We start from the raw sequence: 224,559 nt of genomic DNA, 5'->3' as shown, positions 1-224,559 counted from the left end.
GCGCTCACCCTGCCGCTGCTGGCGGTGGCCGGCTGGCTGTTCAAGAAGCACCGCAAGGGATCGTCCTGGCCGTTTGTCTGGGGTTTCATCTTCTTCGCGCTGTTCGCGTTCTTCGTCGAGCTGGTGCCCTACCTGCCGAGCTACGGCGGCTATGTGCGCTACATCGTGGGCATCGTGCTGACGGTGATCGGCGGGCGCTACGCCATCGCTGCGCTGCAGCGCTACCTGGAGCGGCAGAAGGCGGTGGAGGCGCTGCCCGACACGCAGCGCCGCAAGGAGATGGACTACGACCTGGCGCAGGCGCGGCTGGCCAAGAACGTCTGCCCGGGCTGCGAACGCGCGGTCGACCTCAAGGACGGCAAGACCGACTTCTGCCCGCACTGCGGCCTGTGCCTGTTCGACCGCTGCGGCCACTGCAGCACGCGCAAGAGCGCGTTCGCGCGCTACTGCTTCGCCTGCGGCACCGAGGCCCGCCGGGGCGATGCGCCGGATGCCGGCCTCACGCCCGTTCCCGCAGCAGCGGCCGCAGCGCCCACAGACCCAGCGCCGGACCCAGCGCCAGCCCTGTCAGCAGCCAGCCCAGCGGCACCACCCTCGTGAGTTCGACGAACAGCAGGATGCTGGCGATGCTGATGGCAAAGCCGATGCTGTTGGTCAGCGTCAGCACGCTGCCCACGGCCTGCGGCGGTGCGTTGCGCGCGGTCAGCGTGGAGAACTGCGGCGAGTCGCCCGATACGGTGATGCCCCAGACCAGCAGCCAGCCGTAGAACAGCGCATCGGGCGCGCCCATCAGCAGCGGCGCCAGCAGGCAGCACAGGCCGCTGATGGCCAGTTGCACCCCCGCCACGCGGGCGCTGCCGAAGCGCGGCACCAGCCAGCCGCCACCCACACAGCCCAGAACGCCGGCGCCCAGCGTGGCGAAGGCGGCCCACGACAGCGTGGTGCCTTGCAGCCGCGTCGCCAGGATCAACGGCATCAGCACCCACAGGGTGTACAGCTCCCACATGTGGCCGAAGTAACCGAACACCGAACTGCGCACCCGCGCGTCGGTGACGATGGTGGCGAGCGCGCGCCACTGCAGCGTGGTCACGCGCGCCACCGCGCCGGGCGGGTCGGGCAGCAGCGCGTAGAGCGACACGCCGCCCGCGGCCGCCAGCGCCGCCACGCCCAGCATCAGCGTGGGCCAGGGCAGGGTGTCGCCGAGGGCGCGCAGGGCGTGGGCGCTGGCCGAGCCGAGCACCAGCGCGCCGATCAGCAGACCCAGCGCTGGGCCAAGGCCCCGCGTGTACCACTGCGCAGCGATCTTCATGCCCACCGGGTAGATGCCCGCGAGGAAGAAACCGGTGGCAAAGCGCCAGGCCAGCAGCGCACCGAAGTCCGACACCATGGCCCAGGCACCGACGGTGCAGCCCGAGCCCGCGAGCGCGCAGACCAGGAACACACGGCGCGGCGCAAAGCGGTCGGCAATCGCCAGCAGCGCGAACACCAGGGTGCCGGCGATGAAGCCGGCCTGCAGCGCCGACGTCAGGGTGCCGACGGCGGTGGCGGGCCAGCCGAATGCGCGCTGCAGGTCGGGCATGACCGCATTGACCGCGAACCAGAGCGAGGTGCCGGCGAACTGCGCCAGCACCAGCACGGGCAGGACGTGGCGGGGAACGGGGAGCTGGGTCATGGGGACGCAGCTTAGCGGGACGGCCGCACCGCCGTCTGCCGCCGAGGCGTCAGACGCCGCGCGCGCGGTCGGACTTGAACTGCTGGCGGAAGGCCTCGAAGCGGCCAGCGTCCAGCGCGTTGCGCACTTCCTTCATCAGGTTCAGGTAGTAGTGCAAGTTGTGAATGGTGCTCAGCATCGGCCCGAGCATCTCGCCGCAGCGGTCGAGGTGGTGCAGGTAGGCGCGGCTGAAGCCGTCGCGCCCGCCGTCGGCCCAGCTCACGCCGGCCTTGCCGGCGCAGGCGTAGCAGGTGCAGGTCGCGTCCAGCGGCTGGTGGTCGGTCTTGTGGCGGGCGTTGCGGATCTTCAGGTCGCCGTAGCGGGTGAACAGCGTGCCATTGCGCGCGTTGCGCGTGGGCATGACGCAGTCGAACATGTCCACGCCGTCGGCCACGCCCTGCACCAGGTCTTCCGGCGTGCCCACACCCATCAGGTAGCGCGGCTTGTGGGCCGGCAGGCGGTGCGGCGTGTGCGCCATGATCTGCAGCATCTGTTCCTTGGGCTCGCCCACGCTCACGCCGCCGATGGCGTAGCCGGGGAAGTCCATCTCCACCAGCGCCTCCAGCGACTCCTGGCGCAGGTGCTCGAACATGCCGCCCTGCACGATGCCGAACAGCGCGTTGGGGTTCTCCAGCCGAGCGAATTCGTCCTTGGAGCGCACGGCCCAGCGGCGGCTCATTTCCATGCTCTTGCGCGCCTCGGCCTCGGTGGTCAGGTGGCCGTTGGTCTCGTAGGGCGTGCACTCGTCCAGCTGCATGACGATGTCGCTGTTGAGCCCAGTCTGGATCTGCATGCTGACCTCGGGCGACATGAACAGCTTGTCGCCGTTCACGGGCGAGGCGAAGTGCACGCCTTCCTCGGTGATCTTGCGCATGGCGCCGAGCGACCAGACCTGGAAGCCGCCCGAATCGGTGAGGATGGGTTTGTGCCACTTCTCGAAGGCGTGCAGGCCGCCGAAGCTCTTCATCACCTCCTGGCCGGGGCGCATCCAGAGGTGGAAGGTGTTGCCCAGGATGATCTGGGCGCCCATGTCCTCCAGGCTCGCGGGCGTGACACCCTTGACGGTGCCGTAGGTGCCCACGGGCATGAAGATGGGGGTCTCCACCACGCCGTGGTTGAGGGTGAGACGGCCACGGCGCGCGTGGCCCTCGGTCTTGAGAACGTCGAACTGGAGCATGGGGCGGATTGTCTCAAAACGTCGTGTGCCCGGTTCTTGCTCAAGTTGACAGGGCGCGCGCCGATAAGACAGGGCTATCTGTCACATTCTGCTAGATTGAATTTTTTCCTGAAACGCATGGTGGCGGCTTCCGTTGCTGTGCATCGGTGGTCCACTGAGGGAGGGTCGATGGCTGATATCCAGACTCACGCTGAGGCGTGGCGCAAAACCCATGCACTTCGTAGATCGTCCCTCATCCGGGCTCTGGAGCCACGGATGATGTTCGACGCAGCTGCTGTCGAGACGGCTGTCACGGTTCACTCGCAGGTGGAGCCGGCAGCGGAGCCCACGGTGGTCGAGGCAGAGGCCCCGGTATCTGCGCCCGTCACAGCGCCGGTCACATCAGACACCAACACGCCCGCCGTCGAGGCGGGCGAAGCGGACGGTGCGGACGAAGCAGTGCAGGTGGCCGGAACTGACGACCACTCCACTGATGAGTCAACGGCAGACGAAGAGCAGACGGCGTCGGACACCATCGCCGATGACGCATCCGCGCAAGCAGCCCCGGAATCCACATCGGACGCTTCGGTTGACGACGCCGAGCAAGATATCGCGCAGATCCCCGAGGCATTGACCTCGGCCGTCCCAGGCCAGGAAGTCGTCTTCGTGGTGGACAACCTTCCGGACTTGGACACGCTGACCAGTGGTGTGCGCGAAGGCGTCGAGGTGGTGATGCTGGACAGCCAGGGTGACGGCTTGGCGCAGATGGCAGAGTACCTGGACGGACGCACCGGATTGAGCGCCATTCACATCGTCAGCCACGGGGATGAAGGTGCGGTACAGCTGGGCAACCTCTGGCTTACCAGCGACAACGTGGCGAGCCATGGAAGCCTTCTCGCAAGCATCGGAGCCTCTCTTGCAGCAGATGGCGACATCCTGTTGTATGGCTGCAATATCGGGGCCGACGAAGATGGGCTGCGCCTCCTCCAGAACGTGGCAGAGCTGACGAGTGCAGATGTCGCGGCGTCTGACGACGCGACTGGAAGCGCGGTTTTGGGGGGCAACTGGATGCTGGAGAGAACCACCGGGGAAATTGAGAGCGCATCCCTGAACCCTGCAGCGTTTGGCAACCTTTTGGCGACGGGCACGCTGGTGTTCACTGGTTCGCCCAACAGCACGACTGCCGAGGATGGCGTGGCGTCCAACGATATTGCAGGCATCAGCCTCACGATCACCAACGACATCAATGCCAACTGGACGCTTGAAACGCCCTACAACCAGACTGGCATCGCCGCCGACTATGGGAACAACACGTCGTCCGGGCAGGTCACCATTTCCGGCAGCACGGCTTTTCACCTCGAATCGATCTTCCTCGCGGACTACGGTGGCAACGGCCTGATAACACTGTCGGGATACCTCAACGGTGTCCCCTCTGGCAGCGTCACGGTCAATGTTGACGGCGTGTGGGAGAACACCTTTGACGAGTCCAATGGACTTGATCCGGCTATTTTCGGGAATGTGGATGAGGTCAGGATCACCGCGCCCTCAGGCGATCTCTGGGTGGTGCTCAACAATATTGAAATCGCGGATGCCATTGTCCCCAACGCCACTCCCACCATAGCCAACCTGAACGGCGACAGCGTGGCCTGGGCCGGCGTGGGCAATACCGTGGTGCTCGATGCCAGTGGAAACGCAACACTGAGCGACGCCGAGCTGGGTGCCCTCAACGGAGGCAACGGAAACTGGGCTGGCGCCAGCCTCACGATTCAGCGCCCCGGCACGGCCGTGGGTGCGGACACTCTCGGCTTCAACACGTCGGGCGCGCTCTTCACCGTCAGCGGCAGCAATCTGCAGTCCGGCGGGCAAACCTTTGCCACCTTCACCAACACCGGTGGCGTGCTTACCATCAACTTCACCAGCAGTGGTACCACGGCGACTACTGCGTTGGTCAATGACGTGGCGCAGCGCATCACCTACCGCAGCGACACCCCCGCAGGTGACGCCACGCTGCGCTACACCCTGAGCGATGGCACGGCCAACTCCGCCGCCGACGTGACGGTCACCAGCGACACCATCTATGTCACCAACACCACCGACACGGCCACGATCAATGTGAGCAACGGTGTGAGCTTCAGCGAAGCCGTGGCCATTGCGGCTGCCGATGCCACGGGCAGCCAGACCGTCGTCTTCGACAGCGCCCTGGCCGGCCAGACGCTCAATCTCGGCAGCGTATCGCTGAACGAGAGCCTGACCTTCGACATGGATCAGGCCAGTGGCCTGGTACTCACCGGTGGCACCATTACCCTGGGCGGGGGCACCACCCAGACCTTCACCCATGGATCGGGCGATAGCGCCAGCATTTCCAGCCTGATCGCCGGCAGCGGGGGCCTGACCAAGGCCGGTGCCGGCAACCTGACCTTGTCTGGTGCAGGCAACACCTTCTCCGGTGCTACCACCATCAGCGCGGGAACCCTGACAGTCAGCGGCGGCGACGCGCTCGCCTCCAACACCAGCGTATCGGTCTCTGCGGGCGCCACCCTGGCCCTGGCCGGCAACGAGGCGATCGGCAATCTCTCTGGTGCCGGCCCGGTGACGCTCGGCAGCTTCAGCCTCACCAGCAACCAGACAGCAGACACCACCTTTTCCGGAAACATCAGCGGCACTGGCGGCCTGAATATCAACCAGACCGGATCCGCCACCTACTCGACGACCCTTTCCGGTACCAACACCTACACCGGCAATACCATCTTGCTGAACTACGGCTGGCTCAGGCTCAATGGCGATGCCTCCATGTCCGACAGCGGTGCCGTGAGGGTTAACGGCAACAGTGTCCTGACGCTGCTTTCGAACCAGACCATCGGCAGCCTGGCGAGCAGCAGTGCCAGCGCCAGCATCCAGCTGGGCAGCTATACCCTGTCCGCTGGGGGTGACAACACGTCGACCTTGGTCAGTGGCGCGGTGTCTGGCACTGGCTCGCTGGTCAAGCAGGGCAGCGGCACGATGACGCTGGCAGGCAGCAACACCTACAGCGGCACCACCACCGTCTCCGCCGGCACGCTCTCGATTGCCGGTGACGGCAACCTGGGCAGTGGGTCTGTCACCCTGGCGGAAGCAACCGTGCTCGAGGTCACGGGCGCCACCACTATCGACAACGCCATCGTCCTTTCCGGCAACGGCAGCGTCAGCAACGCCAATGCCGTCACCCTCAGCGGCGTCATCAGCGGTTCCTACGATCTGACAAAAACCGACAGCGGCACCTTGAGCCTGTCCGGCAGCAACAGTTACGGCGCCACGCATGTCAACGCCGGCACCCTGTCGATCACAAACGATGGCAACCTGGGAACGGGGGCGGTGAACCTGGCTGCCGGCACGACCCTGGCGCTCACTGGCGCCAACATCATCGACAACGCCATCGCTCTCGGTGGCAATGCCTCGGTGAGCAGCTCGGCCGCTGCGACCCTGTCGGGCGTGATCAGCGGCGGCTTCACCCTGACCAAGACCGGCGCCAGCAGCCTGACCCTGTCCGGCAGCAACACCTATGGTGCAACCACCGTCAGTGCCGGCACGCTCAGCGTGGCCAGCGACAGCAACCTGGGCAGCGGTGCGCTGACCCTGGCAGCCGGCTCGACCTTGGCTGTGACCAGTGCCACCACCATCGACAACGCCGTCGCCCTCAACGGAAACGCCACAGTCAATACCGCAGCCGACACCACGCTCTCCGGCGTCATCAGCGGTGCCAGCAACCTCACCAAGACTGGCGCAGCATCACTGACCCTCTCAGGCAGCAACACCTACAGCGGCACCACCACCGTCAGCGCAGGCACCCTGAGCATCGCCAGCGACGCCAACCTCGGGGCGGGCTCGGTCAACCTGGCCAATGGCACCACCCTGCAGATCACGGGAAGCACCACCATCGACAACGCCATCGTGCTCACCGGTGTGGCCACGGTGAACGCTGGCGCTGCCACCACGCTGTCGGGCACTGTCAGCGGCACTGGCGGGCTGACCAAGACCGGTGCAGCCACGCTGACCCTGTCTGGCGCCAACACCAACACAGGCGGCACCAGCGTGTCTGCCGGCACGCTGGCCGTGGACGGCAGCACCAACAGCGCGACCACCGTGGCCAGTGGCGCCACCCTGGCGGGCAGCGGCATCCTCGGTGGCGACGTCACTGTGCAAAACGGAGGAACCCTTGCGCCGGGTAACGCCGGGGCGGGCAATCTGACGGTCAATGGCAACCTGACCATGAACGCGGGCAGCACCCTGGCGCTGGACATCAACGGGGCGACTGCGGGCACAGGTTACGACCGGGTGGTGGTCAACGGTGCCGTCGACGTCTCCGGCGCCACACTGGCCGTCAACCACGGCTACACGGCTGGCAACGGGGAAACCTACGCCGTGGTGGTCAACGATGCGGCCGATGCCATCACCGGCACGTTCAGCGGGGTTGGGGAAGGGGGTGCGTTCAATGCATCGGGCAATGGCACCGAGCTGACGGCTAGCTACATCGGCGGCAGCGGCAACGACTTCACCCTGACCGCGCCCATCGCCCCGGTCGTCACCAGCGTCTCGTCCAGCACCGCTGACGGTACGTACAAGATCGGTGACACGATCACCATCACCGTGCAGTTCGACAGCGCCGTGAACGTCACTGGCACCCCGACCCTGACCTTGGAAACCGGCGCCACAGACCGCGTACTCAACTATGTCTCCGGTTCGGGCAGCAACACTCTGAGCTTCAGCTACACCGTGCAGGCCGGTGACAGCTCGGCCGATCTCGACTACCTCTCCACTTCCGCCCTGAGCCTCAATGGCGGCACCATCAGAGATGGCAACAACCAGTCCGCACTCCTCGAGTTGCCGACGCCGGGCGCAGCCGGCTCTCTGGGGGCCAACGCGGCCCTGGTGGTCGATGGCGTGCGGCCGGCCGCCACCAGCATCATCCTCAGCGACTCGACCCTGAGCATCGGAGAGACCGCCACCGTCACCATCACCTTCAACGAGGCCGTGCTGGGCCTTGACGTGGGCGACTTCACCGTGGCCAACGGCACACTCTCCAGCCCCATCAGCAGCAACGGTGGCCTGACCTGGACAGCGACCTTCACCCCAAGTGCCAACATCACCGATGCCAGCAACATCATCACGTTCAACAACAGCGGCGTGATGGACCAGGCCGGCAACATCGGCAGCGGCAGCACCGACTCGGGCAACTACGCCATCGACACCCAGCGCCCCACCGCCACCATCGTGGTGAGCGACAGCGCGCTGGCGGCTGGCGAGACCGCGACGGTGACCATCACGTTCAGCGAGGCGGTCACCGGGCTGGCCATAGCCGACTTCACCGTCGCCAACGGCACGCTCAGCAACCTGTCCACCTCTGACAACATCACCTACACCGCCACCCTGACGCCGAGCGCCAACGTCACCGACGCCACCAACCTGATCACCCTGGACAACACCGGCGTGCAGGATGTGGCCGGCAACCCGGGCAGTGGCACCACCGACTCCAACAACTACGCCGTCGATACCCAGCTCCCCACCGCGAGCATCGTGGTGAGCGACACCTCGCTGACGGTGGGCGAGACGGCGACGGTGACCATCACCTTCAGCGAGGCGGTGAGTGGCCTGAACACTGCCGACTTCACGGTGGCCAACGGCAGCCTGAGTGGGTTGAGCTCCAGCGATGGCGGCGTCACCTGGATCGCGACATTGACGCCGTCCACAGACGTCGAAGACACCACAAACCTCATCACCCTGGACAACACCGGCTACACCGATGCCGCAGGCAACTCCGGCACTGGCGCCACAGATTCAAACAACTACGCCATCGACACCCGGGCGCCTGCCGTCACCTCGGTCACGGTGCCCGCCAACGGCACCTACGTGGCTGGACAAACCCTGGCCTTCACCGTCAACTTCGATGACACCGTGACCGTCGACACCAGCGGCGGCACGCCGCGCATTGCTGTCACTCTGAACACAGGGGGCACGGTGTACGCCGAGTACGTGTCGGGGTCTGGCAGCACGGCGCTGGTGTTCCGCCTGACGGTGGCCGATGGGCAACTGGACTCCGACGGCATTGCCGTGGGTGGCAGCCTCGCGGCCAACGGCGGCACGCTGCTCGATGGCGCGGGCAATGCGGTGACGCCCACGCTCAACGGTGTCGGTACCACCACCGGGGTTCTGGTGGATGCCCTGGCACCTGCGGGCAGCAGTTTTGTGCTGCAAGGCAACCCTGCGTCAGACGCCTCTTCCGTGACATTCGTTCTGCGGCTGACGGAACCTGTGAGCGGCCTGGATCTTGCGGACTTCCAGCTCAGCACCACCGGTAGCGCCACCGGGACGCTGACCGGCATCCAGGCGCAGGACGGTCAGACGTATCTCATCACGGTATCGGACATCCGTGGTCAAGGCAGCCTGGGTGTGGTGCTGTCTGCCGGCGGGAGCGGAGTGCAGGACGCGGTCGGCAACCCCATGGTGGCAGACGTCGCGTCCGCAAGCCACGTGGTCGCACCGGTGGCCGCGCCGCGCCCCGCTCCTGCGCCGGACGCCCCATCGCCGTTGCCCACCCCGGACCCGGTGCCCCCAGGGCCCTCCGTCGTTCCGGTCGCGCCGCCTCCGCCCGTGGCCCCGTTGCCCGCAGGTGGAGGGATGACCCCCGTGCCCCTGTTTGCGCCGACCCCGTTCATCGTGTCCAACGCACTTCAGGCATGGAGTGGGGGCGACGGCGTCGCCGCATCGGCACTGCCCGGGCTGGCGCCTGCGGGCATTGCGGGCGTGCTCGGGCCCACGACACTGGATCAGCTAACAGACACCGGATGGGACCGCCATGAGCAACCCTGGTCGGTGCCGGTTCAGTCGAGCAACCTTGCCGCCGCCGCTTCCGCAGGTCTGCCCATGCTGGGCGGGCAGGACGCGGTGGTGCTGCGCCCGGGCCAGCCGATCGAGTATGTGCTGCCGCTGGGCGCGCTCGTGGGTGATGACCTGATGCGCCGGTCTGCCGTGCTGGTCGAGGTGCGCCAGGCCGATGGCCGTCCGCTGCCCGCGTGGCTGCGCTTTGACCCGGCGACCGGCAGGTTCTCCGGCGTGCCACCGGCCGGTTTCAGCGGCAGGCTCAGCCTGGAGGTCAGTGTTCAGGACGGTCAGGGCGAGCGCAGAACCCTGATGGTGGAGTTCGCGGTGCAGGGCGGTCGCGCCGATGCCGGACCTCGGGACCCAGCGCCCCAGCCACCCCTGTCGTGGCGGTCGCTGGACTCGCAATGGACGGCCCACGGCAGCGCCGCACTGTCTTCGCAGGCTCATGCCCTGCTGAACGCCTTGCGGGCGCCCGTTTCTCCCTCCTGAGCGCTTCTCGGCGATGCGGTTCATTTTCAGTTTCGTTCACAAGGATCAATGCATGACGGACAGGCGATTTTTCTTGCGGCCACTGGTTGCGGCATGTTCTCTGGTGGTGCTGGCTGGCTGTGCCACCAGCACCATGCCCATCTCCATGCAGGAGCGCCAGCAATCGCTGCCTGAACAACGGGCCCTGCTGAGCCAGAGCCAGGAGCCATTGCAGGGGCCGGTCTCGCTCGAGGAGGCCCTGGCCAGGGCGCTGAAATACAACCTCGACTCGCGGGTCAAGCTGATGGAGGAAGCGCTGGCCATGCGCCAGTTCGACCTGTCGCGCGTGGACCTTTTGCCCAGGCTCACCGCGGCGGCCGGCTACACCTCGCGCAACAACGATCTGGCGACGTCTTCACAGGACTTCGTTTCCGGCGAGCAGTCGCTGGTGCCCTCGATCTCTTCGGAGCGCCAGCGCTCTGTGGTCGATCTGGGCCTGTCGTGGAACGTGCTTGATTTTGGTGTGAGCTACTACCAGTCGAAGCAGAACGCCGACCGCATGCTGGTCGCTCAGGAGCGGCGCCGGAAAACCGTGCACCAGGTGATGCAGCTGGTTCGTCAGGCCTACTGGCAGATGGCGGGTGCTCAGAAGATGGAAAAGCGCCTGCAGGAAATCATCACGGATGCTCGCAAGGCCCTGGCCGATTCGCGCAAGGTCCAGGCAGAGCGCCTGGTGTCTCCCATGGAAACCCTGGGCTACCAACGGCAGTTGCTGGAGATCATCCGCCAGCTGGAGGCCGTCAACGACGAACTGTCGCAGGCGCGTCCGCGGCTGGCCTCGCTGATGAACCTGGAGCCGGGAACGTCCTTCGAGGTGATGGTGCCCGCACAGCGCGAGATTCATCCGCTGAAGATGTCGGTGGAGCAGGTGGAAGAAGCCGCGCTGCTGAATCGCCCCGAGCTGATGGAGGCGCGCTACAACGAGCGCATTGGCGTGCTGGAAACGCGCAAGGCCATGGCACGCCTGCTGCCTGGCATCGAGTTTTCGGTCGGCACGCACTACGACAGCAACGATTTCCTGGTGAACAAGAGCTGGCGCGATGCCGGCCTGCGGGTGAGCTGGAACCTTCTGAACGTGCTCAACGCCCCCGCCATCCAGGGCGCTGCCAAGGCGCAGGAAGAACTCGCTCGGCACCAGCACATGGCGCTGTCCATGGCCGTGCTGACCCAGAGCCACGTGGCTTACCGGGACTACCTCAGCCGCCTGAGTCAGCACGAACTGGCCCAGGAGCTGAACCAGGTGGAGGTACAGATCCTGGAGCAGACCCGCAATGCCACCCGCACCGACATGCAGGGCCGTTTGCAGGAGGTCCGGGCGGCGGCCAGCGCGCTGGTGGCCGAACTGCGCGATCACCACAGCTACGCGTCGCTGCAGGGCGCCTACGGTCAGTTGCTGGCCACCATCGGCTGGGACCCTTTGCCCGCCGAACTGGAGCGCCATGACCTTGCCGGCGTCAGGCAAACCCTGAAGGAAACCGACGGCAAGTGGGTCCGCCTGCTGGGCGGAGGCTCCTGATGCGCAAGGCGTCCAAGCTGGCGAGTGTCCTGGCCGGTTGCTGGTTGCTGGCCCATGTCACGGTGTCATGGGCGCAGTCTGCGGCGGGCACCGATCAGGACGGTCGCATCCGGGTGCAGCTCGCCGCCCTGAACGATCTGGTGGTCTCCAGCGAGGTGGCCGCCCGGATAGAGCGCATTGCCGTGCGCGACGGCGATGCGTTCCGCGCAGGGGCCCTGCTGGTGTCATTTGACTGCGGCACCCTGCAGGCCCAGCTGGAGAAGGCCAAGGCCTCCCGTGACGGCGCACAGCAACACCTGGAGACCGTGCAACGTCTGGCCGAACTGAACTCTGTGGGCAAGCTGGAGGCCGACCAGGCCCAGGCCAAAGCACGCGAAACGGCCGCCGATGTGCAGATGGTCCAGAGCGCCTTGAGCAAGTGCCGCATCGCTGCGCCGTTTTCCGGCCGGGTGGTTGAGCGCCTGGCGTCGGATCATCAGTTCGTCAATGCAGGCACGCCCCTGCTGTCGCTGGTGGACACCAGTGCCATTGAAGTGCGCCTGATCGTGCCTTCGCGATGGCTGGCGTGGCTCAAGCCCGGCGCTCCATTCCAGATCCGCCTGGACGACCTGGAGAAAACTGTTGGCGCCAAGGTCACCCGCATCGGTGCCCGCATCGATCCGGTCAGCCAGTCGGTTGGACTGGTGGCTGTGGTCACGGGCTCTGCGGCCGGGCTGCTGCCCGGCATGAGTGGGTGGGCTTCGTTTCCCGGCGTGCGGTGAGTACCTCGCAGGATGCCGGCCGCGTGCTGGCGGAAGTGCTCCAGCTGGTCCGGCGCGCCGCGGCGGCGCCCAACCTGGACACGCTGGGGTTTGTGCTGGTCAACGAAAGCCGGCAGGTGCTGGGTTACCAGTTGGCTGTGTTGTGGCGCGAGGTCGGTGCCTTCACCGACGCCGCACGGCTGGTGGCGGTGTCGGGCCAGCCGCGGCCGGAGCCCAACACCCCGTTTTCCCACTGGGTCTGCGCCCTGTGTCGGCGTCTCGGCGCCGAGACCGGCGAGGTATCTCGACAGGTCCGCGCGGTCCTCCCCGAGGACCACCCCGACCTGCTGCACGACTGGGCGCAGTGGCTGCCGCCGCATGTGTTGTGGGCACCCCTGCTGTCTGGCGATGGCCAGTGCCTCGGCGGCTGGTTGCTCGCGCGTGCCGACCCCTGGCCGGCACACGAGCGGGCGGTGGTGCAGGAGCTGGCGTCCCACTACGGCCTGGCTCTGGCCCACCAGCTGCAGGGCCGCCGCGTCAAGGTCGACGCTCCGGTGCGCTGGTGGCAGCACCATCGGCGGTGGCTCTGGGTGGCCGCCTTGGGCATCCTGCTGGTCCCGGTCCGCCAGAGCGTGGTCGTGTCGGCCGAAGTCGTGCCCGAAGACCCGTTTTTCGTGCGCGCGCCGATGGACGGCGTGGTCGATCAGCTGCTGGTCCAGCCCAACCAGACCGTGGAGGCCGGTGCGACCTTGCTCAAGCTCGACGAAGCGGCCCTGAGGGCGCGCCACGAGGTGGCCGGCAAGGTGCTGGATGCCGCGCGGGAAGAGTTCCGGCAGTCGGCGCAGATCGCGGTCACGGACGACCGCAGACGCCTGGAGATGTCCCTGCGGCGTGGGGTGCTCGACGAAAAATCCATCGAGCTGGACTACCTCACGGAACAGCTCGGCCGGGTGCAGCTGCGGGCCCCGCGGGCCGGTGTGGTTGTGTTCTCCGATGCCGACCAGTGGCAGGGTCGAACCGTGGTGCAGGGCGAGCGCATCCTGTTGCTGGCCGACCCCGCCAAGGTCGAGCTGGAGGTGCGACTGCCCGTGGGCGAGCGGTTCGATGTGGTCGAGGGCACCGCCGTCACGCTCTACCCGAACGCCAGTCCCTGGTCGTCTTACGAAGCCAAGGTCAAGCGGGTGGCTTACAGCGCGGAGCGCGATCGCGAGGGGCTCTGGTCCTACCAGATTGAGGCCAGGTTCGATCCGGACCAGCCGCTGCCCCGGATCGGCACCACCGGGTCTGCGCGCATCCAGGGCGACTGGATGCCGCTGGGCTTCTTCGCGCTGCGGCGCCCGCTGACTGTGTTGCGGCAGACGCTGGGGGTGTGAGCCATGGCGTCTGGTGCACTGACCGCCTGGCCTGCACTGCGGCAGGATCTTCAGCTTCACGCCGGGCCGGCCCGGCCCGACGGTGCGCCTTCCTGGGTATTGCACGACCCGGTGGCCAATCGCTTCTACGAAATCAGCTGGCCTGCTTTCGAAATACTCTCTCGCTGGTCTCTGCGCGACTCCGGTGCGATCCTGCGCGACATCCGCGAGCGCACGACCCTGCAAGTGGACGAGGAGGACATTGAAGCCCTCCGGCGGTTCCTGGAGCAGAGCTTTTTGCTGGATGAGCATGGTCCCGAGCACACGGCGCGCCTGCAGGAAGCGGCTGCCCGGCAACGCATGGGTGGGCTGGGCTGGCTCCTCAAGCACTACCTCTTCTTCCGGGTGCCGCTGTTCCGGCCGGCCGCCCTGTTGCACTGGATCTCACCCCGACTGGCGTGGTGCTTTCAACCCGCGTTCTGGAAGACACTGGTCCTGCTGGCCCTGGCGGCGCTGGTTGTCGTGTCGTTTCAGTGGGATGCCTTCGTGGGTACCTTTGTCGGGTACGCCGGCGGTGTGTCCGCACCGGGCATCCTGATCGCACTGGGCCTGGCGAAAGTGGCGCACGAGATGGGCCACGCGCTCGCGGCCCATCGCCACGGCTGCCGGGTGCCACAGATGGGCGTGGCGTTCCTGGTCATGGTGCCGGTGCTCTACACCGACACGACCGATGCCTGGAAGCTGCCATCGCGCACCGCCCGCATGCAGATCGCCGCGGCGGGCATGGCGACCGAACTGATGCTTGCCGTGGCCGCCACTTGGTTGTGGCTGGTGCTGCCCGACGGGTCGGTCCGCGCAGGGGCCTTCATGCTCGCCACCACCACCTGGGTGCTGACGCTGGCGGTCAACCTGAGCCCGTTCATGCGGTTCGACGGCTATTACCTGCTGTCCGATGCTGTTGGCATCGCGAACCTGCATGAGCGCGCGTTCGCCCTGGGGCGCTGGAAGCTCCGGCAGGTGCTGCTGGGCTGGAGCGATCCGCCGCCGGAGGAGTTCGGGCCCCGGCGCAGGACCTGGCTCATCCTGTTCGCCTACCTGACCTGGCTGTACCGGCTGGTGCTGTTCCTGGGCATTGCACTGCTGGTCTACCACCTCTTCTTCAAGGCCCTCGGTCTGCTCTTGCTGGCGGTGGAGCTGGTGTGGTTCGTGCTGTGGCCCATGGGACGGGAACTCCGGCAATGGTGGAGTGGGCGCGCCAGACACCGCTGGACGCGCGCGTCGACGCTCAGCGCGGGCGCGCTGCTGCTGGGGTCTCTGGCCTTGTGCGTGCCATGGCCCCGCGGCGTGCACGCCCCGGCCGTGCTGGGAGCGGCGCAGTCGCAGTGGCTGTACGCCCCGGTGGCTGCCCAGATCCGAGCGATCGAGGCTCGGCACGGTGACACGGTGCGCGCGGGCCAGGCCGTGGTGGCCCTCGCCTCGCCAGAGCTGGATCAGAAGCTGGCGCTGGCCAGCGTGCGCGAACAGGCAATGCAGTGGAAGCTGGCGCAGCAGTCGCTGCACGCCGATCTGATGGGGCTGGGACCCGCCCTGCGCGAGCAGTGGGCGGCTGCCCGGGCCGAGCTTTCGGGCCTGAAGGCCCTGCGGGAGCAGCTCGATGTGCGGGCCGGTTTCCCCGGGCGCCTCACGACCCTCGCCCCCGGTCTGCAGCCGGGTGTCTGGGTGCGTCCCGGCGAGCCGCTGGTGCAGGTGGTGGCCGACAGCACCACCCGGGTCGACGCCTACGTCGCCAGTGAGGACATGCCCGGCATCCGGTTGGGTGATGCGGCCCGCTTTGTGGCCGGGGACGGGAGGTCTGCCCACCTGAAATGCCGGGTGGCCGATCTGGACAGCGTGGCGTTGCCCCATCTCGAACACGCTTTCCTGGGCAGTCCGAACGGTGGACCCGTGCCCGCCAGCGTGAACGCACAGGGCCTGGTTCAGCCCCTGCGCGCCGTGTTCCGGGTGCGCCTGGACCGTTGCGACAACGCGCCCACACCGGTCTGGCAGGAGCGCCCTGGCGCTGTGGTCATCGGTTCCGCGGGCCGCAGCGTCGTGGGGCACTGGATCGGGAAGGCCCTCGACCTGTGGAACCGTGAGGCTGGGCTGTGAGCGCGCTCCTGGCGCGCGGGGTGGTCTACTTCTTCACCTCGAGCGCCAGAATCCAGGACACCAGCTGGGCCGCGTCGGTCTGGGAAATGGCGACCTTGTTGGGTGGCATCGCCAGGCCGGACACCTTGTCCTTCCAGTGGCTCTCGTAGGGGCTGGAGCCGGCAAGCACCGTGGCGGTCAGCTGCTGCTGGGCGCCCTTGACACTCTTGTACTTGGCGGCGACGTCGCGCCAGGCCGGGCCGATGGGGGCCATGCCGTTCGGGCCCTTGGCGCCGGGTTCGATGTTGTGGCAGGTCATGCAGCCGGCGCCGGTGGCGAGCTTGAGGGCGGCCTGGTCTTCGGCCGGGCCTGCCCAGGCGGTGGCGGCCAGCAGGGTGGCCGAGAGGGCGATCAGGGTGCGTTTCATGGCGGGGACTCCGTGGGTTTCTGGGGGGACGTCCTCAGGCTATCAGCGCTCCCGGGCCGCGGATTGATCCTTGTCAAAGCGCCGGGGCTCCGTCTCAGGATGAGACGGGCGGTGGCTGCGGCGCTACGGGGGCTCGGCCTCAGGGCCCGCTGCCCGCCGGCGTCTCGGGCGCCACCACCAGCACGGTGCGGTTGCGGTCCTCGACGATCCACAGCCAGCCCCGGTGATCGACCGTGATGCCGGCCGGATTGCCCTGTGGGCGGATGCCGGGCATGACCCGCCAGCCGGAGACGATGTTCTCGCGCGCGCCGCTCGGGCGGCCGTCGGGGCCGAGGCGCCAGGCCACGATGCGGTGGCCCTGGGCGCGGTAGCCGTGCCATACCGCCAGCAGGCGACCGCTCCACGGATGTTCCGGCTGGCCGGCGACCGCGGGCGGCATGGCCAGCAGCTGCAGTGGCGCCACATGGGCCGGCCAGGCCTGGAACGGTGGGCGGTGGGCCTGGCGGCGGGCGCACTGGGCACGCTGCTCATAGCCCTGCGCCGCCACGCTGCGGCCCTGCGCATCGCTGACGCAGTAGGGCCAGCCGTAGTGCGCGCCGCGTTCGAGCTCGTTGAGCTCCTCGGCCGGGGCGTTGGGGGCGTTGTAGTCGACCGAATTCTCGGCCTGCCAGAGGCGCTCGGTCTTCCCGGCCGTGTCCTGGGTGACCGCCAGGCCCAGCGAGTTGCGCAGGCCGCTGGCAAATGGCTTCGGTGTCTGCGGTTTCAGGTCCGGGCCGGTCAGGGTGGTTTCGTACACCGCGGCCCGGGGCAGCGGCCCCGCGGTCTCGGGGCAGGGCAGGGGCTGCTGCTGGTGCTCGTCCCGGCAGGCGTCGCTGGCCGATCCCATATTGATATAGAGGCGCCCCTTGCGGCCGAAGGCCAGTTCCTTGAGCGGGTGTGCGCCGTCGGCCGGCAGGTCCTTGATCAGGTCTTCGCGGGCGAAGGTGTCCACGGGTGTGCGCCAGACCGTGCCGGCCTCGCCCACATAGACCTTGCCATCGGTGCCGCGCGCGAGCCCGTGTGGGCGGTCCAGCCCTCGGGCCAGCACCGTCACCCGGTCCGCGTCGCCCGGCTGTCCGTCCACCAGCAGTTCCAGCAGGCGTCCGCGGCGGGGCTCCCAGTTGCCCATGTCGGTGATCCAGAAGCGGCCGGGGGACACCTCGACCAGGCGGCGCGGCATCTGCAGGCCGTCGCGCGCGTCGCCCACCAGGCCTACGCACCAGCCCTTGGGCGCGGTCAGGGCCACGCGGGGGTAGCCGGCGCAGCGGCCCTGGGTGGCGTAGCGGGAGGCCTCGGGCTCCGCCCGTCCCGCGACGGGCAGGGCGATGAGGCCGGCCAGCGCCAGCGGGAGGCAGCGACGTCGTGTCATCGGGCCATTGTGAACCGCGTGGCGGCCCGCCCAGCCCGTGGCCAGGTCAGCGGGCCGGAGTGGAGGATTCGGCCGAGGGCTCGACCGTGACCGCCGCCGACTCCGTGCGCTCGTCCGAACTGAACCAGCCCCAGGCCAGCAGCAGGGCCAGGCTCACGGACAGCAGCAGGGCGATACCCAGGCGGAACAGCATTTCGATCACGGACAGACTTTCGGCGGCGAGAAGGTGGGCGGTATTGTGCCCGCGCGCCCAGGTCCTGCAGTCGGTCGTGTTCACGGCTGCTGCACAAAAGTCACACCCCAGGGCCTGGCTGTAGCACTTTGGTAGCGAAGCCGGTGACCACTGGATACCTTGTCGTCGTTTCAGGGGCTGTCCACGGCCCCAGCGGCGGTGCCGAAGTGCTGTGCCACCAGGCCGCGCAGCCACTGGTGGCCGGGGTCGCGGTGCAGGTGGGCGTGCCACAGCTGGGCGATGGTGCTGGCCGGCAGGCGCAGGGTCAGCGGGCGGGCCACCAGCGCGTGCGGGCCGGACAGGCGCTCGGCCAGACGTTCGGGCACGGTGGCCACCAGGTCGGTGCTGCCCAGCACCTGGCCCAGCGCCACGTAGTGCGGCACGGTCAGTTGCACCTGCCGCGCCACGCCCAGGCGCTGCAGCGCCTCGTCCACCTGGCCGTGGCCGGTGCCGGCCGAGACCACGCGCACGTGGGCGGCCTGCCGGTACTGCGTGGCGTTCAGCGGGGCGCTGGCGGTGGCCAGCGGGTGGCCGGCTCGCATCAGCGCCACGTAGCGCTGGCGGAACAGCGCCTGCTGGAAGAAGCCGGCCTGCAGCTGCGGCAGAGAGCCCAGTGCCAGGTCCACCCGGCCGGCGGCCATGTCCTCGCGCAGCGATGCGTCGGCCACCGGCACGCAGCGCAGCGTGACACCCGGTGCCTCGCGCGCCAGGGCGTCCATCAGCACCGGCAGGAAGTAGATCTCGCCCACGTCGGTCATGGCCAGCGTGAAGCAGCGCTCGCTGCGCGCCGGGTCGAAGCTGGCGCGCACGTTCAGCGCGCCCTGCAGCCCCCGCAGCGCCTGTGCCACCGGTTCGGCCAGCTGCAGCGCGTAGGGCGTGGGCGCCATGCCGGCGGGCGTGCGCAGGAAGAGCTCGTCGTCCAGCAGGTCGCGCAGCCGCCGCAGCGCGTTGCTCACCGCCGGTTGGCTCAGGCCCAGCGACTCGGCCACGCGCGAGACCCGGCCGTCCTGCACCAGGCGGTCGAACACCACCAGCAGGTTGAGGTCGATGTCGGTGAGCTTCATGCGCTTTCCATATTCACGTGGTGAATACAGCGTATCACGCCAATTCCCTTGCCGGATGGCCAGCCGGCCGCGATCATGCGGTCCACAAGAACACCCACGGAGACAGCCATGCCCGCATCCCCCGACGCCCTGCACTGGGAGGCCGGCGGCACCAGCCGCATCCCCTTTGCCGTCTACACCGACGAGCGGCGCCACCAGCGCGAGCTCGACCGCTTTTTCTACCAAGGCCACTGGTGCTACGTGGGCCTGGAAGCCGAGATCCCCAACGCCGGTGACTTCAAGCGCACCGTGGTCGGCGAGCGCTCGGTCATCATGACCCGCGCCGCCGACGGCCAGATCCACGTGGTGGAGAACGTCTGCGCGCACCGCGGCATGCGCTTCTGCCGCAAGCGCCACGGCAACGCCACCGAGTTCGTCTGCCCCTACCACCAGTGGAGCTACCAGCCCGACGGCACATTGCAGGGCGTGCCGTTCCGCCGCGGCGTGCGGCAGGACGGCAAGGTCAACGGCGGCATGCCGGCGGATTTCAACCCCAAGGACCACGGCCTGACGCGGCTGAAGGTGGCGGTGCGCGGCGGCGTGGTGTTCGCCAGCTTCGACCATGAGGTCGAGTCGCTCGAAGACTACATGGGGCCGACCATCCTCCAGTACTTCGACCGCCTGTTCAACGGCCGCAAGCTGACCATCCTGGGCTACAACCGCCAGCGCATCCCGGGCAACTGGAAGCTGATGCAGGAGAACATCAAGGACCCCTACCACCCCGGCCTGCTGCACACCTGGTTCGTCACCTTCGGCCTCTGGCGCGCCGACAACAAGAGCGAGCTGCGCATGGACGCGCACCACCGCCACGCCGCGATGGTCTCCACGCGCGGCAGCATGGGCCAGGCCGCCGGCCAGGCGGCGCAGGTGACCCAGGTGTCGAGCTTCAAGGAAAGCATGCAGCTCGAAGACCCGCGCTTCCTGGACATCGTGCCCGAGCCCTGGTGGCAGATGGACGACCAGATGCCGACCGCGGTGATGACGACACTCTTTCCGAGCGTCATCTTCCAGCAGCAGGTCAACAGCGTGAGCACGCGCCACATCCAGCCCGACGGCCACGGCGCCTTCGACTTCGTCTGGACGCACTTCGGCTTCGAGGACGACACGCCCGAGATGACGCAGCGCCGCCTGCGCCAGGCCAACCTGTTCGGCCCGGCCGGTTTCGTCAGCGCCGACGACGGCGAGGTGATCGAGTTCTCGCAGCAGGCCTTCGAGAGCAAGCCGCAGCACCGGGCACTGGCCGAGCTGGGCGGGCGCGAGGTGGGCGAGACCGACCACATGGTGACGGAGACGCTGATCCGCGGCATGTACGAGTACTGGCGGAAAGTCATGGAAGCGCCGGACGCCTCGCAAGGAGGTACCGCATGAGCACCCTCGACTTCGAGACCTTTCAGGCGCTGCAGGCGCTCCACAGCGACTACGCCTCGGCCGTCGACAGCGGCGACTGGGACCTCTGGCCCGATTTTTTCACCGCCGACTGCGTCTACAAGCTGCAGCCGCGCGAGAACCACGAGCGCGGCTTTCCGCTCTCGACCCTGGCCTTCGACAGCCAGGCCATGCTGCGCGACCGCGTCTACGGCATCAAGGAAACCCTGTTCCACGACCCGTACTACCAGCGCCATGTGGTGGGCGCGCCGGTGCTGCGTCAGATCGACGCGCAGGGCCGCCTGCATTGCGAGGCCAACTACGCGGTCTTCCGCACCAAGCTCGACGGCCCCAGCACGGTGTTCAACGTCGGGCGCTATCTGGACATCGTGGCGAAGACGCCCGACGGTCTGAAGTTCGCGCAACGTCTCTGCGTCTACGACAGCGAGATGATTCCGAACTCGATCATTTATCCCATCTGAACAGGACGGCACTCATGAGCAACTGGACCGACGTGGCCGCCGAGGGCGATCTGTTCGAAGGCGCGGGCGTCCCGGTGTCGCCGGGCGGGCGCGACATCGCGCTGTTTGCGGTGGAGGGCGAGGTGTTCGCCACCGACAACCTCTGCACCCACGGCAACGCCAAGCTGTGCGACGGTTTCGTGGAAGGGCACGAGATCGAGTGCCCGTTCCACCAGGGCCGTTTCGACCTGCGCACCGGCGACGCCACGCTCGCGCCCTGCACCCAGCCGATCAAGGTCTGGCCGGTGAAGGTCGAGGGCGGGCGGGTCTTGCTCGACCTCGGAGCCTGATTTTCAGGCGGTCGTTGACCGCGCGAGCAGCATCGCGTCGCCGTAGCTGAAGAAGCGGTAGCCCTGCGCCACCGCGTGGCGGTAGAGCGCCATCACATGGTCGTAGCCCGCGAAGGCGCTGACCAGCATCATCAGCGTGCTCTTGGGCAGGTGGAAGTTGGTGACCAGCACATCGACCACGCGGAAGTCGAAACCCGGCGTGATGAAGATGTTGGTGTCGCCCTGCAGCTCGCCGCTCTTCGTCCAGCTCTCCAGCGTGCGCACCGTGGTCGTGCCCACGGCCACCACGCGGCCGCCGCGCGCGCGGCAGTCTTCGATCGCCTGCACCGTGGCGGGCGGGATGGCGTAGCGTTCGTGGTGCATCACGTGCTCTTCGATGCGCTCGGTCTTCATGGGCGCGAAGGTGCCGGCGCCCACGTGCAGCGTGACGTTGGCGCGCCGCACACCATGCGCTTCGAGCGCGGCCAGCACGCCCTCGTCGAAGTGCAGCGCGGCGGTCGGCGCGGCCACGGCGCCGGGCACGCGCGCGAACACGGTCTGGTAGCGGCGCTCGTCCTCGGCGTCGTCGCCGTGCGTGATGTAGGGCGGCAGCGGCACATGGCCGTGGCGCGCCATCAGCGTGTGCGGGTCTTCGCCCGCCGGGCCTTCGAGCCGCAGGCGGAACAGCTGGCCCTGCTCGTCGGGCCAGCGGCCGATGAACACCGCGTCGAAGCCGCCGCCCTTGAGGCCGCCGGCCAGGTGCAGGCGCCCGCCGGGCAGGGGCTTCTTGCTCACGCGCAGGTGGCCGACGACCTCGTTGGCCGAGCCGTCCAGCGCCTCGTGCGGCAGCAGCACGCGCTCGATCAGCAGCTCCAGCTTGCCGCCGCTGGCCTTCTCGCCGAACAGGCGCGCCTTGACCACCTGGGTGTCGTTGAACACCAGCAGGTCGTCCGGCTGCAGCAGGCCGGGCAGCTCGCGGAAGATGCGGTCCACCGGCTGCTCGCCGGTGCCGTCGAGCAGGCGCGAGGCGCTGCGTTCGGCGGCCGGGTGCTGGGCGATCAGCGATTCGGGGAGGGAGAAATCGAAGTCGGCGACGGTGAAGGTGCGTGCCGACGAGGAGGAAGGTTCAGACATGCTGCTTGAGGGCCGGACGGGGCCCGTTCCAAGTGAAGGTATGGATGGAAGTACAGGCAGAATTGTCCCATGCCCGACGCCCTGTCCACCGCCCCGCGCAAGGAGCTATCTGCCCCGCAGAAGGCCATGCACAAGCTCGGCCTGGTGCGCGACATCGACCTCGCGCTGCATCTGCCGCTGCGCTACGAGGACGAGACCCGCATCGTCGCCCTGCACGACGCGCGCGACGGCGAGGTGGTGCAGGTCGAGGGCACGGTGACCAAGCAGGACATCCAGTACCGGCCGCGTCGCCAGCTGCTGGTCACGCTGGACGACGGCAGCGACACCTGCACCCTGCGCTTCTTCAGTTTCTATCCCTCGCACCAGAAGACCCTGGCGGTGGGCGCGCGGGTGCGCGTGCGCGGCGAGGTGCGCGGCGGCTTTATGGGCAAGACCATGATGCACCCCGCCTTCCACGCAGCTGGCGGCGAGTTGCCCGAGGCGCTGACCCCCGTCTACCCCACCAGTGCCCAGCTGCCCCAGGCCTACCTGCGCAAGGCCGTGGTGTCGGGCCTCAAGCGCGCCGACCTCAGCGAGACCCTGCCGCAGCCGGTGCTGGCCTCGCTGCAGGAGACGCTGCGGGGGCTGCGCGCGCCGCTGATGTCGCTGCGCCAGGCGCTGGAGTACCTGCACCACCCGGGCCCGGACGTGGCCATGGGCGCGCTGGAAGACCGCAGCCACCCGGCCTGGCAGCGGCTCAAGGCCGAAGAATTGTTGGCCCAGCAGCTGTCGCAGCTGCAGGCCAAGCGCGAGCGCGATGCGCTGCGCGCGCCATCGCTGCACACCTCGGCCGGTGGTCTGCACGAGCAACTGCTGGGCGTGCTGCCGTTCGCGCTGACGGCGGCCCAGCGCCGCGTCGGCGAAGAGATCGCGCGCGACCTGCAGCGCCAGGTGCCCATGCACCGGCTGCTGCAGGGCGACGTGGGTTCGGGCAAGACCGTGGTGGCCGCGCTGGCCGCCGCCATCGCCATCGACAGCGGCTGGCAGTGCGCGCTGATGGCGCCGACCGAGATCCTGGCCGAGCAGCACTTTGCCAAGCTGATCGGCTGGCTGGAACCGCTGCTCGAACCCCTGGGCAAACGCGTGGCCTGGCTCACCGGCAGCCAGAAGAAAAAACAGCGCACGGAGATGCTCGAACTCATCGCCAGCGGCGAGGCCGCGCTGGTGGTGGGCACGCACGCGGTGATCCAGGACCAGGTGCAGTTCAAAAACCTGGCCCTGGCCATCATCGACGAGCAGCACCGCTTCGGCGTGGCGCAGCGGCTGGCGCTGCGCAGCAAGATGGGTGGCCCCGAGCTGGGCGCGGGCGAACCGCACCTGCTCATGATGTCGGCCACGCCCATACCGCGCACCCTGGCCATGAGCTACTACGCCGACCTCGACGTCTCGACCATCGACGAGCTGCCGCCCGGCCGCACGCCCATCGTCACCAAGGTGGTGTCCGACAGCCGTCGGCACGAGGTGATCGAGCGCATCCGGGCGCAGGTGGCCGAGGGCCGGCAGGTGTACTGGGTCTGCCCGCTGATCGAGGAGAGCGAGGCCATCGATCTGTCCAACGCCACCGAGACCCACGCCGAACTCAGTCAGTTGCTCCCCGGCGTGCTGGTCGGCCTGCTGCATTCGCGCATGCCGGTGGCCGAGAAGAAGGCGGTGATGTCGCTGTTCAGCGGCGGCCACATGGGGGTGCTGGTCTCGACCACGGTGATCGAGGTCGGGGTGGACGTGCCCAACGCCTCGCTGATGGTGATCGAGCACGCCGAGCGCTTCGGCCTGTCGCAGCTGCACCAGCTGCGCGGCCGGGTGGGGCGCGGTGCGGCGGCCTCGGCCTGCGTGCTGCTCTACACACCCAATGAAGGCGGGCGCCTGGGCGAGACCGCGCGCGAACGGCTCAGGGCCATGGCCGAGACCAACGACGGCTTCGAGATCGCGCGCCGCGACCTGGAGATCCGCGGCCCCGGCGAGTTCCTCGGTGCCCGCCAGTCGGGCGCGCCGCTGCTGCGTTTTGCCGACCTGGCCACCGACACCCACCTGCTCGAATGGGCCCGCGAGGCGGCGGCGCAGATGCTTGTGAGATTTCCCGAAGCCGCCGAGCGGCATGTGGGGCGCTGGCTCGGCACCAAGGCCGAGTACCTGAAAGCCTGAATGGATTTCCTATCGATGTCGAGCGCAAAATAGCGCCATGACCCTGACGGAACTGAAATACATCGTGGCCGTGGCGCGCGAGAAGCACTTCGGCAAGGCCGCCGAGGCCTGTTTCGTGTCGCAGCCCACGCTGTCCGTGGCGATCAAGAAGCTCGAAGAAGAGCTGGAGCTCAAGATCTTCGAGCGCAACGCCAGCGAGATCGCGGTCACGCCGCTGGGCGAGCAGATCGTGCGCCAGGCGCAGACCGTGCTGGAGCAGGCCGCCGCGATCAAGGAGATCGCCAAGCGCGGCAAGGACCCGCTGGCCGGGCCGCTCAAGCTGGGCGTGATCTACACCATCGGTCCCTACCTGCTGCCTAACCTGGTGCGCCAGGTGATCGAGCGCACGCCGCAGATGCCGCTGATGCTGCAGGAGAACTTCACCGTCAAGCTGCTGGAACAGCTGCGCCTGGGCGAGATCGACTGCGCCATCCTGGCCGAGCCGTTCCCCGACACCAACCTCGCGATCGCGCCGCTGTACGACGAGCCCTTTATGGCCGCCGTGCCGGCCAGCCACCCGCTGGCCAAGCGCAAGGCCATCACCACCGACGAGATCAAGAACGAGACCATGCTGCTGCTGGGCACGGGGCACTGTTTCCGCGACCACGTGCTGGAGGTCTGCCCCGAGTTCGCGCGCTTCTCCAGCGACACCGAGGGCATCCGCAAGAGCTTCGAAGGCTCGTCGCTGGAGACCATCAAGCACATGGTGGCCGCCGGCATGGGCGTGACCCTGGTGCCGCGCCTGTCGGTGCCGCGCTCGGCGCTCGACGGCTCGGCCGACAACTCGCAGGACCTGGGCGACGCATCCTTCGTGCACTACCTGCCCTTCGACGGCGATCCGCCTACGCGGCGCGTGGTGCTGGCCTGGCGCCGCAGCTTCACGCGCTACGAGGCCATCGCCGAACTGCGCAACGCCGTTTATGCCTGCGAGTTGCCAGGCGTGAAAAGACTGTCATGAGTTCTGCTGCATTGCCCGAACCGAGCCCGTCCAAGCTGGCGCTCTACCTTGATCTGATCCGCTGGAACCGCCCCGCCGGCTGGCTGCTGCTGCTCTGGCCCTCGCTCTCGGCATTGTGGATCGCCGCCCAGGGCTTTCCGGGCTGGCACCTGCTGGTGGTGTTCGTGCTGGGCACCATCCTCATGCGCAGCGCCGGCTGCTGCGTCAACGACGTGGCCGACCGCGAGTTCGACAAACACGTCAAGCGCACCGCGCAGCGCCCCGTGACCAGTGGGCGCGTGGGCGTGAAGGAGGCGCTGGCGGTCGGTGGCGTGCTGGCCTTCGCCGCCTTCCTGCTGGTGCTGACCACCAACACTGCGACCATCGCCTGGTCGGTGCTCGGCCTGGTGCTGTCGCTGATCTATCCGTACGCCAAACGCCACGTCTCCATGCCGCAGGCGGTGCTGGGCGTGGCCTTCAGCTTCGGCATCCCGATGGCCTTTGCTGCGGTGACGGAGAGCGTGCCCTGGCAGGCCTGGGCGCTGATGGCGGGCAACCTGTTCTGGGTGTTGGCCTACGACACCGAGTACGCGATGGTCGATCGCGACGATGACCTGAAGATCGGCATGAAGACCTCGGCCATCACGCTGGGCGATGCCGACGTGCCGGCCGTGACGGCGTTTTACCTGGTGTTCCTGGGTGTTTGGACAGCCGTGCTCTGGGGCCAGGTGAACCCGCTGGTCTGGGGCGCCATGCTGGTGGTGGCGCTGGCCCAGGTGGCCTGGCACTGGAGGCTGATCAAGGACCGCACGCGCGACGGCTGCTTCAAGGCCTTTCGCCAGAACCACTGGCTGGGGTTCACGGTGTTTGTGGGGGTTGTGGTCGGGTTGGTTTGATCGCTGGGGGTTTGGAGCGGGGCGCTGCTTCAGCCTGCGCAAGCGGTGCGCTCTGCTCCGCGGCTGTCCTCCGGCCGGCTGCGCCGTCCTCCCCCTTTATGCCGCTGCGCAGAGCGCACCGCTTGCGCGAGCAGGGTAGGACTGTTTGGGGCGGCTTTGTGACGCTTTTCTGCTGGGAATGGACTCTGTTCAACCGGCGACGGGCGCTCAACTTTTGACATGAGAGTGGGGCGTTTGTTTCACTGCGCACCTGCGTCTGCATTGAACGCGTACTGCTCGGCAACACTGATTAGCTTGCGCGAGCTCGAACCGACCGAACCTTGCGCGGTCCAGAGAAACGGGTAGAAGTTGAAGCACTGGTCACCCTTTGCTTGCTCGGCTTCGACCTCCCACTGTGGCCATCGGAAGCCTTCGTAGAAGACGGCCAGCCTGTCGCTAAGTGCCCAAGCAAGAAAGTCTGAGTACCCGAGTCCCAGTGGTTCCCACCTCAACGTGTCCGGCGCCCAGTAGTACATGGAACCATGATCCTCACCAAGAGCGCCACCGTTTATGGAGAAGAAACCCCCAATCACATCATCTGCAACGAGTAGATGACCAGAGGATCTATTGGCTTTCCAGTCGACGATGTTTCGTAGCAGTTTTGGATGACCAGATCCGAGGATTCTCAGCCAGCCATGGTCTATCAAGATCCCGCCGGTCTCATAGGCGATTGCTCCCATTGGGGATCGAGTTGAGACTTGAAGGCCGGTCAGAACATCACCACGCGCTTCTGATGGTTTGAGTACCTCAACTGGCCAGGCACTTTGAGCGATCCAGTGCAGAACTAGCGGCATCGCCGGTTCTTCACGGTTTACTAGTTCTTCGAGGGTTCTCACATACGCCTCACTTGTGATTTATCCCGCAAAACGGCGGATAGCACTTTTGGTGCTCATTGAACAAAGTCGCATACCGTCTCAAAAAATTTTTTGAAATCAACCAATGGCTTCAAGCTGATCACTAGGCGAACGTGCATAACAGATTCGACAAACCTGACCGAGCCCGCACCACACCTCAATGAGATCGCGGGCCATAGCAAGCACCAATCACTGCAACTGGGACAGCCGCGGAGCAGAGCACACCGCATCCGCAAGCTGAGCAGAGATTACTTGCCGAACTCCGCGCCCAGTTCGGCGGCGCGGGTCTGCGCTGCGACCAGGGCCTGCTCGAACAGCGCCTTCATGTCCGAAGCCTCCATCGAGGTGATGGCCGCGTAGGTCGTGCCGCCCTTGGATGTGACGCGCTCGCGCAGGGTCTGCAGCGGGTCGTCTGAGCGCTGGGCCAGGGTGGATGCGCCGATGAAAGTGCCGATGGCGAGTTGCTGCGCCACCTCGGGCGCCAGGCCCATGCGGGCGCCTGCGTCGCGCATGGCTTCGAGGAAATAGAACACGTAGGCCGGACCGGAGCCCGAGAGCGCGGTCACGGCGTCGAGGTCGCTCTCCACGTTCACCCACACCAGCTCCCCCGTGGTGCGCACCACGCGCTCGACCAGGGCCTTGTCGTCGGCGCTCACGGCGGCGCGCGCCATCAGGCCGGTCATGCCCAGGCCGACCAGCGCGGGGGTGTTGGGCATGGCGCGCACGATGCGCTCGGTGCCGAGCCAGGTGGCGATGCTCTCGCTGGTGATGCCGGCGGCCACGCTCAGGTGCAGCGCACCGTCGACGAAGTGGCGGGCGGCCGAGGCCGCGTCCTTGAAGGTCTGCGGCTTGACGGCCCAGACCACCAGGTCGGACGGCTTCAGCTCGGCGCTGGCGGCGGGCAGCACGGCCATGCCGGGGAACTGTTGCGCCAGCTTCGCACGCTGCTCGTCCCAGGGCTCGACCACCTGCAGGCACGCAGCCGGGTGGCCCTGGCGGACCAGGCCGCCGATGATGGCGCTGGCCATGTTGCCGCCGCCGATGAAGGTGATGAGGGGGTGGGTGGACGTGTTCATGCCGCCATTGTCCCCGAGGCGTTGAGCGCTCAGGGCGCGGTGGTCTGCCTCACCGCGTGTTCCCACTCGGCCATCTTTTCCGCCGCCCGCTCGCGCGAGAGCGTCGGGTGGAACACGCGCTCGGCGCGCCACTGTTTCGACAGTTCGTCCAGCCCGGCGTACACCCCGCACTGCAGGCCTGCGAGGTAGGCGGCGCCCAGCGCGGTGGTCTCGATCACGGCCGGCCGCACCACGGGAATGCCCAGCAGGTCGGCCTGGATCTGCATCAGCAGGTCGTTGACGCAGGCGCCGCCGTCCACGCGCAGTTCGGCCACCGGCACGCCGCCGCTGGCCACCGCGTCGCGGCTCATGGCGTCGAGCAGGGCGGCGCTCTGGAAGGCGATGCTCTCCAGCGCGGCGCGCGCGATGTGGGCGATGGTGCTGCCACGTGTGAGGCCGACGATGGCGCCGCGGCTCTCGGGCTGCCAGTAGGGCGCGCCCAGGCCGGTGAAGGCCGGCACCATGATCACGCCGCCGGCGTCGGGCACGCTTTCGGCCAGCGCCTGCACCTCGCTGCTGGAGGGGATGGCGCGCAGGCCGTCGCGCAGCCACTGCACCACGGCGCCGCCGATGAAGACGCTGCCCTCGAACGCATATTGGGGAGGGCCGGGCAGCTGCGCGGCGGCGGTGGTGATCAGGCCGTTCTGGCTGGTCTGGAAGCGCTCGCCGTTGTGCATCAGCATGAAGCAGCCGGTGCCGTAGGTGTTCTTGGCCATGCCGGCCGAGAAGCAGGCCTGGCCGAACAGCGCGCTCTGCTGGTCACCGGCCACGCCGCCGATCACCAATCGGCCGCCCAGCCATTCGGGCCGCACCTCGCCGAAGTGGGCGCTGGAGGGCAGGGCAGTCGGCATCATGGCCGCCGGGATGGTCATGGCCGCCAGCAGCTCTTCATCCCAGCGCTGGGTGTGCACGTTGAACAGCATGGTGCGTGCGGCGTTGCTGTGGTCGGTCACGTGGGCCGCGCCGCCGGTGAGCTGCCAGATCAGCCAGCTGTCGACGGTGCCGAAGGCCAGTTCGCCGGCCTCGGCCTGCGCGCGTGCGCCGGGCACGTGGTCCAGGATCCACTGCAGCTTGGTGCCCGAGAAGTAGGCGTCGATGCGCAGGCCGGTCTTCTGCAGCACCGTGTCTGACAGGCCGTGCTCGCGCAGCGCGGCGCAGGTGCTTTCCGCGCGGCGGTCCTGCCAGACGATGGCGTTGTAGACCGGCTCGCCCGTCTTGCGGTTCCAGACCACCGTGGTCTCGCGCTGGTTGGTGATGCCCACGGCGCGGATGTCGGCGGCCTTCAGACCGGCCTTGGCCAGTGCCTCGCGTGCGGTCTCCAGCTGCGTGCTCCAGAGGTCGCGCGGGTCGTGTTCGACCCAGCCGGGTTGCGGGTAGATCTGGCGGAACTCGCGCTGCGCCATCGCGACCACATGGCCGTCCTGGTCGAAAACGATGCTGCGCGAACTGGAGGTGCCCTGGTCCAGGGCCAGCAGGTAACTCATGGTGTGTCTCGTCTCTGGTCTCTTGTCTGGTCGAAAGGGTCAGCTGGCCTCGCGCCCGGCTACCACGCATTCCACGTCGCCCTGGGTCAGCAGCGTGTCGAAGGGCGGTGGCGGCGGTTCGTCGGTGAACAGCACGTCCACCTCGTCCAGCCGCGCCAGTTCCACCATCGCCGGGCGGTTGAACTTGCTGTGGTCGGCCGCCAGCCAGACCTCGCGCGACTGGCCAATGATGGTGCGCGCGACCTTCACCTCGCGGTAGTCGAAGTCGCGCAGCGTGCCGTCGGCCTCGATGCCGCTGATGCCGATCAGGCCGATGTCGACCTTGAACTGGCGCATGAAGTCCACCGTGGCCTCGCCCACGATGCCCTGGTCGGCGCCGCGCACCTGGCCGCCGGCCACGATCACCTCGCAGCTGGGGTTGGCGCTCAGCAGGCCTGCCACGTGCAGGTTGTTGGTGATCACACGCAGGCCCTGGTGCTGCATTAGTTCGCGCGCCACGGCCTCGATGGTGGTGCCGATGTTCAGGATCAGCGAGCAGCCGTTGGGCACGCGCTGGGCGATGGACCTGGCGATGCGGGTCTTGGCCTCGGACTCCATGGCCTGGCGCTGCCGGTAGGCGATGTTTTCGGTGGTCGAGCCGGGCAGGCGCACGCCGCCGTGAAAGCGCGAGAGCAGGCCGGCTTCGGCCAGTCGCTGCACGTCGCGGCGCACGGTCTGCAGGGTGACGCCAAAGCGCTCGGCCAGGGCTTCGATGGTCTGCGGGCCGTGGGTGCGCACCACGTCCAGCAGGTGGGTGTGTCGGGGGGGCCAGGTTCATGGACAGCGTGCGGTCGGGGATCGTGGTGCTCCGAACATAACGGAAAAGGATATTCGGCCGTTAAGGGTAAATACCGAATCAAGAAGAACAAAAACGAACAATAGAATCCGCCAAACGAAAATAAAACAACAGGCCTGCGGGCCTCCTTCTGGACATCGAATGCAGCTATCCCTGGAGCAGGTGGGCAAGACGGTCGGGCCTTCGGTCCACCTCCACCCCATGAGTCTGAATCCGGCGCCGGACGCCGTCACGGTGCTGCTGGGCGCCACGCAGGCGGGCAAGACCAGCCTGATGCGCGTCATGGCCGGCCTGGACGTGCCGACCAGCGGGCGCGTGGTGGTGGACGGGCGCGATGTCACCGGCACGCCGGTGCGCGAGCGCAATGTGGCCATGGTCTACCAGCAGTTCATCAATTACCCGTCGATGACGGTGTTCGACAACATTGCCTCGCCGCTCAAGCTCGGCGGCCGGCCCCGCGCCGAGATCGAGCGGCGCGTGCGCGAACTGGCGGCGCGGCTGCACATCGAGGTGTTTCTTGACCGCCTGCCGGCCGAGCTCTCGGGCGGTCAGCAGCAGCGCGTGGCGCTGGCGCGCGCGCTGGCCAAGAACGCCCCCCTGATGCTGCTGGACGAGCCGCTGGTGAACCTGGACTACAAGCTGCGCGAGGAGCTGCGCGAAGAACTGACCCAGCTGTTCGCTGCCGGTGACTCCACCGTGGTCTACGCCACCACCGAGCCGGGCGAGGCCCTGCTGCTGGGCGGCTACACGGCGGTGATGGACGCAGGCGAGCTGCTGCAGTACGGCCCCACGGCCGAGGTGTTCCACCGGCCGAAGTCGCTGCGCGTGGCGCGCGCCTTCAGCGATCCTCCCATGAACCTGCTGGCCGCCGACGTGGCCGAGGGTGGTGCGCAGCTCAGAGGCGGTCCGCTGCTGGCGGTTGCGCTGCCTCAGCACGCCACCCGCGCGCTGACCCTGGGCATCCGCGCCAGCGCCGTGCGCGTGGCGCCGCGCCCAGGCGACGTGGCCCTGCCCGGCCAGGTCGAGCTGGCGGAAATCTCCGGCTCCGACACCTTCGTGCACGTGCACACGGCGGTCGGAGAGATCGTGGCCCAGCTCACCGGCGTGCACGACTTTGCCCTGGGCAGTGCGATCACCCTGCACGTGAACCCGGCGCAGGTGTACGCCTTCGACCAGTCCGGCGACCTGCTGGTGGCGCCGCAACGCGCGAAGGGAGTCTGAGATGGCCCGCATCGACCTCGACCTCGCCCACTCCTACCGGCCGAACCCGAAGGAAGACAGCGACTACGCGCTGCTGCCGCTGAAGATGAGCTTCGAGGACGGCGGCGCCTACGCGCTGCTCGGTCCCTCGGGCTGCGGCAAGACGACCATGCTCAACATCATTTCGGGCCTGCTGGTGCCGTCTCACGGCACAGTCAAGTTTGACGGCCAGGACATGACGCGCGCCACGCCGCAGGAGCGCAACATCGCCCAGGTGTTCCAGCTCCCGGTCATCTACGACACCATGACCGTGGCGGAGAACCTGGCCTTTCCGCTGAAGAACCGCAAGGTGCCGGCCGACCAGATCAAGACCCGTGTCGGCCAGATCGCCGAGATGCTGGAGATGAGCCACCAGCTGGACATGCGCGCGGCCGGCCTTTCTGCCGACCAGAAGCAGAAGATCTCGCTCGGCCGCGGCCTGGTCCGGCCCGACGTGTCGGCGGTGCTGTTCGACGAGCCGCTGACAGTGATCGACCCGCACCTGAAGTGGCAGCTGCGGCGCAAGCTCAAGCAGATCCACCACGAACTCAAGCTCACGCTGATCTACGTCACCCACGACCAGGTGGAGGCCCTGACCTTCGCCGACCAGGTGGTGGTGATGACGCGCGGCAAGGTGGTGCAGCTGGGCACGCCCGACGCGCTGTTCGAGCGCCCCGCGCACACCTTCGTCGGCCACTTCATCGGCTCGCCTGGCATGAACTTCCTGGACGCGCAGGCTGCGGGCGGGCAGCTGCAGCTCGGCGGCCGGCAGCTGGCGGCGCCGCAGGCACTGCCCGAGGGCGCGCTGCGCCTGGGCATCCGCCCCGAGTACCTGGCGCTGGCACCCGCTGGGGCCGCGGCCACGCTGCCCGCGACGGTGCAGAAAGTGCAGGACATCGGCACCTACTTCCTGGTCACGCTGGACGCGGCCGGTCAGACCCTCAAGGCCCGCCTGGCGCCGGATGCGACCCTGCCAGCTGTGGGCGATCAGGTCGGCGTGCAGGTGCTGGGTGAACACACCTGTTTCTACAAAAACGAGGAGCTGGTGGCATGAGCACCACGACCAAACCCGTCAACCAGAAAGCCTGGTTCCTGATCCTGCCCGTCTTCATCTGCGTGGCCTTCTCCGCCATCCTGCCGCTGATGACCGTGGTGAACTACTCGGTGCAGGACATCATCTCGCCCGAGCGCCGCGTCTTCGTGGGCACCGAGTGGTTCGCCAGCGTCATGCGCGACGAGGACCTGCACGCCGCGCTGTGGAACCAGATGAAGTTCTCCATGGCGGTGCTGGCGGTCGAGATCCCGCTGGGCATCGCACTCGCGCTGGCCATGCCAGCCCAGGGCTGGAAGGCCTCGGCCACGCTGGTGATCGTCGCGCTCTCGCTGCTGATTCCCTGGAACGTGGTGGGCACCATTTGGCAGATCTTCGGCCGCGCCGACATCGGCCTGCTCGGCCACACGCTGGAGCAGATGGGCATCGAATACAGCTACACCGGCGACGCGACCCACGCATGGCTGACCGTGCTGCTGATGGACGTGTGGCACTGGACGCCGCTGGTGGCGCTGCTGGCCTACGCCGGGCTGCGCTCCATCCCCGACGCGTACTACCAGGCCGCGCGTATCGACGGTGCCAGCAAGTTCGCCGTGTTCCGCTACATCCAGCTGCCCAAGATGCGCGGTGTGCTGATGATCGCGGTGCTGCTGCGCTTCATGGACTCCTTCATGATCTACACCGAGCCCTTCGTGCTCACTGGTGGCGGCCCCGGCAACGCCACCACCTTCCTCAGCCAGTACCTGACGCAGAAGGCGGTCGGCCAGTTCGACCTCGGCCCCGCCGCCGCGTTCTCCCTGATCTATTTCCTCATCATCCTGCTGTTCTGCTTCGTGCTCTACAACTGGATGCAGAGCCTCGGCCAGGCCGAGAAAGAGGTGCAATCGTGAACGAGCGTCGATTCAAGAAGAGGACGCTGTTCCTCATTGCCTACCTGGTGTTCGCGCTGTTGCCCATCTACTGGATGGTCAACATGAGCTTCAAGACCAACCAGGAAATCCTCAGCAGCTTCAGCCTCTGGCCGCAGGCGTTCACCTGGGACAACTACAAGCTCATCTTCACCGACGAGAGCTGGTACTCGGGCTACATCAACAGCCTGATCTATGTGTGCATCAACACCGTGATCTCGCTGACCGTGGCGCTGCCGGCGGCCTACGCGTTCAGCCGCTACAGCTTCCTGGGCGACAAGCACGTCTTCTTCTGGCTGCTGACCAACCGCATGACGCCGCCGGCGGTGTTCCTGCTGCCCTTCTTCCAGCTCTACACCACGGTGGGGCTGATGGACACGCACATCGCGGTGGCGCTGGCGCACCTGCTGTTCAACGTGCCGCTGGCGGTGTGGATTCTCGAAGGCTTCATGTCGGGCATCCCGCGCGAGATCGACGAGACCGCCTACATCGACGGCTACAGCTTCCCGCGCTTTTTCATCACCATCTTCCTGCCGCTGATCAAGGCGGGTGTGGGCGTGGCGGCGTTCTTCTGCTTCATGTTCAGCTGGGTGGAATTGCTGATGGCGCGCACGCTGACCAGCGTCAACGCCAAGCCCATCGTGGCCACCATGACGCGCACGGTCAGTGCCAGCGGCATGGACTGGGCCACGCTGGCCGCGGCGGGTGTGCTGACCATCGTGCCGGGGGCGATCGTGATCTGGTTCGTCCGGCACTACATCGCCAAGGGCTTCGCCATGGGGAGGGTGTGATGTTCGAGTGGATGGCATGGACCACGCCGGTGGCCGTCTTTTTTACCTGCATCGTGCTGATGCTGATCGGCATGACCGTGTGGGAGATCAAGTCACCCACGACGATGCGCAAGGGCTTCCTGCCGATGGCCACCACGCGCGGCGACCGGCTCTTCATCGGCCTGCTGCTGGCGGCCTACATCAACCTGGTCTTCGTCGGCGCGGCCGAGTGGATGGCCGAGCTGATGTCGCTGGAGGAGGAGCCCAGTGTGTGGATCAGCTTCGTGCTGTCCATGCTGGCCCTGGCGCTGGTGATGCGCAAGGGCTGAACCGTTTCGAGGGAATACGGCCCGGCGCTGCCCCGGGGCCGTGGTCACCCAGAGCCATGAGGGGCAGCGTTCATATCAACCCGAGAGAAGGAGACACGATGAAATTGCGATACAACGCGCTCGCGCTGGCCGCGCTCTGCGCCCTGGGCAGCCACGCGGCCTGGGCCGACGAGGCCGCTGCGAAGAAATGGATCGACAGCGAGTTCCAGCCATCCACACTCAGCAAGGACCAGCAGGCCGCCGAACTGAAGTGGTTCATCGACGCCGCCAAGAAGCTGCAGGGCAAGGGCGTGAAAGAAATCTCGGTGGTCTCCGAGACCATCACCACCCACGAGTACGAGTCCAAGACGCTCGCCAAGGCCTTTGAAGAGATCACCGGCATCAAGGTCAAGCACGACCTGATCCAGGAAGGCGACGTGGTCGAGAAGCTGCAGACCTCGATGCAGTCGGGCAAGTCCATCTACGACGGCTGGATCAGCGACTCCGACCTGATCGGCACCCACTACCGCTACGGCAAGGTGCTGAACCTGACCGACTACATGAGCGGCGCGGGCAAGGAATGGACCAACCCCGGCATCGACATCAAGGACTTCATCGGCACCAAGTTCACCACCGCACCCGACGGCAAGCTCTACCAGCTGCCCGACCAGCAGTTCGCCAACCTCTACTGGTTCCGCGCCGACCTCTTCGAGCGCAAGGACCTGAAGGACAAGTTCAAGGCCAAGTACGGCTACGACCTGGGCGTGCCGCTGAACTGGTCGGCCTATGAGGACATCGCCGAGTTCTTCACCAACGACGTCAAGACCATCGACGGCAAGGCGATCTACGGCCACATGGACTACGGCAAGAAGGACCCGTCGCTGGGCTGGCGCTTCACCGACGCCTGGCTGTCCATGGCCGGTACCGCCGACATCGGCGCGCCCAACGGCCTGCCGATCGACGAGTGGGGCATCCGCGTGGCGGCCGACAAGTGCACGCCGGTGGGCGCCTCGGTCGAGCGTGGTGGCGCCACCAACTCGCCCGCGGCCGTCTACGCGCTGACCAAGTACGTCGACTGGATGAAGAAGTACGCGCCCAAGGAAGCCACCGGCATGACCTTCGGCGAAGCCGGCCCGGTGCCCGCGCAAGGCCAGATCGCCCAGCAGATCTTCTGGTACACGGCCTTCACCGCCGACATGACCAAGCCGGGCCTGCCGGTGGTCAACGCCGACGGCACGCCGAAGTGGCGCATGGCGCCCGGCCCCAACGGCCCGTACTGGAAGCAGGGCATGCAGAACGGCTACCAGGACGTGGGCAGCTGGACCTTCTTCAAGGACCACGACGCCAACAAGACGGCCGCCGCCTGGCTCTACGCCCAGTTCGTGACCGCCAAGACCACTTCGCTCAAGAAGACCATCGTGGGCCTGACGCCGATCCGCGAGTCCGACATCCAGAGCAAGGCCATGACGGACATGGCGCCCAAGCTGGGTGGTCTGGTCGAGTTCTACCGCAGCCCGGCCCGCGTGGCATGGTCGCCCACCGGCACCAACGTGCCCGACTACCCCAAGCTGGCCCAGCTGTGGCGGAAGAACGTGGCGCAGGCTGTCACGGGTGAGAAGACCCCGCAGGGTGCGATGGACAACCTGGCCAAGGAGATGGACGAGGTGCTGGCCCGTCTTGAGCGTGCCGGCATGGCCCAGTGCCCGCCCAAGCTGAACAAGAAGGAAAGCGCCGACAAGTGGCTCTCCGACAAGTCGGCGCCCTGGAAGAAACTGGCCAACGAGAAGCCGAAGGGCGAAACCATCAACTACCAGACCCTGCTGGACGCCTGGAAGGCCGGCAAGGTGCGTTGATCGGCTGTTGTCTTCCGGTCTGATGTGAAACCTCCGCACGCACCCCTTGCGGGTGTGTGCGGTCACCAACTGATTCATGAATCCCGCAGAACGTCTTCAGTCCCTGGCCCGACAACCCCGGTTTGACCTGGTGGTGGTGGGCGGGGGGGGCACCGGTCTGGGTGTGGCGCTGGACGCGGCGCTGCGCGGTTTCTCCGTCGCCCTGTTCGAGTCGCACGACTTCGCAGGCGGCACATCGTCGCGCTCCACCAAGCTGCTGCATGGCGGCGTGCGCTACCTCGCGCAGGGCAACGTGGCCCTGGTGCGCGAGGCGCTGGCGGAGCGGGCCACGGTGCTGCGCATCGCGCCGCACCTGGCGCAGCCGCTGCCGTTCGTGATGCCTTCATACGCCTGGTGGCAGACGCCCTTCTACGGCGCCGGACTCAAGCTGTACGACCTGATGGCAGGCCGCGCCGGCCTCGGGCGCACGGAATTCCTCAGCCGGGCGCAGACCCTGCAGGCTCTGCCCGGCGTCAATCCCGAAGGGCTCAAGGGCGGTGTGCAGTACTGGGACGGCCAGTTTGACGACGCCCGGCTGGCGCTGGCGCTGGCACGAACCGCCCAGAACGCCGGGGCGCAGCTGTTTAACTACGCCGAGGTGGAGGCACTGGAGCGGACGGAGTCCGGTTTCTCCGTGACCGTCCGCGACCGCCTGTCCGGGCACTCCCGGCGGGTCGAGGCGGGGTGCGTGATCAACGCCACCGGGGTCTGGGTCGACGCCCTGCGGGCTCGCGCCGGGGCACCGGGTGGCACGGGCACCGACCGCATGGTCAGCCCCAGCCAGGGGGTGCACGTGGTCGTGGACCGCGAATTCCTGAACGGCCATCACGCCCTGCTGGTGCCCAAAACGCGCGATGGCCGGGTGCTGTTCGCCGTGCCCTGGCTGGGCAAGCTGGTGCTGGGCACGACCGACACCCCCCGCCAGGACCTGCCGCGCGAACCGCAGCCGTTTGCCGAAGAGCTGGACTTCATCCTGGGCGAAGCGGCCCATGTGCTTCGCCGTCCGGTGCAACGGCACGACATCCGCAGTGTCTGGGTCGGGCTGCGCCCTCTGGTGGCGCCACCCAAGGACGACGGAGGTGGGACCAAGGTGCTGTCGCGGGAACACACCATCGTGGTGGAGTCCAGCGGGCTGCTGACGGTCACCGGCGGCAAATGGACCACCTACCGGGCCATGGCGGAGGATGTCATGGAGCGCTGTTTTGCTGCGGGTCTATTGCCTCGGAAGCAAGGAGGTCAAACCGAGCGCCAAACGCTGGACGGTGCGCCCCCCGCGAACCACGCGGTGGTACCGCTGCACGCTGGCCCCGGTCTGCACCTGTACGGCCGACATGCCGATGAGGTGCAAGCCTGCTCCGGTGCGGATCAAGTCCTGGGGTTGGGGCTCACCGAGGCCATGGTGCGGTATGCCGTCAGAAGTGAGTATGCGCACACTGTTGAAGATGTGCTTGCCCGCCGATGGCGAGCCTTGTTCCTGGATGCCCGCGCCGCCGCCGCCATGGCGCCGCGTGTGGCAGAGATCCTGGCAGAGGAGGGCTGTGACCGGCCCTCGCTGGCGGACTTCGAGTCACTTTGCGCCAGCTACTTGCCTCCAGCCTTGGTGGCCTGAGGTCAGTTTTGACTGAAGAACAGTTGACAGGCTGATTTGGTAGTGCAATAATCCGCGGCTTCGCTGTAAAAGGCGAAGCTTTCTGCCCAGCGACGCAGGCCATCCTTCTGGGGTGGTTGGCTACGACGGGCCCAAGACTGATCACTTCCAGCCGTGGTGGCCGGAAGGATTCAAGTTGGGACTTAAATCAAATGATCCAAACGCAATCTCGACTCGATGTTGCTGACAACACGGGTGCCAAGTCCGTGATGTGCATCAAGGTGCTCGGTGGTTCCAAGCGCCGGTACGCCAGCGTGGGCGATGTCATCAAAGTCAGCATCAAGGAAGCAGCGCCCCGTGGCCGCGTCAAAAAAGGCGAGGTTTACAACGCTGTGGTGGTTCGCACCGCCAAGGGCATCCGTCGCCAGGATGGCGCCCTGATCAAATTCGACGGCAACGCCGCCGTGCTGCTCAACGCCAAGCTGGAGCCGATCGGCACCCGCATCTTCGGCCCGGTCACGCGTGAACTGCGTACCGAGAAGTTCATGAAGATCGTGTCCCTGGCCCCCGAGGTTCTCTGAGGATTCACCATGAACAAGATTCGTAAGGGCGACGAAGTCATCGTCATCGCCGGGCGCGACAAGGGCAAGCGCGGCAAGGTGCTTGAGCGCGCTTCCGACGACCGCGTGGTCGTTGAGGGCGTCAACATCGTCAAGAAGCATGCCAAGCCCAACCCCATGAAGGGTGTGACGGGCGGCATTGTCGACAAGACCATGTCCATCCACCAGTCCAATGTGGCCATTTTCAATGGCGCTACGGGCAAGGCTGACCGCGTGGGCATCAAGCAACTGGCAGACGGCAACAAGGTGCGCGTCTTCAAGTCCAGCGGCGAAGAAATCAAGGTGGCATGAGCATGACACGCTTTCAAGAAATCTACCGCGACAAGGTTGCGCCCGAGCTGACCCAGAAGTTCGGCTACAAGTCTCCGATGCAGGTTCCCCGCATCACCAAGATCACCCTGAACATGGGCGTGAGCGAGGCGGTGGCCGACAAGAAGATCATGGACAACGCCGTTGGCGACCTGACTAAGATCGCTGGCCAGAAGCCTGTGGTGACCAAGGCCAAGAAAGCCATTGCTGGCTTCAAGATCCGCGAGCAGCAGCCCATCGGTTGCATGGTGACCCTGCGCGGCGCCCGCATGTACGAATTCCTGGACCGTTTCGTCACTGTGGCCCTGCCGCGCGTGCGCGACTTCCGCGGTATTTCGGGCAAGGCATTTGACGGCCGTGGCAACTACAACATCGGTGTCAAAGAGCAGATCATCTTCCCCGAGATCGAGTACGACAAGGTCGATGCCCTGCGCGGCCTGAACATCAGCATCACGACAACCGCCAAGACCGACGAAGAGTGCAAGGCACTGCTGGCTGGTTTCCGTTTCCCGTTCAAGAACTGAGGTGGCGCGTGGCTAAACAAGCACTACTCCAACGTGAACTCAAGCGCGAAAAGCTCGCAGCCAAGTTCGCCAAGAAATACGCCGAACTGAAGGCGACCGCCAACGACGCCAAGCAAAGCGACGAAGCGCGCGATGCCGCCCGTCTGGCGCTGCAGAAGCTGCCCCGCAACGCCAATCCGACCCGTCAGCGCAACCGCTGCGAGATCACCGGTCGTCCGCGTGGCACGTTTGCCTACTTCGGCCTGGCCCGTGCCAAGGTCCGCGAGATGGCCTTTGCCGGCGAGATCCCCGGCATCACCAAAGCCAGCTGGTAAGCCCTAGGAGAACCACAAATGAGCATGAGTGATCCTATCGCTGACATGTTGACCCGCATCCGCAACGCGCAGATGGTCGAAAAGACCACCGTGTCGATGCCGGCATCCAAAGTCAAGGCGGCCATCGCCCAGGTCCTGAAGGATGAGGGTTACATCGACGGCTTCCAGGTGAAGACCGAAGGTGGCAAGAGCGAACTCGAAATCGCCCTGAAGTACTACGCCGGTCGTCCGGTGATCGAGCGCATCGAGCGCGTGAGCAAGCCTGGCCTGCGCATCTACCGCGGCCGTGACGCTCTGCCCCAGGTGCAGAACGGTCTGGGCGTCGCCATCGTCACCACCCCCAAGGGTGTGATGACCGATCGCAAGGCCCGCGCCACCGGTGTCGGTGGTGAAGTCCTGTGTTACGTCGCCTGATGCGGGCATTGAGGAGCAACTGAAATGTCGCGTATTGGTAAACAGCCAGTCTCCGTCCCCGCAGGGGTCGAAGTGGCCGTCAAAGACGACCTGATCAACGTCAAGGGTGCCCTTGGTGCTCTGGCTCTGGCGCAAAACGCGCTGGTCAAGGTCGAGAACAATGCTGGCTCGCTGTCGTTCACGCCTGTGAACGACTCGCGCGAAGCCAGCGCCATGTCGGGCACCATGCGTCAGCTGGTGAATAACATGGTGCTCGGTGTGAGCAAGGGCTTCGAGAAAAAGCTGTCCCTGATCGGTGTGGGTTACAAGGCCCAGGCCCAGGGTGCCAAGCTCAACCTGAACGTCGGTTACTCGCATCCGGTCGAGATCGAAATGCCTGCTGGCATCAAGGTTGAGACGCCGACGCCGACCGAAGTCGTCATCAAAGGCGCTGACCGTCAGCGCGTGGGCCAGATCGCTTCCGAAGTGCGCGCCGTGCGCCCGCCCGAGCCCTACAAGGGCAAGGGCATCCGCTATGCGGATGAAAAGGTCGTGATCAAGGAAACCAAGAAGAAATAAGGACCAGGATCATGTTGACCAAAAAAGAGCAACGTCTCCGTCGGGCCCGTCAGACGCGCATCCGCATCGCGCAGCAAGGCGCTGTTCGCCTGACCGTGAACCGCACCAACCTGCACATCTACGCCAATGTCATTTCCGGCGACGGCGCCAAGGTGCTGGCTTCCGCTTCGACGGCAGAGGCCGAAGTGCGCGCCCAGCTGGGTGCGGCCGGCAAAGGCGGCAATGCAGCCGCTGCTGCCCTGATCGGCAAGCGCATTGCTGAAAAGGCCAAGGCCGCCGGCATCGAGAAGGTCGCCTTTGACCGCTCCGGTTTTGCCTACCACGGCCGTGTGAAAGCCCTTGCTGATGCGGCTCGTGAAGCCGGTCTGCAGTTCTGATCAAGCGGGATACACAAAATGGCTAAATTTACGGCTAATGTAAAAAACGAAGCGAACGACGACGGCCTGCGCGAGAAGATGATCGCGATCAACCGTGTGACCAAGGTGGTCAAGGGTGGTCGTATCCTCGGTTTCGCTGCGCTGACCGTGGTTGGTGACGGCGATGGCCGCGTCGGCATGGGCAAGGGCAAGGCCCGCGAAGTGCCTGTGGCTGTGCAGAAGGCCATGGAACAGGCCCGCCGCAACATGATCAAGGTGTCGCTCAAGAGCGGCTCCCTGCATCATGCAGTGCATGGCGAGCACGGCGCCTCCAACGTCATGATGCTGCCGGCAGCCAAGGGTACCGGCATCATCGCCGGCGGCCCTATGCGTGCCGTGTTCGAGGTGCTGGGCATCACCGACGTCGTGGCCAAGAGCCATGGCTCGAGCAACCCCTACAACCTGGTGCGTGCCACGCTGGACGCACTGAAGAATTCCACGACTCCTGCCGATGTGGCCGCCAAGCGCGGCAAGTCGGTGGAAGAGATCCTGGGCTGATTGGAACGATCATGACCACTCAAAACACCGTCAAGGTTCAACTGGTGCGCAGCCCGATCGGCACCAAGCAATCGCACCGCGACACCGTGCGTGGCCTGGGTCTGCGCAAGCTCAACAGCGTCAGCGAACTGCAGGACACGCCCGCCGTGCGCGGCATGATCAACAAGATCGCCTACCTGGTGAAGGTGCTCTAAGCACCCGACCGAAGAGGACTCATTCGTCATGGAACTCAACACCATTCAACCCGCCGCGGGTGCCAAGCACGCCAAACGTCGCGTCGGCCGTGGCATCGGCTCCGGCCTGGGCAAGACGGCCGGTCGCGGCCACAAAGGTCAGAAGTCGCGCTCTGGTGGCTACCACAAGGTCGGCTTTGAAGGCGGTCAGATGCCGCTGCAGCGCCGCCTGCCCAAGCGCGGCTTCAAGTCTGCCCAGCTTCAGTTCAATGCTGAAGTGACCCTGGCAGACCTGAACACGGTGGATGCCGCCGAGATCGACCTTCTGGTGCTCAAGCAAGCTGGCCTGGTGGCCCAGCTGGCCAAGCGCGTCAAGGTCATCAAGACCGGTGAAATCACCCGCGCGGTCAAGCTCAAGGACATCGGCGCCACCGCCGGTGCCAAGGCTGCCATCGAGGCCGCTGGCGGCTCGCTGGCCTGATTCAGATCGCAAGCAAAAGGCAATCTGTGGCTACTGGCTCCACGACCCTGGCCAAAACAGGCAAGTTCGGCGACCTGCGTCGCCGGCTGGTGTTCCTGTTGCTGGCCTTGGTGGTTTACCGGATCGGTGCACATATCCCTGTGCCCGGGATCGACCCTGCCCAACTGGAACAGCTGTTCAAGGGGCAGCAGGGCGGCATCCTCAGCCTGTTCAACATGTTCTCGGGCGGCGCGCTGTCGCGTTTCACGGTGTTTGCACTGGGGATCATGCCGTACATCTCGGCATCGATCATCATGCAGCTGATGACCTACGTGGTTCCCGCGTTCGAGCAGCTGAAGAAAGAAGGCGAGGCCGGTCGTCGCAAGATCACCGCCTACACCCGATACGGAACTCTGGGTCTGGCCATCTTCCAGGCCATGGGCATTGCTCTGGCGCTGGAAGGACAGGCGGGACTGGTGATTGATCCGGGCATGGCGTTTCGCCTGACGGCTGTGGTGAGTCTGGTGGCCGGGACCATGTTCCTGATGTGGCTGGGCGAGCAGATCACCGAGCGCGGATTGGGCAACGGCATTTCGATTCTCATCTTTGCCGGCATTGCGGCGGGTCTCCCCAATGCGATCGGTGGGCTTCTCGAGCTTGTGCGCACTGGCGCCATGAACATCCTGGTGTCGATCTTCATCATCGCGCTGGTGATTCTGGTCACCTACTTCGTGGTGTTTGTCGAGCGCGGCCAGCGGAAGATTCTGGTGAACTATGCGCGGCGGCAGGTCGGCAACAAGGTGTATGGCGGACAGTCCTCCCACCTGCCCCTGAAGCTGAACATGGCAGGTGTGATTCCGCCCATCTTTGCGTCTTCCATCATTCTGCTGCCGACGACGGTGGTGAGCTGGATCAGCACGGGTGACTCCACGCGCTGGCTGCGTGACATTGCGTCTGCCCTGTCGCCAGGACAGCCGATCTATGTGGCCCTGTACGCTGCAGCGATTGTGTTCTTCTGCTTCTTCTATACGGCGCTCGTGTTCAACAGCCGCGAAACAGCCGACAACCTGAAGAAGAGTGGTGCGTTCATTCCCGGGATTCGTCCCGGTGACCAGACGGCCCGCTACATCGACAAGATTCTGCTTCGTTTGACACTGGCTGGCGCTATCTACATCACTGCGGTCTGCCTGCTGCCGGAATTCCTGATCCTGAAGTACAACGTGCCGTTCTACTTCGGTGGTACTTCATTGCTGATCATTGTGGTGGTCACCATGGACTTTATGGCCCAGGTGCAGAACTACATGATGTCCCAGCAGTACGAATCACTGTTGAAAAAGGCCAACTTCAAATCCTGATGTCGGCGCTGTCGTATGGCCAAAGACGATGTGATTGAAATGCAGGGGGAGGTGGTTGAAAACCTCCCGAACGCAACCTTCCGGGTCAAACTGGAAAACGGACATGTGGTGCTCGGGCACATCTCCGGCAAGATGCGGATGCACTACATCCGGATCCTCCCCGGCGACAAGGTCAAGGTGGAGCTGACTCCCTATGACCTGACCAGAGCACGAATCGTGTTCCGGGCGAAGTGACCAGTCGACATTGAATGTTTTGGAATATTTAGGAGAAGACTATGCGAGTTTCGGCTTCGGTCAAGAAAATGTGCCGCAACTGTAAGATCATCAAGCGCAAGGGTGTCGTGCGAGTCATCTGCACCGACCCGCGCCACAAGCAGCGTCAAGGCTGATTCGGAAGTTCAGAGGAACCAACATGGCTCGTATTGCAGGCATCAACATCCCGCCGCACAAACACGCCGAGATCGGCCTGACGGCAATCTTCGGTATCGGTCGCACCCGCGCTCGCAAGATCTGCGAAGCTTGTGGCATCGACTACAGCAAGAAGATCAAGGACCTGACCGACGCGGAACTTGAAAAGGTGCGCGATCAGGTCGGCACCTTCACCATTGAAGGTGACCTGCGTCGCGAGACCACGATGAACATCAAGCGTCTGATGGACATCGGTTGCTACCGTGGCTTCCGCCATCGCCGCGGTCTGCCGGTTCGTGGTCAACGCACCAAGACCAACGCCCGCACGCGCAAGGGTCCCCGCAAGGCCGCCCAGTCGCTCAAGAAATAATCGGTTGAAAGAGAAACATGGCTAAAGCTCCCAACAGTTCGGCAGCGGCCCGCGTCCGCAAGAAAGTCCGCAAGAACGTAGCGGACGGAATTGCGCACGTGCACGCGTCCTTCAACAACACCATCATCACCATCACCGACCGTCAGGGCAATGCACTGTCGTGGGCTTCGTCGGGTGGTCAGGGCTTCAAGGGCTCGCGCAAATCCACACCGTTCGCTGCTCAGGTGGCCTCGGAAGTGGCTGGTCGCGCCGCCATTGAGCAAGGCATCAAGAACCTGGACGTCGAGATCAAGGGCCCGGGTCCTGGCCGTGAATCGTCCGTGCGTGCTTTGGGCGCCTTGGGTATCCGCATCACTTCGATCTCCGACGTGACGCCCGTGCCGCACAACGGCTGCCGCCCTCAGAAGCGCCGCCGCATCTGAGGGGCGCTTCCTGCCTCTGTGATGGAGGAAAGGAAGGCGCTACAATCAAAAGCTTTTTTTGAGCGCCACCGCAGTCGCCTGCGGTGGCATTTTTGCTAAGCCCACCGCTTCTCCCGTCAGGGTAAAGCTCCCGCAATGACACCTCGTGGTGTGGGTTGCGGCAGATCATCAACAAGGAATTCAACGTGGCACGTTACCTCGGCCCCAAGGCCAAACTTTCCCGCCGTGAAGGCGCTGACCTGTTGCTCAAGAGCGCCCGCCGCTCCATCAGTGACAAGGCCAAGTTCGACTCCAAGCCCGGCCAGCATGGCCGTACCTCTGGCCAACGCACTTCCGACTTCGGTCTACAGCTGCGTGAAAAGCAGAAGGTCAAGCGCACCTATGGCGTGCTGGAGCGCCAGTTCCGCCGCTACTTTGCTGAGGCAGACCGCCGTCGTGGCAACACGGGCGCCAACCTGCTGTTCCTGTTGGAATCGCGCCTGGACAACGTGGTGTTCCGCATGGGGTTTGCGTCGACCCGTGCCGAAGCCCGCCAGATCGTTTCGCACAAAGCCATCACCGTCAATGGCAGTCCGGTGAACATTCCTTCCTACTCGGTCAAGCCCGGTGATGTGGTCGCCGTGCGCGAGAAGTCGAAGAAGCAGGCCCGCGTGATCGAGGCCCTGGAGTTGGCCAAGCAGATCGGCTTCCCCGCATGGGTGGAGGTCTCGGCCGACAAGGTCGAAGGTGTTTTCAAGAAGACCCCTGACCGTGACGAATTCGGCGCAGAGATCAATGAATCGCTGATCGTCGAACTGTACTCGCGTTAATTTCGTTCCCGGTCATCGCCGTTTCTGGCGAGGCCGGGCCATGCTCCGTCTGCCTTATCGGTGTAACGAGCCGAGGGAACTGAAGGAAGTTTGAATGCTGAACAATCTGCTCAAGCCCAAAACCATCAATGTCGAGCAAGTCTCGACGAACCGCGCCAAGGTGACTCTTGAGCCTTTCGAGCGCGGCTACGGCCACACACTGGGCAACGCCCTTCGCCGTGTGCTGTTGTCGTCGATGGTGGGCCACGCGCCAACCGAAGTGACGATCGCTGGTGTGGTGCACGAGTACTCCTCCATCGACGGCGTCCAAGAGGACGTCGTCAACATGCTCCTGAACCTCAAGGGTGTGGTCTTCAAGCTGCATAACCGTGACGAAGTCACCCTGAGCCTGCGCAAGGACGGTGAAGGTGTGGTCACCGCCGCCGACATCCAGACCCCGCACGACGTCGAGATCGTCAACCCCAGCCATGCGATTGCCACGCTGTCCGCAGGCGCCAAGCTGGACATGCAGATCAAGGTTGAAAAGGGCCGCGGTTATGTGCCGGGCAGCCTGCGCCGCAACGACGACGCCTCGCGTTCGCTGGGTCGCATCGTGCTGGATGCATCCTTCTCGCCCGTCAAGCGCGTGAGCTATACGGTGGAAAGTGCCCGTGTGGAGCAACGCACCGACCTTGACAAGCTGGTGCTGGAGATCGAGACCAATGGCTCGATCGGCCCTGAAGAAGCCGTGCGTGCTTCCGCCAAGATCCTGGTCGAGCAGCTGGCGGTGTTCGCCCAGCTGGAAGGTGTCGAGCTGTCGGCATTCGATCAGCCTGCCCAGCGCAGCTCGCAGCAGTTCGACCCGATCCTGCTGCGTCCGGTGGACGAGCTCGAACTCACCGTTCGTTCGGCCAATTGCCTCAAGGCCGAAAACATCTACTACATCGGTGACCTGATCCAGCGCACCGAAAACGAGCTGCTCAAGACCCCCAACCTGGGTCGCAAGTCGCTCAACGAAATCAAGGAAGTGCTTGCCTCGCGCGGCCTGACCTTGGGTATGAAGCTCGAAAACTGGCCGCCGGCTGGTCTCGACAAGCACTGATCCCGTCAATCAACGTCTGACGAACCCCCAGTACCTGATCCGGCTGGGGGCAAAACACTGAAAGGAAATCACCATGCGTCACGGACACGGACTTCGCAAACTCAACCGCACCAGCGAGCACCGCCAAGCGATGCTCCGCAACATGATGAATTCGCTGCTCACGCACGAGGTCATCAAAACCACCTTGCCCAAGGCCAAGGAACTGCGCCGTGTGGTCGAGCCCATGATCACCCTGGCCAAGGAAGCCACGGTGGCCAACCGCCGTCTGGCGTTTGACCGCCTGCGCGACCGTGATGTGGTCGTCAAGCTGTTCGACGAACTGGGCCCGCGCTTCAAGGCCCGTCCCGGTGGTTACACCCGCATCCTGAAGATGGGCTTCCGCGTGGGCGACAACGCCCCGATGGCCCTGGTCGAACTGGTGGATCGTGCTGAAGATGCAGCTCCCGCTGCAGACGACGCAAAAGCGTGATAGAATATAAGGCTTGACGCGGAGTGGAGCAGCCTGGTAGCTCGTTGGGCTCATAACCCAAAGGTCGCAAGTTCAAATCTTGCCTCCGCAACCAATCCGGAACTGACCAGAGTTCCTCAAAAAAGCCCGCAACAGCGGGCTTTTTTGTTAGTGCCGTTCTTGGCTGCGTGCCCGTGTGGTGCGCGCAAATTGAGGCCTTGTGCGTTCAGTCGGGCACGACCGCAGTGACCTCGATCTCCACCTTGGCGCGCGCTTCTACAAGCCGGCTGACTTCCACACACGTCATGGCAGGGAAGCACTTGCCCATCACATCGCGGTACGCTGCGCCCAGTTCGCGCAGGCGATTGTTGTACTCGTCGCGGTCGGTGATGTACCAGGTCATGCGGACCATGTGCTCCGGACCTGCGCCTGCGCACGCAAGGACCGCGTGGATGTTCTGCAGGGCCTGCCTGGTCTGCTCAATGAAGTCGTCGCTTTCGAACTGCTGTTCACCGTTCCATCCGATCTGGCCTCCGACGAATACGAGGGTGCCTCGGGCGGCCACGCCGTTGGCGTAGCCCTTGGGAATGGCCCAGCCGGGCGGTTGCAGGAATTGCATGGGAACGGGTCTTTCTTGAAGTTCAGGCGACGGCCTCGGCGGCCATCTTGCGCAGCGCGAACCGCTGCAGTTTGCCGGTTTCGGTGCGAGGCAAGGCGTTGACGAAGCGCACCTCACGGGGGTACTTGTAGGGCGCCAGCGTGTGCTTGACGTGGTCCTGCAGGGCCTTGACCTGGGTGGCATCGGCGGATTGACCGGGCTTGAGTACGACGTAGGCGAGGATGATCATGCCGCGCTCGTCGTCGGCCTTGCCAACGACTCCGCACTCGGCCACCGCCGGGTGCTGGAGCAGCGCGGCCTCCACTTCGGGGCCCGCCACGTTGTACCCGGCGGTGATGATCATGTCGTCGGTGCGCGCCTGGTAGATGAAGTAGCCGTCTTCGTCCTGCAGAAAGGCGTCGCCGGGGAAGTTCCAGCCGCCTTGGACGTAGTTCGCCTGGCGCGCATCTCCCAGATAGCGGCAGCCGGTCGGACCACGGACCGCCAGGCGGCCGACCTGGCCGCAAGGCAGGTCCTTGCCTTGTTCGTCGACGATCTTTGCTTTGTAGCCGGGCACCACCCGTCCGATGGCGCCCCGTTTCACATCCTCAGGAGCAGCGGAGATGAAGATGTGGAACATCTCGGTGGCGCCGATGCCGTCGAGCATCTCCAGTCCGCTCGCTTCCTTCCACAGCTGGCGCGTGGCGTCGGGCAGGCCCTCGCCGGCGCTGACGCTGATACGAAGTTGCCCGATGCCGTGCTGCTTCGCGAACGCGGCCATCTGCCGGTAGAACGTGGGCGCGGTGTAGCAGATGGTGGCTCCGACCAGGCCGATCAGCTTCACCATCGCTTCCGGGGTGTAGGGAATCGACGGGAAGTACACCGAGGCGCCCGCCCACATGGGGAACACCAGCAGGCCGCCCAGGCCAAAGGTGAAGGCCAGCGGTGGCGAGCCCATGACGATGTCGTCGGGCGAGGCGCGCAACACGTGGCGCGGCCAGGTCTCGCAGGCGGCCAGCACGTCGCGGTGCGTGTGCACCGCGGCCTTCGGGCTGCCGGTGGTGCCAGAGGTGAAGGCCAGCAACGCGATGTCGTCGGCGCTGGTGGGGCAGGGAGTGGCCTGGTCGCTGGCGTGTCGCGCCAAAGCTTCGAGAGAATGCTCCAGCACCACCGCGGCGTCGCCCGTGTTGAACAGGCGCAGCGGAAGGGCGGCCGTGTCCGGACTCTGCGCCAGCGCGGCCTTGAGTTCGTCCTGCAGCTTCACATCGCACAGCGCGGCAGATGGTTGGGCCTTGTCGATGATCGCCTTGAGCTCGGTGGCGCGCAGCAGCGGCATGGTGGCCACCGCGATCAGCCCGCTCTGCACCACCGCCAGCCAGGCCAGTGCCATAGCCACCGAGTTGCCACCGCGCAGCAGCACGCGGTTGCCGGGCTGCAGACCGAGGTCGGCCAGCACGTTGGCGAAGCGGTTCACCTCGGCGCGGGCCTGGGCGTAGCTCAGCGTGCGCTCGTCGCTGCGGAACAGCGGCCGGTCTGCGTGACCGGCGGCAAAGGCGCGGTCGAACAGCGCTTGCACCACGTTGAGCTGAGCCGGCAGTGCCTGGAGTTCGGGCAGGTCGTAGCGCAGTTCAGGCCACTGATCGGCCGGCGGCAAGTGATCGTGCACGAAGCGGTCGGTCTGGGCGGAAGGGTGTTGGGCCATGCGGGTCTCCGGGTCAGGCCTTCAGGGCGTGTTTGCCGAGAATGAGCAGTTGCACCTCGCTCGCGCCCTCGTAGATGCGCAGCGAGCGGATGTCGCGGTAGAGGTGTTCGACCATGTTGCCCACCTGCACGCCGCGGCCGCCGAACATCTGCAGCGCCATGTCGATGACCTTCTGCGCGTTCTCGGTGGCCGTGAGCTTGGCCGCAGCCGCCGCTGCGGTGTATGCGGGCGTACCTGCGCCGCTGGACGTGCTGCGGTCGCGCATCCAGGCGGCGCGGTAGGTGAGCATCGCGGCGGCGTCGATGAGGGCGCCCATCTCGCCCAGCCGGGCCTGCGTGAGCTGGAAGTCGGCCAGGGTCTGACCGAACATCTTGCGGCTCTTGGCGTGCGCCACCGCTTCGGTGAAAGCGCGGCGCGCCATGCCCAGCGCGGCTGCAGCGACCGAGGCGCGGAAGATGTCCAGCGTCTGCATGGCGAGCTTGAAGCCGCCGTTGATCGTGCCCACCAGCGCGTCCCGGCCGAGGGTGCAGCCGTTGAAGCTGAGTGTGGCCAGCGGGTGGGGTGCCATCACCTGGATGTGGGCGCTGCTGTCCAGACCCGCAGCGTCGGCGTCGACGATAAAGGCGCTGATGCCGCGCGCGCCCGCGTCGGGCTCGGTCTTGGCGAAGGTGACATAGAAGTCGGCCATGCCGCCGTTGCTGATCCAGGTCTTCTGGCCGTTCAGTTCCCAGCCGGTGGCGGAAGGCGTGGCGCGCAAGGCCATGGCAGCCACGTCGGAGCCGGCTTCGGGCTCACTCAGGGCGAAGGCGGCGATCTTCTCGCCCGCGGCGACGGCGGGCAGGTAGGCGGCCTTCTGTGCGGGCGTGCCGGCCAGCGTGATGGCGCCGCTGCCCAGGCCCTGCATGGCGAACGCAAAGTCGGCCAGCGGCGAGTGGAAGGCCAGGGTCTCGCGCAGGATCACCAGCGCGCGCGAATCGAGCGCCGGCAGGGCGCCGCCGTGCGCTTCGGGCACGCAGTAGCGCAGCCAGCCGGCCGCACCCAGTCGCTGCACCCATTCGCGGCAGGCGGCGCGGTCGTCGGTTTCATCGACGCGCTGCTTGCGCGCCCAGGCCACCAGGCCGTTGGCCAGCGCGCGGTGCGCATCATCGAAGAACGGCAGTTCCAGGTGCGCGGTCGGCGCCAGCGGGCCGTGCGGATGGGGGTGTTCAAAGGCGACCACTTCAATCCCCCTCGAACTGCGGGCGCTGCTTGGCGGCGAACGCCTCGTAGGCGCGGCGGAAATCCTGCGTCTGCATGCAGATGGCTTGGGCCTGGGCCTCGGCTTCGATGGCCTGGTCCAGCGTCATGGCCCATTCCTGGTGCAGCATGGTCTTGGTCATACCGTGGGCGAAGGTCGGACCCTGCGCCAGTTGCGCCGCGAGTTTGTGCGCCGCAGGCCGCAGGGCCTCGCTCTCGTGCAGCGCGTTGAAGAAGCCCCAGGCGTGGCCCTCCTGCGCGCTCATGGCGCGGCCGGTGAACAGCAGTTCGCTGGCACGGCCCTGGCCGATCATGCGCGGCAGCAGGGCGCAGGCGCCCATGTCTGCGCCGGCCAGGCCGACGCGGGTGAACAGGAAGGCGACCGTGGCCAACGGTGTGCCCAGGCGCAGGTCGGAGGCCAGCGCCATCATCGCGCCGGCGCCGGCGCACACGCCATCCAGCGCGGCCACGATGGGCTGCGGGCAGGCGCGCATGGCACTGACCAGCGCGCCCGTCATGCGGGTGAAGGCCAGCAGCTCGGGCATGGTCATCTTCGTGAGCGGGCCGATGATCTCGTGCACGTCGCCACCCGAGCAGAAGTTGCCGCCCGCGCCGGTGACCACCACCGCCTTGATGTCGGTGGCGCGCTGCAGGCCCAGGAACCAGTCGCGCAGCTCGGCGTAGGAGTCGAAGGTCAGCGGGTTCTTGCGCTCGGGCCGGTTGAGCGTGACGGTGGCGACGCCGTCGGCTACGCTGAGCGCGAAGTGCTGCGGCGTGTGCTCGCCCACGGCGCTGTACTGGCCGCGCATCGGGTTGTGGTCGGGGATGGGGTGTTTCATTCGAGGTCCAGTTGGTGCTGTTTGACTTTGCCCAGCAGCTTGTGCAGGTGGTCCAGGTCTTTGGGGCTGAGGCCTTCGAAGGCCTGCACGATCCATTGCTCGTGCTGCACCGCCATGCGTTCGAACGCGCTGCGCCCCTCGGGCGTGAGGCGCACGAGAAAGGCGCGGCGGTCGCCCTCGACGCCCACGCGTTCGACCAGGCCCTCGGCCACCAGCTGGTCGGTGATGCCGGTCACGTTGCCGCCCGTTACCATGAGGCGCTGCGACAGCTCCTTCATCTTCAGGCCTTCGGGGTGGCGTTCCAGCTGGGCCATGAGGTCGAAGCGCGGCAGCGTGGTGTCGAACTGCTCGCGCAGGCCGCTGCGTACGCGCTTCTCGATCAGCTGCGAGCAGGCCAGCAGGCGCAGCCACAGCCGCAGCTCTTGCGCGTGTTCGCTGTGCGCGCGGGCTTCGAGGTCGAGGGTGTCGGTGGTGGTCATGAGGCTTCGGCCGGGTCCTGGGTCACGACAGCGCTTTGCAGTGCCTGCTGGCGCGCGATTTCGCGGTAGAGCTGGTCGCGGCCGCTTTCATACGGCCGCGGCCATTGCACCGCACGGCTCTGCAGCTTGGCCGCCTCGTGCAGCGTCCAGGCCGGGTCGGCCAGGTGCGGGCGGGCCACGGCGCAGAGGTCGGCTCGGCCGGCACCGATGATGCTGTTGGCGTGGTCGGCCTCGCTGATCGCCCCGACCGCCATGGTGAGGATGTCGACTTCGTTGCGGATGCGGTCGGCAAACGGGGTCTGGTACATGCGGCCGTAAACCGGTTTCGCGGCGCGCGTGGTCTGGCCGGAAGAGACGTCGATCACGTCGCAGCCCGCGGCCTTGAACAGGCGCGCGATGGCGACCGCGTCATCGGGCGTGTTGCCGCCGGGCGCCCAGTCGTGCGCCGAGATGCGAACGCTCATGGGCTTGTCGGCCGGCCAGGCGGCGCGCATGGCGGCAAAGACTTCGAGCGGGTAGCGGCAGCGGTTGTCCAGCGAACCGCCGTACTCGTCCGTGCGCTGGTTGGTCAGCGGACAGATGAAGGCGGAGAGCAGGTAGCCGTGGGCGCAGTGCAGTTCGAGCCAGTCGAAGCCCGCGGCCGCGGCGCGTTTCGTCGACGCGACGAAGGCGTCGCGCACCGCATCCATGTCGGCGCGCGTCATGGCCTTGGGCACCTGGTTCTGTTCGCCGTAGGGCAGGGCGCTGGCCGACAGCAGCGGCCAGTTGCCTGTGGCCAGGGGCTCGTCCATCGCCTCCCAGCCGAGCTGCGTCGAACCCTTGGGGCCGCTGTGGCCGAGCTGCAGGCCCATCCGGGCGCCGCTGTTCTGGCGCGCGAAGTCGACAATGCGGGCCAGCGCGGCCTGCTGGGCGTCGTTCCACAGGCCTGGGCAGCCTGGGGTGATGCGGCCCTCGGGGGTGGGGCTGGTCATCTCCACCATCACCAGCGCCGCGCCGCCCACGGCGCGCGCGCCCAGGTGCATCAAATGCCAGTCGCCGACCACGCCGTCCTGGGCTTTGTACTGCGCCATGGGCGAGACGACGATGCGGTTCTTGAGTTCAACGCTGCGCACCTTGAGCGGCAGCAGCATCGGTAGCGTGGGCTTGCCGCCGACGCTGCGGCCGCCCGAACGCTGCTGTAGCCACGACTCATATCCTTCGAGCCATTTCGCATCGCGCAGGCGCAGGTTCTCGTGGCTGATGCGCTGGCTGCGCGTGAGCAGCGAGTAGGCGAACTGCTGTATCTCCATGCCGGTGTAGCGGTCCACGTGTTCGAACCACTCGGTGGAGTTGCGTGCGGCGTTCTGGATCTTGAGCACCTCGACGCTGCGGCGGGCTTCGTAGCCCTGCAGCACGGTGGTCATGTCGGCGCCGGCGTTGTTCGTGAACTCGTCGGCCAGGTCGATCGCGTCTTCCAGCGCCAGCTTGGTCCCGCTGCCGATGGAGAAGTGCGCCGTGTGGGCCGCGTCGCCCATCAGCACGATGGGTGTCTGTTTGCCTGCAATGTCCTGCCAGTGCACCCAGGTGTTGCAGATCACGCGCGGGAAGCGGATCCAGTTGGCCGAGCCGCGCAGGTGCTTGGCGTTGCTGATCAGGGCGTTGCCGTCGAGGTACTTCGCGAACAGCTTCTCGCAGAAGGCGACGCCTTCCTCCTGGCTCATGCCTTCGAGCCCGTGCGCCTTCCACACCGGCTCGGGCGTCTCGACGATGAAGGTCGAGGTCTCGTCGTCGAACTTGTAGGCGTGGGCCTGGAACCAGCCGTGCTCGGTCTGCTCGAAGGCGAAGGTGAAGGCGTCGAAGGTCTTCTTCGTGCCCAGCCAGACGAAGCGGCACAGGCGGGTGTCGATGTCGGGCTGAAAGGTGTTTTCGTAGCGCGTGCGGATGCGGCTGTTCAGGCCGTCGCTGGCGATCACCAGGTCGGCGTTGTACTGTTGCGCGAGCGCCTGGTCGTCGGTGACATCGGTCTCGAACACCAGCTTCACGCCCAGGGCTTCGCAGCGTTCCTGCAGGATGTTGAGCAGGCGTTTGCGGCCGATGCCGATGAAGCCGTGGCCACCGGAGCGCACGCTGGCGCCCTTGTAGAACACCTCGATGTCGTCCCAGTGGTTGAACGCATCCTGCATGGCCTGTGCGGTCTCGGGGGCGGCCCGGCGCAGGTTGACCAGGGTCTGGTCGGAGAACACCACGCCCCAGCCGAAGGTGTCGTACGGCCGGTTGCGCTCGACCACCGTCACCTCCAGCGCCGGGAAGCGCCGCTTCATCAGCAGACCGAAATAGAGGCCCGCCGGGCCACCACCGATGCACAGGATGCGCCGCAGCGCTGGAGTGGGTGTGTTCATGCTTGATTAGTTTAGGCTTGAACTAATCAAGGGCAACCGGGTTAACCCGCAGGGGGGAAGGGGCGGGCGGGCTTCCCGCCGAACGGTGCAAGAATGCTGTGCAGTGATCTCAGAGGAGGAGCCCCGAATGTCCCTGTACCGATTCAAGTCCCGCGAAACCGGCGATCTGGTGATGCTGGCGCCCAGCGGCAAGCACATCCTGGACATCCTGGGCAAGGACGCTTCCACCTCCGGCATCATCCGGCCCGAAGAGATGCCTGGCGCCATCGCCGCCCTGCGCGCGGCGGTTCAGGCGGAAGAGGCGGCGCAGCAGCAGATGAAGGACGACGCGCTGGCCAAGGGCGAACCGGTGCCGCAGTTCGAGGCGGTCAGCCTGCGCATGCGCAGCGCGCCATTCATCGAGATGCTCCAGCGCTGCGCCAAGGCCGAGGTCGAGATCGTCTGGGGCGTCTGATCAGCTGCGGCCACGCCGTGTGGCCAGGGCCTCTATCTGGGGTGCCAGCGGCAGGTTGGTGTGCAGACCCAGGGCCAGCGCCGCAGGGTTGGAGTGGCTGAGCAGCCCGTCGGCGAGTGTGGATGCCGCCTGCCCGATGCAGGCGCTGGTGTGCGAGACGGTGCAGGCGGCGATGCCGTGCTGCTGCAGCAGCGCGAGACCGGCGATGCCCGCACCGTCCTTGCCCACCCCGGCGTCGTTGAATACCGCCAGCAGTGGCCGGGCGGCCAGGGCATAGCGGGCCGAACTCAGTCCACCATGTGAGCCGCTCAAAGCAATGCAGCCCGCATCGGCGGGCTGCAGTTCGGTGATCGAGTCGACGACCCGGACCGGGATCATCAGTCGGCGAATTCGCCAGCGGCGTCGATCGCGGTCTTGAGCTTGGTGATCTCGCTGGCGACGAAGGCCTTGTGACCAGCCGGGGTCACGCGGTTGTCGGTGACGACGATGGCGCCCAGTTCGTTCTGCTTCTTGATGAAGTCCGGGTCCTTCAGTGCGACCTGCAGGGCGTCGTTGAGCTTCTTCTGCACATCGGCCGGCGTGCCCTTCGGTGCGTACATGGCGTGCCAGATGGTCAGGTTGAAGCCCTTGAGGCCCATTTCCTGCAGCGAGGGGTAGTCCTTGAGCAGCTTGTGGCTGGACAGCGGCTTGGCCGTGGTGACGGCGAAGGCCTTGACGCGACCGCCTTCGATCTGTGCGGTGGTGTTGGTGGTCTGGTCACACATCACGTCCACCTGGCCGCCGATCAGGTCGTTCATGGCCGGGCCCGTGCCGCGGTAGGCGATGGTGGTCATGGCCTTGTCCAGCTTGACCGCGGATTGCCACATCAGGCCGCACAGGTGCGAGGCGGAACCCAGGCCGGCGTGGGCCAGGTTCAGCTTGCCACCGTTGGCGCGGATGTAGTTTTCGAAGTCGCGGTAGGTGGCGGCGGGCAGCTTGGGGGAGCCCAGCAGCGTCATCGGCACGTCGTTGATCATGCCCAGGTACTCGAAGTCCTCCAGCGGCTTGTAGGGCAGCTTGCGGTAGAGGCTGGCGGTGGCGGCCATGCCGATGTGCCAGACCAGCAGGGTGTGGCCGTCCGGAGCGGCGCGGGCCACCTTGGCAGCACCGATGGTGCCGCCAGCACCGGCGGCGTTCTCCACCACGACAGAAGCACCGCCCAGCGGCTTGCGCATGGCTTCGGCGAGTTGGCGGGCCACGAGGTCGGTGGGGCCACCGGCGGCAAAGGGCACCACCAGGGTGATGGGCTTACTGGGGAAACCTTGGGCGAAGGCGCCAGCCGAAATGGCGGCGGTCACGGCAAAGGCCAGAATTTTCTTCATGCGGGTGCTCCTATGGGGGGATGTTCAGAGACGCATGGTAGTGCGCAACACCTCGCAGGAAATGGCGGAAATTACTTAGCCGGGACTCGGGGGAAACCCTTTGCCCGAGGGGCTTGTGCTCACTTGTAGCTGCGCGCGTCTTCGATCACCTTGCCGTCGTTGGGCAGGCTGCCGGGGCGCACCACCTGCACGTCGCCGCGCAGCTTGGTCACCTCCCGGATGGCGGTCTCGATGCGCTCGCGCAGGCCGTCGCCAACCTCGGTGGCCTCCACCTGCAGGCACATGGCGTCGCTGGCCATCTCGCCGCTCACCACCAGCCGGGCCTTCTTCACCTCGGGGAAGCGACGGGTGATCTCGGCCACCTGCGAGGGGTGCACGAACATGCCCTTGATCTTGGTGGTCTGGTCGGCGCGGCCCATCCAGCCCTTGATGCGCGGTGCGGTGCGGCCGGTCGGACAGGTACCGGGCAGGATGGCCGAAAGATCTCCAGTGCCGAAGCGGATCAGCGGGTAGGCGGTGTTGAGCGTGGTCACCACCAGTTCGCCGACCTCGCCTTCGTCCACCGGTGTGCCGGTGCCGGGGCGCACGATCTCGACGATCACGCTCTCGTCCAGCACCAGGCCTTCGCGCGCCGCGGTCTCGTAGGCCACCAGGCCCAGGTCGGCGGTGGCGTAGGTCTGGTAGACGTCGACGCCGCGCTCCTTGAACCAGGCCGTCAGGCTGGGCGGGCAGGCCTCGCCACCGACTGACGCCTTGTTCAGGCTGGGCAGGGCGATGCCCGATTCGGCTGCTTTCTCCAGCAGGATGCGCAGGAAGCTGGGCGTGCCGGTGTACGCATTGGGCTTGAGGTCGACCATGGCTTCGAGCTGCTGCTCCGTCTGCCCGATGCCACCGGGGAACACGGTGCAGCCCACCGCATGTGCGCCCGACTCCAGGATGAAGGCGCCCGGGGTCATGTGGTAGCTGAAGCTGTTGTGAACCAGGTCGCCGGCGCGGAAACCTGCAGCGAACAGCGCACGGCCAGCGCGCCAGTAGTCCTTGCCCGTGCCCTCGGGTTCGTAGATGGGACCCGGGCTGGCGAAGATCCGCGACATGGCCGGGCCGCGCACCAGGGCAGAGAAGCCACCGAAGGCATCGTGCTGCCGCTTGGCCTTCTGGCGCTCCAGCAGCTCGCTCTTGCGCGTGACCGGGATGCGGGTCAGCGCGGTGCGGCTGTTGATGCCCGCCACGTCGATGTCGCGCAGGATGTCGGCATACGCCGCGCTGTTCTGCTTGGCGTGGGCCAGCTGGCCCGGCAGGGCCGCCATCTGCGCCGCCTCGCGTTCGGCGGGCGATCGGGTTTCCAGGGCGTCGAAGTGTTCGCTCATGGTGCAAGCCAAATGGTTGAGGTGAGGTGGGTCAGGCCAGCCAGCGCTTGCGGCGCTTGTAGCTCTTGACATCCTTGAAGCTCTTGCGCTCGCCGCCGCCCATGCCCAGGTAGAACTCCTTGACGTCCTCGTTGTTGCGCAGGTCGCTGGCGGCGCCGTCCATCACGATGCGGCCGCTTTCCATGATGTAGCCGTAGTCGGCGTACTTCAGGGCCATGTTGGTGTTCTGCTCGGCGATCAGGAAGGTGACCTTCTCCTTGGTGTTGAGGTCCTTCACGATCTCGAACACCTCTTCCACGATCTGCGGCGCCAGGCCCATCGAGGGTTCGTCCAGCAGCACCACGCTGGGGTTGGCCATCAGCGCGCGGCCGATGGCGCACATCTGCTGCTCGCCGCCCGAGGTGTAGGCCGCCTGCGAGGTGCGGCGCGTCTTCAGGCGCGGGAAGTAGTTGTAGACCTTCTCCAGGTTGCGCGCGACCTCGGCCTTGTCGGTGCGCGTGTAGGACCCGGTCATCAGGTTCTCCTCGATGGTCAGGTGCGCGAAGCAGTGGCGCCCCTCCATCACCTGAACCACCCCCTTTTGCACCAGGTCGGCCGGCGAGAGGTTTTCGATGCGCTCGCCACGCAGTTCGATGCTGCCCTTGGTGACCTCGCCGCGCTCGCCCTTGAGCAGGTTGGAGATGGCGCGCAGCGTGGTCGTCTTGCCGGCGCCGTTGCCGCCCAGGATGGCCGCGATCTTGCCTTCGGGCACGTTCAGCGACACGCCCTTGAGCACGAGGATCACGTGGTTGTAGATGACCTCGATGCCGTTGACGTTGAGAACGATGTTGGGTGTGGTGCTCATGGTGTTTCCTTCGGGACCATTTGCAAGGCTCGGCGCACCGGCCTTGCAGATGGTCGCTGGCGAACCAGCGACCAGGGGCGAAACCGATCAGCTGCTGCAGTCGGCCGCGGCGCGGCGGGTCAGCTTCTTCTCGGCGGCGTACTTGTCGGCAGCGGCCTTGACCATCGGCTTGATGATCTGTTCATCGGCCTGGTACCAGTCGCTGGAGAACTGCCACTTGCTGCCGTCCCAGGTGTGGATGCGGGCCCAGTTGGCGCCCATGTGGTCCTGGCAGCTGGTGGAGATCGGGCGCAGCACGCCCTTGAAGCCCAGCGCGTCCAGCTTGGCCTGCGTCAGGTTCAGGTTCTCGTAACCCCAGCGGGCCTGCTCGGCGGTCACGACCTTGCCCTTGCCGAACTTCTCCTGGGCCTGGCGCACACCTTCGACGGCGAACATGGCGCTGAACAGGCCGCGCATGTACAGCACGTCGCCCACTTCTTCCTTCGGTCCGGTGCCCTGGCCCTTGGCGTGCAGCTTCTCCAGCACTTCCTTGACCACGTCGGCACCCTTTTCCTGGCCGTGCTGCATGGTGATGGCGTTGTAGCCCTTGGCGCCCATGCCCACGTCCTTGACGTCCGGCTCGGCACCGGCCCACCACACGCCGTAGATCTTCTCGCGCGGGTAGCCGGTGGCCTGGGCTTCCTTGAGCAGGGTGGAGTTCATCACGCCCCAGCCCCAGTTGATGACGTAGTCGGGCCGGTCGCGGCGGATCTGCAGCCAGGTGGACTTCTGTTCCACGCCCGGGTGGGTCACGGGCAGCAGGCTCAGTTTGAAGCCGTGCATCTCGGCGCGTTCCTGCAGGATGGGGATGGCTTCCTTGCCGAAGGGGCTGTCGTGGTAGACCAGCGCGATGTGCTTGCCCTTGAGGTTGGCGGCGCCGCCCAGCTTCTTGGCAATGTCCTGGATGATCACGTCCCCGGCCACCCAGTAGGTGCCCGCCAGCGGGAAGTTCCACTTGAACACGCCGCCGTCGGCGGACTCGCTGCGGCCATAGCCGGCGGTGATCAGCGGGATCTTGTCGACGGGGGCCTTCTCGGTCAGCGCGAAGGTGATGCCGGTGGACAGCGGCTGGAACACGGTGGCGCCCTTGCCCTTGAGGCGTTCGTAGCACTCCACGCCCTTGTCGGTGGCGTAGCCGGTTTCGCACTCTTCGAACGACACCTTCACGCCGTTGATGCCGCCGCGCGCATTGACCAGCTTGAGGTAGTCGACATAGCCGTTGGCGAACGGCACGCCGTTGGGGGCGTAGGCGCCGGTGCGGTAGACCAGCACCGGGAAGAACTGCTCCTTGGCCTGGGCCATGGCAGCCGTCGGGACCACCGCACCCGAGAGGGCGGCACAGGCCAGCGACACGGAGAGAACCAGGTTACGTACTTTCATCGCTTTGTCTCCTTAAGGACAGGTCGGGCTCACACAAAAACTGACGTTCAACAGGGAATCAATGGGGGAAAGGCCAGAGGCGAAGCTTCTGCTTGCCAATGCTCCAGAGCTTGGCCAGCCCGTGAGGTTCCACGATCAGGAACCAGACGATGAGCGCGCCGAAGACCATGAAGGTGATGTGGGCGGCCGCGGCGGTGGAGAACCCCACCAGCAGGCTGAAGCGCTCGATGAAGATGGGCAGCAGCACGATGAAGGCCGCGCCGAAGAAGCTGCCCATGATCGAGCCCATGCCGCCGATGATCACCATGAACAGCAGCTGGAAGGAGCGGTCGATCGAGAAGGCGGCCGGCTCCCAGGAGCCCAGGTGGATGAAGCCCCACAGGCCACCGGCCACACCGATGATGAAGGAGCTGACCGCGAAGGCCGACAGCTTGGCGTACATCGGGCGGATGCCGATCACGGCGGCGGCCACGTCCATGTCGCGGATGGCCATCCACTCGCGGCCGATGGCGCTGCGCACCAGGTTCTTGGCCAGCAGGGCGAACACCACCAGGAAGCCCAGGCAGAACAGGTACTTCTCCAGCGGTGTGTTGATGGACATGCCGAACACCTGCAGGTTGGACACCGACACCGAGCCCGAGGCGTTGTTGTTGGTGAACCAGCCGATGCGCAGGAAGGCCCAGTCGCAAAAGAACTGCGCCGCCAGCGTGGCCACCGCCAGGTACAGGCCCTTGACGCGCAGGCTGGGGATGCCGAAGAACATGCCCACCAGGGTGGCGAAGAAGCCGCCCGAGAGCAGCGCCACGATCAGTGGCATGCCGTCGATGCGGATGTAGGTGTTGTAGGCCATGTAGGCGCCCACCGCCATGAAGGCGCCCGAGCCCAGCGAGATCTGGCCGCAGTAACCCACCAGGATGTTCACGCCCAGTGCGGCCAGCGACAGGATCAGGAACGGGATCAGGATGGCGCGGAACATGTACTCGTCCACCAGCATCGGTACGCCGACGAAGGCGAACGCGATGAGGGCGAGGATGGCCCAGCGGTCCTGCGCGATCGGGAAGATCTGCTGGTCGGCGCGGTAGGAGGTCTTGAACTGACCGTTTTCTCTGTAGAACATGTTCTTGTCTCCTTACACGCGGTCGATGATCTTTTCGCCGAACAGACCCTGCGGGCGGAACAGCAGGAACACGAGCGCCAGCACATACGCAAACCAGATCTCGATGCCGCCGCCGACCATGGGGCCGAGGTAGACCTCCGAGAGCTTCTCGCCCACGCCGATGATCAGGCCGCCGATGATGGCGCCGGGCACCGAGGTGAGGCCGCCCAGGATGATCACGGGCAGGGCGCGCAGGGCCACGGTGGTCAGCGAGAACTGCACGCCCAGCTTGGAGCCCCAGATGACGCCGGCCACCAGGGCGGTGATGCCGGCCACGCACCAGACGATGACCCAGATGCGGTTGAGCGGGATGCCGATGGACTGCGCCGCCTGGTGGTCGTCGGCCACCGCGCGCAGGGCGCGGCCGGTGCTGGTCTTCTGGAAGAACAGCGACAGCACGGCGACCAGGCAGGCCGCGATCACGGCTGCGATGATGTCTTCCTGGTTCACCAGCACGCCGCCTTCGAACACGCTCTCGAACAGGAACAGCGGGTCCTTGGGCATGCCGACGTCGATCGGGTAGATGTCCGAGCCGAAGATGGTCTGGCCGAAGCCGTCGAGGAAGTAGGTGATGCCCAGCGTGGCCATCAGCAGCGTCACGCCTTCCTGGTTCACCAGGTGGCGCAGCACCAGGCGCTCGATCAGCCAGGCCAGCACGAACATGCAGCCGGCGGCCACGATGAAGGCCAGCACGTTGCCCAGCAGCTTGCTCTCCAGACCCAGCCACTGCGGAATCCATTCCGAGAAGCGGGCCATGGCCAGCGCGGCGAACAGCACCATCGCGCCCTGCGCGAAGTTGAAGACGCCCGAGGCCTTGAAGATCAGCACGAAGCCCAGCGCCACCAGCGAATACAGCATGCCGGCCATGAGGCCGCCGAGCAGTGTTTCAAGAAAGAATGCCATGGTGTGTGTCTCCGTTCAGTGGCTCGTACCGAGGTACGCGCTGATGACTTCTTCGTTGTTGCGCACCTCGTCCGGGGTGCCGTCACCGATCTTCTTGCCGTAGTCCAGCACCACCACGCGGTCTGAGATGTCCATCACCACGCCCATGTCGTGCTCGATCAGCACGATGGTGGTGCCGAACTCGTCGTTCACGTCCAGGATGAAGCGGCTCATGTCCTGCTTCTCTTCCAGGTTCATGCCGGCCATGGGTTCGTCCAGCAGCAGCACCTGCGGCTCCATGGCCAGGGCGCGGCCCAGGTCGACGCGCTTTTGCAGGCCGTAGGGCAGCTGGCCCACGGGGGTCTTGCGGAAGGCCTGGATTTCGAGGAAGTCGATGATGTGCTCGACGAACTCGCGGTGCTTCTCTTCTTCCTTCTGGGCCGGGCCGATGCGCAGCGCCTGCAGGAACAGGTTGCTCTTCATGCGCAGGTTGCGGCCGGTCATGATGTTGTCGATCACGCTCATGCCCTTGAACAGCGCCAGGTTCTGGAAGGTGCGCGCGATGCCCATCTCCGCCACCTGGCGGCTGTTCATGTGCTTGAAGTGCTGGCCTCGGAACGTGATCTGGCCTTCCTGCGGCTGGTAGACGCCGTTGATGCAGTTGAGCATCGAGCTCTTGCCGGCGCCGTTGGGACCGATGATGGCGCGGATCTCGTGTTCCTTCACGTTGAACGAGATGTCGGTGAGCGCCTTCACGCCACCGAAGCGCAGGCTGATGTTCTGGACGTCGAGGATGACGTCGCCGATTTTCTTGCTCATGCTGCTGCTTTCACGGGTGCAAACGTCTTGGCGTCGCCGATCTTGAGCGTGGCGCTCACGCTGCCGGTGCGACCGTCCTCGAACTTGACCTGGGTTTCGATGTACTGCTCGGCCATGCCGCTGTAGAGCGCGTCCACGAGCACGCTGTACTTCTCGGCGATGAAGCCGCGGCGGACCTTGTTGGTGCGGGTGAGCTCGCCGTCGTCGGCGTCCAGCTCCTTGTGCAGCACCAGGAAGCGGCTGATCTGGCTGCCGGCCAGCAGGGTGTCGCGGCTGAGGTCGGCGTTGACCTTTTCCACGCACTCGCGGATCAGCTCGTACACCTCGGGCTTCTGTGCCAGGTCGGTGTAGCCGGCGTAGGGCAGGTTGCGGCGCTCGGCCCAGTTGCCCACGGCCTCGAAGTCGATGTTGACCATCACGCAGACCTTCTCGCGCTGGTCGCCGTAGGCCACCACTTCCTTGATCTGCGAGAAGAACTTGAGCTTGTTCTCCACGTACTTGGGCGCGAACATGGCGCCGTCGTTGGCGCCGCCCTTGATGCGGCCCACGTCCTTGACGCGGTCGATGATCTTGAGGTGGCCCGAGGCGTCGATGAAGCCGGCGTCGCTGGTGTGGTACCAGCCGTCGGCGGTCAGCACCTCTTCGGTGGCCTTGGGGTTCTTGTAGTACTCCTTGAGCAGGCCGGGCGACTTCACCAGGATCTCGCCGGTCTCGCTCAGCTTGATCTCCACGCCCTCGCAGGGCACGCCCACGGTGTCGGCGCGCGCTTCGTGGTCCGGCTGCAGGCAGACGAACACGGCCGTTTCGGTGGAGCCGTAGAGCTGCTTGAGGTTGATGCCGATGCTGCGGTAGAAGCTGAACAGGTCGGGGCCGATGGCCTCGCCGGCGGTGTAGGCCACGCGCACCCGGCTCATGCCCAGGCTGTTGCGCAGCGGGCCGTAGACGAAGAGGTTGCCCAGCGCGTACTTCAGGTTGTCCATGAAGCCGACGGACTTGCCGTCCATCTTGGCCGGACCGACGCGGCGCGCCACGTCCATGAAGGCGTGGAACATCTTTCGCTTGAGCGCGCCCGCGTCTTCCATGCGGATCATCACGGTGGTCAGCAGCCCTTCGAACACTCGCGGCGGCGCGAAGTAGTAGGTGGGGCCGACTTCCTTCAGGTCGATGGTGACGGTGGCACCGGACTCGGGGCAGTTCACCACGTAGCCGGCCACCAGCCACTGGGCGTAGCTGAAGATGTTCTGGCCGATCCAGGCCGGCGGCAGGTAGGCCAGCACCTCGTCCTTTTCGGTCAGCTTGTCGAAGCGGGCGCCGACAGCCGCGCGGTCGATCAGGGTGCTGTGCGTGTGCACCACGCCCTTGGGGTTGCCGGTGGTGCCGGAGGTGAAGAACATGGCGGCCACGTCGCCAGGCTGCGCTTTCTCGATCTCCTCGCTGAAGAAGCCGGGATGCGCCTTGGCAAAGGCCTGGCCTGCGCCGACCAGCTCTTCCAGCCCGCCAAGTCCGGGCTGGTCGTAGTTGCGCAGGCCGCGCGGGTCGTCGTAGAAGATGTGCGCCAGCTGCGGGCACTGGGGCTGGATCTCCAGCATCTTGTCGACCTGCTCCTGGTCCTCCACCACCGCGAAGCGCACCTCGGCGTTGTTGATCGGGAACACGCACTCGTTGGCCACCGCGTCCTGGTACAGCGGCACCGGGATCGCTCCCAGCGACTGCGCGGCCAGCATGGTGGCGTACAGGCGGGGGCGGTTGGCGCCGATCACCACCAGGTGCTCGCCGCGGGTCAGTCCGGCCTGGTGCAGGCCGCAGGCGATGGCCTCGACCAGCTGGGCCATGTCCGACCAGCTGGTGGTCTGCCAGATGCCGTATTCCTTCTCACGCATGGCCGGCGCATCGGGGCGCTGCTTCGCGTGGTCCAGCAGCAGCCGGGGGAAGGTGGTTTGCATGTGCTTGTCTCCTGGGGTCGTCCGCCGAACGGGGCTGGAAGACGGTGACGGTCGGTTGCCAATGGGGCGGATAGTAGGCCGATGTTTGACGTTATGTTGTCGGTGCGACGACAATTGAGGGATCAACCCTGCTAGGACTTTCCCTAGTCGAACGCCGCCCCATGGTCTCCGCCAAGCACCCCCGTTCCGGCTCCGCGCTGCGCGCCAGCGCGCGGCCTGCGTCCGAGAGCGAGCTGTTGGAAATCCCCTGGCTCAAGGAGCTGATGCCCGACGAGCGCGAGCGTGCGCTCGGTGCGCTGGTGGTCAACGAGGTGCAGGTGGGCGAGTACATCTGCCGCATCGGCCGGCCCGCGACCTACTGGTTCGGCCTGCTCGATGGCCTGCTCAAGATGAGCAACGACGACTCGCAGGGCGCGGTGATCACCTTCACCGGCGTCGCGCCGGGCGGCTGGTTCGGCGAGGGCACGGTGCTCAAGCGCGAGGCCTACCGCTACAACATCCAGTCCCTGCGCAGGAGCCGGGTGGCCGGCCTGCCCGTGGACACCTTCCACTGGCTGCTGGACCACTCGATCGGTTTCAACCGCTTCGTGATGAACCAGCTCAACGAGCGGCTGGGCCAGTTCATCGCCGCGCGCGAGATCGACCGCATCTCCAGCCCCGACCTGCGGGTGGCGCGCAACCTGGCGGCGCTGTTTCACCCGCTGCTCTCGCCCAACGTCGGCGGCGTGCTGCGCATCACCCAGCAGGAGCTGGCCTACCTCGTGGGCCTGTCGCGCCAGCGGGTGAACGAGGCGCTGACGGCGCTGGCCGACAAGGGCTGGATCCGGGTGGAGTACGGGGGCTTGCGGGTGCTGGACCTTCCGTCGCTGCGATCAGGGGTGCTGTAGCCGGCCGGCATGGCCATGGGATCATCGGGGCATGACCGACAAACCCAAGACCTTGCAGCTCAAGGCCAAAGCCCCGGCCGGGAAGCCCGCTGCGCCACGAGCCCCGGTGCGCCCGCGCGGCCCGGCCCGGGCCAGACCCCTCTCTGAAGTGAAGGCCGAACGTGCGGCGCGCGATGCCGCCTGGGCGGCGCAGGGCCCGCAGGGCGATGACCGCCGGCCCCGCACGGACACCGACCGCCGCGCCGCCCGTCCGGACGGCCCCGGCGGCCCTGGCGCGCGCCCCGAACGGCCCGTCTCGCGGCAGCGCCCGGAGGGTGCGCGCGAGGCCGCACCCCGCCGCCCGCCGGAGGCGCCCCGGCCGTCCCGCCCACCGCGCGACACCCGGCCCGACCTGGCCCGCGTGGGTAACGCCAATGGCGAAATTCGCCTGAACAAGCGCATGGCCGAGCTGGGCCTGTGCTCGCGCCGAGAGGCCGACGAATGGATCGCGCGCGGCTGGGTGCTGGTCAACGGCCAGCCCGCCATCATGGGTCAGCCGGTGCCGCCCGACGCGCAGGTCGAGGTGCTGCCGCAGGCGCGCCACCAGCAGGCGGGGCAGGTCACGATCCTGCTGCACAAGCCGGTGGGCTATGTCAGCGGCCTGCCCGAGGACGGCCACGAGAGCGCGGCGGTGCTCATCAAGCCCCAGAGCCACTGGCGCGAGGACCGCAGCGGTCGCCGCTTCGAGGCGGTGCATACCCGCGGTCTGGCGCCCGCCGGCCGGCTGGACATCGACTCCACCGGCCTGCTGGTGCTCACGCAGGACGGCCGCGTCGCGCGAACCCTGATTGGCGAGGACTCGGGGGTCGAGAAGGAGTACCTGGTGCGCGTGCACTGGGCGCCGAACGGCCCCAAGGGTGCGGGCGTGGTGACGCAGGACGTGCAGGCCGCCTTCCCGGCCGAGCGCCTAGCCCTGCTGCGCCACGGCCTGAACCTGGACGATCAGCCTCTCAAGCCGGCCCAGGTCGACTGGCAGAACCCCGAACAGCTGCGCTTCGTGCTGAAGGAGGGCAAGAAGCGCCAGATCCGTCGCATGTGCGAGCAGGTGGGGCTGCATGTGGTCGGCCTCAAGCGCATCCGCATCGGCCGCGTGGTGCTGGGCAACCTGCCGGTGGGGCAGTGGCGCTACCTGGGGGCAGGCGAAGGGTTTTGAGTCCGGCGGTGGGCGTTTAGGGGTGCGCATCCATTGGCGTTGCTCACCGGCACCCACAATGCCCCATGACCAAGCCCACCCCGACCCAACCACTGCGCCAGTCCCTGCTGCGCCACGTTCGCCCCACCGACCTGCAGGCGGCGGCTCAGCTGGCGGTGCAGGGCACCCACGGCGTCATCAACATCGCCGAAGGCGTGCACCAGGCGGTGCGCCGAAGGCTGGGGCTGTCCGGTGGCGCGTCGGGTGAACAGACCGGCGGCCTGACGGGCCAGATCTACCAGGCCGTGCGCGGCGTGGCGCGGCTGGCGGGCTGGGGCACGGACGCGGCGCTGGGCGTGCTGCTGCCGCTGCTGGACGACCCGGCGTCCCACCCCGAGGCCTCGCCGCAGCGCGAGGCGGTGCTGGCCGCGCTCAACGGCGTGCTGGGCGACCGGCTGCAGGCCATCGGCAACCCGCTGGCGCAGGCGATGGAGCTGCGCGCTGGCGGCGTGCCGCTGTCGTTGTCGCCTGGTCCGCTGAAAGAAGAGCTGCCCGGCGCCGGCCCGCACATCCTGCTGCTCGTTCATGGCCTGTGCATGAACGACACGCAATGGCGCCGCAGCGGGCACGATCACGGCGAGTTCCTGGCGCAGGCGCTGGGCGCCACGCCCATCTACCTGCGCTACAACAGCGGCCTGCACATTTCGGTCAACGGGCGCGCGCTGGCGCTGCTGCTGGAGCAGCTGGTGGCCGCGTGGCCCGTGCCGCCGGAGCGCATCACGATCGTCGGCCACAGCATGGGCGGTCTGGTGGCCCGTTCGGCGGTGGCGGTGGGCCAGGCGGCGGGCCTGTCGTGGACAGAGCGCCTGCGCGCACTGGTTTTTCTGGGCACGCCGCACCACGGTGCGCCGCTGGAGCGCGCCGGCCACGGGGCCGACTGGCTGCTGGCCTCCAACCCCTTCACCGCGCCGTTCGCGCGGCTGGGCAAGCTCCGCAGCGCGGGCATCACCGACCTGCGGCATGGCCATGTGCAGGACGCCGACTGGCAGGGGCGCGACCGCTTCGCCTCGGGCGCAGACCACCGCCAGCCCTTGCCGCTGCCCGAGGGGGTGGCCTGCTATGCGGTGGCGGCCACGCTGGCCGGGCAGCGCAGCCGGCTGGTCGAGCGCCTGACCGGCGACGGCCTGGTGCCGCTGGACAGCGCACTGGGCCGCCACGAAGACCCGTCGATGCGGCTGGCGCTGGCGCCCGATCACCAGTGCACGGTGTTCCGGACCGGGCACCTGGACCTGCTGTCCAGCCCGAAGGTGGCCGCTCAGCTGCAGACCTGGCTGGCCACGCCGGCTTGAAATCGCGCGGCCTGCCCATAATTGCGCCCTCGCGAGTGCCTCCCGCCCGGTCTGGCGCGGGTGGCATGGCCCCTCATTCCTTCTGACGATCCACAAAGCATGAGCAAACAGACCCTCTCCTTCCAGGCCGAGGTGGCCCAGCTGCTGCACCTGGTCACCCATTCGCTGTATTCCAACCCCGAGATCTTCCTGCGCGAGCTGGTCTCCAACGCCTCGGACGCCTGCGACAAGCTGCGCTTCGAGGCGCTGAACAACGCCGCGCTGTTCGAGGACGCGCCCAACCTCGACGTGCGGGTGGCCTTCGACAAGGACGCCAAAACCATCACCATCACCGACAACGGCATCGGCATGAGCCAGGCCGAGGCGGTGGAGCACCTGGGCACCATCGCCAAGAGTGGCACCCGCGACTTCATGAGCCACCTCAGCGGTGACCAGAAGAAGGACGCGCAGCTGATCGGCCAGTTCGGCGTGGGCTTCTATTCGGGCTTCATCGTGGCCGACAAGATCGTGGTCGAGTCGCGCCGCGCCGGCCTGCCGGCGGCCGAGGGTGTGCGCTGGACCAGCGGCGGCACGGGCGATTTCGAGGTCGAGACCATCGAACGGGCCGCGCGCGGCACCACCATTACGCTGCACGTGCGCGAGGACAAGACCGAGTTCCTCAGCCACTGGAAGCTCAAGTCGCTCATCACCAAGTACTCCGACCACATCAGCCTGCCCATCCTGATGCAGAAGGAAGAGTGGGACGCCGAGAAAAGCGAGTACATCACCCGCGACGAGTGGGAGCCCGCCAACTCCGCCAACGCCCTGTGGGCGCGCAGCAAGAAGGACATCAGCGACGAGCAGTACGCCGAGTTCTACAAGAACATCAGCTACGACCAGGCCGACCCGCTGGCCTGGAGCCACAACCGCGTCGAGGGCAGCACCGAATACACGCAGCTGCTCTACATCCCGTCCAAGGCCCCGATGGACCTGTGGAACCGCGACCGCAAGGCCGGCATCAAGCTCTACGTGCGGCGCGTCTTCATCATGGACGAGGCCGAGAGCCTCATGCCCGCCTACCTGCGCTGGGTCAAGGGCGTGGTTGATTCGGCCGATCTGCCGCTGAACGTGAGCCGCGAACTGCTGCAGGAAAGCCGCGACGTGAAGGCCATCCGCGAGGGCAACACTCGCCGCGTGCTGGCCATGCTGGACGACCTGTCCAAGGACGCCGACAAGTACGCCAGCTTCTACGCCGAGTTCGGCGCCGTGCTCAAGGAAGGCCTGGGCGAGGACTTCTCCAACCGCGACAAGCTCGCCAAGCTGCTGCGCTTTGCCAGCACCACCAGCGACGCGGTGGTGGTGTCGCTGGCCGACTACAAGGCCCGCATGAAGGAAGGCCAGAAGGCCATCTACTACATCACCGGCGACACGCTGGCGGCGGCCAGGAACAGCCCGCAGCTCGAACTCTTCCGCAAGAAGGGTATCGAGGTGCTGCTGATGACCGACCGCGTGGACGAGTGGGCGCTGTCCTTCCTGCCCGAGTTCGACGGCACGCCGCTGCAGAGCGTGGCCAAGGGCGCGGTGGACCTGGGAGAGCTGCAGGACGAGGAAGAGAAGAAAGCTGCCGAGCAGGCGGCCGAGAGCTTCAAGCCGGTGCTCGACAAACTCAAGGACACGCTCAAGGACAAGGCCAGCGACGTGCGCGTGACAACGCGCCTGGTGGACTCGGCCGCCTGCCTGGTGGTGGGCGAGGGCGAGCTCTCCAGCCAGCTGGCCCGCATGCTCAAGGCCGCGGGCCAGAAGGCGCCGGACGCCAAACCCACGCTGGAGGTCAATCCGTCGCACCCGCTGGTGCGCAAGCTCGACGGCTCCGCGCACTTCGACGACCTGGCCCACATCCTGTTCGACCAGGCCCTGCTGGCCGAAGGTGGCCTGCCGGACGATCCGGCCGCCTACGTCCGGCGGGTCAACGCGCTGCTGGCCTGAGTGCTACGGAAATAGAGTGCATAAGGTCTGAAACCCGGTCCGGTATCCGGCCCGGGTTTTTTTGCGCCCGAGCGGCGTTTGGACGACAGTTGCGACCGTGAAACAGGTCACAGATGACTACACTGGCAGATTGGGAGATTCCGATCGGGGTGATTCGCCCCACCACCGTTGACATCCAACCGCCGTGCAACCCCAGCGCCCCTTTGATCCTGTTGTCACCTTCAGAAACAGCCAAGGCGAAGCCGCGCGCGGCACGCTGACCAGTCTCCAGCGCCGCTCGCTGGTGATGGAGATCTACAACCCTTATTCCATCGTCCAGGTCAGCGAGGTGCTCAGCGACTTGGTGATCCGCTCCGGCGAGCGCGCCATTTACCAGGGCAAGGCCGTGGTGGTGAGCCTGCTCAACACCGGCCTGATGGCGGTGGTCTCGCTGGCCCTGATTGACGAGTGGTCGGACCTCAATCTGGCCCGTGGCAATGTGCGGGAGGTCGGCATGGAGGCCGCCCGTTTTGTCGAGGACTGGGAGCAGCGCTTCCGGGTCAAGGAAAGTTACCAGGTGGCGGTGAGTGAGTTCCGGGCCTTCCTGTCCGAGACCGCGCGCTGGATCGACCAGGCCGACATGCTGGACTCGCTGCCCAAGGGCGAGGACGGCCGGCTGACCGATGCCGTCTTCTGGGCCATGGCCGAGCCCCTGATGACCAAGGGCAAGAGCTTCCTGGTGCGGCTGGAAAGCGAGGCCGCCAGCGTGCCCGCGGACGATGCCCTGCTGCACCGCAGCTATGCCCAGGCGGCGCTGCACCCGCTGGTGCTGCGGGCGCCTTTCGTCTACCGCACCTTTGCCAAGCCGCTGGGCTATGCCGGCGACTACGAGATGGTCAACCAGCTGCTGGGAGACCCGCGGCAGGGCGGCAGCACCTACATCCAGCTGGTCAACGCGACCTTCCTGCGGGCGGCGGTGGCCGAGGCGCACCGCAACCGCATCAACATCCTGGTCGACTACCTCCGGCGCGCCGTGGCCCTGGGCGAGCAGGAAGGGCGCCAGGTGCGCATCCTCAACGGGGGCTGCGGCCCGGCGGTCGAGCTGCAGCGGCTGATCGCCTCCGGTGCGGACCTCAGCCGCCTGAGCTTCACCCTGCTGGACTTCAGCCGCGAGACCCTGGACTACACGCGCGAGCGCATCGACGCGGTGATGGCCGAGACCGGCCGGCGGGTCGAGGTGAACTATGTCCAGGAGTCGGTGCACGACCTGCTCAAGCGCCCGGCCCAGTCGCAGGCGCTGGAGGGTGGACGGGGTTTTGACTTCATCTACTGCGCGGGCCTGTTCGACTACCTGTCCGACAAAGTCTGCACCCGGCTGATCCGCTATTTCATGTCCCGCTCCGCTCCGGGTGCCCGCATGCTGCTGACCAACGTGCACTCGAGCAACCCCGAGCGTCACGGCATGGAGCACCTGCTGGAGTGGCACCTGATCTACCGGGACGAGGCGCAGATGACGTCCGTGATGTCCGAGGTCGGAGCGGCGATCGAGCTCTACACCGACCCGACCGGGGTCAACGTGTTCGCGGAAACCACGCTGCCGGGGCGCAGCACCCTGGACACTGCATGATCGCCAGGGACACAGCGTCCTACGAGCGTCAGCTGTCGGCGTTCCGGCTCGCCTACAGCAAGGCCGGCAGCATCACCTCCATCGGCCTGGTGCTCGCGGGGGTGGGCCTGGACTATTTCTCCTACCCGGACCGACTGCTCGAGTTCTTCCTGCTGCGGCTGCTGGTGGCCACCTTGACCCTGGGCATCCTGATGCTGCTCTACACCCGGGTGGGGGCGCAGCAGGTGCGGGTGCTCACCATGACTTGGCTGGTGCTGCCGCAGATGATGATCGCCTGGATGATCTGGCTGACCAGTGGGGTCGAGTCGATCTACTTTGTCGGCCTGCACCTGGCGATGTATGCCGTGGGCATCATCCTGCCGATCACGCTGTTCGAGGGCATCGGTTTCGGTGTGCTCACGCTGGTGCTCTACATGATGGCCTGCATGCTCCACCCCGACGGTGTGGCCGAGCCCGGCAAGCTCTACACCAACAGCCTGTTCATCCTGTTCTCTGCCATTGCCAGCGCGGTCTGCACCTGGTTCAACGAGCGGGCGCGGCTGCGCCTGTTCCAGCTGCAGCACGAGGTGGCCATGAACAACGACAAGCTGCAGGAGATCAACCGCACCCTGGCCGAGGTCAAGGGCCAGCTGATCCAGCGCGAGAAGATGGCCGCCATCGGCACTCTCTCGGCCGGGCTGCTGCACGAACTCAACAACCCGGTGAACTACGCCCTGATGGCGGTGAACATGGGCCTGAGCGTGCCCTCGGCCAAGACCGATCCGATGCTCAAGGAAAGCCTGGACGATGCGCGCGAGGGGCTGACCCGGGTGCAGAACATCGTCTCCGACCTCAAGACCTTCGCCTACCAGAAGCCCGGGGATGACAACCAGCGCCCCTTCCTGCTGGAGCACGCGGTGCGCTCGGCCATCCGCCTGGCCGGCTACGAGCTCAAGGGCATCGAGCTGGCGCTCGACCTGCCCCAGGACACCCATGTGATGGGCGACGAGCCGGCGATCATCGGTGTGCTGATCAACCTGCTGAGCAACGCCGCCCATGCCATGCAGTCCGTGCAGCGGCCGCAGCCGCGCATTGATGTGCGGGTGGCGCCGGAGGGCGAGCGGCTGCGGATCTCGGTGCGGGACAACGGACACGGCATCGATCCGGCCAACATCGGCCGGGTGTTCGAGCCGTTCTTCACCACCCGCGACGTCGGGGCCGGCCTGGGGCTGGGGCTCAGCGTGAGCTACGGCATCGTGCAGCGGCACGGAGGCATCCTGTCTGTCGACAGCGTGGTCGGCGAATGGACCGAATTCTCGTTCGACCTGCCGAGGCCGCCCCAATGAAATCCGACCTGCCGGGTTCCGGCTCCGCACCTCCTCTGGCCCATGCCGTGCTGCTGGTCGACGACGAGCCGCAGGCGCTCAAGTGGTTTGCGCGCTCCTACGGCGACGAGTTCGACGTGCGGACCGCGGCCAGCGTGCGGCAGGCACTGGAACTGCTGGACCGGCAGGGGCACGAGGTCGCCGTCTTGCTGACCGACTACCGCATGCCCGAACGCGACGGTGTGGCCCTGCTGGCCGAGGTGCGGCAGCGGCACCCCTTGGTGTCGCGGCTGCTGATGTCGGCCTACGCCGACAAGGATGTCGCGATGGCCGCGGTCAACCTGGGCCATGTGGGGCAGATCCTGGAAAAGCCGCTGGACGAACCGCTGACCCGGCGGGCCCTGCGAGAGGCCCTGGCGGCCTGCCAGCAGCGGCTGCGCGAGCAGACCCTGCTGCAGCGGCGGGACGAGGCCCTGCGCGAGACCTTGGGTTTTCTGGCGCACGAGGTGGGCACCCCGCTGGCCACCGTCAGCGGCTACCTGCACGCCATGCGCGAACGCCAGCAGCCCCCCCAGTGCGGCAACACCGACCTGGTCTGCCTCACCCAGCGCCGTCCCGGCGAGATCGACGCGATGCTGGACGCGGCCCTGCGCCGCACCGACTACGCCCAGTCCCTGGTGGCGACCTTCGTGCGCACCGCGCGCGACGCCTACCACGCCGACGGCAGCGCCAGCGAACTCGCCAGTGATCTGGTGCGATCGGTGCGCGAGGGCTATCCTTTCGATGGCGACGAGGCGCGCTGGCTGGTCTGTGATGTGCTGCAGGACTTCGTCCTGCCCGGTCAGCGCGACCTGCTGTACCTGGTGCTGTGCACCGTGGTCAAAAATGCCTTGCTGGCCCTGCATTCGGCGCTGCCGGCCGAACCCCGCATTCGCATTGTGGTCGCGGGAACGCCGGACCGCGCGGTCATTGAAATCAGCGACAACGGTCCGGGCATTGCGCCGGAGGTGCTGACCCGGCTGACCCGGGAGCCTGTCACCACCCGGTCGGGCAGTGGTGGCAGCGGCATGGGCCTGGTCTTCTGCCGGCGGGTGATGGCATCCGTGGGCGGGTCGGTCGAGGTACGGTCACCGGCCGGCGGCGGCGCCGCCATCCGCCTGCACTTTGGTGTCCCGGACACAGAACAACACCATGAGGTATCCAGATGAAACCCGAGAAGATCCTGTACGTCGATGACGAGGCCATCGCCCTCAAATACTTCGAGCGGCTGGTGGGGCCGCTGGCCCCGGTGCTGACCGCCAATTCGGTCGACGAGGGGCGGGCGGTGCTCAGCGTGCACGGTGCCGATATCGCCGTGCTCGTGTGCGACCAGCGCATGCCCGGCGAACGTGGCAACGAACTGCTGCGCCATGCCCGTACCCACTATCCGCACATCGTGCGCATGCTCACCACGGCCTATTCCGAGATCGGCGAGGCCATCGACGCGATCAATACCGGCGAGATCTACCGCTACATCGCCAAACCCTGGGAGCTGGAGAGCCTGCGTTCCGACCTGAAGAACGCACTGGAGCTGTCGGCCCTGCGCAGTGAGCGCGACGAACTGGTGCGCGACAAGATGCTGGCCCAGCAGTCGCGCCTGGTGTCGGGGCGCCTCGCCTCCCTGTTGACGATCGGCGCCGGCGCCGACCCGGCGGGGTACGAGCGGGCCGTGTTCCGCCTCGCGCAGGCGGCCCTGTGGGTGGGGGTGCAGGAGCCGGCGGTGGACTGGAACCGCTGGGACCACGCAGACCTGCAACAGGCCGAGGCGCGCCGGGGCGCCGGGGTGGCGCTGCAGGTCCGCTCCTGGCTGGAGCGGTTCGGCGCCCGTCAGGACGATGCACACGCGCTGGCGCAGCTGGCGGCCGTCCTGGGCACAGAGGTTCGGGGCGGTGTGCTGCACCTGGCCCGCACCGAGCCCTGCATGGCCCTGCTGACCGCACCGGCCGGGGATGCGGCCTCTGCCGACGACTGCGCCTGGCTGGCCTGGCAGCTCTGGACCCGGGGGCGTTTCGGCCTGCAGTCGGCCGGCGAAGGCTGGGTGGTTGCACCGGCCGCGGACGAGCCCCTGCCCAAAGACTGGCTGGCCGATGCGATGGAGCGCCTGGGCGGCCTGGCTTGATCTGCGTCAGGGTCCGGGTGGTGGCCCGCCGCCACCCGGCGACTACACTTGTGGGGTTCTGCGGCGCCTTGTAGCGCCGCTTCGCTTTGTTTCTCACGGGTTTCCATGAAATACGCCAAGACCGTTTTCAAGTGGCTGATGTATGCGGCCGTCGTGGCGTCCATCGTGTTCTTCGTGCGCGCCTTCATGATCCACATGGAGAAGCTGCCGCCGATCCCTCTGAACCTGACCACGGTGGCCATCGGCCTGCTCAGCATGGTCAGCGTGGTCGTGACCCACTTCTTCGGCACCCATGTGTGGCGTCTGCTGATGTCGGACCAGGGCCATCGCGTGCCCACCCGGCTGGCGGTGCAGGTGTTCTTCATTTCCCAGCTGGGCAAGTACCTGCCAGGCAATGTGGGGCAGTTCATCGGCCGTGGCGTGCTGGCCAAGTCCACCGGCATTCCCGTGGGCGTGGCGGTGGGCACGGCGGTGTTCGAGGGCATCTGGAACCTGGCGATCAGCTGCTCGCTCGCCTTGCTGGGCACGGTCGTCCTGTTGGACCTGCACACCGCCGGCGGGGCCGCACCCGCCTTCGCCTCGAAACTGGTGTGGATCCTGCCGCTGGCCCTGGTGGCGCCCTGGCTGGGCATCAAGGTGCTCAACACCGTGCTGCCCGGGCTCAGCAAAAAGATTGGCGGCGGCCAGCTGTTGCGCCCGCCGCAACTGCGCACCGCGCTGTTCGTGTCCCTGTTGATCTTGATCAACTTCATGCAGCAGGGGTATGTAGTGAAATTGCAGTCGGAATACTTATTCGCAAGTCCCGACATTGACTGGTTCAGCATCGCGCTGCTCTACAGCAGCGCCTGGGTGGTGGGCTATGTGGTGCCAGGCTCTCCCGGTGGTCTGGGTGTGCGCGAGGCGATGATGGTGGTGCTCTTCACTCCGTTGACCGGAGCTGCGGTGGCCGCCGGACTGGCCGTGAGCATGCGCCTGACCACCCTGCTCGGAGATGCCCTGACCGTGCTGCTCGGCGTTCTCGGACGCCGCATGCAGCAGCACAAGACGCCTGCCGCCACGCCCTGAAGAAGGGGCCGGTCGCTGAAGGGATGTATCACGGGACCACCGTCCCGGCACCCTCAGGAGTCTTCAGTGTCCCGCCCCGACCTGTCCAACCGTTTCGTCTTCGACGACCCCCGCTACGAACAACTCGCCATCGAGGGCGAGGCCCAGTACAAGCTCGGCACGCCGTTCAACCACATGGCGTTCGACAACTTCCTGCCCGAGGACATCGCCGAGGCGATGTGGCAGGAGTTTCCCAAGGCGCAGGACATCGAGTGGCACAACTACAACCGGCCGGCCGAGCGCAAGCTGGTGTGCGTGGACGAGACCAAGTTCGGCCCGGTGACGCGCCAGATGCTCTACCAGTTCAACTCGGCGCCCTTCCTGCGCTTCCTTGAAAAGGTCACGGGCCTCGACAACATGATTTCCGACCCGTCGATGCGGGGCGGCGGTCTGCACCAGACGCCGCGCGGCGGCCTGCTCAAGCTGCACGCCGACTTCAACAAGCACGACCAGAACTTCCTGGACCGCCGGATCAACGTCATCTTCTACATGAACAAGAACTGGAAGGAAGAGTACGGCGGCAGCCTGGAGCTGTGGGACCGCGAGGTGACGTACTGCGGCGCCAAGATCCTGCCGGTGTTCAACCGCCTGGCGATCTTCTCGCCGACCAGCAACACCTTCCACGGCCATCCGGGCCCGCTGACCTGCCCGGAAGGCGACTCGCGCAAGTCGCTGGCGCTGTTCTATTACACGAACGGGCGGCCCGACGAAGAGAAGAACGGTGCGCACACGACGATCTTTGCCGAGCGCCCGAACGAGCGCATCGGCGGCCTGCGCTGGCGCGTGTCGCAGGACTACATGCCGCCGGTGCTGTTCCGGGCCATGCGCCGCTTCCGCGAGCGGCACCTGGCCGGAACGATCCAGAAGCGCGGCTGATCAGGCCAGCGTCAGGGTGACGTCGATGTTGCCGCGGGTCGCGTTCGAGTACGGGCAGACCTGGTGGGCGGCATCGACCAGGGCCTGGGCCTGCGCGCGGTCCATGCCTGGCAGGTGCACCGTCAGGCGCGCCGCAATGCCATAGACCTCGCCCACGGGGCCGAGGTCCACCTCGGCGTCCACCGCCACATCGGCCGGCACGGCCAGCTTCATCTTGCCGGCCACGGCCTTGATGGCGCCGATGAAACAGGCCGAATAGCCGGCCGCAAACAGCTGCTCGGGGTTGGTGCCGTTGCCAGGCGCACCGGGCGGCGTGTGCTTGACGTCCAGACGACCGTCGTCGGAGCGCGAGGCGCCATCGCGGCCACCGGTGGTGTGGGTGCGGGCGGTGTACAGGACTTTGTCGAGAGAGGCCATGGTCGGGTCTTTCATGAAAAGCTTGCGTTGCAAGCGGGTGGATGAAGGGGTCAGGCGCTGAGCCGGTCGCGCAGCGTCTGGATCTGTCGGGTCAGGGCGGTCACCTCGTCGAGGTTGCACTGCGCGGCCTGCATCACGCAGGCGGGCAGACGGGCCGCCCGGGCCTTGAGCCGCCGGCCGGCCGCGGTCAGGCGGATCAGCACGCGGCGTTCGTCGGTGGCATCCCGCAGGCGCGAGACCAGCTCGGCCGCTTCCAGCCGTTTGAGCAGCGGGGTCAGGGTGCCCGAGTCGAGGTGCAGGCGTTCGCCCAGCGCCGAGACGGTCTCGCCGTCGCGCTCCCACAGCGCCAGCATGACCAGGTACTGGGGATAGGTCAGGCCCATCGATTCCAGCAGCGGCTTGTACAGCTTGGTCATGGCCAGCGAGGCCGAATAGAGCGCGAAACACAGCTGGTTGTCCAGCAGCAGGGCGCGTTCGTCGAGGGGCGTTGTGGATGGCATGGCGTGAACTGTAGCTGGCAATTTAATTGCGCACAATTTAATTGCCAGAAACCTTTTTGCACAAAGGGTCAAACCACCAGCGGCGGCTTCTGCATTTCTTCGATCTGCTCGACCAGCATGTCCACCTGGCCCTGCCAGTAGTCGCGGCTGCCGAACCAGGGGAAGTTGATCGGGAAGGCCGGGTCTTGCCAGCGCCGTGCGATCCAGGCGCTGTAGTGCACCAGCCGCAGCGTGCGCAGTGGCTCGATCAGGGCCAGCTCGCGCCGGTCGAAGTCGCGCATCTGTTCGTAGCCGTCGAGCAGGGCGCCGAGCTGCTGCGTCTGCTGGCGCCGCTCGCCCGAGAGCAGCATCCACAGGTCTTGAACGGCGGGTCCCGTGCGTGCGTCGTCCAGGTCCACGAAGTGCGGGCCGGCGCCGGGCGCGCCCTCGGGCGTCCACAGGATGTTGCCGGGGTGGCAGTCGCCGTGCAGGCGGATGAGGGCCGCGCCGTCCTCGGCGGCCGAAGCCCAGTCCGGGCGCAGGGCGGGGTGCGATTCGATGATCTGCAGCGCTTCGTCCAGCGTCTGGCGCCAGGCGGTGCGCACCTCAGGCGCCACAGCCTCGTGCGTCAGCAGCCAGTCGCGCGGCTCGTGGCCGAAGCTGGCGGCGTCCAGCGAAGGGCGGCGGGCAAAGGGCCGGGCGGCGCCCACCGTGTGCAGCCGCGCGAGGAAGCGGCCGGTCCACTCCAGCACGTCGAAGTCCTCCAGCTCGGGCCGGCGTCCGCCGCGCCGCGGGCTCACGCTGAACAGGAAGCCGCCGTGGCGGTGCAGCGTTCGGCCTTCAATGACCAGCGGCGCCACCACCGGCACATCGGCCGCGGCCAGCTCGGCCGCGAAGGCGTGCTCTTCGAGGATCTGCGCCTCGCTCCAGCGGTCTGGCCGGTAGAACTTGAGCACCACCTGCGAGTGCCCGTCCTGCGGTGTTTCCAGCGCCGCCTGGTAGACCCGGTTCTCGTAGCTGCTCAGCGCGGACAGTCGCCCGTCACCCCACAGGCCGAGGCTGGCCAGCGCGTCCTGCACCACATCGGGTGTGAGGGATTCGTAGGGGTGTCGCGGGTCGGTGGCGTGCATGCGCCGATTGTGACCGCCTGCGACAATCCAGCCATGCCCAAAGCCGCCCGCCGCACTCCCGAAGCCCCCAGCCTGCAGGCCCAGTTGCCCGAATTGCGCGAGGGCCAGTCCGTCGAACTGCTCAAGGAGCTGCACATCCTCACCCTCGAGGGCAAGCTCAACCAGGACACCCGCCGCAAGCTCAAGCAGGTCTACCACCTGGTCCAGTTCATCGAGCCGCTGCTGGCCGAGGTGCTCAAGGACCGTGGCGACGTGACCCTGGCCGACCACGGCGCGGGCAAGTCCTACCTCGGCTTCATCCTCTACGACCTGTTCTTCAAGTCGAAGCCGGTCGGCTGGGTGTACGGGGTCGAGACGCGCGCCGAGCTGGTGGAGAAGTCGCGCGCGCTGGCGCAGCGGCTGGGCTTCGCGCGCATGGGTTTTCTGGCGACCACGGTGCATCAGGCGCTGGACCATCCCGAGTTGCCGGCGCAGATCGACGTGGTGACCGCGCTGCACGCCTGCGACACGGCCACCGACGACGCCATCGCCTTCGGCCTGGCGAAGCAGGCCCGCTTCATGGTGCTGGTGCCCTGTTGCCAGGCCGAGGTGGCCTCTGTGATGCGCCAGCACAAGGCGCTGTCGCTGGCCCGCACGCCGCTGGCCGAACTCTGGCGGCACCCGCTGCACACGCGCGAATTCGGCAGCCAGATCACCAACGTGCTGCGCTGCCTGCAGCTCGAAGCCCACGGCTACCAGGTCACGGTGACCGAGCTGGTGGGCTGGGAGCACTCGATGAAGAACGGGCTGATCCTGGCGCGCCGCCACGACGGGCCGCAGGGCCAGCGGCAGCGCGCCCGCGAGCGCCTGCTGCAGATCGTCGACGAGCTGGGGCTGCAGCCGCTGCGCGAGCGCTTCGCGGTTTGAGGGCTGGCGCCCCGGTTGCGGCGTGCGGCGCCCGGTCCGGGGTTTACTTGGCGGCGGCCTTGCCCGCGGGTTTGGTGGGGGCGGCGCCCGCGGCGGAGGTGGCCGCCGTCAGACGCTCGCCCAGGGTCTTCTCCAGCGCCTGTACGCGGGGCTCGACGGTGGCCCGGGTGTCGGAGACCAGCTTGGCCTGCAGCGACTGCTGCATCTCCCCGCTGAGTTGCTGGTACTTGCCGTAAGCCGGGGATTCCAGCATCGCCACGATCTCGCGCAGTTCGTCCTCGTTGAACTTGCTCTCCAGCACCGCGCCGATGGTGGCAGGGGCCAGTTGCTGGGCGCTGCGGCGCACCAGGGGCACGGTGTCCTTGAGGTACTTCTGCAGCTCGGACTGGACTTCCTTGGCGACGGTCTCCTGCCGGTCTTTGGGCACCTTGGCGGCAATGATTTCGGAGGCCCGTTCGGCGAGCACCAGTGCGGGTTCTTCGGTCATGGCCGTGGCCAGCCGATCGATGCCGCCTTGCTGCAGCTTGAGCACGCGCTGGATCAGCTCCTTCTTGGCCGGGCTGGACGCCGCGGCGGCCGCGGGTGCTGCAGCGGGGGTGGACTGCGCTTGGGAGGCCAGTGCGGTCAGCGACAGCAGCAGCGACACACTGACGGAACGGGCGATGGAAAGGCGTTGGGTTTGGGTCATGCGGCATGGTAACCCCTGCGCCCCCGTGGGCGTGTAACCAGACCTTCGGCCCAGACCCAGCCGGCCGCTACCATGGCGCGATGGCCTGCAAGTTCCTGATCTCGCGCCTGCTCGCTGCCGCTGCGGTGGTGCTGGCGGGGTGCGCGTCGCCGCTGCCCCGCGGTGCCGACGAGGGCGACCCGGTGGCCGCCTGCCAGCGGTGGCTGCAACAGCTCGACGAACAGACCGATGCGCACGCGGTGCGCGACGGCGGCGCGGCCCGCATCGCCGGCTTTCCCTTCGTCCGCGTCGACCGCCTGCTGGCGTCCTTCCGCGACGAGGCCTTGCAGGACGCTGCGCGCTGGCAGGCCTGGGGCGACCGCCTTGTGGCGCTGGACCAGACAGCGCGCAGTGCCGAGATACGCAACCTGCCGCCCGCTGCCCTGAACGCGCTGGGCGCAGCGGACCGAGGGGACCTCCAGGCGCGCACAAAGGCCTGCGGCTCGCAGCTCTGGGAGGCGCTGTCGGCCGACGAGACCGCCCGGCGCCGGCTGCGCGATGCCGCCGTGGTGCCCGACGACTACAGCGCCGCGCTGCGCACGCTGGGCCTCTACCCGCTGAGCCAGTGGCCGTTCTTCTCGGGGGTGGAGCGCGAGCTGCGGCACTGGCAAGGCCGCTGGATGACTGCGCCGCCCGCGGATGCGCCAGGCTGGGAGCGCTACCTGCCCGCGACCGGGGCCGTAACGTCGGGCCCGTGGACGCCGCCGCCGGTGGATGCCCTTGGCATTCCCAAGCCCGACGCCGACGCCGCCCGCAGCCTGCTGCAGGCCTATGCGCCGGTGATGCACATCGAGACCCGCTCCGACGCCGACCGGCCCGGCCGGCTGCGCTGGGGAGAAGGCCCTGCGCCCGAGGTCCGGACGGCGCAGCCGGTGCTCTACCAGCGCATCGCCCACACGCGTTACGGCGACCGGGTGCTGCTGCAGCTGGTCTACAGCCTGTGGTTTCCCGAGCGGCCGGCGCGCAATGGCCTGGACCTGCTGGCCGGCCGGGTGGACGCGGTGGTGCTGCGCCTGACCCTGGACGAACGCGGCCGGCCGCTGATGCTCGACAGCATCCACGGCTGCGGCTGCTACCACGTGTTCGTGCCGGCGCGCGGCATGGACCTGCGCCCGCCACCGTCGGCGCGCATCGAATGGGCGTTCGTGCCGGCCAAGCTGCCCGAGCTCGCGCCAGGCCAGCGCCTGCGGGTGCACCTGAGCGCATCGGACCACCAGCTGGTCGGCGTGGCCGCAGACGACGGGGCTGCGACGGGGACGGTCTACCCGCTGGAACACGAAGACGGGCTGCGCAGCCTGCCCACGGCCAGCGGCGGCCACCGCAGTGCGTTCTGGTCCAATGGCATCATGCCGGGCACCGAGCGCGGCGAACGGGCCCTGTTCTGGCCCATGGGCATCGAGAGCCCCGGCGCGATGCGGCAGTGGGGACGGCATCCGACGGCCTTTGTCGGTCGCCGCCATTTCGACGAACCGCACCTGCTGGAACAGCGTTTTCACTGGCGTCAAGAGGCCGCCGCCCCCTGAGGGGTTTCGTCCTGTTACATGACAGCACCCTCCCGGGGTGGTACACCCGGGGGCCGGGGCGCCGCCCCCCAACCATTCTTTTCCTGCATGGTGACCGACTTTCCCTTTCTTCTTCAGTCCATGGCCTGGCCCCTGGTGCTGCTGCTGGCCTGGTACCTGGGCGAGCGGCTGCACGAATGGGCCAATCTGCCGCGGGTGACCAGCTACGTGGCGGTGGGCCTGGTGGCCAGCCTGATCAACCTGCCGGGTCTCACCGACGCGGTGCCGGGCCTACCCTTCCTAGCCAACGTGGCGCTGTCGCTGCTCCTGTTCGAACTGGGTTACCGTATCCACCTGCGCTGGTTCCGCCACAACCCCTGGGTGCTGGCGCTGGGGCTGGTGGAGTCGGTGGTGACCTTCGCCACGGTGTACTGGGTGTCCGGGCTGTTTGCGCTGCCCACAGACACGCGGTTGATCATCGCGGCGCTGTCGGTGTCCGCCTCGCCGGCCGGCATCGTGCGGGTGGCCAACGAGATGCGCAGCGCCGGCCAGGTGACCGAGCGCGTGCTGCACCTGTGCGCGATCAACTGCCTGGTGGCCGTGCTGGCGCTCAAGCTGGTCATCGGTTACTGGCACCTCTCGACCTCGGGCGACCTGGTGCTGGCGGCGTTCGGCAGCGTGCATGTGCTGGTCACCTCGGTCGCCGTGGGGGCGTTGCTGGGTGTGGGCATGCCCGCGCTGCTGCGCTCGCAGCGCATCCAGGAGCGCGACGTGACCCTGGTGTTCGCGCTCGCGGTGGTGCTGCTGACCACCATGGCCTATGGCCTGAAGCTCTCGCCGCTGCTGGCCGCACTGACCTTCGGCATCGTGGCGCGCGAACGCCGCGTGCACCTGACCAACGCGCAGCGTGGCTTTGGCACCGCGGGCGACATGCTGACCCTGTTCCTGTTCGTCTACATCGCCGCCCTGCTGGACTGGAGCGAAATCGGTGGCGGCGTGCTGCTGGGGCTGGCGCTGATCTTCGTGCGCATCGCCACCAAGGTGGTGTGCAACGTGGCCGCGGCACGCCTCTCGGGCAGCACCGAGCGCAAGGGCCTGCTGACCGGCCTGGCGCTCACGCCGATGTCGGCCTTTGCGATCCTGCTGCTGGAGCAGAGCCGTCTCTACGGCTTCGAACCCGCCCGCCAGGTGCTGATGGCCCTGGCCTTCATGATGGTGCTGCAGGAGCTGTTCGGTCCGCTGGTGACGCAGCGCGCCCTGCAGGCCGCGCGCGAAACGCATGTGACCCGGGAGTGACGCAGACATGCCGCTGGAAACCTTCAAGGCCTCCGAATCTCTCACGCTCGGCGTCGAGCTCGAACTGCAGCTGGTCAACACCTACGACATGGACCTCTCCAGCAGCGCCAACGACCTGCTGGAGTTGCTGCGGCGCAAGCCCTTCCCGGGGGTGGTCACGCCCGAGATGACGCAGAGCATGATCGAGATCGCCACCGACGTGCAGCACCTGCACGGTCCGCTGCTGGCGCAGCTGCGCGAGATCCGCGACACCCTGGTGCACGCGGGCGACCGCCTCAACATCGCGCTCGCCGGGGGCGGCACGCACCCGTTCCAGCGCTGGTTCGAGCAGCGCATCTTCTCCAAGCCGCGCTTCGAGCAGCTCTCGGGTCTCTACGGCTACCTGGCCAAGCAGTTCACGGTGTTCGGACAGCACGTGCACGTGGGCTGCAGCTCGCCCGACGAGGCGCTGTTCCTGCTGCACTCGCTCAACCGCTATGTGCCGCACTTCATCGCGCTGTCGGCGTCCTCGCCGTTCTTCCAGGGCGTGGACACGCTGTTCGACTCGGCGCGCCTGAACTCGGTGTTTGCGTTTCCGCTCAGCGGCCGCGCGCCCTTCACGCTCAGCTGGGACGAGTTCGCCAACGTGTACTTCACCAAGATGGAGAGCACGGGCGTGGTCAAGTCCATGAAGGACTTTTACTGGGACATCCGGCCCAAGCCCGAGTACGGCACCATCGAGCTGCGGGTCTGCGACACGCCGCTGACGGTGGAGCGCGCCGCGGCGCTGGCCTGTTACCTGCAGTGCCTGTGCCGCCACCTGTTGCAGCGCGACGAGCCACCGCCGGTCGAGGACGACTACCTCGTCTACACCTACAACCGCTTCCAGGCCTGCCGATTTGGTCTTGACGGCATGATGGTCAACCCCAAGACGCGCGAGCAGATCAGCATCCGGGAGGACATCCTGGCCACGCTGCGCAAGCTCGGCCACCACGCCGATGTGCTGGAGGCGCAGGCCGCGCTGGACGAGGTTGAACGCACGGCGGCGCGCGACGGCAACCACGCCACCTGGCTGCGCAAGTGCTATGCCGAGAGCGGCAGCGTGCAGGGGGTGGTGGCGGCGGCGGTGGACGCGCTGCGCGCCTGACAGGGGTCGTTAGGCGGGGCCGGCTGGGGCCCCGCTCGGCGGAAAACTGACAGGTGATTTCCGTTTATCTCACGGCTTGTCAGGCAATTTCCTACAACGCGAATGGCGAGGCGCCGACTTAACGGCTTGAAACAGGATGAATACAGTTTGTCACATCGACAAACGCCTTGTTTTCACCCCGTTTTCTCCAGGACATCGCCATGAACTCCACCGCCAGCCTCAACCCCTTCGTCCTCATGCTCGATCCGGAAGCCGTGATCACGGCCATGGAAAGCAGCCGCGATCTGCGTGGCCTGCGCCACCGCGTGTGCCGCCCGCTGGACAAGCCCCTGATCCCGATCACCCACCGCACCCTCACCCAGCGCAAGGCCATCCGCGCCTACGACGCTGCGATCGACAACGAAGTCTTCATGGACTCCGGCGTCGAGTTCTACGCCGCGGCCCAGCCGGCCCTGCAGCTTGCCGTGCACTGATCACTTCGCAAAGCGTTTGCGGGTCAGCGCCAGCGCGACCCAGAACGCGCCGACCGCGTAGACCGCCAGCACCGCCAGGTGCACCAGGGGCCGATCGGGCCACTGGTCCATGAACAGGGGGCGCACCAGCGCGACGGCATTGGTCAGCGGCAGCCATTCGGAGATGGCGCGCACCAGACCCGGCAGCTGTTCCCGGGGAAAGAAGACACCCGAGAGGAACATCATGGGTGTCAGGAACAGCGTGAAGTAGTAGGTGAAAAAGTCGTAGCCCTGGGCCAGCGCGTTGAACACCAGGGCGATGCACGAGAAGGTGATGCCCGCCACCAGCAGGACCGGCAGCACCAGCAACAGCTTCGGTGAATGGCTGATGCCCAGCGCCAGCATCACGCCCAGGATGGCCAGCACCGTGAACAGGGCCTTGAAGGCCGCCCACAGCATTTCGGCCAGCACCACGTCGTCCAGCCGCACCGGGGCGTTCATGATGCCGTCCCAGGTCTTCTGCACATGCATGCGCGAGAAGGCGGAGTACAGCGCCTCGAAGCTGGCCGCGTTCATCGCGCTCATGCAGATGCTGCCGCTGGCCAGGAACAGGATGTAGGGCACGGCCTGTTCACCCTGGGGCGTGGACAGGGTCACCTGGCCCACCAGCGCGCCCATGCCGTAGCCGAAGGCCACCAGCCACATCAGCGGCTCGGCGATGTTGCCGACCAGGCTGGGCAGCGCCAGCTTCTTCCAGACCAGCAGGTTGCGCTGGAACACGGGCCACCAGCGCATCGAGAGGCGTGGGGCGGACCAATGGGATGGGTTGCTCATCAGCCGTCCTCGCGGATCTGTCGTCCGGTCAACTTCAGGAAAAGGTCTTCCAGGTTCGCCGGCCGGTGCAGGGTGCGCAGATCGTGCAACGGCGCCAGCGCCTGCAGCAGCGAGCGCGCGTCCTGGGTGTAGAAGAACACCGTCTCGCCGCTCACCTCGACCCGCCCGGCCAGCTGACGAAGGGCGGCGTGTGCCGGCGCGTCGTGCAGCGCCAACGCACCCGCGCCGTAGACCTCCACCACCTCGGGCTCCAGGTGCTGCGCGATCAGCTCGCGCGGCCGGCCCTCGGCGATCTTGCGGCCGTGGTCCAGCACCAGCAGGCGCGAACACAGGCGCTCGGCTTCGTCCATGAAATGCGTCGTGAGCAGGATGCTCTTGCCCTGTTGCAGCAACAACTGCAGCCGCTCCCACATCAGGTGCCGCGCCTGCGGGTCCAGCCCGGTGGTGGGTTCGTCGAGCAGCAGCAGTTGCGGGTCGTTGACCAGCGCGCGCGCCAGCGACAGCCGCCGCTTCATGCCGCCCGAGAGTTCGCCGGGTTTGGCGTCGGCCTTGTGCGACAGCGCCGCAAACTCCAGCAGCCTCGGAATGCGCGCGCGAACGGCCGCGTCCTTCAGGCCGAAGTAGCGGCCGTACACCAGCAGGTTCTCGGCGCAGGAGAAGTCCGGGTCCAGCGTGTCCATCTGGCTCACCACGCCCAGGCGCTGCTTGACCGCCAGCGCCTCCTGCGGCATGGGCAGCCCGAAGGCCGTCACTTCGCCGGCATCCGGCGCCGTCAGCCCCAGGCACATGCGGATGGTGGTGGTCTTGCCGGCACCGTTGGGTCCGATCACGCCCAGGCACTCGCCCGGCGCGATGCCGAACGAGAGACCATCGACGACGGTCTGGCCGCCATAGCGCTTGACCAGGTCCCGGCACTCGAACAGCAGTTCACTCATGGCGGCCGATTGTGCCGTGCCCGCCTTGCCCTTGCGGGCGGAAATGGCGGGTGAAAACGGCCGTCCTACAATGCCGGCTTCCCGGCCGAACGGTCGTCTGACGCCGCGTCCGGCGCGCTCCAAAGTGTCCCTTCCCCCCGCCGTCGCCCTGCAATACCTGCTGCCCAAAACCGCGATCACGCGCTTTGCCGGCTGGTGTGCCCACTCGCGCGCCACCTGGTGGACGCACAACGTGATTCCCTGGTTCATCAAGCGCTACGGCGTCAACATGGACGAGGCCGCCAATTCCGACCCGCGCAGCTACGCCACCTTCAACGAGTTCTTCACCCGGCCGCTTCGCGCCGGTGTGCGCCCGCTGGCGCCCGAGGGTTTTGTGTGTCCGGTCGACGGCGCGATCAGCCAGTTCGGCGACATCAAGGACGACCAGATCTACCAGGCCAAGGGCCACCGCTACAGCACCCGCGCGCTCGTGGGGGGCAACGCCGGCCTGGCCGCGCAGTTCCGTGGCGGCTCCTTCGCCACCATCTACCTCAGCCCCAAGGACTACCACCGCATCCACATGCCCAGCAACGCGCGGCTGCGGCGCATGATCTACGTGCCCGGCGAGCTGTTCTCGGTGAACCCGGTGACGGCAGCGCACGTGCCCGGCCTGTTCGCGCGCAACGAGCGCGTGGTCTGCGTGTTCGATGTGCCGCACGGTGTCAACGGCGAGACCCGTCCGTTTGCGCTGGTGCTGGTGGGCGCCACCATCGTCGGCAGTATGGCCACCGTCTGGCACGGTGTGGTCAATCCGCCGCGCACCCGCAACGTGCGCGAATGGACCTACGACGACGAGCCTTGCCTGCTGCAGCGCGGCGAGGAAATGGGCTGCTTCCTGCTGGGTTCCACGGTCGTGATGCTCTGGCCGAAGAACACCATCGATTTCCACCCGCGCTGGTCGGCCGGCCGCCCAGTGCGCATGGGCGAGGCCATGGGCCTTGCCGCCCCCTGACGTTTTTTCGAGGACCCTCATGACGACGCTTGGTACACCCCTCTCGCCCTCCGCCACCCGCGTCATGCTGCTGGGCAGCGGCGAGCTCGGCAAGGAAGTGCTGATCGCGCTGCAGCGCCTGGGCGTGGAGACCATCGCGGTCGACCGCTATCAGAACGCGCCGGGCCAGCAGGTGGCGCACCACGCGCGCACCATCACCATGAGCGATCCGGCGCAGCTCAAGGCGCTGATCGAGGCCGAGCGCCCGCACCTGGTGGTGCCCGAGATCGAGGCCATTGCCACGCCCATGCTGGAGCAGCTGGAAGCCGCCGGCACGGTGACGGTGATCCCGACCGCGCGCGCCGCCCGCCTGACCATGGACCATGAAGGCATCCGCCGCCTGGCGGCCGAGACCCTGGGCCTGCCGACCAGCCCCTACAAGTTCTGCGACTCGCTGGCCGAGCTGCAGGCGGCCATTGACGCCGGCATCGGCTACCCCTGCATCGTCAAGCCGGTGATGAGCTCCAGCGGCAAGGGCCAGAGCAAGATCGACGGCCCGGCCGACGTGCAGAAGGCCTGGGACTACGCGATGGCCGGTGGCCGCGTGAGCCATGGCCGTGTGATCGTCGAAGGCTTCATCGATTTCGACTACGAGATCACGCAACTCACCGTGCGCGCCAAGGGCGCCAGCGGCGAGACCGACACCCACTTCTGCGAACCCATCGGCCACGTGCAGGTCAGTGGCGACTACGTGGAAAGCTGGCAGCCCATGGCCATGAAGCCGGCCGCCATCGAGAAGTCGCGCCAGATCGCCAAGGCCGTGACCGACAACCTGGGCGGCCTCGGCCTGTTCGGCGTGGAGCTGTTCGTCAAGGGCGAGCAGGTCTGGTTCAGCGAGGTCAGCCCGCGCCCGCACGACACCGGCCTGGTGACCCTGTGCACGCAGCACCAGAGCGAGTTCGAACTGCACGCCCGCGCCATCCTGGGTCTGCCGGTGGACACCAGCCTGCGAAACCCGGGCGCCAGCGCCGTCATCTACGGCGGCGTCGAGGCGCAAGGCATCGTCTTCGACGGCGTGGATGACGCACTGCGCGTGCCCGGCACCGACCTGCGCCTGTTCGGCAAGCCCGAGAGCTTCACCAAGCGCCGCATGGGCGTGGCGCTGGCGCGGGCAGCCGACACCGACACCGCGCGCGCCAACGCCAAGCTGGCGGCGGGCAAGGTCAAGCCGCGCCAGGCCTGAGCTCCTTCTTTCAGGGGCGCTGCACCAGCCGCGCCAGCTGGGCGTCGTGCCAGCGCGCCAGCAGCGGCTGTGCCACCACAGCGCCGACGAAGGCCAGCGCCATGTCCTTCTGTGTGTCCCAGGGGTCGCCCTGGGTGCCGAGGAAGGCATCGGCGCCCGCGCCCATCGCGACCGCCGCGCCCCATTCGATCAACTCATAGAGCGCGCTGATGCCGCCGCAGGCCAGCACCACGATCGCGAACAGCCACTTGCCTGGCCTGAGCGCCGTCTGGCGCAGCAGCAGTTCGCGCGCCACCATCGCGGGCACGAAGCCCTGCGCAAAGTGACCGACACCGTCGTAGGGGTTGCGTGCCAGCCCGAACCAGTCCTGCCTCCAGAACCCCAGCGGCACCTGGGCGTAGGTGTAGTGGCCACCGAGCATCAGGATCAGGGCGTGCACGAAGATCAGACCGTAGAGCAGGGGCGTGAGCGGAAAACGCCGCCGGCTCAGCCACAACAGCGGCAGCACCACGACGACCGGCGCCACCTCCATCGCCCAGGTGTCCAGTTCCAGAGGGTGCCAGGCCGACAGGCCCAGCAAGGCGATCAGGGCAATGGACCAGAGCGTCAGGCCGCGCGCGTCGAGGGTGGGGGAGGACATCGGCGGATCATATCGATCCGCCGTGCCGGACTCACTCGTGGCGCAGGGCGTCGATCGGATTGAGCCGCGCCGCGCGCCGTGCCGGGAAGTAGCCGAACAGCACGCCGATGGCGGCCGAGAACAGGAAGCTCAGCAGGTTCACCCCCAGGTTGAACTGGTAGGGCACGTCCATCACCGCCGACAGCGCCACCGAGGCGCCGGTGGCCAGAACGATGCCCACCAGGCCGCCGAGCGCGGCCAGCACCACGGCCTCGATCAGGAACTGCAGCAGCACCTCGCGCTCCAGCGCGCCGATGGCCAGGCGCAGGCCGATCTCGCGGGTGCGCTCGGTCACGCTCACCAGCATGATGTTCATGATGCCGATGCCGCCCACCAGCAGGCTCACGGCGGCCACCGCGCCGAGCAGCATGGTCATGATCTTCGTCGTGCCCGAAAGCGTTTCGGCCAGCTGCTTGGTGTCCAGCACGTTGAAGTTGTCCTCGTCGGTCTCGGCCAGTTTGCGGCGCTCGCGCAGCAGCTGCGTGATCGAGGCGGTCACGCGCGAGGCGTCGGCGCCATCGCTCATCGACACCAGCAGGGTGTTGACGCGGGTGTGGCCGACGATGCGGCGCTGCAGCGTCTTGATGGGCATCAGCACCATGTCGTCCTGGTCGTTGCCGAAGGCGCCCTGGCCCTTGGATTCGAGCGTGCCGATGACCTCGCAGCTCATGGCCTTGACCCGCAGCTGGCCGCCCACGGCGCTGGTGCTGCCGAACAGCTCGCGCTGCACCGTCTGGCCAATCAGGCAGACCGCCCCACCGGCGCGCAGCTCGTCGTCGCTGAAGTTGCGGCCGTCGGCGATCTTCCAGTTGCCGGTGACCAGCCAGTCGTTGGTGCTGCCGATCACGCTGGAATTCCAGTTGCGTCCATTGGCCACCAGGGTGGTGCCGGTGCGGGCTTCGGGCGCCACCGCCAGGATGCCGCTGACCTGACCCATGATGGCCTCGCCGTCGCTCTCCTTGAATGCGGGCGCACCGCCGCCGCCGCCGCCCGGCCCCATGCGCTGGCCGGGCCGGACCTGCAGCAGGTTGGTGCCCAGGCCCGCGATCTGGTTCTGCACCGCCGCGGTGGCGCCGTTGCCGACCGTGACCATGGTGATCACGGCGCTGACACCGATCACGATGCCCAGGATGGTGAGGAAGGAGCGCAGCAGGTTGCGCCGGATCGAGCGCAGCGCCAGGATCAGGGTGTTAAGCCACATGGCTGTCTCCCTCTGACTGGCGTTCGCGCAGCATGTGCGGCACCGGGTTGCGCACGTCGCTGGCGACCACGCCGTCAACGAAGCGCACCATGCGGCGCGCGTACTCGGCCATGTCGGGCTCGTGCGTGACCATCAGCACCGTGATGCCCTGCTCGGTGTTCAGGCGCCAGAGCAGTTCCATGATTTCGTGGCTGCGTTGCGTGTCGAGGTTGCCGGTCGGCTCGTCGGCCAGCAGCACCTGCGGCTCGGTGACGATGGCGCGCGCGATGGCCACGCGCTGCTGCTGACCACCGGAGAGCTCGCCCGGCGTGTGGTGCTCCCAACCTTTGAGGCCGACCTTCTCCAGCGCCGCGTGCGCCGCCGAGTGCCGTAGGGCCGCGGGTTCGCCGCGGTAGACCAGGGGCAACTCGACGTTCTCCTGCGCCGAGGTGCGCGCCAGCAGGTGGAAGCCCTGGAACACGAAGCCGAAGTAGCGTCGGCGCAGGCGCGCACGCTGGTCGCGCGACAGCGTCTCCACGTGCACACCGCGGAACAGGTATTCGCCACTGGTGGGCACGTCCAGGCAGCCCAGCGTGTTCATCGCGGTCGACTTGCCCGATCCGCTGGGGCCCATGATCGCCACGAAGTCGCCCTGCTGGATGTCGAGGTCGACCCCCTTGAGCGCCTGGAAGGCGGTGTTGCCCTCGCCGTAGGTCTTGGTGATGCCGCGCAGGCGGATCAGCGGGGTGTCGTTGACCGGGCGATCCGGCGCCGGGCCGCCCCAAGCCGGATCAGCCCCCCCGGGGGGCAGCGACCCGCGCAGCGGTGGAGCGTGGGGGCTCACGGCGTAGCCCCACTGCGTTGTTCCGTGATGACCGCCATGCCTTCGGTCAGGCCTTCGCCGCTGACCTCGGTGTTGCGACCGTCGCTGATGCCGGTCTTCACCGGTTTGGCCACGGGCTGGCCGTTCTCCAGCACCCAGATCTGGCGCGGGCCGCCACCGCGGCGGTCCATGCCGGCGGTCTTGGGGCGCGTGTTCGGGGGGCGCGGCATCATCTTCGAGAGGATGCTGCCGCCACTGGCTGGGGCGGCGCCGTTGGACGACGCGGGCGAAAAGCGCAGCGCGGTGTTGGGCACCAGCAGCACGCCCTTGGCTTCCTTGGCCACGATGGTCGCCGCCGCGGTCATGCCCGGGCGCAGGCTCAGGTCGGCGTTGTCGACGTTGAGCGTGGTGGTGTAGGTGACGACGTTGTCGGTCTTGGTGGAGCCGAAGGCCACGCGCTGGATGGTGGCCGGGTAGCGCCGCGCCGGGAAGGCGCTGACGGTGAACGTCGCCTTCTGGTCGACCTTGACGTTGCCGACGTCGGCCTCGTCCACCGCCACGTCCAGCTTGAGCTGGGCCAGGTCCTCGGCCAGGGTGAACAGGGTGACCGCCTGCAGCGAGGCGGCCACCGCGTTGCCCGGATCGACCGAGCGCGAGAGCACCACACCACTGATGGGCGAACGGATCGAGGCCTTGGACAGGTTGGTCTCGTTGGTCGACAGCGCGGCGCGCGCCTCGTTGACCGATGCCTGGGCGGCCGCCTCGGCGGCCACGGCGCGGTCCACGGCTGCCTTGGCGCTGTCGAGTTCGGTGGCCGAGGGCACCTTGCCACCCGACAGGCGCGCGACCTCCTCGAAGCGCGCCAGCGTGGCGCGGGCCTCGCGGGCCGTGGCCACTGCCTGGGCCAGCTGCGCCTGGGCCGAGGCCAGGCCGGCGCGCACCTGCGTGACCTGGTCCTGCAGCTTGGCGGTGTCCAGCTCCACCAGCACCTGGCCCGCCTTGACGCGGTCGTTGACGTCGACCAGCACCCGCTTGACCGTGCCCGAGAGTTCGCTGCCCACGTTCACCGAGCGGGTCGGCTGCAGCGTGCCGTTGGCCGCGACGGTGAGCGTGATGTCGCCGGCCTTGAGCGGTTCGGTCACGTAGACGGGCGCGGCCTTGGCGTTCTTCTGCGACTGCCAGACGTAGAGGCCGCCGCCGGCCAGCGCCAGCGCCGCGACCGCGATCCAGGTCGAGGCGCGCTGCCACCAGCGGGGCGGACGGTCTTCGCCCAGCAGGTTCTGGACGTCGGCGGGGGTGGAGGTCTTCTTGGCGTTCATGGTCATCGGGAGAAATCGGTCAGCGGGTGGCGCTCGGTGCGGCGGTGTCCGGGGTCCAGCCACCGCCCAGGGCCTTGTAGAGACGGACGTGGCCGGTGGCGAGCGAGGCCTGGGCGCTGGCCACGCTGTCCTGCGCGGACAGCAGGGTGCGCTGGGTGTCGAGCACGGTGCGGAAATCGATCAGGCCGCTCTGGTAGCGCTGGCGCGCCAGCAGCTCGGCGTTGACGGCGGCCTCGGCGGCGGTCTGCAGGCGGGCCAGGCGCTCGCGGTCGCCCTGGATGGCGACCAGCGCGTCCTCCACGTCCTGCAGCGCGGTCAGCACGGTGCTGGCGTAGCCGGCACGCGCCTGTTCCAGCGCCGCCTCCTGCGCGCGCATCTGCGCCTTCGCTGCACCACCGTCCAGCAGCGGCGCCGACACGCTGGCCAGCAGGGAGCGCACCACGGAGGCGCCGTCGGTCAGGGTGCCCAGCGTGAGCGCGGACAGGCCGAGCGAGCCGCCGAGCCGGAAGCTCGGGTAGCGCGCGGCGTCGGCGGCCACCACCCGCGCCAGTGCGGCGCTGATGCGGTGTTCGGCGGTGCGCACGTCGGGGCGCTGGCGCAGTGTCTCGGCCGGCAGCGAGAGTGCGATGTCGGCGGGCGGCTGCGGCACCGGCGCGACCGCGCCCAGCGTGGCGTCCAGCGCGCCGGGCGCCTGGCCGGTCAGCACCGACAGCGCGTTGCGGGCCTGGGCCAGGCTGGTCTGCAGCGCGGGGATCTGGGCCTGGGTCTGCGCCTGTGCGGCAATGGCCTGTTCCAGGTCGAGCGAGGAGGCCAGGCCGGCCTGCACCCGCCAGCGCGTGATCTGCAGGGTCTCGGACTGGGCGGCCAGGTTGCGCTGCGCGATGTCCAGCCGCGACTGCAGACCGCGCAGCTCGATCAGCGACGCGGCGACCTCGGCCGCCAGCGACACCTGCACATCGGCCAGGCTGGTTTCGGAGGCGCGGGCCTCGGCCTCGCTGGCGTCCAGGCTGGCGCGGTTGCCGCCGAAGAGATCGGGCTCCCAGCTGGCGTCGAAGCCGGCCTGGAAGCGGCTGCTGGCGTCCGCCGTGCCCGAGCGGCTGCGCTGGGCCGAACCCGAGGCGCTGAGCGAGGGGCCGTTGTTCGCCTGCTGCACGTCGCGCTGGGCGCGCGCCTGGAGCAACGCGGCCTGTGCGCTGCGTACGCCGGGATTGGCCTGCAGCGCCTGGGTGACCAGCGCGCCCAGGGCGGGGTCGTTGAAGCGTTGCCACCACTGGGCCAAGTCGGTGGCGGTGGACGAGGAGGTGTTGGTGGTGGCCCCGGTGGACCAGGTGGCCGGCACGGCGATTCCGGCGGACTCCGCGGAGGGCGTGTTCGGGGTGGCACAGGCGCCCAGCAGGGCGGCGGCGGACAGGGCCAGCAGCAGGGCCCCCGGCCGGTGCCGTGACGGAAGGGCAGAGGTCATCGGTTCGTTCATGGTGTGGTGCCGGAGGACCGGCGCTGGGTCCCCATTGTGCGCAGGCACCCCGAAGGGACCGTGACCGGTGTGTGAAGTTCCGGTAAAGCGGCGGGCTTACTGGAACGCCACCTCGGCAAAGCTGCGCAGCTTGCGGCTGTGCAACTGGTCCACCCCGCCGGCGCGCAGCAGTTCCACCGCGCGGATGCCGATGCGCAAATGCTGGTCCACCCGCTCGCGGTAGAAGTGGTTGGCCATGCCGGGCAGTTTGATCTCGCCGTGCAGCGGCTTGTCACTCACGCACAGCAGGGTGCCGTAGGGCACGCGGAAGCGGAAGCCATTGGCGGCGATGGTGGCACTTTCCATGTCCAGTGCGACGGCACGCGATTGCGAGAAGCGGCGCTGGGGCGTGTTGTCCGGCAGCAGTTCCCAGTTGCGGTTGTCGGTGCTTGCCACAGTGCCGGTGCGCATGATGCGTTTGAGCTCCTGCGGCGGCACGCCGGTGACGTCGGCCACGGCCTGTTCCAGTGCGACCTGGATCTCGGCCAGCGCGGGAATCGGCACCCACAGCGGCAGTTCCTCGTCGAGCACATGGTCCTCGCGCACGTAGGCGTGGGCCAGCACGTAGTCGCCCAGCTGCTGGCCGTTGCGCAGGCCGGCGCAGTGGCCCAGCATCAGCCAGGCGTGCGGGCGCAGCACGGCGATGTGGTCGGTGATGGTCTTGGCGTTGGCCGGGCCGACGCCGATGTTGACCATGGTGATGCCCGAGCGGTCTTCGCGCAGCAGGTGGTAGGCCGGCATCTGCGGCAGCCGGGGCAGGGCCTTGCCCAGCGCGTCAATCGCTTCGGTGCTCAGGCCGGCGCGGCGCGTGACCAGGTTGCCCGGCTCGACGAAGGCGACGTAGTCGCTGTGCGGGTCGGCCATCTCGGCGTGGCCCAGCTTGATGAACTCATCGATGTAGAACTGGTAGTTGGTGAACAGCACGAAGTTCTGGAACCAGTCGGGCGAGGTGCCGCTGTAGTGGCGAAGGCGCTGCAGCGAATAGTCGACGCGCGGCCCGGTGAACAGCGACAGCGGGTGCGGCTCACCGGGTTTGGGTTCGTGCGTGCCGTTGGCGATGCCGTCGTCCATCACGGTCAGGTCGGGCAGGTCGAACACGTCGCGCATCAGGGCGCGGCGCTCGGGCCCCATCTCTCCTTCCACATGCTCGTGTTCGGCGAAGGAGAAGTGGATCGGGATCGGCTGCGTGCTGGTGCCCACCTCCAGCTTGCCGTCGTGGTTGGACAGCAGCAGGCGGAACTGCTCCAGGTAGTAGTCGCTGTAGAGGTCGGGGCGGGTCAGCGTGGTTTCGAAGCGGCCCGGGCCGGCGACGAAACCGTAGCTCAGCCGGCTCTGCAGCCCGGCCTCCTGCCGCGAGACACTGCGCGAGTGCAGCCGAACGAAGGGGTAGCAGGCGCGGATGCGGGCGCCACCGGGCTCGGCACCCGCCACGAAGTCGTGCATGGCTTCGCGCAGGAAGGCGACGCTGCTGTCGTAGATGTGCTGCACCTGGGCCAGCGCGGCGGCCGGGTCGTCGAACAGCTGGGGTGCGATGAAGGTCGGGGATTTGTGCATGGGGCTATTGTGTGGCCAGGTGTTGTTACAGGGCCGGCGGGGGCCGGTGGCACACTGTGCTGTTGTTGTGGGGCACCCCGATGAATCCGATCCGGACACCGTTTTCTGCCATCTCCCGTCTGTCCCTGGTGGTCGCCTGCGGGGCGCTCCTGTTCTCGCTGGTGGCCTGCGGCGGCGCATCCGACGGTGTGGACGGCCCGGCAGAGGCACGCAGCAAGTCGGCCGCGCTGGACGAGTCCGGCAGCCCCAAGGCGCAGGGGACGGTGCCGGTCTACCGGTTCTACAACCGGGCCACGGGCGCGCACTTCTACACGGCCAGTGCCAGCGAGCGGGACCGCATCCGTGCCACGCTGCCCGTCATGTCCTACGACGGGCCGGCGTTCGAGGCCAGTCCCGTGGCCGCCGCAGGCCTCAGCCCGGTGCACCGCTTCTACAACCGTCAGACCGGCGTGCACTTCTACACCATCAGCGAATCGGAGCGGGCGCAGGTGCAGGCGAACCTGCCGCAGTTCCTCTACGAGGGCATCGCCTACTACGCGAGCACGGTGGCTGGGCCGGGGCTGCGGCCACTCAGCCGCTTCTACCTGGCGGGCAAGGGCTACCACTTCTATACCGTCACCCCGACCGAGGTGGCCTACCTGCCGCAGTACGCCTATGAGGGCACGGGCTACCACGTGTTCGGCACCGAGCCGGCCACCATCCGCAGCTACGGCAACTTTGCGCGGGCGGCGCTGGGGCCCGGTGCCCCGCTGTACGGTGCGCTGTCCTTCCCGGCCGACAACCCCTGGAACCAGGACGTGTCGGCGTTGCCGGTGGACCCGAACTCTGATGCGCTGATCGCCAGCATCGGGCTGGACACCGGCCTGCACCCGGACTTCGGATCCGGTTTCTGGGAAGGGGCACCCATTGGCATTCCCTATGTGGTGGTCTCGGGCGCACAGGCCCGGGTGCCGATGGTCTGGACCGCATATGGGGACGAGAGCGATCCGGGGCCGTATCCGGTGCCGGCGGACGCCCCCGTCGAGGGTGGGCGGTCCAGCAATGGTGACCGCCATGTGATCGTGATCGACCGGGACAATCAGCGCCTTTACGAAATCGGTCGGGCGTTCCCGCAGACCGGTGGGTCGTGGTTCGCGGACGTCGGCGCACTGTTCCACCTGGGCAGCAACAACGTGCGGCCGGGCGGGCAGCCCGGCTGGACCAGCGCCGACGCCGCAGGGCTGCCGATCTTTCCCGGTCTGGCGCGCTACGAGGAAGCCGCGCTCGGCCCAGGCGGCATCGCCCACGCGCTGCGCTTCACGGTGCAGCGCAGCCGGCGCGCCTACGTGCCGCCGGCCACGCACTGGGCGTCGTCGAACACCAGTGCGAACCTGCCACCCATGGGTATGCGCGTGCGTCTGAAGGCCAGCTACGCCATTCCGCCGACCTTCAGCACCGAGACCCGGGCGCTGCTCACGGCCATGAAGACGCACGGCATGTTCGTGGCCGACAACGGCAGCAACTGGTACGTCAGCGGCGCGCCCGACCCGCGGTGGAACAACGACAGGCTCAACAGCGAGCTGCGCCAGGTCCAGGGCCGTGATTTCGAGGTGGTGCGCATGGACGGGCTGGTCACGCCCTGAGACGCTGACGCTACAGTGGCGGCAGCCTGGGTTCTTCCGCTGCGCCATGTCCATGACCGATCCCTGGGGCTTTGTGCCCGACACACCTGCCGCCGCTGTGCTGGCGGTCGCGCTCGGCTGCGGCCTGCTGGTGGGCATCGAGCGCGAGCGGCGCAAGGGCAGTGGCCCGAACCGGTCGTTCGCTGGTCTGCGCACCTTTGCGGTGACCAGTGTGGCCGGTGCTGCGGCGGCGTTGACCCAGATCGGCGGGCTGGTGGTGGCCGGTGCCCTGCTGGTGATCGGCCTCACCCTGCTGGCCTACCAGCGCGACCGCTCCGGCGACCCCGGCGCGACGACCGAGATCGCGCTGCTGCTGACCTACCTGACCGGTGTGCTTTGCGTGTGGAGCCCGCCGCTGGCGGCCGGCCTGGCCGTGGGCCTGACCGCGCTGCTGGCCGGGCGCGAGCGCCTGCACCGCTTCGCCCTGCACTGGCTGCGCCCGGGCGAGGTGCGCGGTGGCATTGTGCTGGCCGCCCTGGTGCTGATGGCGCTGCCTCTGGTGCCCGACCAGCCGCTGTGGGGCACGCCGCTGAACCCGCACAAGGTGGTGCAGCTGCTGGTGCTGCTGCTGGCCGTGCAGTCGGTGGCGCACCTGGCGGCGCGGCTGCTTGCCGCGCACCACGCGGTGGCGGTGTCGGCGCTGGCCTCGGGCTTCGTGTCCAGCACCGCCACCATCGCCACGATGGGGCTGGCGGTGCGCGAGCAGGGCGCCAGCCCGCGCCTGATGGCCGGTGGCGGCCTGCTGTCCTGCGTGTCCACCCAGCTGCAGCTGCTGCTGGTGGCTGCGGCCATGCAGCCGGCCTGGCTGGCGCGGCTGTGGCTGCCGGCGCTGGTGGGGGCTGTGGTGGTGGCGCTGTGGGGCTGGGTGCTGTTGCGCGGCGCACCGCCCGATGGCGACGGGCTGGTGGTGTCGTCCCCGCGCATCGAGGGACTGTCCGTGCGCGGTGACGACCGCATGTTCAGCCTGCGCGGTGCCGCGGCCGTGGCTGTGCTGCTCAGCAGCGTCCAGCTGGTGGTGCACGCCTTGCAGCGCTGGCTGGGCGACGCGGGCCTGGTGGCGGGGGCGCTGGTGGCCGCGCTGGCCGACCTGCATTCGGCGCTGGCGGCGGTGTTCTCGGCCGCCACGCCGGTGTCGGGGCCGGCCGGCGTGTGGGCCGTGGCGCTGGCCTTGCTGGTGCATGCGGCGAGCAAGAGCGTCACCGCGGGGCTCACCGGGGGCATGGCCTATCTGCGCTGGCTGGCACCGGGCCTGTGGCTGCACACGGTGCTGGTGGCGGTCGGGTTGCTGTGGTTCAGCTTTTGACCGGTTCGCGCATCGTCACGAACTCTTCGGCCGCCGTCGGGTGGATGCCGATGGTGCTGTCGAACACCGCCTTGGTGGCGCCCGCCTTCATCGCCACGGCAAAGCCCTGCACGATCTCGCCGGCCTCGGCACCGACCATGTGCAGGCCCACCACGCGGTCGCTGGCGGTGTCCACGATCAGCTTCATCAGCGTGCGTTCGCTGCTGCCCGACAGCGTGTGCCGCAGCGCCTTGAACTCGCTGCGGAAGACGGTGACGGCGCCGAATTTCTCGCGCGCCTGCGCCTCGCTGTAGCCCACGGTGCCGATGCTGGGGTGGGTGAACACGGCGGTGGGAATGAACTCGTAGCCCATGCTGCGCGGAGTCTTGCCGGGGGCCGGGCCGAACAGCTGGTCCACTACCACCATGGCCTCGCCCAGTGCCACGGGCGTGAGCTGCACCCGGTTGGTCACGTCGCCCACGGCCCAGATGCTGGGCACGTTGGTGCGGTAGTGTTCGTCCACCATCACCTCGCCCTGCGCCCCCTGGGCCACGCCCACGGCTTCCAGCCCCAGGCCCTGCACGTTGGGCTTGCGGCCGGTGGCGTAGAGCACAGCGTCGGCCATGACGGTGTTGCCGCCTTCGCACTCCACGTGCAATCCTTCGTCGGTCTTGCGGACATCCACCACATCGGCATTGAGCCGCAGATCGACGCCGGTCTTGACCATCTCGCCGGCCACGAAGTGGCGGATCTCGTCGTCGAAGCCGCGCAGAACCTGTTCGCCGCGGTAGAGCTGGGTGACCTTGGCCCCGAGGCCGTTGAAGATGGACGCGAACTCGCAGGCGATGTAACCGCCGCCGACCACCAGCAGGCGCTGCGGGAACGGCTCCAGATCGAACACCTCGTTGGAGGTGATGACGTGCTCGCGCCCGGTGAAGTGCGGCACGAAGGGGGTGCCGCCGGTGGCGATCAGGATGTTCGCGGCCGTGAAGGACTGGTGGCCGGGTGTGCCGTCGGCATTCAGTGTGGCCACGGTGAGGGCGTGTGGGCCGTCGATGCGCGCAAAGCCGTTGAGGACCGTGACGCCCGAGCCGCGCAACAGGTTGGCGTAGACACCGTTGAGGCGGCCGATTTCCTTCGCGCGGTTGGCCTTGAGGGTGGACCAGTTGAAGGTGGGGGCGCCGTCCAGCTCCCAGCCAAAACCGCGCGACTCGTTGAATGCATCGTGGTAGTGGGCCGCGTAGCTGTAGAGCTTTTTGGGGATGCAGCCCACGTTGACGCAGGTGCCGCCCAGGCCATCGGTGCCCAGGGTCTCGGCCAGGGCAACGCGCGCGCCGCGCCCGGCGGCCATGCGGGCGGCGCGCACGCCGCCGCTGCCGCCACCGATGACAAAGAGATCGAAGTCGAAAGAACTCATGGCTTCAGGTGCAGGACAGGAAGCCGGTCAGTGTACGGGGGCACCTCCTGGCACCTCTGCAGCAGGGGCTCTCAGGCGAGGGCGCGCACCTCGTCCTGGGCCATCACGCGCCGCCGCGCCATCTCGCGACCCATGCCGATGGTGTCGATGCCGACCAGCCGCTTCCTGGCCTCCGGGTAGGCCAGCGATTCCTCCAGCAGGATGTGGTCCAGGTACAGCGCCTCGAACACCTCCAGCGCATGCCGAAGCTCGACCGGGTCGAACCAGAGGTTGCCGTTGGTCGCCGCTTCGAGCGAGGGCGCGATCTGGATCCAGTTCTCCTCCAGCCAGCCGTGGTCCTGGATCAGGTGCTCGGCCGCCTGCACGACCTCGGCGTCCTGGCTGGCCAGCAGGGAGGGAAAGATGTGCTTTTCTTCGTCCAGGTGGTGCTGGCGCGCTTCGTTGTTGAAGTAGTTCAGCACGCGGCGGGCCAGCGCCCGGTTGGCCGCGTTCAGGCCTTCGGATTCGATGGCATCCACCAGCCCGTGCAGCTGCTGCACATGGCCCTGGATGTCCTGGTGGGTGCTGTCGAGGAATTCGAAGATGGCGATGGAGACGGGGGCAGCGCTCATGGGGGACTCCTTGGTGACGTGGAATCCATTCTGGAGACGTGGCGCCGCCGCAAATTGATCTGCCTCAAACAGAAAGCCCGCCGAAGCGGGCTTCCGATGAAGTGCAATGCGGCGCGGGGGGCGTCAATACGTATACACGCCGCGGCCGGTTTTCCGGCCCAGCCAGCCGGCCGCCACCATCTCCTTGAGCAGCGGCGCGGGGCGGTACTTGCTGTCGTTGAATTCGGCCATGTAGACGTTCATCACCGCAAGACACACGTCCAGGCCGATCATGTCGGCCAGCGCCAGCGGGCCGATGGGCTGGTTGGTGCCCAGCTTCATGCCGGCGTCGATGTCTTCCGGCGTGGCGATGCCTTCGGCCAGCACGAAGAAGGCCTCGTTGATCATGGGCACCAGGATGCGGTTGACCACGAAGCCGGGGGCGTTCTTCACCGTGATCGGCGTCTTGCCCTGGGCCTCGGCCAGGGCCTTGACGGCGTCGTGCGTGGCGTCGCTGGTCTGCAGGCCGCGGATGATCTCCACCAGCGCCATCATGGGCACGGGGTTGAAGAAGTGCATGCCGATGAACCTGTCGGCGCGTTTCGTCGCGGCGGCCAGCTTGGTGATGCTGATCGAGCTGGTGTTGGTGGCCACGATGACCTCGGGCGCCAGGATGCCGTCGAGCTGCTGCAGGATCTTGACCTTCAGGCCTTCGTTCTCAGTCGCGGCCTCGATGACGAGTTGCGCGCCCTTGAGGTCGTCGTAGCTGGTCGAGCCTGTGATCAGCGCCAGCGCTGCAGCCTTGCCCTCGGCGGTCAGCTTCTCTTTCTTGATCAGGCGGTCCAGGCTGCCGGCCACCGTGGCCAGGCCCTTGTCCACCGCGGCCTGGGCCACGTCGACCATGACCACGCGGATGCCGCTGACGGCGCAGGCCTGCGCGATGCCGTTGCCCATGGTGCCGGCGCCGATGATGCCGACGGTCTGGATGCTGCTCATGAGGGAATCACTCCTGGAAGATGAGGGTAAAGACGGAGGCGCTCTAGGCGGGCCAGCCTACTGCGGCGAAAGGCCCTGTGCTACCTTGCCCCGCATTGTCGCGCAGCGTCTTGCAACGGCATGACAGGCGCGCGACGCCAGGAGATTTCATGTTCGATTACATCGTCGTGGGCGGCGGATCCGCCGGCAGCGTGCTGGCCGGCCGCCTGAGCGAGGACCCGGCCGTGCGTGTGGCGCTGCTCGAAGCCGGGCCGCCGGACCGCAGCGTGCTGATCCACTGTCCTGCCGGGCTCGCGGTGATGGCCAAGTACCAGCTCAACGGCTGGGACTATTCCACCGTGCCGCAGCCAGGCCTGCACGGCCGGCGGGGTTACCAGCCGCGCGGCAAGGTGCTGGGCGGCTCCAGCTCCATCAACGCGATGATTTATGCGCGCGGCCACGCGAGCGACTACAACGCCTGGGCTGCCGAGGGCAACCCGGGCTGGTCGTTCAACGAGGTGCTGCCGTATTTCAAGCGCGCCGAGCACAACGAGCGCGGCGCCGACGACTGGCATGGCAGCGGTGGCCCGTTGAACGTGATGAACCTGCGCTCGCCCAACCCGGTGCTCCCCGACTTCGTCGAGGCCGGCCGCCAGGCGGGCTACCCGGTCAACACCGACTTCAACGGCGCCGAGCAGGAGGGCGTGGGCGTCTACCAGGTCACGCACAAGAATGGCGAACGCTTCAGCGCCGCCAAGGCCTACCTCACACCGCACCTGGGGCGCAGCAACCTGCGGGTGATCACGAACGCGCTGACCACGCGTGTGGTGACGGAACAGAGAGGCGGGCGTCCCGTGGCGGTGGGAGTCGAATACCGGCCCGATGGCGGCCGTGGGGCGCTGCAGACCCTGGCCCTGAACCCGGGTGGCGAGGTGCTGCTCAGCGCGGGCGCTTTCGGTTCGCCGCAGCTGCTGATGCTCTCGGGCATTGGCCCGGCCGCGCACCTGTCGGAACATGGCATTGCCGCGGTGCACGAACTGCCCGGCGTGGGCGGCAACCTGCACGACCACCCCGACGTGGTGATGGTGGTGAACGCCCCCCGGCTGACGTCACTGTTCGGCATTTCGCCGAGCGGCGTCGCCGACATGGTCAAGGGCGTGTTCGAGTGGCGCAGCCGCCGCAGCGGCATGCTCACGACCAACTTCGCCGAGGCCGGGGGCTTCATCCGCAGCGCGCCCGAGGAGGCGATCCCCGACCTGCAGCTGCACTTCGTGGTCGGCAAGCTGGTCGACCACGGCCGCAAGACCGTGCTCGGCCACGGTTACTCCTGCCACGTCTGCCTGCTGCGCCCCAGGAGCCGCGGCACGCTGCGCCTGGCCAGCAGCGACCCGCAGGTGGCCCCGCTGATCGACCCGGCCTTCCTGCAGGATCCGGACGACGTGGCGCGGCTGGTGCAGGGTTTCAAGCGCATGCGCGCATTGCTGCAGCAGCCGGCGCTGGCGCGCCATGGCGGCATCGAATCGGCCGCCTCGCGCGACGCGCAGAGCGATGCTCAGATCGAGCAGTTCATCCGCCACCACGCCGACACCATCTACCACCCCGTGGGCACCTGCCGCATGGGGCCGGACCCGGCGGCGGGCGCCGTGGTGGACGCGCGGCTTAAGGTGCACGGTGTGGACGGGTTGCGCGTTATCGACGCGTCGGTCATGCCCTGCGTGGTCGGCGGCAACACCAATGCCCCGGTGGTCATGATGGCTGAGAAGGCGGTGGATATGATCCGCGACGATTGCCAGGCCGCTGTGGCCTGAGTCTCCAGGAGCCCACATGATTCTTGAACACGCCGACATCCGCATCGACACCGCCAAGGCGGCCGACTTCGAAGCCGCCGTCCTGCGCGGCGCCAGCACCGTCATCGCCCAGGCCAAGGGCTTTCAGGGCTTCAAGGTCAACCGCAGCATCGAAAGCCCGGGCCGTTACATCCTGACCATCTACTGGGACACGCTGGAGGACCACACCGTGGGTTTCCGCCAGTCGCCGGCCTTCGCCGAGTGGCGTGCCATCGTCGGCCCGTTCTTCCTGCAGCCGCCGGTGGTCGAGCACCTGGAGCTGGTCGGCAAGTCGGAATGAGGCCCGCGGCTACTGGCGGCGGAAGTTCGCCGCAACCGTGGTCGCCGCCCTTACCGTGATGGTGCAGGGCCCGGTTCCGCGGCAGGCCCCCGCCCAGCCCACGAATGTCGAGCCCGCCGCTGGTGTCGCGCTGAGCACCACGGTGGTGCCGCTGAGCAAGGTCTGTTTGCAAGAGTTGGCGCACACCTGACCTGCGGGGGTGATGGCGACAAGGCCGCTGCCGCTGCCGGCGCGCACATAGCTCAGGACATAGGGGATCTTCTCGAAGACGGCTCCGACGGCGACGTCGGCCGACAGTTTCACCTTGCAGGTCCCGGCGCCACGGCAGGCACCGGTCCAGCCCATGAACCTCGATCCACTGGAGGCTTTGGCCGTCAGGGTGATGGTGCTGGCCACGGGCTGCAGCGTGGCGCATGCAGCACCGCAGGCGATGCCGCCTGGTTTGCCAGTGACGACTCCCGAGCCATTGCCCGCGCGTCCTATGGACAGGGTGTGTCGCGTGGCACTGAACGTTGCGACGACGCTGCGGGCGCCCACCATGCTCACGACACAGCTGCCCGTGCCGGCGCAGGCGCCGCTCCAGCCCGCAAAGCGCGCGTTGGGGCCGGGAGTGGCCGTGAGCGACACCGTGCTGCCACCCATGTAGGTCGCACTGCAGACGCTGCCGCAGGAGATGCCCCCCGATGAGGCGGTGACGCTGCCCGTCGCGTTGCCGCTGCGGGAGACGGACAGGGTGTACGAGCCAGCCTGGAACTGGGCATCCACCTGTCTGGCTTCGCTCATGCTCAGGGTGCACGCGCCACTTCCGCTGCAGGCCCCAGACCACCCGCCAAAGGTGGATCCCGCAGAAGGCGTGGCGGTGAGGGTCACGGTGGTGTTGTCGGCGAAAGTCTCGCTGCAGTCACCGCCGCACAGCACGCCCGCAGGCGAGGATGACACGATGCCGGATCCGGTACCGCTGCGCGTGGTTGTCAGCGTGCGGGGCGTGGCGGTGAGGGCGCCGGTCTGCAGGCGCTTGAGTCCCGAAACGGAGCCTCCTGGTCGGGTGTCGTTCACCACCAACCCTTGCACCTTGAGCGTGCTCAGCCCGTCGGCGACAGAAATGGCGGGCTGAAGCTGCCTAAGTTGGGCCCAGGCCCCTGCCACATGAGGAGCCGCCATCGAGGTGCCGTTGTACAGGGCATAGCCGCCGCCCGGCACCGCCGAGCGGATGTAGCTCCCAGGCGCCACCAGCGACACGAAGGAGGCGACGTTTGAATATGACGCGATGCCGCCGACCCCCGTGCCACACGCACTGCCGTCAGGTCCCGCGTCGCAGTGGGCGGCCACGCTGATCGCACTTGAAATGCAGGCCGGCGCAGACATGGCGCTCTTGTAGCCGCTGTTGCCGCTGGCAATGACCGTCGCGACGCCAGCCGCGCGCAGGTTGTCGATGGCCGCCTTCAGGGCCACATGCTGTGAGTCACAGGTGCTGCTGTACTGGCCAGCCCCGAGACTCATGTTGACGGCAGCGATATTGAGTGTGTCCTTGAGCAGATAGACCCGTTCCAGCGCCTTGATCTGGTCGCTGGTGTAGGACATAACCGCGTTGGAGGCGGGGAAGAAGCTGAACACCTGGATCGAGAGCAGGTTGGCGCCCGGCGCCACCCCTCGGCCACCTGCTGCATCGCTGCGTCCGGCCACGATGCCGGCCACGTGGGTGCCGTGGCTGCAGCCGTTGATGGAGGTGGCACAGTGCACGCCGGCACCCGACGACGTGCTGGCCGGCACGCCGCCGGGACACAGCGACTTCGATTGCGTGGTGGTGGACGAGTAGCAGGCCTCGGACACCACCGCGCCCGCCAGCATAGGGTGGGACTTGTCGACACCAGTGTCCAGCACCGCCACGGTCTGGCCTGCGCCCGTGGCGCCCGAGGCCCATGCCGTGGGTGCGCCGATCATGGCCGTGCTCTCGGCCAGGGCCAGCGGCATCGCCACATCTTCCTCGATCGAGGCGACCAGAGGCGACGCCATCAGGCGGGCCAGCGTGTTGGCATCCACCTCGGCTGCGAGGTGGGGCTGCAAACTGAAGGTGCTGAGGATTTTGGCGTTGCTGCCACGGAAGTAGCTGACTTCCAGGGTCTTCTGCGCCTGCGCCACACGCAGCCGCTTGCTGGCGGTGGGCAACGCTGACGTGGATTCGGACCTGGGCGTGCTGACTTTGAGACCGATGATGACCCGTGCCTGGCCCTGTGCTGCGGTGATGGCCGCCAGCCGGTCCAGCTGTTCCGAAGGTTGGGGTTGAGCGTGCAGTGAGCCCATACCCAGGACACCAGCCAGCAACGCACCACCCACGCGAACAGACACACGCAAAACCATGAAAGACCTATGACCGCCACGGTCCTCCGTCGGGGGGTACAAGCCGGGCTGATCTTGCTCTATCGGCTTTCGGTGCCAGAACTTGAGGCTGGTGCTGTTCGGCTCGGTGGTTCAGGCTTGCGGTGAGCTCTTCCGCATCAGCGTGGACTTGCCGAACAGGCTCTCGATCAGGTCCACCGCCAGCTCGGCCGTGCGGTTGCGCAGGTCCAGCGCCGGGTTGAGTTCCATCACGTCCAGCGAGGCGAGCCGTCCGGTGTCGGCGATCATTTCCATGCACAGCTGGGCCTCGCGGTAGGTGGGGCCGCCGGGCACGGTGGTGCCCACGCCGGGCGCGATCTCGGGGTCCAGGAAGTCCACGTCGAAGCTCACATGCAGGTGGGTGTTCTCGTCCAGCCCCATCAGCGCCTGTTCCATGGTGTGGCGCATGCCCATCTCGTCGATGTAGCGCATGTCGAAAACCTCCAGCCCCACCTCGTGCACGAAGCGCTTCTCGCCCGGGTCCACGCTGCGGATGCCGATCTGCCGCACCACGTCCGGCGCAATGGCCGGCGTGTGGCCACCGATGCCGGTGAGCACCGCCGGGCCGTGGCCGCACAGGCAGGCCACCGGCATCCCGTGGATGTTGCCGCTTGGGGTGAGTTCGGCGGTGTTGAAGTCGGCGTGCGCGTCCAGCCAGAGCACGCGGAGCTGCTTGCCCGTTTCGCGGCAGTGGCGGGCCACCGCGCTGATGGAACCAATCCCCAGGCAGTGGTCACCCCCCAGCACGATGGGCAGGCGGCCCTGGGCGAGTTCGGCGTGTACCGCGTCGTGCAGCGCGGTGTTCCAGGCCACCACTTCGGGCAGGTGGCGGTAGCCGTCGACCGGCGGTTGCCAGGGGTTGGAGGGGCCGCCCAGATTGCCGCGGTCGATCACCTGCAGGCCGTGGCTTTCCAGCACCGCCTGCAGGCCGGCCACGCGCAAGGCCTCGGGTCCCATGGAGGCGCCGCGCGCGCCGGCGCCGATGTCGGTGGGAACGCCGATGAGGCTGACGGGAAGGTTCATGGTCGGTTCGTTGGTGGAAGACGGGTCAGTGTAGGAACGGCGGCGGGACGTTCAAGCAGGCTTTCCCGCATTCAGGCCAGGGGCAGCTCGATCTCGAAGCGCGCGCCCTGACCGGGCGCGCTCTCGGCGCGGATCGTCCCGCCCATGCGTTCCACGGCCTTGAGCACCAGGGCCAGCCCGATGCCGGTGCCCGGAATCTGGTCCTGACGGTGCAGGCGCTGGAACATGCCGAAGATGCGGTCGTGGTGCTTCATGTCGAAACCGATGCCCTGGTCGGTCACGCTCAGCAGCACCCGGTCGCCGCGGGTCTGCGCCCCGATGCGGATGCGCGGCGCCTGGCCCGCCGGCGTGAACTTCAGCGCGTTGTCGATCAGGTTGCGCAGCACGATGGCCAGGCCCTTGGCGTCGGCCTGCACGTGCAGGCTTTCGGGCACCGGTATCTCCAGCACGCCCTGGCGGGTTTCGAGCTCGTCGCGGAACGGCGCTGCCACATCCCGCACGCACGCGGCCAGGCCCACCGGCCCGATCTGCTCGGTCATCTGCTGCAGCCGCGAGTAGGCCAGCAGGTCGCTGACCAGGCGCGACATGTGCAGCGTCGCACGCTGGATGCGGCGCAGGTAGTCGCGGCCCTGCTCGTCCAGCTGCTGCGCGTGCTCCTCCAGCAGCAGGGCGCTGAACCCCTCGATGCCACGCAGCGGTGTGCGCAGGTCGTGCGAGGCCGAGTAGGTGAAGGACTCCAGCTCGCGGTTGACGACCTGCAGCCGCTGCACGCTGTCGTGCAGCTGCTGGGTGCGCTCCTGCACCTTCATTTCGAGCTGCTCGGCCAGTTCGCGCAACCGGGCCTGGGCACGGCTGCGTTCCTGCAGGTTGACCAGCATCTGCGCGAACAGCTTGAGCAGCGTGATTTCTTCCTCTGCATAGACGTGGTCGCTGCGGACCGAGTCCAGGCCCACGTAGCCATGGCAGCCTTCCTGTCCGGTCAAGGGCAGGGTCATGAGGCTGCGGATGCCCTGGGCCTTGACGATGTCCTTGAGCGGGCCTTCGGGCATGGCCTGCACGTCGGGCAGGTACACCATCTCGCCCCGCTGGTGTGCGGCCACCCAGTCTTCGTCCCAGTCCATCGGCAGGTTCTGCAGCCGGGCCTGCTCGGAGGCAACGCCCTCGGCGCACCACTCGTGCGTGTTGGAACTGGTGCGGGCCTTGAAGTCGTAGTCGAACAGGTAGGCGCGGTCGGCGGCCACGAAGCTGCCCAGATCGCCCAGCGCTTCCAGGATCGCCTGGTCCATCTGCTGCAGGGGCAGGTTGATGAAGCGGCTGGCCAGGCGGAACAGCAGCAGCACAAAGTCGTTCATGTGCTCCCGCTCCCGCTGGACCTGCTGCTGCTCGGTGATGTCGCGCACCAGGAACATGCACTGGTCACCGCCTGGAAGCCAGGCCAGGCGGGCGTTGAAGTAGTGGGGGCCATCGGCCATCTCGATGCTGTAGCCCAGCTCCTGCAGTCCGTCGCTGCGGGCCCTGGCCATGGCCGCATGCAGGCTGGCTGCGAGCGGCGCGGGCATGACCTCGCGGATGGTGCGCCCCAGGAACTCCTCGGGCCGCCGATAGAGCTGTTCGGAGCCCGCCTGGTAGAACACGAAGCGGGCCTGTTCGTCCACCACAAACAGCATGTCCTTGAGCACGTCGAAGACCTGCTTGAGGGTGGCGTCGCGCTCGCGTGCGGTGGCCTCGGCCTCCCGCAGATCGGTCACGTCCAGGCAGGAGCCGACGTAGCCGACGAAACGCTGGTCGGCGTCGTAGCGGGGTCGGGCCTGTTCGTGCACCCAGCGGAACTCGCCGTCGTGGCGGCGCAGGCGGTACTCCATGCTGTAGGGCCGGCGCGCATCAAAGTTCTCGTTGAAGATCTTCTCGCAGCGGTCCTGGTCCTGCGGATGCAGGTCTTCCAGCCAGAAGGTGTCGCATTCGGTGGCCAGGTCGCGGCCGGTGAAGTCGAGCCAGGCCTGGTTGAGCCAGTCCGGGTGCTTCTGGTCGTCCACGGTCCAGGCCAGCCCGGCCGAGGCATTGGCCACCGTGTCCAGGTGTTTGAGGGTCTGTCGCTGTGCTTCTTCCAGCGCCTTGCGGTCGGTGATCTCGAAGGTGGTGCCCGCCATGTAGGTCACGCGGCCCATGGCGTTACGAAGGCCGCTGCCCCGGGTGTCGAACCAGCGCAACCGACCCTGGGCGTCGAAGGCGCGGAACTCGATGCGGAAATCGGCCTCGCCCCGGAGGAAACGGCGCAGGGCCTCGCGCACGCGGCGGCGGTCCTCCGGATGGATCAGCCCTGAGACGACCTGCTCCATCTGCTCTTGCGCGGGAGGCTGGTACCCCAGGTTCAGGAAGAACTCGTCGCTGGGCAGGATGAGGTCGCGCAGGAAGTCGCGTTCCCACACCTGCCCGTGCGAGGCGGCCAGCCGGAAGCGCTGCTCGTTGCGCTTGAGCGCCCGCTGGTCCCGTTCCAGCTGGGTGACGTCGCGGAACATCAGCAACAGGCAGTCGCCGCCGTCCCGCTGCACCCGTTCGGCGCTGTAGCGCACGTGGATCAGCTGGCCGTCGCCGCGGTGGCTGCTGCCCTCGACATCGCGCACGTTCTCGCCATGCTCCAGGGCATCGATCAGGCTCTGGTGGCGGATGGCGGTGTTCCAGAGCCCCAGGCCGGCCGAGGGCTGGCCGATCAGCTGTTCGCGCGAGCGCCCGAACAGCTCGCAGAAGGTGTCGTTGACCAGCAGCAGACGGCCGCTGTGCCACTCGCTGAGCGACATGGCCTCGGGTGCGGCCTGGAAGGCGGTCTCGAAGAGCTGCTGTGCGGAGTGCCGCAGGGCTTCTGCTTCGTGGCGCTCTGTGATGTCGCGCGTGATCACCAGGACGGTGGGGGCTTCGCCGGCCGACGCGGGTTCCAGTCGGGCCTGGGACTCCCAGAACCGCATGCCCCTGGGGCCGAGGTGGCTGAAGTAGAGGGTTTCGGCCTCCCCGCTGGCGAACACCCTTTGCAGGCAGCCGGTCCACTGCGCTTCGTTGTCGGGCGAGGCGCCCAGGGCGCTGATGGGGTGGCCGATCAGCGCCTCGGGTTTCAATCCGGTCGCCGCTTCGGTCGACGGGTTGGCATACAGCACACGACAGGCGCTGTCATAGCGCACGACCACATCGGGCATGTGATCGGTCAGGGTCTGCAGGTGGTGCTCGCTGCGGGCCAGCGCGCGCATCGAGCGGTGCAGGCGCCAGGCGCCGTGGGCCATGGCCGCGGCCACCAGCAGGGTGAGGCCCCAGGCCAGCGGCAGCAGGGTCCGCCAGCTGCTCAGCACGCTGTCGACCGACAGGGCGTACACCACGACCAGGCGGTCGGCTTCGCCGCCGAGGCGTTGGTAACCGACGATGCGCTCCACCCCGTCGATCATGGCCTCGGCCTGGAACACACCGGCGGCCTGGTGGTCCAGCGCGGAGGCGAGGTGGCCGCGGAAGCTGCGCCCCTGTTCCTCGGCCACCAGCGGGTGGCGCACCAGCACGGTGGTCGCCCCGTCGGGCTCCAGCCGGAACAGGCTCATGCTGCCGCCCTCGGGCAGGCCTTCGGATTCGAAGCGCGCCAGAACGGCGTCGCGGGGCAGCCACAGCTCGTAGGTTGCAAGGGCACCGGGCCCCGGCTGGCGCCACAGGAACGGCAGCACCCAGCGCCCGTCTTCCTCGCGGGTGAGTTCCGGCATCCACGTCCGTTCGGGAATGGCGCTAGCCTGTTCGCCTGGGGGCAGGCGGTGCAGTTCGAACGGCAGGCTCAGCGAGTCCACCAACAGACGGTGGTCGCCCAGCAGGTGGGGCGGCTGCAGTCCGGGCGAGAAGTGGCTGACTTCGATGGCGGCGCGACCCAGCCGGAAGGACTGGTCGAGCTCTGAGGCCAGGCGCCGGACCTCCCGCTGCGCCCGGGCCTGGGCGAGGTCCAGTGCCGCGTCCCGCTGGGCCATCAGCAGGACGGTGGCCAGTGCGACCAGCAGGCCGATGGACACGAGCACCAGCGCGACCAGCCCCCAAGGTCGGGTGTCGCCGCTGAACGGGGTGGTGGGCTCGCTGGGTAAGGCCATGAAGAGGTGGGCTGCTGTGCGTGGACCCATGTGGGTCATGGAGTCTAGCAACCCGGGGCCGGGCGGGGGCTCACATGTTCCGCCGGTACTGGCCACCCACCTCGAACAGGGCGCTGGTGATCTGGCCCAGCGAACAGCAGCGCACCGCGTCCATCAGCACCTCGAACACGTTCTTGTTCTCGATCACCGCCTGCTTCAGCCGCGCCAGCTGCACCGGGGCTTCGGCTGCGTGGCGGGTGTGGAAATCGGCCAGCCGTGCGAGTTGCGACTGCTTTTCCTCTTCGGTCGAACGGGCCAGCTCGATGGTCTCGGGCGTGGTGTCGCCGTGCGGGTTGCGGAAGGTGTTGACGCCGATGATGGGGTATTCGCCGGTGTGCTTGAGCATCTCGTAGTGCATGCTCTCTTCTTGGATCTTGCTGCGTTGGTAGCCGGTCTCCATGGCGCCCAGCACGCCGCCGCGCTCGGCGATCTTCTCGAACTCGGCCAGCACGGCTTCCTCGACCAGCTCGGTCAGCTCGTCGATGATGAAGCTGCCCTGGTTCGGGTTCTCGTTCTTGGCCAGGCCCCACTCGCGGTTGATGATGAGCTGGATCGCCATCGCGCGGCGCACGCTGTCTTCGGTCGGCGTGGTGATCGCCTCGTCGAAGGCGTTGGTGTGCAGCGAGTTGCAGTTGTCGTAGATCGCGATCAGCGCCTGCAGCGTGGTGCGGATGTCGTTGAACTGGATTTCCTGCGCGTGCAGGCTGCGGCCACTGGTCTGGATGTGGTACTTCAGCTTCTGCGACCGTTCGTTGGCTCCGTACTTCTCCTTCATCGCCACCGCCCAGATGCGGCGGGCCACGCGGCCCAGCACCGTGTATTCCGGGTCCATGCCGTTGCTGAAGAAGAAACTCAGGTTGGGCGCGAAGTCGTCGATGTGCATGCCGCGCGCCAGGTACGCCTCCACGAAGGTGAAGCCGTTGGACAGCGTGAAGGCGAGCTGGCTGATCGGGTTGGCGCCGGCCTCGGCAATGTGATACCCCGAAATGGACACCGAGTAGAAGTTGCGCACGTCGTGGTGCACGAAGTACTCGGCGATGTCGCCCATCACCTTGAGCGAGAACTCGGTCGAGAAGATGCAGGTGTTCTGGCCCTGGTCTTCTTTCAGGATGTCGGCCTGCACCGTGCCGCGCACATTGGCCAGCACCCACTCGCGGATCTTGGCGGCCTCGGTGTCGGTGGGCTCGCGGCCGTTCTCGGCCTTGAACTTCTCCAGGTTCTGGTCGATGGCGGTGTTCATGAACATTGCCAGGATCGACGGCGCCGGGCCGTTGATGGTCATCGACACGCTGGTGGTCGGGTTGCAGAGGTCAAAGCCCGAATACAGCACCTTCATGTCGTCCAGCGTCGCCACGTTCACGCCACTGTTGCCCACCTTGCCGTAGATGTCGGGCCGCAGGTCCGGGTCGTTGCCGTACAGGGTGACGGAGTCGAAGGCGGTGGACAGGCGCTTGGCCGGCATGCCTTCGCTCACCAGCTTGAAGCGGCGGTTGGTGCGGAAGGGGTCGCCTTCGCCGGCGAACATGCGGGTCGGGTCCTCGCCCTCCCGCTTGAAGGCGAAGGTGCCCGAGGTGTAGGGGAAGCTGCCCGGCACGTTGTCCAGCATCAGCCACTTGAGGATTTCGCCGTGGTCTTCGTACTGAGGCAGCGCCACCTTGCGGATGGTGGTTCCCGAGAGGCTCTTCGTGGTGAGTGCGGTGCGGATTTCCTTGTCGCGGATCTTCACCACGTACTCGTCGCCGGCGTAGGCTTTCTGCATGTCGGGCCACTGGGTCAGCAGCTTGCGCGCGGCCGGGTCCTGCTGCAGCTCGCGCGTCTGGGCCAGGTCGATGGCGGCTTCGGCGGCCTTGGGCTTGTCGGGTTTTGTCTCGGTCAGCATGCGGGCGGCGGCGCGCAGCTGCTGGATTTCGCGCGCCAGCTTGGCCTGTTCGCGCGCCCGCTTCTTGTAGCCACGCACGGTGTCCGAGATCTCGGCCAGGTAGCGGGTGCGTGCGGGCGGCACGATGGGCGTCTGGTTGGTGCTGTGGCGCACGTCCACCAGCGGCAGCTGGCCGTCGCTCAGTTTCAGGCCCTTCTCGATCAGTCGAGCCTTGAGCGCCTGGTAGAGCGCGGTCACGCCGTCGTCGTTGAAGCGCGCCGCCATGGTGCCGAACACCGGCATCTGGTCGGGCATGACGGTGAAGGCCTCGCGGTTGCGCTGCACCTGTTTGGCCACATCGCGCAGCGCGTCGGCCGCGCCCTTGCGGTCGAACTTGTTGATCGCCACGAACTCGGCGAAGTCCAGCATGTCGATCTTTTCCAGCTGGCTGGCAGCGCCGAACTCGGGCGTCATCACGTACATCGGAATGTCCACGTGCGGCACGATGGCGGCGTCGCCCTGGCCGATGCCCGAGGTCTCGACGATGATCAGGTCGAAGCCCGCCACCTTGCAGGCCGCCACCACATCGGGCAGGGCGGCGCTGATCTCGCTGCTGGTGTCGCGCGTGGCCAGGCTGCGCATGTAGATGCGCGGGCCCTTCTGCCAGGGCGTGATCGCGTTCATGCGGATGCGGTCGCCCAGCAGGGCGCCACCGCTTTTGCGGCGCGAGGGGTCGATGGAGATCACGGCCACGCGCAGCGCGTCGTCCTGGTCCAGACGGATGCGGCGGATCAGCTCGTCGGTGAGCGAGGACTTGCCGGCGCCGCCGGTGCCGGTGATGCCCAGCACGGGCACGGTTTTGCCAGCCGCCGCGGCGCGCACCGCATCGACCATCGCGGCGTCCGCTTTCCCGTTTTCCAGTGCCGTGATGAGCTGCGCCAGGGCGCGCCAGTTCATCTCGCCGTGGCCCTGGATCGCGTCGATGGCCTTGGGGGCGTAGGCGCTGATGTCGCGGTCGCAGCGCATCACCATCTCGCCGATCATCCCCTGCAGCCCCATCTTCTGGCCGTCTTCGGGGCTGTAGATGCGGCCCACGCCGTAGCTGTGCAGTTCGCGGATCTCGGCTGGCACGATCACGCCACCGCCGCCGCCGAACACCTGGATGTGTTCACCGCCGCGCTGCTTGAGCAGGTCGACCATGTACTTGAAGTACTCGACGTGACCGCCCTGGTACGAGCTGATGGCGATGCCCTGCACGTCTTCCTGCAACGCGGCCGTGACGACGTCGTCCACCGAGCGGTTGTGGCCCAGGTGGATCACCTCGGCGCCCATGCCCTGCAGGATGCGCCGCATGATGTTGATGGCGGCGTCGTGGCCATCGAACAGGCGGGCGGCGGTGACGAAACGCACCTTGTTCGTGGGGCGGTAGCTGGCCAGGGCCTTGAAGTCGGCGGACAGGTCGGTCATGGTGGGGTCTCTCTCGGGTGGGCTTGTCGGGATGAGCGGTCATTCGACCCGCAGCCCCTTGAGGGCCGGGTCTTCGGGGGGAAAGCGCAGGTCCAGCGCCTGGAGCGTGTCGCGCACGATGGTCGCGATCATCAGGTTGCGGTGCGTCTTGCTGTTGGCGGGCACCACGGTCCAGGGCGCCCAGGCGGTCGAGGTGGCTTCGAGCAGGTCCTCGTAGGCCTTCTGGTAGTCGGCCCACTGCTTGCGCACGTCCAGGTCGCCGAGGCTGAATTTCCAGTGTTTGGTGACGTCGTCCACCCGCTCCTGCAGGCGTTCGCGCTGCTCGTCGAAGCCGATGTGCAGCATGAACTTCAGCACCACGGTGCCGGTCTCGGCCAGCAGGCGTTCGAAGTCGTTGATGTGCTGGTAGCGCTGCTTGGTCTGCGCCGGGGTGATCCAGTCATTGACCACCGGCACCAGCACGTCCTCGTAGTGGCTGCGGTTGAACACGGTGATGTGGCCGGCGGCCGGCACCTGCTGGTGGATGCGCCAGAGGTAGTCGTGCGCGCGCTCGGGCTCGGTGGGCGCTTTCCAGCCCACGGTGTGCACGCCCAGCGGGCTGGTCTGGCCGAACACGCCGCGGATGGTGCCGTCCTTGCCCGAGGTGTCGGTGCCCTGCAGGATCACCAGCAGCTTGTGGCGGCCATCGGCGTAGAACAGGTTCTGCAGCTCGTCGATCTCGCGTGCCAGGGCCAGCACCTGTGCCTGGTCTTCGGCCTTGCTGCCCTTCGAGAAGGGTTTGTCCCCCGGGTCCAGGTCCTTCAGCCGGACCTGGCGCCGGGTGGGCCCGATCTGCCACCGGGCCCAGGCGCTTTCCGCCGGTGCGCGCAGCGCCGGGAAAGCCGCCTGGTCCATACCGTTCTGGGTGCTCATGAGGGTGCTTGTGGGTTGATTGACGTTTACGTAAACGTAAATTCGAATGTTAACGCAGGCCGCCCGGATGCACCATGGGGGAAGCCCGCCCAAGCCTAGAATCTTGCGGCCGCCGCCCTCAGAGAAAGAGACCGATGCCCACCGTCCACGACCCCGAACGCAAACGTGCCCTGGTGCTGCGCCTCAAGCGCGTCGAAGGGCAGTTGCGCGGCATCCAGAAGCTGCTGGAGTCCGACGCCGACTGCGAAGCCGTGGCCCAGCAGCTGTCGGCCGCCCGCAAGGCCCTGGACAAGAGCTTCTTTGCCATGGTCGGCTGCGTGATCGCCCAGGGCGACGTGCCGCCCGACGATGTGGCCGACATGCTGGCCCGTTTTTCCTGACCCACCGCCTTTCAGGTCCCGCCATGAAACCCATCCAGCTGTTCGACCCGGCGTCAAGCACCTACACCTACCTGCTGTTCGACCAGACCACGCGCGAGGCCGTGATCATCGACCCGGTGGACGAGCAGATCGAGCGCGACCTGACCGTGCTGCGCGAATACGGGTTGCGCCTGGTCTGGACCCTGGAGACCCATGCCCATGCCGACCACATCACCAGCGCCGGCAAGCTGGCCGAGCTGGCGGGCGCCCGGACGGCAGCGCCGGCGGGCTGCGGCATCGGCACCGCAGGTCGGCAGCTGCAGGATGGCGACGAGCTTGAATTCGGCGCCGAGCGCCTGCGCGCCCTGCACACACCGGGCCATACGGCCGGCAGCATGAGCTACCTCTGGCGCGACCACGTCTTCACCGGCGACGCGCTGCTGATCGGCGGCTGTGGCCGCACGGATTTCCAGTCGGGCAGCGCGGTTGACCTCTACCGCAGCCTCACGCAGGTGCTGTTTGCGCTGCCCGAGGGCACCACCGTCTGGCCCGGGCACGACTACCAGGGCCGCACCTCGTCCACCATCGGCCACGAGAAGGCCAGCAACCCGCGCGTGGCCGGCAAGACCGAGGCCGAATTCGTGGCCATCATGGACAGCCTGAACCTGCCCCGGCCGCGCCGCATCGACGAAGCCGTGCCGGCCAACCTCACCTCCGGGCTGCGCCACGACGCAGACGGCGTGCAGCTGATGCAGCCGCGTGTGGGGCAGGGCGGCTACGCGGGCGACGTCTCGCCCCAGCTGGCCTGGCAGTGGGTGCAGCAGGGCGAGGCGGTGCTGGTGGACGTGCGCACCGATGCCGAGCGCGAATGGGTGGGCTTCGTGCCCGGCGCGCTGCTGGCGGCCTGGAAGCAGTGGCCGGGCATGGCCATGAACGCCGGGTTCGACGAGGCGGTGCGCGCCGCCAGCGAAGGCGGGCGCAAGCTGGTGCTGCTGTGCCGCAGCGGTGTGCGCTCGATCGCGGCTGCTCGGCGCGCCACGGAACTGGGCCTGGAGGCTTACAACATCCTCGAAGGTTTCGAGGGCGATCCCGATGGCCATGGCCAGCGCGGCCGCAAGGGCGGCTGGCGCTATCACGGACTGCCCTGGCGCCAGAACTGAGAAGAGCGGGCAGACCGTTGCCGTCCGCAGGCGCGCCGCTTATCGGAAGGCCAGCTTCAAACTTGAGAAGAAAGCGTAACCACCCCTGATAGAGCTGACAGGTAGGGGGCCATTTTCATCCTACAAGTTTTTTCAATGGGTTCTTCTTTTTACAGGAGCACCCCATGGAACTGCTGGACCACGCCCTTGAAACGCAACGTCCTTCCCCCCGCCTGACGGCCGCGCTGGAGGCGCGGATCGAGAAGGATTTCCTGCCCCGCTGGAACGACCTGTGGCAGGGTCGGTTTGCGGTGCAGGGCGCACGCCCTGGCCCCAACTCGGTGCGCCTGGACGGCAACGACTACCTGTCGGTGTCCGGCCATCCGGACATCGTCCGCGCCCAGGTGGAGGCGCTGACCCGCAGCGGCAGCTTCGCCGTGCAGTCCGGGGTGTTCATGCACGACGAACACCCGACCCGCAACCTCGAACTCAAGCTCGCGCGCTGGGTGGGCAAGGAGGACGGGTTCGTGTGCCAGTCCGGCTACGCGGCCAATGTCGGCCTGATCCAGTCGGTGGCCAATCCGGAGACCCCGGTCTACCTGGACGGGCAGGCCCACGCCTCGCTGTGGGAGGGCGCCCACGCGGCCCGCGCTCCCTCGCAGGTGTTCCGGCACAACGACCCCCAGCACCTGGACAAGCTCATGAGCCGGCACGGGCCGGGGCTGGTGGCGGTGGATTCGGTCTACAGCACCACTGGTGCGGTGTGCCCGCTGCTGGAGATGCTCGAAGTGGTGGAGCGCCACGGCTCGATGATCCTGGTCGACGAGTCGCATTCGCTGGGCACCCACGGTCCCTCAGGCGCAGGCCTGTGCGCCCAGCTGGGCGTCACGGACCGGGTGCATTTCATCTCTGCGAGCCTGGCCAAGGCGATGGCAGGGCGGGCCGGCTTCTTCACCGCGCCGGACCGGCTGCGCTACCACATCCTCACCTCCAGCTTTCCCAACATCTTCAGCTCCTGCGTGCTGCCGCACGAAGCGGCCGGCCTGGCAGCCACGGTGGATGTGCTGCAGCAGGCCGACGCCGCGCGCGAGAACCTGCGGCGGGTGACCCGGCGCATCCGCAGCGCGCTGACCGAGATGGGCTACCCGATCGACCAGGGCACCGAGCAGATCATCGCGCTCGAAGCGGGGCCGGAGCCCGCCACCATCCAGGTGCGCGACGAGCTGGATGCGCTGGGGGTGCACACCGCGTTCTTTGGTGCCCCGGCCACCAGCCGCAACCGGTCTCTGGCGCGCATGACCCTGCACTCGGCACTGACCGAGGCGGAACTCGAACACGTCGAGTCGGCCGCCCGCCAAGTCGCGGACCGGGTCCGGCCCTGGGAGTGGGCGGCCGCCCGCCGCCAGCGAGCGGGTGCTCAACTGTCCTGAATGGTCCGCACGCCCTGCATGTCCAGGAAGTTGCGGTACGGGTAGATCGGCAGCGGCAGGTCGGTCTCCGCCAGCGGGAACAGGGCGCCGATGAGCTGATCGTCGTCGCCCACCGCAAAGGCTTTTTCGGTCCGGATCGGACCGCGCAGGCCCAGCTGCTGGTGCAGCTCGACCGCTGGAAGCAGCAGCCCTTTCTGGATGGCCTGCACGACGTCGAACCCCAGGCCCGCCGAGCGGGCCAGATCGGCCACGTCCTTCAGGCCGGCGGCCGGCTCCAGCTGCAGCCATTCGCAAAGCCCGTCCGGGGTGAGCCCCAGCATGCCGAACGGCTCATCGAGCACGACGTATTCGACCCAGTTCGAGCGGGCCCGGGTCAGCAGCGCCTCCATGATGGATGGCACCTCCAGCAGGGCCTGGTGATGGGACTGCATGGCCGTGCGCCAGACGGTGTTCAGCCGCGGATGGGCGCGGCGGGCCAGCTTGATGAGGGTGGTCATCAGGCGACCGGCGATGTCGGCGGTCTGCTTGGGGATGAACTGGTCGATCAGTCCGTTGTTGAAGGCCTTGATGGCGATCTGCTCGTCGGCCTGTCCGGTCAGCAGGATGCGCGAGCCCGGCCAGTCCACCAGGGTTTCGAGCACCTTCAGGCCGTCGATGCCGGGCATGGCGAAGTCCACCACACAGGTCTGCGCCAGCTGGTAGCGCGCCGGGTTGGAGCCCCAGTAGCGCAGCACCTGTGGCAGCAGATGGTGGCCGTGGCGCCAGCGGTCGATCATCTGCAGGTGGTGCCCCGCGTCGGCCTCCCAGCGCGCCGGTTCGTCGTTCATCCGGGCGATGAAAGCCGCCGGTCGTGAAAACAGTTCGACTTGCAGAAAGCTGGGCACGACCATGCCCAGCATCTCCAGATAGTCGATGTCGTCGTCCAGAAAGATCAGGCTTCCCGAACGGTGGTACAGCGGAAAGTTGAAGGCCATGGCTCAGTGTGTACTCGTGGGCGGGATGAAGGGGGCACGCTCGTCCCGCAGGGGCAGCACGATCGTGAACGAGGCGCCGTGACCGGGTTGGGACTGCAGGAGCAGGCGACCGTCCGACGCCTCCACCACGTTTTTGCAGAACGTCAGTCCCAGTCCGTTGCCGACACTGCTCTGCAGGGAGAAAAAGGGTTCGAAGATGCGGTGCTGCTTCTGCAGCGGAATGCCGGTGCCCTTGTCGGTCACCACGATCCTGCCCAGTCCGTCCTTGACCGTCACCTCCACGCGCAGGTCGCCCGGCCTGGGGGCGTCTCCGGATGCGGCCAGCGCATGCATGGCATTTTTGATCAGGTTGACCAGGACCTGTGAAAACTGGGCACGAGACCCCAGGAAGCCGAAGTCCTCTTCCAGAGCCAGCTGCACGCATTCGCGCTCGCGCGGGGAGCGGAAGGGGTACTGGCCGAGCACGTCCTGTACCAGCTCGAACGCCGTGAGGTGGGTGTTGGGCCGCGGCAGTCTCAGCAGTTGCGCGTTGGAGATCTGGGTATCGATCTGCCGGTTCATGCTGCGCACCAGGTTCTGCAGCCGCAGTGCGAGCTCCTCCAGCTTCTTGCGCTTGGGTTCGGGCACGTCGTGCTGGGCCAGACCTCGCAGCACATCGCCGACCAGGTTCACCGTGGCCAGTGGTGTGCGCAGCTCGTGCGCCATCACGCCCATGGTGCTGAGCGTGTTGATCAGCCGGACCCGGCGCAGGTTGGCGCCCGACATGCCCAGCATCAGGCTCATGACCAGGGCAAAGGCGATCAGGGTGAGGTTCTCGGGCTCTATGCCGACCCAGGTCTGCTGTGTGCCCGTGAGCAGGAACAGGCCCGCGGCCACCGCGAACCCGGTGATGCAGCCCAGCGAAGCCAGGCGCCAGTCGGTGATGTGGAAATAGATCAGGATCATGCTGCACACACTGGCCAGCCAGACCTTGTTGCCCTCGTTCATCAGGAACATCCACCCGAAGAACAGCGGCAGCTGCAGCCAGAAGATCAGTCCGTACACCCAGACGCTGGTCTTGGACTGCAGGTCCCGGTTCACACGCGGATGCAGCAGCAGCAGCCCGGTCAGGGCCAGCACCACCCGCACCGCAAACAGCTCGTACGGCTGCGGCAGCGCCTGGCCCCACAGCCAACCGAAGATGAAGTGCCCGCCGAAGGTGAAGACGCCCAGCCACTGGAGGCGGGCCGTCGAAGGATGCAAAATAGGCTCCAGAGGTGCATGGACAATTTCGTCCACCACCCAGCGCCAGAACCTCAGCCTGGCGTTATGAACCCTGAGACGGTCCCACTGCAACATGTATTCCTTCCAGCGTCGACCGACGTTGCCAGCCCACGGCCTTGAGGCGGGCGGGTCCATTGTCCCGGCAACGGGGCGCCGCCCGTCATGACCCTTCCTGTCAACTTTGACAGCGTGGGCGTGGACGCCATTTTGGCCGATTGGGTTCGTGCCCTGCGCGACTCCGGCGTCGAGGCGGTGCTGGTGATGGGCCCCAACCCGACGGGAGGGCGGGACGAGCGAGAGGTGCTGGCGGTGCATCCGCCGCGCCTGCTCGGAGCCGCGGAGGCCCTGGCCGCCAGCACCGACTTCGGTGCCAGCTGGCGCGACAGCGATGCGCCCCTGGTGGCCTGGCAGGACATCTCCAAGGCGGCCTACGCCGAGCCGTCCAGCCGCTGGCGCAGGCTCTGGCTGGCCCATGGGCACCAGACCCTGGTGCGGGTGGCCTTCAGCCTGCCGGCGGGGCGTGCGTTCGAGTGCTTCATGTTCAGTCCCAGGGCCTTTGCGGACCGTTCAGAGGCCGCAGCCCTGGCCTGGTCGGCCTACAACATCTGGCCCATGCTGCGCCGGGCCATTGCCGAGCAGCGCGTCACGCTCAGCCCGCGCGAGCAGGAGAGCCTGAACTACGCCTTCGAAGGCCTGACTGCGCGTGAAACCGCGCAGCGCATGGACTGCTCGGAGCGCACCGTCAACTACCACCTGGCCAATGCCATGGCCAAACTCAAGACCGACAACAAGCTCTCTGCGGTGCAGCGGGCCTGCTGGATCGGGTTGATCTGACGCTGGTGTGGCCGCGATGACGATGCTGCGTCGCCGCAAAGTGCCCGCCTGGGCTTGTTCATAATCTTCCGCATGACCTTACTGGCGCTCGATGTTGGCAACACGCGATTGAAATGGGCGCTGTACGACGCCCCCCGTGTGGGAGGGCGCCTGCTGGCGCATGGTGCGCAGTTCCTGGAGAACATCGAGAAACTGGCCGAAGGCGACTGGAGCGGCCTGCCCGCGCCCACCCGGGTGCTGGGATGCATCGTGGCGGGCGACGCCGTGAAGCGGCGGGTCGAGGAACAGCTCGAACAGTGGGACGTGACGCCCCAGTGGGTGGTGTCCAGCGCTGCGGAGGCGGGTCTGAGCAACGGCTACGACCACCCCGCCCGCCTGGGTTCCGACCGCTGGGTCGCGATGATCGGCGCGCGCCAGCGCCTGCTGCAGCAGGGGCCGGCCAGGCCGTGCGTCGTGGTCATGGTGGGCACCGCGGTGACCGTGGAGGCCATCGATTCGGAGGGCCGCTTCCTGGGCGGCATCATCCTGCCCGGCCACGGCATCATGCTGCGCGCGCTGGAATCCGGCACCGCCGGGCTGCATGTGCCCACCGGCGAGGTGCGCGACTTCCCGACCAACACCAGCGACGCGCTCACCAGCGGCGGTACCTTCGCCATTGCCGGTGCGGTGCAGCGCATGTGGGACAACCTGCGCAGCCACTGTGGCCAGGACCCGGTCTGCTACATGACCGGTGGCGCGGGCTGGAAGATGGCGCCCAGCATGTCCACGCCCTGCGAACTGGTCGACACCCTGATCTTCGATGGCCTACTGGAGATCGCCCACAAGCGGTTTGGGTGACCCCCCCGCGCCGTCTTCGGCGTCACCCCCCAGGGGGCGGCACTGGCGGCCCGGCAAAGCCGGTTCCGCGGTACCCTTGAATCCACTTCACCTCTGGCGGGAGGGTTATGTCTCTCCCCAGGGGAGCATGAGTGTGACGGCCAGCAGTTGCGCGAACTCCGGTTCGAAGGCGTCGATGATGCACTGCGGATCGGGGCAGAGCGCGCTGTCGGCGATCACGCCAAACTGGACACCGCCGCCGTAGCTCAGGATCGACACCCCCAGGCCCACCGTGCCGGTCTGCGGCACCCAGAACATGGTCTGCTCCAGGGTGGCGCCGCAGAACTTCAGCTTCTCGCCAGGGCCGGGCACGTTGGTCATCACGGCGGTGGTCTTGCGGCCGAACAGGCTGAGCATCGCGTCCTGCGCCGGCTTGATCAGCAGGCCCGCCACCGACAGCAGGCCGAAGGTCAGCAGCGGCTGCAGGCTGCCCTTGAGCGCATTCATGCGCGTGCGCACCGCGTACACGCGCTCGATCGGGTTGGCGATGCCCACCGGCAGCACCAGCGGGATCAGGCCGAAGCGGTTGCCCAGCTTCCAGGCCTCTTCCATCGGGCGCAGGTTGATCGGCACCATGGCGCGGATCTCCTGGCCGGCCGGGTCGTCGCCGTGCTGGCGCAGGTAGCCTGCGATGGCGCCGGCCACGCAGCTGAGCAGCACATCGTTGACCGAGCAGTTGAGCGCCTTGCCGATGGCCTTGGCCTCGGTCAGCGGGATGGGCTGGCACCAGGCCACCCGCTTCTCCCCCTTGGGGGCGCCTTTGAGCCGTGTGGGCGAGTCGTCGGGCATGAGGGCCAGCGCCGCCAGATCGCTGGCGAGCTGGCCGCCCAGGCGCGCCACCTCCAGGGCCTGGTCCAGTGTCTCCCCGAGCCCTTGCTGCGGCGCCGCCAGCATCGACAGCGACTTCGCCGCCCCGCCACCCGCGGCGTCCAGCGCCCGCGCAGCGATGTCACCGAACGGCCGGATCAGCGTGTCTGCCACCCAGTCCTCGGCCGCTTCCAGTCCCTGCTTGTGTGCGCGGGGCTTTCGCTTCGGCGGTTCGGTGCCGCCGTCGACCAGGCTCATCATCACGCTGATCAGTGCGATGCCGTCGGCGATGCAGTGGTGGATGCGCGCGATGAGCGCCGAGCCACCCTGGTAGTCCTCGATCAGCTCGAACTGCCACAGCGGGTGCGCCGGGTCCAGCGGCACCATGGCCAGCGCGCCGGCGCGCGCCTGCAGCGCAGCCTGGGCGTCCTGGCCGCGGCGGCGGGCGAGCGTGTGTGTGACGACGTGGCGGTCGAGCGAGAAGTCGGGGTCGTCGCGCCAGTGGGCACCGGCGGCGTCCTGCTGGGCGGTCTGCCGGAAGCGCCGGTAGCCCAGCAGCTTGTCCTGCACCCGCTGCGCCAGCGCCTCGCGCGTGATGCCCGGGCGCAGGATCCAGACGCCCACGATCATCATCAGGTTGGTGTCCGAGTCCATGCGCAGCCAGGCGGTGTCCACCTTGCTCATGCGCTCGCCTTCCAGGCCCAGGACGCCTGCCACCGACTGCAGGGCGCTGCGGCCCTCGGATGCGGATGTCGGCGTGCCTTTGCGGATGCGCGTGACCATGGTGTCTCCTGCGTTGCCCTGGGGTTGGGGGCTGGTTGTGATTGGGTGGCGGCGTCTATTCTGGGGGCAGACGCAACCGTAAGATACCGGGCCTCCCCTAGCCCGGGTCCGGGCCATCCCCCTCACACACGGAGACCTTCATGTCCGACCTCAAGTCCCGCTTCGATGCCGCCGTTGCCCAGTCCAAGAACCTCAGCGAGCGCCCCGACAACGCCACGCTGCTCAAGATCTACGGCCTGTACAAGCAGGGCACGGTGGGCGACAACACCGAGAAGAAGCCCGGCTTCGGTGACATGGTCGGTCGCGCCAAGTGGGACGCCTGGAATGGTCTGAAGGGCACCTCCCAGGACGATGCGCAGCAGCAGTACATCGACCTGATCGCGTCCTTGAGCTGATGCCCCGCGCTCCGCCGCCGAGCGGGGCCTGCCTTACTTTTTCTTCGAGCCGGTGGCCGCTTTGGCAGCCGGTTTTTTCTTGGCCGCCAGCAGCTCGTCCAGGTTCTTGACGATCTCGCTCTCGATGCGGTCCTTGAAGGCGCCGAGCAGGAAGCCGAGCTGGGCGTCCAGCTCGAAGTGATCGGCTGTGACCCGCAGTGTGCCCTTGGCTCCGGTGCGCGAGAAGTGCACCTCGTCGCAATCCACACCCTCCTCGTAGGCGCACTGCATGTCGAACTCGGACTCGGCATGTTCGGCCCATTGCCAGGCCACCTTGCGTGCGCCGGACATGCCCAGGTGGTGGTTGCGCTGGATGTGGATGTTCGCCATGGTGTTCGCAGAGTTCAGGGGGTGGATGGTGGCCGGGCGGTCGGGTCGAGGGCCTGCAGCGCGGCCTGGCGCTCGGCTGCGGGCTGGCGGGCCAGCGCGCGCACCGCATCATAGAACCGCGCAAAGTCGCGGCCCTCGCGCGCGAACAGCGTCTCGAACGCCGGCACCCACTGGTCGTAGGCGGCCTGGGCGCCGAAGCTGGCATTGTTGGCCCGCGCGACCCAGGCGTCGTAGCCCTTGTAGCCACCCCAGTCTTCGCGCAGGTCGGCATAGCGCTGTCGGAACGCCTGCATCAGTTCGGCCTTGCGCGCGCGCTTGGCGGTCTCGTCGAGCGAGGGGTCTTCGTACAGGGTCTGCAGCTGGTCGCGCGTGGCGCGGGTGAGCGCGCGGAAGGCCTGGCGGCGCCCGTCGAACTCGGCGTAGGTCTTGCGCGCCGCCTCGTCGGCCTGGGCCCGCCAGCGCGCGCCGCCGATGCGTTCGACCGCGGTCGCGAAGGATTCGTTGAACACCGTGTCGCCGGATGCGTAGACCACCTGGTGGGCCAGCTCGTGAAAGATCAGCCGCGCCAGCTCGCCTTCGGGGTAGCCGATGAAGGTGTTGAGCAGGGGGTCGCCGCCGGCCCAGTTCATCCAGCCCAGCGTGGAGTAGGCGGGCACCGGGTAGACCGCCACGTCCAGGTCGCTGCCGAGCCCGGCCGCAAACGCGCGGGCCTCGTCCTCGTCGTAGTAGCCCCGGTAGCCGACACAGCCGGCCACCGGGAAGCACCACTGCTGCAGGCGCAGCGACAGCGCGGGCGCGGCGACCACGTTGTAGACCGCCGCCTTGCGGTGCAGGTCGGCGTAGCGCCGGTAGCTGGCGTTGTCGGGCAGGCCCAGTTCGGTGACCGCAAAGCTGCGGATGCGCTGCGTGAGCTGCAGCTTCTGCTGCAGCGCGGGCGGTGTGGCGGGGTCGTCCAGCCAGTCCCGCACCGGCCGCGCGGCGTGCATGAGTTTCAGGTGGCCGGTGACGGACTGCCAGTAGTAGCCCGGACCGATGTCGGTCGCGGCACAGCCCGACAGCAAAACTGCGAGACAAACCGCCACCAGCACGTGCCGAGGGGCCGGCTTCATCCCCGCTCCACCTCCACCAGGCAGTCGTAGAACACCGGTGCGCGGCCCAGGTCGGTGAGCTTCTGGCTGGTCAGCTCGTTCACATTGCTGCCGTCCAGGCCGAGCTTGCGCCACCAGATGCCCAGGCCATTGACCACGCCCTGACGCGCCCGGGTCGAGATGCGCGCCTTGCAGCGGTAGCTGCCGCGGTCATTGAACACCCGCACCACGTCACCGTCGGCGATGCCGCGCGGGGTGGCGTCGTCCGCGCTGATCTCCAGCAGCGGCTCGCCCTCGATGTCGCGCAGGCTTTTCACGTTCACGAAGCTGGAGTTGAGGAAGTTGCGTGCGGGAGGCGAGATCATGGCCAGCGGATGGCGCGGGTCGCTGCCGGCCGGCTCGTGGTTGGGCACGTGGTCGGGCAGACCGTCCAGCCCCTGCGCTGCCAGGCGTGCGCTGAAGAACTCGCACTTGCCCGAGGGCGTCGGGAAGCCGCCCTCGGCAAACGGGGCCTCGGGCACCGGCAGCGTGGCAAAGCCCTGGTCGAGCAGTTTCTGGAAGTCCACCCGGTCGCCGAAGGTCTGGCGGCACAGGGTTTCATCGTCGTCGGCGAAGCAGGCATCGTCGAAGCCCATGCGCCGCGCCAGCTGGCGGAACACCTCGGTGTTGGGCCGCGCCTGGCCGACGGGCGCAATGGCCGGGCAGTTGAGCAGCACGTCGGTGTGGCCGTAGCTGGTGTGGATGTCCCAGTGTTCGAGCTGAGTAGTGGCGGGCAGGACGATGTCGGCGTGGTCCGCGGTGTCGGTCATGAAGTGTTCGAGCACCACGGTGAACAGGTCCTCGCGCGCGAAACCCTGCACCACCTTGGGCGACTCGGGCGCCACGGCCACCGGGTTGCTGTTGTAGACGATCAGCGCCTCGATCTTCGGGCCGAACGCCGGCGAGGATTCGCGCAGCAGGTCATCGCCGATGGTGACCATGTTGATGGTGCGTGGCGTGCGGCCGGCCAGCAGGTCGGGCCGGTGCAGCGCGGCGCGGTCGACCGGAAAGTGCCCCGAAGCCGAGAGCAGCAGGCCGCCCGCGCGGTGGCGCCAAGCGCCGGTGAGGGCCGGCAGGCAGGCGACCGCGCGCACCGCGTTGCCGCCGCCCTTGACGCGCTGCATGCCGTAGTTCAGGCGGATGGCGGCTGGCTTCGTGGTGCCATAGTCGCGCGCCAGCCGTTGAATCTGTTCGACCGGAACGCCACAGACCTCGGCCGCGCGCGCAGGCGGCCACTGCAGGGCGCGTTCGCGCAAGGCGTCCCAGCCCAGGGTGTGGTGGGCGATGTAGTCGTGGTCGAGCCAGTCGTTGACGATCAGCTCGTGCATCAGCGCCAGCGCCAGCGCCGCATCGGTGCCAGGGCGCAGGGCGATGTGCTCGTGGCACTTGTCGGCGGTTTCGCTGCGGCGCGGGTCGATGCAGACCAGGCGCGCGCCGTCGCGCTTGGCCTGTTGCGCCAGGCGCCAGAAGTGCAGGTTGCTGGCGATCGAGTTGCTGCCCCAGATCAGGATCAGCTTGGCCTCGGCGAAGTGCTCAACCTTCATGCCCAGCTTGCCGCCCAGGGTGTGCACCAGGGCCTCACCGCCGGCGGCCGCGCAGATGGTGCGGTCCAGGAAGGAGGCGCCGAGCCTGTTGAAAAAGCGCGCCGCCATGCCCTCGCTCTGCACCTGGCCCATGGTGCCCGCGTAGCTGTAGGGCACGATGGCCTGCGGGTCGCGTGCGGCGATGTCCTTCAGGCGCGCGGCGATCTCGTCCAGCGCCTCGTCCCAGCCGATGGGCTCGAACCGGCCGCTGCCCTTGGGGCCTGTGCGCCGCAGCGGCGTGAGGATGCGCTCGGGGTGGTGGGTGCGTTCCGGGTAGCGCGAGACCTTGGTGCACAGCGCGCCGTCGGTGTGTCGGTGGGCCGGGTTGCCGGCCACGCGCACGGCTTTGCCGTCCACCACTGTGGTGAGCAGAGCACAGGTGTCGGGGCAGTCGTGGGGACAAGCGCCCCGAACCGTGAATTCGTTGGGGTTGTGGGCCATGAAATGCGTTGAATGGCGTATAGGCGGGGGTGTGCCTATGTAGTAGGCTTCGCAAGTCTGGTGACGTCCTGTTACGAACGGGGTGACACCGCAGACTGCTCAAAAAAGCATATCAGGAGTCACTGGATGCAACGTCGTCGGGTTCTTTCTTCGCTGGGTGCCTGTCTGGGTGCTTCTTCCCTCGCCGGCGTCGCCGGCTCCGCATGGGCCCAGGCGGCCGCCGGGTCCGGGGCCATCGTGCTGGGACAGTCGGCGCCGTTCACCGGGCCGTCCGCGCAACTGGGGCTGCAGTTCAACCTGGGAGCGCAACTCTACTTTGACCAGGTCAATGCCGCTGGCGGTGTCAACGGGCGCCGCATCGAGCTCAAGCGCATGGACGACGGTTACGACCCTGAGCGCTGCGTGGCCAACACCAAGCAGTTCATCGCCGACGGTGTGTTTGCCTTGTTTGGCTACGTCGGGACACCGACCAGCCTGGCGGCCCTGCCGCTGGCCACCGAGGCCAAGCTGCCCTTTATTGCACCCTTCACCGGCGCGCAGGCCCTGCGCGAGCCGTTCAACCGCTACGCCATCCATGTGCGGGCCTCGTACTTCGACGAGACCGCGGCCATCGTGAAGCAGGTCACCTCGATCGGCATCAAGCGGGTGGCGGTGTTCTACCAGAACGATGCCTACGGCAAGGCGGGCCTGGAAGGGGTCGAGCGTGCCCTGAAGGCGCTCAACATGGAGCCGGCTGCGGTGGGAACGGTGGAGCGCAACAGCAACGAAGTGGCGCCCGCTCTCAAGGACATCATGGCTGTCAAGCCCGAGGCCATCGTGCAGATCGGAGCCTACAAGGCTTGCGCCACCTTCATCCGGCTGGCGCGCCAGCAGGGGTATTCGGGCAACTTCTACAACGTGTCCTTCGTGGGCACACAGGCGTTGATGGACGAGTTGGGGGCGGTCGCCAAGGGTGTGGCGGTCAGCCAGGTGATGCCTTTTCCATATTCGCCTGCCATGCCTATTTCGGGCGAGTACCTGGCGGCACTCAAAGACCAGCGCGGTGTGGCGCCCAACTACTCCGGCATCGAAGGATTTGTGGCCGCGAAGGTGATGGTGGAGGGACTCAAGCGGGCACGAGGTGCCGGCCGGGAGGCCTTCATCGATGCCATCTCAGGCATGAAGGATGTGAACATCGGCGGTTTTCCGCTGGACTTTGGTCCGCAGAAGCACGCTGGTTCCCGCTTCGTCGAGCTGACCCTGCTGACCGAAGACGGCCGCGTGCGCCGCTGACCCTGGCAGGGCCGACATCCCCGGTCCGGACCGGGTTGTCGCGATCGGCTCTGTCGCCAGGTGCTTGCGGGGCTACCATGCCCGCTTGCAGACGAGGACACCATGCAGCTGATCGACTCCATCCTGACCCAGTCCGCGGCCATCGCCGCCGTGCGCCGGGACATCCACTCCCATCCCGAGCTCTGTTTTGAAGAGGTGCGCACCGCCGAGGTGGTCGCGGCCAAGCTGGCCGAGTGGGGCATACCGGTGCACCGCGGCATGGGCACCACCGGGGTGGTGGGCATCGTGCACGGCCGCGACGGCGGGGCCTGTGGCCGGGCCATCGGCCTGCGCGCCGACATGGACGCGTTGCCGATGCAGGAGCACAACCACTTCGCGCACGCCAGCCAGCACGCCGGCAAGATGCACGCCTGCGGCCACGACGGCCACACCGCGATGCTGCTGGCGGCGGCGCAGCACTTCTCGAAACACCGGAACTTCGACGGCACGGTCTATCTGATCTTCCAGCCGGCCGAGGAGGGCGGCGGCGGCGCCCGCGAGATGATCAAGGACGGTCTGTTCGAGCAGTTCCCGGTCGAGGCGGTGTTCGGCATGCACAACTGGCCGGGCCTGCCGGTGGGCAGCTTTGCCGCCAGCGCCGGCCCGGTGATGGCGTCGAGCAACGAGTTTCACATCGTCATCCGCGGCAAGGGCTCGCACGCTGCGCTGCCGCACAACGGCATCGACCCGGTGCCCGTGGCCTGCCAGATGGTGCAGGCCTTCCAGACCATCATCTCGCGCAACAAGAAGCCGGTGGACGCGGGTGTGATCAGTGTGACCATGATCCACACCGGCGAGGCCACCAACGTGGTGCCCGACAGCTGCGAGATCCAGGGCACGGTGCGCACCTTCACCTACGAGGTGCTCGACATGATCGAGCGGCGCATGCAGGAGATCGCGCAGCACACCTGCGCCGCCTTCGGTGCCACCTGCGAGTTCCAGTTCCACCGCAACTACCCGCCCACCGTCAACCACCCGGCGGAAACCGCTTTCGTGCGCGAGGTGCTGGCGGGCATCGTCGGCGCCGACCAGGTGCTGGTGCAGGAGCCGACCATGGGGGCCGAAGACTTCGCCTACATGCTGCAGGCCCAGCCGGGCTGCTACATCTTCATCGCCAACGGCGAGGGCGCGCACCGCGAGATCGGCCACGGCGGCGGGCCCTGCACGCTGCACAACCCGAGCTACGACTTCAACGACGACCTGATCCCGCTGGGAGCGACCTACTGGGTGCGGCTGGCCGAACAGTGGCTGTCGCAACCGCGCAAGGACACTGCATGATCAATCCCCAGTCCGCCTTCGCGCCGTCCTATGCGCTGGCGCGCGTGCAGTTCCTGGAGGGCGCGGCCGCCGCTGGCATGGCCATCCGCAGCCACAACCACCCGCTGCCCGGGCGCGAGCAGGAGACCCTGGCCGTGGACGTCGCCCTGGACGGGCCGCCGGACGCCGAGCGCCTGCTGATCGTCAGCAGCGCCTGCCACGGCGTCGAAGGCTTCTGTGGTTCGGGCATACAGGTGTTCGCCACCCACGACGCCGACTGGCGCGCGCACGCCCGCGCCGCCGGGGTCGCGGTGCTGTACATCCACGCGCTCAATCCCTACGGGTTCTCGCACCTGCGCCGGGTGACCGAGGACAACGTCGATCTCAACCGCAATTTCCAGGACTTCTCGCAACCCCTGCCGGCGAACCCGGCCTACGACGAGCTGCACCCGTTCCTGCTGCCGGCGGTGTGGCCGCCTGCGGCCGAGAACGAGGCGGTGATTGCCCACTACATCGGTCGCAAGGGCCTGGGGGCCTACCAGAGCGCCGTCTCCCAGGGCCAGCACAGCCACCCTGACGGGCTGTTCTTCGGCGGCACGGCGCCGACCTGGAGCCACCGCACGCTGCGCGAGGTGCTGCGGGAACATGGGCGCAGCGCGCGCCACATCGCCTGGATCGACCTGCACACCGGGCTGGGCCCGAGCGGTCTGGGCGAGCGCATCTTCGCCTGCCGCGACGACGATGCGGCACTGCAGCGCGCCCGCGCCTGGTGGGGTGGCGATGGACAGACGCCGGTGACCTCGATCTACGACGGCAGTTCCGCCTCGGCCTGCCTGACCGGCCTGATGTGGAACGCGGTCTACGACGAGTGCCCGCAGGCCCAGTACACCGGAATCGCGCTGGAATACGGCACCCTGCCGCTGCTGGATGTGCTCAACGCCCTGCGCGGCGACCAGTGGATGCGCCTGCACCCGGACGCGCCGGCCGGGCTGCGCACCGTGATCCAGAAACGGGTACGGGACGCGTTCTACGTCGACACCGACGACTGGCGGGCCCAGGTGGTTTCCCAGGCACGGCAGGCCCTGTTCCAGGCGGTGGACGGGCTGCGCCGCAGCCCACCCCAATAGGCCCGGGCGGCGGCCCCGGGCTCAGGGCGCCGTGCGGTAGGCGCCCGTGAGCTGCAGCAGGTGCTGGCGCTGGCCGGCTTCGAGGTACGGTGCCAGCACATTGAGCACGTGGTGGGCGCCGCGCAGCAGCGCAGCCTGGGCGTTGTCGGGCTCCAGTGCGTTGCGCGGGTCGCGCACGTACTCGAAGCTCAGCCAGTAGGTCAGCAGCACCACCATGCAGTTGGCCGTGGGCTCCAGTTCCCGTGCATCGAGGTCGATGGCGCCGGCGCGCGACATGCCGCTTAGCAGGCTGCGCACCGAGCGGATCTTGTTCTTGAGCACAGCCTGAAAGCGCGTCTCCAGCAGCCGGTTCTTGGACAGCAGGTCGTTGAGGTCGCGGTAGAGGAAGCGGTATTCCCAGACGATCTCGAACAGCGAGTGCAGGAAGAACCAAGCGTCCTCCACGTTGCGCACGCCGTCGCTGGCCTGCAGCAGCTCGTTGAGCGCCTTCTCGTAGCGCTCGAACAGCGAGTTGATCAGCTCGTCCTTGGCCGGGTAGTGGTAGTACAGGTTGCCCGGGCTGATGCCCAGCTCGGAGGAGATCAGCGTGGTGGAGACGTTGGGCTCACCGAAGCGGTTGAACAGCGCGAGGGTGACTTCCAGGATGCGTTCGGCCGTGCGTCGGGGGGCTTTGCGGGTCATGTCAGGCGCGCTGCGTCTGCAGCCGTTGTTCGAGGGTGTCCAGGGCGCTGTCCAGCCGCTTCAGGGCGGTGTCGCGCTGCACCGGTTCTGCGGGCAGCAGGCGCCGCTGCGCGTCGCGCAGGGCGGCCTCGTCCAGCGCGATGCCGTGCCGCGCCAGCATCGGACCCAGGTGGCCGGCACGATCGCGCAGCAGCTGGCGGGTCTGCTGGAAGGCGTGTTCGGCCAGCTCGCGGCGCTGGCGGTAGCTGAAGGTGTTGGCGAAAAACAGCTCGGCGTCGCGCTGGTCGGGCTCGATCAGCACGATGTCGGTGTTCGGGTAGCTGTGCTCGTAGTGTCTGAAGCCCAGCGCCAGGCGGGAGTGGATCATGGAGCGGAAGGTCTGGCTCATGACCGCGGGCAGGCCGCCTTCGACCAGCGAAGGAATGTGTTCGCTGCCAGCGCCGGCGTGGAACGGCACCAGCGGGTTCAGGCACAGCAGAAGGTCCACTCCCTCGTCCAGCGCCACCGTGGCGTGCACCGTTTTCTTGAGCGCACCGTCCACGTAGTGCCGGCCGTCGATGACCACCGGAGGAAACAGGCCGGGCAGGGCGGCACTGGCCTGGATCGCGCGTGAGATCGGCACATGGTCCCAGCCCGGTCGACCAAAAGGGGTGGCCTCGCCGGTGTCAAGCTCGGTGGCCACCAGGGTCAGGCGGGCGCGCAGCTGGCGGAAGTCGTTGCTGCGGCCGGGTTTGCTGAACAGTCGCCGGATCTGTTCGTGGATGCCTTCGTTGTCCAGCACCCCGGTGGGCAGCGCCGCGCCCATGCGCTCGAAGGCGTTGGTAAAGCGCTTGCCCTGCGCGGCCCAGGCCCACAGTGCGCCGCCCATCAGCGCGGGCACCCGCTGCGCCCGTTCGATGAACTCGCGCCAGGCCGGGCGCATCAGCCAGGCGGGATCGAAGTGGTCGTCGCCCAGGCGGTCCTCGATGAAGGATTCGCACAGCTGGCGCGGCGTGATGCCATTGACCAGCCCCGCGGCGATGAAGCCGCCCGCCGACACGCCGATGTAGTGGTCGCAGCCGTTGAAGTCCAGCCCGTGCAGGCTGTCTTCCAGGGCGCACAGGGCGCCGATCTCGTAGATCGCACCCAGCGGCCCGCCGCCGGCAAAGGCCAGCGCGATGCGGGGGGCCGGGCGGGAACGCCGTGTCGAACGGGGGCGGGAGGGCGTCATGCGGTCGAGTGTAGACCGCCCCGGTGGCGGCAGGTGCTGCGTTGCAGCAGTCCGCACGGGCGAAAAAAAGGGGCGCCGCGCGCCCCTTCCTGCTCAGCCGAGCCTTCCACCGTCGTGGTGCTCAGGCGGCCTTCTTGGCGCGCGCCGGGGCCTTGCGGGCAGGCTTGGCGGCGGCTGTTTTCGTGGCGGTTTTGGCCGCGGCCTTTGGTGCGGCTGCCTTGCGCGGTGCGGCGGCCTTCACGGTCTTGCCACCCTCGCCAGCCACGGCGGCGCTGAGGGCGTCGATGCGCTCGATCAGGGCCTCGATGTCGCGCGCCGAGGGCACGCCCAGCTTGTTCAGGGCCTTGGCCACGCGGTCTTCAAAGATGTTCTCCAGCTTGTCCCACTGGCCGGCGGCCTTGCTGCCGATGTCGCTGGCCATGTTGGTCATGCGCTGCGTGGCTTCGTTGAGGCGTTCCTCGGCGACAGCCTGGGTCTTGCGCTGGATCGACAGGCCTTCCTTGACCAGGGTCTCGAAGGCCTTGCCGCCTTCTGCCTGGGCCTTGGAGAAGGCGCCGAGGCCGGCCAGCCAGATCTGCTGGGCGGAATCCTTGATCGCGCCGGACAGCGGCGATGCGGTGGCGGATGCAGCGGTGCTGGCGGTGCCGGATTTGCGAGTCTTGGTGACCATGGAAGCTCCGTGAACGGTGTGGATCGGAATGGAGGCATGGCAATGCCTCAGGGTGGTGGCACTGTACGGCCGTGGCGCCGTGCCTGTGTAGGGGCCAGCGACTAAAAACAGGGGGTGCACGCCACGGGTTTGTGCTGAAACGGCGCAATCGGCGCGTGGTGAACAATGCACGGTTGTTCCCGATACCCACAAATCCAGGAGTACCTCGATGCACTATTTCGTCACCGGCGCCACCGGCTTCATCGGCAAACGGCTCGTCAAGAAACTGCTGGAGCGCAAGGGCGCGGTGGTGCACTTCCTGCTGCGCAAGGAAAGCGAAGGCAAGGTGGCCGGGTTGCGCGAGTTCTGGGGCGTGGGTGCGACCCGGGCCATCCCGGTGTTCGGTGACCTGACGGCAAAAAAACTCGGCGTGAGCGCCGAGGACATCAAGGCACTCAAAGGGCAGATCGACCACTTCCACCACCTGGCGGCGGTGTACGACCTGGAGGCCGACGCCGAGAGCCAGATCGCCGTGAATGTGGACGGCACGCGCAACACCGTCGAGTTCGCCAAGGCGATTGGTGCCGGGCACTTCCACCACGTGTCGTCCATCGCCGCGGCTGGCCTGTACGAAGGCGTGTTCCGCGAGGACATGTTCGATGAGGCCGAGGGACTGGACCACCCGTACTTCATGACCAAGCACGAGAGCGAGAAGATCGTTCGCCAGGAATGCAAGGTGCCATGGACGGTGTACCGCCCCGCCGCCGTGGTGGGTGACAGCCGAACCGGCGAGATGGACAAGATCGACGGGCCCTATTACTTCTTCAAGCTGATCCAGCGCATGCGCCAGATCCTGCCGCCCTGGATGCCTAGCGTCGGTCTCGAAGGTGGCCGCATCAACATCGTGCCGGTGGACTTCGTGGTCAATGCGCTGGACCACATCAGCCACCAGAAGCGCGGCGGCGGCTGCTGCTTCCATCTGGTCGACCCGATGGGTTACCGCGTGGGCGATGTGCTGGACATCCTGAGCAAGGCCGCGCACGCGCCCAAGATGAACCTGTTCGTCAACGCGGCGCTGCTGGGCTTCATCCCCAAGAGCGTGAAGAAGGGGCTAATGGCGCTGGCACCGGTGCGCCGCGTCTACCGCGCGGTGATGCAGGACCTCGGGCTGCCCGAGGACATGATGACCTTCGTCAACTACCCCACGCGCTTCGACTGCCGTGAGACCACGGCCGCGCTCAAGGGCAGCGGCATTGCGTGTCCCGACCTCAAGGACTACGCCTGGCGCCTGTGGGACTACTGGGAGCGGCACCTCGACCCCGACCTGCACATCGACCGCAGCCTGCGCGGCACCGTGGCCGGCAAGGTGGTGCTGGTCACCGGCGGCAGTTCGGGCATCGGCCTGGCGGCGGCGCACAAGTTCGCCGAGGCGGGCGCCACCACCATCATCTGCGGGCGAGACCAGGACAAGCTCGACGAAGCCTGCAAGGAAGCCAAAGACAAGGGCTACGCGTTCGTCGCCTACCCGGCCGACATCGCCGACATGGCCGATGCCGACCGCTTCGTGCAGTTGCTGATCGCCAACCACGGGGGAGTGGACTTCCTGATCAACAACGCGGGCCGTTCGATCCGCCGCGCCATCGAGAGCAGCTACGACCGCTTCCACGACTTCGAGCGCACCATGCAGCTGAACTACTTCGGCTGCCTGCGCGTGACCATGGGCCTGCTGCCGGGCATGGTGGCCAAGCGCAAGGGCCACATCGTGAACATCAGCTCCATCGGCGTGCTGACCAATGCACCGCGCTTCTCGGCCTACGTCGCGAGCAAGGCGGCGCTGGATGCATGGACGCGCTGCGCATCGTCCGAGTTCGCCGACCAGGGCATCTCGTTCACGACCATCAACATGCCGCTGGTGCGCACACCGATGATCGCGCCGACGCAGATCTACAAGAACGTGCCGACGCTGGCCCCGGAGGATGCGGCCGACATGATCGCGCAGGCCTGCATCTTCAAACCGGTGCGCATCGCCACGCGCCTGGGGGTGACCGGTCAGGTGCTGCACGCCTTCGTGCCGCGCATCGCCCAGATCGTGATGAACACCAGCTTCCGCATGTTCCCCGACTCTTCGGCCGCCAAGGGCGAGAAGGGGGCCAAGCCGCAGCTTTCCCCCGAGGCGATCGCCATGCAGCAGATGATGCGCGGAATTCATTTCTGACCCTGGGTGCTGGGCGGGTGGGAGCCTAGAATTTCGGAATTCCAGCTTTCTCCACCCCACCCGCCATGACCAGCCCCAACCACACCCCCGTCGATCTGTCCCACGTCCAGCCGCGCGAGAAGGCCGAGCTGCTGGCCCAGGCCCTGCCGTACATCCGCAAGTACCACGGCAAGACCATGGTCATCAAGTACGGCGGCAACGCCATGACCGACCCAGCCCTGCAGCAGGACTTCGCCGAAGACGTGGTGCTCTTGAAGCTGGTCGGCATCAACCCGGTGGTGGTGCACGGCGGCGGCCCGCAGATCGAGACCCTGCTGCAGCGCCTGGGCAAGAAGGGCGAGTTCATCCAGGGCATGCGCGTGACCGACGCCGAGACCATGGAGGTGGTCGAGTGGGTGCTGGGTGGCGAGGTGCAGCAGGACATCGTGGGCCTGATCAACGCCGCCGGCGGCAAGGCTGTGGGCCTGACGGGCCGCGACGGCGCCATGATCCGCGCGCAGAAGCTGCGCCTGGCCGACCAGCAGGACCCAAGCCGCGAACACGATGTCGGCCAGGTCGGCGACATCGTCAGCATCGATCCGTCGGTGGTCCAGGCGCTGCAGGACGACCAGTTCATTCCCGTGGTCAGCCCGATCGGCTTCGGTGAGAAGAACGAGAGCTACAACATCAACGCCGACGTGGTGGCCGCCAAGCTGGCGACCGTGCTGCAGGCCGAGAAGCTGCTGATGCTCACCAACATCCGCGGCGTGCTGGACAAGGCCGGCAACCTGATGACGGAGCTGACCCCGCGCCGCATCGACGAGCTGTGCGAGGACGGCACCATCAGCGGCGGCATGATCCCCAAGATCGCCGGCGCGCTGGACGCGGCCAAGAGCGGCGTGAACGCGGTGCACATCATCGACGGCCGCGTGCCGCATGCGCTGCTGCTCGAAGTGCTGGGTGACCAGCCGTTCGGAACGATGATCAAGAGCCACTGACCATGAGGCTGCTGCTGGTTGAAGACGACGTCATGGTCGCCAGCGGCATCAAGCTGGGACTGAGCAACGCCGGCTACACGGTGGACTGGGTCGGCAGCGCCGAGCGGGCCGAGCAGGCGGTGGAGAACGACAGCTTCGATCTCGCCATCGTCGACATCGGCCTGCCTGGCATCAACGGACTGGAGCTGACCCAGCGCTTGCGCGCGCGAGGACTGGCCATGCCGGTGCTGATCCTGACCGCGCGCGACGCGCTGCACGACCGGGTGCAGGGGCTGGACCTCGGCGCCGACGACTACATGCTCAAACCCTTCGAGCTGCCCGAGCTGCTGGCCCGCCTGCGGGCGCTGCTGCGGCGCTCGCAGGCCGCGACCACCGCGGTGCTCAGCCTGGGACCGCTGGAGATGGACACCGCGCTGCGCCGCGTCAGCCTCGCCGGGCAGACCATGGAGCTGGGGCCGCGCGAGTGGACGGTGCTCGAGTACCTGCTGCTGCAGGCGCCCAAGCCGGCCGCCAAGGACAAGCTGCTGGCGGCGCTGACCGGCTGGGACAAGGAAATCACGCCCAACGCCATCGAGGTGTACGTCTCGCGCCTGCGCGCCAAGCTGGAGCCGGCCGGGGTGGCGCTGCGCTCGATCCGCGGCTTCGGCTACCGGCTCGAACTGCTGCCGCCGTCCGCCCATGCGCGCGAACCCTGAGGGCCGGTCGGCCGATGGCCTGATCTGGGGGCTGCAGCGGCGCCTGCTGGTGCTGCTGTTCCTGCCGCTGGGGCTGGTCGGGTTGGTGAGTGTCTATTTTCACTACCAGAGTGCGGGGACTGCGTCCCTGCAGCAGGACCAGCAGCTGCTGCGGCTGGTGCCGATGCTGGCCGACTCGGTGGTGGTGACCCTGCCCCGCGACGCCCCCCGGCCCATCGACATCGACGCCGACCCGGGGCTGGCCCTGCTGCTGGCGCCGCCGGTGGACGAATTCCTCAAGGAGCGCGAAGGCTATGCCGGCTATGGCGTGATGGACGCCAATGGGCGTCTGCTGATCGGCGACCGCTGGCTGCCCACCGTGTTGCCCTCCACCGAAGACGCCGAGTTCCTCAGCGTGGTCGACAGCGGCATCACCTACCGGGTGGTGGCGCAGCGCAGCCCGACCGCGGCGGGTGAGCTCATCATCATGTTGGCCGACGGTTCCGATGGCCGCCAGCAGTGGCTGGACACCGTGCTGCTGCGGGTGGTGCTGCCCAACCTGATGCTCATGCTGGTGGTGGCGGTGGCGGTGACCTGGGCGGTGTCGCGCGCCTTGCGTCCGCTGATCGACCTCAAGGAGGCGGTCGAGCGCCGCTCGCCCCGCGACCTCAGCCCCATCGACGCCGAGAGCGCCCCGGCCGAGGTGCGGCCGCTGGTGTCTTCGCTCAACCGGCTGTTCTCGCTGGTGAACGACCAGACGCAGGCGCAGCGCCGCTTCGTGGCCGACGCTGCGCACCAGCTGCGCACGCCGCTCGCCGGGCTGCAGGCGCAGGTCGAGGCCTGGTCGCAGGCGGCCCGTTCGATGGGTGGCGCAGAGGCGCTCAGCCTCCGGGTCGAGCAGGTGCACCGCCTGCGGGACGCGACGCGCCGGACCTCGCAGCTGGCCAACCAGTTGCTGGCGCTCTCGCGTGCCGACAGCGTGAGCGCCAGCACCCACCCGATGGAGCAGGTCGACCTGCAGGAGCTGTGCGAGAACATCCTGGCGCTCTATCTGGATGCCGCGGCCGACAAGCAGATGGACCTGGGACTGGAGGCCGCGCCGGCCCAGACCCGCGGCCACGCCTGGTTGCTGCGCGAGCTGCTGATCAACATCGTGGACAACGCGGTCAAGTACACCCCGCCGGGCGGACGCATCACGCTGCGCTGTGGCCAGGACCTCGCGGCCGAGCCGCCACAGGCCTGGATCGAGGTCGAGGACGATGGTCCTGGCATTGCCGAAGACGAGCGACAGCGGGTGCTGGAACGCTTTTACCGCCTGCCCGGCACCCAGGCCGATGGCAACGGACTGGGGCTGGCCATCGCCGACGAAATCGCCCGCTCCCACCACACGCAGTTGCAGCTGCTGACCGGCGGAAACGGGCGTGGATTGCGCGTTCGCGTGGTGTTCGAGGCGGTCCGGGCCGGCGGCAGGCCTGTGCGAGAATCGTCGGAGGGATGACACACCACGGGCCGCACACCTCGCCGCCCGTCTGCTGAACACCAACGGACCCGACCACCCATGAGCTCCAGCGCTTCCTCGTCCACGGCCGCCGCATCTACAGAAGCCGCCAGCGAAGGCGCCGAGAGCACCGAGTCCGGTGGCCGCAAGCGGCCCAAGCCCGGTGAGCGCCGGGTGCAGATCCTGCAGGCGCTGGCCACCATGCTGGAGCAGCCCGGCGCCGAGCGCGTGACCACCGCAGCGCTGGCCGCCCGGCTGGAGGTGAGCGAAGCAGCCCTCTATCGCCATTTCGCCAGCAAGGCCCAGATGTTCGAGGGTCTCATCGAGTTCATCGAGCAGTCCGTGTTCGGCCTGGTCAACCAGCTGGGCGAGCGCGAGCCCGACCCGGTGCTGCGCTCGCGCAAACTGGTGACGCTGCTGCTGCAGTTCGGCGAGAAGAACCCCGGCATGGCGCGCGTCATGGTGGGCGACGCCTTGGTGTACGAGAACGAACGCCTGCAGCAGCGCATGAACCTGTTCTTTGACAAGATCGAATCGGCGCTGCGCCAGAACCTGCGCGAAATCGCTGTGCTCTCGTCGGCGAGCACGCCCACCGTCGACGCCCAAGCCGATGCCTCGGTCATCACGGCCTTCTGCATGGGGCGGCTGCAGCGCTTTGCCCGCAGCGGCTTCAAGCGCTTGCCCAGCGAGAACCTCGACCACGGCCTGCGCCTGCTGTTGCCCGACGGTCGCCTGTGAGCTTCCGGGGCCGGGTATGCGGGTAAACCCGCGGGTCCGGGTGCTGGGCGCCGCGCATTAGGGCGCCGCCCCTAGACAAAATCCCCGTCGCGCGCCGCAGCTTGCGCATGGGGTTGTTCTTTTGCGGTAAAAATAGCACGACCGTTCGATTTGTGGGCGGTCTTCTTTTTTCCACCACCGCATGAGCGCCACCACCTCCTCCAAACGCCCGCGCAGCGACACCGCCCTGACGCGGTCGCTGCAAAAAGGCCAGCAGACCAAGGCCGCCATCGTCGATGCGGCGCTCGGGCTGGCGACGCAGATCGGCCTAGAAGGCCTGTCCATCGGTGCGCTGGCCGAGGTCATGCAGATGAGCAAGTCGGGCGTGTTCGCGCACTTCGGCTCGCGCGAGGAGTTGCAGATCTCGGTGGTGCGCGAGTACCACCACCGCTTCGAGGAAGAGGTCTTCTACCCGGCCATGTCGGTGCCGCGCGGCTTGCCACGCCTGCGCGCGCTGTTCGACAACTGGATGAAGCGCACCTCGGTTGAAATCGATTCGGGCTGCCTCTACATCAGTGGTGCGGTGGAATTTGACGACAGGCCCGGCCCGGTGCGCGACGCGCTGGCCAGCTCGGTCAGCACCTGGCTGGCGGCCATGAAGCGCGCCATCGAGATCGGCATCGAAGAGGGCCATCTGCGCGCCGACACCGACGCCGACCAGATGCGCTTCGAGATCCATTCCCTGATCCTTGCGCTGCACTACGAGGCCCGCTTCCTGCGCGCACCCGACTCGCTGCAGCGCGCGGTGACGGCCTTCGAGGGCATCGTGCTGCGCTACAGCGCGGGCGACGCCACCGACCCAGCCCCCGCGCGCAAGACGGCCCGCAAACCGCGCGCCGCCTGAGCCTTCATTTCTTCACAAACCCTCCACAGGAGTCCACCCATGCCCGTTTACAACCCGCCCCTGCGCGACATGCAGTTTGTGATGCACGAGGTGCTGAACGTCAGCGCCGATTTCCAGACCATGCCGCAGCACGCCGAGATGGACGCCGACACCATCAACGCCGTGCTGGAAGAGGCCGGCAAGTTCGCCTCGCAGGTGATCTTCCCGCTCAACATCAGCGGCGACACCGAAGGCTGCACGCTGGACAAGGCCACGCACGAGGTCAAGACGCCCGCCGGCTTCAAGGAGGCCTACAAGACCTACACCGACGGCGGCTGGTCGGCGCTGAGCTGCGACCCCGAGTACGGTGGCCAGGGCCTGCCGCTGGTGGTCAACCAGTGCCTGTACGAAATGATGAACTCGGCCAACCAGGCCTGGACCATGTACCCCGGCCTGAGCCACGGCGCCTACGCCGCGCTGCACGAACACGGCACGCCCGAGCAGAAGGCCCTGTACCTGCCCAGGCTGGTCAGCGGCGAGTGGACCGGCACCATGTGCCTGACCGAACCGCACTGCGGCACCGACCTGGGCCTGATGCGCACCAAGGCCGAACCGCAGGCCGACGGCACCTACAAGATCACCGGCAACAAGATCTTCATCAGCGCCGGTGAACACGACATGGCCGCCAACATCGTGCACCTGGTGCTGGCCCGCCTGCCCGACGCGCCCCCCGGCATCAAGGGCATCAGCCTGTTCGTGGTGCCCAAGTTCCTCGCCAGTGCCGATGGCACGCTGGGCGCGCGCAACGGCATCTACTGCGGTGGCCTGGAGCACAAGATGGGCATCCACGGCAACGCCACGGCGCAGATCGTGATCGACGGCGCCATCGGCACCCTGGTGGGCCAGCCGCACAAGGGCATGCAGGCCATGTTCGTGATGATGAACGCCGCCCGCCTGGGCGTTGGCAACCAGTCGCTGGGCCTGACCGAGGTGGCCTACCAGAACGCCCTGGCCTACGCCAAGGACCGCATCCAGATGCGCAGCCTGTCGGGCACCAAGGCCAAGGACAAGCCGGCCGATCCGATCATCGTGCACCCCGACGTGCGCAAGATGCTGCTGACCGCCAAGGCCTATGCCGAAGGCGGCCGTGCGCTGGCCATGTTCAGCTCGGTGCTGCTGGAGAAGGTGCACAACCACCCGGACGAGAAGGTGCGCAAGGACAGCGACGAGATGCTGTCGCTGCTCACGCCCATCGTCAAAGCCTTCCTGACCGACAACGGCTACCAGGCCGCCACCATGTGCCAGCAGGTCTTCGGCGGCCACGGCTACATCAAGGAATGGGGCATGGAGCAGTTCGTGCGCGATGCCCGCATCAACATGATCTACGAAGGCACCAACACCATCCAGTCACTGGACCTGCTGGGCCGCAAGGTGCTGGGCAACAACGGCGCCACGCTCAAGAAGTTCGGCAAGCTGGTGACCGCGCTGGTGATGGAAGAGGGCGTCAACGAGAAGATGGCCGAGTTCATCAACCCGCTGGCGGTGCTGGGCGAGCAGATCACCAAGTTCACGATGGAGATCGGCTTCAAGGGTCTGCAGAACCCCGACGAGGTGGGCGCCGCCGCGGTGGACTACCTGCGCGTGGCCGGTCACCTGGTGTTCGGCTACTTCTGGGCCCGCATGGCGCAAGTGGCGCTGCAGAAGATCGCCGAGGGCAGCACCGACCCGTTCTACACCGCCAAGCTGCAGACCGCGCGCTTCTACTTTGCCAAGCTGTTCCCCGAGACCGCGACGCTGATGCGCACCGCGCGTGCGGGCAGCAAGGTGCTGATGGACACCGACGAAGCATTGGCCTGATCTGCGTCATTCAACAACACCGGAGACAGACATGAAGAAGACCGTCATTGCCAGCTTGCTGGGCCTCGCCGCCGTGTCCGCCTTCGCGCAGGCGACGCCGGCCGGTCTGTGGAAAACCATCGACGACGACTCCAAGAAGGAGAAGTCGCTGGTGCGCATCACCGAGAGCAATGGCGTCTTCTCCGGTCGCATCGAGAAGCTGCTCGACCCCGACACCAAGCCCGACGCCGTCTGCGAGAAGTGCAGCGACGAGCGCAAGGACAAGCCGGTGCTGGGCATGACCATCCTGCGCAACCTCAAGCAGAACGCCGACGACAAGGCCGTGTACGACGGCGGTGACATCACCGACCCGAACAACGGCAAGGTCTACAAGGCGCGCCTGAAGCCGGTGGATGGTGGCAAGAAGCTGGAGATGCGCGGCTACATCGGGCCGTTCTACCGGACCCAGGTGTGGCACCGCGTCGAGTGAACCGATCTGTCTCCCCAACTGGACCCAACATGAAACGATTCCAAGTGAAAAAAGTCGCCGTGCTCGGCGCGGGCGTGATGGGCGCGCAGATTGCGGCGCACCTGGTCAACGTCAAGGTGCCGGTGGTCCTGTTCGACCTGCCGGCCAAGGAGGGCGCCAAGAACGGCATCGTCACGCGCGCCATCGAGAACCTCAAGAAGCTCAAGCCCTCGCCGCTGGGTGTGGCCTCGGACGCCGACCTGATCGGCCAGGCCAACTACGAGGAGCACCTGGAAGAGCTGCGCGGCTGTGACCTCATCATCGAGGCCATCGCCGAGCGCATGGACTGGAAGCTCGACCTCTACAAGAAGATCGCGCCCTTCGTCGCCGAGCACGCCATCGTCGCGTCCAACACCTCGGGCCTGTCGATCACGAAGCTGAGCGAAGGCCTGCCCGAGGCCATCAAGCCGCGCTTTTGCGGCATCCACTTCTTCAACCCGCCGCGCTACATGACGCTGGTGGAGCTCATCAACACGCCGACCACCGAAGCCAAGATCCTCGACGACCTCGAAGCCTTCGTCACCAGCGGTCTGGGCAAGGGCGTGGTGCGCGCCAAGGACACGCCCAACTTCGTTGCCAACCGCATCGGCATCGCCGGCATGCTGGCCACGATGAAGGAGGTGGAGAACTTCGGCCTGACCTACGACGTGGTCGACGACCTGACCGGCAAGCGCCTGGGCCGCGCGTCCAGTGGCACCTTCCGCACCGCTGACGTGGTGGGCCTGGACACCATGGCCCACGTCGTCAAGACGCTGCAGAACAACCTGAACGACAGCACCGACCCGTTCTACGGCAGCTTCGGCACGCCGCCGGTGCTGGCTAAGCTGATCGAGATGGGCCACCTGGGCCAGAAGGCTAAGGCCGGTTTCTTCAAGAAGGTGGGCCGGGACATCCAACGCTTCGACCTGGAGAGAGGCGAGTACGTGCCCGCCGGTGAGAAGGCGGACGAGGTCTATGGCCGCATGCTCAAGCGCCCGGCCGCCGAGCGCCTGAAGCTCTTGCGCAACAGCGAAGGCCCGCAGGGCCAGTTCCTCTGGGCCATCCTGCGCAACGGTTTCCACTACGCCGCCATGCACTTGGCTGCCATTGCCGAGACCGCGCGCGACGTGGACCAGGCCATGCGCTGGGGTTTTGGCATGAAGCAGGGCCCGTTCGAGCTGTGGCAGGAAGCGGGCTGGCTGGAGGTGGCGAAGATGGTCCAGGAGGACATCGACGCCGGCAAGGCGCTCAGCCAAGCGCCGCTGCCCGACTGGGTGTTCAAGGGTCCCGTGGCCGAGGCCGGTGGCGTGCACACCGCGCAGGGTTCGTGGAACCCCAGCAAGGGCGTGTTCGACCCGCGCCGCTCGCTGCCGGTGTACCAGCGCCAGCACTTCCCCGAGCTGCTGCTGGGCGAAGCCGGGCCGAAGTTCGAGACCGCCGGAACCACCATCGAAGAGAACGATTCGATCCGTGTCTGGACGCTGGATGGCGACGTGCTGATCGCCAGCATCAAGACCAAGATGCACGCCATCAGCCCGGAGGTCTGCGAAGGCCTGATGACCGCCATCGACCTGGCCGAGGCCGAGTACCAGGGGCTGGTGGTCTGGTCGGGCGACGAGCCCTTCAGCGCCGGCGCCGACCTGCAGGCCATGCTGCCGGCCTTCATGGCCGTGGGCGTGGCGGCGATTGAAGACGCCGAAGGTTTCATGCAGCAGGTGATGCTGCGCCTGCGCTACGCCAACGTGCCGGTGGTCTCCGCCGTGCGCGGCCTGGCGCTGGGCGGTGGTTGCGAGCTGGCGGTGCACAGCGCGCGCCGCGTGCTGCACATGGAAAGCTACGTCGGTCTGGTGGAAGTGGGCGTGGGCCTGGTGCCGGGCGCCGGCGGCCTGACCTACATCGCACGCCGCGCGGCCGAGAACGCCGAGACCTCGACGGGCAAGGACCTGCTGCCCTTCCTGACCGAGGGCTTCACCGCCGCCGCCATGGCCAAGGTCGGCACCAGCGCCATCGAGTCGCGCAAGCTGGGCTACGTGCTGCATTCGGACCTGATCGTGCCGCACAAGGACGAGCTGCTGTTCGTCGCCATCAACGAAGCCAAGGCCCTGTTCGCGGGCGGTTACCGCGCGCCGCACAAGCGCCTGTTCCCGGTGGCCGGCCGCGATGGCAAGGCCACCATCCTGGGCAGCCTGGTCAACATGCGCGACGGCGGCTTCATCAGCCAGCACGACTTCCACATCGCGTCGCTGATTGCGAACGTGGTCACCGGCGGTGACGTCGAGGCCGGCACGCTGGTGAGCGAGGAGTACCTGATGACGCTGGAGCGCCAGGCCTTCTGCTCGCTGATCGTTCACCCGAAAACGCAAGAGCGCATTCTGGGCATGCTGAACACCGGCAAGCCTGTCCGCAACTGAGGAAGCGACATGAGCAAACAGATCCAAGACGCCTACATCGTCGCCGCCACCCGCACGCCCATCGGCCGTTCGCACAAGGGTTCGTTCAAGCACCTGCGCCCGGACGACCTGCTGGCCCACGCGCTGCGCTCGGCCATGGCCCAGGTGCCGAACCTGGACCCCAAGGCCGTGGAAGACGTGATCGCCGGTTGCGCGATTCCCGAAGCCCAGCAGGGCCTGAACGTGGCGCGCATCGGCGCCATCCTGGCCGGCCTGCCCAACTCGGTGGGCGGCATCACGGTCAACCGCTTCTGCGCCTCGGGCCTGTCGGCCGTGGCCATGGCGGCCGACCGCATCCGCGTCGGCGAGGCCGATGTGATGATCGCCGCCGGCACCGAGAGCATGAGCATGGTGCCCATGATGGGCAACAGCCCCAGCCTCTCGCCCACCATCTTTCGCAACACCGACGACATCGAGAGCTACGGCATCGCCTACGGCATGGGCCTGACGGCCGAGAAGGTGGCGCAGCAGTGGAAGGTCTCGCGCGATGCGCAGGACGCGTTCGCGGTGCAGTCGCACCAGCGTGCCGTGATCGCCATGAAGAACGGGGAGTTCAGCGACGAGATCACGCCGGTCACCGTGCAGGAGCGCAGCGTCGACTTGGAATCGGCCGAGGTGTCGGTCACCGAACGGGTCATCAGCCTGGACGAGGGCGCACGCCCCGACACGACGCTCGAAGGCCTGGCGAAACTGCGCACGGTGTTCGCGGCGCGCGGCTCGGTGACGGCCGGCAACAGCTCGCAGACCAGCGATGGCGCGGGCGCGCTGATCCTGGTGAGCGAGGCCGCTCTCAAGCGCTACAACCTCACGCCGCTGGCGCGCTTCGTGAGCTACGCCAGCCGCGGCGTGCCGCCGCACATCATGGGCATCGGCCCGGTGGAGGCGATTCCCGCTGCGCTGAAAAACGCTGGACTGACGCAGGACCAGATCGACTGGTTCGAACTCAACGAAGCGTTTGCGGCGCAGTCGCTGGCAGTGGTGAACACCCTGGGTCTGGACCCGTCCAAGGTCAACCCCATGGGCGGCGCCATCGCGCTGGGCCACCCGCTGGGCGCCACCGGCGCCATCCGCTCGGCCACTGTGGTGCACGCGCTGCGCCGCCACAACAAGAAGTACGGCATGGTGACGATGTGCGTGGGCATGGGGCAGGGGGCCGCAGGCATCTTCGAACGGATGTGAAGCGTTGAGCGGGGTGCGGCGGCGCTCCCCGCTCAAGTCCGTGAGACGCTCAGCCAAGGCCAGCGCGACTGGTAGCTGACCACCTTGCGGGCAAACAGTTCAGGGAAGGGCGTCAGGGGGTTGGGGGTGAGTCGTCCCTGGTACATGCCATCCAGGCCGTTGGGGGCGTGCACCTCGTGGGGCCTCACGGCGACGCAGGTTTCGAGGACAAGAAAACGTCGGATGCCGTCTTCGGCCGACACCAGCGCAGGGCAGGGGCGACCAAAGTGCCCCGGATACCAAAGGTGAACCCGTGCCTGGTTGGCCACCTCGACGTGAACTCCGAGATCCTTGTAAAGTGCGTCGGCCCTGGCCTGGGCTTGTTGTTCGCCTCTTTCGCTCAAGTCGTCGGGGTCGAAATAGAAGATGTCGTAGTCCTTGATGTCGGCGTCCGGCGCCTTTCCGCTCCGAAGATTCCACACCGTCTGAAACAGGCACCCCGCCACCAGCCATGCATGGGGCAACGCCAGCGCCTGCCAGCGGGCCAGGATGGCCGCATTGGTGGGGTTGATGGATATCTCGCTTAGAAATGTGTTGGGCATGGAGGATGGTGTGTGCTGGTGTGGTCCAGAAAAACGACCGAAAGTCTTCTTCAACGCAACGAGACTATGTGCTCATGAATGCTTCACATGCTTTTGACGATGCCATCGCCCTGAGGCCACAAGGCGACGGTCAGTACGGTGGCGCCACTTCGCCGGCCTACGCCAACATGGTCGGCCCGTTCGGTGGCATCACGGCCGCCACGGCGCTCAACGCCGTGATGTTGCACCCGGCGCTGCTGGGCGAGCCGCTGTCGCTGACGGTGAACTTCTGTGCGGCGCTGGCCGACGGGCCGTTTGCCGTGTCGGCGCAGCCGGTGCGCACCAACCGGTCCGCCCAGCACTGGGTGGTCTCCATCACGCAGACCGGCGCGTCCGGCGAGGCCGAGACCGTGGTCACGGCCTCGGTGGTCACGGCCGCGCGCCGCAGCACCTGGAGCGTGGACGACGAACCCATGCCCGCCGTGCGCAAGCCGGACGAATTGAAGCCCTACACCGTGCCTTCGCCGGTGGAGTGGATCCGGCGCTACGAGATGCGGCCTATCGAGGGCGCGATTCCGCACACCTGGGACGGCAGCGGCAGCGACAGCCGTTCGCGCCTGTGGATGCGCGAAGCGGTGCCGCGCCCGCTGGACCTGTGCGGCCTGGCCGCGCTGGCGGATGTGTTCTTCCCGCGCATCTGGCTGCGCCGCGCCACGCGCGTGCCGGCGGGCACCGTGTCCATGACGGTGTACTTCCACGCCGGCTCTGCGCAGCTGGCCGAGGTCGGCCACGGCTGGGTGCTGGGCCAGGCGCGGGCCCAGGCCTTCCGCAACGGATTCTTCGACCAGACCGCGTTGCTCTGGAGCGAGGCCGGCCACCTGCTGTGCTCCAGCCATCAGGTGGTGTACTACAAGGAATAAAGGGGCTACGGTCTGCCCAGGAAAAGGTAGAGGCCCGTGTACCCCTTGGGCGCACTCACCACGCTCAGGTACAGCGGCCCCATGCCCGTGTCCGCGCCGATGAACAGGCTGGTGCCCCAGCGCAGGCCGTGGATGCTGATGTCGCGCCGGCTGGCCCAGGCGTTGCCGCCTTCCAGCGAACCGCCCGCGAACAGCGCGCGCGCCACGCCCACATTCCAGGGCAGGCGCTGGTAGTAGGTCAGGCGTCCGAACAGCAGGTAGTTGCCCGCGACCTGGCCCACGCGGTAGCCCGAGAGCTGCTGGAACCCGCCCAGCGAGAACTCGTCGATGGCACCCACCGGCACCCGCGTGGCGCGGGCGAAGCGGGCGCCGATGTTCAGCGTGTGCACACCCCAGGAGTGCACCGTGCTGCCGTTCGTCTCCAGCCGGTTGAACGAGACGTCTTCGCCCCCCGAGACCAGGCGCCGCCGGCCCGCCGCCAGCTCGCTCTGGAAGCGGTAGCCCGACGAGGGGAAGTTGGCGTAGTCCAGCTGGTCGGAGATCAGCGCCGCGCGCACGCCCACGTCGCGCCACTTCTGCGTGGCGATGACTTCGCTGTCGTCGATTTCGCGCGAGACCAGCTCGGGCGTGGCCTTGTGCAGGCCCAGCTGAACGCCCAGGCGCAGGTCGCCGTAGCGGCCCAGCAGGCCGATCGGCCAGCCGTAGTCGGCGCCCAGCTTCAGGCCCTGCCGCGTGCCGGTGCCCAGTGCCTGGCCGTCGGCGCCGTAGACCTCCAGGCGCCTGAGGCTGGCGTCCACATACCCCGCGACGAAGCTGTCGTTGGCGCGTCCCAGCGGCTGGTAGAGCTCCGAGAAGGCGGCCAGCGAGGCACCGATCTGCAGCCGGTTGCGCCACTCGGCGCCGCTGTCGTTGAACCAGTGGCGGTTGTGGCCGATCAGCAGGTTGAAGTCGCCACGGCCGTCGAAATCGGTGCGCAGGTCCAGGCCCAGGCGCAGGTAGTTGGGCCCCCAGTCGTTCTCGCGCAGGCCGATGACCAGCGTCTCGTCGGTGTTGTCGCGCACCCGCTCCAGCCGGTAGTCGACGCGGTCGTAGTCGCCGGTGGCCGAGAGCTTCTGCAGGTCGGCCTCGATCTGCGGCACGTTCACCCGCTGGCCGGGCGCGGTGTCCAGCGCCAGCGCCAGCGGCTCGACCCGGCTCTCGGACACGCCCTCGAAGCGCACCGTCTTGATCTGGCCCATGCGTTCGGCGTAGGCCTGCGCGTTCATGCCGCGGCTGGCCTGCCACTGCGCGTAGCCGGCCGCGTCGGTGGAAAAGCGCCCGAGCGCCTCGGACACGCTGCGCGCGTGGTCCAGGCCGATCTTCACCAGCTCGGGGGCCTTCTCGAAATCGGCCGAGGTCAGCTTGCCCAGCGAGGGCTGGATCAGCAGGTCCGCGGGCGTGAGCGTGGCGATGCTGGCCTGCACGTTCTGCTCGGTCAGGATGTTGACCATCTGCGTGGTGATGCCCAGCAGGCTGCCCAGGGTCTCGCGCCCGGCCAGCGGCGTGCCGATGTTGACCGCGATGATCACGTCCGCGCCCATGCGGCGCGCCACGTCCACCGGCAGGTTGTTCACCAGGCCGCCGTCTCCGAGGATCTGGCCGTCCACCTCCAGCGGCGCGAACACGCCGGGTACCGACATGCTGGCGCGCATGGCGGCGGCCAGGTCGCCGTGGTCCAGCACCACGGCCTTGCCGGTCTCCATGTCGGTGGCGACGGCGCGGAACGGGGTGGGCAGGCCGTCGAAGGTGGCCAGCAGGCGCGTGGACAGCGTGTAGCGGCGCAGCAGCAGCTCCAGCGAGCGTGTCGACACCGCGCCCGTGGGCAGGCGGAACTCGCCGTCGCGGAAGCCGATTTCCAGCACCGGCGAGAGCTCGAAATCCTCTTCCTTGCGGCGCTGCGAGAGCAGCTGGCGCGGCACGCGGCGCTCGAACACGTCGCCCCAGTCCACCTTCAGCAGCTCGCGCTCGAGGTCTTCGGCGCTCATGCCGGCGGCGTACAGGCCGCCGATGATCGCGCCCATCGAGGTGCCGACGATCATGTCCACCGGCACCTTCATTTCTTCCAGCACCTTGAGCACGCCCACATGCGTGAGCCCGCGCGCCCCGCCGCCCGAGAGCACCAGGGCGACCTTGGGCTTCTGCGCGGCGGACGAGGTCGCAGCGGGCGCCGGAGCCTGTGCGTTCACCGCGCTGGCCGACAGCAGCAGCCACAGAGCGGCCAGCAGGGCGCGCAGCCAGAGGGTAGGGATCGGTTGGGGCATCGGAGCGCTCACGGACAGCAGGATGCGACCGAGTGTAGAAGCGCGGTGCCAGCGTGTCGCGGATTGGGCAAGCCACCCCACGCCGGACCTCGCTTTCGTGTTAACTTGCCCCGACTTTTTGACCCCTTTGAACGAGCACACCACCATGTCCGACATCCTCGTCCACACCGAAGCCGGCATCACCACGCTGACCTTCAACCGCCCCGACAAGAAGAACTCGATCACCGCCGCCATGTACGGCGCGCTGGCCGACGCAGTCGCCGCCGCGGCCGCCGACCCCGCCGTGCGTGTGGTGGTGTTCCAGGGCAACGAAACCACCTTCAGTGCCGGCAACGACATCGGCGATTTCCTGAACAACCCGCCCGCCACCGAAGACTCGCCGGTGTTCCGCTTCCTGCGCGGCATCGCGCAGTTCCCCAAGCCGCTGCTGGCGGCGGTCTGCGGCCCGGCGGTGGGCATCGGCACCACGCTGCTGTTCCATTGCGACCTGGTGTATGCGGGCGACAACGCCGCCTTCTCCATGCCCTTCGTGAACCTGGGCCTGTGCCCCGAGGCCGCGTCCAGCCTGCTGGTGCCGCAGATGCTGGGCTACCACCGCGCGGCCGAGGCGCTGCTGCTGGGCGAACCCTTCATGGCCGAGGCCGCGCTTGAAGTGGGTCTGGTCAACCGCGTGCTGCCGCCCAGCGAAGTCACCGGCTACGCGCAGTCGGTGGCGCGCAAGCTGGCGGCCAAGCCGCTGGCCTCTCTGGTCGAGACCAAGCGCCTGATGAAGAAGGGCAACGCCGCCCTGGTGATGGCGACCATGGCGGAAGAGGGCGCGAGCTTCGGCCGCATGCTCGGCGAGCCGGCCGCCAAGGAGGCCTTCGGCGCCTTCATGGAACGCCGCAAGCCGGACTTTTCGAAGCTCTGACCGAGGCCTGCGCCGCCCCGCGGGGTGCGCGGCGCCCTAGCGCTGGGCGAGCTTGAACACCGCCACCGCGGCCACCAGCTGCTGCGCCTGCAGCTTCAGTCCTTCGGTGGCGGCGGCGCTCTCTTCCACCAGTGCGGCGTTCTGCTGCGTCGCCCGGTCCATCTGCGCCACCGCTTCGCCCACCTGCGACACGCCCGCGCTCTGTTCCGCGCTGGCCGCGGTGATCTCGCCCATGATGTCGGTCACCCGGCGGATGCTGCCGACGACCTCGGTCATGGTGGCCCCTGCCTTGTCGACCAGCGTGCTGCCTTGCTCCACCCGCTCCACGCTGGCGGTGATCAGGTTCTTGATCTCCTTGGCCGCCTCGGCGCTGCGCTGAGCCAGGTTGCGCACCTCGCCGGCCACCACCGCGAAGCCGCGGCCCTGCTCGCCGGCGCGGGCGGCTTCCACCGCGGCGTTGAGCGCCAGGATGTTGGTCTGGAACGCGATGCCGTCGATCACGCTGATGATGTCGGCGATCTTTTTGCTCGAATCGTTGATGCCCTTCATGGTGTCGACCACCTGGGCGACCACGTCGCCACCCTGAACGGCCACGCTCGACGCTTTCTGCGCGAGCTGGTTCGCCTGCTGGGCGTTGTCGGCGTTCTGTTTGACGGTGGAGCCAAGCTGCTCCATCGATGCCGCGGTTTCTTCGATGGCGCTGGCCTGCTGTTCGGTGCGCTGGCTCAGGTCGTTGTTGCCCTGCGCGATCTGGGTGCTGGCCGTGGCCACGCTGTCGGCGTTGGCCTGCACGCCGCGCACGATGCTGGAGAAGTTGGTCTGCACGCGCGCCATGGCTTCCAGCAGGCGCACCGTCTCGTCGTTGCCAGCCGTGCGAATCTCGGCGGTGAGGTCGCTCTGCGCCAGGCGGTCGGCGACATCCACCGCATGCGCCATCGGCTGCGCCATCCGGCGGGCCACCCAGAGCGCCGCACCCACCATCACGGCGGTGGCCAGCAGCAGAGCCGCGGCGATCGCCAGCTGCACCTGCTGGACGCTGGCCTTGGCCTGCGCGTTCAGCTGCTCGCCGGACTGTCCGATGTGCTCGGACAGTTCCGCCATCTTGTCTTCCAGCTCGGCGAATGCGGTTTGCAGCCCGGGCAGTGCCTCACGCGCCGCGGCCACATCGCTGCCCGATCCCTTGACCACCCGTCCGGCTGCGTCGATGTACTTCATGACCAGCGGGCGCGCCGCGGCTTCGGCCTCCCGGGACGCGGGGCTCAGGGGCAGGCTTTTCAGTTTGTCCAGAGCCGCGACGAACGTCTCCGAGTGGTCCGCCAGACCCTTCTCGGCCTCGGTGAGCCGGGCCTTGTCGTTCTCCAGCGCGCCCAGGTAGGCGAGCTGCGCGTCGCCACGGATGGCGTCGTGCATCATGTCCGCCTCCTGGCTGGCCTGCAGCGCGGTACTCGCCAGCACCGCCTCGTCGATCGATCCGCCCAGCTGGTTCGAGGCGACGAGCCCGATGCCGCCGACCATCGCTGCAAGGGCGGCGCCGGCCAGGCCGAAGCTCAGGATCTGGTTGCGCAGTTTCATGGGGTGCTTCCTTGTGTGGTGGGGCTGGACGTGTCGACACCAGCGCCGTCCTGGGCACGTGATCGCACGGGCCGGACGGGCATGAAATACATCCCTGTGTTTGGGCAGTATCGATGCCGGGCGCGCGGCCCTTGAGGGGAATATCGGCGTGAACCCGGGCCAGTTGCTGGCTTTGCGGGCCATCTGCGTGTTGCGCCGACGTGGTGCTTCGTCCCGGCGGTCGGCCCGAACTAGTTCAGCCGGGCCACCCAGTAGGTCGCACCTTCGGGGCCGTAGCGCTCGGCGTGTGGCACCCCGTACTCCAGGTCGAACATATCGCCCGGCACCAGGTGCCGGGTCTCGCCGCCCACAGTGAGCCACATCTCGCCCTGCACCACCTTGGCCTTCACCGCGAACGGATGTGTGTGTTCCTCCAGCACCGTGTCCGGTGCCCACACCCGTTCCAGCACCTCGTCATAGCCCTCGGCCAGGGCGACGCTCTTGAACGTTTCAAAGGTCTTGGGCATGGCGATCTCCTGTGCATGCAAAACGGAATTGCACCATGGGAGGGTAGGCCTTGCCCGGGTATGGGCTTGTGTGCCCCCAGGGGCTCAGAGGAAGTCGTCGCGCAGCGTCAGCAGCAGCTTTTTGCCGGTCGAGTCGCTGGGTGCATGGCGCGGGCCCTGGGCCAGCAGGTCCTGGTAGCCCGGCTTCTCGCGCAGCGCCAGTTCGTCGGGCGCCACGAAGGCCATGCCCCAGTCGGAGAAGCCGCGCTCGCGGATCGGGCCGTCCCAGATCTTGCGCAGCTGCTGGTGCCGCGGGTCGCCGGCGATGCGCTCGTAGAGCGCCTGCACCGCCGCCTGCTCACCTTCGAGCAACTGCATGAACTCGCGCCGGTGGTAGATCATCATGCCGGTGATGCCCTGCGAGGCGTTGTGGGCGCGGGCCTTGTCGAGCAGCTGCGCGAGTTCCTCGGGCGGCAGGTCGCGCGAGGCCAGGCTGGTGTAGATGATTTCGTAGAGCGCCATGGCAGATCCGGGAGGTTGTGTCCATCCTAGCCCTGTGGTTTTCGGGCGAACGCCAGAACTGGCGGGTCAACACAGCGCTTTTCCGCCAGCAGGCCCCTGTGTAGCATGCGCAGCCTGTCCTCCCGCGAAAGCCCCCGATGTCCTACATGCTCCTGATCCACGAACCCGTCGGCCAGCGCGCCACCCGCACCGAGGCCGAGGGTCGCGCAGCCTACGCGGCGATGGTCGCGTTCGGCGAGCGGCTGGCCGCCCAGGGCCAGCTCAAGGCGGTGGAGTCGCTGGCGGGGCTGGACGGTGCGGTGCGCGTGAGCCACGCCAGCGGGCAGGCCCAGACCGTGGACGGTCCGTTCGCCGAGGCCAAGGAAATGATCGGCGGCTTCTTCCTTTTGCAGAACGTGACGCGCGAGCAGGCCATCGCGCTGGCCCACGAATGCCCGGCCGCGCAGTGGTGCACGGTGGAGGTGCGGGCGCTGGCGCCCTGTTTCGACGAGAGTCGCGCCTGATCCGGGTAATCCCGTAGATCGCGCCTGTCGAATTCGCGCAGGCTGCTTCGTCGTGAGGTTGACGCCACGAAGGAGCCCGCCATGCCCACCCTGCAGTTCGACATCCACATCGCCGCGCCGCGCGAACGCGTCTGGCGCACCACGCTGTATGCACCCACCTACGAACGCTGGACCGCAACGTTCAGCGAAGGCTCGCGCTATGAGGGCAGCTGGGAAGCCGGCACTCCCATCCGCTTCCTGGGGCCCAATGGCGATGGCATGGTGGCCGAGATCGCCGAACACCGGCCGGCCGAGTTCGTCTCGATCCGCCACCTCGGCATGATCCAGAACGGGGTGGAGGACACCACCAGCGAGGCGGTGCGCGCCTGGGCACCGTGTTTCGAGAACTACAGCTTTGCCGACGAGGCCGGCGGCACCCGCCTGCGCGTCGACTGCGATGTGTTCGGCACTTACGAGGACTGGATGAACCAGACCTGGCCCAAGGCCTTGCAAGCGCTCAAGGAACTCTGTGAAACCCCCAGCTGAGGAGACACCCATGACCACCACCGCCACCGTCCCCATGTGCGCCGTCGTGCACTTTGAAATGCCCTACAAGGACCGCGAGCGCGCTGCGCGCTTCTACGCCGCCGCCTTCGGCTGGACCCGCCAGTTCCTCGGCCCCCAGATGGGCGACTACATGCTCGTCAACACCGCACCGGCCGGCGCCCGCCCGCCCATGCCACCCGAGGCCGCGCTGGCCTCGATCAACGGCGGCCTGTTCCCCTTCAACGCCGACTGGCCGATGCAGCACCCCTCGGTGGTGATCGGCGTGCCCGACATCCGCGCCGCGATGCAGCGGGTGCGCGACGCGGGCGGCGAGGTCATCGGCGAGCCGATGGCGATTCCCGGCGTGGGCGAGTACGTGGTGTTCCGCGACACCGAGGGCAACCACAACAGCATGATGCAACCGGACATGCAACCCCCCGCTTGCAAAACCTGACCACTGGAGACCCGCCATGCGATTCATGATCATCGTCAAATCCTGCCCCGAGTTCGAGGCCGAGCTCATGCCCGAGGCGCCCGAAGAACTCATGGCCGAGATGGCCGCCTACCACGAGGAACTGGCGCGCGCGGGCGTGCTGCTCGACGGCAGCGGCCTGCACCCCAGCCGCACCGGCTGGCGCATCCACTACGACGAGGCCGGCGGCCGCAAAGTGATCGACGGTCCGTTTGCCGAAGCCAAGGAGCTGATCGCCGGCTACACCCTGATCCAGGTGCGCTCGCGCGAAGAGGCGATGGAGTGGAGCCGCCGCTTTCCGAACCCTGCCGGCAAGGGCAAGCCCGCCGTGATCGAGCTGCGCCAGCTGATCGAGCTTGACGAGTTCCCGCCCAGCGCCGCGCTGGACCAGATGAAAGCCATCGACGGCATCGCCCCACAACCCTGAAGGAGAAACCCATGTTCCGCCAGATCTTCGTCAACCTGCCCATCCAGGACATGGCCCGCTCGCAGGCCTTCTTCAAGTCACTGGGTCTCTCGTTCAACCCGCGCTTCACCAACGAGCAGGGCGCCTGCCTGGAGATCGGCGAGAACTTCTACGCCATGCTGCTGGTCAAGCCCTTCTTCCAGGGCTTCGTCCAGAAGCCCATCAGCGACGCGCACCAGAGCACCGAGGTCATCCTGGCCCTGTCGGTGGACAGCCGCGCCGAGGTGGAGGAGGTGGTGCGCAAAGCCGTGGCCGCCGGCGCGACCCGAATACCGGAGCCCAAGGACTACGGCTTCATGTTTCAGGACGGCTTCGCCGACCTCGACGGCCACCAGTGGGAAGTGTTCTGGATGGACGAATCTGCTGCGCCCGCGCAGATGTAATCTGCGCGCGTGCACAGCCCCGTCCACGACACCATCGCCACCGTCTGGCGCCTTGAATCCGCCCGCATCGTGGCGGCGGTGGCGCGGCGCGTGCGCGATGTGGGCGTGGCCGAAGAGCTGGCGCAGGACGCACTGGTGGCCGCGCTGGAACGCTGGCCGATGGACGGCCTGCCCGACAAGCCCGCGGCCTGGCTGATGACCACCGCCCTGAACCGCGCGCTCGACCACCTGCGCCACCGCCAGATGGCCGACGCCCGGCACGGCGACATCGCCGCCGACCTTGAAGCGATGGAGGCCCATGTGGTGCCCGACTTCAGCGACAGCCTCGACCGCCAGCGCGAAGACGCCGTGCTGGGCGACGACCTGCTGCGGCTGATGTTCACCGCCTGCCACCCGGTGCTGCCGCCCGAATCACGCGTGGCGCTCACGCTCAAGCTGCTGGGCGGTCTCTCCACCGGCGAGATCGCCCGCGCCTACCTGGTGCCCGAGGCCACGCTGGCGCAGCGCCTGGTGCGCGCCAAGCGAACCCTGGCCGACGCGCAGGTGCCGTTCGAACTGCCGCCGCCCGAGCAGCTGGGCGAGCGTCTGGGCTCCGTGCTCGAAGTGGTCTACCTGGTCTTCAACGAGGGCTACACCGCCACCAGCGGCAGCGACTGGATGCGCCCCGCGCTGTGCGACGAGGCCCTGCGCCTGGGCCGCATGCTGGCCGGGCTGGCGCCGCAGGAGGCGGAGGTGCACGGCCTGCTGGCGCTGATGGAGATCCAGGCCTCGCGCACCGCGGCGCGCACCGACCGCGACGGCCACCCCATCCTGCTGGCCGACCAGGACCGCCGCCGCTGGGACCGGCTGCTGATCCGCCGCGGCCTGGCCGCGATCGACCGTGCGCAGGCGTTGGGCCAGCCCGTCGGTCGCTACCGCCTGCAGGCCCAGATCGCCGCCTGCCACGCGCGCGCGCCGCGCGCCGACGACACCGACTGGCCGCAGATCGCCGCGCTGTATGCCGAGCTGATGCGGGTCGCGCCCTCGCCGGTGGTCGAGCTCAACCGTGCGGTCGCGGTGGGCATGGCCGAGGGTCCGGCCGCAGGGCTGGCCATCGTCGAGACCCTGCTGCAGAACAAGGCGCTGGCGCGCTACCACTGGCTGCCCGCGGTGCAGGGCGACCTGCTGGAGAAGCTCGGGCGGCGCGACGAGGCGAGAGCCGCATTCCTGCAAGCGGCTGCATCCGCCGGCAATGAGCGCGAACAGGCCTTGCTGCGGGCGCGCGCCGGGGCCTAGCGGTAGCCGATCAGCCGCCCGGCGGTGATCACTCCCAGCCACAGCAGCACCGACAGCGCGGCGTGCCAGCGCCAGCCCGGGCGGGGCGGCACGCCGACCGCGGCGCCCAGCCGCCGCCAGTACGGATCGAAGCGCAGCCACAGCGCGTTGAGCACCGCCGCGGCGAGCAGCACCAGCTTGATGCCGAACAGTGACTCGACCACATAGTCGAGCGGGCGCGTGGCGAAGAGCAGGGCGCCGGTGGCCAGCGCCAGCAACAGCCCGGCAACGGCCGTGGGCACCAGGACCGCCGCGAGCGGCTCCAGCGGCACGGACCGGAACGCTCCGATCAGCCGCAGGTCCAGCGGCACGATGGCGCCGAACAGCAGGGCGATGCCCAGCACGTGCCCGGTGTTCACCAGCGGGTAGAGCCAGACCGAAGCGCGCAGCACCTCCGACAGGCCTGTGGCCTGCAGCGCGGCGGCCAGGGACTCCAGCGGCATCAGTTGCGGTCGGGGTAGAGGTCGTAGGTCTTGCCGTCGATCACCAGGCGCTCGGCCTTGAAGACTTTCTTTTTCGGGTCGCTGTGCTTGTGGCCCGAGGCGGTCAGCTTCACGCCCTTGACCAGCATCGCGTCCTTGAGCCCGGCGCGTTCGTTGCGCCAGGGCTGGCCGACCTCGACGATCCAGTTCGCCCCATTCACCGCCATCGTCAGCTCGCCGTGCGGGTTGCCGAGCTTGGCCGCGACGATGGTGCCGGCGAGTTCGGAATTCACGTCTTCGGCCCAGACCCAGCCGTGGTGGGCGGCGGCGGGAAGGGCCAGCGTCAGGGCCAGGGCTGCGGCGGCCAGATGCAGGAAGACGCGCGGGACGAAGGACGTGGAGGGGGATGACATTGGCGACCTCGTTGGACGGGATAGGGGCTGCTGGATGTGGGCAGTGTGCGGCCGTCCCTGAGAGGGCGCAATGCTTGACCCTGTGCGGGTTGGGCTGTTTGATGGGCGTATGGGATGCGATCTGCTCCTGTATAGAGTTCCGACCGAATACCATCGGGTCCAAAGTCATGCATCTTGGATCCCGCCCGTCGATTCGCCGCATTGCGCTCCTGCTCTTTTTGGTGGTGCCTGCTGCAGCATGGGTCATCGTCAAGCCCGTGCGCGTCGTCGCACCAACGCTCGTCGGTGTCACGTGTCTCTCCGCATCGGTCTGTGTGGATGATCCATCTGCGTTCGGGACCGCGGAGCAGCTCTATGCAGAAGCCCTGGCCTTCGTCGCCGCCGAAATTGCGCCGCTGGCGGGTACGCCCAGGGTCATTTTTTGCTCATCCTCGGCATGCGCCGATTCGTTCGGTCTGGGTGCGCGCTCCGCCGTCACGATTGGAACCATCGGTACGGTCATTGGACCGAAGGCCTGGAAACCGCACTACGTCCGCCACGAACTGATCCATCAGCTCCAGGGCCAACGGCTGGGTGTGATCGCGCTTCTTTTCAAGCCCTCCTGGTTTGTCGAGGGCATGGCCTACTCGTTGAGCCAGGATCCCAGGCAGCCGCTGAATGAACCGTGGGAAGACCTCCGCCGTCGCTTTGCCTCTTGGTACCAGGTCGTCGGCAAAGCCAACTTCTGGCGAGAGGCGGGCATGCTGTGACGGCGCGCAACCCACCCTGCACGGCGACCCTACGCCGACACCAGCCCACCCCGTCACACCCGCGTCACACCCCCTCCCGATGATCCGCCGGTCGGGCGTCCGTTGATGGCGCACCGCTCCACCACCGATCATTCGTTTCACCCACCGGAGGGAATCCCCATGTCGTTTTTTCCCCGTTTCCTGGGTCTGGCCTTGCTGGGCCTGACCGCCTCGATGGCGCTGGCCCAGTCGCCGTCCGCCACCCATCGCCACGGGGCCCACGGCAGCGCCGAGCGCCCGTCGCATGTACAGCTCGGCCCGCGCCCGTTCTTCCTGGTCGACGACATGGCCGACGGTCCGCTCAAGCGCGATCTGCAGCGCTGCGCCAAGCGCGGTGACTTCACCCCGCGCAACTTCTCCATCGGCCACCGCGGCGCCGCCATGCAGTTCCCGGAGCACACGCTGGAGTCGTACACGGCGGCCGCGCGCATGGGCGCCGGCATCGTGGAATGCGACGTCACGTTCACCAAGGACAAGGCGCTGGTCTGCCGCCACGCGCAGAACGACCTGCACACGACCACCAACATCCTGGTCACGCCACTGGCGGCCAAATGCACCCAGCCTTTCGTGCCCGCCGTGCTCGACGCCGACGGCAAGGTGGTGACACCGGCCAAGGCCGAGTGCCGCACCAGCGACATCACCCTAGCCGAGTTCAAGACCCTGCGCGGCAAGATGGACGCCTTCAATCCGGCGGCCCGCACGCCCGCTCAGTACCTGGGCGGCACCGCGAACTGGCGCACCGACCTCTACGCCGGCCCCACCAGCGGCACGCTGCTGACGCACGCCGAGTCGATCGAGCTGTTCAAGCGGCTGGGCGTGAAGATGACGCCCGAGCTCAAGAGCCCGAGCGTGGCGATGCCCTTCGACGGTTTCACCCAGCAGGCCTACGCGCAGAAGATGATCGACGAGTACAAGGCCGCGAAGGTGCCGCCAAGCGACGTGTTCCCGCAGTCCTTTGACATCGGTGACGTGCTGTACTGGGTGAACAACGAAGCGGACTTCGGCAAGCAGGCGGTCTACCTGGACGACGCCAACTCAGTGGCCGACCTGCCCGACCTCAAGACCTTGTCGGGCTACAAGTCCCAGGGCATCAACCTCTGGGCGCCGCCCACCTTCGCGCTGCTGGCGGCCGAGGGTGGAAAGATCGTGCCCTCGCAGGCTGCGAAGGACGCCAAGGCCGCAGGTCTGGGCCTGATCACCTGGACGCTGGAGCGCTCGGGCGTGCTGGCCGACGGCGACAACGGCTGGTACTACCAGACCTTCGACAGCGCGGTGAAAACCGAGGGCGACATGCTGCAGGCGCTGCACGTGCTGGCCAAGGACGTGGGCGTGATGGGGGTGTTCTCCGACTGGCCCGCCACCACCACCTTCTATGCGAACTGCATGAACCTGCCCTGAGGCGCAGCGCGCCTCAGGGCACGAAGGTCAGGAACAGGAAGGCCGCGAACACCACCAGGTGGATCGCGCCCTGCATGAGGTTGGTCCGGCCCGAGCCCAGGGTGATGGCGCCGACGATGAAGGTCAGCGCCAGCAGGGCCATGTCCTTGGGCGCCACGCCCAGGGTCAGCGGCAGCTCCAGCCAGACCGCCGCCATCACCACGACCGGGATGGTCAGGCCGATGGAGGCCAGCGCCGAACCGATGGCTAGGTTCATGCTGGTCTGCAGTCGGTCGGCGCGCGCGGCGCGGATGGCGGCCCATGTCTCGGGCGCCAGCACGACGATGGCGATCAGCGTGCCGACCACGGCAATAGGCGCCTGCCAGTGGTTGACCAGGCGCTCCAGCGAGGGCGAGAGAAGCTTGGCCAGGCCGACCACGGTCACCAGTGCCACCAGCAGCAGCACAAAGCTGGTCAGCGCCTCGCGCGTGCCCGGTGGCGGCGCGTGCACCGACTCGTCCTCAGCGCCCACCGCGGGCAGGAAGTAGTCGCGGTGGCGCACGGTCTGGATGAACACGAACACCAGCCACAGCACCAGCGAGCCGGCCGCCACGAACATCAGCTGCGACGCGGTGTAGCTGCCACCCGGGGCGCTGGTGGTCAGCGAGGGCAGCACCAGCACGAGGATCGACATCACCACGAGCGCGGCCAGGCCCGAGCCCGTGCCCTCGATGCGGAACAGCTGCTCGCGGTGGTGCAGGCCTCCCACCAGCAGGCAGATGCCGACCACGCCGTTGCAGATGATCATCACCGCCGAGTAGATGGTGTCGCGCGGCACGGTGGCGGCGTTCTCGCCGCCGGCCAGCATCATCGAGAGCACCAGGGCCACCTCGATCACCGTGACGGCCAGGGCCAGCACCAGCGTGCCGAAGGGTTCGCCCACCTTGTGCGCGATCACCTCGGCGTGGTGCACGGCGCTGATGACGGCCACCACCAGGGCCGGCACGCTGGCCAGCAGCAGGAGGGTGCCCATGGGCAGCACAAGGCCGGCGCCGAGCACGGCCGCCGAGAGCAGGGGGAGGATGTGGAAGCCTTTCATCCGCCAATTTTCCTCTGCGAATGTCGTTGTGCAGGCTTCACGACATCAATGCCCGGCGACCCGCCGGGGCATGCGCTTGCTCGCGCTTCCGCGCGTCAGCGGTAGCGCGCGACGGTCAGGCCTTCCATGCTGATCTCGGGCGTGCGGCCGGCGATCAGGTCGGCCATCACGCGTCCGGTGCCGGTCGCCATCGTCCAGCCCAGCGTGCCGTGGCCGGTGGACAGCAGCAGGTTGTCGTACTGGCAGGCACCGACGATGGGCGTGCCGTCCGGCGTCATGGGGCGCAGGCCGGTCCAGAACTCGGCCTTGGCCACGTCGCCGCCCTTGGGGAACAGGTCGGTGACCACGAACTCCAGCGTCTTGCGCCGGCTCTGATTGAGTTCCAGGTCGAAGCCCGAGAGCTGCGCCGTGCCGCCGACGCGGATGCGGTCGCCCAGGCGCGTGACGGCGACCTTGTGGGTCTCGTCCATGATGGTCGACTCGGGTGCCTTGGTCGCGTTGGTGATGGGAACGGTGATCGAGAAACCCTTGACCGGGTAGACCGGGATGTGAATGCCCAGCGGTGCGAGCATGGCGGTGGAGTAGCTGCCCAGCGCCAGCACGTAGCGGTCGGCAGTCTTGAGGCCTTCGCTGGTGCGCACGCCGGTGATCTGGTTGCCGTTGCGCTCCAGCGCGTCGATGCTCACGCCGAAGCGGAACTTCACGCCCAGCGCCTTGGCCTTCTCGGCCAGCGCGTTGGTGAACTTGAAGCAGTCGCCGGTCTCATCGCCGGGCAGGCGCAGCGCGCCCACGAATTTCTTCTGCACGTCGGCCAGCGCGGGCTCGTACTTCAGGTAGCCGGCGCGGTCGAGCACCTGGTAGGGCACGCCGTATTCCTTGAGGATCTCGATGTCCTTGGCCGTGCCGTCCAGTTGCTTCTGGGTGCGGAACAGCTGCAGCGTGCCCTGCTCGCGGTGGTCGTACTGGATGCCGATGTCGGTGCGCAGTTCTTTCAGGCAGTCGCGGCTGTACTCGGCCAGCCGCACCATGCGGCCCTTGTTGACCTGGTAGCGCGCCTCGGTGCAGTTGCGCAGCATGGACGCGCCCCAGCGCCACATGGCCGGGTCGAGCATGGGCTTGATGACCAGCGGGCTGTGGTGCATCAGCAGCCACTTGATGGCCTTGACCGGCACGCCCGGGCCGGCCCAGGGTGCCGAGTAGCCGGGCGAGACCTCGCCCGCGTTGGCGTAGCTGGTCTCCAGCGCCGGGCCGGGCTGGCGCTCGATCACCTCGACCTCGTGGCCGTCGCGCGCCAGGTAATACGCGATGGTGGTGCCGATGACACCGCTGCCCAGAACCAGTACCCGCATGTTGTTCTCCGACGTGGCCCGCGGCGCGATGGCGCCGCTGGTGGCCCGATGCGGTGTGGTTTGCAAGCGCCGTGCCATCGGACACGTGATCGCAAGTGCTTGATCTGCAAAGAAAAGTAACCGTGGCCTTGCCTGGTTGGAGTGAAATCGTTACGGAAGTCGGATGCAATTGGACTGAAATCAATACAATGGATCATAATCGATACACATCATGCGCATCGACGTTCACTTCACCGACCGGGTCGGCATCGCCCAGGAAATCCTCGCCGCGCTCGCCAGCCGCGCGCTCAACGTCTCGGCGGTCGAGGTCGAGCCGCCCCATATCTATATAGAAGCGCCCACGCTCGGCGCCGACGACCTGGCCGCGCTGCGCGAGCCGTTGCTGCGGGTGGCGGGCGTGCTCTCGGTGGCCGAGCTGGAGATGCTGCCCGGCGCCCGGCGGCGGCTCTACCTGGACGCGCTCATGACCTCGCTCACCGACCCGGTGCTCGCGGTCGACGGGCGCGGCGTGGTGGTGCTGGCGAACGCGGCCGCGGTGGCCGTGTGCGGCATGCCCGAGGCCGAGCTGGCCGGCCGCTCGCTGCGCGAACTCACGGGCGATGCCGCGCTGGTGGACGCGCTGGTGGCGCAGGGCGCACGGCTGCCCGTGAGCGAGGTGCAGGTGGGCGGGCAGCGCTTCCTGATGGAAACCGTGGCGCTGCACGACGCGGGCGGCAGCGTGGCCGGTGCGGTGCTCACGCTGCACGCGCCGCAGCGCCTGGGCGAGCGCATCAGCGCGCTGCAGAACCACGGCGCGGGCGGTTTCGAGGCCATCCTCGGCCAGTCGGCGGCGATCCGCGCGCTCAAGCAGCGCGCCGCGCGCATGGCGCAGGTGGATGCGCCGCTGCTGATCCGCGGCGAAACCGGCACCGGCAAGGAACTGGTGGCCCAGGCCTGCCACGCCGGCAGCCCGCGCCGCGACCAGCCGTTCTTCGCGCTCAACTGCGCGGCCCTGCCCGAGAGCCTGGCCGAGAGCGAGCTGTTCGGCTACGCCAGCGGCGCCTTCACCGGCGCGCTGCGCGGTGGCCGGCCGGGCCTGCTGGAACTGACCGACGGCGGCACGCTGTTCCTCGACGAGGTGGGCGAGATGTCGCCTTACCTGCAGGCCAAGCTGCTGCGCTTCCTCAACGACGGCAGCTTCCGCCGCGTCGGCGGCGAGCGCGACCTCAAAGTGAATGTGCGCATCATCAGCGCCACCCACCGCGCGCTGGAGGACATGGTGGCCAGCGGCGCGTTCCGCCAGGACCTGCTGTTCCGGCTGGACGTGCTGCAGCTGAACCTGCCGCCGCTGCGCGAGCGCACCGAAGACATCCTGCCGCTGGCCCAAGTCTTCCTCGAACGCGCCTGCGCGCAGATCGGTCGGCCCAAGGCACGGCTCAGCCGTGCGGCCGGCGAGGCTCTGATGGCCAACCCCTGGAACGGCAACGTGCGGCAGCTGCAGAACGTGGTGTTCCGCGCGGTCACGCTCAGCGACGCGGCGGTGATCGACGTGCCGGCGCTGGAGCTGGCCGGGGCCGACGTGAGCGCGGTGTCGATGGCCGCTGCGCAGCCGGAGGTGACGACGCTGGAAGACGCGGTCGCCGGTTTCGAGCGCGAGCTGCTGCAGCGCCTGCTGCCCGACCACCCGAGCACACGCAAGCTGGCCGAGCGGCTGGGCACCTCGCACTCGGCCATCGCTGCGCGCTTGCGGCGTTACGGCCTCAAGGCGTCCTGAGCAGGCAAAAAAAACCCCGGCGGAGGGCCGGGGCAAGCGAGGAGTTCTCGTGGAACAACAATCGGTCAGGCGCCTTGCTGGATGCCCGAGAGGATCCAGCCGCCGTTGCCCTGGCGCGGCTTGGTCAGGTGCCAGATCTCGTCGACCGGGCTGGTCACGCCGTCTTCGCGCAACTCGCCGGTGAAGCGCACGCTCACCACATACAGCGCGTCTTCTTCGGCCACTTCCAGCACCTGGGCGTTGAGGCTCAGCACGTCGGTGTGCTGGGTGGCGCCGTTGCGGTCGCGGATGTCCATCTGCAGCTCGGCGAACATTTCCGGCGAGGTGAACTGGCGGATGTCGTCCAGGTTGCCGGTGTCATTGGCGGCCTGCAGGCGGATGTAGTTGACCTTGGCGTTGCGCTCGAAGGCTGCGACGTCGAAGTCGGCCGGGATGCGCGGCTGCGCGCCTTGCAGGTTGGCACCGATCATCGAGCCACCGGCCGCTGCGCCACCGGTCTGCACCGGGCTGGCGGGCATGCGGAAGGCGTTGTTCGCGCCACCGGCGCCTGCGCCGGCACCGGCGTAGGCCAGGCCGCTGGAGCCACCTTGCGCCGCAGCGCGCTTGCGCATGATGAAGCCGACCACGGCCAGCGCCACCATCACCAGCAGGGCGATCATCAGCATGTTGGCGAACTCTTCACCGAAGCCCAGGTGCGAGGCCAGTGCGGCCAGACCCAGACCAGCGGCCAGACCGGCCACCGGGCCCATCCAGCTGCGCTTGGGAGCGGCTGCGGCACCAGCTGTGGCGCCCGCGGCAGGCGCGGCGTTCGGTGTGGCGTCGGGTGCCTTGGCGGGCGGGGTGGCCTGGCGCTGCATGCCCAGCGACTTGCCGCCGCCGATGCGCTTGGCTTCGGCGTCCATGTGGGCGGTGCCCAGGCCCAGCGTCAGAACGACGGCGAGCAGAGAAAGCAGTTTTTTCATGAAGGTCTCCTTCGTGAGTGAAGTAGTTGACGCGCGATCATAGGTGCGACGAGACTTCCAAAAAATCAGCAAATAACTAACTGTTATTCAGTTTTTAAGAGCGCATTGTCGGCCTTGTTTTATTTTTACAAAGCGTTTGCTTGCTAAAAATAAGGTGCTCTGCTAGGGTGTGGCCCCATGAACGCACCGACCACCGAGTCCGCCGCACCCGACGCCGTCAAGCGCGCCCGCGGGCGCCCCCGCAAGACCGCCGACGAGCGCGACGACGGCAACCGCCGCCAGGACCTGCTGCGCGCCGCGGCCCGCCTGTTCCGCCAGCAGGGCTTTGCCGCCACCAGTACACGGGACATCGCAGCGGCGGCCGGCATGCGCTCGGGCTCGCCCTTCTACCACTTCGAGAACAAGGAAGCGCTGCTCGCGGCCGTGATGCTCGAAGGCATGCAGCGCGCTACCGGGCGCCAGGCCGGCGCCATGCACGCCGCGGCCACCGCCGCGGGCCAGACGCTGAGCGCGCGCGAGTGCCTGCGCGTGCTGGTGCGCAACCACCTGGAGGTGCTGCTGGGCGCCGAAAGCGACTTCATCCCGGTGATGCTCTACGAGTGGCGCTCGCTCTCCGAGGTGCAGCGCCAGGCGGTCAACGAGCTGCGGCGCGAGTACGAAGCCGTCTGGGTGCCGGTGCTGCAGGCGCTGCACGACAGCGGCGAGCTGCAGGGCGACCCGAGCCTGGCGCGGCTGATGATTTTTGGAGCGCTCAACTGGGCGGTGCAGTGGTTCGAGCCGGGCCGCAAGGCCTCACTTGACGACCTGACCGAGGCCGCGTTGCAACTCTTCCTCAAGGAGCCCGCATGAGTTCAGGCTACCAGTCGGTGTTCCGAGACGGCCTGTTCGCCGGCCGCGTGGTGATGGTCACGGGCGGCGGCTCGGGCATCGGCCGCTGCACCGCGCACGAGCTGGCCCGCCTGGGCGCCATGGTGGTGCTGGTGGGCCGCAACCCCGAGAAGCTGCAGGCCACGGCCATCGAGATCGCCGACGACGGCGGGCGCGCCAGCTTCCACGTCTGCGACATCCGCAACGAGGCGGGTGTGCAGGCCATGGTGGCCGACGCGGTGCAGGCCCACGGCCGCATCGATGCCCTGGTCAACAACGCGGGCGGCCAGTACATCACCCCCCTGGAGAAGATCAGCGCAAAGGGCTGGCAGGCGGTGATCGACACCAACCTCACCGGCGGCTTCCTGGTGGCGCGCGAGTGTTACCTGCAGAGCATGGCGGCGCAGGGCGGCGCCATCGTCAACATCGTGGCCGACATGTGGGGCTCCATGCCGGGCATGGGCCACAGCGGCGCGGCGCGCATGGGCATGGTCAGCTTCACCGAGACCGCGGCGATGGAGTGGGCCAAGAGCGGCGTGCGCGTGAACGCGGTCGCGCCGGGCTACATCGCGTCCAGCGGCATGGACCACTACCCGCCCGAAGCCGGGCCGATGCTGCGCGAGATGCGCCAGACGGTGCCGCTGGGCCGCCTCGGCAACGAGGCCGAAACCTCGGCCGCCATCGTCTTCCTGCTCTCGCCGGCGGCCAGTTTCATCAGCGGCACCGTGCTGCGTGTGGATGGCGCACGGCCGCAGGTGCGCATGGGCTGGGGCCAGGTCGCCGCACCGGCCGAGGTGCAGCAGCGCGACGCGGTGAAACCATTCGACGGTTTCCACTGCGCCGTGACGCCCAAGGTGTTCCAGTCATGAGCTTTGCGTCGAATTTCAACCCGCACAGCGAACAGGCTGCGCAACGCCGCGACGCCATGCTCGCGCGCATCGCCCAGCTGCGGGCGCTGGAAGAACGCGCCGCTGCGGCTTCGGCCCAGTCGGCACCGGTGTTCCACAAGCGCGGGCAGTTGCTGCCGCGCGAGCGCGTGGGCCTGTTGCTGGACCCCGGAGCGCCCTGGCTGCCGCTGTGTTCGCTGGCCGGCTTCCTGCAGGACACGAAAGACCCGGAGAAATCCGTGCCCGGCGGCGGCATGCTGGCCGGCATCGGTTTCATCGGCGGTGTGCGCTGCATGGTGGTGGCCAGCGACTCGGGCATCGAGGCCGGCGCGATCCAGGCTCGCGGGCTGGAGAAGATCCTGCGCGTGCAGGAGATGGCGCTGGAGAACCGGCTGCCCTTCGTGCACCTGGTCGAGAGCGCGGGCGCGAACCTGATGAAGTACCAGGTCGAGGGCTTCGTGCTCGGCGGCGGCCTGTTTCGCAACCTCGCGCGGCTCTCGGCCGCGGGCCTGCCGGTGATCACCGTGCAGCACGGCTCGGGCACCGCGGGCGGCGCCTACATGCCGGGTCTGTCGGACATCGTGATCATGGTGCGCGGCCGCTCGCGCGCCTTTCTCGCCGGCCCGCCGCTGCTCAAGGCCGCGACCGGCGAGATCGCCACCGAAGAAGAACTGGGCGGCGCCGAGATGCACACCTCGGTGTCGGGCCTGGGCGAGCACCTCGCCGAAGACGACCGCGAAGCCCTGGGCCTGGCGCGCGACATCGTGGCGCGCACTGGCTGGCAGACGCCGCAGCGACCGGTGGCGACCGAACCCTGCTTCGACGCGGAAGACCTGCTTGCGCTGATGCCACCGCACCACCGCGAGCCGGTGGACATGCGCGAGGTCATGGCGCGCATCACCGACGGCTCCGACATCCTCGAGTTCAAGCCGCTCTACGGCGCCGCCACGGTCTGCGCGCAGGCGCACATCGGCGGCCATGCGGTCGGGATCATCAGCAACAACGGCCCCATCGACGTGGCGGGTGCGAACAAGGCCACGCACTTCATCCAGTGGATGTGCCAGCTGGGCCATCCCATCGTCTACCTGCAGAACACCACCGGCTACATGGTCGGCAAGGACAGCGAGCAGGCCGGGATGATCAAGCACGGCAGCAAGATGATCCAGGCCGTGACCAACGCCACCGTGCCGCAGATCACCATCCAGTGCGGTGCCAGCTTCGGCGCCGGCAACTACGGTATGTGCGGCCGCGGCTACGCGCCGCGCTTCCTGTTCAGCTGGCCCAACGCGCGCACCGCGGTCATGGGCGGGGAGCAGGCCGCGAAGACCATGCAGATCGTGGCCGAGGCCGGCATGGCACGCAAAGGCATTCCCACCGACACGCCCGAGGTGCAGGCACAGATGAAGGCGCAGTACGACGCCATCGTGCAGAAGTTCGAGTCGCAGGCCGATGCGTTCCATACGAGCGGCCTGGTGCTGGACGACGGCGTGATCGACCCGCGCGACACCCGCGCCGTGCTCGCCTTCTGCCTGGACACCGTGGCCGAGGCGGCGTTGCGTCAGCCGAGGGCCATGCAGTTCGGCGTGGCGCGCATGTGACCCCCGCATTCAAGACAACGACAGGAGACACCCCATGCAGTTCACCCACGAGCACCGCGAAATCCAGAAGACCCTCAAGCGCTTCATCGACGAGCAGATCAACCCGCACGTGGACGAGTGGGAAGCGGCCGAGATCTTCCCGGCCCACGAGGTCTTCAAGCAGATGGGCCGGCTCGGCCTGCTGGGCCTGACCAAGCCCGAGGCCTACGGCGGCATGGGGCTGGACTATTCCTACAGCGTGGCCATGGCCGAGGCGCTGGGCCACATCCATTGCGGCGGCGTGCCCATGGCCATCGGCGTGCAGACGGACATGTGCACCCCCGCGCTGGCGCGCTTTGGCAGCGATGAACTGCGGGAACAGTTCCTGGCGCCGGCGATTGCGGGCGATGCGGTGGGCTGCATCGGCGTGAGCGAACCGGGCGCGGGCAGCGACGTCTCGGCCATCAAGACCGTGGCGCGCAAGGACGGCGACGACTACGTCATCAGCGGCCAGAAGATGTGGATCACCAACAGCCTGCAGGCCGACTGGATGTGCATGCTGGTCAACACCAGCGAGGGCCCGGCGCACAAGAACAAGAGCCTGGTGATGGTGCCGCTGCGCGAGAACGGCAAGACCGTCAAGGGCTTCGAGGTCGGCCAGAAGATCAAGAAGATCGGCATGAACAGCAGCGACACCGGCCTGCTGTTCTTCGACGAGGTGCGCGTGCCGCAGCGCTACCGCATCGGCGCTGAAGGTTCGGGCTTCATCTACCAGATGCAGCAGTTCCAGGAAGAGCGCCTGTGGGCCGCGGCCAGCTGCATCCAGAGCCTGACCAACTGCATCCAGTGGACGGTGGAGTACGCACAGGAGCGCAAGCTGTTCGGCGCCTCGCTGGCCGACCAGCAGTGGGTGCAGTTCAAGCTGGCCGAGCTCAAGACCGAGGTCGAGAGCCTTCGCGCGCTGACCTACCAGGCCTGCGAACACTACGTGGCAGGCGAAGACGTGACCGAGTGGGCCACCATGGCCAAGCTCAAGGCCGGGCGCCTGAACCGCCTGGTACCCGACACCTGCCTGCAGTTCTGGGGCGGCATGGGCTTCACCTGGGACAACAAGGTCTCGCGCATGTACCGCGACGGGCGCCTGGCCTCCATCGGTGGTGGGGCCGACGAGGTGATGCTCGGCATCCTCACCAAAATCATGGGCATCGCCAAGCGCCCGGCGCACTGAGAGGGAGCGGCATGAGCAACTTTCTGGTGGTGCGGCAGGGCGACACCGAGCGCTGGACGCTCAACGACCCGGCCTCGCGCAATGCGCTGTCCGACGGCATGGTGGTCGCCCTGTTCGAGGCCTGCCTGCGGGCCAAGGCCGACGACCGCCTGCGCGCGGTGGTGCTCACCGGTGCGGGAGGTGCCTTCTGCGCGGGCGGCAGCCTGGGCCACTTCGCCAGCGCCATCGGCCAGCCGCTTGCCGAGGGCGCACACGACCCGCTGATCGACGCCAACCGCGCATTCGGCGACGTGCTGCACGCGCTGACCGAACTGCCGCAGCTGCTGTTGGTTGCGGTGGACGGGCCGGCCATGGGCGGCGGCTTCGGCCTGGTCTGCTGTGGCGACGTGGTGCTGGCCACGCAGCGCTCGGTGTTCGCCACGCCCGAGGTCACGCTGGGTCTGCCGCCGGCGCAGATCGCGCCCTTTGTCTGGCGGCGTCTGGGTGACCGCGCCGCGCGCGACTGCCTGCTGTCGGGGCGGCACTTCAGCGCCAGCGAGGCCCGTGACCTGGGTCTGGTCAACGACGTGGTGGCCGATGGCGAACTGGAAGAGGCGCTGGCCGATACCCTCAAACGCCACCGTGCAGCGGCGCCCGGCGCGACCGCCGCCACCAAACAACTGCTGCGCCGCCTGCACGGCCCGCTGCCCGACCTGCGCGACGAAGCCGCCATCGCCTTTGCGTCGGCCCTGCGCGGGCCGGAGGCGGCCGCCGGCCTCAAGGCCTTTGCGCGCAAGCAGCCCGCACCGTGGGTGGAGGGGGGCGCATGAAGCGCCTGCTGATCGCCAACCGCGGCGAAATCGCGCGCCGCATCCTCCGCACCGCGCGCAAGATGGGCATCGCCACCGTGGCGGCGTACTCCGATGCCGACCGCAGCGCATTGCACATGCGCGAAGCCGACACCGCCATGGCGCTGGGTGGCACGGCCTCGGCCGACAGCTACCTGCGCATGGACAAGCTGATCGACGCCGCGCGCGCCAGCGGCGCCGACGCGGTGCACCCCGGCTACGGCTTCCTCAGCGAGAACGCCGGTTTCGCGCAGGCCGTCATCGACGCGGGCCTGAACTGGGTCGGCCCGCCGCCCGCCGCCATCCGTGCGCTGGGCAGCAAGTCCGCCGCCAAGGCGTTGGCGCTGCGGCAGGGCGTGCCGGTGCTGCCCGGCTACTTCGGCGACGACCAGCGCGAAGAGACCTTCGTGGCCGAGGCGCAGCGCATCGGTTACCCGGTCATGGTCAAGGCCGTGGCCGGTGGTGGCGGGCGCGGCATGCGCCTCGTGCGCAGCGCCGAGCAGTTGCCCGCCGCGCTGCAGAGCGCGCGCTCGGAGGCGCTGGCCGGCTTCGGCCACGGCGACCTGCTGATCGAGCGCGCGCTGCTGAACCCGCGCCACGTCGAGGTGCAGGTGTTCGCCGATGCGCACGGCCACTGCATCCACCTGGGCGAGCGCGACTGCTCGGTGCAGCGCCGCCACCAGAAGATCATCGAAGAGTCGCCGAGCCCGGCGGTCTCGCCCGAACTGCGCGCCGAACTCGGCCGCTGTGCGGTGGCGCTGGCTCAGGGCGCGGGCTATGTGGGCGCGGGTACGGTGGAGTTCCTGCTCGACGGTGACCAGTTCTTTATGATGGAGATGAATACCCGGCTGCAGGTCGAGCATCCTGTCACCGAAATGCTCACTGGCCTCGACCTGGTTGAGTGGCAACTGCGCGTCGCCTGCGGCGAGGCGCTGCCACTGACGCAAGACCAGGTGCAGCTCCGCGGCCACGCCATCGAGGTCCGCCTTTGCGCCGAGGACGATCGATTCACCCCGCACGCCGGCACGGTGCAGCGCTTCGCCGAGCCGACCCTCACCGATGGCCTGCGCTTCGACCACGCGCTCGAAGACGGCACGGTGGTCACGCCGCACTACGACGCCATGCTGGGCAAGCTGATCGCCCACGCGCCGACCCGCGGCGAAGCCATCGCGAAGCTCGCGCACGCGCTGGACGAAACCGTGTTGCTGGGCCTGCCCAGCAACCGCGCCTTCCTCGCCGCCTGCCTGCGCCACCCGGTGTTCGGCGCGGGCGGCGCCACCATCCCCTTCCTTGCGGAACACGGCGACGGGCTGCGCGCAGCGCTCCAGCCGCCGCACGAGGCTTTCGTGGCCGCCGCGCTGGCGGCGACCTGGCTGGGCCGTGCGGGCACTTCGCTGCCCAGCCCGTTCGTGCGGCCGCTGCGCGTGAAGCTGGGCGACACCACGCTGGACCTCAGCGTCCGCGAACTCGGTCACGGTGCCTTGCAGGTGCGGGCCGGTGAGCGTGAGCACACCGCGCACATCGGCCATGGCACCGTGGCGCTCGATGGCGTCGCGCAGCCCGCGCAGGTGGTGCGCAAGGCCGACGGCCACTGCCATGTGCGCTGGGGCGCCCACGACCTGCACCTGCAGGACCTGAGCCTGGCCGCCGCGCTGAGCGGTGGCCAGGGCCCCGCGGCGCGCGAACTGCGCGCGCCCTTCAACGGCAAGCTGGTGTCGCTCATGGTGCAGCCCGGCCAGCGCGTGGCGCGCGGGCAGGTGCTGCTGACCATCGAGAGCATGAAGATCGAGCACCAGATCGCCGCACCGCGCGACGCCATGGTGTCCGGTGTGACGGTGGTGGCGGGGCAGCAGCTGGTGCCCGGACAGGTCCTATTGGTCTTTTCGGAAGCAGGCGCATGACCACCGACACCGCGAACCACTTCGAAGCCGCCGACCTGCAGGCGCTCGTCGACACCGTGCGCCGCTTCGCTCTGGAGCACGTGCGCCCCAACCTCGACACCTGGGAAGCCGCTGGCGAGATTCCGCGCGTGCTGTACCGCGAAGCGGCCGATCTCGGCCTGCTCGGCCTGGGTTACCCAGAGCATCTGGGCGGCACGCCCGCACCCTGGCGCGCGCGCAACGCGCTGTCGCAGACCCTGGCCCGCCACGGCACCAGCGGCGGGCTGATGGCCAGCCTGTTCTCGCTCAACATCGGCCTGCCGCCGGTGCTGGCGCATGGCTCGCCCGAGCTGCAGGCCGAGGTGGTGCCGCCAGTGTTGCGCGGCGGACAGATCGCGGCGCTGGGCATCACCGAACCTGGCGGTGGGTCCGACGTGGCCGCGCTGCGCACCACCGCGCGGCGCGAGGGCGACGAGTACGTGATCGACGGCGAAAAGGTCTTCATCACCTCCGGCATGCGCTGCGACTGGCTGACTCTTGCGGTGAGAACCGACGCCGGCAACAAGGGCGCCAGCGGCATCAGCATGGTGGTGGTGCCCATGGACCGGCCCGGCGTCACGCGCAGCGCGCTGCAGAAGATGGGCTGGCACTGCTCCGACACCGCGCACCTGCGCTTTGATGGTGTGCGCGTGCCAGTGCGCCACCGCTTGGGCGAGGAGGGCGCGGGCTTTCGCATGATCATGGGCAACTTCAATGGCGAGCGCCTGGCCATGAGCGCGATGGCGCTGGGCTTTGCGCAGGCCTGCTACGACGAGGCGCTGGACTGGGCGCGCCAGCGCCAGACCTTCGGCGCGCCGCTGATCGAACGCCAGGTCATCCGCCACAAGCTAATGGACATGCGCATGCGCATCGAGTCCACCCAGGCCTGGGTCGACGCCGTCACCGCGCGCGCCGACGCGGGCGACACCGGCGCGGACTGGGTCAGCCACGTCTGCCTGCTCAAGAACCACGCCACGCAGGCCATGCAGTTCTGCGCCGACGCCGCCGTGCAGATCCTCGGCGGCATGGGCTTCATGCGCGGCACCGCCAGCGAACGCATCTACCGCGAGGTCAAGGTCATGATGATCGGCGGCGGCGCCGAAGAGATCATGAAAGAACTCGCCGCACGACAATCCGGACTATGACCAAAACCACCGCGCCCGCCCCCACCCAGTTCGAGCCCGAGTTCATCGCCGGCCTCAAGGCCATCTTCGAAGAGAAGATCGTCTTCAACCAGGTGCTGGGCCTGAAGATCACCAGCCTGCTGCCTGATCGAGTGACCGCGCGCATCGACATGAAGCACGAGCTGATCGGGCACTACAGCCACAACCGCGTGCACGGCGGCGTCATCAGCGCCGGGCTCGACGCCATGGGCGGCCTGGCGTGCATGGCCGCCATAGGTGCGCGCCACATGGACGAGACGCCCGAGCAGCGCCTGCACCGCTTCGGCAAGCTCGGCACCATCGACCTGCGCATCGACTACCTGCGCCCCGGCATCGGCGAGCACTTTGAACTCAGTGCCGAGGTGCTGCGCCTGGGCTCGCGCGTTGCGTCCACGCGCATGGAGTTCCGCGGGGCGGACGGCAAGCTGCTGTCCTGCGGCTCGGGCGCGTACATCGTCTCCTGAGGCCATGTCCCGCCGCAGGCCCCGGCCGGCCGGTCGCCTCGGGCGCTGGGCGCGGTGGCTCTGGGCCTCGCCCAACACGCTGATCGGCCTCGCGCTCGGCCTGCTGCTGCTCCCTTTTGGCGCGCGCCTGCGTATCGTGGACGGCGTGATCGAAATCGCCGCACGCCGAGCGCCACCCCGGCGGCGCTGGCCCTTCACCGCCATCACTTTCGGACACGTGGTGATCGGCACCCACGCGCAGGAACTGCAGCGCCTGCGCGCCCACGAGCGGGTGCATGTGCGCCAGTGCGAACGCTGGGGGCCGCTGTTTTTGCCGGCGTACCTGCTGGCCGGGGCGTGGCAGTGGGTGTGTGGGCGGGACGCCTATTGGGACAACCCGTTTGAGGTGGAGGCGCGGAAGGTGGGTGAGCAAGAGGTGTGACCAAACGCTTGCGAGCGACGTGGTTTACTTGCACATTCTTCGCAAGATTCGCTTTTTGCTATGGCCATCGAGATCACCAAGGAAGCCTGCATCGCGTCACTACGCGTCAAGCTGTTGGCATTTGCTGAGCTCTATACCCAGGACGATCCATCGGGGACGTTTTCTGGGGCCATCAGAGCCCACGCTGAGTTGGCATCGACAAGCACCAATCTGACTTTTCTGCGGCGTTTTTCCGCAGAAGCCGACGTTGTCCTTCGAGAAACACTCGACGCGGAGGCGTTGGTGAAGTTCGCCGAGGAACTGAGCAGAAGAGGTGTCAACGATTTGCACATTCCCAAGCTTCCAACGGTCCGCCGCCTTCGCTCCATCCTGAAGAGTGGAGTTGTCAAGAATGAAGAGCAACTGTCGCTTGTTCGCTCTGCACTCGACAGCAACACCTATGGACAGCTGGAGCCAGAGGAACTTGTCCGCCTGGGGCAGATGTTTGACGAATACACGTGCAAGTGACCGCACCAAAAAAATGATCGGCTGTTGTGTCGGCCGTAAGCAGTCCGCACCACGCGGGAGACTTCATCAGGGGGAAACATGATCCAAACCAACATCCGCGCACGGGCGCGGTGCGCGCTCGTGTCGGCGGCGTTGGCGACGGCAGCGGTGAGCGCACCTGCGGCCGACGATTCGGCCGGTGCCTGGTATGTCGGCACGTTCTCGGGCTCGGTCGTCGATTCGGGCTCGACCACCCGCATCGTGCTCGACTGCCGAAGCACGCGCGCTTGCGCGGTGGAAATGACGACCACGTCCGGCAGCGCCGCGCCGGCCAGTCATCGTCCCGACATGGGGGAGCCCAGGCCGATGTCGGCACAACTCGCCAACGGCGAACTGCAAGGCGTGAAGGCGGTGGTCAAGGACGAGCCCGGTCTGTTCGCCCATCCCCGGTTCGGGCAGATGCTCACCCGCTTGCAGCCCCTGATCAAGGGGAACGACAAGCTGACTGCCTGTGTCGACCTGACCGCCGATGCCACCGAATCGATGGGCGTGTGTTCTCTCGCGTCAGACGCAGCCGCCAGACAGTCGCTGGTCATGGTGCTGGCCACCATGAACGCCTCCTGCGGCAACCTGCCTTTCTGTGCCTACTACCTCATCCCCTTGACCCGGCAGGGCGGCTGAGCCCGCTCTGCTGACGGTGGTGCCAGCAGGTCAACCAGTGGCTTCGCCTCATTGGTTCAGAGCTGCGGCTACCGCTGTTGGCAAGCTGGTGGTCGGTCGTCCGATCAGCGCCGAGAGTGTGCGGTCTTGTCCAGCCAGCACACCCTTGGCGATGCCACGGCAGTCGATCTCTGCGAGCACAGCGGCCAACGGCGGGGGCAGACCAACAGAGGCCAGGAACGCAGCGTGCTCAGCCTCCTGCAGATTGCGGTAGCCAAATTCACGACCACTTTGTCGAGCAGTCTCTGCCGCCAGTTCTTGCAGCGAGTGGGCGGTGTCTCCCGCCAGTTCGTAGGTCTTGCCGGCGTGGTCGGGCTGGGTCAGCACCGCCACCGCCGCATTGGCATAGTCCTGTCGCGACGCCCAGGAAATCCTGGCCTCACCTGCTCCGCCCACCAGGCCGCCGTGCTCAAGGGCCTGGGCGAGTCCGGCGGTGTGGTTTTCCCAATACCAGCCGTTGCGCAGGATGGTGAAGTCCAGCCCGGACGATTGCAGCCAGCGCTCGGTGGCCAGGTGGTCCTCCGCAAAGGCGATGCCCCAGCGGTCTGCGTGCAGCAGGCTGGTGTACACGATGCGCCGCACGCCCGCGCGCTGGGCGGCGCGGATCACGTTCTCGTGTTCGGCCTGGCGCGTGCCCAGGGAGCTGGAGGAGATCAGCAGCAAGCTGTCCAAGCCGGCAAAGGCTTTTTCAAGCCCCTGGCGGTCTGCGTAGTCGCCCTGGCGCGCGGCGACGCCCAGGTCGGTGGCCTTGGCCGGATCTCGAACGATGGCGGCGATCTGTTGTTGTGCGACGCGACCGCTCAGGCTCGCGATGACCTTGCGGCCGAGCTGGCCAGTGGCGCCGGTGATGCCGAAGGTGGGTGTGGTGGACATGGTGGGGAGAAAGTTGCGGGTCAGCTCGATGGCTTCCTCGCGGCTCGGGGGGATCGACGTGGTCAGGGTGGTGTTGGTCATGGCAGCTTGGACTGGTTCTCACGAGTGACTAGGTGCCTGATGGGGTCTTAGTTACTATTTGGAACCTTTATCCTAGGGTGTTGAACGCACCGCCACAAGAAGGCACACGCATGTCACCAAAGCACATTGATTTGCCTGAACCCAGCGAAAGTGGGTGCCGCGCGACGCGCGAAATCCTGGAACGCATCGGCGACAAATGGACGCTGTACGTCGTAGGTGCCCTGCGGGGCGGGCCGCGCCGCTTCAGCGAACTCAAGCGCGATGTCGACGGCGTCTCGCAGCGCATGCTGACCCTGACGCTGCGCGGGCTCGAACGCGACGGGTTGGTCACCCGCACCGTCTTTCCCAGCATTCCCCCGCGGGTGGACTACGAGCTGACCGAGCTGGGGCGCACGCTGCTGGAGCCTGTGGCCGTGCTGATCAACTGGGTCGACCGCAGCCGCCCGTCGATCGAAGCAGCCCGAGCACGTTTTGATGCGTCTGGCCAGGAGACGAGAGGCGCGGTCGGGATGGTGCACCGGGCATAAATTCCGCGGATATCTGGCGTCGGGCCTTGCCGTGTGGTTCGCTCAATCGCCCTGACACGTTGGGGAAGTGAGCACGGTGCTACGGCGCAAGGCACCACGGCAACGATCCGAGAAATGGATGGGCACCAGTCACCGCTCGTTCGCGCCTTTGCCCGCCAGGATGTGCGGGCGCGCCTTCTCGATCCGCGACACGCGCGTCGCCGCCGTCTTGGCCGAGCTGAGAAGGATCGCGTAGCTGCGCTGGCGCCCCGTGGTGAGCCGGTGAAACGCCTCGGCGAGTTCGGGGTCGGCGTCCATGGCGTCAACCAGTTCGTCGGGCAGTTCCAGCGCCTGCGCCACCTTCGGCGGACGGATGCCCGCTTCGGCATAGGCCATGGCTTCGAGCAGGTAGGCGCGGATGGCGCTGGCCCGTTCCTCGACCTGCTCGGTTGCGGTGAACCGGATCGAGTCGGGGTGCTGCGTGTTCGGGCCCTGCCGTTCCATCAGCCCCTCGGGGTCCTTCATCAGCGCGGCGTTGAAGAAGTTGAGCCGGAAGTCGCCCTGCAGCGCACCGATCAGCGCGATGTTGCGCCCGGCGTGCATGTAGCAGGGGTGTCCCCATTTCACGGTCTCGATCAGGCCGGCTGCGCGGCAGACGGCGCGCAGCCCGGTCAGGCCTTCGTGCCACTTGTTGGCCGAGCAGGCGGGGGTGGCGAAACGCTCGCACCGGCCGCAGCCCTTGGAAAAGAAGTCCTCGATGTCCGTGATCATTGCTCAGTCCTCACCCACCACCAGGCAGCGGCCACCAGCCCGGCGAAGCCGGTGTACGCCGCCACGAACGCCCACCAGGGCAGGTCCCAGTAGAGCAGACGCGAGAGCCAGTGCCCGATGAAGCTCTCGCCGTAGGCGCCTTGCCCCGCCAGCCGCCGCAGGTCCTGTTCCCACACCGTCAGCGGGCACAGCCGCCCCAGCCAGGCCTGGGCAGCGATGAAGAGCATCAGGCCCAGGTGCGTGAGCCGCAGGCCGCGGTGGCGCACCCAGCGCCAGCCGCACACGCCACCCACCAGCACCAGCGGCAGCAGCCCCACCACGAACAGCACAATGCCCACGTGCAGCGCCAGCAGCGCGTCGGCGAGCAGGGCGGCGGTGGCGGGGTTCATGCCGCCAGTGTGCACAAAAACCACCTGCCCGAGGCGGTTCAGGTCACGCGGTAGAAGCTCAGGAAGACGCCGTCGGGGGCCCGCCGACCGGTGCCGACATACTGGCTTTCGGCCAGCCAGGCCCACTCGGGCGCGCTGGATTCCAGCCGGGGTTGGCAGCGGAAGTACACCGCCGCGGGGTTCACGGGCTCACCCCGCATGATGCGCAAGGCGTCTTCGGCCGACGTCACCCGCAGCGCCGTGTTCTGCACGAAGACGCGACTGCCATCGTCCAGCTCGATCACGTAGCGCGCGTCCAGGTGGGCCTGCGTGCCCTGGCCCACGATCAGCTGGAAGTCTGCACCGCCCGGCAACACCCGCCCGTTGAGGCGAGGACCGCGCACCACGCCACCGGTGATGGGGATCATGCGCCGCAGTCCGGAGGGCGTGTGGCCCACCTCGACCGGCGGGGCAATGGTGACGGCCAGGTCGCAGATGTGCTCCAGCGACGGCGCGGCCAGTGTTTCGGGTGTGGGCTCTGGGGTGGGGGTGGTCTGTGACATGGTCGGTCAATCCGCTTTGAAGCCGGTGGCGGCCACGGCCTTGCCCCACACCCGCGTGTCGGACTCGATGAGCTGGCGGAAGGCTTCGGTGGTGGAGCCGGTGGGCTGGAAACCGGCATTCTCCACTTTGGTTCGCGTCTCGGGTTTGCTGAGCACCTGGCGGATGTCGTTGCTCAGCTTCTGCACCAGGGCATCCGGTGTGCCGGCTGGCGCCACGACACCGAACCAGGTGGTGAATCCGATCTTGGGGAAGCCCTGTTCCTTGAACGTCGGCACATCGGGCAGTGTGGTGGACCGGGCGCTGCCCGTCGAACCGATGGCCAGCAGCTTCTGCGCCTTCACCTGCGGCGCAGCCAGCCCCACGCTGGAGAAAACCCCTTGCACGTCACCTCCGAACAGGCCACTGAATGCGTCGGCGGTGGTGCGGTAGTGCACCGGTTCGGGTGTGACGCCGATCTCGTCACCCAGGATGAAGGCCCCGAAGTGTCCTGCGGTGCCCGCCCCGAAGGTGGCCATGAAGAACGACTTCTGCTCCTTGCTCCAGCGAACGAACTCGGCAGCGTTGCGCGCAGGCACCTTTTGTGGGTTGACCAGAAGCACGAACTCGGATTCGGCCACGGTGCTCACCGGTTTGAAGTCCTTGGCAGGCTGGTAGGGCAGGTTGCGGTAGGTGCTCGGGGCGATGCTCAGCTGGCCGGTCGCTGCAAGAAGAAGGGTGTGTCCGTCGGGCGTGGCGCGCGCCACTTCGGCCGCGGCGACGGTGCCCCCTGCCGCGGCCTTGTTCTCGACGATGACGGCTGCGCCATTCCAGGCGGACGACAGTTGCTGGGCCAGCAGCCTGGCCACGATGTCCGGTCCCGTGCCTGCGCCGAACCCCACCACGATCTTGACGGGGCGCGCCGGATAGTCCGTCTGCGCGGACGCGAGCCCGGCGGAGGTGAGCAGCAGGGCGGCGGCCAGGGCGCGAGCGCCTCGGTGGATCAGGGTGGTGGTCGGCATCAGGTGTCTCCGTTGTGGTGTGGTGCGTCCAAAATATATGGAGACGGCAACACTTGTTCTAATCAATCGTTGTAGGGGAATACCAGTGGCCACTTCACGGCTGGGCGATCCGCAGTCCATCGAGGATCTGCTGCTGTACCGCCTGATCCGGCTGGTCTCCGTGGCCGGTTCGCCGGTCATCCGCATGTGCGAAGGACAGCATGGCATCACCCGTCGCGAGTGGCGGGTGATGGCGGTGTTGCAGTTTCATGGCCCCTCGCTGTCGTCCGAACTGGCCGATCGCGCAGGTCTGGACCATGCACGGACTTCTCGTGCCATCACGGGCTTGGTGGAGAAGAAACTGCTGGATCGCATGGCCTTGCCTGGCGACAGGCGTCGGGTGCGCATTTCTCTGACGCCAGCCGGTGCTGCCCTCTATGCGCAGTTGTTCCCCGAAGTGGTTCAGCTCAACCAGGAGATCCTTTCGGTCCTGCGTCCGGAAGAGATGGACGTGCTGGATGACCTGATCAACCGGCTACAGGCGCGCGCCGTGCAGCATGTCGCCGAAGCGAATCTCCCGAAGGCCAACCGTCGGCGTGGTCGCCTGAAAAGTTGACACCGGTCGGCCGGGGGCCCGCACCGTCACTTGCGCGCGCTGACCAGCAGCACGAGGCCGCCCGCCACGATGGCGGCCACGCCGGCCCACACGGGGATGTTGACCCGGTTTTCTTCCCGGACCTTGAGTTCGAGCGGCCCGAGCTTGGCGGCGGTGCTTTCAGTCGTGTACGAGAAGCCGCCGTACACCAGGGCGGCGATCCCGGCGACGATGACGATCAATGCGGCGATGCGTGCGATTCCCATGGTGCTGGCTCCTGTGGAAGGGGACGGTCGGCCCGGTGGCGCCATTGGACCCGGGCCGCCACTCCGTGTTCGTAGGATAGGTCCTATGCCCGCCGTAGGCGAGCGCCGCAACCGCAAAAAAGCCGCCATCGCACCCGGTGTGGCGACTCCCGCGCGAGGCGCTGTCAGCGCTGCCCGTCGTGCAATGCGATCTGGTCCACCGCAAGGCCACCCAGACGCGAATGGATGCGCCCGCCGTCGGCCATCACCAGGCCGAACACGATCTCGTCGGGACGCGGGCCGTCCTGCACGCCCACCTCCATGGCGTTGAAGTGGCTGCGCACATAGGCGGCCTGGATGTGGTGCAAAGGCACCATCAGCCGGTAGCCGGCGCTGGCCACGGCCTTGGCGGCGGGCACGATGGCCTTGGGCTCGCCCAGCACCGCGCGCATGGCCCAGCCGCCCGCTTCGTGCCACACCGCGCCGTGTTCGAGCTCGCCGTTCACGCCGACGATGGCGGCCTTGCCGTAGGCCTGCACCTGGTCGCGCCCGAGCACCTGCACCAGCTCTTGGGCCAGCTCGCGCCCGAGCGTGCGCAGCTCGGCCATGAAGGGCAGCAGGTCGGGTTCGTAGCGCCCGGCGTAGGGGTTGCGCACCACGGCCAGCGCCGCGGCCATGCGCAGTGGCACCGCCGGTGGCGGCCCGCCCTCATGGAAGACGGTTTCGACGAGCAGCTGGCGTTTGCGGACCTGGATCAGTGACATGGCGGGATGACCTTGTGACGGGTTGAAAAAAGCGGACCCGGCTCAGGCCGAGCGGGTGCGCGGTTGCGGCTTCGCGCGCAGCAGGCGTTCCTGCTCGGCCGAGGCGTTGTAGGTGGCCATCTCCTCGATGAGCCAGGCCTTGAAGACCTCCAGCACCGGGTTGTCGGCCTTGCGTTCGGGAATCGACAGGTAGTAGGCGCGGTCGCTGGGGCAGAAGTGCTGCACCGGGATGACGAGGCGGCCCGAGGTCAGGTCGTCGCCGATGTCGTACTCGGGCACCAGGGCCACGCCCAGACCCACGGCGGCGGCCTGCAGCGACATGAAGAACAGCTCGTAGCGCGGCCCGGCCAGTTCGTTGCCCGGCACGTAGCCAATCGACTCGAACCACTGGCGCCAGGCGTAGGGCCGCGTGCTCTGCTGCAGCAGCGGCAGCTCGGCCAGCTGCTGCGGTGTGAGCTTCTTGCGCGGGGCGATCAGGGCCGGGCTGCACACCGGCACCAGGGTCTCGTCCATCAGGTGGGTGGTCACGGCGCCGGGCCAGTGGCCGTCGCCGGCGTAGATCGCGGCGTCCATGGTGGTGTCGTCGAACAGGAAGGGCCTTGTGCGGCTGGAGAGGTTGAGCGTGATGTCGGGGTGCAGCTGGGCGAAACCGGCCAGCCGCGGCAGCAGCCAGCGGGTGCCGAAGGTGGGCACGACGGCCAGTTCGAGCCGGCCGCCGCGCCCGCCGCGGGTCATGAGGTTGAGCGTGTCGAGCTCGATCTGTTCGAGGTGCCGCGACACCTGGCGGTGGTAGGCCACGCCGGCCTCGGTCAGCAGCACGCCACGGCGCGAGCGGCGGAACAGGCTCACGCCCAGGAACTGCTCCAGCCCCGCGATCTGGCGGCAGATCGCGCTCTGGGTGAGGGAGAGTTCTTCGGCCGCCTCGGTAAAGCTCGCGTGCCGCGCGGCGGCCTCGAAGGCGCTCAGCGCGGCGGTGCTGGGAATCTTGCGTCGGGAGGTCATGGTTGGCTTTCGAAGTGCGTTTTATGCACTACTGATTGCAAACAAATCGTTTGATGTGCCTGATTCTGGCCCGTACATTTCGGAAAAGTCAAACACGAAGTTCGTTAATTGCACTTCAAAACAAGGCGCCCGCCGAGACGGGACAGCCGACGGAGACCCGCACCATGCACCGATCCCTTGCCTTGCCGAGCCTTGCGCTCGCCTCCCTGACCCTGCTGGCGGGTTGCGCCACCACCGCGCAGCCGCCGCGGCAGGGCGCGGCCACGCCCGCGCCGCTGCAACAGTGCAGCGAACTGATGGGCGCCTTCGGCTTCGCCGGTGCCCGGTTCACCGCGGTCACGCTGGAGCCGGCGGGGCGCCTGACGAACGCCGGCCAGCCGGTGGGCGAGCACTGCCGCGTGACCGGCCGGATGAACGAGCGCGTCAGCCCGGTCGACGGCCAGACCTACGCCATTGGCTTTGAGATGCGCCTGCCCCGTGACTGGAACGGCCGCTTCCTCTACCAGGGCAACGGTGGCACCGACGGCAACGTCGTCACCGCCGATGGCGGCAACTCGCTGGGCAGCGGCGGCCTGCTGCGCAACGCGCTGCAGAAGGGCTTTGCGGTGATCAGCTCCGACGGCGGACACAGCAACGCGCAGAACCCGCTGTTCGGCCTGGACCCGCAGGCGCGCCGCGACTACGGCTACAACGCCATCGGCACGCTCACGCCCATGGCCAAGGCGCTGATCCAGCGCGCTTACGGCAAGGCGCCCGACCGCTCGTACATCGGCGGCACGTCCAACGGCGGTCGCCAGGCGCTGGTGGCGGCCACCCGCTACGCCGACCAGTTCGACGGTGTGCTGGCGCAGTCGCCCGGCATCCACCTGCCGCGCGCCTCGGTGGCCAACCTGTCCAACGTGAAGCGCTGGGACACCGTGGTCACCACCCGCGAGGTCAATGGCCGGCCCGACTACGAGTCGGCCCTGCCCCGGCCGGAGCGCGAACTCGTGGCCCGCGCCATCCTGGCGCGCTGCGACGCACTCGATGGTCTGGCCGACGGCCTGGTGAACGATGTGGAGGCCTGCCGCTCGGCCTTCGACCCGCAGCGCGACCTGCCCACCTGCGCCGCGGGGCGCGACGGCAGCTGCCTGACGGCCGCCCAGAAGTCGGTGCTGGCCGCGGTGCACGCGCCCGCCCGCAACAGCGCTGGCGAGGTGGTCTACAGCGGCTTCCCGTTCGACCCCGGCATCCAGCACCCGGGCTGGGCCGAGTGGAAGTTCCGCAGCTCCCTGCTCACGGCGCGCAACCCGGTGTCGGTCGGCTTCATCTTCTCGTCGCCGCCGGTGGCCGATGTGGCCATGGCGACCGACACCCGCAAGAGCGCGGCCTTCGCACTGGCCTTCGACATCGACCGCGACGGCAGCAAGATCTTCGCCACCAGCGGCGTCTACACCGACAAGGCCCTGGACTTCATGGGCACGCTGGAGGCGCCCGAGTTCGACCGCCTGCGCCAGCGCGGTGGCAAGGTGCTGGTGTTCCACGGCACGGCCGACCCGATCTTCTCCAGCGACCACACGCAGGCCTGGTTCCGCGCGCTGGACGCCCACCAGCAGGGCCGTGCCGCCGACTTCGCCCGCGTGTTCCTGGTGCCGGGCCAGGGCCACTCCCGCGGCGGGCCAGCCACCGAACAGTACGACGGGCTGGACGCGCTGGTCGACTGGGTGGAGCAGGGCCGCGCGCCCGAACGCATCGTGGCCAGCGCACGCGGCGCAGGCAACCCCGGCGGCGCCAACACCGACCTGCCGGCCAACTGGTCGCCCTCCCGCACCCGGCCGCTGTGCCCCTATCCGCTGCTGGCGCGCTACACCGCTGGCGACACCGAATCCGCCGCGAGCTTTGCCTGCCAGCGCTGACCTCTTTTCAAGTCCACCACCATGCCCACTTCCTCTTTCCTCTGGGACGACCCGTTCCTGCTGGAGCAGCAGCTCCAGGCCGACGAGCGCGCGGTGCGCGACGCCGCCGCGGGCTATGCCCAGTCCGAGCTGGCGCCGCGCGTGCTGGCGGCCTTTCGTGAGGGCCGCACCGACCCGGGCCTGTTCCGCGAGATGGGCGCCCTCGGCCTGCTCGGGGCCACGCTGCCGTCCACCTACGGCGGCGCCGGCCTGAACTACGTGTGCTACGGCCTGATCGCCCGCGAGATCGAACGCGTCGACTCCGGCTACCGCACCATGCTCAGCGTGCAGTCCAGCCTGGTGATGCTGCCCATCCACGCTTTCGGCAGCGAAGAACAGCGCCAGCGCTACCTGCCGCGCCTGGCCTCGGGCGAGTGGATCGGCTGCTTCGGACTCACCGAGCCGGACAGCGGTTCCGACCCCGCCAGCCTGTCCACCCGCGCCACCCGCGTGCCCGACGGCTTCCGCCTGAGCGGCGCCAAGATGTGGATCACCAACAGCCCGATCGCCGATGTGTTCGTGGTCTGGGCCCAGCTGGCCGACGAGGACAGCGGGCGCGACCAGATCCGCGGCTTCATCCTGGAGAAGGGCTGGCAGGGCCTGAGCGCGCCCGAGATCGCCGGCAAGGTGGGCATGCGCGCGTCGGTCACCGGCCAGATCGTGATGGACGCTGTGTTCGTGCCGGCCGAGAACCTGCTGCCCGGCGTGCGCGGCCTGAAGGGCCCGTTCACCTGCCTGGACAGCGCGCGCTACGGCATCGCCTGGGGCGCGTTCGGCGCTGCCGAAGACTGCTGGCACCGCGCGCGCCGCTACGTGCTGGACCGCAAGCAATTTGGCCGCCCGCTCGCCGCCAACCAGCTGGTGCAGAAAAAGCTGGCCGACATGCAGACCGAGATCGCGCTGGGCCTGCAGGGTTGCCTGCGGTTCGGGCGCATGAAGGACGAGGGCATCGCGTCGGTGGAACTGACCAGCATGCTCAAGCGCAACAGCTGCGGCAAGTCGCTGGACATCGCCCGCGTGGCGCGCGACATGCTCGGCGGCAACGGCATCAGCGACGAATACGGCGTGGCGCGCCACCTGGTGAACTTGGAGGTGGTGAACACCTACGAGGGCACGCACGACATCCACGCGCTGATCCTCGGTCGCGCACAAACCGGTCTGCAGGCGTTTGCATCATGAACCACGAATCAACTCCCCAAGGCGGCGCGCTGTCCCACCTCAAGGTACTCGACCTCTCGCGCGTGCTCGCCGGTCCCTGGGCCAGCCAGATGCTGGCCGACATGGGCGCCGAGGTGATCAAGATCGAACACCCCGAGCGCGGCGACGACACGCGCGGCTGGGGCCCGCCCTACCTGAAGGACGCGCAGGGTGATGCACTGGAGTCGGCCTACTTCCTGTGCGCCAACCGCAACAAGCGGTCGGTGGCGCTGGACATGGCCACGCCCGAGGGCCAGCGCCAGATCCGTGAACTGGCCCTGCAGTCCGACGTGCTGATCGAGAACTTCAAGGTCGGCGGCCTGGCGCGCTATGGGCTCGACTACGCCAGCCTGAGCGCGCTCAACCCGCGCCTGATCTACTGCTCCATCACCGGCTTCGGCCAGACCGGCCCCTACGCGCAGCGCCCGGGCTACGACTTCATGGTGCAGGGCATGGGCGGGCTGATGAGCCTGACCGGCGTGCCCGATGGCGAAGACGGCGCCGGCCCGATGAAGGTGGGCGTGGCGCTGACCGACGTGCTCACCGGGCTGCACGCGGTGTCCGGCATCCTGGCCGCGGTGGCCTGGCGCGAACGCTCGGGCGAAGGCCAGCACATAGACCTTGCGCTGCTGGACGTACAGGTGTCGTGCCTGGCCAACCAGGCGCAGAACTACCTCATCACCGGGCAGTCGCCGCGCCGCCTGGGCAACGCCCACCCGAGCATCGTGCCGTACCAGTCCTTCCCCACCGCCGACGGCGAGATGATCCTGGCGGTGGGCAACGACAGCCAGTTCGCCTCGTTCTGCCAGGTGGCCGGGCGCGCCGAATGGGCGACCGACCCGCGCTTTGCCACCAACGCCGCCCGTGTGGCGCACCGCGCCGAACTGGTGCCGCTGCTGCGCCAGGTGACGGTTCAGCGGACCACCGCGCAATGGATCGCCGCGCTGGAAACCGCCAACGTGCCCTGCGGCCCGATCAACACGCTGGAGCAGGTGTTCGCCGATCCGCATGTGCAGGCGCGGGGCCTGCGCGTCGAGCTGCCGCACCCTGTGGCCGGCACAACGCCGGGCGTGGCCAGCCCGCTGCGCTTCTCGAAAACCCCGGTGCAGTACCGCCGGGCGGCACCCGCGCTGGGTGCAGACACCGCGGCCGTGCTGGCTGGCCTGCAGGCCACCCCAACCCCCGATCATCCGAGGTGAGGGTGCGCCGCGCCCAGACCCTTGTGTTTCACCCTGTCCTTTTCTGAAAGAACCCACATGAAGCTTCTGTCGTTTGAATACCAGGGCCGCGCCTCCTGGGGCGCCGTCGTCGGTGAGCACGTGGCCGATCTCGGCCGTGCCTACCCGCAATACCCCACGCTGCAGGCCTACATCGCGGCCGGCCGCACCCTGCAGGCAGGGGCCGATGCGGCCAGCGTGCCCGCCGACATCCCGCTCGCCAGCATCCGCTTCCTGCCGGTGATTCCGCAGCCCGAGAAGATCGTCTGCGCCATCCGCAACTACCACGACCACCACCGCGAGGTCGTGGCCGCCGGGCTGGACCGCGAGCTCTCGGCGCACCCGCCGATCTTCCTGCGCGTGTGGCGCTCGCAGGTGGCGCACGGCCAGCCCATCCTGCGCCCGCACTGTTCCGATTCGCTGGACTGGGAGGGCGAACTGGCGGTCATCATCGGCAAGCCGGGCCGCAACATCCCCGAGGCCCAGGCCCACGAGCACATCGCCGGCTACTCGATCTACAACGACGCCAGCATCCGCGAGTGGCAGTTCCATGCCAAGGCCATCTGCGCCGGCAAGAACTTCGAGTCCACCGGCGCCTTCGGCCCCTGGATGGTCACGACCGACGAAATCGCGCACGACCGCCCGCTCAAGCTGGTGACGCGCCTGAGCGGCGAGCTGATGCAGTCCACTACCACCGACGACATGATCTTTTCGGTGGCGCAGCAGATCGCGTACGCCTCGACCATCTTCACCCTGGTGCCGGGCGACGTGATCGTCACCGGCACGCCGGGCGGCGTGGGCTGGAGCAAGAAGCCGCCGCGCTTCATGGTGCCGGGCGACGTGGTGGAGGTCGAGATCGAAGGCATCGGCACCCTGCGCAACACCGTCGAGCAGGCGCCGCAGTAAGCCGTTTCATAACCACAGGAGACAAGACCGTGAAGAAGAACCTGATGACGCTGTTCGGGGCCGCGCTGGCCCTGACCCTGCCGCTGGCCGCTGGTGCGCAGACCTATCCCGATCGCCCGGTGCGCGTGCTGCACGGCTTCGCCGCGGGCGGCAACGCCGACGTGGTGGCGCGCCTGGTGGGCGCAGAAATGGCCAAGGGCCTGGGCCAGCCCATCGTGGTCGAGCCCAAGGCCGGCGCCGGTGGCACCATCGCCGCGGCCACCGTGGCTTCGGCCAAGCCCGACGGCTACAACCTGCTGCTGGCCACCGGTGGCCATGCCATCGCGGGTGTGCTCTACGACAAGCTGCCCTACGACACTGCCAAGTCCTTCCAGCCGATCTCGGCGCTGACCTCGTTCCCCTTCCTGGTGGTGGTCAACGCCGCCAGCCCGCACCACAGCCTGGGCGATCTGATCAAGGCGGCCAAGGCCCGGCCCAACCCCATGACCTTCGGTTCGGCCGGCATCGGCACCGGCCAGCACATGACCGGCGAGCTGCTGGCCAACCGCGCGGGCTCGGCCTTCACCCACGTGCCCTACCGCGGTGAGAGCGCGTCGGTGACTGCGCTGCTGGGCAACGAGGTCGACTTCGTGGTGATCGCGCCGACCACCGCGCTGCCCCAGGTCAAGGCCGGCAAGCTGCGCGCGCTCGGCACGTCCGGCAGCGCCCGCTGGAGCGGCCTGCCCGACGTGCCCACGGTGGCCGAACAGGGGGTGCCGAACTTCGAGGTGCGTTCGTGGACCGCGCTGCTGGCACCGGCCGGCACGCCACAGCCGGTGATCGACCGCCTGAACGCGCAGGTCGCCACCGCGCTGCAGGACGCCACCCTGCGCAGCAAGCTGGCCGAGGCCACCGGCGGCGACGTGCACGCCAGCACACCCAGGGACCTGCAGGCCACCATCGAGGGCGACCTCAAGCGCTGGGGGCAACTGGTCAAAGACGCCAAGATCCAGAAAGACTGAGAAAGACCCGACACCATGAACGTCACCCGCCCCACCCCGGCCCACTTCGGCTTCTTCGTCTACGACCTCGACAGGATGGTCGACTTCTACACCCAGGTGTTCAAGCTCACCATCACCGACGAGGGCCTGGGCAAGAACTTCGGCAACCGCCTGGTCTTCATGAGCGCCACCGAAGACCAGCACCACCAGATCGTGCTGTCCGAAGGCCGCTCCCCGGACTCCAAGGTGAGCACCATCATGCAGGTGTCGTTCCTGGTGCCCGACCTGGCCGAACTGCGCTGGAACCGCGACAAGGCGGAGGCCCTGGGCGCGACCGAGATGCGCCCCATGAACCACGGCAACGCCTGGTCGCTGTACTACTTCGACCCCGAGGGCAACCGCGTCGAGGTCTACCTGGACACGCCGTACTACGTGAACCAGCCCTACGGCGCGCCGCTGGACCTCGAGAAGAGTGAGGAAGAGCTGCTGGCCGAGACCTTCGCGATGGTGCGCGACGACCCCAGCTACATGCCGCTGGACGAGTGGCAGGCCCGCTTTCGCCGCCGTGGCCCGGGGCGTGCGTGATGGCGCAGGGACACAACTTCATCGGCGGCGAATGGGTGGCGGGTGCGCGCAGCGTGCGCAACATCAACCCGTCGGACACGCGGGATGTGATCGGCGAGTACGCGCTGGCCGACCTGGCGCAGGCGCGCAGCGCGGTGGATGCGGCGGCGGCCGCGTTCCCCGCCTGGTCGCTCTCGGGGCCGCAGCAGCGCTTCGATGTGCTCGACAAGGCCGGCAGCGAAATCCTGGCGCGCAGCGCCGAACTGGGCGACCTGCTGGCGCGCGAAGAAGGCAAGACCTTGCCCGAGGCGGTGGGCGAGGTGGTGCGCGCCGGGCAGATCTTCAAGTTCTTCGCCGGCGAGGCGCTGCGCCAGCGGGGTGAGCTGCTGGCGTCGGTGCGACCCGGCATCGGGGTGGAGATCACGCGCGAACCGCTGGGCGTGGTGAGCCTGATCACGCCCTGGAATTTCCCCATCGCCATCCCGGCCTGGAAGATCGCGCCCGCGCTGGCCTTCGGCAACTGCGTGGTGTTCAAGCCCGCCGAACTGGTGCCCGGCTCGGCCTGGGCGCTGGCCGAGATCCTCTCGCGCAGCGGCCTGCCGGCGGGCGTGTTCAACCTGGTGATGGGCTCGGGCGCCGAGATCGGCACCGCGCTGGTGGACGACCCACGCGTGGCCGGACTGAGCTTCACCGGCTCGGTGGCCACCGGCCGGCGCCTGGCGGCGGCCTGCGCGGCGCGCGGGGCCAAGTACCAGCTGGAGATGGGCGGCAAGAACCCGCTGCTCGTGCTCGACGACGCCGACCTCGCGGTGGCGGTCCAGTGCGCGGTGCTGGGTTCGTTCTATTCCACAGGCCAGCGCTGCACGGCGTCGAGCCGGCTGATCGTGACCGAGGGCATCCACGACCGCTTTGTCGCCGCGGTGGTGGAGCGCCTGAAACAGCTCAAGGTTGACGACGCGCGCCGCCCGGGCACCGACATCGGCCCGGTGGTGGACGAGCGCCAGCTCGCGGTCGATCTGGACTACATCCGGATCGCCCAGGAAGAGGGCGCCACGCTGGCGTTTGGCGGCGAACACCGCGCCAGCAACGACCTCGGGCAGCCGGGTCACTACCTCACCCCGGCGCTGCTCACCGGCACCGACAACACCATGCGCATCAGCCGCGAGGAGGTGTTCGGGCCGGTGGCCAACGTGGTCCGCGCGCGCGACTACGAGGAGGCCCTGGCGCTGGCCAACGACACGCCGTTCGGCCTGTCCAGCGGCCTGTGCACCACCAGCCTGAAACACGCGACCCACTTCAAGCGGCATGCACAGGCGGGCATGGTGATGGTCAACGCACCCACCGCGGGGGTCGACTACCACGTGCCGTTCGGCGGGCGCAAGGGTTCCAGCATGGGGCCGCGCGAGCAGGGCAGTTACGCTGCCGATTTCTACACCACGGTCAAGACCGCCTACACCGCGGCCTGACCGCTTCCAACCCTTTCGAGGCCTCCATGACCCACCCGACCCTGTCCCCCACCGAACTGGCGTTCTCGGCCGCCCGCACCTTCCCGAAGTTCCGCGACGAACCCGTCTCCGACGACACCCTGAAGGCGCTGTGCGAACTCGCCCAGTGGGGCCCCACGGCCTCCAACTGCCAGCCGGCGCGCTACGTGTTCGTGCGCAGCGCCGAAGGCAAGGAGAAGCTGCGGCCCTGCCTGGCACCGGGCAATGTGGACAAGGCCATGAGCGCACCGGTGACCGTGATCGTGGCCCACGACAGCCGCTTCTACGAGCACCTGGCGACCCAGTTCCCGCACATGCCCACCGCCGCCGCGGCGTACGACGGCAAGCCCGCGCTGGCGCAAACCGTAGGGCTGCGCAACAGCAGCCTGCAGGGCGCCTACCTCATCGTGGCGGCCCGCCTGCTCGGGCTGGACTGCGGGCCCATGAGCGGCTTTGACGCCGATGCGCTGGACCGCAGCTTCTTCCCGGACGGGCGCTTCCGCTCGAACTTCCTCATCAACCTCGGTCATGGCGACACCGCTTCCCTGCGTCCGCGGGGACCCCGGCTGCCGTTCGAGACCGTGGCCACCCTGGCCTAGGAGACCACCATGCCTTTCATCGACGTCAAGATCATCGAGGGCGTGTTGCCCGACGACAAGAAGCACGCACTGATCGCCGCCATCACCGAAGCGGTGGTGCAGGTGGGCGGCGAAGGCTTTCGCCCCATGACGCGCTGCGTGATCCAGGAGATCCGCAGCGGCTGGTGGGGCTCGGGCGGCAAGCCGCTGACCACCGAGGACGCGCGCCCCAAGTAGGCCGAGGCCACAAAAAAAGCCGCCATCGCACGGGGCGTGGCGGCTTTCGCGCATGGCCTGTTCAGACAGGCGGCGCGCAGCTCTGAGCGGGGATCAGTTCTTCGGGTAGTCCGAAATCACCTTCCACTTGCCGTCGGTGATCTGCGACAGGCGCGAGGCGTTGCTGCCCAGGCGCTTCTGCGGACCGAAGCTGGCGGGCGCGCTGCCGAAGATGTCGGTCGGGATCGTCATCGTGTCCATCACCTTGATGAAGCTGTCCGTGCTCAGGCCAGGCCCGGCCTTGCCGGCGGCCTTGGCGAAGGTGTCGATGATGTTGTAGCCGTAGACCGAGAACACGGTGGGGTCCTCGTTGAACTTGGTCTTGTACTTGTTGGCCCAGAAGCGCACCGGCTGCGAGGCGTCGTCCAGGTAGGGGTTCTGCACCGTCATGGTGGCGTACAGGCCGTTCATGGCCGGGCCGCCCAGCTTGTGGATCAGGTCGGTGTAGAGCGCGCTGCTGCCCATGAAGGTGGGGTTGAAGCCGAGCTTGCGCGCGGTGGCGATGGTGCCCACGGTCTCGCGGATGATGGTGCCGAGCACCACGAAGTCGCACTGCGCGGCGGCCAGCTTCTGCATCTGCGAGCCGAACTCGGTGGCGCCGCGCTTGAAGCTGGCTTCCTCGGCCATTTCCATGCCGATGGACTTCAGGCCTTCCTTGGCGCCGCGCACCACCTCCAGCCCGAACTCGTCGTCCTGGTAGACGGTGCAGACCTTCTTGGCGCCTTTCTCCTTCACCACCACCGGCAGCGAGTTCTTCATCTGGTCGAAGTACGTGGCGGCGAAGGAGTACTTGAGCTTGTGGAAGGGCTCGTACATCTCGCGCGCAGCGGTGATGGGGAAGAAATTGATCACGTTCTTCTGGAACTGCACCGGCATGGCGGCCATGTTCTGCGCCGTGCCGATGTGGCCGACCATCATGAAGATCTTGTCCTGGTTGACCAGCTTCTGCGCCGCCAGCACGGCGGTCTTGGGGTCGTACTTGCTGTCTTCCACCAGCAGCTTGAGCTTGCGGCCGTTGATGCCGCCCTGCTCGTTGATCTCGTCCACGCGCAGCATCATGCCCAGGCGGGCCTGCTTGCCGAAGCCGGCGAGCGGGCCGGAGAGGTCCTGGATCGAGCCGAGGACGATTTCGTCCTTGCTCACGCCTTGCGACTGTGCGAAGGTGGCGCCGGCCGTCAGTGCCAGAGCGGCGGCGGTCAGAGTGAGTCGGGCTTTCATGGGGGCTTGTCTCCTGGGTGGAAAAAAACGGGGCGGCCGGGTCAGCGGTACATGGCCTCGATCTGCTCGGCGTATTTCTGCTGCACCAGCTTGCGTTTGAGCTTCATGGTGGGCGTGAGTTCTTCGTCCTCGGCGGTCAGCTGGGTCTCCAGCAGCCAGAACTTCTTGATCTGCTCGACGCGGGCGAACTTCTTGTTGGTGGCGTCGATCACGTCCTGGATCAGCTGCTGCACTTCGGGGGCTCGGGTCAGGCTGGCGTAGTTGGAGAAGGGCACGTCGTGGTCCTGCGCAAACTTCTCCACGTTCTCCTGGTCGATCATGATGATCACGGTGAGGTAGGCCCGCTTGTCGCCGATCACCACCGCGTCGGTGATGTAGGGCGAGAACTTGAGTTCGTTCTCCAGCTCGCTGGGGGTGATGTTCTTGCCCCCTGCGGTGATGATGATGTCCTTCATGCGGTCGGTGATGCGGAAAAACCCTTCCTCATCGACCACGCCCACGTCGCCCGTGTGCAGCCAGCCGTCCTTGTCGATGGTCTCGGCCGTCTTCTCGGGCAGGTTCAGGTAGCCCATGAACACGTTGGGCCCGCGCACCAGGATCTCGCCGGTCTGCGGGTCGAGCTTCACCTCGTTGTACTGCGCGGCCGGGCCGATGCTGCCGGGCTTGATGCGCTCGGCGGGGATGCCGGTGGACGCACCGCAGGTTTCCGTCATGCCCCAGACCTCCAGCATGGGCACGCCCAGCGCCAGGTACCAGCGCACCAGTTCGGGCGAGATCGGCGCCGCGCCGGTGACCAGGAAACGCGCGCGGTGGATGCCGATGAGCTTGCGCACGTTGTCCAGCACGAGCAGGCGCGCGGCGCGGAACTGCCACTGCAGGCCCCCGGGCACGGCCTCGCCCTTGAGCACGTGGTCGGCCACGCGCTGGCCGACGCCGATGGCCCAGGCGTAGGCGGCCTGCTGCAGCCGGCTGGCTTCCTTGAGGGTGATCATCACGCCCGAATAGAACTTCTCCCACACGCGCGGCACGGCGGTGAACACCGTGGGCGCGATCTCGCGCACGTTCTCGGGCACCGTCTCGGGGTTCTCGACGAAGTTGAGCCTGGCCCCGGTGTAGAGCGAGAAGTACTCGCCGCCCATGCGCTCGGCGATGTGGCACAGCGGCAGGAAGCACATGCACTCGTCGGCTTCGTCGCGCGCGATCAGCGTGTTGTAGCCGCGCACGGTGTAGACCAGCCCTTTGTGCGCGTGCATCGCGCCCTTGGGCTTGCCGGTGGTGCCCGAGGTGTAGACCAGGATGGCCAGGTCGTCCGGCTTCACGGCGGCCACGCGCTGCTCCAGCGCCTTCGGGTGCAGCGCCAGGTGCTGGCGGCCGAGTGCGCGCAGCGCGTCCAGGCTGATCACCATGGGGTCGTGGAAGTCGCGCAAGCCGTCCATGTCGAACACCACGATCTTCTTGAGTTGCGGCAGGTGCTCGCGCACCTCCAGCGCCTTGTCCAGCTGCTCGTCGTCTTCCACGAACAGCACGGTGGTGCCCGAGTCCTCGCTGAGGAACTGCACCTGTTCGGCCGCGTCGGTCGGGTAGATGCCGTTGGCCACGCCGTTGGCGCTGAGCACGGCCAGGTCGCACAGCACCCACTCGACGTTGGTGTTGGAGAGGATGGACGCGGTCTCGCGTTCGCCGAAGCCGATGGCGATCAGGCCGTGGCCGATCTCGCGCACCGCCTGGCCCACCTGGGTCCAGCTCCAGCTGCGCCAGATGCCGAATTCCTTCTGCCGCAGCCAGATGCCCGGACCGCGCCGGTCGACCGCGTTCCAGAAGATCGCGGGAATGGTATCGCCGGGCATGACCACGTCGGTCTGCGGGCGGATGGCGGAGAGATCCCAGAGATAGCTCATGTGTTCACCGCCAGTTCTTCTTTTTCTTCCAGCGCCGGTCGGCGCGCACACCGGCTTCCTTCATGCCGAGGTAGAACTCCTTGATGTCGTCCTTCTCGCGCAGGCGGGCGCAGGTGTCTTCCATCACGATGCGTCCGTTCTCCAGCACGTAGCCGTAGTCCGAGGCGTTCAGCGCCATGTTGGCGTTCTGCTCCACCAGCAGGATGGTGGTGCCGCGCTCGCGGTTGATGCGCACCACGATCTCGAAGATCTCCTTGGTCAGCTTGGGCGACAGGCCAAGGCTGGGTTCGTCCAGCAGGATCAGGTCGGGGTTGGCCATGAGCGCGCGGCTGATGGCCAGCATCTGCTGCTGGCCGCCCGAGAGCAGGCCGGCGTCCTGCGCGGCGCGCTCGCGCAGGATGGGGAAGTAGTTGAAGACCAGCTCCATGTCGCGCGCCACGCCGTCGCGGTCTTTGCGGGTGTACGCACCCATCAGCAGGTTGTCGCGCACCGAGAGCAGCGGGAACACCTCGCGCCCCTCGGGCACGTGCATCAGGCCGCGCTGCACGATCAGCGCCGGGTCCTGCGCGGTGATGTTCTCGCCCTTGAATTCGATGCTGCCCTTGCGCGGGTCGATGATGCCGCTGATGGTCTTGAGGATGGTGGTCTTGCCGGCGCCGTTGCTGCCCAGCACGGTGGCGATCTCGCCGCGCCGCACTTGCAGGCTCACGCCGCGGATGGCCTTGATGGGGCCGTAGGCGCTCTCTACGTTGAGCAGCTTGAGCACCGCGTTGTCGGTGACCGGGGCCGTCATGCCGCCACCCTCCCATGGTTCTCGCGGCGCAGGCTGGACACGTCGTCCACCGTGCCGAGGTAGGCCTCGATCACGCCGGGGTGGCTCTGCACCTCGGCCGGCGTGCCGGTGGCCAGCTCGGCGCCCATGCTCATGGCCAGCACGCGGTCGGACACCTTGGACACGAGCGTCATGTCGTGTTCCACCATCAGCACGGTCACGCCCAGTTCGTTCTTGATGTCGCTGATCCAGAACGCCATGTCCTCGGTTTCCTCCACGTTCAGGCCCGACGACGGTTCGTCCAGCAGCAGCAGGCGAGGTTCGGTGCACAGCGCGCGCGCCAGCTCCACCACCTTGCGCACGCCATACGGCAGGCCCGCCACCATCGACTCGCGGTGGTGCTGCAGGTCGAGGAAGTCGATCACCTGTTCCACCTTCTCGCGCGCGGCGATCTCGGCGGCGCGGGTCTTGCCGGTGAACAGCAGCTCGCTCCACAGCCCTGTCTGCCGGTGCGTATGGCGCCCGATCAGCAGGTTCTGCAGCACCGTGGCGTGCTCGAACAGCTCGATGTTCTGGAAGGTGCGCGCGATGCCCAGGCCGGCCACCTTGTGCGGCGGCAGGTCGGTCAGCTTCAGCGTGCCCTGGTGGCTGGCTAAGTGGATCTCGCCGCTGGTGGGCGTGTAGATGCGGCTGATCAGGTTGAACACCGTGGTCTTGCCCGCACCGTTGGGGCCGATCAGGGTGAACACCTCGCCCTTCTTCACGTCGAAGCTCACCCGGTTGACCGCCAGCACGCCGCCGAAGCGCACGCTCAGGTCCCGGGCCGAGAGGAGGATGTCGTCGTTCATGGCGCTCATTTCAGACGGTCCGATTTCTGGAACGACTTCTGCCGCTTGAACATGCCCTTGCGGTAGAACGGGAACAGCTGGAACCAGGTGCGCACCTTGAGCCAGCGGCCGTACAGGCCCATGGGCTCGAACAGCACGAAGGCGATCAGCACCACGCCATACACCGTGCCCTGCAGACCGGTGGACTGGCCGATGGCCTCGGGCAGGAAGTCCTTGGCCAGTGCGATCAGCTGCGGCATCACGATCAGGAAGATCGCGCCCAGGAAGGCGCCGTGGATCGAACCCAGGCCGCCGATCACCACCATCAGCAGCAGGTCGATGGACTGGATGATGGAGAACTGGTCGGGCGAGAGGAACTGGATCTTGTGCGCGTACAGCGCGCCGCCGATGCCGGCCAGCGCGGCCGACAGCGCGAACGACAGCGTCTTGTAGCGCGCCAGGTGGATGCCCATGCTCTGCGCGGAGATCTCCGAATCGCGGATGGCGACGAAGGCGCGGCCGGTGGGCGCGCGCAGCAGGTTGACGATGGCCAGCGTGGCGCCCACGCAGAGCACCAGGCAGAGGAAGTAGAAGCCTTCGGTGGAGTCGATGCTCCAGCCGCCGATGGCGGGCGGGTTGACCACCAGGCCGGCGTTGCCGCCGGTCACGTGTTCCCAGCGCGCCATGCCTTCTTCGACGATGAAGCCGAAGGCCAGCGTGGCCATGCCCAGGTAGATGCCTTTGACGCGCAGCGCCGGCAGGCCCACCACCATGCCCACCGCGGCCGAGAGCAGGCCGGCGCAGGCGATGGAAATAGGAAACGGCCAGCCCGCGTTGGTGAGCACGGCCTCGGTGTAGGCGCCGACGCCGAGGAAGGCCGCGTGACCCAGCGAGAACAGGCCGGTGAAGCCGGCCAGCAGCATCAGGCCCAGGCCGACGATGGCGTAGATCAGCACGAAGGTCAGCTGCGCCAGCCAGTACTCGGGCAGGGCCCAGGGCGCCACCGCGAGGAACAGGCCCAGCAGGCTGTACCAGAACACATGGCCGCGGTGTTTGGCCAGCCGGATGTCCTGGTCGTAGTCGGTCTTGAAAATGAAACGCATCGGTTCAGACCTTTTTGCGCAGCTTCTCGCCGAACAGGCCGTTCGGCTTGAGCACCAGCATCAGCAGCACCACGATGTAGGGCGCGATGTCCTTGAAACCTTCGGGCAGGTAGAAGCCAGAGAGCGCCTCGACGATGCCGATCACCAGCCCGCCCACGATGGCGCCGGGCAGGCTGCCGAAGCCGCCCACCACCGCGGCCGGAAAGGCCTTGAGGCCGATGAAGCCCATGTTGGCGTGCACGAAGGTGATGGGCGCCAGCAGCAGGCCGGCGATGGCGGCGACGCCGGCCGCCAGGCCCCAGACCAGGCCGTTGAGCCGCTTGACCGGGATGCCCATGTAGTAGGCGGCCAGCTGGTTCTGCGACGAGGCCTGCATGGCGATGCCCAGCTTGCTGTACTTGAACATGGCGAACAGGCCGGCGCACAGCACCGCGGTGACGCCGATGATCACCAGCTGCTCGGCGGCGAGCACCAGGCCGCCCATGTTCAGCACCTCGCCCGCGTAGGGCACGGCCAGCGAGTGCGTGTCGGTGCCGATGTTGGGAATCATGGTGATCACGCCGCGCAGCACGTAGCCCACGCCGATGGTGAGCATCACGATGGAGAACGCCGGCTGGCCCAGGATGGGGCGGATCACCATGCGTTCCAGCAGCACGCCGAACAGGCCCATGCCGATGACGGCCGCCAGCACCGAGACCCAGAACGGAAACCCCAGCAGCGTCATGGTCAGCAGGCCGCCGAAGGCGCCGACCATCATCAGGTCCCCCTGCGCGAAGCTCACCGTCTCGGTGGCCTTGTAGATCAGCACGAAGCCCAGGGCAATGAGTCCGTAGATGCATCCCTGGGCCACACCGCCGATCAGCAGTTGCAGCAGTTGCACGCACTGTCTCCTTTGTTGTTGTGGACACAGGGCGCTGCAAATGCTGTGGCGCAGGGTCCAGCTGTCGTGCGGGTTTTATATCGGCCTTGCCTGAAACCGGCGTCAGGGTAGACCCGAGCCCGAGTCGCGCAGGCGGCAGGTTTTATGTGCCTTATTTTCAGCAAGCAATCGCTTTGCAAAAATAGGGAATGCCCGTATGCTGGCCGCATGAAGTCCATCCGCATCGGCGCCGGTCTCGGCTTTTATGGCGACCACTGGGAGCCCGTGGTCGCCAGCATCGAACGTGGCGATGTGCAGTTCATCGCCAGCGACCACCTGGCCGAACTCACCCTGGCCATCCTGCAGAAAGACCGGCAGCGCGACCCGTCGCTGGGCTACGCCCGCGACGTGGTGCCGATGCTGCTGCGGCTGTGGCCGCTGATGCAGGCGCGCGGCGTGCGCTTCGTCTGCAACGCGGGCGGCCTCAACCCACAGGGTGCCGCGCAGGCGGTGCAGGCCGCGCTGGCGGCCAGGGGCATGGCGCCGCGCATCGCCGTGGTGACGGGCGACGACGTGTTGCCGCGGTTGCTCGACGCCTCCGTGTCCGACGCGGCGCTGGCCCACCTGTTCACGGGGGAGCCGGTGTCGGCGGTGCGCGAGCAGCTGGTGTTCGGCAACGCCTACCTCGGCGCCGCGCCCATCGTGCAGGCGCTGGACCGGGGGGCGGACATCGTGATCACCGGCCGCGTGGCCGACGCTGCGCTGTTCCTCGGCCCCATTGCCCATCACCTCGGCTGGGACCTGAAGGCCACCGACGCCGCCGGGCTGGACAGGCTGGCGCAGGGCCTGACCGTCGGCCATCTGCTCGAATGTTCCGGCCAGGGCAGCGGCGGCAACTTCGGCAGCCAGGAAGCCTGGAAGGCGATTCCCGATCTGGCCCACATCGGCTTTCCCATCGCCGAGGTGTGGAACGACGGCACCGCTCTCATCACCAAGGCGCCCGGCACGGGTGGGCGGGTCAACTTCGACACCGTGCGCCAGCAGCTGCTGTACGAGGTGCACGACCCGCACGCCTACCGCTCGCCCGACGTGGTGCTGGACATAGGCGGCATCCACCTGCACGACGAGGGCCACGACCGGGTGCGGCTGACCGGGGCGCGCGGCACGGCGCCGGGCGACCAGCTCAAGGTGGTCGCCGGCTTCGGCGACGGCTTCAAGGCCGAGGTCACCTGGGGCTTTTCGTGGCCCGACGCCTGGGACAAGTCTCAGGCGGCCATTGCCACCATCCGCACCCAGCTGGCCGAGCGTCGCGTGCCGCACGAGGAGCTGTACGTGGAATACCCGGGCCTGAACTCGGCGCACGGCCCGCTGGCGCCGCTGCCGCCCCCGGAGCAGCTCAACCAGATGAACGAGATCTGGACGCGGCTGGTGCTGCGCACGAACGTGAAGGCCGCCGCCGACGGCTTCGGCCGCCTGTTCCCCTGGATCGGCCTGAGCGGCCCGGCCTACACCTGCGGCTTCACCGGGCTGCACAACACCAGCGAGCTGCTGGGCATCTGGCCGACGCTGATCCCTCGGACGGAGGTGGAGCCCAATGTGCGGGTCGAGATGCTGGGAGGTGCCGCATGAACGGAGTCCGCATACCCCTGGTCCGCATCGCCCATGCGCGCAGCGGCGACAAGGCCGACTGGGTCGACTTCGGGCTGTTCGCCTGGAACGAGGCCGGTTACCGCATCCTCGAACGCGAGGTCACGGCCGAACGGGTGCGGCAGCACTTCGTGCCCTGGCTGCCGGGCGAGGTGGACCGCTGGCCGCTGCCCAACATCCTCGCGCTCAAGCTGGTGCTCAAGGGCGCGCTGCAGGGCGGCGGCGCCCGCAACCTGCGGCTGGACAACCTGGGCAAGTCGATGGCGGGGGCGCTGTTGCGCATGGAGATCGAGGTGTCGGAAGACGAGCTTCAGGCGGCATTGAATGAGCCGCGTGTGGGCTTGTGGGGAGAGCAGGCATGACGGCTGTCACCACCGAGGTGATCGACGACATCCACGTCGTCACGCTCAACCGCCCCGAGGTGCGCAATGCCGTCGATGGCGACACCGCGCAGGCGCTGCACGCCGCCTTCCTGGCCTTCGAGGACGACCCGGCCGCCAGGGTCGCGGTGTTCCACGGTGCGCACGGTCACTTCTGCGCCGGCTGGGACCTGCAGCACGGCGCTCGCCTGGCGGCCTCGGGTGGTGCGTCGGGCCTGGACGCGCTGGACTTCCACAGCGACGACGCCCGCGCCATCGGCCCCATGGGGCCGTCGCGCCTGCGCCTGTCCAAGCCGGTGATCGCGGCCGTCAGCGGCGCGGCGGTGGCGGGCGGCATGGAGCTGGCGCTGTGGTGCGATCTGCGGGTGATGGAAGACGACGCCTACTTCGGTGTCTACTGCCGGCGCTTCGGCGTGCCGCTGATCGACGGCGGCACGGTGCGCCTGCCGCGCCTGATCGGCATGGGCCATGCGATGGACCTGATCCTCACCGGCCGCAAGGTCGAGGCGGCCGAGGCGCTGCAGATGGGTCTGGCCAACCGCGTGGTGCCCACCGGACAGGCGCGCGAAGCCGCCATCATGCTGGCGCGGCAGCTCGCCGCCTTCCCGCAGGCCACGATGCGCGCCGACCGCGAGAGTGCGCACGCGCAGTGGGACCTGCCGCTGGGCGAGGCGCTGCAGCAGGAGTGGCAGCGCGGCCGGGCGCGCATTCCCGATGCGCTGGAGGGCGCGGTGCGCTTCGCGGCTGGCGAAGGCCGCCACGGCACCTTCTGAGCGGCGCGGATTGGCCCTCCGCCGGGCCGACCGGCTGGCGATCATCCCGGCCATGAACGCTGCGATTCCCCACGACACCGAGGTGCTGGTGCTCCAGCACCTGCACGAAGACGGCCCGGGCCACCTGGGCGACTGGCTTGATGCGCAGGGCGTGCGCTGGTGCGTGCGCTGCACCGAGGCGGGCGAGGCCTACCCGGCGACGGTGCGGGGCCTGAAAGGCCTGGCCGTGCTGGGTGGCGCCTGGAGCGCCAACGACGACCGCCCCAGCCTGCGCCAGGCCGAGGCCCTGATCCGCGAGGCCGATGCGCTGGGCATCCCGGTGATCGGTCACTGCCTGGGCGGCCAGCTCATCGCGCGCGCCTTCGGCGGCCGTGTGCGGACGCTCGACACCCCGGAGATCGGCTGGCTGCCCATGCGCCACGACGGCAGCGCGGCGGCGCGCGAATGGCTGGGCGACGCGCCGGAGGCGACGGTCTACCAGTGGCACTACGACAGCTTCACCGAACTGCCGCCGGGCGCGCAACTCATCGCCGGCTCACCAGCCTGCCGGCACCAGGCCTTCGCGCTGCGCCAGCACCTGGCGATGCAGTTCCACATCGAGATCACCGAACGCAAGGTCGAGGACTGGATCGCGGTGCCAGGCGCCGGCTACGCCCCGGCCTGCGCGGCGCATCCGGCCACCGTGCAGACGCCTGAGGTGATGCGAGAGGGCACCCGACGGCACCTGGCCGCCAGCCAGGCGCTGGCGGAACACATCTACGGCCGCTGGCGCGAACGCTGGCCGCGCTGAACGGCGGGCGGTGGTGGCCTGACGCCGAACGGGTGGCTCCTATACTGCTTCGCGGGATCGGGCAGAGCCCGAACGACCCGTCAACCAAGAAGCACTGTGGAGGGAAAAAGCGATGAGGAACACAACTGTGTGGCGGGGCCTGCTGGCCCTGATGTGGGGTCTTTGGGTGTTGTCCATGGCGCCGCAGGCCCGTGCTCAGCAGGCCGCACCCAAGGCCGACGACCCCTGGGAGGTGGCCCGCCAGGCGGCCCAGAACGGACCAGCGGACATCACCCTGGCCGGGCAGGCCGTGCTCAAGCTGCCGGCGGACAGGGTGTTCATCCCCCAGCCGCACGCGACCAAGCTGCTCAATGCCATGGGCAACCCCGGCGAAGACCCGAGATTGCAGGGCCTGATCTTCCCGGCCGACGACAACGCGGGCTGGTTCATGACCGTGCGCTACGAGGACTCCGGCTACATCAAGGACGACGACGCCAAGGAATGGAACGCCGACGACCTGCTCACCAGCTACCGCGAAGGCACGGAGGAGAACAACAAGGAACGCGCCAAGATGGGTGTGGCCGAAATGGAAATCCTCGGCTGGGCGCAGCCGCCCGCCTACGACGTGGCCACGCACCGACTGGTGTGGGCCATGAAGTCGCGCGACAAGGGCAGCGACAGCGAAGAGGACCTGGGGGTGAACTACAACACCTACGTGCTCGGCCGCGAGGGCTACTTCAGCATGAACCTGGTGACGGGTCTTGATGAATTGCCGGCCCACAAGTCGGAGGCCCATGCCCTTCTTGATGCGATGAACTTCGTCGACGGCAAGCGCTATGCAGATTTCAACGCCAGCACCGACCACGTTGCCGAGTACGGGCTGGCGGCGCTGGTGATCGGGGCGGGCGCCAAGAAGCTGGGGCTGCTGGCTGTGATCGCCGCGTTTGTCGCGAAATTCGCCAAAGTCGGCATCCTCCTGCTGGCGGGCCTGGGCCTGGGCATCAAGCGCCTGTTCGGCAAGAAGGCCGACGCCTGACGCTGCGCCAGGGCCTCAGGCCATGCCGGCCGGCAGGCCCTCGCGCGGGATCGGGCGGGGCCGGCCCTCGTGGTCGATGGCGACGTAGGTCAGGCTGGCCTCGGTCACCTTGACGTACTGGCCCTGGGCCGAGAAGCGCTCGGCGAACACCTCTACCTGCACCGTGATCGAGGTGTTGCCCACGCGGGTGACGTGCGAATAGAAGCTCAGGATGTCGCCCACCCGCACCGGCTGCTTGAAGATGAACTGATTGACCGCCACGGTCGCCATACGGCCCTTGACGTAGCGCGCCGGCAGCACGGCGCCGGCCAGGTCGACCTGGGCCATGACCCAGCCACCGAAGATGTCACCGTTGCCGTTGGTGTCGGCCGGCATGGGAATGACCTTGAGCACCAGCTCGCGGCCTTCGGGGAGATCGGTGTGGGGGCGGGGGCTTGATTCGGAGGACATGGGCACAATCTCTTGAAAACTCCCACGATTGTCCCGCATGCGCCCCTCGTCCGTATCCCGGGCCGCCTATCCCGCGCCCACCGCCGACAGCGTCGCCCAGCCCGCCCGGTCCGACTGGGCGACGCTGCGCCGCCTGTTCCCTTACCTCTGGCAGTACAAGTGGCGCGTCATCGCTGCGCTGGTCTTCATGGTGGCCGCCAAGGGTGCCAACGTCGGCGTGCCGCTGCTGCTCAAGGAGCTGGTGGACGCGATGACGATCAAACCCGGCAGCGCCATGGCGCTGCTGGTGGTGCCGCTGGGGCTGATCGTGGCCTACGGCCTGCTGCGCCTGTCCACCAGCGTGTTCACCGAGCTGCGCGAGCTGGTGTTCGCCAAGGCCACCGAGGGCGCCACGCGCTCCATTGCGCTGCAGGTCTTCGGCCACCTGCACGCGCTGAGCCTGCGCTTCCACCTGGAGCGCCAGACCGGCGGCATGACGCGCGACATCGAACGCGGCACGCGCGGCGTGCAGTCGCTGATCTCGTATTCGCTCTACAGCATCTTCCCGACGCTGATCGAGGTCGCGTTCGTGCTCACCCTGCTGGGCACCAAGTTCGACATGGGCTACGTGTGGATCACGCTGGTGGCGCTGGTGCTCTACATCACCTTCACGGTGACGGTGACCGAGTGGCGCACCAAGTTCCGCCGTGAGATGAACGAGCTGGAGTCCACCAGCCAGACCAAGGCCATCGACTCGCTGCTCAACTACGAGACGGTCAAGTACTTCAACAACGAGGCCTTCGAGGCACGGCGCTACGACGAGTCGCTGGAGAAGCTGCGCAAGGCGCGCATCAAGAGCCAGACCACGCTGTCCATGCTCAACACCGGGCAGCAGCTGGTGATCGCGGTGGCGCTGGTGCTGATGCTGTACCGCGCCACCCAGGGCGTGGCCGCCGGGCACATGACCCTGGGCGACCTGGTGATGGTCAACGCCTTCATGATCCAGCTCTACATCCCGCTGGGGTTCCTGGGCGTGCTCTACCGCGAGATCAAGCAGAGCCTGACCGACCTGGACAAGATGTTCGTGCTGCTGGAGAAGGAGCGAGAAATCGCCGACGCGCCGGGCGCTCAGCCGCTGGTGCTGGACGGCCCACCGGCGTTGAGGTTCGAGAACGTGCGCTTTTCCTATGAGCCAGCGCGCGAGATCCTGCACGGAATCAGCTTCGAGATTCCGGCGGGCAAGACGGTGGCGGTGGTCGGTCCCTCGGGCTCGGGCAAGAGCACGCTGGCACGGCTGCTCTACCGCTTCTACGACGTGACGAACCACGAGCCTGGCGGTCCCCACGGCGGTGGCCGCATCACCATCAACGGCCAGGACATCCGCGAGGTCACCCAGTCCAGCGTGCGCCAGGCCATCGGCATCGTGCCGCAGGACACGGTGCTGTTCAACGACAGCATCGAATACAACATCCTCTACGGCCGGCCCGATGCCGGGCACGACGCGGCGGTGGAGGCGGCCAAGGCGGCCCACATCCACGCCTTCATCGAGAAGCTGCCCAAGGGTTACCAGACGACGGTGGGCGAGCGCGGGCTCAAGCTCTCGGGCGGCGAGAAGCAGCGCGTGGCGATCGCGCGCACCCTGCTGAAGAACCCGCCCATCGTGATCTTCGACGAGGCCACCTCAGCGCTGGACTCGGCCAACGAGCGGGCCATCCAGGCCGAGCTCAAGAGCGCGGCGCGCAACAAGACCTCGCTGGTGATCGCGCACCGGCTGTCGACGGTGGTCGACGCGCACGAGATCCTGGTGCTGGTCCACGGCGAAATCGTGGAGCGCGGCACACATGCTGAGCTGGTGGCGCGCGGCGGCACCTACGCCGGCATGTGGGCCTTGCAGCAGTCCGGCGCCGACTAAGGCTTCATGCTGCCGGTGCGCTCGTACCGGCTGTGCCAGCTCAGCGCTTCTTCCAGCAGGTGCGGCGTGTGCATGCCAGCGTGGCCGGCCTTCGCGTTGGCTTCGCTGCGCTCCACGTAGTCCAGCAGCGCGGGCCGAAAGTCCGGATGGGCGCAGCGCTCGATGATCAGGCGAGAGCGCTGGCGCGGTGACAGGCCGCGCAGGTCGGCCAGGCCCTGTTCGGTCACGACGATCTGCACGTCGTGTTCGGTGTGGTCCACGTGGCTGACCATGGGCACGATGCAGCTGATGCTGCCGCCCTTGGCGGTGGACGGCGTCATGAAGATGGAGATGTAGGCGTTGCGCGCGAAGTCGCCCGAGCCGCCGATACCGTTCATGATGCGCGTGCCCATCACGTGGGTGGAGTTCACATTGCCGTACAGGTCGGCCTCGATCATGCCGTTCATGGCGATCAGGCCCAGGCGGCGGATCACCTCGGGGTGGTTGCTGATCTCCTGTGGGCGCAGCACGATGCGCTCGCGGTAAAAGTCCAGGTTCGCGTTGAACTCTTTCATGACCTCTGCCGAGAGCGAAATGGCGGTGGACGAGGCCATGCGCATCTTGCCGCTCTTGAGCAGGGCGAGCATGCCGTCCTGCAGCACCTCGGTGTAACCCTGCAGACCGGTGAAGGGGCCGTCGTTCAGGCTCTCCAGCACCGCGTTGGCGATATTGCCCACGCCCGACTGCAGCGGCAGCAGGTCTTCGGGAAGGCGGCCCTGCTTCACCTCGTTCTGGAAGAAGTCCATCAGGTGGCCGGCGATGCGGCGCGAGGCCTCGTCGGGGGCAGCGAAGCGGGTGTCGCGGTCGGGCAGGTTTGTTTCCACCACCGCGATCACCTTGGCCGGGTCGCAGTGCAGATACGGCGTGCCGATGCGGTCGCCGGCATCGGTCATCGGGATCGGCTTGCGGTGCGGCGGGCGCTCGGTGCCGTAGTAGATGTCGTGCATGCCTTCCAGCGCCAGAGGGTGGCCGTGGTTGACTTCCAGGATCACCTTGTCGGCCTGGTCCAGCCAGGTCTTGTTGTTGCCGACCGAGGTGGCCGGGATCAGGCGGCCATCCTCCAGGATGCCGGCGACCTCGATCACCGCCACGTTCAGTTTGCCGAGGAAGCCGAACCACACGTACTGCGCCACGTGCGAGAGGTGGATGTCGGTGTAGGCCATGTCGCCGGCGTTGATGCGGGCGCGGCAGGTCGGGTCGGACTGGTAGGGCAGGCGCATGTCCATGCCACCCACCTTGGCCAGCGCGCCGTCGAGCTCTGGCGCGGTCGAGGCACCGGTCCACAGGCCGATGCGGAACTCGTGCCCGGCGTCGTGCTGCTGCTGGATGTGACGCGCCAAGGCCTGGGGCACCAGCTTGGGATAGCCCGCGCCGGTGAAACCGCTCATGCCCACGTGGTCGCCGTGGTGGATCTGGGCGGCGGCCGCGTCGGCCGACATGATTTTCTGGCGCAGGCCGGGGTGGGCGATGCGGGACGGGTGGATGGCGGGCGGGTTCTGGGTCATGGTGCGCGACATTAGGGTTAACCCTAGGTTGCGGATATCGTAACGGAACCGGGCAGGCTCCAAAACCCGGAAAAACAGGGGGATGTGCGCCCATGCACGGCGCGCATAATCCGCCGCCATGGAAACCAAGTGGCTGGAAGACTTCGTGAGCCTGGCCGAGACGCGCAGCTTCAGCCGCTCCGCGCAGCTGCGCCACGTCACACAACCCGCGTTCTCGCGCCGCATCCAGTCGCTGGAGGCCTGGGCCGGCACCGATCTGGTGGACCGGTCTTCGTACCCGACCCGGCTCACGCCCGCGGGTCAGACCCTGTACGACCAGTCGCTGGAGATGCTGCAGGCCCTGCAGAGCACGCGCGCCATGCTGCGCGCCCACACCGCGGCGGCGCAGGACGTGATCGAGTTCGCCGTGCCGCACACGCTGGCCTTCACGTTTTTCCCGTCCTGGCTCTCGGGCCTGCGCGAGAGCTGCGGGCCGATCAAGAGCCGGCTGATCGCGATGAACGTGCACGACGCGGTGATGCGCCTGGTGGAGAGCAGCTGCGACCTGCTGATCGCCTACCACCACACCTCGCAGCCCATCCAGCTGGACGCCGCGCGCTACGAGATGCTGCCGCTGGGCCGCGAGACGCTCTCGCCCTACGTCAAGCCCAACGAGCACGGCGAGCCGATGTTCCGCCTGCCGGGCACCACGGCGCACCCCTTGCCCTACCTGGCCTATGCGCCGGGGGCCTACATGGGCCGCGCGGTGGAGCAGGTGCTCAAGAGCAGCCCTACGCCGGTGCACCTGGACCGCATCTACGAAACCGACATGTCCGAAGGCCTCAAGGCCATGGCGCTCGAAGGCCACGGCATCGCCTTCCTGCCGGCCAGCGCGGTGCGGCGCGAACTGCGCGCCAAGCGGCTGGTGAGCGCGGGCGAAGGGCTGGACACGACGCTGGACATCCGCATCTACCGCGAGCGCCCTGGCACCCGCAAGGCCAAGGGCTCGGTGGACGCGTTCTGGAACGATCTCGAGCGGCACCTGGCGACCCACAGCAAGTGAGCCGCGCGGGGTGGGAAAATCGAGGGATGAACGCCCCCACCACCTCCCTCACGATCACCCGCCCCGACGACTGGCACCTGCACGTGCGCGACGGCGCCGCCCTGAACACCGTCGTCCCCCACACCGCCGCCCAGTTCGGCCGCGCGATCATCATGCCCAACCTCAAGCCGCCGGTGACCACAGCGGCCCAGGCCACGGCTTACGCCGACCGCATCCGCGCCGCCGTGCCCGCGGGCATGGCCTTCGAGCCGCTGATGACGCTGTACCTGACCGACAACCTGCCGGCCGACGAGATCGCCCGGGCGAAGGACGCGGGCGTGGTCGCCTGCAAGCTCTACCCGGCCGGTGCCACCACCAACAGCGACGCGGGCGTGACCGACATCCGCAAGACCTACAAGACACTGGAAGCCATGCAGAAGGCCGGCGTGCTGCTGCTGGTGCATGGTGAAGTGACCAGCCCCGACATCGACCTGTTCGACCGCGAGGCGGTGTTCATCGAGCAGCAGCTGGAACCGCTGCGCAAGGACTTCCCGGGCCTGAAGATCGTGATGGAACACATCACCACCAAAGAAGCCGTGCAGTACGTGGCCGAGGCCGACGCCCATCTGGGCGCGACCATCACCGCCCACCACCTGCTCTACAACCGCAACGCCATCTTCACCGGCGGCATCCGCCCGCACTACTACTGCCTGCCGGTGCTCAAGCGCGAAACCCACCGCCAGGCCCTGGTGGCTGCGGCCACCGGCGGCAATGCCAGATTCTTCCTGGGCACCGACAGCGCGCCGCACCCGGCCCACCTGAAGGAACACGCCACCGGCTGCGCCGGCTGCTACACCGCCCACGCCGCCATCGAGATGTACGCCGAAGCCTTTGAGGCCGCGGGCGCCCTGGACAAACTCGAAGCCTTCGCCAGCTTCAATGGCCCGGCCTTCTACGGTCTGCCGCGCAACAGCGGCACCATCACCCTGCGCAAGCAGAGCTGGACCCCGCCCGAGAGCTTCGCCTTCGGCGAGGCCGAGCTCAAGCCGCTGCGCTCGGGCGAGGCGCTGCCCTGGCAGCTGGTGGCCTGACCCGGCATGTGCGCCGTCGGCAACGCCGGCACCGGCTGGCCCTCGCCCGACTGGTCTCAGCCCTGGAACGCGCCCTTTGCGGTCGCCGGGGCCGCGGTGCGCGCGGCCTGTGAGCAGGGCGTGCCGCTGCCGCAGGCGCTGAACCGCCAGATTGGTACCGCCGGCCCGCGGTTCGTGCCGCAAGCAGAGCTGCCCGAGGGCGTGGCCTACGAGCAGTTCATCTTCGAGCAGGGCGCCGTGCCGACGCGCGAAGGCCTGCACGACTTCTTCAACGGCCTGGTGTGGGCCCGCTTCCCCGCCACCAAGCGCCTGCTCAACCGCCTGCAGGCGGCGCAGATCGCCCAGGCCGGGGTGAGCCAGGTGCGCGGGCCGGTGCGCGACGCGATCACGCTGTTCGACGAAAACGCGGTGCTTCTGCAGGCCCCCGATGCGATCTGGGGCGCCCTGATTGCGCGCGAGTGGACCCGGTTGTTCGTGGACCTGCGGTCCCTGTGGGGGCAGACCCGGCTGGTACTGTTCGGCCACGCGCTGACCGAGAAGCTGGTCTCCCCCTACAAGTCCATCACCGGGCATGTCTACCGGGCGCCCGTGCCCCCCGAACTGGGGAGCGATGTGGCCGCCTGGGACCGCTGGCTGGCGGCGCGCCTGACCGCTGCCGAGCTGGCGACCAAACCCTTCACCCCGCTGCCCGTGCTGGGGGTGCCGGGCTGGTGGCCGGCGAACCAGGACCCGGCGTTCTACGACGACGTCTCCGTGTTCCGGCCGCCCCGAACCGCTTTCGCACCGACGACATGACCTCTTCCGCCTCGCTCTCCTGGTCCCACCTGAACCTCGCCCTCGACGCCGACCGAGCCACCCTGGCCGCCCACTTCCGGGAAACCGGCGTGCGCGACGTCGAATGCCTGTTCGCCGATGTCACCGGTTATCCACGCGGCAAGCTCATGCCCGCGGCGAGCTTTGCCGGCGGCACCGAGCTGCGCATCTGCCAAGCCATCCCGATGCAGTGCGTCACGGGCGAGTACAGCTACGACCCCATCTTCCCGGACAGCGACCCGGACGTGCGCCTGGTGCCCGACCTCACCACGCTCAAGCGCTCGCCCTGGGCCAGCGTGCCGCGCTACATGGCGGTGCACGACGCCTATGAAATGGACGGCAGCCTCTGCGAATTCGCGCCGCGCTCGGTGCTCAGGAACGTGGTGGCCCGCTACGCCAAGCAAGGCCTGACCCCTGTGGTGGCGCCCGAGATCGAGTTCTACCTGACGGCGGCCATGACCGACCCGGCCCAGCCGCTGGCCTCGCCCACCGGCAAGGGTGGCCGGCCCGAGGTCGGCCAGTCGGCCTTCAGCCTGAACGCGCTCAATGAGCTGGCGCCGTTCTGGGACGCCTTCCACGCCGCCATCGATGGCCTGGGCATCCGCGCCGACACCTGGCTGCACGAGGTGGGCGAGAACCAGTACGAGATCAACCTGCTGCACGGCGACCCGGTCGCGGTGGCCAACCAGGCCTTTCTGTTCAAGACTGCTGCGCGCGAGATCGCCCTGCAGCACGGTCTCAACGCGGTCTTCATGGCCAAGCCCATCGCCGGCCAGGCCGGCAGTTCCATGCACCTGCACCAGAGCGTGGTGGACGCGCAGGGGCGCAACGTGTTCAGCAACGCCGACGGATCGGCCAGCGAGGCCTTCTTCCACTACATCGGCGGCCTGCAAGCCTATACGCCGGACCTGATGCTCATCTACGCGCCCACCGTCAACAGCTACCGCCGCTACGTGGCCGGCAGCCAGGCGCCGACCAACGTGCAGTGGGGCCACGACAACCGCACCGCCGGCCTGCGCGTGCCGGTCAGCGGCCCGGCCGCGCGCCGGGTGGAAAACCGCCTGGCCGGCGCCGACGCCAACCCCTACCTGGCCATCGCGGCGACGCTGGCGGCCGGGCTGGCGGGCATGGAGGATCGGCTGGCGCCATCCGAGCCGGTGACCGGCAACGGCTACCACCAGGCGCGCAGCCTGCCGCGAACCTTTGACGGCGCACTGGATCAGATGTCGCGAAGTCAGACCGCCAGCCGGCTGATGGGCGAGCGTTTTGTGCGCGGCTATCTGGCGGTCAAGTCGCTGGAGCACGACCATTTCCTGCGCGAGATCAGCGCCTGGGAACGGCGTTATCTGCTGCCCCAGGTCTGATTCCGCGCTTGAAAAGGGGGCAGAGGCCCCCCACTATCATCCGTCCCTTGTTTCAATCCTTGGAGCCTGCATGAAACGCATCTTCCTGTTCGTTCTGACCAACGTCGCCGTGATGGCGGTGCTGATGGTCACCTCGCGCATCCTGGGCGTGGACCGCTACCTCACGGCCAACGGCCTGAACATGACCGCACTGGCGGGCTTCTCGCTGATCATGGGTTTCGGCGGCGCGACCATTTCGCTGCTGATGAGCAAGACCATGGCCAAGATGAGCACCGGCGCCCGCGTGATCAACCAGCCTCAGACGGCGGACGAGGCCTGGATCGTGCAGACCGTGCAGAAGTTCGCCGAAAAGGCCGGCATCGGCATGCCCGAGGTCGCCATCTACGAAGGTGCCCCCAACGCCTTCGCCACCGGCGCCTTCAAGAACTCGGCCCTGGTGGCGGTGTCCACCGGCCTGCTGCAGAGCATGACGCGTGAAGAGGTCGAGGCGGTCATCGGCCATGAGGTGGCCCACGTGGCCAACGGCGACATGGTCACCATGACCCTGATCCAGGGCGTGATGAACACCTTCGTCGTGTTCCTCAGCCGCGTGATCGGCTACGCGGTCGACAGCTTCCTGCGCCGCGGCAGCGACAGCAACTCCGGCCCCGGCATCGGCTACATGGTCACCACCATCGTGCTGGACATCGTGCTGGGCTTCGTCGCCGCCATCATCGTGGCCTGGTTCTCGCGCCAGCGCGAATTCCGCGCCGACGCCGGTGCCGCCAACCTCATGGGCCGCAAGCAGCCGATGATCAACGCGCTGGCCCGCCTGGGCGGCCTGACCCCCGGCGAACTGCCCAAGACCATGCAGGCCATGGGCATTACCGGCGGTCTGGGCAAACTGTTCTCGACCCACCCGCCAATGGAAGAGCGCATCTCAGCTCTCCAGAAGCTCTGATTGTTCTCCGACCATGAAAAACGCGACCCGAAGGTCGCGTTTTTTGTTTCCGGCCGGGTGGTTCAGCGGTAGTAGCGGTCCCACCGCTCACCCTGATCGTCCTCACGGTCGCGCCAGTGGCGGTTGTCGTGGCGGTAGGGGCGCTGGCCGCCGATGCGCACCACCTCCGGCGCGTTCGAAGCCTGCGGGCGGTAGCTGGGGCCGTAGGCGGGGGCGGCGCCGACCGGCATCACGCTGACCGGCACCCAGCGGCCCGGGGCCTGCGGCATCTGGGTGCTGTACTGGCGGCCGGCGTATTCGTAGACCACGTTGTAGGCGACGACCCGGTTCTCCATCACGTTCTGCGTGCTGCACTCCTGCACCGTGCGGGTGTGCGCCTGGCCTTTGCCTTCGATCTTGTTGCCCAGGATGGCGCCACCGAACAGGCCGATGGCGGTGGCCGCGGCGCGGCCGTTGCCGTCACCGATGGCGTTGCCCATGGCGCCGCCGGCGATCGCGCCCATGATGGCGCCGGCACCGGAGGTGCGGGCCGGCTCGCGCACCGTCACGTTCTGGCAGACCTGCTGCGGCACGGCGACCTGCTGGATCACCGGGGTGCTGCTGAGCACGCGGCCTCGTTCGTCCTGCGCCTGTGCGGCGCTGGTGCCGGCGAGGGCCATCACGCCGGACAGGACGGGGATCAGGAGGGAACGGGGGGAGGAGTTCATGGAGGTCTCCGTGTGTTGAAGGAGCCTCCACTGTGCGGGGCCTGTGTCAAGCCGCCCCGCACCCGGTGTAAAGCTGGCGAGCCAGTTGTAACCAGCGGTGTTCAGAGGCCGAGAACGGCCTTGCTCACCGCCTCGGCCACCTTGATGCCGTCCACACCGGCCGACAGGATGCCGCCCGCGTAGCCCGCGCCCTCGCCGGCCGGGTAGAGGCCGCGCGTGTTCAGGCTCTGAAGGTCGTCGCCACGCGTGATGCGCAGCGGCGAGCTGGTGCGGGTCTCGACGCCGGTCAGCATGGCGTCGGGCATGTCGTAGCCCTTGATCTTGAGGCCAAACACCGGCAGCGCCTCGCGCATGGCCTCGATGGCAAAACCGGGCAGGGCGGGCGCCAGGTCGCCCAGTTTCACGCCTGGTTTGTACGAGGGCAGCACCTCGCCAAAAGTGGTCGACGGCGTGCCGGACAGGAAGTCGCCGACCTTCTGACCCGGCGCTTCGTAGCTCTGCCCGCCCAGTTCGAAGGCCCGGGCTTCGAGCTGGCGCTGCAGCACGATGCCCGCCAGCGGGTGGGTCTGGCCCTTGGCGGCCAGGGCCTCGGCTTCTTTCGCGTAGCGCGGGCCGTCGGTCTCGCCGAAGGCGGCGGTCCACAGCGGCGCGTCCTGCGGGAAGCGGATGGGGTAGTCGGCCAGGTCGATGCCCACCACCATGCCGGCGTTGGCGTTGCGCTCGTTGCGCGAGTACTGGCTCATGCCGTTGGTGACGACGCGACCCGGTTCGCTGGTCGCGGCCACCACGGTGCCGCCCGGACACATGCAGAAGCTGTAGACCGCGCGGCCGTTTTTCGCGTGGTGCACCAGCTTGTAGTCGGCCGCGCCCAGCAGCGGGTGGCCGGCGTGGCGGCCCCAGCGCGCGCGGTCGATCACGCCCTGCGGGTGTTCGATGCGGAAGCCCACCGAGAAGGGCTTGGCTTCGAGGTAGACGCCCGCGTCGTGCAGCATGGCGAAGGTGTCGCGCGAACTGTGGCCGAGCGCGAAGACGGCGTGGCGCGCGGGCATTTCGATGGCGACGCCGGTGTCGAGCCGCTGCACGCGCAGGCCGGTGAGCCGCTGCTGGCCGTCACCGGCCGGCGCCAGCACCACGCCGGTGACCTGGTGCTGGAAGCGGATTTCGCCGCCCAGCGCCACGATCTTCTCGCGCATGGCCTCGACCACCCTGACCAGTTTGAAGGTGCCGATGTGCGGGTGTGCCTGGTAGAGGATCTCGGTCGGCGCGCCGGCGTCGACGAACTCCTGCATCACCTTGCGGCCGAGGAAGCGCGGGTCCTTGATCTGGCTGTAGAGCTTGCCGTCGGAGAACAGGCCGGCACCGCCTTCGCCGTACTGCACGTTGCTCTGCGGGTTGAGCACCTTCTTGCGCCAAAGGCCCCAGGTGTCCTTGGTGCGCTCGCGCACCGGCTTGCCGCGTTCGAGCACGATGGGCTTCAGACCCATCTGCGCCAGCGCCAGCGCGGTGAACAGGCCGCAGGGGCCCAGACCGATCACCACCGGCCGATCGGCCTCATCGGCGGGCCAGCCGGCCGGCGCATGGCCGGGTGGGTGCCAGGCCATGTCGGGCGTGGGCAGGATGTGCGGGTTCTTCTCGTGCTGCGCCAGCAGGCGCGGCTCCAGCGACGTGTCGGCCAGCGCCACGTCCACGATGTAGACCGCCAGCAGGTCGGCCTTGCGCGCGTCGAAGCTGCGCTTGAACACCGACAGAGTGGCGATGGCCTCGGGCGCCACCTGCAGCGCCTGGGCGGCCAGGCGGGTGAGGGCGGCCACCGGGTGCGGCGGCGGCACGCGGTCTTCGTCGGTTTCGGTGGGGGCGTCGGCGGCGCGGCGGTGCTCGGCGGGCACCTCGGCCAGGGGCAGTTTGAGTTCGGCGATGCGGATCATGGTCTCGTGGGGCTTGTGTTCATCAAGCAGCGAAGGCCGTTATTGTCGCTGGGCGCCCAACCAGAAACGCTGTCACCTAATTTACCCGGATAAAATAATTTACCCGGATAAAACACGCCATGTCCCAGACTTTAGACCCCTCCCATCCGCCGGCCACCAAACCCCTGTGGCGCATCTACCTGCTGTTCCTCGTGCCCATGGTGCTGTCGAACATTCTGCAGGGCCTCTCGGGCACGCTCAACGGCATCTACATCGGCCAGATGCTGGGCACCCATGCGCTGGCGGCCGTATCGGGCATGTTCCCGATCGTCTTCTTCTTCATCTCGCTGATCATCGGCCTGGGCACGGGTGCCTCGGTCTTGATCGGTCAGGCCTGGGGGGCGCGCGAGCCGCACAAGGTCAAGGCCATCGCGGGCACGGCGATCACGCTGGGCGTTCTGATCGGCCTGGTTACCGCGATGGTGGGCACGGTGTTCGCGCGCGAGGCCATGGTGGCGCTGGGCACGCCGGCCGACGTGCTGGACGACGCGGTGGCCTACGCCCGCATGATGATGCTGTTCATGCCGCTGCTGCTGGTGTTCATCCTGCTCACGCAACTGCTGCGCGGCGTCAGCGACACCGTCTCCCCGCTGCTGGCCCTGCTCATCTCGACCACGGTCGGCCTGGCGCTGACCCCGCTGCTGATCAAGGGCTGGATCGGCCTGCCGCCGCTGGGCATTCGCAGCGCGGCGCTGGCCGGTTTCGTGTCGCAGCTGGCGGCCCTGACGTTCCTGACGCTGCGCCTTCGGCGGCTGAACCACGTGCTGGCGCCCGATCGCGAGCTGCTGCATGCGCTGAAGCTGGACCGGGCCATCCTGGGCAAGGTCATGCGCATCGGCCTGCCCACGGGTCTGCAGATGGTGGTGATTTCGCTGTCGGAGCTGGTGATCCTGGCGCTGGTCAATGGCCACGGCTCGCAGGCCACGGCGGCCTACGGAGCGGTGACGCAGATCGTCAACTATGTGCAGTTCCCGGCGCTCTCCATCGCCATCACCGCGTCCATCCTGGCCGCGCAGACCATTGGCGCGGGGCGCACCGAGCGCCTGGGGGCCATCCTGAAGACCGGGCTGGGCCTGAACGCCGCGCTCACCGGCGGCCTGGTGCTGCTGGGCTATGCCGTCTCCAGCTGGGCACTGGGCCTGTTTCTCACGCAGGACAGCGTTCATGCGCAGGCCCAGCACCTGCTGCACCTGATGCTCTGGAGCATCCTGGTGTTCGGCTTCCAGGCGGTGATCGGCGGCATCATGCGCGCCAGCGGCGACGTGCTGGTGCCGATGGCGATCTCGGTGTTCTGCATCCTGGGCGTGCAGCTGCCGGTGGCGTATGCACTGGATGCACGCCTCGGTCTGGAGGGCATCTGGATCGCCTTCCCGGTGGCCTATGTGACCATGCTGGTGCTGCAGAGCGCGTACTACGCAGGGGTGTGGCGGCACCGCAAGATCCGGCGGATGATTTAGCCCCCACGCTCCGCCGCTTTGCGGGTCGCTGCCCCCCAAGGGGGAGCGAATTCAGCTTGGGGCGGCCCGGCGCTGAATTCCTTGTGCGGGATAATCACGCTCGTGAAGCGCGCCAGACCGCCGCTGGTGCAACCTCGCAAGAGGACCCGAAAGGGGGCACTGGAGGAACGTCCGGACTGCACAGGACAGCGTAGGAGGTAACACCTCTCCACCGACCAGCCTGACGGGGCAACCCGAAGGGCCCTAAGGTGAGGATCAGAGCAACAGAGACGAGTCCGGTGGGAGTGCCGCAAGGCAGACCAGCCGGGGTGAAACGGGCAATCTCTACGCGCAGCAATACCAAATAGGCTAGCGTTGACGTGGTTCCGCGGAGCTGGCGGGTAGGTAGCATCGAGCCGGGTGGGTGACCCCCGGCCCAGAGGAATGGCGGTCACACCCGGGGCAACCCGGGTGCACAGAATCCGGCTTATCGGCGCGCTTCACACTTTATTTCTGCATGGGCGCAAAAGCCCATAACCCCCTTAACCAACCTCGAAGCGCACACTGTGTGCCTCGGTCGGCAGAGGGGCTTCCCAGTGGTTCAGCATCTGCATCAGCTTCGTGTTGCTCAGGCTGGTGTCCCGGGCCTTGTTCCTGCGCAGGAGTTCTCCGGGTGTCTGCTCCAGGTGCACGATGTCCACCTCCGCGTCGTAGGCGAACAGCAGGCCCAGGGTCTTTTCTCTCACGCGTTGAGACAGGTGCGTGGCGTTCCAGACAAACGACGTCCGGTCGCGCAGCAACGCTCTGGCCTTGTCAAGCGCCAGGTGGGCTACTTTGCCTTCGTTCTTGCCGTACCGCAGTCCCAGCTCTTCCCGGGCATCGTCGAACGACACCACGGGCCAGTTTGGGCGGTGTTGGCGAACCCAGGTGTTCTTTCCTGCGGCGGGTGGACCGCTGAGCAGCGTGACCTTGGAGCCGGGGCGACGGTGCAGTGCCGAATCGGGATGCACCGATGCGCCGCGGAAGTACGCCACCGCGGTGTGCTGGCTTTGAAACGGACGCGGCTGGCCCCAGGCCCCTTCCTCTCGCGCCAGTTCTGCGAAGAGCTCGATGTCCGCCAGATGCCCCGCCTGGTCCGTACACACCCGGCCGGTCATGTCGGCGCGCGCGACCGCCACCAGTTCCCGGAGATCCAGTTCCCAGGACAGCTTGCGCACAAGGAACTCAGCACTCTCGCCTCGGCGGGAGTCGAACGCGAAGAAGGGCACCTGGTGCACCGCAATGACGCGGCAAACGGCCTCGCGCAATTCGATGGGAGCGCCCGCGCGCCACAACAGCAGTCGCGCGTCCACTGCACCGCGCCGGGAGTGACCGGGCTGGCTGACACGCCCCGAGTCGGTATCGATGACCGTGGTGTCCGGCTTGGCAATGTCGTGCAGCAATGCGGCCAGGAACATCACCCACTGTCTTTCAGGCGCAGCCGCCGTGTAGAACGGATCGTCGAGCAAAGCCGCCAGGACCATGCGGGTGTGTGTGCCGACATCGCCCTCGGCGTGGTGGATCGGGTCTTGTACGGTGTGGTCGAGCCGGCACAGGTCCGGCACCGCCGCACACCATTGCTGCCAGTCCAGCGCCGTGGCGTTGCTCGGGATCAGTTCTGCCCAGGGCAGATGCAAGTCGTTCTTTGTGAGTTTGTTCATCGTTTGCTCCCTGTGTTGGCATTGGCGAAGCCCCGCTTGGTCACCAGTCCGAGATCCGGCCAGCTCCGTGTCAGTTGCGGACTGAAAAGATCCACGCCATCGTCCAGCCTGTTGGGGATGATCGGGCGCTCGGTGTGGTGAGAGCCCGAATCCAGAATCGTCTGGGTAAAGTCGGGGCGGACCCACTTGACGCGTGCGATCACCTGCTCAGGTGTTTCCACTTTCACGTACAGGCCCTCGGCCATGGCCGAGTGATCGGTCTGCTTCCAGGTCGTGGCCCAATCCAGCCTTCGCTTCTCGGCTTCGTTTTGCAGGACCTGGGCCCAAACGTCCGACTTGGCCAGTGATGGTCCGACCAGATTCGTGAGGTCTTTAAGCCGGCTCGGCATCGGGCCCTCATACAAGACCGGCACAGACAGCACTGGCAAGCCCTCCAGCAGTGCATGTCGCAGCGGTGTGCTCAGGAAACACTGCGACTGTCGATCCCAGATGTCGAACTCATGAAAAAAGTGCGGCAGCCGGTCATAGAACACAGAGTGTTTGGCATACGTCCACTCGCCGTACATCACGAAGCGGTCTTCCAAGCGCTCCAGCAACGCGGCTTCATGGGCACGCGCCCACGGATGCAACGGTGCAAACTGGCGCTCACGTCCGCCGCCGACCAGGTAGTGCCCGCGGGATTGCAGCAGCAGCTCGCCAGATTCGGTGAATGACACGGCGCAGTTGGCGCCATCGAGTTTCTCCTCGATCACCACATGCTGGTGTTCAAGGGAATGCAGTTTGACCACCTGGGGGTCGTCGTCGCCATGCAGGCGGGAGCCTTCCAGATGGACGGTCCTCGGGTAGCGCACCAGAGGAAGCGAGACCCGATGAATCGGGTCGATGGGGGAGGGGGACATGGTGATCTCCTGACATCGTCAGCGAACATCGTCTCGAACGCGCGGCATCCCTCAATGCGAGGGACGGGCGGGAGGCGACGGCTTGCAGGAAGCGGATCACCGGGACGGGCGGGCTGCTGTCGGCGGCTTCAGTGGCTGGTTGGTGTGCGGTGAATCATGGCATTCATCGCAGGCGGTCCATCAGGGGCACTGAAGGCGCCAACAAGGTGTCGGCTTCAGAGAGCGGCAACGCAGCACATGGGAGTCTGTCCGTGGAAATGGGTGGAGAAAAGAGGGCGCGATGATAGTGACACCGACCGAGCGGCGTCAATCGCTGTGTTGTTGCGGGGAAACGCTCAGGCTGGTTTCGGCATCCAGCCCGTGCGCAAGGCATGCGACCAGTCCGGGCGCTGCCGCAGGTCGGCCTGCTGCGCCGCCGACTCGTGGTCATAGGGCACGCTGACCAGCTCGCAGCACCACTGGCCATCGCGCTTCTCGGCGATGGCGTAGCGCGCATCCGGGCTCCCGGTTTCAATCCGGTGGTAGCTCGACTGCGGATACGGGTGGTCGTCGTCGTACGCCGGCAGGCCCACGCTGCCGGGGTTGACGATCAGCAGGCCGCTGCCCAGCCGCACCGACCGGGGCACATGGGAATGTCCACAGGCCAGCAGCGTGATGTGCGGCGGAATCCGGCTGCCGAGGCGATCCTCGATTTCGTCGGGCGTGGCCAGCCGGGCCTCTTCGCCCACCGGGGTTTCCAGCAGGTATTCGATGTCGCTGCGTGGGCTGCCGTGGCACAGGGCCACCTCCGGGCCCAGCCGTTCGGGCCAGACCTGCCCGCTGTGCAGGCGCGGGTCGCACGGGTCGGCATGACCGGCCAGCCAGGACTTGTCGGCCTCGGCCAGCCGGCCGGTGGTGTAGGCGTCAGAGGCGTTCTGGCGCGCCAGCGGCAGGCGCAGCACCTGCCGTTCATGGTTGCCTGCCACGTGCAGCCAGGGCAGGGGGTGCAGGCGCCGGGCTGTCTCCAGCGGCAACAGCGGACCGCTGAGCGTGTCGCCCAGGTTCACGACTTCGTCGACCTGGCGCCGGGCTATGTCGTCGATGACCGCGTCGAGCGCGGCGAGGTTGCCGTGGATGTCGGAGACGAAAGCGATGCGCATGAGGACTGCCCTTGTACGCAGAACACTATGCGTTGAACCCGCCCAGGCTCTGGATGTGCTCGACATGCGCGAGCATGGAGCGCTTGGCCACCGGCCACAGGCGTTCGGGCACGTCGTCGTAAGCGATCTTCACCCAGTCGTCCATCGTGCCGTCGGGAATGGCCTGCATGGCGCGGGCCACCTTGGCTTCGCGCGCCAGCCGGTGCGCCTTGAGGTGGGCGATGGCGGCGCGGGCGCCGCCGTGCTCGGGCGATGCGGGGTTGTCACCGCTGCGCGGGTGGTCGCCCAGCACATACCCGTGCGCGGGCAGGATGAAGTGCACGCCGTGCTGCCCGCACAGCTGGTCGAGCTTGTCCAGCGAATCGAGGTAGTTGCCCATGTTGCCGTCGGGCGGGTCGATCACGGTGGTGCTGCCGTTGAGGATGTGGTCGCCGCTGAACAGCAGGCCGTCTTCTTCCAGCAGCAGGCACAGGTGGTTGGCCGCATGGCCGGGGGTGTGCACCACCTGCAGGGTGTGCGCCGCGCCATCGGAGGCGCTCAGCACCAGCCGTTCGCCGTCGGCCAGGGCGCGATCGGGGGTGAAGCGGCTGTTCTCCCGGGACGTGGGCGCGCTGGGCAGGCCGAGGATGGGCGGCCTGGCCCGGCCGGCGTTGGTGCACAGCGCCTGCAGCCTTGGCGCGCCAGGGGAGTGGTCGGCGTGCGAGTGGGTGCAGACGATGGCACGGATGTCGCCGCCCGCCGCGCGCCACAGGCGTTCGATGTGCGCCGGTTCGTCCGGGCCCGGATCGATCACAACGTGGCCGGTGGACGGGTCGCCGACGATGTAGCTGTTGGTGCCCGGTCCGGTCATGAAGCCCGGGTTGGGCGCGGTGAGCCGTTGCACGTTCTTGAGCAGCGGCACCGGGCGTTCGGTCTGCCAGGCCAGTTCGTGCACGATCTGGCCGTCCGGGCAGACCATCGCCAGCTCGCCGAAGGGCGGCTCGTGTTCCATGTGGCGCGACTCGTGGCCGTTCATGAAGCCGGCGCGCGGGCAGCTGGTGAAGAGCGGCTCGTCGTTCACCGCACAGGCATCCAGCACCGCCTGCACCGAGGCATAGGCCTGCAGCCGCTCCAGCGTGCGGATGGTCGGGAAGATGATGAAGAACTGGCCGGCGGCGTGGCGCGCCAGCGCGTCGGCCGGTCGTACCCACAGCGGTTCGAACTGTTCCGATTCGTCCGCCACCGGTTCCTGTCCCTCGGGCATGCGCGCCACGAGGAAGGGCACGTCGAAGCGGCGCGGCAGGTCGCGGTCGGTGACCCAGTGGGCGAGCACGAAGACCTCGGCGCCCGAGAGCGTCAGGCCTTGCGCGGCACACAACTCGGCGAACGGGGCCTTGCGGTCGAGCGACGCGATCTGGACCGTGTCCAGATGCGAGCCGTCGGCGCGACGCGCCAGCAGGATGCCCAGCTCTTCAAAGCTCTCCCGGATGGCGGCGATGGCCTGCGTCAGATGGACGTCGCTTTGGGTGGCGCGGCGCGTCGACTGGCCGTGCGCCAGCGCGTCGGCGGCGTCGATGGCGCCGCCGGGGAAGACGTAGGCGCCGGGCGCGAAGCTCGCCGTCATCGAGCGGCGCGTCATCAGCACCTCGATGCCCTGTGGCGAATCGCGCAGCAGCAGCACGGTGGCAGCGGGGCGCACCGGGGCGGGCGCGCGCTGGGGGTGGAGCAGTTGGGTGGGGCGGACCATGCGCACATTGTGCGGTGGTCGTGGGGGCGCCGCTGTCGCGGGGGCTCGCGGCTTACGCGGCGGGGCCGAGCCGGGTCATCTCCGGTGACAAGCCCTGCCATGCGATGTCGAACCCGGGCGTCGCGCGCAGGGGAGGCAACGGCGGCGTGCGCAGCGCCCAGTGGGTGCCGGCGATCACGCTGTCGATCACCGGCACGGGCACCTGGGCCTGCACCGCGGCGGCCATGCCGGCCAGGCCCGCGCCGCCGAGGATGACGGCCTGCACACCCAGCTGGTGGGCGGCGTCCCGGCAGGCCTGGGCCAGCAGGCGGTGGGCGCCGGCCGGGTCGGCGGCGAGCTGCGCACCGGTGGGCGCCACGGTGTGGATGCCCGCAAGTTGCTGGGCCTGGCCCAATGCCTGTGCGAGCCGTTGCAGCATTGGCGCCCAGCGCTCTCCGCCGGTGACGATGGCGTAGCGGCCGTGGCGCGCGGCCTCGATGAAAGCCGCCTCGGCCAGGCCGGTCACGGGGGCCGGGCTGGACTCGCGCAGGGCCATCAGGCCGGGGTCGCCGAAGCAGCCGATGAGGACCGCGTCGGGTTGGGGTCGCTCGTCGGCGAGTGCCGCCGCCCAGGCATCGAGCGCTGCGTGCGCGGCCACGGCGTAGCTGGCTTCGTCGGCGATGTACGGTGCGCCGAAGCGCGCGGTGACCGTTTGCACCACCACGTGTGAACCGGCGGCGGCCTGCACGTGCTGTTGCAGCAAGGCGCTCACCCGCTCCGACGTGTTGGGGTTGATGACCAGCAGCCGTTTCATGAACCGAACAGTTCCAGCAGGTCGGGCGCGGCTTCGGGCGTTGCGGAAAAACTCAGCTGGGCCTCCAGTCGCTCCAGGTGCTCGCGCATCAGCCGCGCGGCTTCTTTCGGATCGCGCAGCTGGATGGCGGCGAGCAGCCC

At 67.7% G+C, this 224,559-nt stretch carries 211 protein-coding genes, 1 tRNA gene, 1 other RNA gene and 2 pseudogenes (2 of these 215 running past the window's edge); 126 read left to right on the top strand and 89 right to left on the bottom strand.

What is annotated here, in order from left to right; translation table 11 throughout:
• A protein-coding gene (locus HFL01S_RS01325) for a zinc ribbon domain-containing protein (RefSeq protein WP_084383011.1) crosses the window boundary here: on the top strand, positions 1-600 show its 3' portion. 558 nt of this gene lie to the left of the window's left edge; only the last 600 of its 1,158 coding nucleotides appear in the window; its start codon lies off the left edge, out of view; the stop codon is at positions 598-600.
• Here the strand turns inward: HFL01S_RS01325 and HFL01S_RS01320 are convergent.
• Positions 500-1,672 (bottom strand): MFS transporter, encoded by a 1,173-nt coding sequence (locus HFL01S_RS01320; protein ID WP_066253517.1) that lies wholly within the window; start codon positions 1,670-1,672, stop codon positions 500-502. The genes HFL01S_RS01325 and HFL01S_RS01320 overlap by 101 nt on opposite strands.
• Positions 1,673-1,721: 49 nt before the next feature.
• Positions 1,722-2,888 (bottom strand): tRNA guanosine(34) transglycosylase Tgt, encoded by a 1,167-nt coding sequence (tgt, locus tag HFL01S_RS01315; RefSeq protein ID WP_066253514.1) that lies wholly within the window; start codon positions 2,886-2,888, stop codon positions 1,722-1,724.
• A gap of 255 nt (positions 2,889-3,143) precedes the next feature.
• On the opposite strand from tgt, the gene HFL01S_RS01310 reads away from it, so the two are divergent.
• From HFL01S_RS01310 to HFL01S_RS01290, 5 genes are all read left to right on the top strand, one after another.
• Positions 3,144-10,211 (top strand): Ig-like domain-containing protein, encoded by a 7,068-nt coding sequence (locus HFL01S_RS01310; protein WP_066253511.1) that lies wholly within the window; start codon positions 3,144-3,146, stop codon positions 10,209-10,211.
• A 133-nt stretch (positions 10,212-10,344) separates the two neighbouring features.
• Positions 10,345-11,766 (top strand): TolC family protein, encoded by a 1,422-nt coding sequence (locus HFL01S_RS01305; RefSeq protein WP_245644713.1) that lies wholly within the window; start codon positions 10,345-10,347, stop codon positions 11,764-11,766.
• Positions 11,766-12,527: an efflux RND transporter periplasmic adaptor subunit gene (locus HFL01S_RS01300; RefSeq protein WP_084383010.1), complete on the top strand. Its 762-nt coding sequence runs from the start codon at positions 11,766-11,768 to the stop codon at positions 12,525-12,527. The genes HFL01S_RS01305 and HFL01S_RS01300 overlap by 1 nt, the downstream gene beginning before the upstream one ends.
• Complete coding sequence (locus HFL01S_RS01295) at positions 12,524-13,879, top strand: efflux RND transporter periplasmic adaptor subunit (protein ID WP_066253506.1); 1,356 nt, start codon at positions 12,524-12,526, stop codon at positions 13,877-13,879. Before HFL01S_RS01300 ends, HFL01S_RS01295 begins: the two co-directional genes overlap by 4 nt.
• 3 nt (positions 13,880-13,882) lie before the next feature.
• Positions 13,883-16,006, top strand: a complete 2,124-nt coding sequence (locus HFL01S_RS01290; RefSeq protein ID WP_084383009.1) for a site-2 protease family protein — start codon at positions 13,883-13,885, stop codon at positions 16,004-16,006.
• Between the two features lie 25 nt (positions 16,007-16,031).
• On the opposite strand, the gene HFL01S_RS01285 is transcribed toward HFL01S_RS01290, so the two are convergent.
• The 4 genes from HFL01S_RS01285 to HFL01S_RS01270 form a co-directional block, all read right to left on the bottom strand.
• Positions 16,032-16,412, bottom strand: a complete 381-nt coding sequence (locus HFL01S_RS01285; RefSeq protein WP_066253502.1) for a c-type cytochrome — start codon at positions 16,410-16,412, stop codon at positions 16,032-16,034.
• Between the two features lie 139 nt (positions 16,413-16,551).
• Complete coding sequence (locus HFL01S_RS01280; RefSeq protein WP_066253499.1) at positions 16,552-17,820, bottom strand: PQQ-dependent sugar dehydrogenase; 1,269 nt, start codon at positions 17,818-17,820, stop codon at positions 16,552-16,554.
• A gap of 46 nt (positions 17,821-17,866) precedes the next feature.
• A complete protein-coding gene (locus tag HFL01S_RS01275) occupies positions 17,867-18,097 on the bottom strand; it encodes a hypothetical protein (protein WP_066253496.1) in 231 nt (76 codons plus the stop codon).
• 86 nt (positions 18,098-18,183) lie between these two features.
• Positions 18,184-19,116: a LysR family transcriptional regulator gene (locus HFL01S_RS01270; protein ID WP_066253493.1), complete on the bottom strand. Its 933-nt coding sequence runs from the start codon at positions 19,114-19,116 to the stop codon at positions 18,184-18,186.
• A gap of 108 nt (positions 19,117-19,224) precedes the next feature.
• On the opposite strand from HFL01S_RS01270, the gene HFL01S_RS01265 reads away from it, so the two are divergent.
• The 3 genes from HFL01S_RS01265 to HFL01S_RS01255 are packed head-to-tail and all read left to right on the top strand — an operon-like array spanning position 19,225 to position 21,331.
• The gene (locus tag HFL01S_RS01265) at positions 19,225-20,523 is read left to right on the top strand and encodes an aromatic ring-hydroxylating dioxygenase subunit alpha (protein WP_066253491.1); all 1,299 of its coding nucleotides are present in this window, start codon (positions 19,225-19,227) and stop codon (positions 20,521-20,523) included.
• Positions 20,520-21,002: an aromatic-ring-hydroxylating dioxygenase subunit beta gene (locus HFL01S_RS01260; protein ID WP_066253488.1), complete on the top strand. Its 483-nt coding sequence runs from the start codon at positions 20,520-20,522 to the stop codon at positions 21,000-21,002. The genes HFL01S_RS01265 and HFL01S_RS01260 overlap by 4 nt, the downstream gene beginning before the upstream one ends.
• Before the next feature lie 14 nt (positions 21,003-21,016).
• Positions 21,017-21,331 (top strand): non-heme iron oxygenase ferredoxin subunit, encoded by a 315-nt coding sequence (locus HFL01S_RS01255; RefSeq protein WP_066253486.1) that lies wholly within the window; start codon positions 21,017-21,019, stop codon positions 21,329-21,331.
• Between the two features lie 3 nt (positions 21,332-21,334).
• Here HFL01S_RS01255 and queA read toward each other — a convergent pair whose 3' ends face one another.
• Complete coding sequence (gene queA / locus HFL01S_RS01250; RefSeq protein ID WP_066253483.1) at positions 21,335-22,444, bottom strand: tRNA preQ1(34) S-adenosylmethionine ribosyltransferase-isomerase QueA; 1,110 nt, start codon at positions 22,442-22,444, stop codon at positions 21,335-21,337.
• A gap of 69 nt (positions 22,445-22,513) precedes the next feature.
• On the opposite strand from queA, the gene recG reads away from it, so the two are divergent.
• Genes recG through ubiA form a run of 3 tightly spaced genes read left to right on the top strand, consistent with a single transcriptional unit; the run spans position 22,514 to position 26,497 of the window.
• A complete protein-coding gene (recG, locus tag HFL01S_RS01245) occupies positions 22,514-24,625 on the top strand; it encodes an ATP-dependent DNA helicase RecG (protein WP_066253481.1) in 2,112 nt (703 codons plus the stop codon).
• A gap of 37 nt (positions 24,626-24,662) precedes the next feature.
• Positions 24,663-25,622: a hydrogen peroxide-inducible genes activator gene (locus HFL01S_RS01240; RefSeq protein WP_066157265.1), complete on the top strand. Its 960-nt coding sequence runs from the start codon at positions 24,663-24,665 to the stop codon at positions 25,620-25,622.
• Positions 25,619-26,497: a 4-hydroxybenzoate octaprenyltransferase gene (gene ubiA / locus HFL01S_RS01235; protein ID WP_066253478.1), complete on the top strand. Its 879-nt coding sequence runs from the start codon at positions 25,619-25,621 to the stop codon at positions 26,495-26,497. Before HFL01S_RS01240 ends, ubiA begins: the two co-directional genes overlap by 4 nt.
• 239 nt (positions 26,498-26,736) lie before the next feature.
• On the opposite strand, the gene HFL01S_RS01230 is transcribed toward ubiA, so the two are convergent.
• The 4 genes and pseudogenes from HFL01S_RS01230 to HFL01S_RS01215 form a co-directional block, all read right to left on the bottom strand.
• Positions 26,737-27,372, bottom strand: coding sequence for a DUF2625 domain-containing protein (locus tag HFL01S_RS01230; RefSeq protein ID WP_066253475.1), 636 nt, complete (start codon positions 27,370-27,372; stop codon positions 26,737-26,739).
• A gap of 266 nt (positions 27,373-27,638) precedes the next feature.
• On the bottom strand, positions 27,639-28,466 hold the full coding sequence (gene proC / locus HFL01S_RS01225; RefSeq protein ID WP_066253473.1) for a pyrroline-5-carboxylate reductase: 828 nt from the start codon (positions 28,464-28,466) through the stop codon (positions 27,639-27,641).
• A 29-nt stretch (positions 28,467-28,495) separates the two neighbouring features.
• Entirely contained in the window at positions 28,496-29,989 is a 1,494-nt protein-coding gene (gene glpK / locus HFL01S_RS01220) for a glycerol kinase GlpK (RefSeq protein WP_066253469.1), read from the bottom strand.
• 39 nt (positions 29,990-30,028) lie between these two features.
• Positions 30,029-30,793: pseudogene (locus HFL01S_RS01215) on the bottom strand (DeoR/GlpR family DNA-binding transcription regulator); the annotation flags it as partial.
• Between the two features lie 172 nt (positions 30,794-30,965).
• Here HFL01S_RS01215 and HFL01S_RS01210 point away from each other — a divergent pair.
• The 26 genes from HFL01S_RS01210 to HFL01S_RS01085 all read left to right on the top strand — a co-directional run bounded on the left by HFL01S_RS01210 (position 30,966) and on the right by HFL01S_RS01085 (position 47,874).
• Positions 30,966-32,045, top strand: coding sequence for an ABC transporter ATP-binding protein (locus HFL01S_RS01210; RefSeq protein WP_066253463.1), 1,080 nt, complete (start codon positions 30,966-30,968; stop codon positions 32,043-32,045).
• A 1-nt stretch (position 32,046) separates the two neighbouring features.
• Positions 32,047-33,117 (top strand): ABC transporter ATP-binding protein, encoded by a 1,071-nt coding sequence (locus HFL01S_RS01205; RefSeq protein WP_066253460.1) that lies wholly within the window; start codon positions 32,047-32,049, stop codon positions 33,115-33,117.
• On the top strand, positions 33,114-34,004 hold the full coding sequence (locus HFL01S_RS01200; RefSeq protein WP_066253458.1) for a carbohydrate ABC transporter permease: 891 nt from the start codon (positions 33,114-33,116) through the stop codon (positions 34,002-34,004). Before HFL01S_RS01205 ends, HFL01S_RS01200 begins: the two co-directional genes overlap by 4 nt.
• On the top strand, positions 34,001-34,813 hold the full coding sequence (locus HFL01S_RS01195; RefSeq protein WP_066157245.1) for a carbohydrate ABC transporter permease: 813 nt from the start codon (positions 34,001-34,003) through the stop codon (positions 34,811-34,813). Before HFL01S_RS01200 ends, HFL01S_RS01195 begins: the two co-directional genes overlap by 4 nt.
• Positions 34,813-35,121, top strand: a complete 309-nt coding sequence (locus HFL01S_RS01190) for a DUF2160 domain-containing protein (RefSeq protein WP_066253454.1) — start codon at positions 34,813-34,815, stop codon at positions 35,119-35,121. The genes HFL01S_RS01195 and HFL01S_RS01190 overlap by 1 nt, the downstream gene beginning before the upstream one ends.
• 98 nt (positions 35,122-35,219) lie before the next feature.
• Positions 35,220-36,953 (top strand): ABC transporter substrate-binding protein, encoded by a 1,734-nt coding sequence (locus HFL01S_RS01185; protein ID WP_066253451.1) that lies wholly within the window; start codon positions 35,220-35,222, stop codon positions 36,951-36,953.
• Between the two features lie 76 nt (positions 36,954-37,029).
• A complete protein-coding gene (locus tag HFL01S_RS01180) occupies positions 37,030-38,601 on the top strand; it encodes a glycerol-3-phosphate dehydrogenase/oxidase (RefSeq protein WP_066253449.1) in 1,572 nt (523 codons plus the stop codon).
• Positions 38,602-38,792: 191 nt separating this feature from the next.
• Entirely contained in the window at positions 38,793-39,161 is a 369-nt protein-coding gene (gene rplN, locus HFL01S_RS01175; RefSeq protein WP_009514936.1) for a 50S ribosomal protein L14, read from the top strand.
• Between the two features lie 9 nt (positions 39,162-39,170).
• Positions 39,171-39,491 (top strand): 50S ribosomal protein L24, encoded by a 321-nt coding sequence (gene rplX, locus HFL01S_RS01170; protein ID WP_066253447.1) that lies wholly within the window; start codon positions 39,171-39,173, stop codon positions 39,489-39,491.
• A 2-nt stretch (positions 39,492-39,493) separates the two neighbouring features.
• A complete protein-coding gene (gene rplE / locus HFL01S_RS01165) occupies positions 39,494-40,033 on the top strand; it encodes a 50S ribosomal protein L5 (RefSeq protein ID WP_066157723.1) in 540 nt (179 codons plus the stop codon).
• 8 nt (positions 40,034-40,041) lie between these two features.
• Positions 40,042-40,347 (top strand): 30S ribosomal protein S14, encoded by a 306-nt coding sequence (gene rpsN, locus HFL01S_RS01160; RefSeq protein WP_066157231.1) that lies wholly within the window; start codon positions 40,042-40,044, stop codon positions 40,345-40,347.
• Positions 40,348-40,365: 18 nt separating this feature from the next.
• Entirely contained in the window at positions 40,366-40,761 is a 396-nt protein-coding gene (rpsH, locus tag HFL01S_RS01155; protein ID WP_066157229.1) for a 30S ribosomal protein S8, read from the top strand.
• A 24-nt stretch (positions 40,762-40,785) separates the two neighbouring features.
• The gene (gene rplF, locus HFL01S_RS01150) at positions 40,786-41,319 is read left to right on the top strand and encodes a 50S ribosomal protein L6 (RefSeq protein WP_066253444.1); all 534 of its coding nucleotides are present in this window, start codon (positions 40,786-40,788) and stop codon (positions 41,317-41,319) included.
• 11 nt (positions 41,320-41,330) lie between these two features.
• Complete coding sequence (rplR, locus tag HFL01S_RS01145) at positions 41,331-41,696, top strand: 50S ribosomal protein L18 (RefSeq protein WP_066253441.1); 366 nt, start codon at positions 41,331-41,333, stop codon at positions 41,694-41,696.
• Positions 41,697-41,714: 18 nt separating this feature from the next.
• Positions 41,715-42,233: a 30S ribosomal protein S5 gene (gene rpsE, locus HFL01S_RS01140; protein ID WP_066253439.1), complete on the top strand. Its 519-nt coding sequence runs from the start codon at positions 41,715-41,717 to the stop codon at positions 42,231-42,233.
• An 11-nt stretch (positions 42,234-42,244) separates the two neighbouring features.
• Positions 42,245-42,427, top strand: a complete 183-nt coding sequence (gene rpmD, locus HFL01S_RS01135; protein WP_066157720.1) for a 50S ribosomal protein L30 — start codon at positions 42,245-42,247, stop codon at positions 42,425-42,427.
• A 28-nt stretch (positions 42,428-42,455) separates the two neighbouring features.
• On the top strand, positions 42,456-42,887 hold the full coding sequence (gene rplO / locus HFL01S_RS01130) for a 50S ribosomal protein L15 (protein ID WP_066253437.1): 432 nt from the start codon (positions 42,456-42,458) through the stop codon (positions 42,885-42,887).
• Positions 42,888-42,913: 26 nt separating this feature from the next.
• Complete coding sequence (secY, locus tag HFL01S_RS01125) at positions 42,914-44,221, top strand: preprotein translocase subunit SecY (RefSeq protein ID WP_066253434.1); 1,308 nt, start codon at positions 42,914-42,916, stop codon at positions 44,219-44,221.
• Positions 44,222-44,236: 15 nt separating this feature from the next.
• Entirely contained in the window at positions 44,237-44,455 is a 219-nt protein-coding gene (infA, locus tag HFL01S_RS01120) for a translation initiation factor IF-1 (RefSeq protein ID WP_009514918.1), read from the top strand.
• A 41-nt stretch (positions 44,456-44,496) separates the two neighbouring features.
• A complete protein-coding gene (rpmJ, locus tag HFL01S_RS01115; RefSeq protein WP_066157211.1) occupies positions 44,497-44,610 on the top strand; it encodes a 50S ribosomal protein L36 in 114 nt (37 codons plus the stop codon).
• A 23-nt stretch (positions 44,611-44,633) separates the two neighbouring features.
• A complete protein-coding gene (rpsM, locus tag HFL01S_RS01110; protein ID WP_066157205.1) occupies positions 44,634-44,999 on the top strand; it encodes a 30S ribosomal protein S13 in 366 nt (121 codons plus the stop codon).
• Positions 45,000-45,016: 17 nt separating this feature from the next.
• Positions 45,017-45,421 (top strand): 30S ribosomal protein S11, encoded by a 405-nt coding sequence (gene rpsK, locus HFL01S_RS01105; RefSeq protein WP_066253431.1) that lies wholly within the window; start codon positions 45,017-45,019, stop codon positions 45,419-45,421.
• 185 nt (positions 45,422-45,606) lie between these two features.
• A complete protein-coding gene (rpsD, locus tag HFL01S_RS01100; protein ID WP_066253805.1) occupies positions 45,607-46,230 on the top strand; it encodes a 30S ribosomal protein S4 in 624 nt (207 codons plus the stop codon).
• A 94-nt stretch (positions 46,231-46,324) separates the two neighbouring features.
• Complete coding sequence (locus HFL01S_RS01095; RefSeq protein WP_066253428.1) at positions 46,325-47,311, top strand: DNA-directed RNA polymerase subunit alpha; 987 nt, start codon at positions 46,325-46,327, stop codon at positions 47,309-47,311.
• A 73-nt stretch (positions 47,312-47,384) separates the two neighbouring features.
• A complete protein-coding gene (rplQ, locus tag HFL01S_RS01090; RefSeq protein ID WP_066253427.1) occupies positions 47,385-47,780 on the top strand; it encodes a 50S ribosomal protein L17 in 396 nt (131 codons plus the stop codon).
• 17 nt (positions 47,781-47,797) lie between these two features.
• Positions 47,798-47,874 (top strand) — tRNA-Met (locus HFL01S_RS01085).
• Between the two features lie 111 nt (positions 47,875-47,985).
• Here the strand turns inward: HFL01S_RS01085 and HFL01S_RS01080 are convergent.
• From HFL01S_RS01080 to HFL01S_RS01055, 6 genes are read right to left on the bottom strand one after another with little or no spacing between them, the layout of a single operon-like run.
• Positions 47,986-48,378, bottom strand: a complete 393-nt coding sequence (locus HFL01S_RS01080; RefSeq protein WP_066253422.1) for a RidA family protein — start codon at positions 48,376-48,378, stop codon at positions 47,986-47,988.
• Between the two features lie 22 nt (positions 48,379-48,400).
• Entirely contained in the window at positions 48,401-50,059 is a 1,659-nt protein-coding gene (locus HFL01S_RS01075) for a benzoate-CoA ligase family protein (protein ID WP_066253420.1), read from the bottom strand.
• A 13-nt stretch (positions 50,060-50,072) separates the two neighbouring features.
• Positions 50,073-51,278 carry an acyl-CoA dehydrogenase family protein gene (locus tag HFL01S_RS01070; protein ID WP_084383008.1) on the bottom strand — a complete coding sequence of 402 codons (1,206 nt, stop codon included), beginning with the start codon at positions 51,276-51,278 and terminating at the stop codon, positions 50,073-50,075.
• Position 51,279: 1 nt separating this feature from the next.
• Positions 51,280-52,134 (bottom strand): enoyl-CoA hydratase family protein, encoded by an 855-nt coding sequence (locus HFL01S_RS01065; protein ID WP_066253418.1) that lies wholly within the window; start codon positions 52,132-52,134, stop codon positions 51,280-51,282.
• The gene (locus tag HFL01S_RS01060) at positions 52,131-52,613 is read right to left on the bottom strand and encodes a MarR family winged helix-turn-helix transcriptional regulator (RefSeq protein ID WP_066253414.1); all 483 of its coding nucleotides are present in this window, start codon (positions 52,611-52,613) and stop codon (positions 52,131-52,133) included. The genes HFL01S_RS01065 and HFL01S_RS01060 overlap by 4 nt, the downstream gene beginning before the upstream one ends.
• On the bottom strand, positions 52,610-54,991 hold the full coding sequence (locus tag HFL01S_RS01055) for a bifunctional salicylyl-CoA 5-hydroxylase/oxidoreductase (protein WP_066253412.1): 2,382 nt from the start codon (positions 54,989-54,991) through the stop codon (positions 52,610-52,612). Before HFL01S_RS01055 ends, HFL01S_RS01060 begins: the two co-directional genes overlap by 4 nt.
• A gap of 127 nt (positions 54,992-55,118) precedes the next feature.
• On the opposite strand from HFL01S_RS01055, the gene HFL01S_RS01050 reads away from it, so the two are divergent.
• On the top strand, positions 55,119-55,445 hold the full coding sequence (locus HFL01S_RS01050) for a DUF1840 domain-containing protein (protein ID WP_066253410.1): 327 nt from the start codon (positions 55,119-55,121) through the stop codon (positions 55,443-55,445).
• On the opposite strand, the gene HFL01S_RS01045 is transcribed toward HFL01S_RS01050, so the two are convergent.
• From HFL01S_RS01045 to HFL01S_RS01005, 9 genes are all read right to left on the bottom strand, one after another.
• Positions 55,446-55,823, bottom strand: a complete 378-nt coding sequence (locus HFL01S_RS01045; protein WP_066253406.1) for a hypothetical protein — start codon at positions 55,821-55,823, stop codon at positions 55,446-55,448. It lies immediately after the preceding gene.
• Positions 55,823-56,806 (bottom strand): tripartite tricarboxylate transporter substrate-binding protein, encoded by a 984-nt coding sequence (locus HFL01S_RS01040; protein WP_066253403.1) that lies wholly within the window; start codon positions 56,804-56,806, stop codon positions 55,823-55,825. Before HFL01S_RS01040 ends, HFL01S_RS01045 begins: the two co-directional genes overlap by 1 nt.
• A gap of 119 nt (positions 56,807-56,925) precedes the next feature.
• On the bottom strand, positions 56,926-58,173 hold the full coding sequence (locus HFL01S_RS01035) for a phenylacetate--CoA ligase family protein (RefSeq protein WP_066253400.1): 1,248 nt from the start codon (positions 58,171-58,173) through the stop codon (positions 56,926-56,928).
• A gap of 31 nt (positions 58,174-58,204) precedes the next feature.
• Positions 58,205-59,017, bottom strand: a complete 813-nt coding sequence (locus HFL01S_RS01030; RefSeq protein WP_066253398.1) for an ABC transporter ATP-binding protein — start codon at positions 59,015-59,017, stop codon at positions 58,205-58,207.
• A gap of 87 nt (positions 59,018-59,104) precedes the next feature.
• A complete protein-coding gene (locus tag HFL01S_RS01025) occupies positions 59,105-60,436 on the bottom strand; it encodes an ABC transporter substrate-binding protein (RefSeq protein ID WP_066253395.1) in 1,332 nt (443 codons plus the stop codon).
• Positions 60,437-60,494: 58 nt separating this feature from the next.
• Positions 60,495-61,553: a branched-chain amino acid ABC transporter permease gene (locus HFL01S_RS01020; RefSeq protein ID WP_066253393.1), complete on the bottom strand. Its 1,059-nt coding sequence runs from the start codon at positions 61,551-61,553 to the stop codon at positions 60,495-60,497.
• A gap of 12 nt (positions 61,554-61,565) precedes the next feature.
• Positions 61,566-62,495, bottom strand: a complete 930-nt coding sequence (locus HFL01S_RS01015; protein ID WP_066253391.1) for a branched-chain amino acid ABC transporter permease — start codon at positions 62,493-62,495, stop codon at positions 61,566-61,568.
• 15 nt (positions 62,496-62,510) lie between these two features.
• Positions 62,511-63,293, bottom strand: coding sequence for an ABC transporter ATP-binding protein (locus HFL01S_RS01010; protein ID WP_066253388.1), 783 nt, complete (start codon positions 63,291-63,293; stop codon positions 62,511-62,513).
• Positions 63,290-65,236, bottom strand: coding sequence for an AMP-dependent synthetase/ligase (locus tag HFL01S_RS01005; RefSeq protein WP_066253385.1), 1,947 nt, complete (start codon positions 65,234-65,236; stop codon positions 63,290-63,292). Before HFL01S_RS01005 ends, HFL01S_RS01010 begins: the two co-directional genes overlap by 4 nt.
• A 161-nt stretch (positions 65,237-65,397) precedes the next feature.
• Between HFL01S_RS01005 and HFL01S_RS01000 the strand changes: the two genes are divergently transcribed.
• The 10 genes from HFL01S_RS01000 (at position 65,398) to HFL01S_RS00955 (ending at position 77,656) form a co-directional block, all read left to right on the top strand.
• The gene (locus HFL01S_RS01000; protein ID WP_066253382.1) at positions 65,398-66,123 is read left to right on the top strand and encodes a Crp/Fnr family transcriptional regulator; all 726 of its coding nucleotides are present in this window, start codon (positions 65,398-65,400) and stop codon (positions 66,121-66,123) included.
• Between the two features lie 31 nt (positions 66,124-66,154).
• Positions 66,155-67,315: a pseudouridine synthase gene (locus HFL01S_RS00995; RefSeq protein WP_084383007.1), complete on the top strand. Its 1,161-nt coding sequence runs from the start codon at positions 66,155-66,157 to the stop codon at positions 67,313-67,315.
• A gap of 65 nt (positions 67,316-67,380) precedes the next feature.
• Entirely contained in the window at positions 67,381-68,643 is a 1,263-nt protein-coding gene (locus tag HFL01S_RS00990) for a PGAP1-like alpha/beta domain-containing protein (RefSeq protein WP_066253379.1), read from the top strand.
• Positions 68,644-68,742: 99 nt separating this feature from the next.
• Positions 68,743-70,608: a molecular chaperone HtpG gene (gene htpG / locus HFL01S_RS00985; protein WP_066253376.1), complete on the top strand. Its 1,866-nt coding sequence runs from the start codon at positions 68,743-68,745 to the stop codon at positions 70,606-70,608.
• Between the two features lie 184 nt (positions 70,609-70,792).
• The gene (locus tag HFL01S_RS00980) at positions 70,793-72,214 is read left to right on the top strand and encodes a class I SAM-dependent methyltransferase (protein WP_066253373.1); all 1,422 of its coding nucleotides are present in this window, start codon (positions 70,793-70,795) and stop codon (positions 72,212-72,214) included.
• Entirely contained in the window at positions 72,211-73,539 is a 1,329-nt protein-coding gene (locus HFL01S_RS00975) for a HAMP domain-containing sensor histidine kinase (RefSeq protein ID WP_066253368.1), read from the top strand. Before HFL01S_RS00980 ends, HFL01S_RS00975 begins: the two co-directional genes overlap by 4 nt.
• The gene (locus HFL01S_RS00970; RefSeq protein ID WP_066253365.1) at positions 73,536-74,726 is read left to right on the top strand and encodes a hybrid sensor histidine kinase/response regulator; all 1,191 of its coding nucleotides are present in this window, start codon (positions 73,536-73,538) and stop codon (positions 74,724-74,726) included. The genes HFL01S_RS00975 and HFL01S_RS00970 overlap by 4 nt, the downstream gene beginning before the upstream one ends.
• Positions 74,723-75,676 carry a response regulator gene (locus HFL01S_RS00965; RefSeq protein ID WP_066253362.1) on the top strand — a complete coding sequence of 318 codons (954 nt, stop codon included), beginning with the start codon at positions 74,723-74,725 and terminating at the stop codon, positions 75,674-75,676. The genes HFL01S_RS00970 and HFL01S_RS00965 overlap by 4 nt, the downstream gene beginning before the upstream one ends.
• Before the next feature lie 105 nt (positions 75,677-75,781).
• Positions 75,782-76,741, top strand: a complete 960-nt coding sequence (locus HFL01S_RS00960; RefSeq protein WP_066253359.1) for a lysylphosphatidylglycerol synthase domain-containing protein — start codon at positions 75,782-75,784, stop codon at positions 76,739-76,741.
• A 66-nt stretch (positions 76,742-76,807) separates the two neighbouring features.
• Entirely contained in the window at positions 76,808-77,656 is an 849-nt protein-coding gene (locus tag HFL01S_RS00955; protein WP_066253355.1) for a 2OG-Fe(II) oxygenase, read from the top strand.
• Here HFL01S_RS00955 and HFL01S_RS00950 read toward each other — a convergent pair whose 3' ends face one another.
• The 3 genes from HFL01S_RS00950 to HFL01S_RS00940 form a co-directional block, all read right to left on the bottom strand.
• Positions 77,657-78,073, bottom strand: a complete 417-nt coding sequence (locus HFL01S_RS00950; RefSeq protein ID WP_066253354.1) for an organic hydroperoxide resistance protein — start codon at positions 78,071-78,073, stop codon at positions 77,657-77,659. It lies immediately after the preceding gene.
• 50 nt (positions 78,074-78,123) lie between these two features.
• Positions 78,124-78,573 carry a MarR family winged helix-turn-helix transcriptional regulator gene (locus HFL01S_RS00945; RefSeq protein WP_066253351.1) on the bottom strand — a complete coding sequence of 150 codons (450 nt, stop codon included), beginning with the start codon at positions 78,571-78,573 and terminating at the stop codon, positions 78,124-78,126.
• 68 nt (positions 78,574-78,641) lie between these two features.
• Positions 78,642-79,682, bottom strand: coding sequence for a serine/threonine protein kinase (locus tag HFL01S_RS00940; protein ID WP_066253350.1), 1,041 nt, complete (start codon positions 79,680-79,682; stop codon positions 78,642-78,644).
• Between the two features lie 33 nt (positions 79,683-79,715).
• Here HFL01S_RS00940 and HFL01S_RS00935 point away from each other — a divergent pair, with 33 nt between their 5' ends.
• A complete protein-coding gene (locus HFL01S_RS00935; RefSeq protein WP_066253796.1) occupies positions 79,716-80,588 on the top strand; it encodes a class I SAM-dependent methyltransferase in 873 nt (290 codons plus the stop codon).
• A 43-nt stretch (positions 80,589-80,631) separates the two neighbouring features.
• Here HFL01S_RS00935 and HFL01S_RS00930 read toward each other — a convergent pair whose 3' ends face one another.
• Entirely contained in the window at positions 80,632-81,276 is a 645-nt protein-coding gene (locus HFL01S_RS00930) for a hypothetical protein (RefSeq protein ID WP_066253348.1), read from the bottom strand.
• Between the two features lie 80 nt (positions 81,277-81,356).
• Between HFL01S_RS00930 and HFL01S_RS00925 the strand changes: the two genes are divergently transcribed.
• The 4 genes from HFL01S_RS00925 (at position 81,357) to HFL01S_RS00910 (ending at position 85,712) form a co-directional block, all read left to right on the top strand.
• Positions 81,357-82,838 carry a hypothetical protein gene (locus HFL01S_RS00925; protein WP_066253345.1) on the top strand — a complete coding sequence of 494 codons (1,482 nt, stop codon included), beginning with the start codon at positions 81,357-81,359 and terminating at the stop codon, positions 82,836-82,838.
• 120 nt (positions 82,839-82,958) lie between these two features.
• A complete protein-coding gene (locus HFL01S_RS00920) occupies positions 82,959-84,113 on the top strand; it encodes a cation:proton antiporter (RefSeq protein ID WP_169802297.1) in 1,155 nt (384 codons plus the stop codon).
• Between the two features lie 7 nt (positions 84,114-84,120).
• Complete coding sequence (locus HFL01S_RS00915; RefSeq protein WP_066253337.1) at positions 84,121-85,239, top strand: YbdK family carboxylate-amine ligase; 1,119 nt, start codon at positions 84,121-84,123, stop codon at positions 85,237-85,239.
• A 200-nt stretch (positions 85,240-85,439) separates the two neighbouring features.
• Positions 85,440-85,712 (top strand): hypothetical protein, encoded by a 273-nt coding sequence (locus tag HFL01S_RS00910; protein WP_084383005.1) that lies wholly within the window; start codon positions 85,440-85,442, stop codon positions 85,710-85,712.
• Here the strand turns inward: HFL01S_RS00910 and HFL01S_RS00905 are convergent, their stop codons facing one another.
• Positions 85,713-86,525, bottom strand: a complete 813-nt coding sequence (locus HFL01S_RS00905; RefSeq protein ID WP_066253334.1) for an ABC transporter permease — start codon at positions 86,523-86,525, stop codon at positions 85,713-85,715.
• Positions 86,525-87,460 carry an ATP-binding cassette domain-containing protein gene (locus HFL01S_RS00900; RefSeq protein ID WP_066253331.1) on the bottom strand — a complete coding sequence of 312 codons (936 nt, stop codon included), beginning with the start codon at positions 87,458-87,460 and terminating at the stop codon, positions 86,525-86,527. Before HFL01S_RS00900 ends, HFL01S_RS00905 begins: the two co-directional genes overlap by 1 nt.
• Before the next feature lie 124 nt (positions 87,461-87,584).
• On the opposite strand from HFL01S_RS00900, the gene asd reads away from it, so the two are divergent.
• Both asd and purT read left to right on the top strand, forming a co-directional pair.
• A complete protein-coding gene (gene asd / locus HFL01S_RS00895) occupies positions 87,585-88,451 on the top strand; it encodes an archaetidylserine decarboxylase (RefSeq protein ID WP_066253795.1) in 867 nt (288 codons plus the stop codon).
• A gap of 19 nt (positions 88,452-88,470) precedes the next feature.
• Positions 88,471-89,673 (top strand): formate-dependent phosphoribosylglycinamide formyltransferase, encoded by a 1,203-nt coding sequence (gene purT, locus HFL01S_RS00890; RefSeq protein WP_066253328.1) that lies wholly within the window; start codon positions 88,471-88,473, stop codon positions 89,671-89,673.
• Between the two features lie 10 nt (positions 89,674-89,683).
• On the opposite strand, the gene HFL01S_RS00885 is transcribed toward purT, so the two are convergent.
• From HFL01S_RS00885 to HFL01S_RS00860, 6 genes are all read right to left on the bottom strand, one after another.
• Positions 89,684-90,313 carry a DUF2238 domain-containing protein gene (locus tag HFL01S_RS00885; RefSeq protein ID WP_066253322.1) on the bottom strand — a complete coding sequence of 210 codons (630 nt, stop codon included), beginning with the start codon at positions 90,311-90,313 and terminating at the stop codon, positions 89,684-89,686.
• Between the two features lie 31 nt (positions 90,314-90,344).
• Positions 90,345-91,553: an ABC transporter permease gene (locus HFL01S_RS00880; RefSeq protein ID WP_066253319.1), complete on the bottom strand. Its 1,209-nt coding sequence runs from the start codon at positions 91,551-91,553 to the stop codon at positions 90,345-90,347.
• Positions 91,543-92,274, bottom strand: coding sequence for an ABC transporter ATP-binding protein (locus HFL01S_RS00875; RefSeq protein ID WP_245644717.1), 732 nt, complete (start codon positions 92,272-92,274; stop codon positions 91,543-91,545). Before HFL01S_RS00875 ends, HFL01S_RS00880 begins: the two co-directional genes overlap by 11 nt.
• A gap of 98 nt (positions 92,275-92,372) precedes the next feature.
• A complete protein-coding gene (locus HFL01S_RS00870; RefSeq protein ID WP_066253790.1) occupies positions 92,373-93,674 on the bottom strand; it encodes an efflux RND transporter periplasmic adaptor subunit in 1,302 nt (433 codons plus the stop codon).
• 19 nt (positions 93,675-93,693) lie between these two features.
• The gene (locus HFL01S_RS00865) at positions 93,694-95,136 is read right to left on the bottom strand and encodes an efflux transporter outer membrane subunit (protein ID WP_066253317.1); all 1,443 of its coding nucleotides are present in this window, start codon (positions 95,134-95,136) and stop codon (positions 93,694-93,696) included.
• Between the two features lie 108 nt (positions 95,137-95,244).
• Positions 95,245-96,741: an AMP nucleosidase gene (locus tag HFL01S_RS00860; RefSeq protein ID WP_066253316.1), complete on the bottom strand. Its 1,497-nt coding sequence runs from the start codon at positions 96,739-96,741 to the stop codon at positions 95,245-95,247.
• Between the two features lie 80 nt (positions 96,742-96,821).
• Between HFL01S_RS00860 and HFL01S_RS25605 the strand changes: the two genes are divergently transcribed.
• Together HFL01S_RS25605 and HFL01S_RS00850 are read left to right on the top strand one after the other, a co-directional pair.
• Positions 96,822-98,363 carry a hypothetical protein gene (locus HFL01S_RS25605; protein WP_245644712.1) on the top strand — a complete coding sequence of 514 codons (1,542 nt, stop codon included), beginning with the start codon at positions 96,822-96,824 and terminating at the stop codon, positions 98,361-98,363.
• Between the two features lie 52 nt (positions 98,364-98,415).
• Entirely contained in the window at positions 98,416-99,705 is a 1,290-nt protein-coding gene (locus HFL01S_RS00850) for an MgtC/SapB family protein (protein ID WP_245644711.1), read from the top strand.
• Here HFL01S_RS00850 and gorA read toward each other — a convergent pair.
• From gorA to HFL01S_RS00835, 3 genes are all read right to left on the bottom strand, one after another.
• Positions 99,695-101,101, bottom strand: a complete 1,407-nt coding sequence (gene gorA, locus HFL01S_RS00845) for a glutathione-disulfide reductase (protein WP_066253310.1) — start codon at positions 101,099-101,101, stop codon at positions 99,695-99,697. The genes HFL01S_RS00850 and gorA overlap by 11 nt on opposite strands.
• Positions 101,102-101,172: 71 nt before the next feature.
• The gene (locus HFL01S_RS00840) at positions 101,173-101,712 is read right to left on the bottom strand and encodes a hemerythrin domain-containing protein (RefSeq protein ID WP_084383003.1); all 540 of its coding nucleotides are present in this window, start codon (positions 101,710-101,712) and stop codon (positions 101,173-101,175) included.
• A gap of 123 nt (positions 101,713-101,835) precedes the next feature.
• Positions 101,836-102,687, bottom strand: coding sequence for a 3-hydroxybutyryl-CoA dehydrogenase (locus HFL01S_RS00835; RefSeq protein ID WP_066253307.1), 852 nt, complete (start codon positions 102,685-102,687; stop codon positions 101,836-101,838).
• Positions 102,688-102,836: 149 nt separating this feature from the next.
• Here HFL01S_RS00835 and HFL01S_RS00830 point away from each other — a divergent pair, with 149 nt between their 5' ends.
• Both HFL01S_RS00830 and HFL01S_RS00825 read left to right on the top strand, forming a co-directional pair.
• On the top strand, positions 102,837-104,474 hold the full coding sequence (locus tag HFL01S_RS00830) for a GMC family oxidoreductase (protein ID WP_066253304.1): 1,638 nt from the start codon (positions 102,837-102,839) through the stop codon (positions 104,472-104,474).
• A 16-nt stretch (positions 104,475-104,490) separates the two neighbouring features.
• The gene (locus tag HFL01S_RS00825) at positions 104,491-104,793 is read left to right on the top strand and encodes an antibiotic biosynthesis monooxygenase family protein (protein WP_066253301.1); all 303 of its coding nucleotides are present in this window, start codon (positions 104,491-104,493) and stop codon (positions 104,791-104,793) included.
• A gap of 9 nt (positions 104,794-104,802) precedes the next feature.
• Here the strand turns inward: HFL01S_RS00825 and HFL01S_RS00820 are convergent, their stop codons facing one another.
• From HFL01S_RS00820 to HFL01S_RS00800, 5 genes are all read right to left on the bottom strand, one after another.
• Complete coding sequence (locus tag HFL01S_RS00820) at positions 104,803-107,094, bottom strand: S8 family serine peptidase (protein WP_066253298.1); 2,292 nt, start codon at positions 107,092-107,094, stop codon at positions 104,803-104,805.
• A gap of 168 nt (positions 107,095-107,262) precedes the next feature.
• Positions 107,263-108,192, bottom strand: a complete 930-nt coding sequence (rocF, locus tag HFL01S_RS00815) for an arginase (protein WP_066253293.1) — start codon at positions 108,190-108,192, stop codon at positions 107,263-107,265.
• 71 nt (positions 108,193-108,263) lie between these two features.
• Positions 108,264-112,295, bottom strand: a complete 4,032-nt coding sequence (locus HFL01S_RS00810; protein WP_066253290.1) for a PAS domain S-box protein — start codon at positions 112,293-112,295, stop codon at positions 108,264-108,266.
• A 70-nt stretch (positions 112,296-112,365) separates the two neighbouring features.
• Positions 112,366-115,659, bottom strand: a complete 3,294-nt coding sequence (icmF, locus tag HFL01S_RS00805; RefSeq protein ID WP_066253287.1) for a fused isobutyryl-CoA mutase/GTPase IcmF — start codon at positions 115,657-115,659, stop codon at positions 112,366-112,368.
• A gap of 39 nt (positions 115,660-115,698) precedes the next feature.
• Positions 115,699-116,571, bottom strand: coding sequence for a PPK2 family polyphosphate kinase (locus tag HFL01S_RS00800; protein ID WP_245644710.1), 873 nt, complete (start codon positions 116,569-116,571; stop codon positions 115,699-115,701).
• A 134-nt stretch (positions 116,572-116,705) separates the two neighbouring features.
• Here HFL01S_RS00800 and HFL01S_RS00795 point away from each other — a divergent pair, with 134 nt between their 5' ends.
• The 4 genes and pseudogenes from HFL01S_RS00795 (at position 116,706) to cqsA (ending at position 119,499) form a co-directional block, all read left to right on the top strand.
• Complete coding sequence (locus tag HFL01S_RS00795; protein ID WP_066253282.1) at positions 116,706-116,951, top strand: metal-sensitive transcriptional regulator; 246 nt, start codon at positions 116,706-116,708, stop codon at positions 116,949-116,951.
• 23 nt (positions 116,952-116,974) lie between these two features.
• Positions 116,975-117,655 (top strand): annotated as a pseudogene (locus HFL01S_RS25600) (MBL fold metallo-hydrolase); the annotation flags it as partial.
• Between the two features lie 24 nt (positions 117,656-117,679).
• The gene (locus tag HFL01S_RS25595) at positions 117,680-118,090 is read left to right on the top strand and encodes a rhodanese-like domain-containing protein (RefSeq protein WP_245644716.1); all 411 of its coding nucleotides are present in this window, start codon (positions 117,680-117,682) and stop codon (positions 118,088-118,090) included.
• Between the two features lie 164 nt (positions 118,091-118,254).
• A complete protein-coding gene (gene cqsA, locus HFL01S_RS00785; protein ID WP_066253275.1) occupies positions 118,255-119,499 on the top strand; it encodes an alpha-hydroxyketone-type quorum-sensing autoinducer synthase in 1,245 nt (414 codons plus the stop codon).
• Here cqsA and HFL01S_RS00780 read toward each other — a convergent pair.
• Complete coding sequence (locus HFL01S_RS00780; RefSeq protein ID WP_066253272.1) at positions 119,487-120,473, bottom strand: response regulator; 987 nt, start codon at positions 120,471-120,473, stop codon at positions 119,487-119,489. The genes cqsA and HFL01S_RS00780 overlap by 13 nt on opposite strands.
• A 3-nt stretch (positions 120,474-120,476) precedes the next feature.
• Positions 120,477-121,715, bottom strand: a complete 1,239-nt coding sequence (locus HFL01S_RS00775) for a sensor histidine kinase (protein ID WP_245644709.1) — start codon at positions 121,713-121,715, stop codon at positions 120,477-120,479.
• 183 nt (positions 121,716-121,898) lie between these two features.
• Between HFL01S_RS00775 and HFL01S_RS00770 the strand changes: the two genes are divergently transcribed.
• On the top strand, positions 121,899-122,570 hold the full coding sequence (locus HFL01S_RS00770; protein ID WP_066253269.1) for a helix-turn-helix transcriptional regulator: 672 nt from the start codon (positions 121,899-121,901) through the stop codon (positions 122,568-122,570).
• Positions 122,571-122,642: 72 nt separating this feature from the next.
• Positions 122,643-123,407 (top strand): type III pantothenate kinase, encoded by a 765-nt coding sequence (locus tag HFL01S_RS00765; protein ID WP_066253266.1) that lies wholly within the window; start codon positions 122,643-122,645, stop codon positions 123,405-123,407.
• A 105-nt stretch (positions 123,408-123,512) separates the two neighbouring features.
• Here the strand turns inward: HFL01S_RS00765 and HFL01S_RS00760 are convergent, their stop codons facing one another.
• Positions 123,513-125,036, bottom strand: a complete 1,524-nt coding sequence (locus HFL01S_RS00760) for a wax ester/triacylglycerol synthase family O-acyltransferase (protein WP_084383001.1) — start codon at positions 125,034-125,036, stop codon at positions 123,513-123,515.
• A gap of 140 nt (positions 125,037-125,176) precedes the next feature.
• On the opposite strand from HFL01S_RS00760, the gene HFL01S_RS00755 reads away from it, so the two are divergent.
• Positions 125,177-125,431, top strand: coding sequence for an acyl-CoA-binding protein (locus HFL01S_RS00755; protein WP_066153785.1), 255 nt, complete (start codon positions 125,177-125,179; stop codon positions 125,429-125,431).
• Between the two features lie 33 nt (positions 125,432-125,464).
• On the opposite strand, the gene HFL01S_RS00750 is transcribed toward HFL01S_RS00755, so the two are convergent.
• From HFL01S_RS00750 to HFL01S_RS00740, 3 genes are read right to left on the bottom strand one after another with little or no spacing between them, the layout of a single operon-like run.
• Positions 125,465-125,800: a polyhydroxyalkanoic acid system family protein gene (locus HFL01S_RS00750; RefSeq protein ID WP_066253261.1), complete on the bottom strand. Its 336-nt coding sequence runs from the start codon at positions 125,798-125,800 to the stop codon at positions 125,465-125,467.
• 14 nt (positions 125,801-125,814) lie between these two features.
• Positions 125,815-126,909 (bottom strand): aminopeptidase, encoded by a 1,095-nt coding sequence (locus HFL01S_RS00745; RefSeq protein WP_066253258.1) that lies wholly within the window; start codon positions 126,907-126,909, stop codon positions 125,815-125,817.
• Complete coding sequence (locus HFL01S_RS00740) at positions 126,906-128,951, bottom strand: molybdopterin-containing oxidoreductase family protein (protein WP_066253254.1); 2,046 nt, start codon at positions 128,949-128,951, stop codon at positions 126,906-126,908. Before HFL01S_RS00740 ends, HFL01S_RS00745 begins: the two co-directional genes overlap by 4 nt.
• A gap of 126 nt (positions 128,952-129,077) precedes the next feature.
• Here HFL01S_RS00740 and HFL01S_RS00735 point away from each other — a divergent pair, with 126 nt between their 5' ends.
• From HFL01S_RS00735 to HFL01S_RS00725, 3 genes are all read left to right on the top strand, one after another.
• Positions 129,078-130,223, top strand: a complete 1,146-nt coding sequence (locus HFL01S_RS00735) for an ABC transporter substrate-binding protein (RefSeq protein ID WP_066253253.1) — start codon at positions 129,078-129,080, stop codon at positions 130,221-130,223.
• A 102-nt stretch (positions 130,224-130,325) separates the two neighbouring features.
• Positions 130,326-131,540: a M20 aminoacylase family protein gene (locus HFL01S_RS00730; protein ID WP_066253250.1), complete on the top strand. Its 1,215-nt coding sequence runs from the start codon at positions 130,326-130,328 to the stop codon at positions 131,538-131,540.
• Positions 131,537-132,646 (top strand): M14 family metallopeptidase, encoded by a 1,110-nt coding sequence (locus tag HFL01S_RS00725; protein WP_066253247.1) that lies wholly within the window; start codon positions 131,537-131,539, stop codon positions 132,644-132,646. Before HFL01S_RS00730 ends, HFL01S_RS00725 begins: the two co-directional genes overlap by 4 nt.
• A 21-nt stretch (positions 132,647-132,667) precedes the next feature.
• Here HFL01S_RS00725 and HFL01S_RS00720 read toward each other — a convergent pair whose 3' ends face one another.
• From HFL01S_RS00720 to HFL01S_RS00710, 3 genes are all read right to left on the bottom strand, one after another.
• Positions 132,668-133,327, bottom strand: coding sequence for a TetR/AcrR family transcriptional regulator (locus tag HFL01S_RS00720; RefSeq protein WP_066253245.1), 660 nt, complete (start codon positions 133,325-133,327; stop codon positions 132,668-132,670).
• Between the two features lies 1 nt (position 133,328).
• Positions 133,329-134,537 carry a patatin-like phospholipase family protein gene (locus HFL01S_RS00715; protein ID WP_066253242.1) on the bottom strand — a complete coding sequence of 403 codons (1,209 nt, stop codon included), beginning with the start codon at positions 134,535-134,537 and terminating at the stop codon, positions 133,329-133,331.
• A gap of 121 nt (positions 134,538-134,658) precedes the next feature.
• The gene (locus HFL01S_RS00710; protein WP_066253239.1) at positions 134,659-135,207 is read right to left on the bottom strand and encodes a phasin family protein; all 549 of its coding nucleotides are present in this window, start codon (positions 135,205-135,207) and stop codon (positions 134,659-134,661) included.
• Positions 135,208-135,415: 208 nt separating this feature from the next.
• Here HFL01S_RS00710 and HFL01S_RS00705 point away from each other — a divergent pair, with 208 nt between their 5' ends.
• From HFL01S_RS00705 to HFL01S_RS00660, 10 genes are all read left to right on the top strand, one after another.
• A complete protein-coding gene (locus tag HFL01S_RS00705) occupies positions 135,416-137,401 on the top strand; it encodes an SDR family oxidoreductase (protein ID WP_066253236.1) in 1,986 nt (661 codons plus the stop codon).
• A 65-nt stretch (positions 137,402-137,466) separates the two neighbouring features.
• Complete coding sequence (gene argB / locus HFL01S_RS00700) at positions 137,467-138,378, top strand: acetylglutamate kinase (protein WP_066253234.1); 912 nt, start codon at positions 137,467-137,469, stop codon at positions 138,376-138,378.
• Between the two features lie 2 nt (positions 138,379-138,380).
• Positions 138,381-139,073 (top strand): response regulator, encoded by a 693-nt coding sequence (locus tag HFL01S_RS00695; protein ID WP_066253232.1) that lies wholly within the window; start codon positions 138,381-138,383, stop codon positions 139,071-139,073.
• Positions 139,057-140,550, top strand: a complete 1,494-nt coding sequence (locus HFL01S_RS00690) for an ATP-binding protein (protein ID WP_066253229.1) — start codon at positions 139,057-139,059, stop codon at positions 140,548-140,550. The genes HFL01S_RS00695 and HFL01S_RS00690 overlap by 17 nt, the downstream gene beginning before the upstream one ends.
• A gap of 60 nt (positions 140,551-140,610) precedes the next feature.
• On the top strand, positions 140,611-141,288 hold the full coding sequence (gene slmA / locus HFL01S_RS00685; RefSeq protein ID WP_066253225.1) for a nucleoid occlusion factor SlmA: 678 nt from the start codon (positions 140,611-140,613) through the stop codon (positions 141,286-141,288).
• A 181-nt stretch (positions 141,289-141,469) separates the two neighbouring features.
• The gene (locus HFL01S_RS00680; protein ID WP_066253222.1) at positions 141,470-142,171 is read left to right on the top strand and encodes a TetR/AcrR family transcriptional regulator; all 702 of its coding nucleotides are present in this window, start codon (positions 141,470-141,472) and stop codon (positions 142,169-142,171) included.
• 39 nt (positions 142,172-142,210) lie between these two features.
• Complete coding sequence (locus HFL01S_RS00675) at positions 142,211-144,007, top strand: acyl-CoA dehydrogenase C-terminal domain-containing protein (RefSeq protein WP_066253219.1); 1,797 nt, start codon at positions 142,211-142,213, stop codon at positions 144,005-144,007.
• A gap of 31 nt (positions 144,008-144,038) precedes the next feature.
• Positions 144,039-144,476 (top strand): DUF2147 domain-containing protein, encoded by a 438-nt coding sequence (locus HFL01S_RS00670; protein ID WP_066253216.1) that lies wholly within the window; start codon positions 144,039-144,041, stop codon positions 144,474-144,476.
• A gap of 29 nt (positions 144,477-144,505) precedes the next feature.
• The gene (locus HFL01S_RS00665) at positions 144,506-146,905 is read left to right on the top strand and encodes a 3-hydroxyacyl-CoA dehydrogenase/enoyl-CoA hydratase family protein (protein ID WP_066253214.1); all 2,400 of its coding nucleotides are present in this window, start codon (positions 144,506-144,508) and stop codon (positions 146,903-146,905) included.
• A gap of 9 nt (positions 146,906-146,914) precedes the next feature.
• On the top strand, positions 146,915-148,123 hold the full coding sequence (locus HFL01S_RS00660; protein WP_066253213.1) for an acetyl-CoA C-acyltransferase: 1,209 nt from the start codon (positions 146,915-146,917) through the stop codon (positions 148,121-148,123).
• A gap of 32 nt (positions 148,124-148,155) precedes the next feature.
• On the opposite strand, the gene HFL01S_RS00655 is transcribed toward HFL01S_RS00660, so the two are convergent.
• A complete protein-coding gene (locus HFL01S_RS00655) occupies positions 148,156-148,704 on the bottom strand; it encodes a nucleotidyltransferase family protein (protein WP_066253209.1) in 549 nt (182 codons plus the stop codon).
• 74 nt (positions 148,705-148,778) lie between these two features.
• Between HFL01S_RS00655 and HFL01S_RS00650 the strand changes: the two genes are divergently transcribed.
• Entirely contained in the window at positions 148,779-149,603 is an 825-nt protein-coding gene (locus HFL01S_RS00650; RefSeq protein WP_066253208.1) for an acyl-CoA thioesterase, read from the top strand.
• A gap of 5 nt (positions 149,604-149,608) precedes the next feature.
• Here the strand turns inward: HFL01S_RS00650 and HFL01S_RS00645 are convergent, their stop codons facing one another.
• Complete coding sequence (locus tag HFL01S_RS00645; protein ID WP_084383000.1) at positions 149,609-151,903, bottom strand: patatin-like phospholipase family protein; 2,295 nt, start codon at positions 151,901-151,903, stop codon at positions 149,609-149,611.
• A gap of 145 nt (positions 151,904-152,048) precedes the next feature.
• Between HFL01S_RS00645 and HFL01S_RS00640 the strand changes: the two genes are divergently transcribed.
• Positions 152,049-152,813: an enoyl-CoA hydratase gene (locus tag HFL01S_RS00640; RefSeq protein WP_066253779.1), complete on the top strand. Its 765-nt coding sequence runs from the start codon at positions 152,049-152,051 to the stop codon at positions 152,811-152,813.
• A gap of 36 nt (positions 152,814-152,849) precedes the next feature.
• Here HFL01S_RS00640 and HFL01S_RS25870 read toward each other — a convergent pair whose 3' ends face one another.
• The 3 genes from HFL01S_RS25870 to HFL01S_RS00625 form a co-directional block, all read right to left on the bottom strand.
• Positions 152,850-154,385 carry a methyl-accepting chemotaxis protein gene (locus HFL01S_RS25870; RefSeq protein WP_066253204.1) on the bottom strand — a complete coding sequence of 512 codons (1,536 nt, stop codon included), beginning with the start codon at positions 154,383-154,385 and terminating at the stop codon, positions 152,850-152,852.
• Between the two features lie 230 nt (positions 154,386-154,615).
• Positions 154,616-154,891: an AraC family ligand binding domain-containing protein gene (locus HFL01S_RS00630; protein WP_066253201.1), complete on the bottom strand. Its 276-nt coding sequence runs from the start codon at positions 154,889-154,891 to the stop codon at positions 154,616-154,618.
• Between the two features lie 84 nt (positions 154,892-154,975).
• Positions 154,976-155,392 (bottom strand): BLUF domain-containing protein, encoded by a 417-nt coding sequence (locus tag HFL01S_RS00625; RefSeq protein WP_066253198.1) that lies wholly within the window; start codon positions 155,390-155,392, stop codon positions 154,976-154,978.
• Positions 155,393-155,529: 137 nt separating this feature from the next.
• On the opposite strand from HFL01S_RS00625, the gene HFL01S_RS00620 reads away from it, so the two are divergent.
• The 6 genes from HFL01S_RS00620 (at position 155,530) to HFL01S_RS00595 (ending at position 159,016) form a co-directional block, all read left to right on the top strand.
• Complete coding sequence (locus HFL01S_RS00620) at positions 155,530-155,895, top strand: YciI family protein (RefSeq protein WP_066253195.1); 366 nt, start codon at positions 155,530-155,532, stop codon at positions 155,893-155,895.
• Between the two features lie 81 nt (positions 155,896-155,976).
• Entirely contained in the window at positions 155,977-156,420 is a 444-nt protein-coding gene (locus tag HFL01S_RS00615) for an SRPBCC family protein (protein WP_066253193.1), read from the top strand.
• Positions 156,421-156,430: 10 nt separating this feature from the next.
• A complete protein-coding gene (locus tag HFL01S_RS00610; protein ID WP_218008586.1) occupies positions 156,431-156,874 on the top strand; it encodes a VOC family protein in 444 nt (147 codons plus the stop codon).
• A gap of 16 nt (positions 156,875-156,890) precedes the next feature.
• Positions 156,891-157,319: a YciI family protein gene (locus tag HFL01S_RS00605; protein WP_066253191.1), complete on the top strand. Its 429-nt coding sequence runs from the start codon at positions 156,891-156,893 to the stop codon at positions 157,317-157,319.
• 11 nt (positions 157,320-157,330) lie between these two features.
• Entirely contained in the window at positions 157,331-157,741 is a 411-nt protein-coding gene (locus tag HFL01S_RS00600) for a VOC family protein (protein ID WP_066253188.1), read from the top strand.
• Positions 157,742-157,750: 9 nt separating this feature from the next.
• The gene (locus HFL01S_RS00595; RefSeq protein ID WP_066253186.1) at positions 157,751-159,016 is read left to right on the top strand and encodes an RNA polymerase sigma factor; all 1,266 of its coding nucleotides are present in this window, start codon (positions 157,751-157,753) and stop codon (positions 159,014-159,016) included.
• Here the strand turns inward: HFL01S_RS00595 and HFL01S_RS00590 are convergent.
• Both HFL01S_RS00590 and HFL01S_RS00585 read right to left on the bottom strand, forming a co-directional pair.
• Entirely contained in the window at positions 159,013-159,498 is a 486-nt protein-coding gene (locus HFL01S_RS00590) for a hypothetical protein (RefSeq protein WP_066253183.1), read from the bottom strand. The two genes, HFL01S_RS00595 and HFL01S_RS00590, sit on opposite strands and share 4 nt — an antisense overlap.
• Complete coding sequence (locus HFL01S_RS00585; RefSeq protein ID WP_066253181.1) at positions 159,498-159,890, bottom strand: DUF6152 family protein; 393 nt, start codon at positions 159,888-159,890, stop codon at positions 159,498-159,500. The genes HFL01S_RS00590 and HFL01S_RS00585 overlap by 1 nt, the downstream gene beginning before the upstream one ends.
• Before the next feature lie 167 nt (positions 159,891-160,057).
• Between HFL01S_RS00585 and HFL01S_RS00580 the strand changes: the two genes are divergently transcribed.
• Together HFL01S_RS00580 and HFL01S_RS00575 are read left to right on the top strand one after the other, a co-directional pair.
• Positions 160,058-160,639, top strand: a complete 582-nt coding sequence (locus HFL01S_RS00580; RefSeq protein ID WP_066253774.1) for a hypothetical protein — start codon at positions 160,058-160,060, stop codon at positions 160,637-160,639.
• A gap of 159 nt (positions 160,640-160,798) precedes the next feature.
• On the top strand, positions 160,799-162,076 hold the full coding sequence (locus HFL01S_RS00575; RefSeq protein ID WP_245644708.1) for a glycerophosphodiester phosphodiesterase family protein: 1,278 nt from the start codon (positions 160,799-160,801) through the stop codon (positions 162,074-162,076).
• Positions 162,077-162,089: 13 nt separating this feature from the next.
• On the opposite strand, the gene HFL01S_RS00570 is transcribed toward HFL01S_RS00575, so the two are convergent.
• On the bottom strand, positions 162,090-163,154 hold the full coding sequence (locus tag HFL01S_RS00570) for a calcium:cation antiporter (protein WP_066253178.1): 1,065 nt from the start codon (positions 163,152-163,154) through the stop codon (positions 162,090-162,092).
• A gap of 95 nt (positions 163,155-163,249) precedes the next feature.
• Positions 163,250-164,503 carry a D-amino acid dehydrogenase gene (locus HFL01S_RS00565; protein ID WP_066253769.1) on the bottom strand — a complete coding sequence of 418 codons (1,254 nt, stop codon included), beginning with the start codon at positions 164,501-164,503 and terminating at the stop codon, positions 163,250-163,252.
• A 211-nt stretch (positions 164,504-164,714) separates the two neighbouring features.
• Here HFL01S_RS00565 and HFL01S_RS00560 point away from each other — a divergent pair, with 211 nt between their 5' ends.
• Entirely contained in the window at positions 164,715-166,256 is a 1,542-nt protein-coding gene (locus HFL01S_RS00560; RefSeq protein ID WP_066253174.1) for a sigma 54-interacting transcriptional regulator, read from the top strand.
• Between the two features lie 65 nt (positions 166,257-166,321).
• Here the strand turns inward: HFL01S_RS00560 and HFL01S_RS00555 are convergent, their stop codons facing one another.
• The gene (locus HFL01S_RS00555) at positions 166,322-167,218 is read right to left on the bottom strand and encodes a Tim44 domain-containing protein (protein WP_084382999.1); all 897 of its coding nucleotides are present in this window, start codon (positions 167,216-167,218) and stop codon (positions 166,322-166,324) included.
• A gap of 177 nt (positions 167,219-167,395) precedes the next feature.
• Here HFL01S_RS00555 and HFL01S_RS00550 point away from each other — a divergent pair, with 177 nt between their 5' ends.
• The 11 genes from HFL01S_RS00550 (at position 167,396) to HFL01S_RS00500 (ending at position 177,738) form a co-directional block, all read left to right on the top strand.
• Positions 167,396-168,067: a TetR/AcrR family transcriptional regulator gene (locus tag HFL01S_RS00550; protein ID WP_066253171.1), complete on the top strand. Its 672-nt coding sequence runs from the start codon at positions 167,396-167,398 to the stop codon at positions 168,065-168,067.
• On the top strand, positions 168,064-168,954 hold the full coding sequence (locus HFL01S_RS00545; protein ID WP_066253168.1) for an SDR family oxidoreductase: 891 nt from the start codon (positions 168,064-168,066) through the stop codon (positions 168,952-168,954). The genes HFL01S_RS00550 and HFL01S_RS00545 overlap by 4 nt, the downstream gene beginning before the upstream one ends.
• Entirely contained in the window at positions 168,951-170,570 is a 1,620-nt protein-coding gene (locus HFL01S_RS00540; RefSeq protein ID WP_066253164.1) for an acyl-CoA carboxylase subunit beta, read from the top strand. The genes HFL01S_RS00545 and HFL01S_RS00540 overlap by 4 nt, the downstream gene beginning before the upstream one ends.
• Before the next feature lie 34 nt (positions 170,571-170,604).
• Complete coding sequence (locus HFL01S_RS00535) at positions 170,605-171,777, top strand: acyl-CoA dehydrogenase family protein (RefSeq protein ID WP_066253161.1); 1,173 nt, start codon at positions 170,605-170,607, stop codon at positions 171,775-171,777.
• 11 nt (positions 171,778-171,788) lie between these two features.
• Entirely contained in the window at positions 171,789-172,586 is a 798-nt protein-coding gene (locus tag HFL01S_RS00530) for an enoyl-CoA hydratase/isomerase family protein (RefSeq protein WP_066253159.1), read from the top strand.
• Positions 172,583-174,505, top strand: a complete 1,923-nt coding sequence (locus tag HFL01S_RS00525; RefSeq protein WP_066253156.1) for an acetyl/propionyl/methylcrotonyl-CoA carboxylase subunit alpha — start codon at positions 172,583-172,585, stop codon at positions 174,503-174,505. The genes HFL01S_RS00530 and HFL01S_RS00525 overlap by 4 nt, the downstream gene beginning before the upstream one ends.
• Positions 174,502-175,668 carry an acyl-CoA dehydrogenase family protein gene (locus tag HFL01S_RS00520; RefSeq protein WP_066253153.1) on the top strand — a complete coding sequence of 389 codons (1,167 nt, stop codon included), beginning with the start codon at positions 174,502-174,504 and terminating at the stop codon, positions 175,666-175,668. The genes HFL01S_RS00525 and HFL01S_RS00520 overlap by 4 nt, the downstream gene beginning before the upstream one ends.
• The gene (locus HFL01S_RS00515; RefSeq protein WP_066253150.1) at positions 175,665-176,150 is read left to right on the top strand and encodes a thioesterase family protein; all 486 of its coding nucleotides are present in this window, start codon (positions 175,665-175,667) and stop codon (positions 176,148-176,150) included. Before HFL01S_RS00520 ends, HFL01S_RS00515 begins: the two co-directional genes overlap by 4 nt.
• Before the next feature lie 4 nt (positions 176,151-176,154).
• Complete coding sequence (locus HFL01S_RS00510) at positions 176,155-176,571, top strand: hypothetical protein (protein ID WP_066253148.1); 417 nt, start codon at positions 176,155-176,157, stop codon at positions 176,569-176,571.
• A gap of 60 nt (positions 176,572-176,631) precedes the next feature.
• Positions 176,632-177,078: a hypothetical protein gene (locus HFL01S_RS00505; RefSeq protein WP_066253145.1), complete on the top strand. Its 447-nt coding sequence runs from the start codon at positions 176,632-176,634 to the stop codon at positions 177,076-177,078.
• 78 nt (positions 177,079-177,156) lie between these two features.
• Positions 177,157-177,738: a hypothetical protein gene (locus HFL01S_RS00500; RefSeq protein WP_066253143.1), complete on the top strand. Its 582-nt coding sequence runs from the start codon at positions 177,157-177,159 to the stop codon at positions 177,736-177,738.
• Between the two features lie 48 nt (positions 177,739-177,786).
• Here HFL01S_RS00500 and HFL01S_RS00495 read toward each other — a convergent pair whose 3' ends face one another.
• Positions 177,787-178,731: an SDR family oxidoreductase gene (locus tag HFL01S_RS00495; RefSeq protein ID WP_281179887.1), complete on the bottom strand. Its 945-nt coding sequence runs from the start codon at positions 178,729-178,731 to the stop codon at positions 177,787-177,789.
• Positions 178,732-178,841: 110 nt separating this feature from the next.
• Between HFL01S_RS00495 and HFL01S_RS00490 the strand changes: the two genes are divergently transcribed.
• Complete coding sequence (locus HFL01S_RS00490; RefSeq protein ID WP_066253141.1) at positions 178,842-179,258, top strand: winged helix-turn-helix transcriptional regulator; 417 nt, start codon at positions 178,842-178,844, stop codon at positions 179,256-179,258.
• 129 nt (positions 179,259-179,387) lie between these two features.
• On the opposite strand, the gene HFL01S_RS00485 is transcribed toward HFL01S_RS00490, so the two are convergent.
• From HFL01S_RS00485 to HFL01S_RS00470, 4 genes are read right to left on the bottom strand one after another with little or no spacing between them, the layout of a single operon-like run.
• On the bottom strand, positions 179,388-180,008 hold the full coding sequence (locus tag HFL01S_RS00485) for a YdeI/OmpD-associated family protein (RefSeq protein WP_066253138.1): 621 nt from the start codon (positions 180,006-180,008) through the stop codon (positions 179,388-179,390).
• The gene (locus HFL01S_RS00480; RefSeq protein ID WP_066253762.1) at positions 180,005-180,397 is read right to left on the bottom strand and encodes a DUF2784 domain-containing protein; all 393 of its coding nucleotides are present in this window, start codon (positions 180,395-180,397) and stop codon (positions 180,005-180,007) included. The genes HFL01S_RS00485 and HFL01S_RS00480 overlap by 4 nt, the downstream gene beginning before the upstream one ends.
• A 38-nt stretch (positions 180,398-180,435) precedes the next feature.
• On the bottom strand, positions 180,436-180,939 hold the full coding sequence (locus HFL01S_RS00475; RefSeq protein ID WP_066253135.1) for a DUF3237 domain-containing protein: 504 nt from the start codon (positions 180,937-180,939) through the stop codon (positions 180,436-180,438).
• Positions 180,940-180,945: 6 nt separating this feature from the next.
• Positions 180,946-181,938: a Bug family tripartite tricarboxylate transporter substrate binding protein gene (locus tag HFL01S_RS00470; protein WP_066253132.1), complete on the bottom strand. Its 993-nt coding sequence runs from the start codon at positions 181,936-181,938 to the stop codon at positions 180,946-180,948.
• An 85-nt stretch (positions 181,939-182,023) separates the two neighbouring features.
• On the opposite strand from HFL01S_RS00470, the gene HFL01S_RS00465 reads away from it, so the two are divergent.
• Entirely contained in the window at positions 182,024-182,533 is a 510-nt protein-coding gene (locus tag HFL01S_RS00465; RefSeq protein ID WP_369407701.1) for a MarR family winged helix-turn-helix transcriptional regulator, read from the top strand.
• Between the two features lie 26 nt (positions 182,534-182,559).
• Here HFL01S_RS00465 and HFL01S_RS00460 read toward each other — a convergent pair whose 3' ends face one another.
• The 3 genes from HFL01S_RS00460 to gcvA all read right to left on the bottom strand — a co-directional run bounded on the left by HFL01S_RS00460 (position 182,560) and on the right by gcvA (position 184,523).
• Entirely contained in the window at positions 182,560-182,778 is a 219-nt protein-coding gene (locus HFL01S_RS00460) for a hypothetical protein (protein WP_066153642.1), read from the bottom strand.
• A 164-nt stretch (positions 182,779-182,942) separates the two neighbouring features.
• Positions 182,943-183,521 (bottom strand): amino acid synthesis family protein, encoded by a 579-nt coding sequence (locus HFL01S_RS00455; RefSeq protein WP_066253130.1) that lies wholly within the window; start codon positions 183,519-183,521, stop codon positions 182,943-182,945.
• A gap of 42 nt (positions 183,522-183,563) precedes the next feature.
• Positions 183,564-184,523, bottom strand: coding sequence for a transcriptional regulator GcvA (gene gcvA, locus HFL01S_RS00450; RefSeq protein WP_066253127.1), 960 nt, complete (start codon positions 184,521-184,523; stop codon positions 183,564-183,566).
• A 164-nt stretch (positions 184,524-184,687) separates the two neighbouring features.
• On the opposite strand from gcvA, the gene HFL01S_RS00445 reads away from it, so the two are divergent.
• From HFL01S_RS00445 to HFL01S_RS00405, 9 genes are read left to right on the top strand one after another with little or no spacing between them, the layout of a single operon-like run.
• Positions 184,688-186,418: a tannase/feruloyl esterase family alpha/beta hydrolase gene (locus HFL01S_RS00445; protein ID WP_066253124.1), complete on the top strand. Its 1,731-nt coding sequence runs from the start codon at positions 184,688-184,690 to the stop codon at positions 186,416-186,418.
• Between the two features lie 21 nt (positions 186,419-186,439).
• Positions 186,440-187,636, top strand: a complete 1,197-nt coding sequence (locus HFL01S_RS00440; protein ID WP_066253121.1) for an acyl-CoA dehydrogenase — start codon at positions 186,440-186,442, stop codon at positions 187,634-187,636.
• The gene (locus HFL01S_RS00435; protein WP_066253115.1) at positions 187,633-188,853 is read left to right on the top strand and encodes a CaiB/BaiF CoA transferase family protein; all 1,221 of its coding nucleotides are present in this window, start codon (positions 187,633-187,635) and stop codon (positions 188,851-188,853) included. The genes HFL01S_RS00440 and HFL01S_RS00435 overlap by 4 nt, the downstream gene beginning before the upstream one ends.
• 57 nt (positions 188,854-188,910) lie before the next feature.
• Positions 188,911-189,777: a fumarylacetoacetate hydrolase family protein gene (locus HFL01S_RS00430; protein ID WP_066253113.1), complete on the top strand. Its 867-nt coding sequence runs from the start codon at positions 188,911-188,913 to the stop codon at positions 189,775-189,777.
• A 29-nt stretch (positions 189,778-189,806) separates the two neighbouring features.
• Positions 189,807-190,778 (top strand): tripartite tricarboxylate transporter substrate binding protein, encoded by a 972-nt coding sequence (locus tag HFL01S_RS00425; protein ID WP_245644707.1) that lies wholly within the window; start codon positions 189,807-189,809, stop codon positions 190,776-190,778.
• Positions 190,779-190,793: 15 nt separating this feature from the next.
• On the top strand, positions 190,794-191,342 hold the full coding sequence (locus HFL01S_RS00420) for a VOC family protein (protein WP_066253108.1): 549 nt from the start codon (positions 190,794-190,796) through the stop codon (positions 191,340-191,342).
• Entirely contained in the window at positions 191,342-192,787 is a 1,446-nt protein-coding gene (locus HFL01S_RS00415) for an aldehyde dehydrogenase family protein (RefSeq protein WP_066253105.1), read from the top strand. Before HFL01S_RS00420 ends, HFL01S_RS00415 begins: the two co-directional genes overlap by 1 nt.
• Before the next feature lie 26 nt (positions 192,788-192,813).
• Positions 192,814-193,404, top strand: a complete 591-nt coding sequence (locus tag HFL01S_RS00410) for a malonic semialdehyde reductase (protein WP_066253101.1) — start codon at positions 192,814-192,816, stop codon at positions 193,402-193,404.
• A 9-nt stretch (positions 193,405-193,413) separates the two neighbouring features.
• Positions 193,414-193,620, top strand: coding sequence for a tautomerase family protein (locus HFL01S_RS00405; protein WP_066253099.1), 207 nt, complete (start codon positions 193,414-193,416; stop codon positions 193,618-193,620).
• Between the two features lie 93 nt (positions 193,621-193,713).
• Here HFL01S_RS00405 and HFL01S_RS00400 read toward each other — a convergent pair whose 3' ends face one another.
• Genes HFL01S_RS00400 through HFL01S_RS00375 form a run of 6 tightly spaced genes read right to left on the bottom strand, consistent with a single transcriptional unit; the run spans position 193,714 to position 200,357 of the window.
• A complete protein-coding gene (locus tag HFL01S_RS00400) occupies positions 193,714-194,877 on the bottom strand; it encodes an ABC transporter substrate-binding protein (protein ID WP_066253095.1) in 1,164 nt (387 codons plus the stop codon).
• A 41-nt stretch (positions 194,878-194,918) separates the two neighbouring features.
• On the bottom strand, positions 194,919-196,775 hold the full coding sequence (locus HFL01S_RS00395; protein WP_066253090.1) for an AMP-dependent synthetase/ligase: 1,857 nt from the start codon (positions 196,773-196,775) through the stop codon (positions 194,919-194,921).
• 4 nt (positions 196,776-196,779) lie between these two features.
• Positions 196,780-197,568 (bottom strand): ABC transporter ATP-binding protein, encoded by a 789-nt coding sequence (locus HFL01S_RS00390; RefSeq protein ID WP_066253088.1) that lies wholly within the window; start codon positions 197,566-197,568, stop codon positions 196,780-196,782.
• Positions 197,565-198,395, bottom strand: a complete 831-nt coding sequence (locus HFL01S_RS00385) for an ABC transporter ATP-binding protein (protein WP_066253086.1) — start codon at positions 198,393-198,395, stop codon at positions 197,565-197,567. The genes HFL01S_RS00390 and HFL01S_RS00385 overlap by 4 nt, the downstream gene beginning before the upstream one ends.
• A 5-nt stretch (positions 198,396-198,400) precedes the next feature.
• Positions 198,401-199,477, bottom strand: a complete 1,077-nt coding sequence (locus HFL01S_RS00380; RefSeq protein WP_066253084.1) for a branched-chain amino acid ABC transporter permease — start codon at positions 199,475-199,477, stop codon at positions 198,401-198,403.
• Positions 199,478-199,481: 4 nt separating this feature from the next.
• Positions 199,482-200,357, bottom strand: a complete 876-nt coding sequence (locus HFL01S_RS00375; RefSeq protein ID WP_066253082.1) for a branched-chain amino acid ABC transporter permease — start codon at positions 200,355-200,357, stop codon at positions 199,482-199,484.
• A gap of 207 nt (positions 200,358-200,564) precedes the next feature.
• Between HFL01S_RS00375 and HFL01S_RS00370 the strand changes: the two genes are divergently transcribed.
• From HFL01S_RS00370 to HFL01S_RS00350, 5 genes are all read left to right on the top strand, one after another.
• Positions 200,565-201,965: an acyclic terpene utilization AtuA family protein gene (locus tag HFL01S_RS00370; protein ID WP_066253080.1), complete on the top strand. Its 1,401-nt coding sequence runs from the start codon at positions 200,565-200,567 to the stop codon at positions 201,963-201,965.
• Positions 201,962-202,345: an AtuA-related protein gene (locus HFL01S_RS00365; RefSeq protein WP_066253077.1), complete on the top strand. Its 384-nt coding sequence runs from the start codon at positions 201,962-201,964 to the stop codon at positions 202,343-202,345. The genes HFL01S_RS00370 and HFL01S_RS00365 overlap by 4 nt, the downstream gene beginning before the upstream one ends.
• Positions 202,342-203,136, top strand: a complete 795-nt coding sequence (locus HFL01S_RS00360) for a crotonase/enoyl-CoA hydratase family protein (RefSeq protein WP_066253074.1) — start codon at positions 202,342-202,344, stop codon at positions 203,134-203,136. The genes HFL01S_RS00365 and HFL01S_RS00360 overlap by 4 nt, the downstream gene beginning before the upstream one ends.
• 10 nt (positions 203,137-203,146) lie before the next feature.
• A complete protein-coding gene (locus HFL01S_RS00355) occupies positions 203,147-203,926 on the top strand; it encodes a type 1 glutamine amidotransferase (protein ID WP_245644706.1) in 780 nt (259 codons plus the stop codon).
• Positions 203,927-204,038: 112 nt separating this feature from the next.
• Positions 204,039-204,941 carry a DUF2167 domain-containing protein gene (locus HFL01S_RS00350; protein ID WP_066253071.1) on the top strand — a complete coding sequence of 301 codons (903 nt, stop codon included), beginning with the start codon at positions 204,039-204,041 and terminating at the stop codon, positions 204,939-204,941.
• Positions 204,942-204,956: 15 nt separating this feature from the next.
• On the opposite strand, the gene HFL01S_RS00345 is transcribed toward HFL01S_RS00350, so the two are convergent.
• Positions 204,957-205,391, bottom strand: coding sequence for an acyl-CoA thioesterase (locus HFL01S_RS00345; RefSeq protein ID WP_066253068.1), 435 nt, complete (start codon positions 205,389-205,391; stop codon positions 204,957-204,959).
• 37 nt (positions 205,392-205,428) lie between these two features.
• Here HFL01S_RS00345 and HFL01S_RS00340 point away from each other — a divergent pair, with 37 nt between their 5' ends.
• Entirely contained in the window at positions 205,429-207,282 is a 1,854-nt protein-coding gene (locus HFL01S_RS00340) for an ABCB family ABC transporter ATP-binding protein/permease (RefSeq protein ID WP_066253064.1), read from the top strand.
• On the opposite strand, the gene scpC is transcribed toward HFL01S_RS00340, so the two are convergent.
• A complete protein-coding gene (gene scpC, locus HFL01S_RS00335) occupies positions 207,279-208,826 on the bottom strand; it encodes a succinyl-CoA:acetate CoA-transferase ScpC (RefSeq protein ID WP_066253753.1) in 1,548 nt (515 codons plus the stop codon). The two genes, HFL01S_RS00340 and scpC, sit on opposite strands and share 4 nt — an antisense overlap.
• Positions 208,827-208,944: 118 nt before the next feature.
• Here scpC and HFL01S_RS00330 point away from each other — a divergent pair, with 118 nt between their 5' ends.
• The 5 genes from HFL01S_RS00330 to htpX all read left to right on the top strand — a co-directional run bounded on the left by HFL01S_RS00330 (position 208,945) and on the right by htpX (position 214,055).
• Positions 208,945-209,868, top strand: coding sequence for a LysR substrate-binding domain-containing protein (locus HFL01S_RS00330; protein WP_066253063.1), 924 nt, complete (start codon positions 208,945-208,947; stop codon positions 209,866-209,868).
• A gap of 26 nt (positions 209,869-209,894) precedes the next feature.
• Entirely contained in the window at positions 209,895-210,938 is a 1,044-nt protein-coding gene (pyrC, locus tag HFL01S_RS00325; protein ID WP_066253060.1) for a dihydroorotase, read from the top strand.
• Positions 210,939-210,944: 6 nt separating this feature from the next.
• Positions 210,945-211,733 (top strand): DUF3025 domain-containing protein, encoded by a 789-nt coding sequence (locus HFL01S_RS00320; RefSeq protein WP_066253058.1) that lies wholly within the window; start codon positions 210,945-210,947, stop codon positions 211,731-211,733.
• Entirely contained in the window at positions 211,730-213,115 is a 1,386-nt protein-coding gene (locus tag HFL01S_RS00315) for a glutamine synthetase family protein (RefSeq protein ID WP_218008585.1), read from the top strand. The genes HFL01S_RS00320 and HFL01S_RS00315 overlap by 4 nt, the downstream gene beginning before the upstream one ends.
• Positions 213,116-213,185: 70 nt before the next feature.
• Entirely contained in the window at positions 213,186-214,055 is an 870-nt protein-coding gene (htpX, locus tag HFL01S_RS00310) for a protease HtpX (protein ID WP_066253056.1), read from the top strand.
• 62 nt (positions 214,056-214,117) lie between these two features.
• Here the strand turns inward: htpX and HFL01S_RS00305 are convergent, their stop codons facing one another.
• A complete protein-coding gene (locus tag HFL01S_RS00305) occupies positions 214,118-214,762 on the bottom strand; it encodes a glycine zipper 2TM domain-containing protein (protein ID WP_066253054.1) in 645 nt (214 codons plus the stop codon).
• Between the two features lie 101 nt (positions 214,763-214,863).
• Positions 214,864-216,687 carry an NAD(P)/FAD-dependent oxidoreductase gene (locus HFL01S_RS00300; protein WP_066253052.1) on the bottom strand — a complete coding sequence of 608 codons (1,824 nt, stop codon included), beginning with the start codon at positions 216,685-216,687 and terminating at the stop codon, positions 214,864-214,866.
• Positions 216,688-216,806: 119 nt separating this feature from the next.
• Here HFL01S_RS00300 and HFL01S_RS00295 point away from each other — a divergent pair, with 119 nt between their 5' ends.
• Entirely contained in the window at positions 216,807-218,183 is a 1,377-nt protein-coding gene (locus HFL01S_RS00295; RefSeq protein WP_066253049.1) for an MATE family efflux transporter, read from the top strand.
• 104 nt (positions 218,184-218,287) lie between these two features.
• An RNA gene (rnpB, locus tag HFL01S_RS00290) (RNase P RNA component class A) lies at positions 218,288-218,668 on the top strand.
• Between the two features lie 36 nt (positions 218,669-218,704).
• Here rnpB and HFL01S_RS00285 read toward each other — a convergent pair.
• From HFL01S_RS00285 to HFL01S_RS00260, 6 genes are all read right to left on the bottom strand, one after another.
• Entirely contained in the window at positions 218,705-219,838 is a 1,134-nt protein-coding gene (locus HFL01S_RS00285) for an AAA family ATPase (protein WP_439648593.1), read from the bottom strand.
• Between the two features lie 20 nt (positions 219,839-219,858).
• Positions 219,859-220,761 (bottom strand): RNA ligase family protein, encoded by a 903-nt coding sequence (locus HFL01S_RS00280; RefSeq protein ID WP_066253044.1) that lies wholly within the window; start codon positions 220,759-220,761, stop codon positions 219,859-219,861.
• 335 nt (positions 220,762-221,096) lie between these two features.
• On the bottom strand, positions 221,097-221,900 hold the full coding sequence (locus HFL01S_RS00275; protein ID WP_066253042.1) for a metallophosphoesterase family protein: 804 nt from the start codon (positions 221,898-221,900) through the stop codon (positions 221,097-221,099).
• Between the two features lie 25 nt (positions 221,901-221,925).
• On the bottom strand, positions 221,926-223,626 hold the full coding sequence (locus HFL01S_RS00270) for an MBL fold metallo-hydrolase (RefSeq protein WP_066253040.1): 1,701 nt from the start codon (positions 223,624-223,626) through the stop codon (positions 221,926-221,928).
• A 52-nt stretch (positions 223,627-223,678) separates the two neighbouring features.
• Positions 223,679-224,419 carry an aspartate/glutamate racemase family protein gene (locus tag HFL01S_RS00265; RefSeq protein ID WP_066253039.1) on the bottom strand — a complete coding sequence of 247 codons (741 nt, stop codon included), beginning with the start codon at positions 224,417-224,419 and terminating at the stop codon, positions 223,679-223,681.
• On the bottom strand, positions 224,416-224,559 hold the 3' end of the coding sequence (locus HFL01S_RS00260; protein WP_066253037.1) for a GntR family transcriptional regulator. It continues 558 nt past the right edge of the window; the window shows 144 of its 702 coding nt (coding positions 559-702); the start codon falls outside the window, past its right edge — the gene reads right to left on this strand; its stop codon occupies positions 224,416-224,418. Before HFL01S_RS00260 ends, HFL01S_RS00265 begins: the two co-directional genes overlap by 4 nt.

The sequence above is a fragment of the Hydrogenophaga flava NBRC 102514 genome (assembly GCF_001571145.1).
Lineage (GTDB): Bacteria > Pseudomonadota > Gammaproteobacteria > Burkholderiales > Burkholderiaceae_C > Hydrogenophaga > Hydrogenophaga flava.
The sequence above is the reverse complement of the archived record's forward strand: the minus strand, read 5'-3'. Positions and strand labels throughout refer to the sequence as shown.

Coding starts and splice junctions, on each gene's coding strand:
- HFL01S_RS01320 (WP_066253517.1), bottom strand. CDS start 1,672: ATGACCCAGCTCCCCGTTCCCCGCCACGTCCTGCCCGTGCTGGTGCTG.
- tgt (WP_066253514.1), bottom strand. CDS start 2,888: ATGCTCCAGTTCGACGTTCTCAAGACCGAGGGCCACGCGCGCCGTGGC.
- HFL01S_RS01310 (WP_066253511.1), top strand. CDS start 3,144: ATGATGTTCGACGCAGCTGCTGTCGAGACGGCTGTCACGGTTCACTCG.
- HFL01S_RS01305 (WP_245644713.1), top strand. CDS start 10,345: ATGCCCATCTCCATGCAGGAGCGCCAGCAATCGCTGCCTGAACAACGG.
- HFL01S_RS01300 (WP_084383010.1), top strand. CDS start 11,766: ATGCGCAAGGCGTCCAAGCTGGCGAGTGTCCTGGCCGGTTGCTGGTTG.
- HFL01S_RS01290 (WP_084383009.1), top strand. CDS start 13,883: ATGGCGTCTGGTGCACTGACCGCCTGGCCTGCACTGCGGCAGGATCTT.
- HFL01S_RS01285 (WP_066253502.1), bottom strand. CDS start 16,412: ATGAAACGCACCCTGATCGCCCTCTCGGCCACCCTGCTGGCCGCCACC.
- HFL01S_RS01280 (WP_066253499.1), bottom strand. CDS start 17,820: ATGACACGACGTCGCTGCCTCCCGCTGGCGCTGGCCGGCCTCATCGCC.
- HFL01S_RS01270 (WP_066253493.1), bottom strand. CDS start 19,116: ATGAAGCTCACCGACATCGACCTCAACCTGCTGGTGGTGTTCGACCGC.
- HFL01S_RS01265 (WP_066253491.1), top strand. CDS start 19,225: ATGCCCGCATCCCCCGACGCCCTGCACTGGGAGGCCGGCGGCACCAGC.
- HFL01S_RS01260 (WP_066253488.1), top strand. CDS start 20,520: ATGAGCACCCTCGACTTCGAGACCTTTCAGGCGCTGCAGGCGCTCCAC.
- HFL01S_RS01255 (WP_066253486.1), top strand. CDS start 21,017: ATGAGCAACTGGACCGACGTGGCCGCCGAGGGCGATCTGTTCGAAGGC.
- queA (WP_066253483.1), bottom strand. CDS start 22,444: ATGTCTGAACCTTCCTCCTCGTCGGCACGCACCTTCACCGTCGCCGAC.
- recG (WP_066253481.1), top strand. CDS start 22,514: ATGCCCGACGCCCTGTCCACCGCCCCGCGCAAGGAGCTATCTGCCCCG.
- HFL01S_RS01240 (WP_066157265.1), top strand. CDS start 24,663: ATGACCCTGACGGAACTGAAATACATCGTGGCCGTGGCGCGCGAGAAG.
- ubiA (WP_066253478.1), top strand. CDS start 25,619: ATGAGTTCTGCTGCATTGCCCGAACCGAGCCCGTCCAAGCTGGCGCTC.
- proC (WP_066253473.1), bottom strand. CDS start 28,466: ATGAACACGTCCACCCACCCCCTCATCACCTTCATCGGCGGCGGCAAC.
- glpK (WP_066253469.1), bottom strand. CDS start 29,989: ATGAGTTACCTGCTGGCCCTGGACCAGGGCACCTCCAGTTCGCGCAGC.
- HFL01S_RS01210 (WP_066253463.1), top strand. CDS start 30,966: ATGCAGCTATCCCTGGAGCAGGTGGGCAAGACGGTCGGGCCTTCGGTC.
- HFL01S_RS01205 (WP_066253460.1), top strand. CDS start 32,047: ATGGCCCGCATCGACCTCGACCTCGCCCACTCCTACCGGCCGAACCCG.
- HFL01S_RS01200 (WP_066253458.1), top strand. CDS start 33,114: ATGAGCACCACGACCAAACCCGTCAACCAGAAAGCCTGGTTCCTGATC.
- HFL01S_RS01190 (WP_066253454.1), top strand. CDS start 34,813: ATGTTCGAGTGGATGGCATGGACCACGCCGGTGGCCGTCTTTTTTACC.
- HFL01S_RS01185 (WP_066253451.1), top strand. CDS start 35,220: ATGAAATTGCGATACAACGCGCTCGCGCTGGCCGCGCTCTGCGCCCTG.
- HFL01S_RS01180 (WP_066253449.1), top strand. CDS start 37,030: ATGAATCCCGCAGAACGTCTTCAGTCCCTGGCCCGACAACCCCGGTTT.
- rplN (WP_009514936.1), top strand. CDS start 38,793: ATGATCCAAACGCAATCTCGACTCGATGTTGCTGACAACACGGGTGCC.
- rplX (WP_066253447.1), top strand. CDS start 39,171: ATGAACAAGATTCGTAAGGGCGACGAAGTCATCGTCATCGCCGGGCGC.
- rplE (WP_066157723.1), top strand. CDS start 39,494: ATGACACGCTTTCAAGAAATCTACCGCGACAAGGTTGCGCCCGAGCTG.
- rpsH (WP_066157229.1), top strand. CDS start 40,366: ATGAGCATGAGTGATCCTATCGCTGACATGTTGACCCGCATCCGCAAC.
- rplF (WP_066253444.1), top strand. CDS start 40,786: ATGTCGCGTATTGGTAAACAGCCAGTCTCCGTCCCCGCAGGGGTCGAA.
- rplR (WP_066253441.1), top strand. CDS start 41,331: ATGTTGACCAAAAAAGAGCAACGTCTCCGTCGGGCCCGTCAGACGCGC.
- rpsE (WP_066253439.1), top strand. CDS start 41,715: ATGGCTAAATTTACGGCTAATGTAAAAAACGAAGCGAACGACGACGGC.
- rpmD (WP_066157720.1), top strand. CDS start 42,245: ATGACCACTCAAAACACCGTCAAGGTTCAACTGGTGCGCAGCCCGATC.
- rplO (WP_066253437.1), top strand. CDS start 42,456: ATGGAACTCAACACCATTCAACCCGCCGCGGGTGCCAAGCACGCCAAA.
- infA (WP_009514918.1), top strand. CDS start 44,237: ATGGCCAAAGACGATGTGATTGAAATGCAGGGGGAGGTGGTTGAAAAC.
- rpmJ (WP_066157211.1), top strand. CDS start 44,497: ATGCGAGTTTCGGCTTCGGTCAAGAAAATGTGCCGCAACTGTAAGATC.
- rpsM (WP_066157205.1), top strand. CDS start 44,634: ATGGCTCGTATTGCAGGCATCAACATCCCGCCGCACAAACACGCCGAG.
- rpsK (WP_066253431.1), top strand. CDS start 45,017: ATGGCTAAAGCTCCCAACAGTTCGGCAGCGGCCCGCGTCCGCAAGAAA.
- HFL01S_RS01095 (WP_066253428.1), top strand. CDS start 46,325: ATGCTGAACAATCTGCTCAAGCCCAAAACCATCAATGTCGAGCAAGTC.
- rplQ (WP_066253427.1), top strand. CDS start 47,385: ATGCGTCACGGACACGGACTTCGCAAACTCAACCGCACCAGCGAGCAC.
- HFL01S_RS01080 (WP_066253422.1), bottom strand. CDS start 48,378: ATGCAATTCCTGCAACCGCCCGGCTGGGCCATTCCCAAGGGCTACGCC.
- HFL01S_RS01075 (WP_066253420.1), bottom strand. CDS start 50,059: ATGGCCCAACACCCTTCCGCCCAGACCGACCGCTTCGTGCACGATCAC.
- HFL01S_RS01065 (WP_066253418.1), bottom strand. CDS start 52,134: ATGAAACACCCCATCCCCGACCACAACCCGATGCGCGGCCAGTACAGC.
- HFL01S_RS01060 (WP_066253414.1), bottom strand. CDS start 52,613: ATGACCACCACCGACACCCTCGACCTCGAAGCCCGCGCGCACAGCGAA.
- HFL01S_RS01055 (WP_066253412.1), bottom strand. CDS start 54,991: ATGAACACACCCACTCCAGCGCTGCGGCGCATCCTGTGCATCGGTGGT.
- HFL01S_RS01050 (WP_066253410.1), top strand. CDS start 55,119: ATGTCCCTGTACCGATTCAAGTCCCGCGAAACCGGCGATCTGGTGATG.
- HFL01S_RS01045 (WP_066253406.1), bottom strand. CDS start 55,823: ATGATCCCGGTCCGGGTCGTCGACTCGATCACCGAACTGCAGCCCGCC.
- HFL01S_RS01040 (WP_066253403.1), bottom strand. CDS start 56,806: ATGAAGAAAATTCTGGCCTTTGCCGTGACCGCCGCCATTTCGGCTGGC.
- HFL01S_RS01035 (WP_066253400.1), bottom strand. CDS start 58,173: ATGAGCGAACACTTCGACGCCCTGGAAACCCGATCGCCCGCCGAACGC.
- HFL01S_RS01030 (WP_066253398.1), bottom strand. CDS start 59,017: ATGAGCACCACACCCAACATCGTTCTCAACGTCAACGGCATCGAGGTC.
- HFL01S_RS01025 (WP_066253395.1), bottom strand. CDS start 60,436: ATGAAAGTACGTAACCTGGTTCTCTCCGTGTCGCTGGCCTGTGCCGCC.
- HFL01S_RS01020 (WP_066253393.1), bottom strand. CDS start 61,553: ATGTTCTACAGAGAAAACGGTCAGTTCAAGACCTCCTACCGCGCCGAC.
- HFL01S_RS01015 (WP_066253391.1), bottom strand. CDS start 62,495: ATGGCATTCTTTCTTGAAACACTGCTCGGCGGCCTCATGGCCGGCATG.
- HFL01S_RS01010 (WP_066253388.1), bottom strand. CDS start 63,293: ATGAGCAAGAAAATCGGCGACGTCATCCTCGACGTCCAGAACATCAGC.
- HFL01S_RS01005 (WP_066253385.1), bottom strand. CDS start 65,236: ATGCAAACCACCTTCCCCCGGCTGCTGCTGGACCACGCGAAGCAGCGC.
- HFL01S_RS01000 (WP_066253382.1), top strand. CDS start 65,398: ATGGTCTCCGCCAAGCACCCCCGTTCCGGCTCCGCGCTGCGCGCCAGC.
- HFL01S_RS00995 (WP_084383007.1), top strand. CDS start 66,155: ATGACCGACAAACCCAAGACCTTGCAGCTCAAGGCCAAAGCCCCGGCC.
- HFL01S_RS00990 (WP_066253379.1), top strand. CDS start 67,381: ATGACCAAGCCCACCCCGACCCAACCACTGCGCCAGTCCCTGCTGCGC.
- htpG (WP_066253376.1), top strand. CDS start 68,743: ATGAGCAAACAGACCCTCTCCTTCCAGGCCGAGGTGGCCCAGCTGCTG.
- HFL01S_RS00975 (WP_066253368.1), top strand. CDS start 72,211: ATGATCGCCAGGGACACAGCGTCCTACGAGCGTCAGCTGTCGGCGTTC.
- HFL01S_RS00970 (WP_066253365.1), top strand. CDS start 73,536: ATGAAATCCGACCTGCCGGGTTCCGGCTCCGCACCTCCTCTGGCCCAT.
- HFL01S_RS00965 (WP_066253362.1), top strand. CDS start 74,723: ATGAAACCCGAGAAGATCCTGTACGTCGATGACGAGGCCATCGCCCTC.
- HFL01S_RS00960 (WP_066253359.1), top strand. CDS start 75,782: ATGAAATACGCCAAGACCGTTTTCAAGTGGCTGATGTATGCGGCCGTC.
- HFL01S_RS00950 (WP_066253354.1), bottom strand. CDS start 78,073: ATGGCCTCTCTCGACAAAGTCCTGTACACCGCCCGCACCCACACCACC.
- HFL01S_RS00945 (WP_066253351.1), bottom strand. CDS start 78,573: ATGCCATCCACAACGCCCCTCGACGAACGCGCCCTGCTGCTGGACAAC.
- HFL01S_RS00940 (WP_066253350.1), bottom strand. CDS start 79,682: ATGCACGCCACCGACCCGCGACACCCCTACGAATCCCTCACACCCGAT.
- HFL01S_RS00935 (WP_066253796.1), top strand. CDS start 79,716: ATGCCCAAAGCCGCCCGCCGCACTCCCGAAGCCCCCAGCCTGCAGGCC.
- HFL01S_RS00930 (WP_066253348.1), bottom strand. CDS start 81,276: ATGACCCAAACCCAACGCCTTTCCATCGCCCGTTCCGTCAGTGTGTCG.
- HFL01S_RS00925 (WP_066253345.1), top strand. CDS start 81,357: ATGGCCTGCAAGTTCCTGATCTCGCGCCTGCTCGCTGCCGCTGCGGTG.
- HFL01S_RS00920 (WP_169802297.1), top strand. CDS start 82,959: ATGGCCTGGCCCCTGGTGCTGCTGCTGGCCTGGTACCTGGGCGAGCGG.
- HFL01S_RS00915 (WP_066253337.1), top strand. CDS start 84,121: ATGCCGCTGGAAACCTTCAAGGCCTCCGAATCTCTCACGCTCGGCGTC.
- HFL01S_RS00910 (WP_084383005.1), top strand. CDS start 85,440: ATGAACTCCACCGCCAGCCTCAACCCCTTCGTCCTCATGCTCGATCCG.
- HFL01S_RS00905 (WP_066253334.1), bottom strand. CDS start 86,525: ATGAGCAACCCATCCCATTGGTCCGCCCCACGCCTCTCGATGCGCTGG.
- HFL01S_RS00900 (WP_066253331.1), bottom strand. CDS start 87,460: ATGAGTGAACTGCTGTTCGAGTGCCGGGACCTGGTCAAGCGCTATGGC.
- purT (WP_066253328.1), top strand. CDS start 88,471: ATGACGACGCTTGGTACACCCCTCTCGCCCTCCGCCACCCGCGTCATG.
- HFL01S_RS00885 (WP_066253322.1), bottom strand. CDS start 90,313: ATGTCCTCCCCCACCCTCGACGCGCGCGGCCTGACGCTCTGGTCCATT.
- HFL01S_RS00880 (WP_066253319.1), bottom strand. CDS start 91,553: ATGTGGCTTAACACCCTGATCCTGGCGCTGCGCTCGATCCGGCGCAAC.
- HFL01S_RS00870 (WP_066253790.1), bottom strand. CDS start 93,674: ATGAACGCCAAGAAGACCTCCACCCCCGCCGACGTCCAGAACCTGCTG.
- HFL01S_RS00865 (WP_066253317.1), bottom strand. CDS start 95,136: ATGACCTCTGCCCTTCCGTCACGGCACCGGCCGGGGGCCCTGCTGCTG.
- HFL01S_RS00860 (WP_066253316.1), bottom strand. CDS start 96,741: ATGCACAAATCCCCGACCTTCATCGCACCCCAGCTGTTCGACGACCCG.
- HFL01S_RS25605 (WP_245644712.1), top strand. CDS start 96,822: ATGAATCCGATCCGGACACCGTTTTCTGCCATCTCCCGTCTGTCCCTG.
- HFL01S_RS00850 (WP_245644711.1), top strand. CDS start 98,416: ATGACCGATCCCTGGGGCTTTGTGCCCGACACACCTGCCGCCGCTGTG.
- gorA (WP_066253310.1), bottom strand. CDS start 101,101: ATGAGTTCTTTCGACTTCGATCTCTTTGTCATCGGTGGCGGCAGCGGC.
- HFL01S_RS00840 (WP_084383003.1), bottom strand. CDS start 101,712: ATGAGCGCTGCCCCCGTCTCCATCGCCATCTTCGAATTCCTCGACAGC.
- HFL01S_RS00835 (WP_066253307.1), bottom strand. CDS start 102,687: ATGAGCAGCATCCAGACCGTCGGCATCATCGGCGCCGGCACCATGGGC.
- HFL01S_RS00830 (WP_066253304.1), top strand. CDS start 102,837: ATGTTCGATTACATCGTCGTGGGCGGCGGATCCGCCGGCAGCGTGCTG.
- HFL01S_RS00825 (WP_066253301.1), top strand. CDS start 104,491: ATGATTCTTGAACACGCCGACATCCGCATCGACACCGCCAAGGCGGCC.
- HFL01S_RS00820 (WP_066253298.1), bottom strand. CDS start 107,094: ATGGGCTCACTGCACGCTCAACCCCAACCTTCGGAACAGCTGGACCGG.
- rocF (WP_066253293.1), bottom strand. CDS start 108,192: ATGAACCTTCCCGTCAGCCTCATCGGCGTTCCCACCGACATCGGCGCC.
- HFL01S_RS00810 (WP_066253290.1), bottom strand. CDS start 112,295: ATGGCCTTACCCAGCGAGCCCACCACCCCGTTCAGCGGCGACACCCGA.
- icmF (WP_066253287.1), bottom strand. CDS start 115,659: ATGACCGACCTGTCCGCCGACTTCAAGGCCCTGGCCAGCTACCGCCCC.
- HFL01S_RS00800 (WP_245644710.1), bottom strand. CDS start 116,571: ATGAGCACCCAGAACGGTATGGACCAGGCGGCTTTCCCGGCGCTGCGC.
- HFL01S_RS00795 (WP_066253282.1), top strand. CDS start 116,706: ATGCCCACCGTCCACGACCCCGAACGCAAACGTGCCCTGGTGCTGCGC.
- HFL01S_RS25595 (WP_245644716.1), top strand. CDS start 117,680: ATGCAGCCGCGTGTGGGGCAGGGCGGCTACGCGGGCGACGTCTCGCCC.
- cqsA (WP_066253275.1), top strand. CDS start 118,255: ATGGAACTGCTGGACCACGCCCTTGAAACGCAACGTCCTTCCCCCCGC.
- HFL01S_RS00780 (WP_066253272.1), bottom strand. CDS start 120,473: ATGGCCTTCAACTTTCCGCTGTACCACCGTTCGGGAAGCCTGATCTTT.
- HFL01S_RS00770 (WP_066253269.1), top strand. CDS start 121,899: ATGACCCTTCCTGTCAACTTTGACAGCGTGGGCGTGGACGCCATTTTG.
- HFL01S_RS00765 (WP_066253266.1), top strand. CDS start 122,643: ATGACCTTACTGGCGCTCGATGTTGGCAACACGCGATTGAAATGGGCG.
- HFL01S_RS00760 (WP_084383001.1), bottom strand. CDS start 125,036: ATGGTCACGCGCATCCGCAAAGGCACGCCGACATCCGCATCCGAGGGC.
- HFL01S_RS00755 (WP_066153785.1), top strand. CDS start 125,177: ATGTCCGACCTCAAGTCCCGCTTCGATGCCGCCGTTGCCCAGTCCAAG.
- HFL01S_RS00750 (WP_066253261.1), bottom strand. CDS start 125,800: ATGGCGAACATCCACATCCAGCGCAACCACCACCTGGGCATGTCCGGC.
- HFL01S_RS00745 (WP_066253258.1), bottom strand. CDS start 126,909: ATGAAGCCGGCCCCTCGGCACGTGCTGGTGGCGGTTTGTCTCGCAGTT.
- HFL01S_RS00740 (WP_066253254.1), bottom strand. CDS start 128,951: ATGGCCCACAACCCCAACGAATTCACGGTTCGGGGCGCTTGTCCCCAC.
- HFL01S_RS00735 (WP_066253253.1), top strand. CDS start 129,078: ATGCAACGTCGTCGGGTTCTTTCTTCGCTGGGTGCCTGTCTGGGTGCT.
- HFL01S_RS00730 (WP_066253250.1), top strand. CDS start 130,326: ATGCAGCTGATCGACTCCATCCTGACCCAGTCCGCGGCCATCGCCGCC.
- HFL01S_RS00725 (WP_066253247.1), top strand. CDS start 131,537: ATGATCAATCCCCAGTCCGCCTTCGCGCCGTCCTATGCGCTGGCGCGC.
- HFL01S_RS00720 (WP_066253245.1), bottom strand. CDS start 133,327: ATGACCCGCAAAGCCCCCCGACGCACGGCCGAACGCATCCTGGAAGTC.
- HFL01S_RS00715 (WP_066253242.1), bottom strand. CDS start 134,537: ATGACGCCCTCCCGCCCCCGTTCGACACGGCGTTCCCGCCCGGCCCCC.
- HFL01S_RS00710 (WP_066253239.1), bottom strand. CDS start 135,207: ATGGTCACCAAGACTCGCAAATCCGGCACCGCCAGCACCGCTGCATCC.
- HFL01S_RS00705 (WP_066253236.1), top strand. CDS start 135,416: ATGCACTATTTCGTCACCGGCGCCACCGGCTTCATCGGCAAACGGCTC.
- argB (WP_066253234.1), top strand. CDS start 137,467: ATGACCAGCCCCAACCACACCCCCGTCGATCTGTCCCACGTCCAGCCG.
- HFL01S_RS00695 (WP_066253232.1), top strand. CDS start 138,381: ATGAGGCTGCTGCTGGTTGAAGACGACGTCATGGTCGCCAGCGGCATC.
- HFL01S_RS00690 (WP_066253229.1), top strand. CDS start 139,057: ATGCGCGCGAACCCTGAGGGCCGGTCGGCCGATGGCCTGATCTGGGGG.
- slmA (WP_066253225.1), top strand. CDS start 140,611: ATGAGCTCCAGCGCTTCCTCGTCCACGGCCGCCGCATCTACAGAAGCC.
- HFL01S_RS00680 (WP_066253222.1), top strand. CDS start 141,470: ATGAGCGCCACCACCTCCTCCAAACGCCCGCGCAGCGACACCGCCCTG.
- HFL01S_RS00675 (WP_066253219.1), top strand. CDS start 142,211: ATGCCCGTTTACAACCCGCCCCTGCGCGACATGCAGTTTGTGATGCAC.
- HFL01S_RS00670 (WP_066253216.1), top strand. CDS start 144,039: ATGAAGAAGACCGTCATTGCCAGCTTGCTGGGCCTCGCCGCCGTGTCC.
- HFL01S_RS00665 (WP_066253214.1), top strand. CDS start 144,506: ATGAAACGATTCCAAGTGAAAAAAGTCGCCGTGCTCGGCGCGGGCGTG.
- HFL01S_RS00660 (WP_066253213.1), top strand. CDS start 146,915: ATGAGCAAACAGATCCAAGACGCCTACATCGTCGCCGCCACCCGCACG.
- HFL01S_RS00655 (WP_066253209.1), bottom strand. CDS start 148,704: ATGCCCAACACATTTCTAAGCGAGATATCCATCAACCCCACCAATGCG.
- HFL01S_RS00650 (WP_066253208.1), top strand. CDS start 148,779: ATGAATGCTTCACATGCTTTTGACGATGCCATCGCCCTGAGGCCACAA.
- HFL01S_RS00645 (WP_084383000.1), bottom strand. CDS start 151,903: ATGCCCCAACCGATCCCTACCCTCTGGCTGCGCGCCCTGCTGGCCGCT.
- HFL01S_RS00640 (WP_066253779.1), top strand. CDS start 152,049: ATGTCCGACATCCTCGTCCACACCGAAGCCGGCATCACCACGCTGACC.
- HFL01S_RS25870 (WP_066253204.1), bottom strand. CDS start 154,385: ATGAAACTGCGCAACCAGATCCTGAGCTTCGGCCTGGCCGGCGCCGCC.
- HFL01S_RS00630 (WP_066253201.1), bottom strand. CDS start 154,891: ATGCCCAAGACCTTTGAAACGTTCAAGAGCGTCGCCCTGGCCGAGGGC.
- HFL01S_RS00625 (WP_066253198.1), bottom strand. CDS start 155,392: ATGGCGCTCTACGAAATCATCTACACCAGCCTGGCCTCGCGCGACCTG.
- HFL01S_RS00620 (WP_066253195.1), top strand. CDS start 155,530: ATGTCCTACATGCTCCTGATCCACGAACCCGTCGGCCAGCGCGCCACC.
- HFL01S_RS00615 (WP_066253193.1), top strand. CDS start 155,977: ATGCCCACCCTGCAGTTCGACATCCACATCGCCGCGCCGCGCGAACGC.
- HFL01S_RS00610 (WP_218008586.1), top strand. CDS start 156,431: ATGACCACCACCGCCACCGTCCCCATGTGCGCCGTCGTGCACTTTGAA.
- HFL01S_RS00605 (WP_066253191.1), top strand. CDS start 156,891: ATGCGATTCATGATCATCGTCAAATCCTGCCCCGAGTTCGAGGCCGAG.
- HFL01S_RS00600 (WP_066253188.1), top strand. CDS start 157,331: ATGTTCCGCCAGATCTTCGTCAACCTGCCCATCCAGGACATGGCCCGC.
- HFL01S_RS00590 (WP_066253183.1), bottom strand. CDS start 159,498: ATGCCGCTGGAGTCCCTGGCCGCCGCGCTGCAGGCCACAGGCCTGTCG.
- HFL01S_RS00585 (WP_066253181.1), bottom strand. CDS start 159,890: ATGTCATCCCCCTCCACGTCCTTCGTCCCGCGCGTCTTCCTGCATCTG.
- HFL01S_RS00580 (WP_066253774.1), top strand. CDS start 160,058: ATGCATCTTGGATCCCGCCCGTCGATTCGCCGCATTGCGCTCCTGCTC.
- HFL01S_RS00575 (WP_245644708.1), top strand. CDS start 160,799: ATGTCGTTTTTTCCCCGTTTCCTGGGTCTGGCCTTGCTGGGCCTGACC.
- HFL01S_RS00570 (WP_066253178.1), bottom strand. CDS start 163,154: ATGAAAGGCTTCCACATCCTCCCCCTGCTCTCGGCGGCCGTGCTCGGC.
- HFL01S_RS00565 (WP_066253769.1), bottom strand. CDS start 164,503: ATGCGGGTACTGGTTCTGGGCAGCGGTGTCATCGGCACCACCATCGCG.
- HFL01S_RS00560 (WP_066253174.1), top strand. CDS start 164,715: ATGCGCATCGACGTTCACTTCACCGACCGGGTCGGCATCGCCCAGGAA.
- HFL01S_RS00555 (WP_084382999.1), bottom strand. CDS start 167,218: ATGAAAAAACTGCTTTCTCTGCTCGCCGTCGTTCTGACGCTGGGCCTG.
- HFL01S_RS00550 (WP_066253171.1), top strand. CDS start 167,396: ATGAACGCACCGACCACCGAGTCCGCCGCACCCGACGCCGTCAAGCGC.
- HFL01S_RS00545 (WP_066253168.1), top strand. CDS start 168,064: ATGAGTTCAGGCTACCAGTCGGTGTTCCGAGACGGCCTGTTCGCCGGC.
- HFL01S_RS00540 (WP_066253164.1), top strand. CDS start 168,951: ATGAGCTTTGCGTCGAATTTCAACCCGCACAGCGAACAGGCTGCGCAA.
- HFL01S_RS00535 (WP_066253161.1), top strand. CDS start 170,605: ATGCAGTTCACCCACGAGCACCGCGAAATCCAGAAGACCCTCAAGCGC.
- HFL01S_RS00530 (WP_066253159.1), top strand. CDS start 171,789: ATGAGCAACTTTCTGGTGGTGCGGCAGGGCGACACCGAGCGCTGGACG.
- HFL01S_RS00525 (WP_066253156.1), top strand. CDS start 172,583: ATGAAGCGCCTGCTGATCGCCAACCGCGGCGAAATCGCGCGCCGCATC.
- HFL01S_RS00520 (WP_066253153.1), top strand. CDS start 174,502: ATGACCACCGACACCGCGAACCACTTCGAAGCCGCCGACCTGCAGGCG.
- HFL01S_RS00515 (WP_066253150.1), top strand. CDS start 175,665: ATGACCAAAACCACCGCGCCCGCCCCCACCCAGTTCGAGCCCGAGTTC.
- HFL01S_RS00510 (WP_066253148.1), top strand. CDS start 176,155: ATGTCCCGCCGCAGGCCCCGGCCGGCCGGTCGCCTCGGGCGCTGGGCG.
- HFL01S_RS00505 (WP_066253145.1), top strand. CDS start 176,632: ATGGCCATCGAGATCACCAAGGAAGCCTGCATCGCGTCACTACGCGTC.
- HFL01S_RS00500 (WP_066253143.1), top strand. CDS start 177,157: ATGATCCAAACCAACATCCGCGCACGGGCGCGGTGCGCGCTCGTGTCG.
- HFL01S_RS00495 (WP_281179887.1), bottom strand. CDS start 178,731: ATGACCAACACCACCCTGACCACGTCGATCCCCCCGAGCCGCGAGGAA.
- HFL01S_RS00490 (WP_066253141.1), top strand. CDS start 178,842: ATGTCACCAAAGCACATTGATTTGCCTGAACCCAGCGAAAGTGGGTGC.
- HFL01S_RS00485 (WP_066253138.1), bottom strand. CDS start 180,008: ATGATCACGGACATCGAGGACTTCTTTTCCAAGGGCTGCGGCCGGTGC.
- HFL01S_RS00480 (WP_066253762.1), bottom strand. CDS start 180,397: ATGAACCCCGCCACCGCCGCCCTGCTCGCCGACGCGCTGCTGGCGCTG.
- HFL01S_RS00475 (WP_066253135.1), bottom strand. CDS start 180,939: ATGTCACAGACCACCCCCACCCCAGAGCCCACACCCGAAACACTGGCC.
- HFL01S_RS00470 (WP_066253132.1), bottom strand. CDS start 181,938: ATGCCGACCACCACCCTGATCCACCGAGGCGCTCGCGCCCTGGCCGCC.
- HFL01S_RS00460 (WP_066153642.1), bottom strand. CDS start 182,778: ATGGGAATCGCACGCATCGCCGCATTGATCGTCATCGTCGCCGGGATC.
- HFL01S_RS00455 (WP_066253130.1), bottom strand. CDS start 183,521: ATGTCACTGATCCAGGTCCGCAAACGCCAGCTGCTCGTCGAAACCGTC.
- gcvA (WP_066253127.1), bottom strand. CDS start 184,523: ATGACCTCCCGACGCAAGATTCCCAGCACCGCCGCGCTGAGCGCCTTC.
- HFL01S_RS00445 (WP_066253124.1), top strand. CDS start 184,688: ATGCACCGATCCCTTGCCTTGCCGAGCCTTGCGCTCGCCTCCCTGACC.
- HFL01S_RS00440 (WP_066253121.1), top strand. CDS start 186,440: ATGCCCACTTCCTCTTTCCTCTGGGACGACCCGTTCCTGCTGGAGCAG.
- HFL01S_RS00435 (WP_066253115.1), top strand. CDS start 187,633: ATGAACCACGAATCAACTCCCCAAGGCGGCGCGCTGTCCCACCTCAAG.
- HFL01S_RS00430 (WP_066253113.1), top strand. CDS start 188,911: ATGAAGCTTCTGTCGTTTGAATACCAGGGCCGCGCCTCCTGGGGCGCC.
- HFL01S_RS00420 (WP_066253108.1), top strand. CDS start 190,794: ATGAACGTCACCCGCCCCACCCCGGCCCACTTCGGCTTCTTCGTCTAC.
- HFL01S_RS00415 (WP_066253105.1), top strand. CDS start 191,342: ATGGCGCAGGGACACAACTTCATCGGCGGCGAATGGGTGGCGGGTGCG.
- HFL01S_RS00410 (WP_066253101.1), top strand. CDS start 192,814: ATGACCCACCCGACCCTGTCCCCCACCGAACTGGCGTTCTCGGCCGCC.
- HFL01S_RS00405 (WP_066253099.1), top strand. CDS start 193,414: ATGCCTTTCATCGACGTCAAGATCATCGAGGGCGTGTTGCCCGACGAC.
- HFL01S_RS00400 (WP_066253095.1), bottom strand. CDS start 194,877: ATGAAAGCCCGACTCACTCTGACCGCCGCCGCTCTGGCACTGACGGCC.
- HFL01S_RS00395 (WP_066253090.1), bottom strand. CDS start 196,775: ATGAGCTATCTCTGGGATCTCTCCGCCATCCGCCCGCAGACCGACGTG.
- HFL01S_RS00390 (WP_066253088.1), bottom strand. CDS start 197,568: ATGACGGCCCCGGTCACCGACAACGCGGTGCTCAAGCTGCTCAACGTA.
- HFL01S_RS00385 (WP_066253086.1), bottom strand. CDS start 198,395: ATGAACGACGACATCCTCCTCTCGGCCCGGGACCTGAGCGTGCGCTTC.
- HFL01S_RS00380 (WP_066253084.1), bottom strand. CDS start 199,477: ATGCGTTTCATTTTCAAGACCGACTACGACCAGGACATCCGGCTGGCC.
- HFL01S_RS00370 (WP_066253080.1), top strand. CDS start 200,565: ATGAAGTCCATCCGCATCGGCGCCGGTCTCGGCTTTTATGGCGACCAC.
- HFL01S_RS00365 (WP_066253077.1), top strand. CDS start 201,962: ATGAACGGAGTCCGCATACCCCTGGTCCGCATCGCCCATGCGCGCAGC.
- HFL01S_RS00360 (WP_066253074.1), top strand. CDS start 202,342: ATGACGGCTGTCACCACCGAGGTGATCGACGACATCCACGTCGTCACG.
- HFL01S_RS00350 (WP_066253071.1), top strand. CDS start 204,039: ATGAGGAACACAACTGTGTGGCGGGGCCTGCTGGCCCTGATGTGGGGT.
- HFL01S_RS00345 (WP_066253068.1), bottom strand. CDS start 205,391: ATGTCCTCCGAATCAAGCCCCCGCCCCCACACCGATCTCCCCGAAGGC.
- HFL01S_RS00340 (WP_066253064.1), top strand. CDS start 205,429: ATGCGCCCCTCGTCCGTATCCCGGGCCGCCTATCCCGCGCCCACCGCC.
- scpC (WP_066253753.1), bottom strand. CDS start 208,826: ATGACCCAGAACCCGCCCGCCATCCACCCGTCCCGCATCGCCCACCCC.
- HFL01S_RS00330 (WP_066253063.1), top strand. CDS start 208,945: ATGGAAACCAAGTGGCTGGAAGACTTCGTGAGCCTGGCCGAGACGCGC.
- pyrC (WP_066253060.1), top strand. CDS start 209,895: ATGAACGCCCCCACCACCTCCCTCACGATCACCCGCCCCGACGACTGG.
- HFL01S_RS00320 (WP_066253058.1), top strand. CDS start 210,945: ATGTGCGCCGTCGGCAACGCCGGCACCGGCTGGCCCTCGCCCGACTGG.
- HFL01S_RS00315 (WP_218008585.1), top strand. CDS start 211,730: ATGACCTCTTCCGCCTCGCTCTCCTGGTCCCACCTGAACCTCGCCCTC.
- htpX (WP_066253056.1), top strand. CDS start 213,186: ATGAAACGCATCTTCCTGTTCGTTCTGACCAACGTCGCCGTGATGGCG.
- HFL01S_RS00305 (WP_066253054.1), bottom strand. CDS start 214,762: ATGAACTCCTCCCCCCGTTCCCTCCTGATCCCCGTCCTGTCCGGCGTG.
- HFL01S_RS00300 (WP_066253052.1), bottom strand. CDS start 216,687: ATGATCCGCATCGCCGAACTCAAACTGCCCCTGGCCGAGGTGCCCGCC.
- HFL01S_RS00295 (WP_066253049.1), top strand. CDS start 216,807: ATGTCCCAGACTTTAGACCCCTCCCATCCGCCGGCCACCAAACCCCTG.
- HFL01S_RS00280 (WP_066253044.1), bottom strand. CDS start 220,761: ATGTCCCCCTCCCCCATCGACCCGATTCATCGGGTCTCGCTTCCTCTG.
- HFL01S_RS00275 (WP_066253042.1), bottom strand. CDS start 221,900: ATGCGCATCGCTTTCGTCTCCGACATCCACGGCAACCTCGCCGCGCTC.
- HFL01S_RS00270 (WP_066253040.1), bottom strand. CDS start 223,626: ATGGTCCGCCCCACCCAACTGCTCCACCCCCAGCGCGCGCCCGCCCCG.
- HFL01S_RS00265 (WP_066253039.1), bottom strand. CDS start 224,419: ATGAAACGGCTGCTGGTCATCAACCCCAACACGTCGGAGCGGGTGAGC.